194 protein-coding genes, 4 tRNA genes, 2 pseudogenes and 1 riboswitch (1 of these 201 cut by a window edge) are annotated in these 230686 nt (G+C 40.1%); of the genes and pseudogenes, 102 read left to right on the forward strand and 98 right to left on the reverse strand.

The features are described 5' to 3' along the window. Window positions 1-368: hypothetical protein (locus E0E36_RS01830; RefSeq protein ID WP_207303707.1), on the reverse strand; the 368-nt coding region annotated here is incomplete at its 3' end. Window positions 369-1039: 671 nt separating this feature from the next. Here E0E36_RS01830 and E0E36_RS01835 point away from each other — a divergent pair. Further along, entirely contained in the window at window positions 1040-1771 is a 732-nt protein-coding gene (locus E0E36_RS01835) for an AAA family ATPase (RefSeq protein ID WP_130854530.1), read from the forward strand. A 22-nt stretch (window positions 1772-1793) separates the two neighbouring features. Here the strand turns inward: E0E36_RS01835 and E0E36_RS01840 are convergent, their stop codons facing one another. The 3 genes from E0E36_RS01840 to E0E36_RS01850 form a co-directional block, all read right to left on the reverse strand. Then, window positions 1794-2609 carry a helix-turn-helix domain-containing protein gene (locus E0E36_RS01840; RefSeq protein ID WP_165446899.1) on the reverse strand — a complete coding sequence of 272 codons (816 nt, stop codon included), beginning with the start codon at window positions 2607-2609 and terminating at the stop codon, window positions 1794-1796. A 76-nt stretch (window positions 2610-2685) separates the two neighbouring features. Next, complete coding sequence (locus E0E36_RS01845) at window positions 2686-3576, reverse strand: oxidoreductase (protein ID WP_130854532.1); 891 nt, start codon at window positions 3574-3576, stop codon at window positions 2686-2688. Between the two features lie 168 nt (window positions 3577-3744). Beyond that, window positions 3745-3816, reverse strand: a tRNA-Arg gene (locus tag E0E36_RS01850). A gap of 268 nt (window positions 3817-4084) precedes the next feature. Between E0E36_RS01850 and E0E36_RS01855 the strand changes: the two genes are divergently transcribed. The 10 genes from E0E36_RS01855 (at window position 4085) to E0E36_RS01900 (ending at window position 13944) form a co-directional block, all read left to right on the forward strand. After that, the gene (locus E0E36_RS01855) at window positions 4085-4723 is read left to right on the forward strand and encodes a peroxiredoxin (RefSeq protein ID WP_013664770.1); all 639 of its coding nucleotides are present in this window, start codon (window positions 4085-4087) and stop codon (window positions 4721-4723) included. A gap of 6 nt (window positions 4724-4729) precedes the next feature. Then, complete coding sequence (locus E0E36_RS01860; RefSeq protein WP_013664769.1) at window positions 4730-5044, forward strand: thioredoxin family protein; 315 nt, start codon at window positions 4730-4732, stop codon at window positions 5042-5044. Further along, a complete protein-coding gene (locus tag E0E36_RS01865; RefSeq protein WP_013664768.1) occupies window positions 5025-5285 on the forward strand; it encodes a DUF6952 family protein in 261 nt (86 codons plus the stop codon). Before E0E36_RS01860 ends, E0E36_RS01865 begins: the two co-directional genes overlap by 20 nt. Window positions 5286-5691: 406 nt before the next feature. Further along, window positions 5692-6714: a threonine aldolase family protein gene (locus tag E0E36_RS01870; RefSeq protein ID WP_013664766.1), complete on the forward strand. Its 1023-nt coding sequence runs from the start codon at window positions 5692-5694 to the stop codon at window positions 6712-6714. Between the two features lie 30 nt (window positions 6715-6744). Further along, window positions 6745-8607: a DNA mismatch repair endonuclease MutL gene (gene mutL, locus E0E36_RS01875; protein ID WP_130854533.1), complete on the forward strand. Its 1863-nt coding sequence runs from the start codon at window positions 6745-6747 to the stop codon at window positions 8605-8607. An 8-nt stretch (window positions 8608-8615) separates the two neighbouring features. Continuing rightward, the gene (locus tag E0E36_RS01880) at window positions 8616-9371 is read left to right on the forward strand and encodes a rhomboid family intramembrane serine protease (RefSeq protein WP_130854534.1); all 756 of its coding nucleotides are present in this window, start codon (window positions 8616-8618) and stop codon (window positions 9369-9371) included. A 32-nt stretch (window positions 9372-9403) separates the two neighbouring features. Continuing rightward, window positions 9404-10255: a rhomboid family intramembrane serine protease gene (locus E0E36_RS01885; protein WP_013664763.1), complete on the forward strand. Its 852-nt coding sequence runs from the start codon at window positions 9404-9406 to the stop codon at window positions 10253-10255. A 9-nt stretch (window positions 10256-10264) separates the two neighbouring features. Continuing rightward, on the forward strand, window positions 10265-11401 hold the full coding sequence (locus E0E36_RS01890) for an endonuclease/exonuclease/phosphatase family protein (protein WP_130854535.1): 1137 nt from the start codon (window positions 10265-10267) through the stop codon (window positions 11399-11401). 147 nt (window positions 11402-11548) lie between these two features. Then, window positions 11549-13012 carry a cysteine--tRNA ligase gene (cysS, locus tag E0E36_RS01895; protein ID WP_013664761.1) on the forward strand — a complete coding sequence of 488 codons (1464 nt, stop codon included), beginning with the start codon at window positions 11549-11551 and terminating at the stop codon, window positions 13010-13012. Window positions 13013-13077: 65 nt separating this feature from the next. Then, window positions 13078-13944, forward strand: a complete 867-nt coding sequence (locus E0E36_RS01900) for a hypothetical protein (RefSeq protein WP_130854536.1) — start codon at window positions 13078-13080, stop codon at window positions 13942-13944. A 70-nt stretch (window positions 13945-14014) separates the two neighbouring features. Here the strand turns inward: E0E36_RS01900 and E0E36_RS01905 are convergent, their stop codons facing one another. Further along, window positions 14015-15409, reverse strand: coding sequence for a peptidylprolyl isomerase (locus E0E36_RS01905; protein ID WP_013664759.1), 1395 nt, complete (start codon window positions 15407-15409; stop codon window positions 14015-14017). A gap of 653 nt (window positions 15410-16062) precedes the next feature. Here E0E36_RS01905 and E0E36_RS01910 point away from each other — a divergent pair. The 6 genes from E0E36_RS01910 to E0E36_RS01935 all read left to right on the forward strand — a co-directional run bounded on the left by E0E36_RS01910 (window position 16063) and on the right by E0E36_RS01935 (window position 22446). Continuing rightward, entirely contained in the window at window positions 16063-16761 is a 699-nt protein-coding gene (locus tag E0E36_RS01910; protein ID WP_013664758.1) for a phosphatase PAP2 family protein, read from the forward strand. A gap of 74 nt (window positions 16762-16835) precedes the next feature. Next, window positions 16836-17336, forward strand: coding sequence for a hypothetical protein (locus E0E36_RS01915; protein ID WP_130854537.1), 501 nt, complete (start codon window positions 16836-16838; stop codon window positions 17334-17336). Window positions 17337-17364: 28 nt separating this feature from the next. Then, window positions 17365-17940, forward strand: coding sequence for a non-canonical purine NTP diphosphatase (locus tag E0E36_RS01920; protein WP_013664756.1), 576 nt, complete (start codon window positions 17365-17367; stop codon window positions 17938-17940). A 10-nt stretch (window positions 17941-17950) separates the two neighbouring features. Then, window positions 17951-20443 carry a PIG-L family deacetylase gene (locus E0E36_RS01925; RefSeq protein WP_130854538.1) on the forward strand — a complete coding sequence of 831 codons (2493 nt, stop codon included), beginning with the start codon at window positions 17951-17953 and terminating at the stop codon, window positions 20441-20443. Window positions 20444-20445: 2 nt separating this feature from the next. Further along, window positions 20446-20640, forward strand: coding sequence for a hypothetical protein (locus tag E0E36_RS01930; protein WP_013664754.1), 195 nt, complete (start codon window positions 20446-20448; stop codon window positions 20638-20640). 111 nt (window positions 20641-20751) lie between these two features. Then, window positions 20752-22446 (forward strand): sodium:solute symporter family protein, encoded by a 1695-nt coding sequence (locus E0E36_RS01935; protein WP_130854539.1) that lies wholly within the window; start codon window positions 20752-20754, stop codon window positions 22444-22446. 45 nt (window positions 22447-22491) lie between these two features. On the opposite strand, the gene E0E36_RS01940 is transcribed toward E0E36_RS01935, so the two are convergent. From E0E36_RS01940 to kbl, 4 genes are all read right to left on the reverse strand, one after another. After that, window positions 22492-23067 (reverse strand): TetR/AcrR family transcriptional regulator, encoded by a 576-nt coding sequence (locus E0E36_RS01940; protein ID WP_013664752.1) that lies wholly within the window; start codon window positions 23065-23067, stop codon window positions 22492-22494. Then, the gene (locus E0E36_RS01945) at window positions 23068-23499 is read right to left on the reverse strand and encodes a Rieske (2Fe-2S) protein (protein ID WP_013664751.1); all 432 of its coding nucleotides are present in this window, start codon (window positions 23497-23499) and stop codon (window positions 23068-23070) included. Further along, entirely contained in the window at window positions 23480-24523 is a 1044-nt protein-coding gene (gene pheS, locus E0E36_RS01950; protein WP_041387171.1) for a phenylalanine--tRNA ligase subunit alpha, read from the reverse strand. The genes E0E36_RS01945 and pheS overlap by 20 nt, the downstream gene beginning before the upstream one ends. A gap of 152 nt (window positions 24524-24675) precedes the next feature. After that, the gene (kbl, locus tag E0E36_RS01955; protein WP_130854540.1) at window positions 24676-25866 is read right to left on the reverse strand and encodes a glycine C-acetyltransferase; all 1191 of its coding nucleotides are present in this window, start codon (window positions 25864-25866) and stop codon (window positions 24676-24678) included. Window positions 25867-26047: 181 nt separating this feature from the next. Here kbl and E0E36_RS01960 point away from each other — a divergent pair, with 181 nt between their 5' ends. The 5 genes from E0E36_RS01960 to E0E36_RS01980 all read left to right on the forward strand — a co-directional run bounded on the left by E0E36_RS01960 (window position 26048) and on the right by E0E36_RS01980 (window position 31903). Beyond that, window positions 26048-26533: a DinB family protein gene (locus tag E0E36_RS01960; RefSeq protein WP_130854541.1), complete on the forward strand. Its 486-nt coding sequence runs from the start codon at window positions 26048-26050 to the stop codon at window positions 26531-26533. 127 nt (window positions 26534-26660) lie between these two features. Beyond that, entirely contained in the window at window positions 26661-29120 is a 2460-nt protein-coding gene (locus E0E36_RS01965) for a DUF5686 and carboxypeptidase regulatory-like domain-containing protein (protein WP_165446900.1), read from the forward strand. 147 nt (window positions 29121-29267) lie between these two features. After that, window positions 29268-30800: an exodeoxyribonuclease VII large subunit gene (xseA, locus tag E0E36_RS01970; RefSeq protein WP_130854543.1), complete on the forward strand. Its 1533-nt coding sequence runs from the start codon at window positions 29268-29270 to the stop codon at window positions 30798-30800. Between the two features lies 1 nt (window position 30801). Next, window positions 30802-31020 carry an exodeoxyribonuclease VII small subunit gene (gene xseB / locus E0E36_RS01975; protein WP_013664745.1) on the forward strand — a complete coding sequence of 73 codons (219 nt, stop codon included), beginning with the start codon at window positions 30802-30804 and terminating at the stop codon, window positions 31018-31020. A gap of 22 nt (window positions 31021-31042) precedes the next feature. Further along, window positions 31043-31903 carry a TraB/GumN family protein gene (locus E0E36_RS01980; RefSeq protein ID WP_130854544.1) on the forward strand — a complete coding sequence of 287 codons (861 nt, stop codon included), beginning with the start codon at window positions 31043-31045 and terminating at the stop codon, window positions 31901-31903. A gap of 67 nt (window positions 31904-31970) precedes the next feature. Here E0E36_RS01980 and E0E36_RS01985 read toward each other — a convergent pair whose 3' ends face one another. Continuing rightward, window positions 31971-34115 (reverse strand): prolyl oligopeptidase family serine peptidase, encoded by a 2145-nt coding sequence (locus E0E36_RS01985; protein ID WP_130854545.1) that lies wholly within the window; start codon window positions 34113-34115, stop codon window positions 31971-31973. Window positions 34116-34275: 160 nt separating this feature from the next. Between E0E36_RS01985 and E0E36_RS01990 the strand changes: the two genes are divergently transcribed. Both E0E36_RS01990 and E0E36_RS01995 read left to right on the forward strand, forming a co-directional pair. Next, a complete protein-coding gene (locus E0E36_RS01990) occupies window positions 34276-36951 on the forward strand; it encodes a glycoside hydrolase family 2 protein (RefSeq protein ID WP_130854546.1) in 2676 nt (891 codons plus the stop codon). Window positions 36952-37141: 190 nt separating this feature from the next. Further along, window positions 37142-37891: a UDP-2,3-diacylglucosamine diphosphatase gene (locus E0E36_RS01995; protein ID WP_130854547.1), complete on the forward strand. Its 750-nt coding sequence runs from the start codon at window positions 37142-37144 to the stop codon at window positions 37889-37891. A gap of 117 nt (window positions 37892-38008) precedes the next feature. On the opposite strand, the gene E0E36_RS02000 is transcribed toward E0E36_RS01995, so the two are convergent. Continuing rightward, complete coding sequence (locus E0E36_RS02000; RefSeq protein ID WP_130854548.1) at window positions 38009-39295, reverse strand: MFS transporter; 1287 nt, start codon at window positions 39293-39295, stop codon at window positions 38009-38011. A gap of 133 nt (window positions 39296-39428) precedes the next feature. Between E0E36_RS02000 and prfA the strand changes: the two genes are divergently transcribed. The 8 genes from prfA (at window position 39429) to tsf (ending at window position 45063) form a co-directional block, all read left to right on the forward strand. Next, window positions 39429-40502, forward strand: coding sequence for a peptide chain release factor 1 (gene prfA / locus E0E36_RS02005; RefSeq protein WP_013664739.1), 1074 nt, complete (start codon window positions 39429-39431; stop codon window positions 40500-40502). Between the two features lie 70 nt (window positions 40503-40572). After that, window positions 40573-40646: transfer RNA gene (locus E0E36_RS02010), tRNA-Asp, on the forward strand. 51 nt (window positions 40647-40697) lie between these two features. Further along, window positions 40698-40771: transfer RNA gene (locus E0E36_RS02015), tRNA-Asp, on the forward strand. 155 nt (window positions 40772-40926) lie between these two features. Further along, window positions 40927-42291, forward strand: coding sequence for an MATE family efflux transporter (locus tag E0E36_RS02020; RefSeq protein WP_130854549.1), 1365 nt, complete (start codon window positions 40927-40929; stop codon window positions 42289-42291). A 131-nt stretch (window positions 42292-42422) separates the two neighbouring features. After that, on the forward strand, window positions 42423-42866 hold the full coding sequence (gene rplM, locus E0E36_RS02025) for a 50S ribosomal protein L13 (protein ID WP_013664737.1): 444 nt from the start codon (window positions 42423-42425) through the stop codon (window positions 42864-42866). Window positions 42867-42877: 11 nt separating this feature from the next. Further along, window positions 42878-43264, forward strand: coding sequence for a 30S ribosomal protein S9 (gene rpsI / locus E0E36_RS02030; protein ID WP_013664736.1), 387 nt, complete (start codon window positions 42878-42880; stop codon window positions 43262-43264). Window positions 43265-43282: 18 nt separating this feature from the next. Continuing rightward, window positions 43283-44107 carry a 30S ribosomal protein S2 gene (gene rpsB / locus E0E36_RS02035; protein WP_013664735.1) on the forward strand — a complete coding sequence of 275 codons (825 nt, stop codon included), beginning with the start codon at window positions 43283-43285 and terminating at the stop codon, window positions 44105-44107. A 116-nt stretch (window positions 44108-44223) separates the two neighbouring features. Further along, entirely contained in the window at window positions 44224-45063 is an 840-nt protein-coding gene (tsf, locus tag E0E36_RS02040) for a translation elongation factor Ts (RefSeq protein ID WP_013664734.1), read from the forward strand. Window positions 45064-45237: 174 nt separating this feature from the next. Here tsf and E0E36_RS02045 read toward each other — a convergent pair whose 3' ends face one another. The 7 genes from E0E36_RS02045 to E0E36_RS02075 all read right to left on the reverse strand — a co-directional run bounded on the left by E0E36_RS02045 (window position 45238) and on the right by E0E36_RS02075 (window position 54485). Continuing rightward, on the reverse strand, window positions 45238-46776 hold the full coding sequence (locus tag E0E36_RS02045) for a YifB family Mg chelatase-like AAA ATPase (RefSeq protein ID WP_130854550.1): 1539 nt from the start codon (window positions 46774-46776) through the stop codon (window positions 45238-45240). Window positions 46777-46874: 98 nt separating this feature from the next. Further along, on the reverse strand, window positions 46875-48215 hold the full coding sequence (ffh, locus tag E0E36_RS02050; RefSeq protein WP_130854551.1) for a signal recognition particle protein: 1341 nt from the start codon (window positions 48213-48215) through the stop codon (window positions 46875-46877). A 136-nt stretch (window positions 48216-48351) separates the two neighbouring features. Continuing rightward, entirely contained in the window at window positions 48352-49203 is an 852-nt protein-coding gene (locus tag E0E36_RS02055) for a DUF2911 domain-containing protein (protein ID WP_198140322.1), read from the reverse strand. A 152-nt stretch (window positions 49204-49355) separates the two neighbouring features. After that, entirely contained in the window at window positions 49356-51098 is a 1743-nt protein-coding gene (locus E0E36_RS02060) for a glycoside hydrolase domain-containing protein (protein WP_130854552.1), read from the reverse strand. Window positions 51099-51161: 63 nt separating this feature from the next. Beyond that, window positions 51162-52433 carry a sugar MFS transporter gene (locus E0E36_RS02065; RefSeq protein ID WP_013664729.1) on the reverse strand — a complete coding sequence of 424 codons (1272 nt, stop codon included), beginning with the start codon at window positions 52431-52433 and terminating at the stop codon, window positions 51162-51164. A gap of 323 nt (window positions 52434-52756) precedes the next feature. After that, a complete protein-coding gene (locus tag E0E36_RS02070; protein ID WP_013664728.1) occupies window positions 52757-53275 on the reverse strand; it encodes a DinB family protein in 519 nt (172 codons plus the stop codon). Continuing rightward, window positions 53256-54485 carry a sensor histidine kinase gene (locus E0E36_RS02075; protein WP_013664727.1) on the reverse strand — a complete coding sequence of 410 codons (1230 nt, stop codon included), beginning with the start codon at window positions 54483-54485 and terminating at the stop codon, window positions 53256-53258. Before E0E36_RS02075 ends, E0E36_RS02070 begins: the two co-directional genes overlap by 20 nt. A gap of 213 nt (window positions 54486-54698) precedes the next feature. Here E0E36_RS02075 and gltX point away from each other — a divergent pair, with 213 nt between their 5' ends. Together gltX and rsgA are read left to right on the forward strand one after the other, a co-directional pair. Next, on the forward strand, window positions 54699-56222 hold the full coding sequence (gene gltX / locus E0E36_RS02080; RefSeq protein WP_130854553.1) for a glutamate--tRNA ligase: 1524 nt from the start codon (window positions 54699-54701) through the stop codon (window positions 56220-56222). Continuing rightward, window positions 56223-57140 carry a ribosome small subunit-dependent GTPase A gene (rsgA, locus tag E0E36_RS02085; RefSeq protein ID WP_130854554.1) on the forward strand — a complete coding sequence of 306 codons (918 nt, stop codon included), beginning with the start codon at window positions 56223-56225 and terminating at the stop codon, window positions 57138-57140. 17 nt (window positions 57141-57157) lie between these two features. Here rsgA and E0E36_RS02090 read toward each other — a convergent pair whose 3' ends face one another. The 4 genes from E0E36_RS02090 to frr form a co-directional block, all read right to left on the reverse strand. Next, the gene (locus E0E36_RS02090) at window positions 57158-59587 is read right to left on the reverse strand and encodes a hypothetical protein (RefSeq protein WP_130854555.1); all 2430 of its coding nucleotides are present in this window, start codon (window positions 59585-59587) and stop codon (window positions 57158-57160) included. Beyond that, the gene (locus tag E0E36_RS02095; protein WP_130854556.1) at window positions 59553-60569 is read right to left on the reverse strand and encodes a hypothetical protein; all 1017 of its coding nucleotides are present in this window, start codon (window positions 60567-60569) and stop codon (window positions 59553-59555) included. The genes E0E36_RS02090 and E0E36_RS02095 overlap by 35 nt, the downstream gene beginning before the upstream one ends. 15 nt (window positions 60570-60584) lie before the next feature. Further along, window positions 60585-62957, reverse strand: a complete 2373-nt coding sequence (locus E0E36_RS02100; RefSeq protein WP_130854557.1) for a S9 family peptidase — start codon at window positions 62955-62957, stop codon at window positions 60585-60587. Window positions 62958-63128: 171 nt separating this feature from the next. Continuing rightward, window positions 63129-63692, reverse strand: coding sequence for a ribosome recycling factor (gene frr / locus E0E36_RS02105; RefSeq protein ID WP_013664722.1), 564 nt, complete (start codon window positions 63690-63692; stop codon window positions 63129-63131). An 894-nt stretch (window positions 63693-64586) separates the two neighbouring features. Between frr and thrA the strand changes: the two genes are divergently transcribed. The 3 genes from thrA (at window position 64587) to thrC (ending at window position 69616) form a co-directional block, all read left to right on the forward strand. Further along, window positions 64587-67034, forward strand: coding sequence for a bifunctional aspartate kinase/homoserine dehydrogenase I (gene thrA / locus E0E36_RS02110; RefSeq protein ID WP_130854558.1), 2448 nt, complete (start codon window positions 64587-64589; stop codon window positions 67032-67034). A 181-nt stretch (window positions 67035-67215) separates the two neighbouring features. Beyond that, on the forward strand, window positions 67216-68193 hold the full coding sequence (locus E0E36_RS02115; RefSeq protein ID WP_130854559.1) for a homoserine kinase: 978 nt from the start codon (window positions 67216-67218) through the stop codon (window positions 68191-68193). A 109-nt stretch (window positions 68194-68302) separates the two neighbouring features. Beyond that, the gene (gene thrC / locus E0E36_RS02120; protein WP_130854560.1) at window positions 68303-69616 is read left to right on the forward strand and encodes a threonine synthase; all 1314 of its coding nucleotides are present in this window, start codon (window positions 68303-68305) and stop codon (window positions 69614-69616) included. A 62-nt stretch (window positions 69617-69678) separates the two neighbouring features. Here the strand turns inward: thrC and metG are convergent, their stop codons facing one another. Beyond that, on the reverse strand, window positions 69679-71745 hold the full coding sequence (metG, locus tag E0E36_RS02125; RefSeq protein WP_130854561.1) for a methionine--tRNA ligase: 2067 nt from the start codon (window positions 71743-71745) through the stop codon (window positions 69679-69681). A 156-nt stretch (window positions 71746-71901) separates the two neighbouring features. Between metG and E0E36_RS02130 the strand changes: the two genes are divergently transcribed. After that, entirely contained in the window at window positions 71902-72810 is a 909-nt protein-coding gene (locus E0E36_RS02130; RefSeq protein ID WP_130854562.1) for a S66 peptidase family protein, read from the forward strand. Window positions 72811-72933: 123 nt separating this feature from the next. After that, the gene (locus E0E36_RS02135; protein ID WP_130854563.1) at window positions 72934-73338 is read left to right on the forward strand and encodes a DoxX family protein; all 405 of its coding nucleotides are present in this window, start codon (window positions 72934-72936) and stop codon (window positions 73336-73338) included. 174 nt (window positions 73339-73512) lie between these two features. Here the strand turns inward: E0E36_RS02135 and E0E36_RS02140 are convergent, their stop codons facing one another. The 10 genes from E0E36_RS02140 to E0E36_RS02185 all read right to left on the reverse strand — a co-directional run bounded on the left by E0E36_RS02140 (window position 73513) and on the right by E0E36_RS02185 (window position 90780). Then, on the reverse strand, window positions 73513-74229 hold the full coding sequence (locus E0E36_RS02140) for a DUF4397 domain-containing protein (protein ID WP_130854564.1): 717 nt from the start codon (window positions 74227-74229) through the stop codon (window positions 73513-73515). A gap of 318 nt (window positions 74230-74547) precedes the next feature. Continuing rightward, window positions 74548-76875: a beta-glucosidase BglX gene (gene bglX, locus E0E36_RS02145; RefSeq protein ID WP_278045495.1), complete on the reverse strand. Its 2328-nt coding sequence runs from the start codon at window positions 76873-76875 to the stop codon at window positions 74548-74550. 61 nt (window positions 76876-76936) lie between these two features. Next, a complete protein-coding gene (locus E0E36_RS02150; RefSeq protein WP_130854565.1) occupies window positions 76937-78697 on the reverse strand; it encodes a family 43 glycosylhydrolase in 1761 nt (586 codons plus the stop codon). A 2-nt stretch (window positions 78698-78699) separates the two neighbouring features. Further along, window positions 78700-80067, reverse strand: a complete 1368-nt coding sequence (locus E0E36_RS02155) for a glucoamylase family protein (RefSeq protein WP_130854566.1) — start codon at window positions 80065-80067, stop codon at window positions 78700-78702. 141 nt (window positions 80068-80208) lie between these two features. Continuing rightward, window positions 80209-81735 carry a RagB/SusD family nutrient uptake outer membrane protein gene (locus E0E36_RS02160; RefSeq protein ID WP_130854567.1) on the reverse strand — a complete coding sequence of 509 codons (1527 nt, stop codon included), beginning with the start codon at window positions 81733-81735 and terminating at the stop codon, window positions 80209-80211. A 4-nt stretch (window positions 81736-81739) separates the two neighbouring features. Next, window positions 81740-84757, reverse strand: a complete 3018-nt coding sequence (locus tag E0E36_RS02165; RefSeq protein WP_130854568.1) for a SusC/RagA family TonB-linked outer membrane protein — start codon at window positions 84755-84757, stop codon at window positions 81740-81742. A gap of 344 nt (window positions 84758-85101) precedes the next feature. After that, window positions 85102-88164, reverse strand: coding sequence for a ligand-binding sensor domain-containing protein (locus E0E36_RS02170; RefSeq protein ID WP_242627140.1), 3063 nt, complete (start codon window positions 88162-88164; stop codon window positions 85102-85104). Continuing rightward, window positions 88046-89011 carry an oxygen-dependent tRNA uridine(34) hydroxylase TrhO gene (gene trhO / locus E0E36_RS02175; protein WP_130854569.1) on the reverse strand — a complete coding sequence of 322 codons (966 nt, stop codon included), beginning with the start codon at window positions 89009-89011 and terminating at the stop codon, window positions 88046-88048. Before trhO ends, E0E36_RS02170 begins: the two co-directional genes overlap by 119 nt. Before the next feature lie 141 nt (window positions 89012-89152). Continuing rightward, window positions 89153-90058 carry a helix-turn-helix domain-containing protein gene (locus tag E0E36_RS02180; protein ID WP_013664707.1) on the reverse strand — a complete coding sequence of 302 codons (906 nt, stop codon included), beginning with the start codon at window positions 90056-90058 and terminating at the stop codon, window positions 89153-89155. 167 nt (window positions 90059-90225) lie between these two features. After that, window positions 90226-90780 (reverse strand): porin family protein, encoded by a 555-nt coding sequence (locus E0E36_RS02185; protein WP_130854570.1) that lies wholly within the window; start codon window positions 90778-90780, stop codon window positions 90226-90228. Between the two features lie 321 nt (window positions 90781-91101). Here E0E36_RS02185 and E0E36_RS02190 point away from each other — a divergent pair, with 321 nt between their 5' ends. The 12 genes from E0E36_RS02190 to E0E36_RS02245 all read left to right on the forward strand — a co-directional run bounded on the left by E0E36_RS02190 (window position 91102) and on the right by E0E36_RS02245 (window position 105207). Next, entirely contained in the window at window positions 91102-91950 is an 849-nt protein-coding gene (locus tag E0E36_RS02190; protein WP_013664705.1) for a UDP-2,3-diacylglucosamine diphosphatase, read from the forward strand. 144 nt (window positions 91951-92094) lie between these two features. Next, entirely contained in the window at window positions 92095-93075 is a 981-nt protein-coding gene (locus tag E0E36_RS02195; protein WP_013664704.1) for a DUF6427 family protein, read from the forward strand. Between the two features lie 118 nt (window positions 93076-93193). After that, entirely contained in the window at window positions 93194-94507 is a 1314-nt protein-coding gene (gene bamG / locus E0E36_RS02200; protein ID WP_013664703.1) for a BamG family beta-barrel-assembly machinery protein, read from the forward strand. A 74-nt stretch (window positions 94508-94581) separates the two neighbouring features. Then, entirely contained in the window at window positions 94582-95142 is a 561-nt protein-coding gene (gene lptC / locus E0E36_RS02205) for an LPS export ABC transporter periplasmic protein LptC (RefSeq protein WP_165446901.1), read from the forward strand. Between the two features lie 137 nt (window positions 95143-95279). Then, window positions 95280-97385 carry a peptidylprolyl isomerase gene (locus E0E36_RS02210; protein WP_130854572.1) on the forward strand — a complete coding sequence of 702 codons (2106 nt, stop codon included), beginning with the start codon at window positions 95280-95282 and terminating at the stop codon, window positions 97383-97385. A gap of 116 nt (window positions 97386-97501) precedes the next feature. Continuing rightward, window positions 97502-98017, forward strand: a complete 516-nt coding sequence (locus tag E0E36_RS02215) for a DUF2480 family protein (protein ID WP_013664700.1) — start codon at window positions 97502-97504, stop codon at window positions 98015-98017. Between the two features lie 47 nt (window positions 98018-98064). Continuing rightward, window positions 98065-98841 carry a DUF3108 domain-containing protein gene (locus tag E0E36_RS02220; protein WP_130855137.1) on the forward strand — a complete coding sequence of 259 codons (777 nt, stop codon included), beginning with the start codon at window positions 98065-98067 and terminating at the stop codon, window positions 98839-98841. Between the two features lie 48 nt (window positions 98842-98889). Then, the gene (locus E0E36_RS02225) at window positions 98890-99459 is read left to right on the forward strand and encodes a DUF3109 family protein (RefSeq protein ID WP_130855138.1); all 570 of its coding nucleotides are present in this window, start codon (window positions 98890-98892) and stop codon (window positions 99457-99459) included. A gap of 285 nt (window positions 99460-99744) precedes the next feature. After that, entirely contained in the window at window positions 99745-101298 is a 1554-nt protein-coding gene (locus E0E36_RS02230) for a Do family serine endopeptidase (RefSeq protein ID WP_013664697.1), read from the forward strand. A gap of 343 nt (window positions 101299-101641) precedes the next feature. Next, window positions 101642-102415: a succinate dehydrogenase cytochrome b subunit gene (locus tag E0E36_RS02235; RefSeq protein ID WP_130854573.1), complete on the forward strand. Its 774-nt coding sequence runs from the start codon at window positions 101642-101644 to the stop codon at window positions 102413-102415. Window positions 102416-102462: 47 nt separating this feature from the next. Beyond that, window positions 102463-104400, forward strand: coding sequence for a fumarate reductase/succinate dehydrogenase flavoprotein subunit (locus E0E36_RS02240; protein WP_013664695.1), 1938 nt, complete (start codon window positions 102463-102465; stop codon window positions 104398-104400). 27 nt (window positions 104401-104427) lie between these two features. Further along, window positions 104428-105207 (forward strand): succinate dehydrogenase/fumarate reductase iron-sulfur subunit, encoded by a 780-nt coding sequence (locus E0E36_RS02245; RefSeq protein ID WP_013664694.1) that lies wholly within the window; start codon window positions 104428-104430, stop codon window positions 105205-105207. 81 nt (window positions 105208-105288) lie between these two features. Here E0E36_RS02245 and E0E36_RS02250 read toward each other — a convergent pair whose 3' ends face one another. Both E0E36_RS02250 and E0E36_RS02255 read right to left on the reverse strand, forming a co-directional pair. Beyond that, window positions 105289-106920 carry a M56 family metallopeptidase gene (locus E0E36_RS02250; RefSeq protein WP_130854574.1) on the reverse strand — a complete coding sequence of 544 codons (1632 nt, stop codon included), beginning with the start codon at window positions 106918-106920 and terminating at the stop codon, window positions 105289-105291. A 24-nt stretch (window positions 106921-106944) separates the two neighbouring features. After that, window positions 106945-107316: a BlaI/MecI/CopY family transcriptional regulator gene (locus E0E36_RS02255; RefSeq protein WP_130854575.1), complete on the reverse strand. Its 372-nt coding sequence runs from the start codon at window positions 107314-107316 to the stop codon at window positions 106945-106947. 621 nt (window positions 107317-107937) lie between these two features. Here E0E36_RS02255 and E0E36_RS02260 point away from each other — a divergent pair. After that, the gene (locus tag E0E36_RS02260) at window positions 107938-108945 is read left to right on the forward strand and encodes a sensor histidine kinase (protein WP_013664690.1); all 1008 of its coding nucleotides are present in this window, start codon (window positions 107938-107940) and stop codon (window positions 108943-108945) included. A gap of 16 nt (window positions 108946-108961) precedes the next feature. Then, entirely contained in the window at window positions 108962-109687 is a 726-nt protein-coding gene (locus tag E0E36_RS02265; RefSeq protein ID WP_013664689.1) for a LytR/AlgR family response regulator transcription factor, read from the forward strand. Window positions 109688-109691: 4 nt separating this feature from the next. On the opposite strand, the gene E0E36_RS02270 is transcribed toward E0E36_RS02265, so the two are convergent. Both E0E36_RS02270 and E0E36_RS02275 read right to left on the reverse strand, forming a co-directional pair. After that, on the reverse strand, window positions 109692-111434 hold the full coding sequence (locus E0E36_RS02270; RefSeq protein ID WP_130854576.1) for a S41 family peptidase: 1743 nt from the start codon (window positions 111432-111434) through the stop codon (window positions 109692-109694). A gap of 121 nt (window positions 111435-111555) precedes the next feature. Further along, a complete protein-coding gene (locus E0E36_RS02275) occupies window positions 111556-111771 on the reverse strand; it encodes a hypothetical protein (protein ID WP_013664687.1) in 216 nt (71 codons plus the stop codon). 186 nt (window positions 111772-111957) lie between these two features. On the opposite strand from E0E36_RS02275, the gene E0E36_RS02280 reads away from it, so the two are divergent. Both E0E36_RS02280 and E0E36_RS02285 read left to right on the forward strand, forming a co-directional pair. Continuing rightward, a complete protein-coding gene (locus E0E36_RS02280) occupies window positions 111958-112179 on the forward strand; it encodes a hypothetical protein (protein ID WP_130854577.1) in 222 nt (73 codons plus the stop codon). A 36-nt stretch (window positions 112180-112215) separates the two neighbouring features. Next, window positions 112216-112557: pseudogene (locus E0E36_RS02285) on the forward strand (outer membrane beta-barrel protein); the annotation flags it as partial. Between the two features lie 38 nt (window positions 112558-112595). Here the strand turns inward: E0E36_RS02285 and E0E36_RS02290 are convergent. Beyond that, complete coding sequence (locus E0E36_RS02290) at window positions 112596-112985, reverse strand: group III truncated hemoglobin (RefSeq protein ID WP_013664685.1); 390 nt, start codon at window positions 112983-112985, stop codon at window positions 112596-112598. A gap of 569 nt (window positions 112986-113554) precedes the next feature. Between E0E36_RS02290 and E0E36_RS02295 the strand changes: the two genes are divergently transcribed. The 3 genes from E0E36_RS02295 (at window position 113555) to E0E36_RS02305 (ending at window position 115527) form a co-directional block, all read left to right on the forward strand. Next, window positions 113555-113923: a hypothetical protein gene (locus tag E0E36_RS02295; protein ID WP_041387158.1), complete on the forward strand. Its 369-nt coding sequence runs from the start codon at window positions 113555-113557 to the stop codon at window positions 113921-113923. A 17-nt stretch (window positions 113924-113940) separates the two neighbouring features. Beyond that, window positions 113941-114684 (forward strand): peptidylprolyl isomerase, encoded by a 744-nt coding sequence (locus E0E36_RS02300; RefSeq protein WP_130854579.1) that lies wholly within the window; start codon window positions 113941-113943, stop codon window positions 114682-114684. A gap of 75 nt (window positions 114685-114759) precedes the next feature. Next, entirely contained in the window at window positions 114760-115527 is a 768-nt protein-coding gene (locus E0E36_RS02305) for an exodeoxyribonuclease III (RefSeq protein WP_013664681.1), read from the forward strand. A 32-nt stretch (window positions 115528-115559) separates the two neighbouring features. On the opposite strand, the gene E0E36_RS02310 is transcribed toward E0E36_RS02305, so the two are convergent. Further along, the gene (locus E0E36_RS02310; RefSeq protein WP_130854580.1) at window positions 115560-115985 is read right to left on the reverse strand and encodes a YybH family protein; all 426 of its coding nucleotides are present in this window, start codon (window positions 115983-115985) and stop codon (window positions 115560-115562) included. A gap of 237 nt (window positions 115986-116222) precedes the next feature. Further along, window positions 116223-116317: riboswitch (TPP riboswitch) on the forward strand. Window positions 116318-116362: 45 nt separating this feature from the next. Between E0E36_RS02310 and thiS the strand changes: the two genes are divergently transcribed. The 7 genes from thiS to E0E36_RS02345 are packed head-to-tail and all read left to right on the forward strand — an operon-like array spanning window position 116363 to window position 122624. After that, a complete protein-coding gene (gene thiS / locus E0E36_RS02315) occupies window positions 116363-116563 on the forward strand; it encodes a sulfur carrier protein ThiS (RefSeq protein WP_130854581.1) in 201 nt (66 codons plus the stop codon). Window positions 116564-116601: 38 nt separating this feature from the next. Continuing rightward, the gene (gene thiC / locus E0E36_RS02320; RefSeq protein ID WP_130854582.1) at window positions 116602-118470 is read left to right on the forward strand and encodes a phosphomethylpyrimidine synthase ThiC; all 1869 of its coding nucleotides are present in this window, start codon (window positions 116602-116604) and stop codon (window positions 118468-118470) included. A gap of 10 nt (window positions 118471-118480) precedes the next feature. Further along, window positions 118481-119071, forward strand: a complete 591-nt coding sequence (locus tag E0E36_RS02325) for a thiamine phosphate synthase (RefSeq protein WP_041387157.1) — start codon at window positions 118481-118483, stop codon at window positions 119069-119071. After that, window positions 119058-119720, forward strand: coding sequence for a thiamine phosphate synthase (locus tag E0E36_RS02330; RefSeq protein ID WP_130854583.1), 663 nt, complete (start codon window positions 119058-119060; stop codon window positions 119718-119720). Before E0E36_RS02325 ends, E0E36_RS02330 begins: the two co-directional genes overlap by 14 nt. Further along, window positions 119705-120478, forward strand: coding sequence for a thiazole synthase (locus E0E36_RS02335; RefSeq protein WP_130854584.1), 774 nt, complete (start codon window positions 119705-119707; stop codon window positions 120476-120478). Before E0E36_RS02330 ends, E0E36_RS02335 begins: the two co-directional genes overlap by 16 nt. After that, window positions 120478-121590, forward strand: coding sequence for a 2-iminoacetate synthase ThiH (gene thiH, locus E0E36_RS02340; RefSeq protein WP_130854585.1), 1113 nt, complete (start codon window positions 120478-120480; stop codon window positions 121588-121590). Before E0E36_RS02335 ends, thiH begins: the two co-directional genes overlap by 1 nt. A gap of 17 nt (window positions 121591-121607) precedes the next feature. After that, entirely contained in the window at window positions 121608-122624 is a 1017-nt protein-coding gene (locus E0E36_RS02345) for a HesA/MoeB/ThiF family protein (RefSeq protein WP_130854586.1), read from the forward strand. On the opposite strand, the gene E0E36_RS02350 is transcribed toward E0E36_RS02345, so the two are convergent. The 8 genes from E0E36_RS02350 to E0E36_RS02385 form a co-directional block, all read right to left on the reverse strand. Beyond that, window positions 122621-122953, reverse strand: a complete 333-nt coding sequence (locus tag E0E36_RS02350; protein WP_013664672.1) for a nucleotide pyrophosphohydrolase — start codon at window positions 122951-122953, stop codon at window positions 122621-122623. The genes E0E36_RS02345 and E0E36_RS02350 overlap by 4 nt on opposite strands. A 23-nt stretch (window positions 122954-122976) precedes the next feature. Beyond that, window positions 122977-123435, reverse strand: a complete 459-nt coding sequence (gene dtd / locus E0E36_RS02355; protein WP_013664671.1) for a D-aminoacyl-tRNA deacylase — start codon at window positions 123433-123435, stop codon at window positions 122977-122979. Beyond that, window positions 123432-124700 carry a peptidase T gene (gene pepT / locus E0E36_RS02360; RefSeq protein ID WP_130854587.1) on the reverse strand — a complete coding sequence of 423 codons (1269 nt, stop codon included), beginning with the start codon at window positions 124698-124700 and terminating at the stop codon, window positions 123432-123434. The genes dtd and pepT overlap by 4 nt, the downstream gene beginning before the upstream one ends. A 9-nt stretch (window positions 124701-124709) precedes the next feature. Next, window positions 124710-126197: a tetratricopeptide repeat protein gene (locus tag E0E36_RS02365; RefSeq protein ID WP_130854588.1), complete on the reverse strand. Its 1488-nt coding sequence runs from the start codon at window positions 126195-126197 to the stop codon at window positions 124710-124712. A 117-nt stretch (window positions 126198-126314) separates the two neighbouring features. Further along, on the reverse strand, window positions 126315-127058 hold the full coding sequence (locus E0E36_RS02370; protein WP_013664668.1) for a zinc ribbon domain-containing protein: 744 nt from the start codon (window positions 127056-127058) through the stop codon (window positions 126315-126317). Beyond that, window positions 127058-128155, reverse strand: a complete 1098-nt coding sequence (locus tag E0E36_RS02375) for a Nif3-like dinuclear metal center hexameric protein (RefSeq protein ID WP_130854589.1) — start codon at window positions 128153-128155, stop codon at window positions 127058-127060. The genes E0E36_RS02370 and E0E36_RS02375 overlap by 1 nt, the downstream gene beginning before the upstream one ends. Before the next feature lie 3 nt (window positions 128156-128158). Beyond that, complete coding sequence (locus tag E0E36_RS02380) at window positions 128159-128638, reverse strand: hypothetical protein (RefSeq protein ID WP_013664666.1); 480 nt, start codon at window positions 128636-128638, stop codon at window positions 128159-128161. 122 nt (window positions 128639-128760) lie between these two features. Then, a complete protein-coding gene (locus tag E0E36_RS02385; RefSeq protein WP_013664665.1) occupies window positions 128761-129168 on the reverse strand; it encodes a DUF4199 domain-containing protein in 408 nt (135 codons plus the stop codon). 150 nt (window positions 129169-129318) lie between these two features. On the opposite strand from E0E36_RS02385, the gene E0E36_RS02390 reads away from it, so the two are divergent. Beyond that, window positions 129319-129891 (forward strand): RNA polymerase sigma factor, encoded by a 573-nt coding sequence (locus tag E0E36_RS02390; protein WP_130854590.1) that lies wholly within the window; start codon window positions 129319-129321, stop codon window positions 129889-129891. After that, entirely contained in the window at window positions 129881-130543 is a 663-nt protein-coding gene (locus tag E0E36_RS02395) for an energy transducer TonB (protein ID WP_130854591.1), read from the forward strand. The genes E0E36_RS02390 and E0E36_RS02395 overlap by 11 nt, the downstream gene beginning before the upstream one ends. Window positions 130544-130577: 34 nt before the next feature. Here the strand turns inward: E0E36_RS02395 and E0E36_RS02400 are convergent, their stop codons facing one another. The 6 genes from E0E36_RS02400 to E0E36_RS02425 form a co-directional block, all read right to left on the reverse strand. Beyond that, window positions 130578-131585, reverse strand: coding sequence for an inorganic phosphate transporter (locus E0E36_RS02400; protein ID WP_013664662.1), 1008 nt, complete (start codon window positions 131583-131585; stop codon window positions 130578-130580). A 57-nt stretch (window positions 131586-131642) separates the two neighbouring features. Further along, window positions 131643-132290 (reverse strand): DUF47 domain-containing protein, encoded by a 648-nt coding sequence (locus E0E36_RS02405; RefSeq protein ID WP_013664661.1) that lies wholly within the window; start codon window positions 132288-132290, stop codon window positions 131643-131645. Window positions 132291-132405: 115 nt separating this feature from the next. Then, entirely contained in the window at window positions 132406-133431 is a 1026-nt protein-coding gene (locus E0E36_RS02410; RefSeq protein ID WP_013664660.1) for a sensor histidine kinase, read from the reverse strand. A 22-nt stretch (window positions 133432-133453) separates the two neighbouring features. After that, window positions 133454-134131: a phosphatidylserine decarboxylase family protein gene (locus E0E36_RS02415; protein WP_013664659.1), complete on the reverse strand. Its 678-nt coding sequence runs from the start codon at window positions 134129-134131 to the stop codon at window positions 133454-133456. 164 nt (window positions 134132-134295) lie between these two features. Then, window positions 134296-134829: a hypoxanthine phosphoribosyltransferase gene (hpt, locus tag E0E36_RS02420; RefSeq protein WP_013664658.1), complete on the reverse strand. Its 534-nt coding sequence runs from the start codon at window positions 134827-134829 to the stop codon at window positions 134296-134298. After that, window positions 134829-136865 (reverse strand): transglycosylase domain-containing protein, encoded by a 2037-nt coding sequence (locus E0E36_RS02425; protein WP_130854592.1) that lies wholly within the window; start codon window positions 136863-136865, stop codon window positions 134829-134831. Before E0E36_RS02425 ends, hpt begins: the two co-directional genes overlap by 1 nt. A gap of 203 nt (window positions 136866-137068) precedes the next feature. Between E0E36_RS02425 and E0E36_RS02430 the strand changes: the two genes are divergently transcribed. The 3 genes from E0E36_RS02430 (at window position 137069) to E0E36_RS02440 (ending at window position 139198) form a co-directional block, all read left to right on the forward strand. Further along, the gene (locus E0E36_RS02430; RefSeq protein ID WP_130854593.1) at window positions 137069-138157 is read left to right on the forward strand and encodes an Mrp/NBP35 family ATP-binding protein; all 1089 of its coding nucleotides are present in this window, start codon (window positions 137069-137071) and stop codon (window positions 138155-138157) included. Window positions 138158-138201: 44 nt separating this feature from the next. Next, the gene (locus E0E36_RS02435; RefSeq protein ID WP_013664655.1) at window positions 138202-138480 is read left to right on the forward strand and encodes a NifU family protein; all 279 of its coding nucleotides are present in this window, start codon (window positions 138202-138204) and stop codon (window positions 138478-138480) included. Window positions 138481-138547: 67 nt separating this feature from the next. Further along, window positions 138548-139198, forward strand: coding sequence for a peptidase associated/transthyretin-like domain-containing protein (locus E0E36_RS02440; protein ID WP_013664654.1), 651 nt, complete (start codon window positions 138548-138550; stop codon window positions 139196-139198). Window positions 139199-139216: 18 nt separating this feature from the next. Here the strand turns inward: E0E36_RS02440 and E0E36_RS02445 are convergent, their stop codons facing one another. The 3 genes from E0E36_RS02445 to E0E36_RS02455 form a co-directional block, all read right to left on the reverse strand. After that, a complete protein-coding gene (locus tag E0E36_RS02445; protein WP_130854594.1) occupies window positions 139217-139789 on the reverse strand; it encodes a nitroreductase family protein in 573 nt (190 codons plus the stop codon). 100 nt (window positions 139790-139889) lie between these two features. Next, window positions 139890-142073, reverse strand: a complete 2184-nt coding sequence (locus E0E36_RS02450; protein WP_242627111.1) for a carboxy terminal-processing peptidase — start codon at window positions 142071-142073, stop codon at window positions 139890-139892. A gap of 160 nt (window positions 142074-142233) precedes the next feature. Next, window positions 142234-143415, reverse strand: coding sequence for a tetratricopeptide repeat protein (locus tag E0E36_RS02455; RefSeq protein WP_013664651.1), 1182 nt, complete (start codon window positions 143413-143415; stop codon window positions 142234-142236). Window positions 143416-143573: 158 nt separating this feature from the next. On the opposite strand from E0E36_RS02455, the gene E0E36_RS02460 reads away from it, so the two are divergent. Further along, window positions 143574-144854, forward strand: coding sequence for a replication-associated recombination protein A (locus E0E36_RS02460; protein ID WP_130854595.1), 1281 nt, complete (start codon window positions 143574-143576; stop codon window positions 144852-144854). 26 nt (window positions 144855-144880) lie between these two features. Here E0E36_RS02460 and rnc read toward each other — a convergent pair whose 3' ends face one another. From rnc to E0E36_RS02475, 3 genes are all read right to left on the reverse strand, one after another. Next, a complete protein-coding gene (gene rnc, locus E0E36_RS02465) occupies window positions 144881-145612 on the reverse strand; it encodes a ribonuclease III (RefSeq protein WP_013664649.1) in 732 nt (243 codons plus the stop codon). Between the two features lie 84 nt (window positions 145613-145696). Continuing rightward, window positions 145697-146950: a beta-ketoacyl-ACP synthase II gene (gene fabF / locus E0E36_RS02470; protein WP_013664648.1), complete on the reverse strand. Its 1254-nt coding sequence runs from the start codon at window positions 146948-146950 to the stop codon at window positions 145697-145699. A 24-nt stretch (window positions 146951-146974) separates the two neighbouring features. Further along, window positions 146975-147211: an acyl carrier protein gene (locus E0E36_RS02475; RefSeq protein ID WP_013664647.1), complete on the reverse strand. Its 237-nt coding sequence runs from the start codon at window positions 147209-147211 to the stop codon at window positions 146975-146977. A gap of 270 nt (window positions 147212-147481) precedes the next feature. Between E0E36_RS02475 and E0E36_RS02480 the strand changes: the two genes are divergently transcribed. Together E0E36_RS02480 and pyk are read left to right on the forward strand one after the other, a co-directional pair. Continuing rightward, on the forward strand, window positions 147482-147901 hold the full coding sequence (locus E0E36_RS02480; RefSeq protein WP_041387154.1) for an IPExxxVDY family protein: 420 nt from the start codon (window positions 147482-147484) through the stop codon (window positions 147899-147901). Window positions 147902-148091: 190 nt separating this feature from the next. Next, complete coding sequence (gene pyk / locus E0E36_RS02485) at window positions 148092-149522, forward strand: pyruvate kinase (protein ID WP_013664645.1); 1431 nt, start codon at window positions 148092-148094, stop codon at window positions 149520-149522. Window positions 149523-149571: 49 nt separating this feature from the next. Here pyk and E0E36_RS02490 read toward each other — a convergent pair whose 3' ends face one another. The 4 genes from E0E36_RS02490 to E0E36_RS02505 all read right to left on the reverse strand — a co-directional run bounded on the left by E0E36_RS02490 (window position 149572) and on the right by E0E36_RS02505 (window position 154101). Beyond that, complete coding sequence (locus tag E0E36_RS02490; protein WP_130854596.1) at window positions 149572-150663, reverse strand: DUF4407 domain-containing protein; 1092 nt, start codon at window positions 150661-150663, stop codon at window positions 149572-149574. Between the two features lie 14 nt (window positions 150664-150677). Next, entirely contained in the window at window positions 150678-151991 is a 1314-nt protein-coding gene (locus E0E36_RS02495) for a UDP-N-acetylmuramoyl-tripeptide--D-alanyl-D-alanine ligase (RefSeq protein WP_130854597.1), read from the reverse strand. Between the two features lie 90 nt (window positions 151992-152081). Continuing rightward, window positions 152082-153728 (reverse strand): PspC domain-containing protein, encoded by a 1647-nt coding sequence (locus E0E36_RS02500; protein WP_130854598.1) that lies wholly within the window; start codon window positions 153726-153728, stop codon window positions 152082-152084. 13 nt (window positions 153729-153741) lie between these two features. Beyond that, on the reverse strand, window positions 153742-154101 hold the full coding sequence (locus tag E0E36_RS02505; RefSeq protein WP_013664641.1) for a PadR family transcriptional regulator: 360 nt from the start codon (window positions 154099-154101) through the stop codon (window positions 153742-153744). Between the two features lie 271 nt (window positions 154102-154372). Here E0E36_RS02505 and galK point away from each other — a divergent pair, with 271 nt between their 5' ends. From galK to E0E36_RS02525, 4 genes are read left to right on the forward strand one after another with little or no spacing between them, the layout of a single operon-like run. Next, window positions 154373-155557, forward strand: a complete 1185-nt coding sequence (gene galK / locus E0E36_RS02510; RefSeq protein WP_130854599.1) for a galactokinase — start codon at window positions 154373-154375, stop codon at window positions 155555-155557. Then, the gene (locus E0E36_RS02515) at window positions 155544-156617 is read left to right on the forward strand and encodes an aldose epimerase family protein (protein WP_130854600.1); all 1074 of its coding nucleotides are present in this window, start codon (window positions 155544-155546) and stop codon (window positions 156615-156617) included. The genes galK and E0E36_RS02515 overlap by 14 nt, the downstream gene beginning before the upstream one ends. A 21-nt stretch (window positions 156618-156638) precedes the next feature. After that, window positions 156639-158309, forward strand: a complete 1671-nt coding sequence (locus tag E0E36_RS02520) for a sodium/sugar symporter (protein WP_013664638.1) — start codon at window positions 156639-156641, stop codon at window positions 158307-158309. 51 nt (window positions 158310-158360) lie between these two features. Continuing rightward, the gene (locus E0E36_RS02525; protein WP_130854601.1) at window positions 158361-159035 is read left to right on the forward strand and encodes a DUF2461 domain-containing protein; all 675 of its coding nucleotides are present in this window, start codon (window positions 158361-158363) and stop codon (window positions 159033-159035) included. A 5-nt stretch (window positions 159036-159040) separates the two neighbouring features. On the opposite strand, the gene E0E36_RS02530 is transcribed toward E0E36_RS02525, so the two are convergent. The 9 genes from E0E36_RS02530 to E0E36_RS02570 form a co-directional block, all read right to left on the reverse strand. Further along, window positions 159041-159598 carry an NADPH-dependent FMN reductase gene (locus tag E0E36_RS02530; RefSeq protein ID WP_130854602.1) on the reverse strand — a complete coding sequence of 186 codons (558 nt, stop codon included), beginning with the start codon at window positions 159596-159598 and terminating at the stop codon, window positions 159041-159043. Between the two features lie 35 nt (window positions 159599-159633). After that, window positions 159634-159864: a DUF3820 family protein gene (locus E0E36_RS02535; RefSeq protein ID WP_013664635.1), complete on the reverse strand. Its 231-nt coding sequence runs from the start codon at window positions 159862-159864 to the stop codon at window positions 159634-159636. Window positions 159865-159868: 4 nt separating this feature from the next. Further along, the gene (mfd, locus tag E0E36_RS02540; RefSeq protein WP_130854603.1) at window positions 159869-163207 is read right to left on the reverse strand and encodes a transcription-repair coupling factor; all 3339 of its coding nucleotides are present in this window, start codon (window positions 163205-163207) and stop codon (window positions 159869-159871) included. A gap of 30 nt (window positions 163208-163237) precedes the next feature. Next, complete coding sequence (locus E0E36_RS02545; protein WP_130854604.1) at window positions 163238-164464, reverse strand: FtsX-like permease family protein; 1227 nt, start codon at window positions 164462-164464, stop codon at window positions 163238-163240. 13 nt (window positions 164465-164477) lie between these two features. Further along, on the reverse strand, window positions 164478-165119 hold the full coding sequence (locus E0E36_RS02550) for an MBL fold metallo-hydrolase (protein WP_130854605.1): 642 nt from the start codon (window positions 165117-165119) through the stop codon (window positions 164478-164480). A gap of 63 nt (window positions 165120-165182) precedes the next feature. After that, on the reverse strand, window positions 165183-165767 hold the full coding sequence (gldD, locus tag E0E36_RS02555) for a gliding motility lipoprotein GldD (RefSeq protein WP_130854606.1): 585 nt from the start codon (window positions 165765-165767) through the stop codon (window positions 165183-165185). A gap of 26 nt (window positions 165768-165793) precedes the next feature. After that, on the reverse strand, window positions 165794-166573 hold the full coding sequence (locus E0E36_RS02560) for a shikimate dehydrogenase family protein (RefSeq protein ID WP_013664630.1): 780 nt from the start codon (window positions 166571-166573) through the stop codon (window positions 165794-165796). Between the two features lie 89 nt (window positions 166574-166662). Further along, entirely contained in the window at window positions 166663-167424 is a 762-nt protein-coding gene (locus E0E36_RS02565; protein WP_130854607.1) for a phosphosulfolactate synthase, read from the reverse strand. A 64-nt stretch (window positions 167425-167488) separates the two neighbouring features. Next, window positions 167489-168892, reverse strand: a complete 1404-nt coding sequence (locus E0E36_RS02570; RefSeq protein ID WP_013664628.1) for a tetratricopeptide repeat protein — start codon at window positions 168890-168892, stop codon at window positions 167489-167491. A 416-nt stretch (window positions 168893-169308) separates the two neighbouring features. On the opposite strand from E0E36_RS02570, the pseudogene amaB reads away from it, so the two are divergent. After that, a pseudogene (gene amaB / locus E0E36_RS02575) lies at window positions 169309-170817 on the forward strand (L-piperidine-6-carboxylate dehydrogenase). Window positions 170818-170884: 67 nt separating this feature from the next. Beyond that, the gene (locus E0E36_RS02580) at window positions 170885-171766 is read left to right on the forward strand and encodes a bestrophin family protein (RefSeq protein ID WP_130854608.1); all 882 of its coding nucleotides are present in this window, start codon (window positions 170885-170887) and stop codon (window positions 171764-171766) included. Here the strand turns inward: E0E36_RS02580 and E0E36_RS02585 are convergent. The 3 genes from E0E36_RS02585 to E0E36_RS02595 all read right to left on the reverse strand — a co-directional run bounded on the left by E0E36_RS02585 (window position 171763) and on the right by E0E36_RS02595 (window position 174851). After that, the gene (locus E0E36_RS02585) at window positions 171763-172458 is read right to left on the reverse strand and encodes a response regulator transcription factor (protein WP_013664625.1); all 696 of its coding nucleotides are present in this window, start codon (window positions 172456-172458) and stop codon (window positions 171763-171765) included. The genes E0E36_RS02580 and E0E36_RS02585 overlap by 4 nt on opposite strands. 11 nt (window positions 172459-172469) lie before the next feature. Next, a complete protein-coding gene (locus tag E0E36_RS02590) occupies window positions 172470-174272 on the reverse strand; it encodes a sensor histidine kinase (RefSeq protein ID WP_041387153.1) in 1803 nt (600 codons plus the stop codon). Between the two features lie 213 nt (window positions 174273-174485). Next, entirely contained in the window at window positions 174486-174851 is a 366-nt protein-coding gene (locus E0E36_RS02595) for a DUF3127 domain-containing protein (protein ID WP_013664623.1), read from the reverse strand. A 73-nt stretch (window positions 174852-174924) separates the two neighbouring features. Here E0E36_RS02595 and E0E36_RS02600 point away from each other — a divergent pair, with 73 nt between their 5' ends. Genes E0E36_RS02600 through E0E36_RS02610 form a run of 3 tightly spaced genes read left to right on the forward strand, consistent with a single transcriptional unit; the run spans window position 174925 to window position 177099 of the window. Further along, the gene (locus tag E0E36_RS02600; RefSeq protein WP_013664622.1) at window positions 174925-176100 is read left to right on the forward strand and encodes a THUMP domain-containing class I SAM-dependent RNA methyltransferase; all 1176 of its coding nucleotides are present in this window, start codon (window positions 174925-174927) and stop codon (window positions 176098-176100) included. After that, a complete protein-coding gene (locus E0E36_RS02605) occupies window positions 176063-176452 on the forward strand; it encodes a cupin domain-containing protein (protein ID WP_130854609.1) in 390 nt (129 codons plus the stop codon). Before E0E36_RS02600 ends, E0E36_RS02605 begins: the two co-directional genes overlap by 38 nt. Further along, on the forward strand, window positions 176449-177099 hold the full coding sequence (locus E0E36_RS02610) for an HD domain-containing protein (protein ID WP_130854610.1): 651 nt from the start codon (window positions 176449-176451) through the stop codon (window positions 177097-177099). The genes E0E36_RS02605 and E0E36_RS02610 overlap by 4 nt, the downstream gene beginning before the upstream one ends. 59 nt (window positions 177100-177158) lie before the next feature. Here E0E36_RS02610 and rplS read toward each other — a convergent pair whose 3' ends face one another. The 4 genes from rplS to E0E36_RS02630 form a co-directional block, all read right to left on the reverse strand. After that, entirely contained in the window at window positions 177159-177506 is a 348-nt protein-coding gene (gene rplS, locus E0E36_RS02615; RefSeq protein ID WP_013664619.1) for a 50S ribosomal protein L19, read from the reverse strand. Between the two features lie 122 nt (window positions 177507-177628). Continuing rightward, window positions 177629-178306 carry a tRNA (guanosine(37)-N1)-methyltransferase TrmD gene (trmD, locus tag E0E36_RS02620; RefSeq protein ID WP_041388015.1) on the reverse strand — a complete coding sequence of 226 codons (678 nt, stop codon included), beginning with the start codon at window positions 178304-178306 and terminating at the stop codon, window positions 177629-177631. A 5-nt stretch (window positions 178307-178311) separates the two neighbouring features. Beyond that, window positions 178312-178836: a ribosome maturation factor RimM gene (gene rimM / locus E0E36_RS02625; protein ID WP_130854611.1), complete on the reverse strand. Its 525-nt coding sequence runs from the start codon at window positions 178834-178836 to the stop codon at window positions 178312-178314. 122 nt (window positions 178837-178958) lie between these two features. Then, on the reverse strand, window positions 178959-179489 hold the full coding sequence (locus tag E0E36_RS02630; RefSeq protein WP_013664616.1) for a 30S ribosomal protein S16: 531 nt from the start codon (window positions 179487-179489) through the stop codon (window positions 178959-178961). 472 nt (window positions 179490-179961) lie between these two features. Here E0E36_RS02630 and E0E36_RS02635 point away from each other — a divergent pair, with 472 nt between their 5' ends. Next, window positions 179962-182139, forward strand: coding sequence for a bifunctional alpha,alpha-trehalose-phosphate synthase (UDP-forming)/trehalose-phosphatase (locus E0E36_RS02635; protein WP_130854612.1), 2178 nt, complete (start codon window positions 179962-179964; stop codon window positions 182137-182139). A gap of 5 nt (window positions 182140-182144) precedes the next feature. Here the strand turns inward: E0E36_RS02635 and E0E36_RS02640 are convergent, their stop codons facing one another. The 3 genes from E0E36_RS02640 to mqnB all read right to left on the reverse strand — a co-directional run bounded on the left by E0E36_RS02640 (window position 182145) and on the right by mqnB (window position 185592). Further along, on the reverse strand, window positions 182145-183938 hold the full coding sequence (locus tag E0E36_RS02640) for a glycoside hydrolase family 15 protein (RefSeq protein ID WP_130854613.1): 1794 nt from the start codon (window positions 183936-183938) through the stop codon (window positions 182145-182147). A gap of 75 nt (window positions 183939-184013) precedes the next feature. After that, on the reverse strand, window positions 184014-184871 hold the full coding sequence (locus tag E0E36_RS02645) for a 1,4-dihydroxy-6-naphtoate synthase (protein ID WP_130854614.1): 858 nt from the start codon (window positions 184869-184871) through the stop codon (window positions 184014-184016). Window positions 184872-184977: 106 nt separating this feature from the next. Next, entirely contained in the window at window positions 184978-185592 is a 615-nt protein-coding gene (gene mqnB, locus E0E36_RS02650) for a futalosine hydrolase (protein ID WP_130855140.1), read from the reverse strand. A 92-nt stretch (window positions 185593-185684) separates the two neighbouring features. On the opposite strand from mqnB, the gene E0E36_RS02655 reads away from it, so the two are divergent. The 4 genes from E0E36_RS02655 to E0E36_RS02670 all read left to right on the forward strand — a co-directional run bounded on the left by E0E36_RS02655 (window position 185685) and on the right by E0E36_RS02670 (window position 191514). After that, the gene (locus tag E0E36_RS02655) at window positions 185685-186098 is read left to right on the forward strand and encodes a 6-pyruvoyl trahydropterin synthase family protein (protein ID WP_130854615.1); all 414 of its coding nucleotides are present in this window, start codon (window positions 185685-185687) and stop codon (window positions 186096-186098) included. A 20-nt stretch (window positions 186099-186118) separates the two neighbouring features. Then, window positions 186119-186760: a GTP cyclohydrolase I FolE gene (folE, locus tag E0E36_RS02660; protein ID WP_041387150.1), complete on the forward strand. Its 642-nt coding sequence runs from the start codon at window positions 186119-186121 to the stop codon at window positions 186758-186760. A 50-nt stretch (window positions 186761-186810) separates the two neighbouring features. Further along, entirely contained in the window at window positions 186811-187698 is an 888-nt protein-coding gene (gene fabD, locus E0E36_RS02665) for an ACP S-malonyltransferase (RefSeq protein WP_130854616.1), read from the forward strand. Between the two features lie 93 nt (window positions 187699-187791). After that, window positions 187792-191514 carry a sensor histidine kinase gene (locus E0E36_RS02670; protein ID WP_130854617.1) on the forward strand — a complete coding sequence of 1241 codons (3723 nt, stop codon included), beginning with the start codon at window positions 187792-187794 and terminating at the stop codon, window positions 191512-191514. A gap of 9 nt (window positions 191515-191523) precedes the next feature. On the opposite strand, the gene E0E36_RS02675 is transcribed toward E0E36_RS02670, so the two are convergent. Further along, window positions 191524-192492, reverse strand: coding sequence for a hypothetical protein (locus E0E36_RS02675; RefSeq protein ID WP_130854618.1), 969 nt, complete (start codon window positions 192490-192492; stop codon window positions 191524-191526). 240 nt (window positions 192493-192732) lie between these two features. Here E0E36_RS02675 and E0E36_RS02680 point away from each other — a divergent pair, with 240 nt between their 5' ends. Then, the gene (locus tag E0E36_RS02680) at window positions 192733-194283 is read left to right on the forward strand and encodes a glycoside hydrolase family 10-like protein (RefSeq protein ID WP_130854619.1); all 1551 of its coding nucleotides are present in this window, start codon (window positions 192733-192735) and stop codon (window positions 194281-194283) included. 19 nt (window positions 194284-194302) lie between these two features. On the opposite strand, the gene E0E36_RS02685 is transcribed toward E0E36_RS02680, so the two are convergent. Both E0E36_RS02685 and E0E36_RS02690 read right to left on the reverse strand, forming a co-directional pair. Next, window positions 194303-194665 carry a TM2 domain-containing protein gene (locus E0E36_RS02685; RefSeq protein WP_013664604.1) on the reverse strand — a complete coding sequence of 121 codons (363 nt, stop codon included), beginning with the start codon at window positions 194663-194665 and terminating at the stop codon, window positions 194303-194305. A 108-nt stretch (window positions 194666-194773) separates the two neighbouring features. Continuing rightward, window positions 194774-195268: a thioredoxin family protein gene (locus tag E0E36_RS02690; RefSeq protein WP_130854620.1), complete on the reverse strand. Its 495-nt coding sequence runs from the start codon at window positions 195266-195268 to the stop codon at window positions 194774-194776. Window positions 195269-195317: 49 nt separating this feature from the next. Between E0E36_RS02690 and E0E36_RS02695 the strand changes: the two genes are divergently transcribed. The 3 genes from E0E36_RS02695 to E0E36_RS02705 all read left to right on the forward strand — a co-directional run bounded on the left by E0E36_RS02695 (window position 195318) and on the right by E0E36_RS02705 (window position 202670). Beyond that, window positions 195318-198662 carry a UvrD-helicase domain-containing protein gene (locus E0E36_RS02695; RefSeq protein ID WP_130854621.1) on the forward strand — a complete coding sequence of 1115 codons (3345 nt, stop codon included), beginning with the start codon at window positions 195318-195320 and terminating at the stop codon, window positions 198660-198662. Between the two features lie 23 nt (window positions 198663-198685). Next, window positions 198686-201598, forward strand: a complete 2913-nt coding sequence (locus tag E0E36_RS02700; protein ID WP_130854622.1) for a PD-(D/E)XK nuclease family protein — start codon at window positions 198686-198688, stop codon at window positions 201596-201598. 88 nt (window positions 201599-201686) lie between these two features. Continuing rightward, on the forward strand, window positions 201687-202670 hold the full coding sequence (locus E0E36_RS02705) for a pyruvate dehydrogenase complex E1 component subunit beta (protein WP_013664600.1): 984 nt from the start codon (window positions 201687-201689) through the stop codon (window positions 202668-202670). A gap of 304 nt (window positions 202671-202974) precedes the next feature. Here E0E36_RS02705 and E0E36_RS02710 read toward each other — a convergent pair whose 3' ends face one another. Together E0E36_RS02710 and E0E36_RS02715 are read right to left on the reverse strand one after the other, a co-directional pair. Continuing rightward, window positions 202975-203448 (reverse strand): Lrp/AsnC ligand binding domain-containing protein, encoded by a 474-nt coding sequence (locus tag E0E36_RS02710; protein ID WP_013664599.1) that lies wholly within the window; start codon window positions 203446-203448, stop codon window positions 202975-202977. A gap of 532 nt (window positions 203449-203980) precedes the next feature. Next, the gene (locus E0E36_RS02715; protein ID WP_130854623.1) at window positions 203981-204493 is read right to left on the reverse strand and encodes a DUF2911 domain-containing protein; all 513 of its coding nucleotides are present in this window, start codon (window positions 204491-204493) and stop codon (window positions 203981-203983) included. Window positions 204494-204665: 172 nt separating this feature from the next. Between E0E36_RS02715 and hisS the strand changes: the two genes are divergently transcribed. Then, on the forward strand, window positions 204666-206057 hold the full coding sequence (gene hisS, locus E0E36_RS02720; protein ID WP_013664597.1) for a histidine--tRNA ligase: 1392 nt from the start codon (window positions 204666-204668) through the stop codon (window positions 206055-206057). 82 nt (window positions 206058-206139) lie between these two features. Here hisS and E0E36_RS02725 read toward each other — a convergent pair whose 3' ends face one another. After that, complete coding sequence (locus E0E36_RS02725) at window positions 206140-206940, reverse strand: phosphatidate cytidylyltransferase (RefSeq protein WP_130854624.1); 801 nt, start codon at window positions 206938-206940, stop codon at window positions 206140-206142. A 17-nt stretch (window positions 206941-206957) separates the two neighbouring features. Next, window positions 206958-207833 (reverse strand): CPBP family intramembrane glutamic endopeptidase, encoded by an 876-nt coding sequence (locus tag E0E36_RS02730; protein ID WP_165446902.1) that lies wholly within the window; start codon window positions 207831-207833, stop codon window positions 206958-206960. Window positions 207834-208023: 190 nt separating this feature from the next. On the opposite strand from E0E36_RS02730, the gene dusB reads away from it, so the two are divergent. The 5 genes from dusB (at window position 208024) to E0E36_RS02755 (ending at window position 215259) form a co-directional block, all read left to right on the forward strand. After that, on the forward strand, window positions 208024-209025 hold the full coding sequence (dusB, locus tag E0E36_RS02735; RefSeq protein ID WP_130854626.1) for a tRNA dihydrouridine synthase DusB: 1002 nt from the start codon (window positions 208024-208026) through the stop codon (window positions 209023-209025). Window positions 209026-209099: 74 nt separating this feature from the next. Continuing rightward, window positions 209100-209486 carry a Co2+/Mg2+ efflux protein ApaG gene (gene apaG, locus E0E36_RS02740; RefSeq protein ID WP_013664593.1) on the forward strand — a complete coding sequence of 129 codons (387 nt, stop codon included), beginning with the start codon at window positions 209100-209102 and terminating at the stop codon, window positions 209484-209486. Window positions 209487-209723: 237 nt separating this feature from the next. Next, window positions 209724-211565, forward strand: a complete 1842-nt coding sequence (locus E0E36_RS02745) for an ABC-F family ATP-binding cassette domain-containing protein (protein ID WP_130854627.1) — start codon at window positions 209724-209726, stop codon at window positions 211563-211565. 50 nt (window positions 211566-211615) lie between these two features. Next, on the forward strand, window positions 211616-213478 hold the full coding sequence (gene mnmG / locus E0E36_RS02750; RefSeq protein WP_130854628.1) for a tRNA uridine-5-carboxymethylaminomethyl(34) synthesis enzyme MnmG: 1863 nt from the start codon (window positions 211616-211618) through the stop codon (window positions 213476-213478). 74 nt (window positions 213479-213552) lie between these two features. Next, on the forward strand, window positions 213553-215259 hold the full coding sequence (locus tag E0E36_RS02755) for an Ig-like domain-containing domain (protein WP_130854629.1): 1707 nt from the start codon (window positions 213553-213555) through the stop codon (window positions 215257-215259). Here E0E36_RS02755 and E0E36_RS02760 read toward each other — a convergent pair. Both E0E36_RS02760 and nadB read right to left on the reverse strand, forming a co-directional pair. After that, a complete protein-coding gene (locus tag E0E36_RS02760) occupies window positions 215237-215752 on the reverse strand; it encodes a gamma carbonic anhydrase family protein (protein ID WP_013664589.1) in 516 nt (171 codons plus the stop codon). The genes E0E36_RS02755 and E0E36_RS02760 overlap by 23 nt on opposite strands. Window positions 215753-215756: 4 nt before the next feature. Next, window positions 215757-217343: an L-aspartate oxidase gene (gene nadB / locus E0E36_RS02765; protein WP_130854630.1), complete on the reverse strand. Its 1587-nt coding sequence runs from the start codon at window positions 217341-217343 to the stop codon at window positions 215757-215759. Window positions 217344-217826: 483 nt separating this feature from the next. Here nadB and nadA point away from each other — a divergent pair, with 483 nt between their 5' ends. Then, window positions 217827-218822: a quinolinate synthase NadA gene (gene nadA, locus E0E36_RS02770; RefSeq protein WP_130854631.1), complete on the forward strand. Its 996-nt coding sequence runs from the start codon at window positions 217827-217829 to the stop codon at window positions 218820-218822. 29 nt (window positions 218823-218851) lie between these two features. After that, complete coding sequence (gene thiL, locus E0E36_RS02775; RefSeq protein ID WP_130854632.1) at window positions 218852-219889, forward strand: thiamine-phosphate kinase; 1038 nt, start codon at window positions 218852-218854, stop codon at window positions 219887-219889. A gap of 113 nt (window positions 219890-220002) precedes the next feature. On the opposite strand, the gene E0E36_RS02780 is transcribed toward thiL, so the two are convergent. Then, entirely contained in the window at window positions 220003-221346 is a 1344-nt protein-coding gene (locus tag E0E36_RS02780) for a DNA recombination protein RmuC (protein ID WP_130854633.1), read from the reverse strand. Between the two features lie 294 nt (window positions 221347-221640). Between E0E36_RS02780 and E0E36_RS02785 the strand changes: the two genes are divergently transcribed. Beyond that, window positions 221641-222333, forward strand: a complete 693-nt coding sequence (locus E0E36_RS02785) for a zinc metallopeptidase (protein ID WP_013664584.1) — start codon at window positions 221641-221643, stop codon at window positions 222331-222333. A gap of 59 nt (window positions 222334-222392) precedes the next feature. Here E0E36_RS02785 and ybeY read toward each other — a convergent pair whose 3' ends face one another. Further along, window positions 222393-222827, reverse strand: a complete 435-nt coding sequence (ybeY, locus tag E0E36_RS02790) for an rRNA maturation RNase YbeY (protein ID WP_130854634.1) — start codon at window positions 222825-222827, stop codon at window positions 222393-222395. Window positions 222828-223352: 525 nt separating this feature from the next. Here ybeY and E0E36_RS02795 point away from each other — a divergent pair. After that, a tRNA-Pro gene (locus E0E36_RS02795) sits at window positions 223353-223426 on the forward strand. Window positions 223427-224157: 731 nt separating this feature from the next. Here E0E36_RS02795 and E0E36_RS02800 read toward each other — a convergent pair. Together E0E36_RS02800 and E0E36_RS02805 are read right to left on the reverse strand one after the other, a co-directional pair. After that, window positions 224158-225120 (reverse strand): hypothetical protein, encoded by a 963-nt coding sequence (locus E0E36_RS02800; RefSeq protein WP_130854635.1) that lies wholly within the window; start codon window positions 225118-225120, stop codon window positions 224158-224160. A gap of 185 nt (window positions 225121-225305) precedes the next feature. Continuing rightward, complete coding sequence (locus E0E36_RS02805) at window positions 225306-225884, reverse strand: hypothetical protein (protein ID WP_130854636.1); 579 nt, start codon at window positions 225882-225884, stop codon at window positions 225306-225308. 249 nt (window positions 225885-226133) lie between these two features. Between E0E36_RS02805 and E0E36_RS02810 the strand changes: the two genes are divergently transcribed. Further along, window positions 226134-227042 (forward strand): hypothetical protein, encoded by a 909-nt coding sequence (locus E0E36_RS02810; protein WP_130854637.1) that lies wholly within the window; start codon window positions 226134-226136, stop codon window positions 227040-227042. 63 nt (window positions 227043-227105) lie between these two features. On the opposite strand, the gene E0E36_RS02815 is transcribed toward E0E36_RS02810, so the two are convergent. The 3 genes in view from E0E36_RS02815 to E0E36_RS02825 are tightly spaced (at most 23 nt apart) and all read right to left on the reverse strand, a layout consistent with a single transcriptional unit that may run on beyond the window. Next, complete coding sequence (locus E0E36_RS02815; RefSeq protein ID WP_130854638.1) at window positions 227106-228833, reverse strand: HEPN domain-containing protein; 1728 nt, start codon at window positions 228831-228833, stop codon at window positions 227106-227108. 23 nt (window positions 228834-228856) lie between these two features. Continuing rightward, entirely contained in the window at window positions 228857-230074 is a 1218-nt protein-coding gene (locus E0E36_RS02820) for a hypothetical protein (protein WP_130854639.1), read from the reverse strand. An 11-nt stretch (window positions 230075-230085) separates the two neighbouring features. Continuing rightward, window positions 230086-230686 carry the 3' portion of a hypothetical protein gene (locus E0E36_RS02825; protein WP_130854640.1) on the reverse strand. Its footprint extends 422 nt past the window's final position, so only the last 601 of its 1023 coding nucleotides appear in the window; its start codon lies beyond the right edge, outside the window; the stop codon is at window positions 230086-230088.

Here is a 230686-nt window from a genome sequence, read left to right on the forward strand (position 1 = left end):
GAGGTATACGGAGCATGTTCTGAGGAAGCCAAACTTTGCTTCATCTGTCGCCAAAAATACCTCGCATTTAAGGCATAAAAAAAATCAGTAAAATAATTACTGATTTCTAAATATTTTCGGGAAGAAACCGAGTCATCTTCTTCCTCCTTGTCTGTAGCCCGTATTTTTTCGGTGACTTTTTCTTCGTTGAGCGGCGCTGGCTTAAAAACCAATTCATTCGCCTCACCTATCTGCTCATAAGCTACCCGTTCAAAAATTTTTACCAACGAATAACGTATATGGTCTTGATACGCGTAAGCGTGTAGGTGATTGTATCTGCTCAAGAAGAGCAAACACAGCGATAGAAAAAATCTAACGAGCCATTTCATGATCGGGGTCAAAAGTATGTAAAGTTGTCCATACGAACAACAGTGAATTGTTAAATCTTAGTTAAATGTAATAGTCAAAAGGGACATCCTTACACCATCACTGTGGGTTAGATTGCCACTCGGTCATCTTCAATCTATAAAGCAAAATGACTTAACAAAAGGTTTACGACTTTATCCCTTTAAGCCATATGACAGACAAAAATAACAACATCAAAGCGAGATACAAACAAAAAAAATTAAAAGACCAGCAATAAAATGAAAAATAAGCAACATAAAACAAATAAACCCACATAAAAAGACAAAACAACAAGATTTTCCATCTATTTTTATAAAAATATTCCATAAAAACATAGTTTTTTGTTAAACTACCAAGAAATAAAGCCTTAAACTTCAGTAAATCATTTTACAGAAAAAAATTATAAATATTATCACCCTAAAAGGCCAAAAAAAGAAAAAAAACAGCTGGTTTAGTTTTCGAATCCACAATTTCAACTAGCCATATTTCATTACTTGTCTAGCTTTCCCAGTACATTAGATACAACTTGCTGTGTTTTAAACAGCTCACCCATTAAGGTTTAGCAAGCAACATCTTTAGCTGAGAATTCTCAACAATTGCTTTGATTGCGATTTCTCGCTGGAATTTTTAATTTAGGGTCAATTAACATTAAGTTATGCCTTTCTTATCGCAAATCACACTTTCTCCATTGGGAGACGCGACTTATCTGGGAAATATTGCCAGTCTAAGCAGCGGATTTACACTTAAACTAAAGACGAATATTACCTTCTTTGTGGGTGAAAATGGCTCAGGTAAGTCAACATTATTAGAAGGCGTCGCTGAAAAGTGCGGCTTTAGTTTAAGGGGAGGCAACAGAAACCATAATCTTAATCAAGGACACCAATTTGAGGGATACGAATCCGCGCTATCCCGCCATCTTAAGTTAAGTTGGACCCCTATCCGAATTAACAACGGCTTTTTCATGCGGGCTGAAAGCTTTTTCAATTTTGCCTCTTACATTGATGAGCTTGCTGAGGAGGATTCCCGGATTCTGCAAGCTTATGGGGGCCAATCGCTTCACGCACAATCTCATGGAGAATCTTTTTTAGCTTTGTTTAACAACCAGTTCGACTCAGGCATTTATATACTTGACGAACCGGAAGCCGCCTTATCGCCAGCTCGGATACTCGCATTTATGTCTATCATACATAGCTTAGAACAAAGCAATCGTGCTCAGTTTTTAATTGCTACGCACTCTCCGATGCTCATTTGCTATCCAGGAGCAACGATCTATCAAATGGACGAACAAGGGATACGGGAGACAAGTTATCAGGAAACGGAGCACTTTACGCTGACAAAGAACTTTCTAGATAATCCGCACCTGTATTTACGGCATTTAATGGAATAGCGCCTATTCCATTTATTACGCACTAACCCACCAGCTTAGAAGGCGGCATACCATACATTTTTTTAAAGGCGAAGGAAAAATGCGAAAGATCTTCGAATCCGATCTCCAAGTATACGTCAGAAGGAGCACGCCCCTTCTCTTTAATTAGATAATGAGCCTCCTGCAATCGTCTTTGTTGTAACCACTTACTTGGAGAGGTATGAAAAATATGCTCAAAGTCACGCTTAAAGGTAGCCAAACTGCGACCAGTAAGGTAGGCGAAGCGTTTAAGCTGTACGTTAAAATGAAAGTTTTTATTCATGAAGGCCTCCAAATCGATTTTACCCGGTTCCGTGAAATCAAATAATATATTCTGCAATTCAGGTTTGGATTGTAGTAAAATCATAACCGCCTCATGTTGTTTCAAAACTTGAAGCTGTTGAGGGATCGCTTGATCGCTTCCGGTGTAAGGCATCAATGAATCCATGAAACTTTTACATAACGCTCCTCCGTTTAACCGCATCACTGCTTCTCCTCTGAACGGCTCTTCTATGGCTTTATACCCATATACTATACTAAAGTCCCTTAACATCGGCTGATCAAGGTAAATTGAGATCGATTTAAAAACGCCTCCGACTGGCGGTTGTTTAACAAACTTCAAAAGTTGATTCCTTTTGATAAATCGAAAATCGCCTTCATTGAAAACATGTTCACTGTCTCCTGTATTTATTAGCAGTGTACCCGATAATTGATAACTGAATACGTGTTCCGGTGCAAACTGTTCGCCCTCACGGTTACGATTGAAGTAGCATGAATACGCAATTGGTGACGATCTTCCATTTGTTTTTGGTTCGGACATAGGCAATTTGTAAAATAGGCGGATAGTCGTCAACATAGCCGTAGCGATGAAACTAGCCGCCTATATATATACAATATTAATGTTTTCTTTGCAGATTACCGGTATACCACTGACCTTGAGGTGTATCAAGAAAGTTCTCAGAAGTGTCATGATCGGTAGATAAACTAACCTCCATCCATTCTTCCATTTCGGCCTGCCTGGTCTCATTTGCAATTTTCAGCATGCCGACAGCCTCACTGCCCAATACCAAATGTATAGGCGGCGTTGGATGAGAAGCCAATTCCACCATAGCTTTGGCAGCCTTTACAGGGTCGCCCACGGCAATGAATTTTCCACTTTTAAAAAAATCTGTCCGCTGCTTCACCATTAGGTAATCTTCGATCTCCCGCGCATAGGTCATAGAAGCACCGGCCCAATCCGTGCGGAAGCCGCCTGGTTCTACGCTGGTAACGTAAATGCCCAATGGGGCTACCTCTTTTGCCAATGCCTCTGTGAAGCCACTTAAGCCAAATTTAGCCGCTTGGTACATCGTTAAACCGGCATTACCTACTCGGCCGCCGATGGAACTAATTTGCAGAATACGGCCTCCTCCTTGATTGCGCATATAGGGTAACACGGCTCGAGTGATTTCTATCGGAGCATATAGATTCGTTTCTAGCTGACTCCGTACCTGTTCATCGGTATAGGCTTCCGCCGCACCAATGATACCGAAACCGGCATTGTTAACCAGCACATCAATACGACCAAAATGTTTTACCGCCTCAGCCATCGACTGTGAAACCTGCTTATAATCGGTCACATCTAAAGCTATTGGCAGTACCTGATCGGCATATTGCTTTAACAAATCATTTAGTTGATTAATATTACGGGCCGTTGCGACTACTTTATCGCCGCTAGCCAGCACTGCTTCCGTCAGGCTACGTCCCAATCCCCTGGAACTTCCTGTTATAAACCATACCTTTTCCATTGTCTTATATATTTAATACGATACAAAAGTACGTTCTTAGTAGACGGTAGATTTTGTTTAAAAGTTCAATATGCTTTGTTCAAAAGCTCATTAACATGCATTTATTGATGAGCGGGCATCAGCTTCAAACAAAAAAGCGGCTTATTTTGCAATAATCCGCTTTTTTCGTAGCCCCGACGGGAATCGAACCCATATCTAAAGTTTAGGAAACTTCTATTCTATCCGTTGAACTACAGGGCCATTTTGGAACGCAAACTTAGATAAATTTCCGCTTATATGCAATTTACAAGACAATTAGCAGTAATACGATTGCACTTTGACATGCCTGCTCTTGGCGGAGGTTCTGACATTGCTTTTTGATTAACGTTTAAAAGATTTGACTATTTTATTTTACAATACCATCGCGCTCTAAGTATAGTTTTTATTTATAACCCCATAAGAAAATAAGATACTTTAACCTAGCAGAAAGCCTTATCTTTGTGGCATCAAAAACGAAAAAAAATTTAATATGAGCTTAGTAGGTAAAAAATTCCCGAACATTACTGTTGACGCCATGGATCACATGGGCGATGATTTAAGAATTAACGTATTAGAAGAGGCTACTAAAAAAGGAAAGAAGGTATTGTTATTCTGGTATCCAAAAGATTTCACCTTCGTTTGCCCTACCGAATTGCATGCATTTCAGGAAGCTTTACCTGAATTTGAAAAAAGAAATACTATTGTAATTGGCGCATCTTGCGACACCAACGAAGTACACTTCGCATGGTTAAACACCGCAAAAGATAATGGCGGTATCGAAGGAGTAACTTACCCAATCTTAGCAGACACTACACGTAATTTAGCCAACGTGTTAGGTATTTTAGATATTCAAAAAGCCGCTTATGACGAAGAATTGGATTCGTTGATTATTGAAGGATCGAACGTTACGTTCAGAGCCACATACCTGGTAGACGAGGATGGTAAAGTATTCCACGAGAGTGTAAATGATATGCCTGTTGGCCGTAATGTAAAAGAATACTTACGTTTGATTGATGCTTATTCTCATGTTCAACAATTTGGAGAAGTATGCCCTGCCAACTGGGAAGAAGGAAAGCAAGCGATGAATGCTAATCGTGAGGGTGTGGCTAGCTACTTATCCGCAAATTAATTTATTATGTTACAAGAATTAGAACAAGATAATTTGGTAGATATCGTTAACCAAAATGATGTCGTATTGGTTCAATACGCTGCAACTTGGTGCGGTAACTGCAAAATTATGAAACCAAAGTTTAAAAAATTGGCTTCAGAAAACGAAAATATACCGTTTGTTATTGTTGATGCCGAGAAGTTGCCGGAATCAAGAAAGCTCGCTAATGTGACTAATTTACCTACATTCGCGGCTTTTAAAGGCGGCAAACTGCTCAATCAAGTGCAGACAAATAAACTGGATGCCTTAACGCAATTAGTAAATGAAGTTACCAGTAATTAAGCATTTAACTCAATTCATTGAGGAAAATGATGAGGATTTTGTGATTGAAGCAATTGAAACGCTTGAATCTCTTACCGAAGTCTCCTCATTGAAAGATGAAGAGTTAGACGTTATCGGTGAGCTAATATCCAACATGTATGGTGCTATTGAAGTGAATAAACTAGTTCAAGAGCAAGGCATGGACAAAAAAGAGGCCCTGAACACTTTTATGAAACGTGTGTTGGGCTCTATCGATAAATAGCGTTTCATCTGCTAACGCAAAAAGCGGTACTGCTACTACAGTACCGCTTTTTTTTATGATACAAGCGGTCGCAAACGCGTTCCCGATTTCTCCAACAGCAATAAGTCTCAGGATATCAAACTTTTCCACAGAAATATGTTGAAAACCTGCTTTTCTGTTGAAAACTAATTTACATGAACGGTTTAATTTTCGTAAATTTACTAGTGTTAAAGGTTAATGCTTTAAGTCGCTTTTATACACCTCATAGTATTTTTGATTCACGCAGTGATGTGTCATTCAGTTAAGCCAACTTAAAGAACAAGATTTTTTAATTGTTAATTTCAAAGACCGCCGAGTAGTGTTCACTCGGCGGTCTTTGTGTTACGACACATTTAATTACCTTTGGCCTGAAAAACGCATTTCGAAAATGAAATCACTGGCAAGCGACAATTATGCAGGAGCTATTACGGAAGTAATGCAGGCGCTCCTGCATGAAAATCAAGATCATGCTGTCGCATATGGAAATGACAAAACGACAGAAAGGTTAAAAGACGAATTACGACTACTCATTAATTATCAGTTCAAATTGCACTTGGTATTTAATGGAACAGGAGCCAATCTATTGGCCTTAAGCCTATTGACCAAACCATACGATGCGATTCTTTGTGCAGAAACCGCGCATATATATGTCGATGAATCAACGGCGCCCGAAGGCCTGACCGGTTGCCGGCTTATACCGCTACCTATCGATGAAACAGGCAAGTTAACACCCGCTACCATACAACGGGCTGTGAAGCGTCGTGGCGATTTACATCACCCGCAAATTAAAGTACTGAGTATCACACAACCTACTGAATACGGAACGCTTTATACCTTAGACGAATTGAGAGGAATTCATCGCGTAGCAAATGAAAACGATCTTTTAATCCATATGGATGGCTCCCGTCTATTTACGGCCATCACAGCTTTGAATTGTACGCTACAAGATGTTGTACAGGCTAGTGGAGTTGATGCTTTATCATTGGGCGGAACAAAGTCGGGCATGCTTTATGGCGAGGCCGTGCTTGTTTTTAATGAACATATTCACGACAGTCCTTTTTTTCATAAACGCAGTATGCAATTAGCGTCTAAAAGTCGCTTCATCTCTGCCCAGTTTTTAGCCCTATTAAATCACGACACCTATAGAAAGTATGCCAACATTGTTTTGGAACGAACGCAACAGTTAGCTACCGTCTTAAGGAAATATCCCCAGATCATCATCACCAAACCGGTGGAAGTCAATGCCATTTTCGCCAAAATACCCCCTAATTGGATCAAGCCTCTACAAGAGACGCTTTTTTTCTACCTTTGGGACGAGCATATGCATGAAGTTCGGCTAATGTGTTCGTTTGACACCAGCGAAGAAGAAATCAGTTTGTTTGACAGAAAGCTTGCGGAGCTAACAAGGTAGTCTCATATCTAATTTGTAAATTCGCAGGGTATGTCAGATATCATTCAATTACTACCAGATGCAGTAGCCAATCAGATTGCGGCAGGGGAGGTAGTACAACGTCCGGCATCGGCAGTAAAGGAGCTGATAGAAAATGCTATTGATGCAGGTGCAGATAAAATTCAATTAATCGTAAAAGACGCAGGTAAATCCCTTATCCAGGTAATCGATAACGGTTGCGGCATGAGTGTTACAGATGCACGCCTTTGTTTCGAGCGCCATGCGACCTCAAAATTAAGAAAGGCTGAAGATCTCTTCGCTATCAGAACCATGGGATTTCGGGGTGAAGCCATGGCTTCTATCGCCGCCATCGCTCACGTTGAGCTTAAAACAAGACGACATGAAGACGAGCTGGGGACCTGCATTATGATAGAGGGATCCGAAATAATAAATCAAGAACCAACAGCAACGCCTGCCGGCACAAGTATTTGCGTTAAAAATTTATTTTTCAACACGCCTGCACGACGTAATTTCCTGAAAAGTAATCCGGTTGAAATGCGCCATATCATTGAAGAATTTCAACGGATTGCCTTAGCTCACCCTAAGATCTTCTTTACCCTGCACAGCGATGGAAACGAGGTCTTTCACCTTCCTTCAGAAGGTCTAAAACAGCGCATCATACACATCTTCGGAAGTAATTACAACCAGCGTTTAGTACCTGTTGAAGAGTCCACAACGATCATTAATCTAAATGGTTTTATCGGAAAGCCGGAATATGCGAAAAAAACCCGGGGCGAACAGTATTTTTTTGTCAATAACCGTTTTATAAAAGATCCTTACCTGAATCATGCGGTACTCAATGCTTACGAAGAGATCCTTCCTTCCGAAAGCTATCCGCTATATGTATTGTTCATCGAGATTGATCCGGCGCAAATTGATGTTAACGTCCATCCCACAAAAACAGAAATCAAGTATCAGGATGAACGATCGATATACGCCATTATCCGTTCGGCCGTTAAGCGATCCCTAGGGAAGTACAACATTACGCCAACTTTGGATTTCAACCAGGAAACGGGTTTCAGCCATATGATTTCGCACAAGAAAACGGAAGATATTGTCCCGCCGACCATTAGTTTTAATCCGCAATTCAATCCCTTTGACACAGGCTCTCAGCAAAAGGAACGACAAGACAATTACTCTCGCTCTTTTGAGAAAAAGAGTGGCATTCCGCAGAATTGGGAAACACTCTATGAGATTACGCAGAAAGCCCACCATCATCAGTTAAGTATTGATTCGGAAGATAAACAGCAGGAATCGGCAATAGAAAAAACCCAAGAGAAACCAGCCGGTAAGCTCATCTTTCAAATTCATAACCGCTTTATTTTGTCGCAGATCCGATCCGGTTTTATCCTTATCGACCAACAAGCGGCTCATGAGCGAATTTTATTTGAAAGGTTCTTACAACAACTGGAGACACACCAAGGGGCCAGTCAGCAGAGCCTCTTTCCGCAAACAGTTGATTTGAGCGTAGCGGATTTTGAACTTATCACCGACTTACTACCTGATATCCATGCATTGGGATTTCAAATTAGGGCTTTTGGACGGAACACCTTTATTGTAGAAGGAATCCCGGCTGATTTAGGCAGTGGACTCAGTGAATCACAAGTACTTGAGCAATTACTGGAAGCCTATAAAAATAATCAATCAACTTTAAAGTTAACCAAAAGGGAGAACCTGGCAAGGAGCCTGGCCCGCAATGCGGCTATTAAAAGCGGTACAGCCCTAAACATTGATGAAATGAATGACATTATCGATAAGCTCTTTGCCTGTTCAACACCTAATGTTTCTTTGAGTGGTAAACCCATAATTATTACCTTTACCCTCAAGGAACTGTTAGAAAAATTTGAAAAATAAACGAGAACATGTTTAATAACTCATCCGCTCAATTTGGTGGGATTCCGCCAGTGGTAAAGAACTTACTGATCGCAAACATCATCTGTTTCATTGGCGCAAATTTTGTATTTAAATATGCATATACAATCTTTCCCGTCTATTATTTTGATTCGCCCATGTTTCATTGGTGGCAGCCAATCACCTATATGTTCATGCATGGGAATATCAATGCCGGAGGTTTAGCGCACATCTTTTTTAACATGTTCGCCTTATACATGTTCGGCCCCATATTGGAACGGATCATGGGCTCTAAACGATTTGTTTACTTTTACCTTATTACCGGACTCGGGGCACTTGCACTTCAATTTGGCGTACAAGCTTTTGAGGTCTTCAATATTACCGGATCGCCTTCTGCTAAAAGCGTGTTGGATTTTAATTTTGAAACGGGGATGGTCGCAAGTAAAATAGACGGTATTTCAAAAGCTAACTTTGATACCCTCGCTTCCGTGTACTTTACCCCTATGGTAGGCGCTTCCGGTGCTATATTCGGCTTATTGGTTGCATTCGGCTATTTGTTTCCAAATACCGAATTATACCTGATGTTTATTCCTATCCCAATAAAAGCGAAAATATTTATTCCGATTTATATTGTATTGGAATTATTTTTGGGTGTATCAAAATTCTCAGGCGATTCTGTGGCCCATTTTGCACATTTAGGAGGAGCCTTGTTCGGCTTTATTCTCATTAAGATCTGGGGAATCAAACGTCCGGGATTATGGGGTTAGCTTTAATATAAAGATCAACGAGATAGAAAATTATGAAGAGATCATTTTTTGGCGAACTTTACTATAAGGCATTTCGATCGGGAAATACGCTTAACTTCTTTATAGCCATCAACACGATTGTTTTCATTGTGATGGGACTTTTTTCGGTAATAGATTTCTTCGCAAAAACGCCCGTAAGTTCTTTTTTGGTTGAACAGCTCTCCTTGCCTGCCAATTTGAACAGGTTATTGTACCGGCCATGGTCTATCGCCACGTATATGTTTACGCAAGTGGATTTTTTTCACTTCTTATTTAATATGCTTTGGCTTTATTGGATTGGTCTTATCTTTCTTGATTTTCTAAATACTAGACAATTTACTTTTACCTATCTCGCGGGTGGTTTAGTTGGTGGCATTTTATTCTTAATCCTTTATAATCTGTTTCCTTCTTTAGGTGCCGGCTTTGCTGTGCTAATAGGATCTTCCGGAGCTGTATATGCGGTCGTCGTTGCTACCGCAACCTTGGTGCCTGATTATACCATTCGTCTGTTGTTTTTCGGAAACGTTCGTTTAAAATATTTGGCAGTAGCTTTTATCGTCTTAAATTTATTAGGCCTTGGAGGTGGAAACTTAGGAGGAAACCTCGCTCATTTAGGTGGAGGGCTTTTGGGATTCGTTTATATCTTACAGCTTCGTAAAGGCAATGACTGGAGCAGGCTAATCCAGGCTAAAAAGAAGAAGCTTCGGATTATAAAAAATGATGCCCCTCGAAAGAGCAAGGAAACCTTCACCAATCAAGAATATATTGATAGCATTCTGGATAAGATATCCCGATCCGGATATAATAGCTTAAGTAAAGCGGAAAAGGAAGCCTTATTTAATGCGGGGAAGCAAGATCAAGATTAAATTTATTCCATGGGCGCAAAAATAAGGAAAGGGAAAAGAAAAAGAAGCCTGGGAAAATTCGTGCTGCTTGGTATTAATGCTTTGTGCGTTTTGTTGTTATGTCTAAGTTACCTAGCTCCTTACATCGACCCGCAAAGTTTTTGGCCGCTCGCTTTTTTTGGTTTAGGATACCCTATTTTCTTATTAGCTAATTTGGTATTCATCATTCTTTGGGCATTTAAAAAATCCAAATACCTTATTTTATCACTGCTTTGTATTCTCTGTGGCTACGTTCCACTAAAAAAGCATATAGGTTTTCGCAGTAAACCAGACGAGGCATCGATTAAGCGGCCCGACAGCAGTAGTATAAGAGTATTAACATATAATGTACATTTATTTCGGAAAGAAGATCAGGACGTGCAACCAAAAACGAAAACAGCCGTAACCGAACTTATCCAAAGTGTGTCACCGGATATTGTATGTATGCAGGAGTTCTATACAAGGAAAAAAGGAAAATACAACAGCCGGCAAAACATGGCTCCTGCTTTAGGACTTTCTTACAGCTATTTCCATCCTGTAGTTGAAAATGAGTACGAAGCTTACGGCCTCATTATTTTATCGCGTTATCCGATAAAAAATGCCGGATCAATTCCTAATTATCAAGGTAAACGAACATTAAATAGAGCTATATATGCCGATATCGTAAAAAATGGTCGTGCTTTCCGCGTTTACAATATCCACCTGCAATCTATCGGTTTTCAACCACAGGATTACGCTTTTGTAAAAGACGTAAAAAGTCGGAGTTTTGAAAATGATAATGTTGCATCTACTAAACGTATTGGCTCTCGCTTAAAACATGCTTTTTTTGAACGGAGTGAGCAAGCGAAGCGAATTAAGGAAGAGATTAATCGCTGTCGTAAACCGGTAATTATAACCGGCGATTTCAATGACACCCCTCTATCTTTTGCCGTGCACACCGTATCTAGCGATTTGAACAATAGTTTCGAGAAGAAGGGTGCGGGTTGGGGGATTACTTACAACGGTGAATTTCCAAACTTTCAAATAGATTATATACTTTCATCTAAGACCTTTGAGGTTAAGCATTATCAGATTTTGAAGAAAAAGTTATCCGATCATTATGCTGTTTGGAGTGATCTTGCCTTATAGCGAGTTTGAGGCAACGTCTTCTTATTGTCCTTTCTCGCCAACAGGATTCTAAAAATAGCATGGAATGAAAGGAAATTACTAAATTCGCAAAATCTACTTAGCGGTGTACCTTGTACCCATAAAACATATTCCTTAAAAATAAAACGAATGAGCAGCAATTTAGTCATTTATAATACGCTTAGCCGAAAGAAAGAAATTTTTGAACCCATAAACCCGCCCATGGTAGGCTTATATGTGTGTGGCCCTACCGTTTATAGTGACGTGCATTTAGGCAACTGCCGTACATTCGTATCCTTTGACCTGATTTATCGTTATCTGTTGTATTCGGGCTATAAAGTTCGTTATGTTAGAAACATAACTGACGCCGGACATTTAGAAGGAGACCGTGATGAGGGGGATGATAAATTTGCAAAAAAAGCGAAGCTGGAACAATTGGAACCAATGGAAATTGTGCAGAAGTATACGATCGGCTTCCATGATGTTCTACGATTATTCAATACGCTTCCTCCAAGCATTGAACCTACAGCTACCGGTCACATTTCTGAGCAAATCGAGATGGTAAAGCAAATCATCGCAAACGGTTATGCCTATGAAGTAAACGGCACGGTATACTTTGATGTCGAAAAGTACAGCAAAAATAACGATTATACAATTCTTACCAATCGGCAGCTTGAAGACATGCTAAATAATACCCGTGAACTGGGCGGCCAGGACGAAAAAAAGGGAAGACTCGACTTCGCTTTATGGATTAAAGCTAAACCAGAGCACATTATGCGGTGGCCATCGCCATGGGGCGTAGGCTTTCCGGGATGGCATATCGAATGTTCAGCGATGAGCAACAAATATTTAGGCCATCAGTTCGATATTCATGGAGGGGGAATGGACTTGGCAGCAACTCACCATACGAACGAAATTGCCCAATCGCAAGCTTGCAATCATACCAACCCTGCTAAATATTGGATGCATACAAACATGTTAACCGTTAATGGCGCACGTATGTCGAAATCTGCGGGAAACGGATTTCTTCCAAGGGAATTGTTCACCGGAGATCATCCCTTATTAACCCGTGGATATTCGCCTATGTCGGTTCGTTTCTTTATGCTGCAAGCCCATTATAGAAGCACGCTAGACTTTTCGAATGAGGCCCTGGAAGCATCTGACAAAGGCTACCGTCGGTTAATGAACGCCATTGCTTTACTACCCAAATTAAAGGCTTCAGCGTCTTCGGAAGTTGACTTTGAAGAAATAAAGCAACGTTTTATAGCTGCCATGAATGATGACTTCAATAGTCCGGTGCTGATTGCCGAGCTGTTTGAAGTTGTACGTATTATCAACAGTGTGTACGACAATAAAACCAAGATTGATGCAAAGGGCTTAGCGCAATTGAATACACTGGTAAACGATTTCGTATTCAATATCCTTGGATTAAAAGATGATCAAACGGAGAATAATGGGGATTTGGAAAAATTAATGGACTTCATTATTAAACTAAGACAAGAAGCCAAAGCTTCCAAAGATTACGCGACATCTGATTTGATTCGCAATAGTTTACAGGAAATGGGATTCCAACTGAAAGACAGTAAGGAAGGTACCGTTTGGAGCAAGTCGTAAATCCACAAAAAAAAATTTGGCATTAATTTGGCAGGGGAGAAGCCTTAAAAATATTTATAAAAAGAATGTTTAGATTTATTTTAGTTGCCCTAAGTATGATCGCCTTTTTAGGCAACACAGTGTGGGCTCAGCAAGAATCCTCCGATCAAATAAATCAACTAGTATCCGCCGAGTATAACATGGGCGTTTTAGCCACCAATAGAGGTGTTTTAGCAGCTTATAAGAACTATAGCGATGAAAGTACGGTGTTCTTCACCCCCGCACCGACCCAAGCCGAAATTTATTTTAAAAGCAAAGCTCGTGTACCGGATGTGATGACATGGAAGCCGGTTTACGCCAAAGTATCAAAAAGTAATGAATGGGGTTTTACAACGGGCCCTATTTCATGGCAAAACGTAGGATACAAGAAGAAATATGGCGAATATTTCTGTCTATGGAAATTGGATCGCAAGGGTGAGTGGAAAATTGCTTATCGTGCAATCAGCGAACATGGCGCACCAACAGAGCATGTACCTGCCATTCTAGAGAGCCCGGTAGACAATAAGTATCGAAAGTCTAGATCGAAGGCTCGACTAAAACAACGGGAAGATATCATATTAAGTACTGATCAGCTTTTTTCAACTATTTTGAAAGCTGATAACCAAACCGCTTTCAAGGAGTTCTTAACAGATTATGCCCGGATTTATATCCCTGGGTATACTCCGGTTATCGGCATAGACGACATTCGTGCCTTTTTAAAGAAAGCGGACATCAATATCGAAAGTACAGAACACAAAGTAGACCGTACTTATAGTGGTGAGTTAGCATATAGTCAGGGCGATGCCATTATCCGCCAGGGAAATAAAGTCACAAAATGCTATTATATTCGCATTTGGGAACTACAGGAAGATTCCATGTGGAAAGTGAGCGTTGATATGTATTTTGAGAAATAGTCTACACAAAATGGGTATAAAAATAACGGGGCGCATATAGATATGCGCCCCGTTACTTTTTTAATCAATTTTATTCTTTGACTTGTGCTTGCGCGTTATTTATTTCACTCTCTCGAACCCAATCTTTCAATTCTGCGCAGGTATTGAATTCATCATCAATTCTTATATAGGTAGTCTTTCTACGTTCTTCGAACCACTCACTGACTACACGATTCAGTTTATCCGCTTCCGCCAACTCTTTAATTTTCGCATAATCCTTTTCTAAAGAAGCTCTATGCGGTTCGGTGCGCGACTTAAGGTACAAGAATCTGTAGCCCTCTTTTTTAGTCTGCGGGTCGGAAAAAGCAAAGGGCTTCGAGTATTCGCCGGCTTTCAAGGTGTCAATAGCGGAGAAATCTGCTGCATCCAGCTGGTCTACAGGGATGTATGTAGTACGCGTTTGCTGATTCATCGCATTAAGCATCATCCCACCATTGTATTTAGTCATCTCATCGCCGGAATATAGGGCTGCGGCCGTAGAGAATGGTATTTTATTGTCTTTAACTTGTGTGTAAATGCTATCAATCTGCTTTTTAGCCCGCTCCATGCTTTGCTCGTTTGGTTTTACGCCAATCAATATGTGCCGTGCCCTAACCTGTTCGCCTCTACGTTCAAGTACTTGTAAAAAGTGAAAGCCATATTCCGATTCAAATACATTGGAGATCTCACCTGGTTTTAGTCTAAAAGCAACCGAGGTAAATTCTTTTACCATACTACTTCTATCAAAAAAACCTAGATCACCGCCTGAAGAAGCTGACCCCGGATCCTGAGAATATAACCTTGCCATTGTTCCAAAGTCGTCTCCGGCTTTAATCCCCATCCGAAGAGATTCTGCACGATCATAAAAGGGCTGTTTTTCTTCTTTCGTCAATTTTGGAAATACGACGATCTCTCCGACCTCAACTTCCGTATTGTAATTAGGCAAACTGTCTTTAGGAATTTTCTCGAAATACCTTTTCACCTCCAATGGGGTAATCCCGGTTTTCTCTGTAATTTTCGCCTGCATTTTCTGTGCAATCAATTGCTCCTTGACAGCGGGCCTCATTTCTTCCTTGTATTGAAGCAACGATCGGTTCAAGAATTTTTCCAATTGCTCCTGACCACCGGCTTGACGTGTCATATATCGTAAACGGTTATTGATATTATCATCCACCTCATCTTCGGTTACCTCGATCGAGTCAATTGCTGCCTGCTGTGTTAAAAGCTTGTTTGTTAACAGCTGCTCTAAAATCATACATTTGACCCCTGGATCAGCACGGTTACCCTCGGAAAGATATTGCGCGTACTGCATCTCTATATCCGATTGGAGAATAATATTTCCACCAACAACGGCCGCCACTTTATCTATTACCTGTACATCTTGAGCTCTCAGTGCTCCCGCACACGCGAGGAAGATAAGTGTCAACAAACCAGCAAACTTCTTCATTTGTTAAATTCTATTTTTTATACTAAGCAGTTTTAATAGCTTGCTAAGTTACACAAATCCATTACACTCTATTCCATATTTAACGAAATTTAACAAGAAAATGGTTCATTGCTGACCCTTTATTTCAGATGACAACAATTCGCAGTGCGTAATGCTCTAATTTGATCGTATAAAAGAACGATTATTTTTGTCACTTTTTTCCGCAAAAAGTAACCAAAAACTCATCACTTGGAACTTTGCTATAAAAGGTAGTGCCTCAACGTGCAAACCGCAAATTTCCTAGGTGATATTTTAATAGAACGGAGGGCTTTTGCGGGCAGCCGACAAGGCCTCGGGTGGGGGATAAAACGGCCTTGGAGGATACCGATGCAACGAGCAGCAAAGCATTTGCACCTCTGTTCATGTTGCACTATCCAAGCGGATTGAGGAAGTGAAACGGCTCCAATACGCGCCGTTGATGCTTTGCCATCAGGTGCAAGGTAGCCTACACGAGCCTTGATTTTGCTCAACTTTTATCAAGAAAAGTTGATTAAAATAATCGTTCCTTTAATATTACAAGCTATTGTACGTTAAAAATGGCTGCCTAAGTAACAAGTTGCTGCTTGCAAAAACATAAACATTTTCATTATGTTTGAAATGTTAAGCATAAAAAAATGAATACATCGGCCTCTTACGAATACAGTTATCTAACATTTTTAAAGCAATTCCCCGTATTTATTTTATTACTAGTTTGCTTTCAGCTAATTGGTATCACGTGCTCGCTTATTTATTCGCAAGCCGAGCTATTCTTATGGGTCAATCGTCTACATGACCCCATGGCCGATCAGATTTTTATGCTCATTACGCATTTGGGTGACTGGCCCGTTACAGTGGCTATAGCTTTTATTTTCCTTTTCATTAATTGGCGTCACTCATTTTTATTGGTATCTACTATGCTCTATACCGGTTTCTTTACGCAGGTAATAAAGATGATTGTTAAGCACCCACGACCAGCTGTTTTTTTTGAGCACGGAGAAGCGATTTATACCATTAAAGATTATGTCTTACAAAACTCACTTAGTTTCCCTTCCGGCCATACCACCTGTATATTTTCACTTACCATCACTTTATCTTACATCTTTGTCAGCCAAAGACGCCAACCCTGGTTCTTTTTGATTGCTCTCTTGGTAGCCCTATCACGTGTATATCTATCTCAGCACTTTTTCAAAGACCTGTTAGCAGGATCGCTGATTGGCACTTTTTTCGCGTTGCATCTTATTTGGCTATTTGAGCGATCCGAGTGGTTTCATAAAAAAAACACGAACAGTAATCTACTGGAATTCTTAAAGAAAGGTAAAAAACCCGTTTCATAACTAGAATTCGCTCGCTAAGTTTGCATCTCGGTGTAGATTCTTCTATTTTCGTTTGGGTTTACCACAATCGTACTATGACGCAGTTGAATACTACCAATCCTTTCGCTTTACGTTACCTACTGGATGATTTGCTCTTCGATTTCGAAGCTGACTTTCCTGCAGCAACCGAGCAATCACCAAATATTGATCGCCCAACTTTCAACGTTCTTGGAGCCAATAAAAGCCGTATTCTCTATTTGGTAGAAAATATGACCGAAGGGCATTTCTCACCGGCGGCCTTGGATGCCTTTACCAAAACATTACACGCTTTAGGTCTTGCACTGGATGATGTGGCGGTTCTGAATCTTGCTCAAATAGAAGCGGGCGTAAATTTTGAAGACCTATGTAGTTATTTTGATCCTCAACGGATTATATTCGCCGGACCATCACCCGCTAAAGTAGGCATAGATGGCTTATCTCTTAATATAGCGTCTTCTCAACAATCCATCGAATTACTTTACACCTATTCTTTTGAGGAAATGTTAACAGATACAAATAAGAAGAAGCTCTTTTGGCAAGCCGTAAAAGCCTTTTAAACACAAGCAATTTTAACACATGGAAGATATGCAACAACTGGTTTTTGCAACGAACAATAAACATAAACTGGAAGAAGTTCAAGCAATGGTGAAAGGTCTATTCTCCATTCAATCCTTATCAGAAATACAGTGTGAGGTCGATATCCCGGAAACCGCCGACACCTTTGAAGGCAATGCTTCGCTTAAAAGTGAATACATCCTAAGTAATTATGCCCGCGATTGCTTTGCGGACGATTCCGGGCTGGAGGTGGAAGCGCTAAACGGAGAACCGGGTGTTTACTCCGCTCGCTATAGTGGTTCGAGAGACATGGAAAAAAACATCGACTTGCTATTATCCAAATTAGCTGACAAAACCAATCGGAAAGCGCAGTTCAGAACCGTTATTTCCTTGCGATTGGGAGGAGAGCACCATTTCTTTGAAGGTATTGTTAAGGGCTCGATTACACAGGAACGTATTGGATTAAGAGGATTTGGATACGACCCAATTTTTATTCCGGATGGCTACATAAAAACTTTTGCGGAAATGTCGGCCGACGAAAAAAATCAGATCAGCCATCGGGCGGTCGCCATACAGAAATTAGTTACCTTTCTCAAGAATCGTTAAACATTGCCGTATGCCTCGTAGACAATTGCTTCCCCTGCTTATTATTAGTTTGATTACGCTATTTGTCCAACCCTTGTTGGCACAGAACGCATCCACTAATAACGCTGCATCTATCAGATTGCGAATCCAAAAATTAAACACGCTGGGCAGTGTGCTTTACTTTGCAGCACATCCTGATGATGAAAATACACGGCTGATCGGCTGGCTAGCAAATGAACGGCTTTATCGAACCGGTTACTTGTCGTTAACACGCGGCGACGGCGGACAAAACCTTATTGGTACCGAACAAGCCGAAGAGCTTGGTTTGGTACGGACTCAAGAGCTATTAGCGGCGAGAAGGGACGATGGCGGAGAACAATTTTTCTCGACAGCCAACGATTTCGGTTTTTCCAAAACTTTTGACGAGACTTTTCAAATATGGAATAAAGAAAAAATTTTGGCAGATGCTGTTTGGGTAATCCGGAACTTTCAACCTGATGTTATTATAACTCGATTTCCGGGCGACCCAAGAGCGGGACATGGACATCACCAAGCCTCGTCTCTCTTAGCACAGGAGGCCTTTAAAGCTGCCGCAGATCCATCTCGTTTTCCGGAGCAGCTAAAATATGTAAAACCTTGGAAGACCACTCGAATTCTCTGGAACACCTATAATTTTGGCAGCGCGAATACAATTAAGGAAGGACAATTTCGAGAAGATTTAGGACAATACAATTCCTTTATTGGCAGAACCTACGGTGAGATTGCCGCTATCAGTCGAACCAACCACAAAAGTCAGGGCTTTGGCACCACCGCTCAAAGAGGCGAAATGTATGAATATTTTGAAAGTTTAGGAGGCACCCCTCCCCGGAAAAGTTTATTCGACGACATCAATACCAGCTGGTCGAGAGTTCCCGCTTCGAGAAAAGTACAAGAATTGGTGCAGCAGTTACAAGAGCATTACAATTTAGCGCATCCCGAATATTCTATTAAAAAGCTTACGGAACTTCTTACCGAGCTAGAGGGCTTGGGAAATAATTATTGGGCTCTTCAAAAAATAAAAGAAGTAAAAGGGCTTATTTTGGATTGTGCAGGGATCTGGGGCGCCTGCTTAGCCGATGACGAAAAATACGCGCTCGGTGAAACTGTTCACGCGAGCACTCATTTGGTGGTACAAAAACCCGGGTTATCTGTTTCGCTTTTGGCACTAAAAAACGGTGATCAAACCGAGTCTTTTTTAAGCAGTACAACCAATTTATCGTATAATCAGCCGCAACAAATAAAAACCACCTTTGAAGCAAAAACAATTACGCAACCCTACTGGTTAGCCTTTCCGCATCAACTAGGTTCATTTACGGTAAAAGATCAAAAGCTCATTGGGAAACCGGAAGCCGGCAATCTTCTTCCACAGGTAATTGCCACCTTGTCTATCGAAGGAAAAGAAATAGACTATATTTTTCCCGTCACCTATTCATATAATGATCCCGTACGTGGTGAGGTAAATAATCCGATTGTTATAGCACCCCCCCTGACCGTCAATCTCAATCAAAAAGCGATCATTTTTAATGGAAATGAACCAAAGCAAATCGAGGTCTCTTTTACGTCTAACGGTCATCACAGCCAAGCGGATATTACGCCCGTGCTTCCGCAAGGCTGGCGGATGGAACCGGCATCCTTTTCGGTCGATTTGGAAGAAAAAGACGACGAATTGGTTAAACTAGCAACCATTTATCCATCATCTAACGCTTCCATGAACGACTCTCTCTCTTTCGAGGTTCGTTATAGAAATGGCCAAAATGAAATAGCGAAATCGATACGGACCATTCGCTACGACCACATTCCACGAATCAACTGGTTTCCGCCGGCAAGTGCTCGTTTAAGTAAAATTGAGACCGGGGTATCTGCCAAGCGCATTGGCTATTTACCTGGAGCCGGTGACCTCGTTGCCGCATCATTGCGTGAGATAGGGTTACAGATGGATGTTTTATCCGAAAACGATATTATGCATCAAGATCTTCAACAATACGATGCCATTATTACAGGGATTAGAATCTATAACGTGAATGATCGTATCCGTTATATACAACCCAAACTACTGGATTATGTAAAAAATGGCGGTACGCTTGTAGAACAATATAATGTAAGTGGCGGACTGAAAACCACCCAAATTGGTCCATACCCCTTTACTATCACCAGAGAGCGTGTTACTAACGAAAATGCACCGGTTCGCCTCATCGAACCGCAACATCCCATTCTTCAATATCCCAACAAAATAACGGCGGACGACTTCGAAGGCTGGATACAAGAACGGGGGTTATACTTTGCATCCAATACCGATAGTCATTACCAATTACCTTTGGCTATGAATGACTCGGGTGAAGCAGAGAGCAAAGGGTCACTTTTAGTAGCAAAGTATGGAAAAGGTAAATATGTTTACACATCTCTTTCTTTTTTCAGAGAATTACCGGCAGGAGTGCCCGGTGCTTATAGATTATTTGTAAATTTGCTCGCAAAAGAAAACAATTAAACATGGAAAATCAAGAAAAGAAAATCAACACAGACTCTTTATTCTATCTTATCGGTGCTTTTTTTGGCGCTTTAACCGGAGGCTATTGCGCCGAATCTTTTTGGGGTGTAGTAGGCGGATTGGTTATTGGTCTGTTTATCGCTATGTTTTTCTTGAATGCTTTAGTAAAGCGCAGAAGTGAGGAAGAACCTGCCTAAAGATAAAGGCCTCCCCCCTTTTGTAAATAGCTGGCATCAATTCTACTGGATAGTGTTGATTTGGCTATTTGCGCTGATTCTATTGTTTTACTTATTCAAAATAACTTTTGAATGAGTTTAATCGATTGGATCGTACTTTTCAGCACGCTGTTGCTGATTGTTGTCTACGGCGTATATAAGAGCCGTGGCAGCAGCAATATTGATGGCTATCTATTAGGGAATAAAACACTTCCTTGGTATCATATAGGCTTCTCCGTAATGGCTACACAAGCCAGTGCCATTACGTTCCTTTCAGCTCCCGGACTTGCTTATTCCTCGGGTATGAGCTTTGCACAGTTCTACTTCGGCGTACCCTTGGCGATGATCGTACTGAGCATCACTTTTGTCCCTATTTTTCACCGAATGCGGGTCTTTACCGCCTATGAATACCTGGAAAAAAGATTCGACGTAAAAACACGTGTCTTCACTGCATTTCTGTTCCTTATACAGCGCGGTGTATCCACCGGCATTACCATTTATGCTCCTTCTGTTATCCTTTCGAGCATTTTGCAGATAGATGCTACTTATACGACCTTGTTCATTGGCTGCTTGGTGGTGATGTATACGGTATGGGGAGGAACGAAGGCCGTCTCTTATACCCAACTGCTGCAGATGGGTATCATCTTTATCGGCTTGCTTTCAGCGGGTGTAATGGTTGTCCACCTATTACCATCCGATATCGGTTTGGTAAAAGCCCTGCATATAGCGGGAAAATCCGGGAGAGCCAATGCGATTGATTTCTCTTTCGACTGGAATAACCAATATACTTTGTGGAGCGGTTTAATAGGCGGTTTTTTTTTACAATTGTCTTATTTTGGCACCGATCAAAGTCAGGTTGGACGCTACCTGACCGGCTCCTCGATACGCGATAGTCGACTGGGTCTACTAATGAATGGCCTTGTTAAAGTTCCGCTTCAATTTCTGATATTAATGATCGGCGTCCTCGTTTTTGCCTACTATCAGTACAATCAGCCCCCTATTTTCTTTAATAAACTGGAATTAAACAAAATTGAAAAAAGTCCCTATCAATCTGAATTACAGCAGATCAAAGAGCAATTCAATACGGTTTTTCAAGAGAAACATCGTTTAATCAATAAATTGAGCAACGCGTTGGACACGCATTCTGATGCTGAAATTGCCGACATCAGAAAAGATTTACATAGCGCCAACCAAAAAACGACCGAAATCAGGGAAGAACTAACCCGCCTCATGCAAAAGAATGACCCGAAAGCAGATACGAATGATAACAATTATATCTTTCTTAATTTCGTCACGGAAAAGCTTCCCAAAGGGCTCGTAGGCATCTTAATAGCCATTGTTTTTTTAGCTTCGATGGGATCAACCGCGAGTGCGCTCAATTCGCTGGCATCAACATCTGTTATTGACATCTACAAACGATTTATTCATCGGGATGGCAGTGCCAGTAATTATCTAAACGTGTCGAGGCTTATGACCTTATTTTGGGGTATATTTACGATTATCATTGCACTATATGCCAATCGTCTTGGTAATCTCCTTGAAGCGGTCAATATTCTGGGGTCCTTATTTTACGGCACCATCTTGGGCATATTTATTGTTGCCTTTTATATGAAACGCGCGAAGGGAACTGCGACCTTCATTGCTGCTATTTTTGCCGAAATTTTAGTCATTATTTGTTGGCGCGCAGATATGATGGCCTTTTTATGGCTTAATTTAGTCGGTTGTGTCTCGGTCATGTTCTTTGCCACCTTAATCCAGGCTATAATACCTCGCATATCAAAAAATTGATGCCTTAAAACGAAGAATCTAAGTCCTAAAAGTACCGAGTAAGGGTTAACTGACGGTTGCTTTCACTAAATAAGGTAGTATCTCTTTTTGAAAGGAAACAAAATACTTTCGAACATCGGCCACACTTACGGCCGTAAAAGCGAACGAAAACACAATACTTTTGCTCGACTTAATTAAAAATACTAAGTTTTCTTTAGGTATACCGGGATCAATAATATGGCTCTCGTTAAAAGAACTGATCAGTAAATTCTCCAAATCGTCAGAAAGCGTTTTTAAATACTCTTGTGCATTGGCCGACTCTCGAATGAAATCCCAGCCAATAAATTCATTACAGATGGTATAGGTTAAACGACTGACCTTCAAAATAAGATTACTTAAATACGTGCCTTGATCGGTAGCCGTACTTGGGTTATGTATGAGTTCGTCTACGCCGACCTGAATATAATCCATTAGGATGGCATGTAAAACCATTTCCTTGCTATCGAAGTATTTATAAATGGTAGCTTTGGCTATTTTAGCCTTTTTCGCGATCTCATTGACGCTGGTTTTGTTATAACCATAGCGTCGGAAGAGATCCTTTGCCGACCGTTTGATACTTTCTTTAATTTTATCTGCTTCCATTTAATTAATAACTCTTATAAGATTCCCATCTCTCCTCACCTGGTAAGGTTTTAACGGTCGCTCAGCCGGAGCCTTTGAAGGCATACCGCTTCTGATATCATATTTCGCACCGCTGCATGGATCTACCAAAATAATACCGGTGTCATCCACATTTACAGCACACTTTTTTTCCGGATTAACTGTACTGCAACGATCGTAGGCTACATAACCGCTTCCTGTATTATAAACAATTATACCGGCAACACCACCGGTTTCCGACACGGCGTAGCCTCCCGCCACCTCCAGTTCGTGGTATTGGGTGGTAGAAAACGTTTGGTTAACAACCACCTCAGGAATCCCATAATAGTCTTTTCCACAGCCGCAGACGATAAAGATCAGCAACGGACATATCTTCCAGAGGAAGCTCTTTGTCTTAAATTGTCTCGGTTTCAAATTGTCTTAAAAAACGTATATCATTTTCAGAAAACAAACGCAAGTCTTTGATTTCATACTTCAAGTTAGTTATGCGCTCAATGCCCATTCCAAAGGCAAAGCCTGTATATTTCTTTGCGTCAATCTTACTGTTTGTTAACACATTCGGATCCACCATACCACATCCTAGGATTTCAACCCAACCAGTGTATTTACACATATTACATCCCGCTCCTTTGCAAATGGTGCAAGAAATGTCCATTTCAGCAGACGGTTCCGTAAAAGGAAAATAAGATGGACGGAAACGAACTTTGGTTCCTTCACCAAAAAGTTCCTGAACAAAATGGTATAAGGTCTGTTTTAAATCAGCGAAAGAAACACCTTCATCGATATATAAACCCTCTATCTGATGGAAAAAACAATGTGCTCGAGCGGATATTGCCTCATTTCTATAGACACGTCCCGGCATAATAGCACGGAAAGGAGGAGTCCCACTTTCCATCATTCGTACTTGCACCGATGAAGTGTGCGTACGGAGTGCAATATCATTACCTTCTTGTTTCCTGATAAAGAAGGTATCCTGCATGTCTCTTGCGGGATGTTCTTCCGGAAAGTTAAGCGCCGTAAAATTATGCCAATCATCTTCAATTTCCGGACCCTCGGCCACAATGAAACCAAGTTTTTTGAAGATTTCCACAATCTCTTTTCGTACAAGGGACAAAGGATGGCGAGTACCAATTTCAAAACCAGGTCCGGGCAGGGTCAAATCCTGTTCTTTCGAATCCTTTGAAGAGTCGGCAGAAACCTCGAATAAATCCTTTGTTTCGGCATATCTTGCTTCTGCCAATTGTTTAAATTCATTCAACACTTTGCCCAAAAGCCGCTTTTCTTCACTCGAAACATTTTTGAACTCTTCAAACAATCCTTTGACGATCCCTTTCGCTACCAAAAATTTCAGTCGATAGTTTTCGACTTCTTGTTGTGAATGAGGAGTCCAATTGTTTATCTCTTCTGTATATTGATTAATTTTTTCCTGTATACTCATTTTTAACTCTTTATAAAATAAACAAAGCCCAGCCAATGGGCCGTTTATTTTTTGCAAACTTAGATAAAATGCTCGAAATTCACGAACAGCAGCGAAGCACCGGCCTTCCTGTTTGCATTAATTAATTCCATACAATTATCAATTTATCTTAACTAGTTAATTACACCCAATTGCTTTCCTACCTTGGTAAAAGCGGTGATTGCTTTGTCTAGATGTTCCTGTTCATGAGCAGCAGATAATTGCACGCGGATCCTGGCCTTTTCTTTAGGAACAACAGGATAATAGAATCCGATTACATAGATCCCTTCTTCCAGCATTTTAGCGGCAAACTCTTGTGCTAATTTAGCATCGTAAAGCATCACCGGAACAATGGGATGGAATCCAGGCTTAATATCAAATCCCGCTTCCGCCATCTTCTCTCTAAAGTACTTGGTATTGTATTCTAGTTTATCCCGTAATGCCGTCGTTTCGCTTAACATATCCAGAACTGCGATAGAAGCGCCAGCAATGGCCGGTGCCAGTGTATTGGAAAACAAATAGGGTCTTGAACGTTGACGAAGCATATCGATGATTTCCTTTTTCCCCGAAGTAAATCCGCCGGAAGCACCACCCAAGGCTTTTCCCAAGGTCCCTGTAATAATATCAATGCGGCTCATAACACCAAAATGCTCGTGTGTACCTCTTCCTGTTTTACCGATAAAGCCCGTGCAATGCGATTCGTCAATCATAACCAAGGCTTCGTATTTATCCGCCAAATTACAGATCTTATCCAGCGGAGCGACCACCCCATCCATCGAGAAAGCACCATCGGTAACAATAATACGATGTCTAGCGCCTTTTGCAGCAATTAATTGCTTTTCCAAATCCTCCATATCCGCATTCTTGTATCGGAAACGTTGTGCTTTACATAGGCGAACGCCGTCTATAATAGACGCATGATTCAATTCATCAGAAATGATGGCGTCTTCTGCTCCAAATAACGGTTCAAAAACACCCCCATTCGCGTCAAAGGCTGCCGCATACAGAATGGTATCCTCCGTCCCAAGAAACTTAGCTATTTTTGCCTCCAGCTCTTTATGTATATCCTGTGTCCCGCAAATGAATCGTACGGAAGACATGCCGTAACCATGTGTGTCTATTGCTCTTTTTGCAGCATCAATAACTTTTGGATGAGACGAAAGCCCTAAGTAATTATTCGCGCAAAAATTCACAACTTCCTTGCCTCCACTTACTTTTATATCCGCGCCTTGAGGAGTCGTGATAATACGTTCCCGCTTATATAAGCCTGCCTCTTCTATTTCGGCCAATTCTTTTTGCAATACAGGTTGAAGTGTTTTATACATAAATTCAGTGATTTGCGGTAAAAATACAGATTTAATGATAAAAGCTGAAAAGATGATAGAAATGATTATCTTTCGGTAATCGATCTAAACATATAGCGACTCCGATTAGCTATATGTTAAATCTGTGCCGGATTTTTTATCTTTGGAATACTGTAAACCATTATATTTTAAGCCTTATTTTATGAGTAATCTGTTAATACAAAATCTAGTAAAGCAATTACAGGATGTTCAAGACGGTGACCTATGGTTAGATGAAAACTTCATAAAAAAAATTGATACATTAACACCGGAGCAGGCGCTCACTCGGCCCATTCCCGATATACACAGTGTTGCCGAAATCGTTTCACATCTGTTGGAATGGAGAAGGGATTGTATCCGTAAGTTGCAAGGCCAAAAAAGCACATTGACCATAGAAAGCAACGAAAACTGGCGTTCGAACAATGAGTTAAAGCAGATAGGATGGAAAAAACTGAAAGATGATTTTTATGCTTCTCAATACCACTTGATACGCTTGATTGAAATACGGGATGATGCCTTTCTCGCTCAGGAATGCGGCACATACACCTTTCAAGCGCTGTTGGAAGGGATGATACATCACGACCTTTACCATTTAGGCCAAATAGGAATTTCCATTAAACTACTAAAAGTTAACGGCCTTTTAAAATAAACCCGGTCTAACCTGCTCATCTCGTTATATCGGGTTTAGCACGTAAACCCTTATTAACATACTTTAACAAAAATAAATGTAACCTTTCAGGCTTGCAGACCATCTTAAGAGCATATCTCATATGCTGATGAATCGAATCGTTACCCTTATTTTCTTTCTGTTTACAAATATTGCCGTAGCTCAACAACTAACTTTAAAAGGATCGATACGCGATGCCGATGGCTTTCCGATACCATTTGCGACTATTGTTAAAGAAGGCTCTTCGATTGGCACCTCGGCAAATAAAGAGGGACATTTTAACCTATCGCTACCGGAAGGCCGGCACCAATTAAGTATTTCGGCAGTGGGCTACAAGCAAAAAACAATCACCGTGAAACCGCCTCAACACGACAGTCTTATCATTCACTTAGATGGGGAGATTTACACATTACAGGAGGTAGTTATCGGAAACCGGGAAGACCCCGCTTATTCCATCATTAGAAAGGCAATAAAGAAAAGGCCCTATTATTTAAAAGAAACAGGCCCCTATCACGCACATGTATATATAAAAGGCTTGCAACGTTTAATTAAAGCACCAAAGAAATTCTTTGGTGTTGATATGAACGAGATTGGAGAAGAAATTGGCCTGGATTCTGCAAGAAAAGGCATCATTTATTTATCTGAATCGGAGTCCAAGATTACCGTCAATCCGCCCAAGGATTTCAAGGAAGAGATGATCAGTTCCAAAATTTCAGGCGATAATAAAGCCTTTAGTTTCAATAGGGCCTCTGAGCTTCAACTTAATTTTTACGAGAACTACCAACATATTGTTGAAGGTTTGAGTAACAGGCCCTTTATTTCTCCCATTGCCGATAATGCTTTAGCATATTATCGATATCAATATCTAGGCACCGCAGAAGAGAAAGGGAAGACGATTATCAAAATTAAAGTAATTCCTAAAAGAAAGGCAGAGCCACTTTATAAAGGCAATATATATATTATTGAAGGTGAATGGCGTATTCATAGTGTGAATTTTCTACTTGATAAGGAGTCGAGCATCAACTTTGTCGATTCGTTGAATCTCAAACAGCTTTATACAGAAGTAACGGAAAACAAATGGATGCCTTCTAATATCCAATTGGATTTTAAGGCTGGTCTACTTGGCTTTCAAGTTGGTGGTTATTTTACGGCTATTTATCAAAACTATACCTTTATCGATGCGCCCGATAAGAGACTTTTTCGGGAGGTATTATCTATAAGTGGAGACGTGAATAAGAAAGACAGCCTGTATTGGGCGAAGAACAGGCCAGTTCCATTAAGTCCGGAAGAACAAAAAGACTATATAGCAAAAGATAGTTTATATCGTTTTCATCAATCGAAAGCGTATTTGGACTCCATCGACAGAAAGAATAATCGCTTCAAACCACTGACATTTCTAACGAGTGGGTATAACTACCGCAATCGTTATAAGAAAGAATCCATTCGCTTTAACGGCCTCTTAACATCAATGCTCTTTAATAGCGTTGAAGGTTTGGCGATTAATTACGGTATAAATTACAATCGACAACTCGACAGCGGGCTAAATCGATATTTTCGTATAAATGGACGCATTCGATATGGATTTGCAAACAAACACCTCAATGGTATCGTGAGCACGGATCTTCCTGTTAAGAATCAAACCTTCGTACTATCTGGCGGTAGGGATGTCCTCGATCTAAACAACCAGGGTTCACTTCCCACTTTATTAAATAGCCTGTACACCTTATTTGTCGGGGAAAATTATCAAAAACTCTACGAAAAAACCTTTGCTTCCATAGCGTGGAGCAATACCTTGCCGGGCAATATTAAAATCAGCCTGCAAGCGGAATGGTCAAACCGCCATTGGCTACCCAATGCTAGCGGATTTACGTTCCGGGATCGTAATTCAAATAAGCTTACCTCCAACAATCCCTTACAACCGGACGCCGACGTTCCGCTTTTCACAGACAATAAATCCACAAAAGTCCGGGTCGGTTTAAGTTATGACTTTTCAAATCGTTATGCCATGTACCCAACGGGCAAACGTTATCTGGTTTCTAAATATCCAACCTTTGGTATCCAATATACTAAAGGCATTAAGAATGTCTTAGGCTCAGATGTCGATTACGATTTGCTTACCACAAGTGTTCAAAAAAACAATATGGGCCTAGGTCTATACGGCAAGGTGTCCTTTTCAGTTAGCGCTGGAAGCTTTTTTAACAATAAGCAACTTTTTTATCCGGATTACAAACACTTTAATGGAAATAGAATCTTACTCGTTGACCAGCAGCTAAGTTCCTTTTTAGCCTTAGATTATTATCAGTACAGCACCCCTTCCAATTTCGTGGAAGCCCATATGGAGTATAATCTCGGCGGTATGTTCGTCAGTAAGGTGCCCCTATTACGAAAGCTGAAGCTTGAAGAGCTTATTGGATTGCATTACCTACACACGTCTGAATTAAGTAATTACAGTGAATTGCATGTTGGTTTACAATGGAAAATGATCCGACTAATGTATGCGCATTCAAGAAGTGCTGCCCAGCCCCTCAATCAAACAAATACATTAAGGATAGCCTTAAAACTATTTTAGTGGGGAGGTCGTTAGTCGAAGCGTACTTCATACAATCGACGCTTTTAGACTGGTATTTCTGCAAGCTATTTAAGAATCTACACTATAGCGTAGTGTAAAAAATCAACTCCTCTTCGCGAATGTCGTGCATTTTATCTAAGTTTGAGTATGCCCGAAATAATTGCAGATAAAACTATCTTTTCATTGGCGGAGGTAGCTCGCAGCATCCAAAAGACAATAGCAGACCGCTATAAAAGCTTGTATTGGATAAAGGCTGAAATGAACAAACTAAATCACTATTCTCATTCAGGTCATTGTTATCCCGAGCTGTTGGAGAAGCTAGAGGGAAAGGTCATTGCAGAAATTCGGGCAACATTATGGAAAAGCGACTATGAGCGTATTAATCAGCGTTTTGTCGAAATCATTAAAGAGCCATTAAAGAATGGGATCAATATACTTTTACAAGCATCAATTAGCTACGATCCTGTACATGGATTGAGCCTACATATTGTCGATATCGACCCTTCGTACTCGTTAGGAGAATTGGAACGAGAAAAACAGGCCAGTATTGCTTTGCTGAAAGAAGAGGGCCTTTTTGAGGCAAACAAACTGTTGCCTTTTCCTTTACTGCCTAAACGTATCGCCATCGTTTCGGTAGAAACGAGTAAAGGCTTAGCCGATTTTTTAAAGATTATCGATCATAATTCTTTCGGTTATCGTTTCGAGTACGAGTTGTTCCCGGCTCTTTTGCAGGGTGAAAAATCCGTGATCTCCATCATCGATCAGCTAGCCAAGATCCGTTTACAACTGCAACGTTTTGATGTCGTTGCGATCATAAGAGGAGGTGGAGGAGAGGTTGGTTTAAGCTCTTACAACAATGTGTTATTAGCGAAAGCCATTGCCACTTTTCCTATCCCTGTAATAACCGGAATTGGCCATGCGACCAATGAGACCGTTTCAGAGCTAGTTGCCTATAAAAATGCCATCACGCCCAGCGCGTTGGCTGATTATCTTTTACAACATTTTCACAACTTTGCTCGCCCGGTAACCTATGCGGAACAGGTACTTCGATTGAAAACGCAGCAGCTCTTCGATAATCAGCAACAATTGCTAAATAACAACATCCGCTATTTTAGAATGGCGAGCTTGAATATGTTACATGAAAACAAGCATCAATTAGCGAATTTACGTAACCGTACACTTCAACAAAGCAAATATCAACTGGCCCAGGAGAAAGGATCGTTTCAACGCCTTAAAAGCCAATTATCCACGCAGTCAAAGCGCACTTTAATGGAAGAAAAACAGGCCATCACTTTTCTAGGACAACGATTGAAACGTGAGAACCTCCATTTAAGCAAGCGTTCAAGACAGGTAATTCGGCAAATCAGAGATCAACTAATCCGCCAAAGCCATCAGATCGCAAAAAAGCACCATGCAGCTCTCACAACATTACATAAAAATCTAGCACCTGGCACCAAGAGATTATTAGTGGAAGCGACTAAATCACTGGACAATCAAGAGCGCCACCTATCTATACTCGACCCACAACATGTACTGAAAAGAGGGTATAGCATCATGCTTTTTCAGGGAAAAGCTGTAACTGATGCGCAGGTCTTGAAGGTGGGCGATAAGGTAAAGACGATTTTAGCATTTGGCGAAACAGATAGTCAGGTTACTTTTGTAAACGAAATAAAGAAATAAAATGGATAAGCAATTAAGCTATACATCAGCATTTGAAGAACTTCAGACAATCGTGGAAGAAATCGAAGATGGAGAAATTACGGTAGACGAGCTTTCAAACAAAGTGAAGCGTGCGGCATTGTTAATCAAAATCTGCAAAAGTAAACTAACTGAAACCGAAGCAGACGTCAATAAGATTTTGGAGGATCTGGACAATGAAAATTTGAAGGAAGATGAATAGAATGCATCAAGAATAAAATGTTATGAAACGATTTGTTCTATTAATCGGGCTCCTATGGTTTTCTTTCGTTATTACATCGAAAGCACAAACATCAACAGATCGGACGACGCTTTGGGAATTCACGGGAAATGGCCTTTCGACCCCCTCTTACCTGTTTGGCACTTTCCATCTTTTATGTCCGGATGATTTAATTTTTACAGAGGCCCTCAAGCAAAAGCTCGAAGCAAGTCAACAATTATACCTTGAGCTGGATTTTTCGGATCCTCAGATCGGTATGAAAATGATGGAAAATATGCGCATGCGAGGCAAGACATACCATGATTTATATGATAGCCTAACCTATCGCCAGGTAAGTGACAGCCTGGAAAAAATAGCGCATATTCGTCTGGAAACGCTAAATAACATGAAGCCCTTTGGCCTATATTCCATTGTTTTAATGGGTGCATTACAATGTCAGCCCGCTAGCTGGGAATTGCAATTGGTGGATTTAGCAAAAGCCAAAGGTATGAATATCGCCGGCTTAGAAACGGTAGAGAGCCAGGCTGCGCTTTTTGATACGATTCCTTATAAAGTTCAAGCAGAACAACTAAAAGAAATGGTATTTAATTTGGACAGCACGGCTACGGAAATAAACGAGCTTATCAACCTTTATAAAAGCCAGGATATCCACACCTTGCACAGTCGAACGATAACTGATCCGCTCATGCAGGATTATTTAGACCTAATGCTGTACAATAGAAACGCCAATTGGATTTCCATTATAGAAGAAAGTGCAAAATCTCAAGCCACCTTCTTTGCTTTTGGGGCTGGTCATTTGGCTGGGGATAAAGGTGTTATTAATCTTTTGAGAAAAAGAGGGTACACAGTAAAACCCGTGTATTGATAAACAAAAGAGGGGAGCTAAAAACGAATTTTTAGCTCCCCTCTTTTATTAGTTCTATATTTCACATTTATTCGCTATACCCAACCCCCATATTCTGAAACATAAAAGCCCATTTATCGGCTTGTTCCTGAATAATCATAGCTGTTGGTTTACCTGCACCGTGTCCGGCCTTCGTTTCGATTCGAATCAATACCGGATTGGTTCCCTTATTGTATTCCTGCAAGCGCGCCGCAAATTTGAAACTATGAGCAGGCACAACTCGGTCGTCATGATCGGCTGTTGTTACCATCGTTGCCGGGTATTCAATCCCTTCTTTTAATGCATGATAGGGCGAATATTTATACAAATAATCAAACATTTCTTTATTATCATCCGCGGTTCCGTAATCGTAGGCCCAACCAGCGCCGGCCGTAAATTTGTGATAACGTAACATATCCAGAACACCCACCGCAGGGAAGGCGACTTTATATAAATCCGGTCGTTGCGTCATAGCGGCGCCGACAAGTAAACCACCATTGGATCCACCGGAAATTGCCAGACGCTCTTTTGATGTATAGTTTTCTTTAATGAGGTATTCGGCGGCGGCTATAAAGTCATCAAACACGTTCTGTTTCTTCAATTTAGTTCCTGCTAAGTGCCATTTTTCTCCATATTCGCCGCCGCCACGCAAATTGGCTACTGCATAAACACCTCCTTGTTCCAACAATAAAACTGTTGATACACTAAAGGAAGGCGTTAGACTGATATTGAAGCCGCCATATCCATATAACATCGTTGGATTGCTACCATCAAGTACGATCCCTTTTTTATAGGTTATAATCATCGGAACCTTCGTGCCATCTTTAGAGGCATAAAACACCTGTTTGGATTCGTAATCCTCAGGGTTGAACAACACATCGGGCTTTTTGTATATTGTCGACTTACCGGAAGCTATATCATATTTGAAAATGGTGGGTGGATATACATACGATGTAAATGAATAGTAAAGCTCCTTTTCGGTCTGTTTTGCCTCAAAGCCATTGGCCGTACCAAGTCCAGGTAATTCTACGATTCGCTCTTCTTTGCCACGCCTATCAAATTGTTTTACTAAAGACGTAGCATCTTTTAAGTAAATGGCGAACAATTTGCCGCCGCCTTTCTTTATGTTCAGCACATTTTCGGTTTCCGAGATCAAATCTTTCCAGTTGGCGGGTTTTGGATCGTTAATATCAACTGTTACCACTTTATAGTTTGGTGCCCCCAAGTTTGTTAAGATAAATAGCGAGTCTCCTTCGTTATCGATTATGCTGTGTTCTTTGTCAAAATTATCTACTACCTGAACGATTTTAGAATCCGGCTTGCTTAGATCCTGGATATACAATTCATTGCCACTTGTGGTATTTGCTGCCGTGATAACCAAAAACCTTTCATCCTCAGTTAAATAAGCCCCGATATATCGCCTCGGCGTACTTTCGCCACCAAAAATCAGTTCATCTGAACTTTGGGGAGTGCCTAGTTTATGGAAATACAATTTATGATATTGTGTCAAACCCGACAGCGCGCTCCCCTCTTTCGGTTTGTCATAGCTACTGTAATAGAATCCTTCATTGCCTTTCCAAGCCAAGCCTGAAAATTTAACATCGATCAATGTATCACCTACGACTGATTTATCTTCTGCTTTCCAAACAATTACTTTGCGCCAGTCGGAACCGCCTTCTGAAACCTGATAGGCTACTAAACTTCCATCTTTACTGAAATTGATATCTGCCAAAGATGTGGTTCCGTCGGCCGAAAATTTATTGGGATCCAAAAACACCTCACTCTTACCCTCTTTTTCTTCTCGGTATATAACCGATTGATTTTGGAGTCCGTCATTCTTAAAGTAGTATGTATAATTGCCTTCTTTGAAGGGAGCCGATATTTTCTCGTAATTCCACAATTTCTCCAAACGTTGCTTGATGGCGTCTCGGAAGGGAATCTGAGAAAGGTAGTCATTTGTCACTTCGTTTTGGGCTAACACCCATTCTTTGGTATCCACCGCTGTATCGTTCTCCAACCAACGGTATGGATCAGGAACTTTCGTGCCAAAATGATCGTCAACAAGATCAATCTTTTTTGTTTTTGGATAAGGCTTTAATTTCATAGCTGTAGCTGGTTCGATGGTTTTTTGATTATTGTTGCATGCCATCAAAAAAGATGCTAGCAGCAACAATCCTGAGTACGTTTTTACCATGTTGAATAAATAAAATTTACATTGTGAATTATTTGTTCAATATTACAAATAAAAAAGCCTCTTTTGAATACGGAATCGATTCCTTTCCTTATTTTTACAATAAATCCTTAGGTTTGCCAAGGAAAAAGCTTCCGCCAAACTGTTTTAATAAAACTTACAAATGAATACCGCTATACCGTCGACTAAAACGATTTATTTACTAACTCTTCTCACGCTTTTCTCCTTATTTTCCTTTGCACAATCATACGAATTGAACAAAGGTTGGATATTCAGGAACTACAAAGAAGTATCCTTGTCGGGTGAGAAACTTTCTGATCCTTCTTCAGTCATTCAAGGCTGGAAGCCGGCCACTGTACCGGGAACAGTATTGACCGGTATGCTGAACAATCAGGAGATTCCGGATCCTTTTTTTGGCATGAATAACAACAAGATCCCGGATATTTATACAGTTGGCAGGGATTATTACACCTATTGGTTCGTGAATGATTTTGAAGAAGGCATTCCAACCGGCGATAAACAGGTATGGTTGCATTTTAGAGGAATCAACTATAGTTGTGAAATCTTTCTCAACGGTAAAAAAGTGAATACTAAACCCTTCAAAGGGATGTATATCCGCAAGCGATTCAATATTACAAAGCTCCTTGCTTCAAATGGCAAAAACAGGTTAGCCGTCATTGTGTACCCACCTGACGTTGTAGGCAATCCAAATGGCGGACAAGGCGGAGATGGCACCATCGCCAAAAATGTTGGGTTACAATACACTGCTGGTTGGGATTGGATTAAACCTATACGGGATAGAAATACCGGCATATGGGATAAAGTAACGATTGAAAAAACGGGTGCTATTTCCATTATCGATCCCCATATCATTACGGAAGTTCCCGGAAAAAGGGAAACCAGTGGCATCCAGCAACCTGCCATTATTAAAGTTTCCACAACTTTGCGCAACGCGGCCAATAGACCTATAAGTGGCGCGCTGCAGTATCGCTTAGATGGACAATTAGTTAAGCAAAGTGTTACTCTTCGTCCTCAGGAAGAAAAGGAAATAAAACTCCCGGATTTAATCTTAAAGAACCCAAAGTTATGGTGGCCATCGAATTATGGACAACCCTATTTGTATCCCATGGAGCTAAGTTTTGTACCCAATGCAGCCAAAACCACTAGTGATAAAAAAGATCTGAAAATAGGTATCCGGGAGATTCAAACCTACTGGAATCCACATACACGTAGCCGGGAGGTAGCGGTTAACGGTCAAAAAATATTCATCAAAGGTGGCAATTGGATCATTTCAGATGCGATGCTTCGCTTCTCAAAAGAACGTTATGACGCCGAAATTCGCTTTCACCGGGATATGAATCTAAATCTTATTCGAATTTGGGGTGGTGCGTTGGTGGAGCGACCGGAATTTTACGAAGCTTGCGATCGTTATGGGCTACTTGTCTTTCAGGATTTTTGGATGTCCGGCGATTGTAACGGACGATGGGAAGATCCATTGAAGAAAGACGATCAATGGACAAGGCGACAATACCCGGATGACCATCAATTATTTCTTGAATCTGCTGCCGATATGATCAAAATGATTCGAAACCATCCCTCTTTAGCATTTTATTGCGGTGGTAACGAAATCACACCTCCTGATGATATTTTAGTTCCACTCCGGGATTCCATCTTGCCGAAATTGGATGGCACCAGATGGTTTGTTGATTATTCCAATTCAGATGCTATGTCGCAAAACGACATTGGTGGGAACGGCGATGGCCCATACGGAATACAGGACATCAAAACATTTTGGGCTGATAAAACCTGGCCCTTTAATTCGGAAGTTGGCTCCGTTGGTGTGGGCGACCTGGAATCATTGAAGCGATTTTTACCGGAAGAAAATCAAATTGCACCCTTATTCACGGGCTTTAACGCCGAGGGTCGAGTACAGGAAACCGTAGACTCGGTTTGGCAATATCACACCTATATTGGCTATGGTGAACATATAGCGCCTTATGGAAAAACAAACAATTTGGAAGATTTCGCAAACAAGGCGCAACTAGTCAATTATAATCAATACAGGGGCCTGATGGAGGGCTTCAGTGCCCATATGTGGGATTGGTATACGGGTACAATCATCTGGAAGACGCAGAACCCCTGGACTTCCTTGCGCGGTCAAATGTACGACTATTACCTCGATCCAAATGCTGGTCTTTATGGCTTAAGGAGTGGCAGCGAACCATTACATGCTATGTATAATCCAGTAGACGGTTTTGTTTCCATTGTCAATAACCATTTTGAAAAACGTAACAATATAATGCTTGTTATTCATGCATACGACATGCAAGGGAAAGCTTATCCAATAACAAAGGTATTTGCATTTATGGAACCTTCGTCTGTTAAAAAAATCATGTCCATCAAAAAGCAAATCGACGAATTGGCAAAAGACAAAGGGGCTTTTTTGCGTCTACAGTTAATGGATGCAGGGCAACACCTATTAAGCGACAATTTCTATTGGTTGCCTGATGCGAAAGGTTATTATAGCGGTTTAACAGATATGGCCAACTGTAAGCTCGATATTAAAGTCAAACAAATCACACCTGGAGAATATGCGGTCACACTGGCCAATAATGAACACGATAATATTGCCTTTTTCAACCGGCTTGCTTTGGTCGACAATCTTACACATCAACGGATCTTGCCAACTTTTTATAGTGACAATTATTTATCGGTAGTCCCCGGTGAAAAAAAGACGGTCATGATAAGTGTTGATCCTGCGCTAACTCGAGGCAAACAAGTTGTTTTGACAAACGCAGGTTGGAACGTGAAACAAACAGCGGTACTGATTTCCGAATAACAGCTCACTGTAAAACGAAGGTTTTATTTCTTTCTCGCTTTGGCTTGATAATTTTTAGTTTCATCTCACTTGCCAAAAACTTGATTAAGGGAAGCCTTCCTATAATCTTAGTCTATTATACAGATAAGCAGAAGCCATATCCCAAAAGCAAGCTTTTTAAATAAGCTTGCTTTTGGTTACCTTCGCGTCGATGGTAGAAAACAAAAAGATATATTTCGCCTCCGATTTTCACCTAGGCGTGCCAACCTATGAGAAAAGCCGTGAACGGGAGGCCCGACTGGTTCGCTGGCTTGAATCCATTAAACATGATGCCGCCGAGCTTTACCTTTTGGGAGATATTTTTGATTTTTGGTTCGAATATGCAACAGCCGTACCGAAAGGATTTGTTCGCTTTTTAGGCAAGCTCGCAGAATTAGCAGACAGCGGAATCAAGATCACGTTCTTCAAGGGCAATCACGACATGTGGATGTTCAGTTATCTTCAAAAGGAGCTTGGGGCTAAAATTATAGCAGACGAATTGGTTATTGAACGGCAAGGAAAGCGTTTTTATCTGCATCATGGAGATGGCCTGGGCCCAGGGGACGCTAAATACAAGTTTCTTAAAAAATTCTTTAGAAGTAAATTTTGCCAATGGCTCTTTGCCCGCATTCACCCCAATCTAGGAATTGGTATCGCGCTGCGGTGGTCGCAAAACAGTCGAATCGCCAATAATAAGAAAGAATGGCGCAAGGAAGCTGAACAAGAATGGCTGATTGTATATTCCAAAGAAGTATTACAAAAAGAACATTTCGATTATTTGGTTTTTGGTCACCGGCATCTACCCTTAGACATCGATCTGGGGAACAACAGTCGATACATTAACCTTGGCGAATGGGTAAACTACAACACATATGCTGTTTTTGATGGGCATAATTTGGAACTAAAAACATTTGAAGGGTGATAGGTAACACGATAGCTTTACATGGTTACGGCCTTAACCGAATATCCGGCGCCACTACCAGCCTATTAGCAGATAGTGACGCCTCCTTATCATTTTCATACGTTAACACATTATTCGCTATATATCCGCTTGCAAGGCGGGTGGTGTTTTTATCTTTTTTCTCGACCGCAGATATAAAACCAATCCGGCAAAAATAATGGTCAATACAATGGGGATAACGAGTGTAATTCTAATTACCTCCGGTCCTGCTAAACTTTTAGCCTGATTGAGTGCCTGATTCATCGATGTCCCTTCCGCTGCACTCAAATAGGTAGCAAGATCAGCACCGGCAGGAAGGTAATTTAGTACCAACCCATCGTAAAAGTTCCCCATAAAAATACTATAAATAGATACGGCGAACATTCCGGCGCCTCCCATTAGATTTAATCCTAATGCGCCGGATTGAGGAATATGTTCTGCGACGAAGCCGATCATCGTTGGCCAGAAATAACAAACCCCTATACCAAAAACAATAGCCGCAAAAAATATAGCATTACCGGTTAAGGTACTGAGAAGGTATAGGCCTATTGCCGAAACCATTGCTGATAAAAGCAACACACCCTGTGGCGACAAGCGATGTACGATAGGTCCTGCCAAACCTCTCCCCACTACCATTACACCGGTAGTAAGTGTTAATATGAGGATGGCATTATTTGTTAAATTTTTCAACAGCACGTCTATCCATTGCCCGGTAAACAACTCAGTTACTGCCGTACCAAACATACAGATCAACATAACGATAAATAGAGGAGATAGTACCGCTTTGTACATATCGGTTGTAGAATATCCGGAAGCCACACGCTCTGTAACCGGAAATTTTAAAGAGGAAAACAGATAACCATAGACTAGGGTAGGAATGATCATAATCGCCACCTGCCACTGCCAGCCAATTTCCAGCGTATTCAACAATAAAACGATGAGGGTACCAATAACGATCCCACCAGGGAACCACAAGTGAAAATGGTTCAATTTAACTGTTTTATTATCAGTATACAGTGAAGCAACCAAGGGATTACATGCCGCTTCAACCGTACCATTAGCAATACCTATCAGTAGTGTTGAAATAAACAGTGTCCAATAACCGGCTGCAAATACCGTTAATAATATTCCTGACAAATGCAGTATAAAGGCTACCACTAGTAGCTTTTTCATTCCGATAGCATCCACCACAAAACCGCCGATAATAATCGCCAGGGGGAAACCCCAAAATGCAGACGCCGTAATGACACCTAGTTCCGCTGTGCTCAAATGAAAATCGATAACTAGCTGATTCATGATACCTGCCCTTATACCAAAAGAAAGAGAGGTTACCAGCAAAGCTAAACAGCTTGCTACAAAAAGTTTGTTGCGTTCAATCGCTTGCATAATAAGGCTTTTAAGTTTATAATTACCCAAAAGTAAGTTTTTTTGGCTAACTATCGCAATTGCATATGAAAAGCATTTTATCTAAGTTTGTAAACTTTTTGCCCAACGGGGTGAAAAAGCAAATCATACTAGTATGTTAGAGAAGTTAGAAGCGATAAAATTACGTTGGGAAGAAGTAGAACGTGAATTGAGCAATCCGGATACGGTAAACGACATGAAGCGTTTTGCAAAGCTTAACAAAGAATATAAAGACTTAGGTAAAATCGTTGATGAATATTATATCTACAAAAATATCATCAGCAATATAGAAACCAATAAGGATATACTAGCCAATGAGAAGGATCAGGAACTGAGGGAGATGGCCAAAGAAGATTTAGATGCCTTACTTGTTCAGAAAGAAGAAAAAGAAGAAAAAGTAAGACTTATGATGATTCCCAAAGATCCGGAGGATGCCAAAAATGCCATTTTCGAGATCAGAGGGGGGACCGGTGGGGACGAGGCTGCTTTATTCGCAGGTGATTTATATCGTATGTATACTAGGTATTTTGACCAGAAAGGGTGGCGGGTCGAAGTAATGGATGTTACGGAAGGTACTGCAGGAGGATATAAAGAAGTTATCTTAAAAGTAAGTGGTGAAGACGTTTATGGCCAATTAAAATATGAATCAGGCGTACACCGCGTACAGCGCGTACCGGATACGGAGACTCAAGGCCGAGTACATACTTCAGCCGCTTCTGTCGCAGTACTACCCGAAGCAGAGGAGGTGGATGTGGAAATCAATCCTGCTGATATTGAAATGCAAACATCCCGCTCGGGAGGTGCCGGTGGTCAGAACGTTAATAAAGTAGAAACGAAGGTGCAATTAACGCACAAACCTTCGGGGATTGTAGTTGTATGTCAAGTAGAGCGCTCGCAGCTAGCGAATCGTGAGCTAGCGATGGAGATGTTACGGACTAAATTATACGAACTGGAAGTACAAAAGAAACACGGGGATATTGCGGCCAAACGGAAAACGATGGTATCTACCGGCGATCGCTCGGCCAAAATACGCACCTATAACTATCCCCAAGGGCGGGTAACCGAGCATCGTATTGGTTTGACCATGTATAACCTTCCGGCTATTATGGATGGTGACATTCAGGAAATTATCGATGCGCTTCAATTTGCTGAAAATGCTGAAAAAATGAAAGAAGGCGGTCTCGAATAATTTTTTTAACAAAAAGATTTTAATTTTAAAAAAACGCGCTATATTTGCAGTCCTCAAAAGAGGGGAAGTAGGTCCGGTAGTTCAGCTGGTTAGAATACATGCCTGTCACGCATGGGGTCGCGGGTTCGAGTCCCGTCCGGACCGCTGAGAAGAAAGCAATAGGCTTTTGAAGTTCTTTATAAAATTTAATGTTTAGGTCCGGTAGTTCAGCTGGTTAGAATACATGCCTGTCACGCATGGGGTCGCGGGTTCGAGTCCCGTCCGGACCGCTTTCAATCTCTGCTTATTTTATGCAGGGATTTTTTTTTCTCCTATTTTTCTCCCGAGTATAAAGATAATGGATAGGAGAAACGTCATCTTACAATAAAACTGAGGTCATATAATACGCTTGTTGTTACAACAAGCTTTTTCTTTTTCTATCAATATGCACGGATTAGGATTGCTTCGTAATGAGGCGGGCAAGACTTTGAAACTTGCAGGCCCTATAATTTTAGGTGAATTGGCACAAATGGCATTAAGCCTTATCGATACTGCCATGGTCGGCTCTGTTAGCTATAAGCAACTTGCAGCTGCGGCATTGGTAATGAGTGTCGTGAACATCCCTTTTGTCTTAGGGATAGGCATGACGATGTCCGTTTCTCAAATGGTAGCCATGGCCCACGGGCGAAATGACGCCCAAAAGGTCTCTCATTATTTATACAATGGGTTTATCCTTTGCTCATTTACGGCCATCATCATTTCACTCGGATTAGAATGCAGCAAAGATATCTTGTTCCACTTAAAGCAGGATCCGGAAGTAGCCGAAATGGCCGTCCCTTTTTTAAGAATTATCGGAATATCCATTATTCCCATGATGCTGTTCATGACCTTAAAACAGTTCACCGACGGCTTGGAATATACACGAACAGCCATGACGCTATCCCTTATTGCTTTGCCTCTCAATGCATTTCTTAACTGGCTACTGATTTTTGGAAATTGGGGGCTGCCAAGGCTAGAATTGGTAGGAGCGGCATGGGGAACCTTAATTACCAGAACGCTTATATTTTTAGCATTAACCTTTACAATCCTTAAACATAAAACTTTTAAACGTTACATGGCCGCTGGTCGTACACACTGGAAATTCAGTTGGCATACGATCAAAGAATTGCTGAGGATCGGTATACCCAGCAGTTTACAAGCCGGTATGGAGGTTGGGGTTTTTGCTGTTTCCGCTATATTGGTTGGTACCATTGGCGCTGTCGAACAAGCAGCGCATCAGATAGCCATGAACTGTGCCGCTTTTACCTTTATGGTATCCATGGGATTGGCTCAAGGAGGTTCGATCCGCGTAAGCAATGCTTACGGTCGAAACGATTGGAACCATATTCTGACTATTGGCAAGAGCAGTATCCTGACGGCGCTTTGTTACGGCGTTCTCTGTTTTGTAATTTTCATATCCTTTAACGACTTTTTACCAATGCTTTTTAATGATAATGTAGAAGTGGTAAAATTAGCTTCCTACTTACTGATCTTTGCTGCTATTTTCCAAATATCCGACGCCACGCAGGCGATCTCCGTTGGACTATTGAGGGGAGCGAAAGATGTGAAAATTCCGACCTTCCTGGTAGGTATTGCATATTGGGTAGTGGGTTTGCCCATAGGCTACTTCCTGGCCTTTAATTTAGATATGAAAGCTCCAGGTATCTGGACAGGCTTAATTATTGGCCTCAGCTTAGTGTCCATTTTTTTATCAATACGATTTTTACGATTGAAAAAACATATTGCAATCACGGACGGTATGTCGTTGTAAAAAGAGAAAACTTACTCAGTATCAATATATTTTTTAATAATATTTTTAAAATACGAATTTTTCTGTCTACCTTTGCAGTCCTTTAAAATAAGGAAAAAAGTATATTGTTTAATTAATTCAAAATCAAGCAAGTGAATACGTTAAGTTACAAAACTGTCTCAGCCAACAAAAACACCGTTAACAAAGAATGGATCGTTGTTGACGCTGAAGGTGAGATTTTGGGGCGCTTGTCATCTCAGATTGCCAAGGTAATCAGAGGTAAGCACAAGCCTACGTACACCCCACACGTAGACTGCGGAGATAACGTCATTGTTATTAATGCAGACAAGATTAAGTTGACAGGAAACAAATTAGGCGAAAAGCAATATGTTTCTTACACTGGTTACCCAGGTGGTCAGCGTTTCATTTCTCCCAAAGAATTATTGGCAAAGCACCCTACCCGTGTGATTGAGAAGGCGGTACGTGGCATGCTTCCTAAAAATCGTTTAGGTCGCGCTTTGTACAGAAATTTATTTGTGTATGCAGGTCCTGAGCACCCTCACGCGGCACAAAATCCTAAAACAGTTAAATTCTAAAGAGAGAAGAAATGTCAACAACAAACACTTCAGGAAGAAGAAAAACCGCTGTTGCCCGTATTTATTTATCTGCTGGTAGCGGCAACATTACCGTAAATGGTAAAGATTACAAAGAGTATTTCCCTACATTGCCATTGCAATATATTGTTACTCAAAGTACAGAAGTTGCCGGAGTTGCCGGTAATTTTGATGTAAAAGTTAACGTAGCTGGAGGAGGCGTAAAAGGACAGGCAGAGGCCGTGCGTTTAGCAATTGCTAAAGCATTGGTAGAGCTTAACCCAGAGGTGAAATCTGCATTACGTGCCAAAGGATTGATGACTCGCGATGACCGGATGGTTGAGCGTAAGAAACCGGGACGTCGTAAAGCACGTAGAAGATTTCAATTTAGTAAACGTTAATTTAAGGAGGATCAAACAATGGCAAGAACAACATATCAGGAATTACTGGATGCAGGTGTACACTTTGGTCACCTTACCCGTAAATGGGATCCGAAAATGGCTAAGTACATTTTCATGGAGCGCAATGGCATCCACATTATCGATTTGAACAAAACTTTAGCAAAGCTTGAAGAAGCCGCTTCAGCTATTAAGCAAATCGTAAAATCAGGACGTAAAGTATTATTTGTAGCTACAAAAAAGCAAGCTAAAGATATCGTTGCTGAACAAGCAAAAGCAGTAAACATGCCTTATGTTACTGAGCGTTGGTTGGGTGGTATGCTTACTAACTTTGCTACTGTTCGTAAGTCTATCAAAAAGATGTCTAACATCGATAAGATGACTAAAGATGGTACTTACGACGTATTATCAAAGAAGGAGAAGTTAATGATTCAACGTGAGCGTATTAAATTGGAAAACCTATTAGGTGGTATTGCCGATTTAAACCGCTTGCCTGCTGCGCTTTTCATTATTGATGTAAAGAAAGAGCACATTGCAGTTAGCGAAGCGCTAAAATTGAACATTCCTACCTTCGCAATGGTAGATACAAACTCCGATCCTACCAACATCGATTTCCCCATCCCGGCGAATGACGATGCTACGAAATCAATTACGTTGATTACAAACGTAATCAAGCAAGCGATTATAGAAGGATTGGAAGAACGTAAACGTGATAAAGAAGAGGAAGCAGAGAAAGAAGCTGCAGCAGCAAAGGCGAAAGTTGATAGTGGGGAAGAGCCGGCAGCTGAAGTTGCTCCTAAACGTGAACGTAAAGCAGAAGCTACGGAAGCAAAAGACGGAGAATAATTAAATCCAAGTATGGGTTAGGGGTCACCTCCGGTAAGCTTGCTGAAGTTATGCTTACCGTGCGGAACTCGTAACCCATAACTTATTTATAAAGCATATTAAAAAAGGAAAATAAAATGTCTACAGTACAAATTTCTGCATCAGACGTAAATAAATTGCGCCAACAAACAGGTGCTGGTATGATGGATTGCAAAAAAGCCTTAGTGGAAGCCAACGGCGATTTTGAGGCCGCAGTTGATTACTTACGTAAAAAGGGAGCTAAAGTGGCCGCTAGCCGCCAGGATCGCGACTCTAACGAAGGTGTTGTTATTGCAAAAACAACTGCTGATGGCAAACGTGGCGTAGTTGTTGAAGTAAACTGCGAAACAGACTTTGTTGCAAAAAATGCTGATTTCATTGCTTTTGCTGAAAGCGTTGCCGATGCCGCTATCGAAGCTGCTCCGGCTACTTTGGAGGATTTGAAAGCATTAAGTATCAATGGAGCAAAAATTGCCGATTTATTGATAGACCAAACAGGTAAAATCGGAGAAAAAATTGAGGTTTCTAAATATGAGGTGGTGACTGCAGATAAAGTCGTTCCTTATATTCATGGTAACTATCGTTTAGGTGTATTAGTAGGCTTAAGCGCAGACGTGGCAGGTGCAGAAGATGCAGGTAAAGATGTGGCTATGCAAATTGCTGCGATGAATCCCGTTGCTATTGATAAAGATGGCGTTGATGCTCGTACAATTGAACGTGAATTAGAAATTGCAAAAGAGCAAATCCGTGCTGAGGGAAAACCTGAAAATATGGTGGAAAAAATTGCTCAAGGTAAATTGAACAAATTCTACAAAGATTCAACTTTATTGAATCAAGAGTTTGTTAAAGATAACTCAAAAAGTGTTGCTCAATTCCTTGATAGTGTTTCCAAGGGATTAACAGTCACTGCATTTAAACGCGTGCAATTAGGCGCTTAGTTATTTTAGTTGTTGGTTGCTGGTTATTAGTTGTTAGTAACCCAATCGGCAATAATCATTCTTCAGAAAAGCCTTTCTTTAAATTCAGGAAGGCTTTTTCTGTTTCAATGGACCTAGTCACTTATTTAAGAAGTTAATTACGGATAACCAGCAACTAATAACAAATAACGATTACTACCCTGCCCAAGCTTCTCTGTCTAAGCTTCTATAATGGATTGCTTCAGCTAAATGATGCACTTCGATTTCCGGATTTCCATCAAGATCGGCGATGGTTCTGGCGACCTTCAAAATACGATCGTAAGCTCGAGCTGAAAGCCCCAATTTTTCCATCGCATTTTTTAACAGTGTTTGCCCGGCGGCATTGACTTTACAGAGCTCACGTACTTTCTTTGTATTCATTTGGGCATTATTATGCATTTTGTCTTCCCTCTTGAATCGCTGCTCTTGCATCTCCCTTGCTTGTATTACGCGACTCCTTATTGTTTTACTCGATTCTGCACGTTGTTTCGCTGTTAATTCCTGAAAGTTTACCGGTGTAACTTCTACATGTAGATCGATCCGATCAAGTAGGGGGCCCGACACTTTACTTAAGTAGCGTTGAACATGCATAGGTGAACATACGCAGTCTTTATCCGGATGGTTATAATACCCGCAAGGACAGGGATTCATGGAAGCGATTAGCATAAAACTAGCGGGATAATCTACGGTAAACTTAGCGCGGGAAATAGTGATTTGTCTTTCTTCAAGAGGTTGCCTTAACACCTCTAAAACAGAACGCTTAAACTCGGGGAGCTCGTCCAGAAACAACACACCGTTATGTGCTAATGAAATTTCGCCCGGTTGGGGGTTCCCTCCACCACCAACCAATGCCACATCGCTAACCGTATGATGTGGGGCACGAAAGGGCCTTATCGTCATGAGCGAGCTAGAAGCGGCTATCTTCCCGGCCACTGAATGTATTTTAGTCGTTTCCAACGACTCTGATAAACTTAACGGCGGCAGGATAGACGGTAATCTTTTGGCTAGCATCGTTTTACCGGCACCGGGCGGGCCAATCAGGATAACATTATGCCCGCCTGCTGCCGCAATTTCCAATGCGCGTTTGATATTCTCTTGCCCTTGTACATCAGCAAAATCGGTGTCGTAATTATTGGCGTTATTTAAAAACTCAGCTTTCGTATCAACGAATATTCGGTCAAAGGTCTTCTCTTCATTTGCAAAAGCAATCACTTCACTGATATTTTCCAGGCCATAGACCTCCAGATCTCCGACTACAGCTGCTTCTCGGGCATTGATCGCCGGTAACACGATACCTTTGAATCCCTCCTTTTGCGCTTGGATAGCAATCGATAAGGCTCCCTTAATGGCTTGTAGGCTACCGTCCAGTGATAATTCGCCCAGTAAAAGATATTTATCAAGCTTATGTGCATTAATTTGGCCAGAAGCTGCCAAGATACCTATAGCCATCGCTAAGTCATAGGCTGATCCCTCCTTCTTAATATCAGCGGGTGCCATATTGATAACGATTTTCTGCCTCGGCATTCGGAGACCGGCGCTGTGTAGAGCGCTCTCTACTCGAAATGTACTTTCTTTTATAGCACTATCGGGCAGTCCGACGATGAAGTATTGTGTCCCCGAGGATATATTGACCTCAATAGTAATTGTTGTGGCCTTAATTCCATAAACTGCGCTGCTAAAAGTTTTTACCAACATATTTTTAGGTTTAGTACAGTTAAGAAGCCCCAAGATAATAAAAAAGGCGGTATCACGAAAGAGATACCGCCCATTTAAGCCATTTTATACTGCCTGACCTATTTTCCAAAAGGCGTACGGGGCATTCCTCGCATCATTTTAGCAGCTAAGGAAGGATTTGAGAATTGCTTCATCATTTTCCGCATATCACTGAATTGCTTCATTAATTTATTAACGTCATTGATATCGGTACCCGAACCCTTTGCGATTCGCAAACGTCTTTTCTGATCGATTGCGTCCGGATTCTCCCGTTCATATGGCGTCATCGATCCAATAATAGCCTCGATCGGCTTAAAGGCATCATCGTCAATATCAATATCTTTAATAGCCTTCCCAACACCCGGTATCATTCCCATCAAATCCTTCATATTTCCCATCTTTTTGATTTGCTGGATCTGACTAATAAAGTCGTTAAAATCAAACTTATTCTTACGGATCTTTTTCTGTAAAGCGGCCGCCTCTTTTTCGTCAAACTGTTGCTGTGCACGTTCAACCAACGATACTACGTCACCCATCCCAAGGATACGGGACGCCATACGGTCAGGATGGAACACGTCCAAAGCATCCATCTTTTCACCGGTACCGATAAACTTAATCGGCTTGTTTACAACCGATTTGATCGAAAGCGCCGCACCACCCCTTGTGTCACCATCTAATTTAGTCAACACAACACCGGTAAAATCCAAGCGGTCATTAAAAACTTTTGCTGTATTAACGGCATCTTGACCGGTCATGGAGTCGACAACAAACAAAATCTCATGCGGATTCGTGGCTTCTTTAACAGCTGAAATTTCGTTCATGAGTGCCTCGTCAATGGCTAAGCGACCCGCGGTATCAACAATAACTACGTTCTGCCCATTACGTTTAGCCGCAGCAACTCCCTCTTCGGCGATGGCGATAGGATCTTTAGACTCCCGATTCGTGTATACAGGTACATCCACTTGTTGGGCTAATACCTCAAGCTGATCGATTGCCGCAGGACGGTAAACATCACCCGCAACCAACAAAGGTTTTTTACCTCTTTTCTCCTTTAGGTATTTCGCCAACTTCCCGGTAAAAGTTGTTTTACCCGCACCATTTAACCCCGCAATTAATATAACCGTTGGATTTTTACCAAGCTCCAGATCTGTCGCAGTGCCACCCATAAGTTGGGTAAGCTCATCATTCATGATCTTGGTTAACAACTGACCCGGAGAAATGCTCGTGAGGACATTTTCACCTAAAGCCTTTTGCTTCACTTCATCGGTAAAAGCTTTAGCTGTTTTATAGTTAACGTCAGCATCCAGCAAGGCTTTTCTTATTTCCTTTACGGTCTCCGCTACGTTAATCTCGGTAATATTTCCCTGCCCCTTTAGAACTTTAAAGGCTCTGTCTAACTTATCCTGTAAACTATCAAACATAGATTAAGTAAAAATTCAAAAGTAAAAAATAAAATTCTATCTCAGATCAATTGGTCCACCCTGTGTAAGGTGGATAAAAAGACTTCTAAGTGCCTGTCACTTACTTAACATAGTGACGGGGCACAAAGATACAGAATTATTTTGCCTTCTCTATAATTTGACTATTAAGACGGATGTACTCGTCGCTTTTAGCCTTCTCGGCAACCTGCTTACCCAATTCTGCAGTCGCCTTAGCACCAGCTTTATCTCCTTTTTTCAGTTGTATTTGTGCCTTCCAATAGTACGGATAAGGCAAGGCCGGATTCGCTTTTACCGCTTCGTCCGCCCAAGTAAGCGCTTTATCCAAATCCTTATTGTTATTTAAATAGTATTGTGCAGCTGCTAAATAGGGTTTTTTATCGCCCTTCATCGCCTCATCAATGGAAGCCATAATTTCGGCATCTTGATTTACCTGTATAGGAAAGGTAACTTTTGTGTTCTCCCATGCGATAGCTAACGTCGCTTCGGTGGCTGTAACTTCCGGAAAACTAATAGTAAAAGTTTCAACTTTACTTTTTGTTTGCTCCGGCTTCACATTAAAACGCAACACATCGTCCGCCTGCTTATATTCATAAGCACCCCATTGTTTGCTATCCTTATTCAAGATGATGGTCCACTCGTTTTTATTAGGGATCGTAAACAAGCCATAGGTGCCGGCAGGTATCGTTTTTCCGTTAATTATTACATCCCCGCTAAATGTAAGCGTGGTAGCACCGTTTGCACCTGTACGCCAAACAGCACCATAAGGTTCTAAGCCACCAAAAATCTTACGCCCCTTTACATTTGGCCTTGCATAGCTGATGGTAATCTGACTGATACCTAAGTCTTGTGTAATGGTTTGTTTGCTACTTGCCGCAGGCATTTTTAATCCTTGAGAAAAAGCGTTGTCTATAGTCAGTGTAGACAAGGCCAGCATAAGCATGACAATATTCAAAAAATTTCGTTTCATAAAATGTGTAGGATAAAAAGTATGGTTACCAATAATGCTATTTTGTCCCGAAGATAAGTATTTCTGCCTACTTCCTGCCATGAAAATTTATCAGTAATGCATCATTTAGCATTGGTAAATAATGGCCAAAAAAGATCGAGCAATAAATTCATTTAAAAACTATTCAATATAGCTTTCGCCTCGTTGACGAAAGTAGAGGCCGGTGTTTCAGATAGCGCATCCGTTTCAAACGCTTTGATTTTCATTTCCAACTTTTGAAGCTCTTCGTTTCGCCCCTCCTTTTTCAACTGTGCCCGTATTATCTTTGCCTTTTCGTAATCTTGTATTCCTTCCACCAGTCTTTCAAACCGAATGGAACTCCTAACTCCCGGATAAACCAGCCAGGCATCGCCCGCCAACCATGTACCATAACGTGTATCTTGCAAAGGACGGGGCCCCCAGCAGTTAAAGGCCCAGCGCAAGTAGCCGTCAAAATCCTTGTTGAGCGCATACCATGCCAGCCAGGTGGATTCAGCATAAGAGGATGATGTAAACGTATTAGGGAAAGGTTCGGTACAACAAGTATAAAACGTGGTTGTAAAACCGCTGCGCCGCCGTTTATTAATTAAATCGGGACTTAATTCATGTCGTAAAGCAACACAGTAGTCCAGCAACTGATCGTACAACTCCGGATGGTCGGCTCCCGCAAGTGAGATATTAAAGTTTGGATCTGCTTCTTTGATGACTGCAATTGCTTCTAACATATCCTTCATCGCGCGCTCATCCATTGCAATGGTTGTCTTATCAAACCAGCCCTTGGACTTGAGATGCTTTGCAAAATCTACGAGCATATCTTTCCAATGATTTTTATACGCTGTCTCTCCAGGCTTGGCTTCCAACACTTGCTTCTTTCCGCTCGCTTCATCAAAGTAATAGAATTTCAGGTTCCAGGGAATCATACTATAACAATTTATAAATTTCTTGATTCCCAAACTCATCATAAACTCGACCCATTTATCAAAAATGCTATAATCGTATTCCCACTGCCCATTTTTCTTTTTCGTCCATTTAATCATACTCTCATATATATCGTATGTTTGTCCGTTCCATGGATCATAGATAATACTTGCTGTAATAGATTTTTGCCCTGCCTGCGCCAACATTTCCATATACGGTCTCATCGCATCGAAATGTGCTTTCGTCCAGGGCTTCACGCCATAAACCCGGGCAACGGAATACGGATTTTGCCATAAATCTAAATGGTATGACCAATCTTTGGCTTCGGGAAGAATCCGATTCAATACGTTGATTTCAAAGGGTAATATTTTCGTTTCTTGCGCAGACTTGATGATCAGCTGTCCTCGATAACTGCCAGATTTGGCCTCTTGTGGAACTTGTATACTAAGCCATATAGGCCGCGTCGTATTTTCCGCTAGCGGAAGGACCGTACTCGTATCTATTAAATCGGCTACAAGGGAGGTATCTAAACCCTTGGGGATACCGCATCCCGACTTAAGATCTCCCAAATGATCCGTTAGTACATAGCGAACATATCCTATCTTTATTTTATCAGGGGCAATGCGGCTCCCCTGATCATCTTTTAATTCAGAAACCGTTAGGGAGATTTGCTCTATGGGCGTTTTTGACCATACCAAAGCTTGTGCATGCACCTTTTCGCCTCGCCAAGCCCTTTCCTTCCATTGGTCTTTCAATTGGCTTTTTTTGGGTGGCGCTGTATGTTTAAAAGCATCGTCTACAGAAACAAAACTTGCGTTTAATCCGTTTTCAACCTGAAGCCAGTCACTAGCCGGAGTAGGATAGGGATCCTTAAGTTCCTGAATAATAGCTCGATTTACTTCTTGTGCTTGCGCATAAGCTATACTTAGTATAGCAATAAACAGGCAAATTTTCTTCATAATTTAGTTTAATGAAAAGCCTTCAATGAGGGTATCATTGAAGGCTTGGTATGTATGTATTCGTTATTTTTTACCCAGCTTATGGCCGGCAATCGCGTAATACCAAATTACCAGATAGCAAGGAACCATAATCCAATAGGCTTGTTGGGGATTCCATGCATCGGCTAAGGCACCATAGCCAAGTGGAATTAAGGCCCCACCGCATATCCCCATCACCAATACAGAAGAAGCCGCCTTGGTAAAACGTCCTAAACCGGCCAAGGCCAACGGCCAAATTGCGGGCCAAACCAGGGAGTTGGCCAAGCCCAGTAAAGCCACACAAGCTACTGATACATATCCGCTGGTAAAAATAGCGCCGAGTGATAGGAATAATCCCAACAAAGAGCATAATTTCATTGCGGTTTCTTGCTTAAGATACTTCGGTATACATACGATACCTATAATGTATCCGATGACCATACTGATCATGGTTCCCAACGTAAAATATTTAGCTGTTTCCAAGGCGATTCCTTGAGATGAACCATAGCTAATGATCGTGTCGCCTGCCATTACTTCTACCCCTACATAAAGAAATAAAGTAAAAACACCCAAGATCAAATGAGGAAAATCAAATAAACTATTTTTACCTTCATTCGTAGTTGCAACCGTTTCGTCCTCCGCATCTGTATCTATTTCTGGAAGACCGGAACGATAAATTAAAAGGGCAAGCAGCGCAAGGACCGCTATTATAGCGATATAAGGAAAAATTACGCGTGAGGCCAACTCATTAAGTTCAGCTATCTTCTGCGCTTCCGGCATCGTTTCTATTCTAGCGGTCAGCTTATCTGCATCTTTGAGCATAACCGTACCTAAAATAACCGGAGCCAACCCCCCGGCTAACTTATTACATATCCCCATAATACTAATCCTTTTTGCCGCACTTTCAGCAGGACCAAGGATAGTTATATAAGGATTTGACGCTGTTTGTAAGATGGCAAGACCACTCCCCTGAACAAATAAGCCCAATAAAAACAGGGCATACGTCCTTGTCATGGCAGCGGGAATAAAAATAAGTGCACCGATTGCTACGATTATCAATCCCACTGACATACCGTTCTTAAACCCAAAAATTTTCAATGTTTTGGTGGATAAAGGAGCCATTACAAAATATGCTATATAAAAAGCAAAGGCTACGAGGTAGGATTGAAAATGATTGAGTTCGCAAGCAATTTTGAGATATGGAATAAGAACGGAGTTAAGCCAGGTAACAAATCCAAAGATGAAGAATAATGCTCCGATAATAACAATCGGGTTTACACCGCTTTTCGTGACATTAGCGCTGGGATGTTGGTTCATGTGAAAGTGAGTTTAAGTATCTTGTTTCAATATATAGATTGAATATGAAAAAATTTAACATTGTATTTACAAGGCTAATAAAATAATTCCATATTTTAAACAAAAACATTCATGCAAACGGTTGCTTAAGTTGGAAGTTTCGATGAAATTAGTGGCAAAAAAAGAAACGCCTCAATTTCACATCGGGGCGTTTCCAAAAACCTAAACCTTATCACAAAACCATTACCTGGCCTTATTGATATGATAAAAACACTTTAGGTGTTAAATAGTTTTAAAATTAGCTTTAAAAGTTGTCGAATATATAGCAAAATCACCAACAGGCATTACACCATAGTATCCAAATACCTTTCTTTGATAATATTTTTATGGTGATTGAGATGTCCGGCAACGATATAGAGAAAAGCCCGAACGCTGATTAAACGATCAGAGGCCAAACCCCTTCGATTCAGTTCGGTTTCGTTAAAGGTATTGAACAAGGCCATGTTCGATTTCCGTAATAAAACAAACTCCTCCGCTAAGGAAGCCAAACTTCGTTCATTAAAGCGAGCATTTAAAACAAAGTCTTCTTGCTCAAAGCCGGGGAGCGCTTTGGTGTCGTTCCGAGCAAAACGAAGCGCTCGATAGGCCATGATCCGCTCCGTATCCAATACATGCCCAACCACTTCCTTTATGGTCCACTTCCCTTCGGCATAGGCATATTCGGACCGCCCCGCAGGAATGGCCTCTAAAAATGCAGGAAAACTAGTAATTTGCTCATTTAGTACGTGCATGACGTCGCCAAAAACGGTATCAATGTAAGTAGCATAAAAGGCCGGGAATTCATCAGATTTTAGCTGGCTCATAGGTTAAACTGCTTTTTAATACGATTCTAAAGGTAGTTCCTTTTCCTACTTCCGAATCCTTAACAAAAATTTGTCCTTTATGGTAATTTTCAATTATTCGCTTAGTTAAGGAGAGACCAAGGCCCCATCCCCGCTTTCGAGTTGTATATCCCGGTTGAAAGACTGCATCGAATTTATTTCTTGGGATACCTTTTCCTGTGTCGCTAATATCAATAAATATCTGCTCTTTAGCAATATTTTCACTGATAATTATATTAATTTCACCTGCCGATTCGATGGCATTGGCTGCATTCTTTAAGATATTTTCGATCACCCAGTCAAATAAAGGAACGCTCAATTGCGCCTCGACAGTTTTATCGCCTGATACGGAAAATTTGATTTTATCACTCGTGCGAACTTTAAAATAACGCACAAAATTACTGACTACCGGGTAGACAGCATGATTCTCAAGCACCGGTTTAGAGCCGATTTTAGAAAATCGGTCTGCTACAATTTCCAGACGTTTCACATCATTTTCCATCTCTATCAGCAAAGGATCTTCTTCCGCATCAAATTTCGCCTTCATCAACTCGAGCCATGCCATAAGTGACGAAATCGGTGTTCCCAGTTGGTGTGCGGTTTCTTTGGCCAACCCCACCCATACTTGATTCTGCTCCGATTTTCGCATGCTGTTAAATACCGTATAAGCGATACCGAGAAATATAGCAATGAGCGTTAATTGAACATAGGGAAATACACGCAATTGGGTGAGCAACAGGGAGTCTTTATAGTAAACATACCATTTTTCTCCACCGGACAATTCAATTTCTATCGGTGGGTGCCTTTCTTTCATAATGGCCAGTTGATAATCGAAATATTCAGGATCATACTTCGGGAGGTTTGTTCCTTGATTTTCTCCGGTCACGTTGTACAAGGTCTTTGTTGAGTCGAGACCGCGGTAGTAGATAATGCTGTCTTTTGAATCGGTAATGATCGCCGGTACCTTTAAGCTATCCCGAACGCTATAGATATAGGTTATGTACTCATCGTTCACATCCGGCATGGCGTACATATTTCGCGTACTAATTGCCCAAACAGATGCCTTCGTGCGTTCTGCTTCCGAAAGGTTTTGGACCAGAAAATTTGTATACCAAAGGGATGCCGTTGCAATAATTGCAGCGAATATGAGTAATAAAAATTTCCACCGTTGACTATGCTGATATGGATTCATTTAATTCGTTATTAGTTCTTTGTTATTGGTTGTCCGCCCTCGGTTTAAGTGATTTAATACAAGGTTAACCCTATAAACCTAAAATCAATAAACAACAACGACCAACTAATAACTAGAAAGGTGCAAAGTACAAATTTTATGCAAAATGATTAAAAAATGGATATGACACTGTGAAGATTGCATATCCAAAGCCTTTTATCTAAGTTTGCGCTTATGTCTATAGAGAATAAAGTTAGGGTACGGTTTGCACCCAGTCCGACGGGTGGCCTACATCTTGGCGGTGTACGCACTGTTTTGTTTAACTATCTTTTTGCTAAAAGCCAGGGCGGTGAGTTTGTATTAAGAATCGAGGATACCGATCAAACGCGATATGTACCTGGCGCTGAAGAATATATTCTGTCTTGCTTAGCTTGGTGCGGCTTGACACCCGATGAAAGTCCTGTACATGGCGGGCCCTATGCTCCCTATAGGCAAAGTGAACGGAAAGATCGATACCGCACCTTTGCAGAACAATTGGTAGCAAGCGGTCATGCTTATTATGCGTTCGATACACCGGAGGAGCTGGATGCCCAACGCCAACTTATTCCGAATTTTAAATATAGCCATGAGAATCGACTGCAGTTACGTAACTCACTCAGTTTGGATGCAAAGGAAGTAGAAGAACTTTTGGCCACCGGCACGCCGCATGTCATTCGTATAAAGATGCCTGTAGGAGAAACGATCGGCTTCCATGATATGATTAGAGGGGCGGTCAATTTTGATACTTCTTTAGTAGACGACAAAGTACTCTTGAAAGCAGATGGCATGCCTACTTATCACTTAGCTGTGGTAGTAGACGACTATCAAATGAAAATCACACATGCTTTCAGAGGCGAAGAATGGTTACCTTCAGCCCCGGTTCATTTATTACTATGGGAATATCTTGGCTGGAAGCAACAAATGCCGCAATGGGCTCATTTTCCATTAATTTTAAAACCGGATGGAAATGGAAAGCTTAGCAAGCGCGACGGAGATCGGTTGGGATTCCCCGTTTATGCCATGAATTGGACCGATCCAAAAACGGGCGATCTCACCAAAGGCTTTCGCGAGCTTGGTTTTCTTCCGGAAGCTTTTATTAATATGCTGGCGTTACTCGGTTGGAATGATGGCACCGATCAGGAGATTTTTACGCTTGACGAACTCATCGACAAGTTTTCAATTGAGCGAATCAGTAAAGCAGGAGCGAAGTTTGATTTCGAGAAAGCGAAATGGTTCAATCATGAATGGATCAAGCGTAGCGGAAATGAAAAGCTTCTTCCGATGGTTAAAGCTGTCTTGGAGACACACGGCATAAGGGATGTGGCAGATGATTATCTGATAGAGGTATTAGCATTAGTAAAAGACCGCCTCACTTTTATTGAGGATTTTTGGGAACAAGCTTCTTTCTTCTTTATACCACCTACCACCTACGATATAGAAGCTATACAAAAAAAATGGAGTGATGAAAAGACAAACTTTTTTAACACCATTATTCCTGCACTCACTACCTTTGAACCATGGAAAACAGAAGCGCTGGAACAATATTATAAAGATGCGATCCTATCCAGTGGGTTAAAATTGGGAGAGCTAATGCTCCCACTACGCATTATGCTGGTTGGCGGTAAATTCGGACCTCATGTATTCGATATAGCAAAATTGCTCGGCCGAGATGAGACGATCGAACGGATGAAAAAGGGATTCGCCGCTATTTTAGGATAAATGAAAGGGCTTGTTACAAAATCTACCGGCAGTTGGTATACCGTTTCAGCGGGAGGAACAAGCTATGAATGTCGCATAAAGGGCAAATTCCGCACAAAGGACATTAAAACGACCAACCCGATCGCTGTAGGTGATTGGGTTGAAATTGAACCTGAACCCGAGCAAGAAACTGCTGTTATTATCCAATTATACGACCGAAAGAATTATATGATTCGTAAATCGGTCAATTTATCGAAACAGGCGCAAATTATTGCAGCCAATTTAGACCAAGCTTACTTAGTAGTTACTTTAGCTTCACCGCCAACTTCGCTGGGTTTTATTGATCGATTTTTAGTGACAGCGGAAGCCTATGATATCCCAGCCGGTATATTGTTTAATAAGCTTGACCTTTTTAGCGAAGAAGGTTTGGAAATACTAGCCGACTATCGATCAATTTATGAACATCTCGGTTATCCTTGCTTTGAAATTTCGGCTTTAAAAGGCATTAATATAGATGCTATAGAGGCGTCTTTGACGCATAAAGTAACGCTGATTTCGGGACATAGCGGCGTTGGAAAGTCAACACTCATTAATCGACTCATACCGGAAGCTTCTCTCCGTACCGGAAAAATATCCGATTGGTCAGATAAGGGAAAACATACAACAACCTTTGCCGAAATGCTGCCTTTAATACAAGGCGGTTATATCATTGACACTCCCGGTATTCAGGAATTTGGCGTAATCGATATCGAGCAACAAGAGCTCAGTCATTTTTTTCCTGAAATGCGTGCACTGATGAACCAGTGTAGATTTAATAATTGCAGGCATATCAACGAACCCGGCTGCGCCGTATTAGGAGCACTGGAAGAAGGAGAAATCGAAACAAGCCGCTACGAGAGTTACCTAAGTATATACCATGGGAATGATAGCAGAGCCTAATAGCCGATAAAGAATAGCTATTTGGATCTAGCGCTTATAAAGTCGCTCAAATAGCTGCATTCACCCAGTGCTTGATTATAAAACACAGTCCCTTTATAGTATTTTTCTAACTCAACAAAATATTTATTTTTCATGCTAAATAACCACAAGGGATCAGGTTCGCCATAATTATGGCTCGAATAGTAATCATTCACTGAACGATAACCATATTTCTTTTGCTCGCATTTAGCCAGCATAAAGGTACATGTTGCTTTAAAATTTACATCCTTACTTAAGGATCGTGCCTTTTCATACCAAATGATCGCTTGTTTTGCATGCTTATAGTCGTCATCATAGTAATTCGTACCTGATACATAAGCATCCAAATGGCTCCAGCTATAGCTGATAAGATACCAAGAATTACCAAAGATTCCCGTTTGATAAACACCATTAGCCATCGCAAAGTAGTATTTAGCTGCATTTTTCGGATTTGATTTTATTTTCCGTTGCCACATAGCCATCTGCTCAGCAAATTCCTTCTTATTTAATCCCCTGTCTGCATAGGCCTTCGGGTAATCGTTAATCGTGGTTAAAAATGGGTCAGCGTGTAATGCAGCGTCCTCACTCGAGCCATACCAATCAGATGCCACCCAGAATTTATAGTTTGGACTTAGCTTGTCGAAAGCAGCGACTGCCTTATCGTATTCATGTGTTCGGAGATAACCGGTTCCCAAAAGCTCATAATAATCATCATTTGGAAGAGCAGGCAGTACTTTCACTAAATACTCCGTCAACCCATCTTTCGGGGTATTTTCTTTTAATGTCTTTATACGCAACAATGATGTAGGCGTTAATTGTTGCCGCCAAAAATTAATCGTTTCACTAGAGCTGTATTTAAAAAGCGAATCACGCGTATGGCTATGATTCCATTCTAAATCGCCTTTTACCATCAAAATAGCGGCCATAGCCGTATCCTGCAGTGCTAGATATTTTGGAGCTAATAAACTTTGATAAAAATGCCTCGTTGTTCGACTAAAGCGTAAATCTTTTTGCCCATAAAAGCTATCAACCTTATCCTTCCGCTCAACTATGCATTTCTCATCCAGCCATTTTAAAGCCGGTACCAGCGCATTTGGGTTAAAATTATCTCCCTTTTTTATATTACTGGCTTGTACCAATAATTCTGTAATGCGGTATTGATCCTGTAACTTGGGTGATAGATGTTCCGGATTTAATTGTTGTAAAAGATCAAAAGCTCTCTTATTTTCTCCTTGCATCCAACTGATGTACGCTGCCGCAATCGTCGCGAAGGCTGGTTCTCGGTATTTTTTGTCACTTGCTAAGTGAAGCGAGAAGCGAAATAAACTATCGGCATAACTTTTAGCTTTCAGCTGCAACGAATCGCTTCCGTAATAATAATTCCGATATCCATAAACATCATTGCTGAGGGGTGACTCATTTAGGTACCCTTCCAGCTTATTCATTTCCCTTATTAATAACACCCCGTTTAAAACACTGGTGGGAGCCAGCTTATATACCGTATCAAGCGTATGGAGATTCAAACTCGGATTGTTAAAACCCTCTATGCTCCAAATTACTGCCTGTTCTTCTTTTGATTTTGCCAAGGCAAGAACCGATGGCGTGCTCACGTCAATGTAGTGATAATTCTTATAAGCCTGGATTCTTCTTTCCGGATTACTTTCAAAAACCTTCGAAAAAAGAAAAGCCGCTTGTTCTTTGTCGCCCAACCACCTTAGGGCTCCGGCTTTTAAGGCCAAGGCCCACCCCCGTACCGCGCTCCGATAAGACAGCGGTTCGATATAGTCTTCATAGACCGCCAAACATTTTTCATAGCGTGCTGAATAATGGTACATTCTTGCCGCTTGGTAAGCATATCGTAAACGTAAAAATTCGTCGCGCTTAACCTTCTTCAATCGCTTTATGGCCTTTTCAGCCAACGAATCCATCGATGTTGTATCTCGAGGTGCCGGATCCCACATATCATATGCATAGGCAGAAGCCTCCTCACAGTCTTTGGCAAATAAATAATAATCGAATGCGCTCTTATGCTTCGCAATAGCTTGTAAAAAAGTATTATCTTTCAACGTATCTGGCAGGGTTATGCTTTTTTTCGTCCTCCAAGCACTGATCAACGAGTCTGTCTTGTTATCTGCTCGATACATTACGGAAAATACATCCGTTGCCTTTACATCTCCGCCCAAATATTGAGCCCACTCATCACAATTTATCTGGCTCTCCTTTTGCGGCTCATCCTCACTGTACAAAAAACTTAAATCGGTAAAAGAAAATGCGGCATAGGTATCTCCCTGTATGTCATTGTGAAAATAGGAAACGTAATAATCATAAGGATCGGGTTCCGGACCGCAAGCAATATTGATTGCAATTTCGCCATAAAACAGAAGTATAAAAAAACTAAAAGCGATCGATAATTTCTTGTAGTTGTTCATCCGAAAAGCGATTTAATAGGTCGGCATCTAGGTGGTAAAAAAGCACCTTCAGATCCTTTCGAGGCAAATATCGAGATAAAAAATCAGAAGCAGCAAATAAATCCTGCACACTCACTTCTTCTTTTCTAATCACATCGTTTACCCGCAATCCGGCTTTTGGAAGATTTCGCTTTAAGTGGTACAAGGGTGTGCCCTCTTGCCGATAAAACAGGCTCGTATCAGCCAAAGACCAACTGTCGAGATGCTTAGAGATACCCACATATTGTTTATCTCTAAAAACCACCGACCAGCTGAACAAAGGTAAAGCAACGTCGATCGGCAAAGGGTAACTTCCCAGGAAATCTTTTAAATAGGTGGTCATCTCTTTCATGTCCAGAATGGAGTTTTGCATACCATATTTACGCAAGTTTCCCATATTATAGCACATTAGCAGTACTTTATCCACCGGTGGTATACCGCTCGCGTGTCTATTTTTTATTTGGTGTAAGCGTAGCGTTGCACTCAAGGTAACAGCCTTATCTACCAGCAGGGCTTTCATTTTTCTTAACAGCAAAAAATAGGTTTCACGTGTCGTTTGCGTCCAATCACAGTCAATTTGCAGTTCTGTAAATTTATCTTTACCGCTTTGTTTTACTTTCGCCTCGGTAAATGCTAAAATTCGATTGGCGAGTATGGTTAATGTCTGTTCCGATTGTTGTCGTAAGACATTGTTCACGATGTAAACAACAGGCACAATATCGATGGAGTCAGGTAGGTTGTTTCTGAAAGTAATCGGCGAAACAGGAACAGCCTTTCCGGTTTCGTCCAAATCGACGTCCATTATCCGTACAAACAGCTGATTAACGCCTAACTTACGAAGGGCCGTGTGCTCTTGTTCCCGCTGTTGGTATTGTGTTTTCCAGAAGTAAAATGCAGGCTGTGCTCTTCTCTCATACCGGCAAGAAGTGAGCAGCAGCAAACAAAAGATCCGATATTTCCACATAACGCATTGAAGGAGCTATTCGTTTATAAGTTTTTCCTCAAAAAGCTTTAAAATACGTTTGTATTCGTCGGTCCAGCTGCTAGGTTCTACAAAACCATGATCTTCCACGGGATATACAGCCAGTTCCCAATTATTCTTTCCAAGTTCAATCAAGCGCTGGCTAAGGCGTACAATATCCTGAAAATGAACATTAACATCCACCATACCATGACACATCAATAAATGTCCCCTCAAGCCCTCGGCGAAATTAATAGGAGAAGATTGTTGGTAGGCTTTGGGGTCATTAATCGGTTCATTTAAAATATTGGAAGTATAGCCGTGGTTATAATGCGCCCAATCGGTTACCGAACGTAAGGCTCCACCTGCTGTAAACACCTCCGGTTGCGTAAAGAGCGCCATCAAGGTAATAAAACCTCCGTAGGAGCCGCCATATATACCGATGTTTTTAGGATTAACTTGATATTTTTCCACTAGCAGCTTAGCCCCATCTACTTGGTCGGATAAATCTTTTCCTCCCATGTGTCGGTATATTCCGGTGCGATGGTTTCGTCCATAACCGGCACTTGCTGTGTAGTCGATGTCAAGGACGGTATAGCCAAGATCTGTTAACAGATTATGAAACATATATTCTCTAAAATAAGAACTCCACCAGTAGTGAACATTCTGCAAGTAGCCGGCACCATGAACAAAAATGACTGCCGGACTATTTTTCTTAGGCGTTTCCGGTCGGTACAAGCGAGCGTAAACACTATCTTGATGACGGTTGGTGAAACTAATGACTTCAGGCGAGCGCCAAGGGTAGGCTTTAAACTCGGCGCTTCGCGATTCGGTGATCTGCTTCGCTTTTGCACCCGGCCTGTTTTCTTGCAGATAAAGCTCCCAGGGCCTGTTACTACTTGAATAGCGTATCGCTAGCCATTTTTCGTCAGGCGAAAGGCTCACTTCGTTACCTCCCTTCATAGAGGTTATTTGCTGCAACGTTCCTCCACTAACCGGCATGCTGTAAAAATGTGTTATTCCGGGATGCTCTTTATTAGCTGTCAAATAAAACGTTTTTTTATCCTTTGAAAGAACGAGGTCTTGCACTTCAAATCGCCCTTTTGTTAATTGCTTTTTCACACGGGAGTCTACTGACATGCTGTAAAGATGCGAATATCCCGTTTGCTCGCTTTGAAAATAAATCTGATGGTCGTCAATCCATCCGACATTTTCTCCTCCCCAGCTTCCACCAATGCCAGGACCTGCAATCCATGCATCATCATGCTGTCTATCGATCATTTGTAAGGCTCCCGTGGACAGATCTAAAAGCGTTAACCAACGATCTTTATGATCCTGTGCATAAACCGTGATAAGAGCCTTGTTTCCGACAGGATTCCAATAAATGCCGGCTATATTAACCGCCCGATCTTTATCTAACTTAATTAGTGAATCTTTCTTCTCAGGATAATCGTTATAGAATGCAGGTATATCTTTTATCCCTTCTAAATTAGCGGTTGTAATACGCACAACCGTATCCTCCTTCACCTTATAAAGGTAGGCAGCTGTAGCACCCTGTTCTTCTCCAACCTTGTTTCTAGTCTGTATGTCTTCCGTATAACCGGATTCAGTTACATAGTTTGGTACGATCGTATTCCGATTATCTTTCGCAGGACTATATTTTATATAGGCAATATATTGCAAATTAGGGCTAGCAGCAATTGTTCTAACAATTTCATTTTCTGCTATAGGCAGCTCTCTCAGCAGTTTTATCCTTTGCAGTTCTTCTAACGAATCAGCTCGGTGTTTTTTCTGTTTACGATCGTTGAGCACGTCGAATAAAGTCAATTGATTTTCTTTAAGCCATTGATTTTGATCGGAGAGTTTAGGGGCGTCACCCTTCTTTTTGCTTCCCTTAACAAAATTGGTAAGCTGTTTTAATTCGCCATTTATCAAGGAGAGGCTGTATAAATTATTTTCACGTTTAAAGAAAACAACGTCTTCACGCACATTAAATTGAGGCTTAGACTCTTCCTCGATCGTCGCCGTCAATTGTTTTTCGCTGCGTGTTTTTAAATCATATATAAAAATATCACCACCCTTTACATATACCGCTCGATTTCCACTTCGATTGTATTGCGTTTGTTGTGTAAAACTTCGCGTCACATCCTCCTCTTGTCTTTTAGGCTCTTGATCACGCACCGTTATACTGTATAAGGGTGAATAATCCAGATTTTCCGGATTCCATCTAAAATAGATGTGCCCATCAAATTCTCCCCACCTAATATTTTCGGGCGACACGCCCATCCACTTAGGGTCGCGCATTATTTTTTCAACTGTTAAGTTAGTCTTTTGTTGTGCCCATACGGGATTGAAATAGGTTAAGATGATAAAAAGTAATATTCTCTTCATACGATGTAAACTTTGGTCTAAAAATACAAGCAATTTGTGATGGAAATGCGCTATTTGCGCAACAATTTAGTGGGTTAGTAAAGTTGTCGAATCGTCGAGTGGTTAACGGCAGCTACGAACAAAAAAACCACGGTGCGATCCGTGGTTTTTTCACTAATAATTTCAATTTCCTTAAACGGTCATAATATCTTTTTCTTTGGCTTCGGCTAATTTGTCAACTTTCGCGATAAAGTTATCGGTTAATTTTTGAACTTCACCTTCTCCCACCTTTATTTCATCTTCCGAGACACCATCATTTTTAAGCTTTTTAATTCCGTCATTAGCGTCCTTTCTGATGTTGCGAATAGCGACCTTTCCTTTTTCTGCCTCCTCCTTTACTTTTCTAACCAATTCCCTACGGCGCTCTTCGGTCAAAGGAGGAACCGCTAAACGGATAATATTACCGTCATTTTGTGGGTTTAATCCGATATTGGAATCAATAATAGCCCTTTCAATTGCACTTAATAAATTCTTTTCCCATGGTTGAATAACCAAGCTACGAGGGTCGGGCGTATTAATGTTTCCCACTTGAGATAATGGAGTAGGTGTTCCGTAGTAATCTACATTGATCCCGTCCAACATGGAAGGCATTGCTTTACCTGCGCGAATTTTTGTCAATTCTGATTCGGTATGCGAAATAGCTTTCTGCATGGAATCATTAGCGTCTTCTAACTGTAACTTTATTAGGTCATTCATATGAATACAATATTTTCTAAGGCTATAAGAAATAATTAAATGCTTATAACGATGAATATTTCATGCTATTGCAAAGATTTGCCCAAAAATAAGATTTTTTATTCAATGGCAAAACACCACAGAAAAGGGGCTGAAGTACCTGATCCATTTTAAAATAACTTTTTTTACCTTTGAAAGGTATCACGACCTCATTTCAATACACTAATCCTTCCCTTTCAGATTTTTTCAATTTTTGAATCTACGTCAAGTCCACGTGAAGTCCACCTTTATTCCACGTCAGATCCACCTATTCTTCTGTATACATTCGCTACCTATTTATGTTTTCCTGCTTTTCTATAGAGCGGATATAGTGCGAATATAGCGGCAACAACTACCTTACTGCATGTTAAGTGCCCTCTTGCAAGCCAAGCAGGCAGCAGTCAATACATACGGCCGGTTAAATACGGCTGCCTCATAAGGTTTTACTTGTTTTGTTCCACGAGAAACAATCGGATAAGTTGTTAGCAATAAGCTTGAAGCTTTGAGATGAGCCTGTGCTACCGCCACCGTTATTAATCATTCGGCGCTTCAGCCTACTGGTAGGCAGGCCTAATTCATCATTAAAAGTTACTTAAAACGTCCAACTAATAATACGCATTCGTATGCGAATTGCTAAAATCTAAAAAATATTAAAATTCTCTTGATAAATTAAAAATAAACCATTTACTTTACTGCCAATTACAAAAATGAAAGCAATTATATCTATTACAACATCCACAACGATTACCACCGGGATAGCAAAACACCGAGGGAAGTAATCTTTATGTTGTAATAACAGCGATAAAACATAAAAGGCGCTTCTCTCGATGAGAAAGCGCCTTTCTTATTTAATGACTTTAAGGATAAATAGAAAAAATGAAGATACTTAAGTTTGGAGGTACCTCAGTCGGATCGGCCGAAAGCATTAATGCATTATTGGACATCCTAAAACAAGGGTATGAACAGGGCGAAAAGCCAATTGTTGTCTTATCGGCCATGAGCGGAATTACAAACCTCCTTACCAAAATGGCTGAAGAAGCAGAACAAGGAATCAGCTTCGGCCCTGCTTTAAAGGAATTGGAATCGAGACACTTCACAGTTGTTAAGCAACTCATTCAAATTAAGAATCAGAATCCTGTTTTTACGCAACTTAAAATTTACTTAAATGAACTTGAGGATCTTTTACAAGGTGTATTAAATCTGCGGGAGCTGAGTTCACAAAGCAAGGATCTCATTGTGAGTTACGGTGAGCGTTGTTCCGCATTTTTGGTCTCTAAGATTGCGGCTCAGTACTTCCCGGAGAGTTTATTCGTCGAAGCCAGCTCCCTTATAAAAACCGATAGCAATTTTGGTAACGCACGGGTAGATTTACAACAAAGCGAATTACTCATCCGTCAGTTCGTGCAAGAAAATCCAGGCAAATTTTTATTTGTAACCGGCTTTATCGCTTCTAATGTCAATGGTCGGATTACTACCCTGGGAAGAGGAGGTAGTGACTATACAGCTGCTATTTTCGGTGCCGCATTACAGGCGGAAGCTATCGAAATATGGACCGATGTGGATGGTATGTTAACGGCAGATCCACGCATGGTAAAAAAAGCGTTTCCTTTACCGATTTTATCGTATACCGAGGCAATGGAGCTATCTTATTTTGGAGCGAAGGTGATCTACCCACCAACCATGATCCCCGCCTTCATGAAAAAGGTGCCTATTGTGATCCGCAATACATTTAATCCAAGCTTTCCAGGTACTATTATCCAATATGATAGCGGCAGAACATCTTATCCTATTAAAGGTATCTCCTCGATTAATGCCATTAGCGTTATCAATGTAAGCGGCAGTGGCATGATCGGCAAGGCCGGCTTTAGCGGTCGCTTATTCTCCTTGCTAGCGCATGAACAAATAAACATTGTGCTGATCACCCAGTCATCGTCCGAACATAGCATCACGTTTGCTGTTCATCCCGCAGATGCCTTAAGAGCCAAACATCTTATTGAAACTGAATTTGAACTGGAGCTGCTTGCAAAAAAATTAGAGCCCCCCGTCATAGAAAATGAATTATCGGTACTTGCTATCGTGGGTGAAAACATGAAACAAACCCCCGGCATGTCAGGCAGGTTATTCCATGCTTTGGGACGCAATGGTATTAATGTACGGGCTATTGCGCAAGGCTCATCGGAATACAACATTTCGGTTATTATTAGCCAAGCAGATCTGTCCAAAGCGCTGAATGCGGTACATGATGCTTTCTTTACAGCATTAAAGAAAACCTTACATGTTTTTAATCTTGGAACCGGCAATATCGGATCTACTTTGTTTAGGCAATTATTAGAACAGGAAGCTTTTCTGCGCGACAACAATGATATCCAGGTAAAGGTTGTCGGCATGAGTAATTCCCGCAAAATGTTATTTGATGTGGAAGGCATCTCATTGACCTCCTGGCAGACGGAATTGGACAGCAAAGGAGAAACTGCTTGCTTGGAGACCTTTATTAGCAGAATGCAACAATTAAATCTACCTAATTGTATATTTGTGGACAATACCGCAAGCGAGGAACCTACCAAGCACTATCTTAAAATCTTTGAATCGAATATATCGGTAGTGACCTGCAACAAAATTGCTAATTCCTCGAGCTACGCACAGTATAAACAATTACGCGATACGGCCAGAAGGCACGGCGTCGACTTTTTCTATGAGACGAATGTGGGCGCAGGTCTTCCGATTGTCCGCACGCTGAAAGACCTGATGACCAGTGGTGATCGTATTATCCGTATTGAGGCTATACTTTCGGGTACTATCTCTTATATTTTTAATAATTTCATTGGCGATGCTTCATTTCACGATGTAGTGAAGAAAGCCCAGGCCTTAGGCTATACGGAACCCGATCCTAGGGATGATTTACGAGGTACTGATTTTATGCGTAAGATGCTCATTTTGGCACGGGATAGCGGTTTAGCCATCGAAGCCAAGGACGTCGATCTAGGAGCGATTCTACCCAAAACCTGTTTAGATGCAGCGAGTGTTGAGGACTTTTACTTAGAACTGCAAAAGGAAGCGGCTTACTTCGATACGCTTAAAGAAAAAGCTCAACGGGAGAACCGAGCGATTCGTTATATCGGAAAATTGGAGGATGGAAAGGTATCCATTGCCTTGGAGCTGGTGGATGAAAAGCATCCCTTCTTCAACCTCTCGGGTAGCGATAACGTCATTTCATTCACTACTGAACGTTATAAAGAACGACCGTTAGTAGTAAAAGGACCGGGTGCCGGTAGTGAAGTCACGGCGGGCGGGGTATTTGCTGATTTGATGAACGCGGGAGCATAAATTACATGTGATAATTAGCTAATGTGAAAATGAGCCTATGAAAGGTTATAGCCAAATTACACTCAATGTACGTAATGCGAAATCGACCACTGAGACAAGATTTGCGTCTAACGACGGTAGGTCTTTTTACTTCCTGCCTGCGGTAGGCAGGTTTACTTTTGAATTTTTACTTATCTAATAAATGGAATTAACAACAGAAAAAGAACCCGCTGGTAAGGCCCGAAAAGAAAAAGACCGCGTGCATGTGTTTGCACCGGCTACCGTGGCTAACCTGGTATGCGGCTTTGATATCTTGGGACTAGCCCTGGACGAACCGGGAGATGAGGTGATTATGGAACGCTCGGACCGGCCTGGCGTTAAACTGTTAAAGATTACGGGCGATGACGGCCGATTACCGCTCGATCCGGCAAAGAATACGGTTAGCGCTTGTGTTCAGATGTTACTAAAGCATTTAAACCGTGAAGATGTGGGAGTGGAAATAGAGTTGCATAAACACATGCCTATCGGAAGTGGATTAGGATCCAGTGCTGCGAGTACGGTAGCTGGTTTATTCGCTATTAATCAGCTGCTTGGACAACCTTTAACGAAACAAGAATTGCTTCCTTTTGCGATGAAAGGCGAAGAATTGGCCTGTGGGCACGGGCACGCGGATAATGTAGCCCCTTCTTTATTTGGTGGTATTACCTTGATTAAAAGTTACGAGCCACTGGAAGTCGTGTCAATACCTGTTCCAAAAAGCTTATACTGCTCCGTAGTGTTTCCCCACGTAGATGTGCCAACGCGTGCTGCTCGGCAGATGATTCGTTCTAAAATCGAGCTGAAAGATGCGGTGGTTCAATGGGGCAATATTGCGGGCTTGGTAAGTGGTCTGTTTATGAGCGATTATGGCTTAATCGGTCGCAGTATGCAGGATGTCCTGATTGAACCTGTTCGTGCTATTCTGATTCCTGAATTTTATGAAATGCGACAAACTGCCATGGCAGCAGGAGCACTTGGGTTTGGCATCTCCGGCTCTGGACCCTCTGTCTTTGCCTTTGCCGATAACCATCCAACCGCATCGGACATCACCCGGCAAATTGTACAGCATCTGCAATCGAAAGGTATTGATAGCAACGGCTACGTTTCGGCAGTAAATCAACAGGGGCCGAGGGAGTTATAGTTTCGTTATTAGTTACTCGTTAATAGTTATTGGATTTAACTATACTACCAATAACTAACAACCAGATAATTAACAACAAACAACCAATAACTAACAACAAACAACCATCATGAAACTATACAGTACTAATAATAAAAAGCTAAGAGTTTCTTTTAAAGAAGCCGTATTTAACAGTTTGCCTTCAGATAAGGGGCTTTATATGCCTACCGAGATCCCTTCGCTTTCTGCGGATTTTATTAATAATCTTGAGCAGTTTACTTTACCCGATATCGCTTTTGAAGTGGCTCACCACTTAATTGGCGACAGCATTCCGGCCAATGATCTCCGATTATTAGTGGATGATGCTATCAATTTTGAAGCACCTGTAGTATCACTTGACGACCGTACGGCAGTACTAGAGCTTTTTCACGGACCATCCCTTGCCTTTAAAGATTTCGGTGCCCGATTTATGAGTCGCGTTATGGGTTATTTTTCTAAAACCGAGGAAAACAGCAAGCTTTTAGATGTATTGGTAGCCACTTCGGGAGACACGGGAGGAGCCGTGGCTTTAGGTTTTCTAGGTGTAGAAGGCACTCGGGTAACCATTTTATATCCTAAGGGTAAAGTAAGCCCTATTCAAGAGCAACAGCTGACCCGTAACGGCCAGAATATTCGAGCCATTGAGGTCGATGGCTCCTTTGACGACTGCCAGGCTTTGGTAAAAGAGGCGTTCAATGATGCTGAACTTAATCAACGGTTCCGATTAACATCTGCCAACTCGATTAATATAGCCCGTTTGATTCCACAGACCTTTTATTACTTCAATGCCTATGCGCAAATGAAGAGAAAAGGAATAACTGATATCGTTTTTTCTGTTCCCAGCGGAAACTTCGGTAATATTGGCGCTGGCTTATTAGCCTATAAAATGGGTTTACCTGTTAGGCAGTTTTTAGCTGCTACTAACGTGAATGATACGGTTCCACGTTTCCTATCAGACGGCTACTATGAACCGCGCCCCTCAATAGCCACCCTATCTAACGCAATGGATGTAGGCAATCCAAGCAACTGGGTTCGCATTATGGATCTTTTTGAAGACGATCGCGCGTTATTGAAAGAAACGGTAACAGCTTACGCGTATAGCGACGAGGAGACCCGCAGTGCTATTGACGAGCTTTATAGCAGCTATCAATATCTTGCCTGCCCACACACCGCCATCGCTTACTTAGCAGGGCAAGCTTATAAAAAAGAGCAAGGTGGAAACTATACAACTATATTTTTATCAACTGCACACCCATGCAAGTTTCCCGATGTATTTTCTGAAGAAAAACAGAAAGCCATCTTCATACCTGAACAAGTAAAAGAATTGGAAAGTAAACCCAGCCAAAAAGAGGAACTTGGAGCTGATTACGAAGCTTTTAAGCAGTGGCTGCAGGAAGAGTTATAAGTGATAAGTTATACGTTGTAAGTTTAGGGTTAGCCTTATAACGTATAACTTATAACATAAAACTACCTAACAACGCTTCCTGGTTGGATATTTGATTGCGGCGCCACGAAATCAAGGCGTCCATCGGCATCCTCGGCCATCAAGATCATCCCTTGTGAGAGAATGCCTTTGATTTCCCGCGGTTCTAAATTGACTAATATAGAAACTTGTCTTCCAATAATATCTTCAGGATTAAAGAATTCCGCAATGCCTGATACTACCGTGCGTTGATCAATTCCTGTATCAATTGTCAACTTCAGCAACTTCTTTGTCTTCGCCACCTTTTCGGCTGTTAAGATTTTGCCGACGCGAATGTCGAGGAGTGTAAATTGATCAAAGGCAATGTTCGCCTTCGCCGGCTCCGCGGTGCTTGTTTGCGTTTTTGCGTTGTCGACCTTAGCCTGTGCTAATTTGGCTAGCTGCGCATCGATTTGTTCGTCCGCTATTTTTTCAAAAAGCAATTGTACCTCGCCCAATTGATGATCGTTTTCCAACAAATTAGGATTACCGGCAGCCGTCCAATCCCGATCCTGAAAATTTAACATCTGGAATAGCTTTTCTGCCGTATGCGGTAAAAAAGGCTGCGCCAATACCGCCAAATTAGCGGCAATCTGCAAACCGATATTAAGCACTGTTTTCACGCGGTCTTCATCCGTCTTGATTAATTTCCAAGGCTCCTCATCGGCTAAATATTTATTCCCTAAACGCGCCACATTCATAAAATGCGCCAGGGCTTCTCGAAACCGATATTGACTTAGCGAAGAACTAATGGTTTTAGGATAACGCTCCAACTCGGAGAGCACTAATTTATCTTTATCGCTAAGCTCGCCCCCAGCCTTCACTTTACCATCAAAGTATTTATGAGATAAGACCAGTACACGGTTGATAAAATTACCGAATATGGCTACTAATTCATTATTCACACGTGCTTGAAAATCCTTCCAGGTAAACTCACTATCCGATGTTTCCGGCAAAATAGAGGTCAAAACATAACGTAGCTCGTCTTGCTTACCCGGAAAATCAGCCAAGTACTCGTGCAACCATACCGCATGGTTTCTAGAAGTTGACAACTTATCTCCTTCTAAATTCAAAAATTCGTTTGCAGGAATATTTTCCGGCAAAACATATTCACCATGTGCATGCAAAATAGAAGGAAATATAATGCAGTGGAAGACAATATTATCCTTCCCAATAAAATGTATCAAGCAGGCGTCATCCGCTGGATTTTCCTGCTTCTTCCAGTATTTTTCCCAGTCTTTCCCGGTATCTAAGGCCCATTGCTTCGTAGCTGATATATAGCCTATAGGCGCATCTAACCAAACGTATAACTTTTTTCCCTTTGCTTCTTCTAAAGGAACATCCACTCCCCAATCCAAATCACGGGTCATGGATCGTGCTTGCAGACCGGATTTTAACCAAGAGCTGCATTGACCATATACATTTGATTTTAAAATATCCTTTTTACCTTCCAATAACCATTTTTCCAGCCAAGCTTGATATTTATCTAAAGGCAAATACCAGTGTTTGGTTTCACGAAGTACAGGTGTTTTACCACTTAAGGTCGATTTTGGATTGATTAAATCCGTTGGGCTCAAGGAGGTTCCGCATTTTTCGCATTGGTCACCATAAGCTCCTTCGTTATGGCAATTCGGACAGGTCCCTACAATGTAGCGATCGGCCAAAAATTGATGATATTCTTCGTCGTAATACTGCTCTGAGTATTTCTCCACAAACTCCCCTTTATCATAGAGGTTGAGGAAGAATTCTTGCGAAAGCTCGTGATGAATTTTGGAAGAGGTACGATGATAGATATCGAAAGAAATGCCGAACTGTTCAAAACTCTCTTTTATCTGTGCATTATACTTGTCGATTATTTCTTGAGGCGTAATCCCTTCTTTTTTGGCTTTTATAGTAATTGCAGCCCCATGCTCATCCGAACCACAGACAAAAGCCACCTCTTTGTTGTTCATCCGCAAAAAGCGCACGAAGATATCGGCAGGAATATAGGCTCCGGCGAGGTGACCGATATGTAAAGGCCCATTGGCATACGGCAGGGCAGAAGTGATGGTATAACGTTTAAAATCTTTCATTTTGTTGTAACAAGTTGTACGTGTTAAGTTGTACGTTTTAAGCAGTAGATAGTACTTATTACTTACAACTTATCACTTATAACGCGAGCGCTTTTTTCAAAAATGATTTGTTAATTCGGCAAAGATACATCAATTTGCACTTCATAATAAACAGATATGAAGAAAACACCTCCTTATTTAAAAAAAGGTGACAAGGTGGGTATTGTATGCCCGGCATGGAAGGTAGATAATGATTTGGAAGACGCTATAGCGCTCTTAAAATCGTGGGATCTTGACGTTGTGGTCGGTAAAACCGTTCACAGCAGCTACCGGCAGTATGCGGGCAGCGATGAACTGCGGGCACAGGACTTCCAATCCATGCTCGATAACGACGAAATAAAAGCTGTCTTTGCAGCGAGAGGTGGCTATGGCTGTGTGCGGATGATTGATTTAGTGAATTTCTCACATTTTGTTGCAAAGCCCAAATGGATTATCGGATTCAGTGATGTGACTGTTATTCATAGCCATATTCACAGAAATTTTGGAATCCCAACCATACATGGGCAAATGCCTATTACCATTCCTGATGCTACCAAGGAATCATTGCTCAGCTTAAAGGATACGCTTTTTGGTGAAATGCCGTCATACGAATATCAAAGTGAACATACGAATATCCCGGGTGAAGGTGAAGGCGTCGTGATTGGAGGTAACTTGGCTCTACTGGTTAACGTACTGGGCTCGGTTTCCGACATGGACTATGATGGAAAAATTTTGTTTATTGAAGATGTGGGAGAGTTCTATTATTCCATCGACCGAATGTTGTGGACTTTGAAACGAGCAGGAAAACTAAAAAATTTGAAAGGTCTTTTGGTAGGTGGCTTCACCAACTTAAAAGATAATAAAGTACCCTTTGGAATCACGCTAGAAGAGCTGATTTTGGAAATCGTAGGCGAATACGGTTATCCGGTTGCCTTTGACTTTCCGGCAGGACACATTGATAATAACTACACCTTAATTTTTGGTGCGCAAGCTAGTTTAAGTGTCAATGAGCACCATGTATGTTTGGCTTATATAGATGAGCAGTAGGCTATAGGCAGTAGGCAATAGGCAATAGGTGTAAGGGGATAAGGTGTAAGGCTTGGAGGTATAGTTGCTAGTTGCGAGTTGCCAGCTTTTTGAATTTTGAATTTTAAATTTTTACTTAAAAAAATGGCAATACTTTCGACTCTTGGAAATTACAAAAACACGGGATTATTGATTATCCGCTTGGCGCTAGGCGCCATGTTTATTACCTATGGATATCCAAAAATTATGGGTGGCCCCGAAATGTGGAGGGGTGTAGGCACTTCGATGAACCATGTTGGCATTACTTTTGGTTATATGTTTTGGGGTTTTCTTGCAGCGGTTACGGAAACCTTAGGCGGTTTTCTATTAATCATAGGTCTAGCTTTTAGACCAGCTGCTTTGTTACTGGCTTTCGTCATGCTGGTGGCTGCGCTGCATCATTACAAGACCGAAGGCTTTATGTCGGCCGGGCATCCAATAGAGCTCTTATTTGTCTTTATAGGTTTGGCCTTAGTAGGACCCGGAAAATATAGTGTGGATAAACGTTAAGATTATGGGAGAGCGGCGATGGCCAATCAATTCACAGACAGATTAAAAGAAGAACTAAAAAAGCCAATCTACAAATATGCATTTGGATTGGCTTTTATTTTATTAATCATTGCCCTATCGCTTCGCTTTGGTTATTTGCTCGGCGAATGGTTGTATGCTTTGTTTCATTAACCATTAATGTTGGAATATCCCAACTACCATTGGCTTTTGTGCATTTCCGTTGATTCCTCTTGTTAATATTGTATAATATCGACCAGCGCTTAATGTTGCAGCTTCATCTCGTAGGGCTAATTGCGTGCCATTCATATCCGTTACTTGAATTGTATATGAACCCTGATTGGTTGCAATGAATCCGGCATTGGCTGTAGCGGAGGTCTGATTATCAACCGGACGGTCATTAAATACATTAGTAGGGGTGCCGTTTTGAATCAAATTAACCTTTACGGATGGTGTGTTTTCTGATAAATTGAAGAATCGGATATATGCTTTACTCGCATCGAAATTAGTTGCATCTCTGTCTTCTACAAAGATACTTGATACGGTATCTTGATAGCCGTAAATAACAGACGTGTAAGTAGCACTGTCTCTTACGTTTATAGTAGAATCTACCAGTACATCATTTGTCCCTGTTACTATTGCTCTAAACTTTCTCGTTCCTGGAATCGTTCTCCCTAATCCATATGGAATGTACTTCCCATAAGGAACAAAGCTATTGTTTACCAAATTGTTATCCAAGACAATATCCAAACGATCTACTCCAGCATAGGCATTCACATAATTCACGTAGGCGGTTGGGATGTAAACATAATCATCATCGTCATTACATGCGCTAAAAGTTAATCCTCCCACAAACAACATCATCAAGAGGACAAAGTAATTTTTCGTTTTCATATTCCTTTTTTGTTTAGTTTATCTTTCATTACACAACCTACATAACGGAATAGGATTTGAAAAAGCTACAGGTCTTATAAGTTGTAGTTTGTTGGTGATGAACGGTGTTTTGTAGTGATGCCTACCTGCCGGTAGGCAGGAATTATGAAGGATGAATTATCAATGCTATATATACGACGATTGCAAGTAGCAGTAACTTTGCATGAGCCAGGTAATGCTAAGTTCGTGCGATCAATTCGCTCGCCAGCATACCTAATCGATAGTATTAGCTAATCGGCTAATGATCACATTGGCTAATTAGCTAATAATAAACTGACTTTACTGCAACTTAAACTGAGCCTCTTTCACATCGCGCGAATTGCCTCCCACAAAAGCTTTGAAATCACCCGGTTCTGCTACATACTGCAAGTCGGCATTATAAAACTTCAGATCTTCTGCAGAAAGATGGAAAACCACCTGTTTGCTCTCGCCTGCCTTTAGTTCAATTTTTTGAAACGCTTTAAGTTCTTTAACCGGACGGGTTATACTGCCAACCAAGTCCTGCGTATATAATTGCACCACTTCTTTACCGGCCATCTTCCCTGTATTGGTCACCGTAACCGATACCGCTAAAGAATCTCCCGCACTGAACGCGTTCTTGCTTAATTTGATATCGCTATAAGCAAATGAGGTATAACTTAAACCGTAACCAAAGGGGTAGAGCGGTTCATTATCCACGTCTAAGTAATTGGAGCGGAACTTTTGGAACCATTTTCCCTCCGCTAGCGGTCTACCGGTGTTTTTATGGCTATAATAAATTGGTATTTGTCCTACATTTTTAGGAAAAGTGGCTGTGATCTTACCGGAAGGGTTGACATCACCAAACAACACGTCGGTAATGGCTTTAGCAGCTTGCGTACCACCGAACCATACATTCAAAATAGCGGGTACATGGGCCTGCTCCCAAGTGAGTGTAAGCGGTCGACCGGCAAAAACCACCAATACCACCGGCTTTCCTGTTTTCAATAAAGCGGCGAGTAAGCGCTGTTGCACGGCAGGGATATTCAGGTCCGTACGACTCGAACTTTCTCCGCTCATTTCCGAACTTTCTCCCAATGCGGCCACCACCACATCCGCCTGTTGCGCTGTCTTTACCGCCTCTTGTATCAAAGCTTCTTCCGAGCGATTATCTCGGGGAATTTCCCGACCGAACATCGTAGCCCGTTCTTGATAAGCGGCATCTTCCAATAAGTTTGATCCCAAGCTATGCAGTATTTTCACGTTCGACCCTAGCACTTCCTGCATACCTTCCAGTAATGACTGTGTATTCTTTAAATCCGCATTGACGCTCCACGTTCCGGGCATATTGCTTCCGGTATTGGCCAGTGGACCGATTAAAGCTACAGTCCCGGATTTTTTCAATGGCAAGACATTATTTTCGTTTTTTAACAACACAAAAGATTGTGCCGCTACTTCACGTGCAAAATCTAAATGTTCCTTTGCTAGGATCTCTTTCTTTGCACGTTCCTCACTGCAATATTTATACGGATCATCAAAAAGCCCTAGTTTATACTTGGCTTCCAATACATTTCTACAAGCACGATCAATATCGGCCTCGCTGACTTTTCCTTCTTGTAACGACTTCTTCAAGGTTGTTAGGAAGCCTTCTCCTACCATATCCATATCAACACCGGCCTTAAGGGATAAAGCGGAAACCTGTTGCAGATCGCCCAAACCATGATCAATCAATTCATTGATCGCAGTGTAGTCGGTAGCGACCATCCCTTTAAATCCCCATTGTTTCCGTAGCACATCGGTTAATAACCAGTGGTTAGCGGTAGCAGGTACGCCGTTGATATCATTAAAAGACGTCATAATGCTGCCCGCCCCTGCGTCCACTGCAGCCTTATAGGGTGGAAGATAATCGTTATACATACGATGCAAACTCATATCCGTTGTATTATAGTCGCGCCCAGCTTCAGCGGCACCGTATAGGGCAAAGTGTTTTACACAGGCCATCAGGGTATTATTCGCTGCCAGATCGTTGCCCTGTAAGCCACGCACCATGGCGGCAGCGATTTGCGAACCTAGATACGTGTCCTCGCCGCTTCCTTCGGAAATACGCCCCCACCGCGGATCACGTGAAATATCAACCATCGGGGAATAAGCCCAATTTAAGCCATCGGCGCTCGCTTCCGTTGCGGCAATGCGTGCTGTCTTTTCAATTAAGGCCAAATCCCAAGTCGCCGAAAGCCCCAAGGGGATTGGAAAAAGTGTTTTATAACCATGTATCACATCCTGTCCGAATATTAAGGGGATCTTCAGTCTACTGTGATTGACAGCCAATTCCTGTGTTTTCCTTACGCGATCAGGCGTAGTTAAGCTAAATACACCTCCCACTTGACCAGCTTTGATTTTGCTTTCCAGATCAGTACTTACAGCTGATCCCGTAGTTGCTTCTCCTCCGGTGGGCAAATTTAACTGGCCGATCTTTTCGTCAACGGTCATCTTGGCCATCAATTCATCAATAAAAGCCTTCATCTTGCTTTTATCTGTCGGCTTGATCGCCAATGTGGGTTTCTTATCTACCTTTCGCTGTGCTTGTGTCGTACATGGTACTGCCATCATCAGCGCAATTGCCATGCTTGGTATGATTAGTTTGTTCATGTTTTACTAGTTGTTAGGTCTTAGGCGTTAACTAATAGCTAATACCTAAAAGCTAATCGCTTTATTTCACTTCCTGTACCTTCGTTCTTTCAGATACACCGTTTTCATTAAAAGCTTCGATGGCAAAATAATAAGTTTGATCAGTCGTCAAGCTCTTCATATCCAGTTTATTGTTATCATATACCATCCATGCGCTATATAGTTTATCTGGTGCAATACCCCATAAGACATTATAGCCTTGCGCGGTTTTCTGTTGATTCCATGTTATGGTAACATCCCTTTTATCTTGATGCCTCTTTACTTGGAAGTTGTTGACCCTAGCAGGTTTTTTCCCTTCACCTCTGCCAAAAACACGTATTCCGGAAATAGCGAGGTGAGGAGTCGGCACGTGTATATTTTTATAACGGACATATCGAATACGTTCCGGAGAAGCTAAAGAAACATATTCATTCGGCACATCCTGTAGGCTATTCCGTTTGTCAACAATCACTTTCCAATTCTTTCCATCCAATGACCCTTCTAGGATATATTGATGCTTAAGGCCCGGAATCCGTCCATACATATCCGATTTATAATCATGATAGTTGATTTGTATAGCATGTACCGCTGCCGGCTTCAAGAGGTCGATCTGCACCCATTGTTTATCATCATTCGCTGCCGCCAGCCAGAAAGTTTTTATACTTTCATCTACGATATGTTGGGCATTGAACTCCCCCGCAGTTGATGAAACGGAAACAGGTTTATGATAGGATAATAACATCCATTCCGTGAATTCACCTTGCTTCGGGCTTCCCGAAGCATAGTGCGGATAATCGCCGAAACGGGTGTTAGTATACATTAAGCCATCATCATCAAAATAGGTCGGAAACATACAGATGCGCCTTTCCCATCCCACATTGACTGAAACGGCCATCGATCCGAAATGCCAATATTGATTTTCTGATCCTAATACCGTACTACCATGCCCGGCGCCATTGGCAAAGCCTCCCGGTTTATAGGCGATGGGGTTATTTGGCGCGTAACGATAGGGGCCGAGCGGGTGATCACTGACATAAACGCCATCACCATAGACATTAAACTCCGTACCCGGTGCAGCATACTGCATATAATACCTGTTACCATATTTGGTTAGCCATGGCCCTTCGATATAGCCTCCGAGAACCGTATCTTGATGATTTTCGCCAAAGCGCTCCCATCCGTGTCTGTCCGGATCTAAATTAAATAGCTCATAAGTTTTCTCTGAAGGCCTGAACCGCTTATACCGATCCAGCGTTTTCGCTCTGATCGGAAATTTATTAGAAGATCCCCAAAACATGTAAGCCTGGCCGTCATCATCTATAAAAAGATCCGGATCTTGCAAATCATTTAGAATAGCAGGAACCGCTTTCCAATCTCCTTTTTTTGGATTATCTGTATAAAGAATGCTCATAGAGCCCGAAGGATCCCCGGTCACGTAAAGTACAGAATCTTTATAATTGTGTGCTGCCGGAGCGTTAGAGCCTTGGAAGTACCATTTTTCCGGTGTAATAAAATTCCAGTTTGTTAAGTCGGTAGAATGCCAATAACCCATTGACCGTGTAACGAACATATAATATTCTCCCCGGAATTTTACAACAGCGGGATCAGCGCCCGAACGGTAAGAAATATCGTTATGGGCATTGTAGATCATATAAGTATAATCCAGATTGAGCGGATTACAATAAGTCTGCTGATGTTGCGCATGTACCTGGAGGTGTAATCCGAATACTAAAAAAACGAAAACTGCCCTTCTAATAATCGGCCAATGGGTAACACCTCTGGTGGCTAACAACTGATAATTCATAACTATAAAGTATGTTGACTACTTGAAAAACCTAATTTCTTTAATCCCTCCTTTACTTCCGGAGCACTCATAAATAAATTCCAAAGCAACCCACTCCGTTCATTTTCGATCATGACAGGTATCGGTCCTTGATCAATCGCTAAATAACGTTGAGGAAACCAATTGTCCGTTTCACTATAAGCATCATAAAATCCATATTTTCCCCATACTTTATTGCCTAGTTGATCATAAAGATAACGGATGACTTCCATACTATATTCAGGCGTATAAGGATAAGAAGACAAGGCTGCTGTCGGACTGATTACACCTAAATCCTCTTTGGGGCTATGCCCCGCATATCCTTTCACTGAATAACTTGCAGTTAAACCCCAAGCATTGGCACCGTAGCCTTTAAAATGTTTGGGGTTCTCGATGCAGTATTGGCGTTGAATGAGGGTTTGATTCTTATTGAGTTCCCAATAATCGGCGTATTGGTCTTTCAAGCCTCTCGGATCTAACCCTAGATAGGAATAATGAGCCCAGAACATAGGTCCAACAGTTCCTTTATGTCCATTAAAGTCCAAAACGATTTTATGTCCGTACTGTTCCGCATCGGTTTTAATTTTTCCACTCTTTGCCCAACCTTCGTGGTATACCGCGGCAGGTACGCCATGCGTAGGAGACGCAGCCGCTAACACATACATAATCAGGCATTCGTTATAGCCCGTTACCGGAAAATTCATTTCCCAGCCATATTCAGGGCTCCAATGCCAGTATAATACATTCTGCCCACCTTTACGATACCAACTCCAATCGATTTCCTTCCACAATTGATCCGCTTTGTCCGCAACCGCTTTCTCCTGCTCATTGCCCCCCGCCAAATACTGTCGTACGCATAGGAGGCTTTGCGCCATAAAGGCTGTCTCTACCAAATCGCCGCCATTATCTTTTTGGCCAAAGGGCTTTACTTTACCGGTAGGGCCATGCAACCAATGAGGCCATGCACCATGAAAACGATCTGCCTTCTCCAGATAATTAACAATTTGCTCTAGTCTTTGTACTCCGGCTTGACGCGTAATAAAACCACGTTCCATTCCGACCAAAATATTCATAACACCGAAACCACCCCCACCAATGGTTACCACATCTTGATCATTCTCCGGATACACACCGTCTAGATGAATTCGTTCACGTGCTAAGCCAGACGTCTTTTCAGCTCCTTCCCAGAAATATTGAAAGGTTTGCTGTTGTACAAGCGTCAGTAAGGAATCGTTGGAAAGCGTATCCGTCTTTTCTTCTGATTGTTGCGCTTCTTTATTAGAGGGCGACTGAGAACAGGAAAAGGAAAGAGACAGAATTGCTAATAATAATACGTAAGAAGAAACTTTCATTGATGTTTGTTTTTGGTGATGAAGCCCGCCCAAGCTATTACACATTTTTTTGGTGTAGTAACTCAGACAGGTTCGTTTGTATCTGAAGGAAGGTATCAACAAATCTGGAAGGTAAGACTTCCAGATTTGCAAGTTGTCGAATTAATAGCCTGGATTTTGCCGCAATCTATTTTCACTAGCAATGATCTCGTTTTGAGGAATTGGAAATAGCTCATGCTTGCCATCCACAAACTGCTTACCTTGCGCCCTCAAAATAGCTCCTGCTTGACCGGTGCGAACCAAGTCGAAAAAACGGTCAAATTCCATCGCCATTTCGAGCCGTCTTTCATTCCAGATTAACCGACGAAGTTCATCTTGACCTGCGGCTTGGATATCAGGTACTGCATTTGGGTTGTTTCCTCTTGCTCTCGCTCTAATCGCGTTTACCGAAGATAACGCTACAGAAGTATTGCCTAACTCATTAGCCGCTTCGGCCCGGATAAGGTATATTTCGCCCATACGGAGAATCCGAATGTTCACATTCGAGTAGTCGGTACTCCCTCCATACGTTTCCTTTAAAATGCTTTGATAAGCTTTGTAGTTATATCTTGGATTAAATGCCGATATTACGCGCACTCCGTCAAAAAGTGTATTCCCTACACTGATGATTGTCGCATCCCGTCTCACATCACCTTCACTATAAGCGTTATACAGATCAGCGCTAGGCGTATTGAACCCCCATCCTTGAAATACTTGTGAAGAAGGCACATTAAAGGCTCCCTCTTTGATGCCTTGCACTTGACTAAATTGTTGAACACTGCTATTTCTCAATCCACTGCTTTGGATTTCGAATAAGGATTCGGAAGAGTTTTCTCCCGACTCTCTCCAAATAGTAGTATAATCGTTTACTAATCCATAAGCTCCCACGGCCCCATTGATAATACTATCCGTCAAGGAATAAGCACGATTCCATTCCTTTCTGTACATAGACACCTTTGCCAACAGACCTGCAGCCGCACCCATGGTAGCTCGTCCCAAATCCTGCGCAGCATATTCGGTGTTCTTCGGCAAGTTGTTTAACGCAAATTCTAAATCGCTCTTAATAAATGCATAAATTGAATCAGCTGGTAACTGTGTATATGCTGTTTCACGTTCTTCGACATTTTCGTAATCTATAACACGGTCTATTTTTGGGACGTTTCCAAACATTCTAACCAAGTTAAAATAATAGTATGCTCTCAGAAAACGTACTTCTGCAGCATATCGAGTTTTCAAAGCCTCCTCTATAGAAAATTGTGGAACATTTTCCAGAGCCCGGTTACAATAATTTACACCTAAATAGTTGCTGCTCCACATACTATAAAAGGATGGAGTTGACGCGCTAAAAGTGAAGTTATCCAATTGGTCTTTATCGGATCCGGTATCACCCGGCGAGCTTCCTTTGTCTGCATCATCAGAAGTAATACTTGTCACGCCGATCCAAGCAAAGGAACTTTGATCCCAAGTAAGGAGGTTGGTATAAGCTGAATTGACGAAGCGTTGAGCATTCTGGGGATTAGTAAATGTTGAATCGTCGCCTGAAACCTGATTTTCGGGAGCGGGATTTAACCAGTCTTTACTGCATGAGGATACAACTATACCTAAAATAAGGACAGTTAGTATACTGATATGATGGATGAATTTCTTCATGATCTTAAAATGTCAAATTTAAACCAAACATATAGGTTGAATAAATTGGATATACATCCAATTCGATACCTGAATTAATTGCCGAGCCCGCATTACGCCGATCAGCATCGGAAATATTTCCTGAGGTTGCACCTCCAATTTCGGGAGTAAATCCGCTATAAGATTTGAATACAAACGGGTTTTGTGCAGTTGCAAACACACGTAACTTACTATCTTTTAAGAATGTCCATTTTTGATTGTCAAACGTATAGCCTAATGTAATGTTGTTTACTCGCAAGAAATTACCGGATTCGACATAATATGTAGAGGGCCGAGGAATAGTATTGGATGCAGCAGGCCCAGAAGCGTTCTGATTTTCCGGTGTCCAGCGATTAGCAAAGACTTCTTGTTCTACCGCATCATTGCCAAATCGTACAGCGCGTTTACCATTGAAAATTTTGTTTCCTAAGTTTCCGTAGAGATCAAACGACAGATCAAACTGTTTATAATTCACACCCGCATTGAATCCGAAATAAGCTTTTGGTTGATAAGACCCGACAAACACACGATCGTTGTCGTCGATCGTACCGTCTCCATTTACGTCTCGGTAAGTAAAGTTCCCCTGATCATCATGGCCAGTCACTTCATAAACCCAAAAGCTGCCCACGGGTTCGCCTACTTGGGTCATTGTAACAATTTGTCCATTGCCAAGACTTCCTCCCTGTAACCTTAGGTTTCCAGTAACTTCGTCGACGATATTTTTATTGAAAGTAACATTTCCGCCAAATCGATAGGAGAAATCGTCGTTTACCCGGTTATCCCAATTCAAGGCAACTTCAAATCCTCTGTTCCGAACACGAGCTGCTTGTGTATAGACAACTCTGTCTGCATCGCCGAAGAGCGAAGGAATTGTTACTGGGACGTAGGCGTCGGTCAACTTATTGTAATATCCAAAGCTTCCAGATAACTTTCCTTGAATAATACCGAACTCCAATCCAGCATCTACTCCTTTTGTCGTTTCCCACGAAGCGCCTGCATCCCGTATTTGATTATAATTGATCCCAAGCACCGGATCAAAATTAGGAAAACCAAAAGGATAATACCCTGTTTGAGAAACGCCTAATAAAGCTGCCAGGTTATTCCCTGAAATACTGATGTCATTTCCAACTTTACCGTACCCAACTCTTAGCCGTAAATAATCAAATAAATCTTGATCCTTCATAAAGTTCTCTTCACCGATATTCCACGAACCACCAATTGAGTAAAAAGTTCCCCACTTATTATTGACAGGGAATGAACTTGACCCGTCTCTACGCAAAGAACCACTAATGTTGTATCGACCGTCATAGGTATATGTTAATCTTCCAAAAATGGATTGGCGGCGTACCAAATCACCGCCATTAATATTGTTGTTTGGATCAATAGTAATTGTCGATACATCTCCTTGACTGATATACCATAGATTTCGTTGATTAGGGACATCTAATACTTGAACGTTTGACCTTGTTGCACGGTCTCTTTCAAAGGAATAGCCTACGGTGGCGTTAACTTCGTGCTTCTCCGCGAAAGTTTTATTGTAAGTAGCTTGGTTATTCCAAATGTAATAGAAGCGGTTGTTATCCAATACATTTAATCTCGAGCGATTATTTTGTTGCGCACTGAAAACGGTGTACACAGGAGCATATTGAAGACCATCTCCATTTGTCTTATCGAAATTAAAATCACTTCGTAAAGTCAAACCCTCCACGGGTTTTAAAGAGATAAAGCCATTTCCCTGCAAACGTAACGTATTGGTAAAGTCATTGGTATAATTAATCGTCGCTACAGGGTTTCCAACATTTAACCCTGGTTGATACCCATAACTACCGTCTTCATTATAGATAGAGGCCGCAGGCGACATCCGGTAGGCTGACGCAAAAACACTTCCGGGAATATTATTCGACTTGCTGTAGGTTACGGTAAGATTATGACCAACAGAGAGAATTGGAGCTAACTTATACTCATTATTTACCCTTGCATTAAAGCGATCATATTTTGATCCTTTTAGAATACCTTGATCGCCAAAGTAACCTGCACTAAAGTAGTACGTTGTCTTTTCTGACGACCCACTCACGCTTACGTCATAATTGTGGACTAACCCTTGGCGAGTTACGGCATCCATCCAGTCAGTGGTTTGATTAGGCAAATTATTCGGATCGAATAACAATTCAGGTTCTTCTCCCACGGGTGTCCCATTAATGATCGCTTCATTGGTATAAATCGCATAATCTCTACCACCAGCCATATCTACCTTGCTAGTCATGTTTCGAAAACCAGCGTAAGTATTTACATTCACTTGCATTTTACCACTTTGACCAGTTTTTGTAGTAACCAATATCACACCATTACCAGCCCTGCTACCGTAAATTGCTTGAGCAGACGCATCTTTCAACACTTCAATGGAAGCGATATCCGAGTTATTAATATTCGTAATATCGTCCGTAATTACACCGTCTACCACATAAATCGGATTTTGGTTCCCTGTAATTGATCCTACCCCACGGATTCTTACTTGCGGTTGCGAACCAGGCTGTCCCGAAGCGTTAATCTGTACGCCTGACGCCTTTCCTTGTAAACCTTGTGCCGCTGTCAACACGGGCTGTTTGGTAATTTCTTCTGATTTAACGGAGCTTACTGAACCGACAATCTGGCTCCGCTTTTGTGTACCGTAACCAACAACTACCACTTGATCCAATACCTCGCTCTCACTGGCCAAGGTAACATTAATGGTGGTTTGATTGTTTACGGCTATCTCCTGTCTTCGATAACTGATGAAACTAAATGTTAGGGTGGCATTCGACGGTGCCTTGATATTATAGTTACCATTGGCGTCCGTCTGGGTCCCTTTACCCGTCCCTTTGATTAATACACTCACGCCTGGAATCCCTGTTCCATCGAGCGAATCTGTTACCTTACCTTGAATGGTTATTTCCTGCTGCGCGAAAGATGGCGCTGCGATAAAAATAAATAAAACCATTAGGCAGTACGTAAATCTGTACCTCATAGCTTTTTTGATTGGTTATAAATTGTCTCTTTAATATAGTTGGGTTTTACTCCCCTAAGTGAGCACACCCTCATTAGTGGTTAACAAAACAAAGTTGCCCGATTGTTTTAAAATTTGGAAAAAAAGAGACTCTACATCAATACATCAAGCGTAAAACCACTTGCTCATTTCTGGATTATATTTTTTTAAAACACTGATTAACAAACAAATAATATGATACATCACCTCTCATATTTATCGGTAAGTGTGTACTTAATACACGAAGTGTTTGATGAGGTAATGATGTAGTGTTTTACCTTACATCTAATAGGTTCTATAGGGATATACCAACACAAGAGGGGGCACTACACATCCATTAGAAACTCGGTAAGATTCTGGTCGTGCCCAAGGTTTAATTTTTTCCGTAATCGATATCTTCTGATTTCAACTCCTCGAGTGGTGATATTAAGTAAGGAAGCAATTTCCTTGCTTGACATGTTCATTCGCAAATACGCACACAGTTTTAGGTCATTAGGCACCAATTCGGGATAGTTGGCTTTTAACTTTTTAAAGAAATTCTCGTGTGCTTCATTAAAACTTTCTTCAAAGAGATTCCAATCGCGCTCATCGCTCCGAGCGTCGTCTATAATCTTGCTGATCCTTTTTAGTTGATCACTTGATAACCTGCGTCCATCTCCGTCCTTCAATTGAAGCAACTCATCATGTACATTATTCAGTAACTCATTTTTATAGACAATATTCATGGCTGAATTGGCCAATTCTCTATTTTTGCTCGCAAGCTCCTTTTCCAATTGACTATTTTTCATCCTGAAAAGTCGCTGCTCATTTTCAAACATCTCTTTTTGTAACCGCTCCTCCTGCTCATGCAACATTTTTTGCTGCACTTCCTCGCGATGCCTTTTAAGCTTATATAAGTAATAACGTCTAACTCCGTAAAGCAGCAGCAAAAATAGCAACGCATAGGCCATCCAGGCCAAGCTACTTCTATACCAAGGGGCACTTATTTCAAAAGAAAGTGCACTGACCGACGTTACATAACCATTTACATTTGCTCTTACCCTAAAGATGTATTTACCCGGTGAAAGATTGGTAAACTCCTTCTGAGTGATACTGCTCCAGGCCGACCAGTTCTTTGAGTTTCCCTCCAGTTGATATTGAAACTGGATGGTATTGGTAGAAAAATAGGGCAACGCGAAAGTAATACGTATATTATTTTGTTTGGCTTCCAAAATAATTTCGCCCGATTGATAAAATGCGATTGGTTTGGCTGTACTATCAGCAATATCTTCTACCTTCTGGATAATTGGCGGGGCAATTTGTTGTTGCGGGGATCCGGTGACTTTTCTATAAAGCGCGAAACCGTCATCTAAACTAACTAACGATAGGTTTGGCGTGAGCAAGTTTACATTTTCATAAAAACTCAACATACGGTTATTCAACACCGTGAAACCAGTAGAATCAATATGGACTTTGCCACTATCACCAAAACCAACCAACGCCAAATGTCCTTTACGAATGAACCAATATTTGCCACCCGCAGCCGGCATTACCTTGTTTGCATTGGCAAAGGTACCCAAGCGTTCATTCAGTTGGGTATAAGCATGAAAGTGATCCGCTATCTCATCATGTAAATAAAACCCGGAGTCCGTTGCAAAAACGACTCTACCGGCTATACTAAATACGTTGATATACGGACTTTGAGGTAATCCATCATCCTCTGTATATTTCTTTTGATGCCGAACAAGGGTAGCTTCATTATTTAGCTGGACAGCATACAGGCCTTTGTATCCACTTACCCAGAATCGGTTGTTACTTATCTGCTCGAGGTATTGAACAGGTTCGTTGAAGTTCCCTAGTTTCCGATCAAAAGTCCAACGATTATTACTCTTCTTAAAAAGAGCTAAACCCGTATAGGTTCCCTGTATCAAGCTATCACTCTTCCCTTGTAAGGTATGTAAAGTATAGCCTCCGGTAACCGTTGATAGCCAGTGTGGTCGCTCGTTTTCGACCCGAAAAGTTCCATTGTTATGACCGCAGAGCAATTCGTCGCCTAGGGTATAGAGCTCCCAAACTTGTCCTTGTGAGCCTTCTACTAGTCGGAAATCGAAACGATTATTGTTGGCTGGCCAATTACTGTAATAGAGTCCCTGATTAGTCCCGATATAGAGTTTGCCTTTGTAGATTTTCGAGGTGTAAACAGTACCTAAAATCCCCGCGCGATCGTCAAAGTAATAAATAGGTGAATTGATTTCTATACGATCGATTCCATTGTCCAAACCAACCCATATATTTTGAAACGCATCCGACTGTAAGCTTAAAACGGTATTATTTTGCAAGCCATTGCTTTTGTTTATGTGCTGAATGAGCTTCCCTGCTTGGTCAAGTATGTAAACGCCATTTAAAATGGTCCCGAAAGCATATTGATTTCCAAGTACTTTCAGCCCATTATTGAGTTGGTATTGTCTTAGCGCTACGTCTGCTTCGTTGATCCAGGGCCGAGCATCTCCATTTTCAAAGATAAACAAACCACTTTTGGCCGTACCAATAAGCAAGGCATTGGATGTGAAAGGAAGTATGGAAAGAATGATTGAATTTCCATAGAATTGTTTATCTAAAAGTTTTACGAGCTTTCCGTCTTTGAACTCGAACAAGCCTTTTGATATTATTTCTACCAAATAACGTCCATTAACTTGATATAAGAATAAAAAAGGGTCTTTTGTCTTTAATACGCTTAACTTTCCATTTTTGTAGGTATAGATGGCAGAAAAGGATTGAAAAAGCACTTGCTCATCATCAACATAAATCTTCCAAATTTCGTCATTGACCTTGTCCGCTTCCGTCAGTTGATCACTTAATGAGCGGTATACCAGCAAACCGAAAGCATTTCTTTCCCATACACCAAATTGGCCAAATCCGCCGGTATATATTTCCCCCTCCCTTCCAACAGCAACACCTCTCACCAAAATTTTGCGCGGCATGGTATTTAGATCCCAATGCTGCCCGTCAAAAGAAAGCAAACCATCGCTATTGGCAAAATACATTCGCCCGTCGGGCCCGTAGCTTGCCGACCAGTTCTGGTTCCCCGCCTGGTAGAAAGTTTTACTGAAATTTTGGACAAGAGGCGCACCGGCAAAATGGACATCGCCCATAGCAACTGTTTGTTTCGCAACAGGCGCTCCGATTCTTGGCCTACTTGGCTGCGCCATTGCCGGTTTAAGCGAAAGGCTAAGAAGCAACAGAACTAATAGGCTAAAAGAAAATGACCAATTGTTGCGCATACAGGCTAAATTAGGTCTTTGCCGGAAATTTTTTATGTTTTCTTTTGCTGAGATTGACAGTTTGTGGAATTTTGACATAATATCCCGTTCCGTCGTACTCTCTTTTTCTAGGGTGTGCTTTACACGCATCTGAACAACATCCATCCATCTTCCATCCGCATTCGTCGCATTGGGTAAAATGCTCATTGCATTCAGGATTGGCACAATTGATCATCTTAGTGGTTTGTGTGCCACAATTAAAACAAGTAGATACAACTGAGGGATTTACGGTGTTCACATCGACCGCCACACGGTTGTCAAAAACATAGCATTTCCCTTCAAAGTCTTTTCCGCCAGCTTCCTTCCCGTATTTTATAATCCCTCCATGTAATTGGTATACTTGTTCAAAACCTTCATGCAAGAGTAAAGCAGATGCTTTCTCGCATTTTATTCCGCCGGTACAATAGGTAAGGATCTTCTTGTCTTTATACTTAGCAAGTTCCTTAATCTTTTCCGGAAATTCCCTAAAGTTTTCAATGTCTAAACGTACTGCGTTTTTGAAATGGCCAACTTTATGTTCGTAATCAGACCGAACATCTAATACCACTACGTCGTCCCGATCCTTCATTTCAAGAAACTCCTTGGGTTCTAAATGTACACCTGTTTTCTTTGTTGGATCAATTATATGCGGGTCTCTCAATCCGGAATGCACAATCTCCGGTTTATACCGACAATGCATCTTAACAAATGAAGGTTCATCCACCTCGTCCACTTTAAAATCTGTCTTAGCAAAACGAGGATCAGCATGCACGGCATCCATATACGCTTGACATGCTTTCGGTGTACCTGATACTGTTCCGTTCAGTCCTTCATCTGCCACAATAATACGTCCGACAAGTCCTAAAGACTTACAAAAAGCTAGATGGTTTTCGGCAAATTCTTCTGCGTTTTCGATTGGGCTGTAACAATAATACAGCAAGGTTTGATATGCTTTCATATGTCATTGATACCGCTGCAAACGGCGTTTAATGTTTTTTAAGGTGCAAAGATAAGAATTATTTGCCTTTTATTGATAGCGAATGACCTAGTTAGCCTTCATTACAGACTCTTCACAGCTTTGAAACGAATTGCGCTCGTGCTATCTCGCATATTGCAAACTGTAAAGTTGCTGAAACGCAGTCGGATTATATCCGGCGATATGCTTAAAGAAACGACTAAAATGCGAGCTTGTGTCGAAATTAAGTTTACCGGCGATCTCTTTAACACTTAGGTCTGACGTGGTTAACCAATATTTGGCCTCTTCCATGATCCTGCTGTGTATCATATACAATGCCGTTGTTCCTGTATACTCTTTAACCACTTCACTGAGATATTTTGCGGTCACGAAAAGGTGCTCCGCGTACTCCTGAACAGTTCTTTTGGTTAAGAAATGATCATCAATAAGTCGTTTAAATTTATTGACCAGCTGCTGCTGCCGCGAAGGCAAAGTCAGTGCCTTGGCCGAAACATGCGTACTGGCGCGACTCGTTTCCAGAAGAAGTTCAATAAACAGCAGTCGCAACATCTTATCGCGAAACAACTTACTGTTGTGATATTCTTGATGTAGTCGCTTGAAAGTTATCTGAATGGTAGCAAAATTAGGCTTAGTTAACGTGCATATAGCGGGTTCATCAAAACCATTCACCAATACATTTTCAATCAATGGCTCTTGAAAAACTGCATTAATAATAAAATCCTTCTTAAAAAGAATAATATAGCTCTGGATATCGGCTGTCAGTGATTCAAACACTGTTGCCGGTGTCAGTTTAATAAGATACAGCGTCCCCGGGGCTAGCTTAAATGAATAATTTTCCATATTGACTATTCCCTCTCCTCTAAGATTTAGAATAAGAGACATGTATTCATGTAAATGAAAATTAGATAAACTTGTTAAGGTATTTCGGTTAGCCTGCATGACAATAAAGTGGGGGTTTTTGTCCACTGCGGAGTTGAAAGCAGGATCGTTCTTCTCAGTTATTACTAATTTATTTAAGGAATTGCTCATATATTACCTTTTGATCATGCAAAGCAAAGCATATCCTATCGTAACAAGGTAAATTGAATATCATATTAACATAGGTTTAATGTCAAAAACAGGCAAAAAAAACCTGTTTCCAAAAGGAAACAGGCCAAATTTAAAATAAACAAAAATCACTAAGCATCTAGGGGTTCTTACAAACCGAAACCATAAGCTATCCGTAAACCAAAGAAGTTATTGCTACTTCCATTGTCTGTAAATTTGCTATTACCTTGAAAACGTACACCCGCATCCAAGTAGCTTTTACCACCTAAATTGAATTGATAGCCTACTTGTGGTGCATAGGCAAATGTAGCAGATTTAGTGGCGCCTATATCGTCTTTGTTTGTTAAGAAAGACACCCCAGCTTCGCCTTGAACATAAAAGTTCCCGACAGGAAAATATTTCAAGCCTGCTTTTACAGGAAGCAATTGTAAGTCTTCGCCGGAAATGCCATTGAAATCTTTTGCAAAGAAATTACTGAATCCTGCATTCAGGGTTACGTATAAATCATTTTTCAGGATCGGGTATTCAGCTTGTATTGAACCTCCCACGCTCCAATCATAAGCATCTCCGAAATCTCCTACCGGTAAACCAAACTCCGGTCCAACGCTTAGACGAAAGCCTTCGCGGTCTTGCGCCTTAGCAGAAAATGTAAGCAAAGTTAATGCAGCTAATATAAATGTACTCAGTTTAATTGCCTTTTTCATGTTTTTAAAATTAATTGTAAGTTTTTCTCATTATTGTTACTAAGAAGTTGATAGCGTCTTTCTATCCAAAAAAATTGCTGCTTAATGATTCTTATTAATTTGTTTTTACAACACAAAAGTAGTTTGACAAATCAGCGCCATCAATTCCAAAAGGTCGGATTATGGAACCAATTTTTCGGCTAAATGAAATAATGGATATGAATTTGGAAGCGTCAGGCATAAAAAGTTGATATCGAAGAGCCGATGCAAACGAAATATAACAACTAATTAACAGCAACTTAACAATATAAATGTTACTTTGTATACAAAGTTTATACTTTGATGTCAAAACGTGCAATAGAGCTGGTGGTTATCTCAGATGTTCATCTTGGGACCTACGGATGTCACGCTAAAGAGCTCCTAAATTACCTCAAGAGCATTAAACCTGAAAGAATCATATTAAACGGCGATATCATTGATATCTGGCAATTTAGCAAACGTTACTGGCCGGAAAGCCATATGAAGGTGGTCCGTAAGCTGCTCAAATTTGTAGCCGAAGGTATCCCTGTTCATTATCTGACGGGCAACCACGATGAAATGCTTCGAAAATTTGCTGATTTCAATCTTGGCTCTCTGCAGCTTAGCAATAAATTGGTACTTCCGTTATCAAACGGCAAAGCCTGGATATTCCATGGTGATATCTTTGATGTAACCATGCAGCACTCAAAATGGCTAGCACGCTTAGGTGCCATTGGCTATGATTCACTGATCTTGCTTAACAGCTTTGTAAACTGGTGTTTAGTTAAAATGGGCAGGGGAAAGATGAGTTTTTCCAAGAAAATCAAAGCAAGTTTTAAAGATGCTGTTAAGTTTATCAACAACTTCGAAACGATCTCTGCCGAGCTAGCCATTGAAAAGGGATATCAATATGTGGTTTGTGGCCACATACACCAACCGGAAATAAAGGAAATAGAAACAGAAAATGGCACGGTGACTTATTTAAACTCCGGCGACTGGGTTGAGAACCTGACTGCCTTGGAATACAACAAAGGCAAGTGGGAGATTTACCGTTACAGCAAAGATGAAATGGCAAATACTGCATCAGAGGAGATTGATCCTTTTGAAAGTGAAGACCTAAATGAAAAACTGAACGTAAACAAGTTGTTGGCGCTATTGAAAGCTGAAGGTTAAGAATCCCCAATGCTTGAAGTCTGTCTCTCCTTTTTCAACGGATATCCTTCTAACGTGACAGCTTTTTACTTTTACTTTTTACTTTTTACTTTGATTACACTAATATTGTAGTTCTATACAGATAGGTAAAAAGCAAAACAGGTAATGATCAATTTATTTAGAAAATTTACTCCCTCTAATCTTCTATTTTTAATAATCATCGCCTGCTTCCTTTGTATAGGGGCTTTTATTCACATGCCGGAATCGTTCCATCCGATTCTTTTTGAGCAAGCTATTATGACGTTTGTGAAAAACGCAAACGATTTAACATTTACGCCTTTAGCAAGTATTCTCCTCACCCTAGTGATTACCATTGCGCAAGCGCTGTTATTAAATCGGATCGTCGACAATCATAATTTACTGGGTAGACCCACTTTTTTGCCTGCGTTAATGTACGTAACAACCGCCAGTCTTTTACTGCCCTTTCTCGCTTTAACTCCTACACTCATCTGTAATTTTTTATTGATCTGGATGATCGATAAATTGCTGAAAACCTATCATCGTGCGGAAGTAAAATCTACCCTATACGATTTAGGCATGTTGGTTGCGCTCGGAACCTTATTCTATTTTCCTTTCATCCTCATGTTCTTGCTTTTATGGATAGCACTCATTATTTTCAGACCTTTTGATTGGCGCGAATGGATTGCCGGACTGCTTGGCTTTATAACCATCTACTTTTTACTGGGCATCATTTATCTTTGGAAGGATCGCATTAATGATTTTTACGCCATCTGGAAGCCTTTAACCAACCCAATTCCCACATCATTTCATATTGAGCTTTATGATTATTGGGTGTTAATGCCCTTGGCCCTGGTTTTGATTCTCTTTTTAAATACCCTGAGAGAAAACTTTTATAAAAGCATTGTCCATGTAAGAAAATCCTTTCAACTGCTGTTTTTTATGTTTCTGTTCGGCATTTTCTCTTATTATTTGAAAGCCGATGCACCGCAATATCATTTTTTAATATGCGCACCGCCTATCTCTATTTATATGGCCTACTATTTTAATTTCGCGAAAACCAGTTGGTTTTATGAAAGCGTATACGCTATTTTAGTCATTGCCATTTTATACTTTCAACTTTTTTAACCAAGTAAAACTGTTTGTTTTAACCTTTTTTAACAAAAACACCCCACTTCACAACTAAAAAATAAATAGCTTTGCAGTCTTGAATTGACATATATAGCTTCATGAACAGTAGATCCGCATGAGATTACACATTAAGAAATACCTTTATATCATTGGAATATGCGTTAGTGCAACCGCTAGTGCACAATCGAACAGCAGCTCACCTTATTCGGCATTTGGGCTAGGCGCTTTAAGGGGCGACCAATTACCGCAATACAGGGCAATGGGTGGACTGTCAACAGGGGTGCGTAGTTTAGGAGGCTATAGCAATATTAACGTAGCCAATCCGGCCGCCTATTCCAGCATTCGCCTATCAACGTTTGATATCGGAGCTTACATGAACAGAACCATCCTTGAAAAAGGAGGAAACAGTGAAGCAAGCGGAAATTTTGCTTTAAATCATATTAATTTTGCCATTCCTTTAAGTCAGCGTTCTGCCTTTAGTTTTGGCCTTATGCCCTTTTCGGATATGGGCTATAACTATGCCTCGCCTATGTCATTCGGCTCCGGAGATACAACACGGGCGAACAGAGCTTTTGCGGGTGAAGGCGGTCTCAGTAAAGCTTATATTGGATACGGGGTACAGATCGGCAAATACTTCAGTGTGGGAGCGAATGTATCGTATTTGTTCGGAAAACTAAATAATATTAGTGGAATCGAATATCCTAACCAACTAGGAGCTACTAATTCGAGAATTGAGAATAAACGGGATATTAACGGCTTTAATTACGATTTAGGTCTTCAATATCACACCACCTTGAATGAAAAAACGCTCCTAACACTTGGCTATACCAACAGTTTGGGCACTAAGCTTAATTCTACTGCTTCCGAAATTGTAACACGTATATCGAGCAATATATCTGACGGTACGATCAATTCGGTTTTGGATACCGTATCTTCTTATTTTGGTAATGAAGAAAAGATAACACTCCCTATGCGCCATAGCTTTGGCTTCAGTATTAACCGTGCTAATAAATGGTTACTAGGCGCTGATCTTCGTTATGCTAAGTGGTCCGATTATAAAGATGGATCTGTCCTGGACGATCAAACGAAATTCAAAGACAGTTACGGGGCTAGCCTTGGAGGCCAATGGACTCCTGATATTACTTCTATTCGCTACTGGAACGTGGTTGATTACCGTTTCGGATTACGCTATGATAAAACCTATTTAAATCTAAACGGGCAAGACATAAAGGATATGGCCGTTAGTCTGGGCTTAGGGCTTCCCATCCGGGCACAGTCGGGTATTCAAGCTTATTACAAAATCAACCTGACAGCGGAATACGGACAAAGAGGAACCCTAACCAATAACCTGGTTAAGGAAAGGTATTTTAATTTTACCGTTTCTTTTATGTTGAACGATCGTTGGTTCCAGCGGTATCGATACGACTAAGCAAAGAGAATGGGGCAAATGAAATGTATTTGGTGACTCATCAATTAATCTATAGGTTCCAAAAAAGACAAGCCATGGTTTTTAAACAAACCATGGTTTCGTTGTTTTTTGCTGTCTTATTCCTGTGTTCTTGCGAAAATGACCTGAAGGATGTCGAGCGCATAGCGAACATTAATGCTGAAGAACCGATTGATGTCTCTTATGGTGTTACCGTCATTTACAGTGATTCGGCGGTCGTAAAAGCTAAGTTGATTTCCAGCAAAATGATTAAGCATAATGTAGATAGTCCCTTTTACGAGTTCCCAAAAGATGTGCTTTTGATCTTTTATGATAAAAACAAAAAAGAGGAGAGAAGAGTCACCTCTAACTATGGTCTATACTTTGAAAAGAAAAACCTGGTCGAATTGAGGCATAACGTGGTTGTTACCATGGCTGATGGAACGATCTTCAAATCGGAAGAACTTTTTTGGGATAACGATAAACGGATTTTCTTCAATAAACTGCCATTGACCATCACCAGTCCTGATGGAAGTATATTGGAAGGGAACTTCTTCGAGGCTGATGAAAATTTTGAACACCGGAAAATAAACGGGGCAAGGGGAGTATACAATTTAAAAGAAGGTGATGGATTATGACAATACTCCATCGCAAATACTTTTTTTATTGTTAAAAATTGTATCTTGCGCCCTCATTTAAAAATTTGTTGAATTTTTATTTTAAATACTTATAATAAAGAACTTAAAACCTTCAATCAAAATAGTATAAAGAGCATATGGGATTAATGACCTTTTTGCGAAACCGCGCGGGAATAATCATTGTAGTAATTATCGGTTTAGCAATCGTAGCATTTTTATTAGGCGACGTTATCCGCTTCGGCACCCCGTTTTGGGCATCTCATCAAAATGAGGTGGGTAATATAGATGGCGAATCTATATCGTATACGGATTTCAATAATCAAGTGGAACAAAGCATCAACAATATGCGCCAGCAAATGGGGGGCAATATGAGTCCACAAATGACATCCTATGCGGTTGAAGATGCATGGAATCAAAACTTAAGACGGCTATTACTCGACAAAGAACTCGAGCGTATTGGTCTGGGTGTAGGAAAGAACGAGTTGCAAGATATGGTAACCGGTAAAAATCCATCACCGATGATTGCGCAGAATTTCGGCAATCCACAGACCGGAGAAATAGATCGCAATCAATTGAACCAATTTCTTGCCAATGTTGCAAAAGAACCTGCAAATAGCGAGCTAAGTAGACAGTGGGGTACTTTTTTGGAAGCCATGAGAGATAACCGTCTACAGCAGAAATATAACAACCTGGTACAAAACAGTGTTTACGTAACTTCCTTAGAAGCAACCGAAGATTATAATCAACGGAATAAAATTGCCAATTTTAGCTACGTTTTGTTAGATTATGCCTCCATACCCGACAAAGACATCAAGTTAACGGACGCTGATTATCAAAATTACTACAACGAACACAAGGCCGCTTTCAAGAATCAGATGGAAACGCGTTCTTTTGATTACGTTGTATTTAATGCGCAACCAACCGCACAAGATACGGCTTTAGCCAAGGAAACGATTACTAAACTAACGGAAGAATTGGCCAAGTCTACCAATGACTCGTTGTTTGCTGTATCCAACTCGGAGCAAAAGAGACCCGTTTCTTACATAAAGAAAGGAACCTTGAGCCCTGCTTTGGATTCACTGGTATTTAGCGCGGCTAAAGGTTCAACTGTAGGGCCTGTATATTCGAACGGTGTCTACGAGTCTGCAAAAATATTGGATGTACGCAATAGTCCGGATTCGGTCACCGCACGCCATATTTTATTAAATCCTGCAACAGAAGGCGGAGTTGATAAGGCAATGGCAAAAGCAGACTCCATCAAAAACCTTATTCTAAAGGGAGGTAACTTTGCTGCACTGGCAGTGGAATTTGGTACGGACGGAACAAAAGATAATGGCGGCGAATTAGGTACATTCGCTAGAGGTAGCATGATCCCTGCTTTCGAAAATGCTGTTTTTGATGCAAAACCAGGTGATGTATTCGTTCTAAACACACAATATGGTGTGCATATCATTAAGGTAGACGCACAAAAAGGGATGTCTAAAGTGGTAAAGGCAGCTATTATCGATAAAAGCGTGAGTAGTAGCAATGAGACGTTAAGAGCAGCTTATAGCAAAGCATCCGACTTCTTTGGAAAAGCAAATAGCCAAAACTTTGCTGAAGAGGCCAAAAAGGCGGGTTTGACCGTAGAACATGCGGATAACATTACGCCCATGCAAGGCTATCTGCCTAACCTTGAAACACCAAGGGAAGTGATTAAGTGGGCTTTCAAAGCCGAAAAAGGCGATTTAACGGACAAGGTCTACGAGCTTGACAATCAATATGTGATTGCTAAATTGACTAATATTCGCCCCAAAGGACAGTTGTCTTTGGAGGATGTGAAGAAAGAAATCGAACCGGCAGTATTAAATAAGGTAAAGGCCACAAAGCTAGCACAGAAGTTGAACGATGCTCTTCAAGGCGCAAAATCAATTGACCAGATAGCACAAAAAGTTGGAAAAACACCGAAAGCGGAACAAAACATCGTTTTTGCAAACCCGATATTACCGGGGGTTGCACAGGAGAATAAAGTGGTAGGTACGGTTTTCGGATTACAACCGAAGCAGCTATCTAAGCCAATCGAAGGAAATCAAGGTGTATATGTGGTACAGGTTACTGACTTCGTAAATCCTCCTGCCTTAGATAAAGTTGATCAACAAAAGCAACAAGTTAGACAACAACTGAGACAACGGGCTTCCAATCAATCCTTCCAAGCTTTATTAGATAAAGCAGACATTAAGGATAATCGCGTGAGGTTCTACTAAAATTATTTATTCATACCTTTGTATCCGGATAGCTATAACATACTATCCGGATTTTTTATTTTAAGACGGCCTAACATTAGTGGCAATAGAGGAATTTTGTAATTTAATCGAGGGGTATGGAAATTCAAGAAAACATAGTAAACAGGGTTGCAAACAGTGGTCTGCTAACCTTTGATTTAGCATCACTCAAATCAAAAGCTGAAGTAGCCGTTTACGATATAAAAGACAATTTATTTCAGGGACTTATTTTACGTGAAAAGGATTTTCGTGCCTTTGTAAAAGAAAACGACTGGTCTAAATACGCAGGTAAAAATGTGCTGATTACTTGCAGTGCAGATGCAATCGTTCCTACATGGGCCTATATGCTCCTGGCTAATAAATTGGAACCTTATGTAAATGAGCTTTTTTTCGGGGACAAAAAAACCTTTGAAGATATATTATTTGAGCGTGCCTTATCCAATCTGGACATAGAGCAGTTCAGAGACCAGCGAGTAGTAGTAAAGGGTTGCGGAGACATAAAAATTCCGGAATCGGCCTTCGTTACCTTTGCTTATAAGTTATCAAAAGTTGCCAAAAGTATTATGTACGGTGAGCCTTGTTCTACGGTTCCTATATTTAAACGAACGACATAAAGTATCGTCTAAGGCGTTGGTTAATGCTTAGCGATAAATAATTTATGATGAAGAAACTACTAGCGGTTATTATCTCAGTTACGTTTTCAGCCCATGTGTCCGCGCAGGTCTTACCCTATTTAAAAAAGGGCGTATTTCAACCGGGAGAAGAGCTGACTTATAAGCTTAAATATGGCTTTATTTCGGCAGCAGAAGGTGTATTAAAAGTCTTACCGTCTGATCTAACGTTTGATGGAAAACCAACATATCATTTAACCGCTGTTGGTAAGACTTCAAAGGCATTCAGTATCTTTTATAATATACGTGACCAATACGATTCGTATATTGATCAGAAAACATACCTTCCTTATTTCTTTAGCGAGGATATCAAAGAAGGTAAATATAGGAGAAACGATAAGATTCGATTTTATCAAGATAAAAAGAAGATTGAGGCAACGCGTGGCAATTTTACCGCTAAAGAATCGCAGACATTCGATTTGCTATCTGCCTATTATTTTTCGAGAACACTAGACTTATCGAATATAAAGGAGGGAGAATCATTTAAGCTCTCTTATTTTCTAAAAGACTCTTTAGCTTATCTCTACATTACCTATTTAGGTAAAGAAAATATAAAAACCCCTCTGGGAACATTTAGGTGCCTGCGATTTAGCCCATCATTGGAGCCGGGTCGTGTATTTAAAAAAGATAGTAAACTTCATCTTTGGGTAACGGATGATGATAACCGAATACCGGTAAAGGCACAAGTAGATATTTTAATAGGAGCGGTAACCTTGGAACTTACCGGCGCCAAAGGTTTAAAATATCCACTGAAAACAACTAAGTAACGACAAAAAGACATAAAAACGCCATTTTGTCGCAATATTAACGATATGATGATTGAAGTTAGTGACGTATTGGTTAATGAGGAGATCATTAAAGAACAATTTGTCTGTAATCTGAACAGATGTAAAGGAGCGTGTTGCGTGGAAGGCGATTCGGGCGCACCACTCGATCAGCACGAGTTGACTATACTTAAGGAGATTTATCCTGAAGTAAAACCCTTTATGACGGCTAAAGGAATTGAGACCATTGAAAGCACCGGAACACACGTGGTGGATGAAGACGGTGATTTGACAACGCCATGTGTTGACGGAAATAAGGAATGTGCATACGTGACCTGGGAAAATGGTATTACAAAATGTGCGATTGAGATCGCCTATCAAAAAGGTCTTATACATTGGAAGAAGCCCATTTCCTGCCACCTATACCCCATTCGTATTACGAAATATCCGGAATTTGACGTCCTAAACTATGATCGTTGGCATATCTGTCATGACGCTTGTTCCTATGGAAGGGAGTTAAAGGTTCCTGTTTATAGCTTTCTGAAAGAACCATTAATCAGGAAATACGGAGAAGAATGGTATAAAGAACTGGAGGAAGCAGCAAAATCCCCACATATTTAATGGCTTTGTAAGTTTTTCATATTAATCTTGTTTTTTAAGTTTTCTTTAACATTTTTTAACAGAAATGACAAGCCAAAAATTTGGCTTTAAGCACCAAATGGTATTACTTTTGAAAGAGTCAAATCAAAGTTTGCAGACTTGACTAAAACAAACAGGAGAGCGAAGGACTTTTACTAGGGGTCCAAATTTTTATCGAATTTTCCTTGAACGAAAAAAAGCAACATCCCGGTAATAAGTCATCAAGCTCCGCATAATGGTACAAACCGCTAAAAAATAAAATAGAAAATGAAGAAAATAGGATTGACACTACTAACAGCCCTTATTGGTGGAGCGGTGGCTGTTGGAGGTTACAAATTGTTGGAGAAGAAACAAATTAGCCAAATGTCGTTTGAAGAGCGGCAACAACTTCACTATGCGAATAACCCAAGTAACATAGCAGCTTCAACCGGTAATCTTGATTTCACGCAAGCGGCCGCAGCAGTTACTCCCGCAGTCGTTCACATTAAAACAGAATATGAGCAATCGGGTCGATCGGGCGGTGATCCTTTTCAGGATATGTTTGAGGAATTTTTTGGCGCACCGAGAGGACGTCAGCGTCAAGCGCAGCCGGCAAGGGCTTCAGGTTCCGGGGTAATCATTTCCAATGACGGTTATATCGTAACGAATAATCACGTGGTGGAAGGAGCTGATAAAATCACCGTTGAACTTACCAATAAAAAGGTTTATGATGCCAAAATCATTGGCCGCGACCCGAATACTGATTTGGCATTAATCAAAGTTAATGCAACAAATCTCCCAATTGTTAAATTAGGTAATTCAGATAATGTAAATATTGGCGAGTGGGTTTTAGCTGTGGGCTATCCTTTAGGTTTACAATCGACCGTTACAGCGGGTATCGTCAGTGCGAAAGGTCGCGCCATCGGTATATTAGCTGATCAACAGAGACAAGAACTTTACCAGCAGTGGCAGCAAAATGGCGCAGATCCGAATAATATACCGGCGAGCTCTGCAGTCGAATCGTTTATTCAAACCGATGCAGTGATCAATAAAGGAAATAGTGGCGGTGCACTGGTAAATGCCAACGGCGAGTTAATTGGTATAAATGCTGCCATTATGTCGCAGAGTGGCTACTATGCCGGTTACGGTTTTGCCATACCGGTTAACCTGGTTAAAAAGATTGCCGATGACTTTGTAAAATATGGAAGCGTAAAACGCGGCTATGTAGGCGTAACCTTCCAAGAGCTCAATACCGAAGTAGCGAAAGAATTGGGTGTTGCCGAAATTAATGGTCTTTACATCAATAGTGTAGTGCCAAATGGAGGCGGTGCCGCAGCAGGTTTGAAAAAAGGTGATATCATCACTAAAATTGACGGAAATGTAATCTACTCAAGTCCAGACCTACAAGAGCGTGTAGCAAGACTACGCCCTGGTGATAAAGTTAAGTTGACGTACAAACGCGATGGAAAGGAAAAAGAAGTAGTTGTAACCTTGAAAGGAGATGACTCCATTAAGTCAGATAAAGAAGGCAAGAGTGGTAGTAACCGTAGTACCGCTGAACTTTACAACAAGCTAGGCGCAGGCTTCATTCCAGCAAATGCACAATTGAAAAAGAAGTTCAACATTTCTTCGGGTGTTGTCGTATCTGAAGTGAGGAGAGACGGTTTATTTGCCGAATACAATGTTCCAAAAGGATTTATCATTACAGCGATCAATGGTAAACCGGTTAATAATGTGGATGATGTCGAAAGCGCATTAGCATATGGCAAGAATGACATGATTCAGCTTAGCGGTGTTACGCAAGACGGGGCTCGTTATACGTCGACATTCCCTTTAAAATAACATAGTATATATAACCTTTAAACAGAAAGGGTTCTTCGCAAGAAGAGCCCTTTTTTGTTATACGACATCCAGGATCAGCGTCTTCTGCCAATCATCGAACCTCCTGGACTTGTTTATTTCAAATTAATTATATAAAGCCTTCTTCTTCAACTCGTTTAAGCTTGATTTCAAAAAAAAGACCGAGGATCGCCTCAAAAAGAGACATACAAAATCGGTTATAAAATTGTGTAAAAATGGTCAAAAATTAGAACCATTCTAAATTGCGTAAATAGATAGCCATTATTATGTCATTATTAAATCAAATAAATAGCTTTGCCTACCATTAATAAAATTAACACACAAAATGAGTAGTTTTAATCAAGCATTAACTTCCACATTAGGGAAAAAACTAATCATGGCCTTAACAGGTTTGTTCTTATGTACATTCCTGATAGTACACCTGATTGGTAATCTCCAATTATTTAAGGATGATGCAGGCAAGGCTTTTAATGACTATGCCTACTTCATGACACACTTTCCTCCCATTAAGGCAGTGTCCTATCTATTGTATGCGTCTATTATAATCCATGCTATCTATGCCTTATTATTGACCTTACATAATAAGAAAGCTCGTCCTGTTGGTTATGCAAGTTATGCGGGTAATAAAAACAGTACTTGGAATTCGAGAAACATGGGTATTTTAGGGACCGTGCTTTTGGTTTTCATCGCAACTCACATGGCCAATTTTTGGTGGAAATTCCATAACGATGAAGTGCCTTATATAGAGTATCGCACCAATTTAAATACGCTAGAAACACAGGTTACGGAGCTAAATGCATCAGATTTTACAGATTATCAAAAGTTTACTGAAAACGGAGAAGAGGTGACGAAAGCGCGCGATTTATATAAGCAGGTAGAATATGCCTTCCAAAACCCGGTTCTAGTTGCTTTTTATGTACTGGCAATGGCGGCCTTATCTTTTCACTTAATTCATGGTTTTAACAGTGCCTTCCAATCACTGGGTTTCGATCATAAAAAGTATGTGCCGATTGTGCGCTTTCTTGCAGTATGGCTGTTTGGCGTTATTATTCCGATAGCCTTTGCTGCTATGCCATTGTATTTTTTCTTTTGTAAATAAAATTCACTTTCCCGGTTCGCCGGAATTGTGATAAAAATAGAATAAAGATGATGTTAGATTCTAAAATACCAGAAGGCCCATTAGCCGAAAAATGGTCAAAACATAAATTCAATCTTAAGTTAGTTAACCCTGCTAATAAACGTAAGTTTACCATCATTGTAGTTGGAACAGGATTAGCAGGAGCTTCTGCTGCGGCATCGCTTGCCGAGCTAGGCTATAATGTAAAAACATTCTGTTATCAGGACAGCCCCCGTCGTGCGCACTCCATTGCCGCACAGGGCGGTATAAACGCTGCTAAAAATTATCAAAATGATGGCGATAGTGTATATCGCTTATTTTACGATACCATTAAAGGAGGCGATTATAGAGCCCGTGAAGCCAATGTATATCGCTTGGCTGAGGTTTCGGTCAATATAATCGACCAATGTGTAGCACAAGGCGTTCCATTTGCCCGGGAATACGGCGGCTTGTTAGACAACCGTTCTTTTGGTGGAGCACAGGTTTCCCGTACTTTTTATGCTCGCGGTCAAACGGGGCAACAACTTTTACTGGGCGCCTATTCTGCACTGAACCGCCAAATTAATGCCGGCAAAGTACAATCCTATACTCGTCATGAGATGTTGGACGTGGTAATGATTGACGGACATGCGAAAGGCATTGTTACCCGTGATTTAAAAACGGGTAAAATCGAGTCGCATGAAGGGCATGCGGTTCTATTGTGTACCGGCGGATATGGCAACGTTTTCTTCTTATCTACAAATGCCATGGGATGTAACGTAACTGCTGCCTGGAGAGCGCACAAACGTGGTGCTTTCTTTGCGAATCCTTGTTACACGCAGATTCACCCGACCTGTATTCCTGTAACTGGCGACCACCAATCGAAGTTAACTTTGATGTCCGAGTCATTACGTAATGACGGTAGAGTTTGGGTGCCTAAAACAGTTGAATTAGCAGAGAAGCTCAGAAAAGGACAGTTAAAGCCGTCGGACATTAAAGAGGACGATAGAGATTACTTCTTGGAGCGGAAATATCCGTCCTTCGGTAACCTGGTTCCCCGTGATGTGGCTTCCAGAAATGCTAAAATGATGTGCGATGAGGGAAGAGGCGTCGGCAAAACCGGACTAGCGGTATTTCTTGATTTTGCAGAGGCCATCCAACGGATGGGCGAAGATACGGTACGCGCTAAATACGGCAACCTCTTTGATATGTACTATCAGATTACGGATGAAAATCCATACAAACAACCTATGCGTATTTATCCGGCTGTACACTACACCATGGGGGGATTATGGGTTGACTATAATCTGATGACCAGTATCCCTGGTCTATATGCTTTGGGTGAATGTAATTTCTCTGACCACGGAGCAAACCGGTTGGGTGCTTCTGCACTCATGCAGGGTTTGGCCGATGGTTACTTTGTAATTCCATATACTGTAGGTGATTACCTAACCAGCTTGGGAAGCTTTGCTCCGGTTGACAAAAATCATCCTGCTTTTGAAACTACCCGGAAAGAAGTAGAAGAGAAGGTCAAAAAACTTCTTAGCCTTAAGGGATCGAAAACCGTAGATGACATTCATAAGAAGCTTGGCCACATTATGTGGGAATACTGCGGTATGGCTAGAAATGAAGAAGGGTTGAAAAAAGCAAAAGTAATGATTCAAGAACTTCGAAAGGAATTTTGGAGTGATGTCACCGTCTTAGGAGAGAACGAAGAGCTAAATCTGTCATTGGAAAAAGCCGGTCGCGTAGCCGATTTCTTAGAACTTGGCGAATTAATGGTTGATGATGCCTTAAATCGCAGTGAATCTTGCGGCGGCCATTTCCGCGAGGAAAGCGCTACCCCGGAAGGTGAAGCAAAGCGGGACGATGACAATTTCGCTTATGTAGCAGCATGGCAGTATAACGGTGATAATCAACCGGAAACACTTCACAAAGAAGCACTCGTATTTGAGAATGTGAAGTTGACCCAAAGAAGTTATAAATAATTTAACCACTCAAATATATAAAGCATCATGAGTGAAGAAAGAACAATGAATTTAACGCTAAAAGTTTGGCGTCAAAAAAATGAAAATACAAAAGGTAAATTTGTTACAATACAAGCAAATGGTATTTCCTCGGATATGTCATTTTTAGAAATGCTTGATGTTGTAAACGAAGACCTGACAAGAAAGGGAGAAGATCCCATATATTTTGATCACGATTGCCGTGAAGGTATCTGCGGCATGTGTTCGCTGCATATTAACGGGCAGCCACATGGTCCTAAGCAAGGAACAACCACCTGTCAATTACATATGCGCAGCTTCCACGATGGACAAACTATCGTCATTGAACCTTGGAGAGCTGCGGCTTTTCCGGTAATCAAGGACTTAGCGGTTGACCGTACGGCTTTTGACCGCATTCAACAGGCAGGTGGATATGTATCCGTGAACACCGGTGGCGTTCCTGACGGAAACGCTATTCCAATTCCCAAACCAAAGGCGGATGAAGCTTTTGAATCAGCTACCTGTATTGGATGTGGAGCATGCGTCGCGGCTTGTAAGAATGCCTCTGCCATGTTATTTGTTTCGGCGAAAATATCACAATATGCACTATTGCCGCAAGGACAGGCAGAACGTTACCAAAGAGCACAGGCTATGGTAGAGCAAATGGATAAAGAAGGTTTTGGTGCCTGTACCGTTACAAAGGCTTGTGAAGCAGAATGTCCGGTGGGCATTAAGTTGACAAATATTGCGAGAATGAATAGAGATTACTTTAATGCGAAGTTCTTTAAAGAAAAAACTGCTCATTCATAAAACCGTTTTACACTAACTAAGCAAAAAAAGCGGTTCCTCTTTTGGAGGATACCGCTTTTTTCATTCTATTAGTTTAGATTATTAAAGACTTGAAGCTTTCTGCTTAGATGTTTCGTTTTGTTTCTGAGTAGCTAAATTTAATCGGATTGGAAGATTATACATAACTCGAACAGCCTGCCCGTTTTTCTGCCCGGGGGACCATTTGGGTGAGTGACTTAACAAATCGAGAGCAGCTTGCCCTGTTCCATAACCCAAATCTTCAACTACTTTAATATTATTCAAACTTCCGTCTTTTTCTATTATATACGACACTAAAACCGTCCCTGAAATACCTTTCTCTTTCGCTTCCATAGAGTACTTAAAATTCTCTCCGATCCACTTGTAAAAGGCATTTATCCCACCCGGAAAAGTTGGCTGCACATCTAAATCATTAAAATCAGCAATATTTTCCCAGGTACTGTCTTGCTGGTTACTCAATAATTTATTTTTATTAGTAGAAGAACCGTAACCAACAATAATAATTTCTTCTAGGTTTTCATATCCCACCAACTTAGTCGAAGAATATTTCCCCTTAGATTGACTATTTCCTTCCTTACCATCATATTCCATTCTAAAACTCACACGAAGTATATTCTTTCCTGTCGGCGTTTCATTCATTACCGCTGGCAATTTCAATACACGCAAAACCTCCATCTCCTGTCCATAGCCTATCGTATTCAGAACCTTCGCTTCGATCGAACTATTATTCTTTTCGAAGGCAATTTCTACACTTCCTTCTGCATTATTGGTTTTAGCTTCTGGTAAATACCTTATATTACTGCCAACTAACTTGTAAAAGTTACCTCCCACTGGAGCTCCAAGAGCAAAGTCGGTTAAACGCTTGGTCTTATCACTCACTTTTGCTGATGAAAATATTAACATAGCAGCAAACAATGGCACAGCCAAAACATATTTTAGCAATGCGGGTCTTTTTGATTTGTCTTTTAAAAGCATAACAATCCTATTTTTTATAAACGATTGATTCAAAAAATTATTCGTTAAGACGGATGATGATACCGAAAAGGTACGGCTAATCAGCAACTCGGCATAAGCAATTTTATCTGCGTGACTCGCATTTATTTTTTCGTCAGCAATATACTCATGTGTCAACTTGAGTGAACTTGCCAAAAAATAAATTACAGGGTTAAACCAATTGAAAATTTTAATCAACTCAACGAAGAGCACGTCCAGCGTATGCCACTCCTGCACATGTACTAACTCGTGCGCCATCACTTTCGCGCTGCCCTCCTGCTTCGTATCTACCTTAATGGTACGCATGAAAGAATAGGCGTCTCCACGATTGTTTGCCTGCAATCGCTTTATTAATCGTCTCGTTTTCCTGATAAGCAGCAGTCCTTGCGCCAGTACACCTCCCATATACAAGTAAATCCATAGAGGTATATTTATCCCTCTAAAAGGGCTAGCTGTATCCCGACTTACTCCTATATCAACGGTTACTGCATCTAAACTTGATCTAGCAACAAAAACCGTTGATGATCCAAAAGCGTTCTGTAACCACTCCAAGTGAACCATTGGCAGAATAAACGATAAGGCGGTGGTCGCCACCAAATAAATTCTATTCAACTGAAAAAATGTCTCTCTCGCTAGGAAAAACCTATAAAAGCCGTAAAACAGGGTTAAATAGATGTTGGCTATAATCAGATAGTTCATCATAATTAGTATTATAAGGTGTACACTTTACTTCTTTTTCGCTTTTTCCAGCAGTCTTAATAGCTCATCCGTTTCCTTTACATCCAGCTTATGCTCTTGTAAAAAAAACGACAGCATACTGCGAGGTGAATTATCAAAATACCCAGATAACAATTTGCCCGTCGCAAACTCTTTATAGGCATCCTTGCTCACCTTGGCAAAGTAACGGTGACTTTTCCCAAAACTTTCATGATCAACAAAACCTTTGGCTTCAAGAATGCGAATGATTGTAGATACGGTATTGTATGCAGGTTTGGGTTCGTCCATTTGCTCAATGATATCCTTCACAAAAGCTTTACCCAGCTTCCAAAGCTCTTGCATAACCTGCTCTTCAGCGCGTGTTAATTCTTTGATTTCCATATATTTTCCGGTTAATAACACAAACTTAAAACTAAATATTTAGTTTTACAACTATTTTCTTAGTTATTTTAAAATAAAAAAAAACGCCCTATTAAATGGGCGTCCATAAAAATATATGATGGGGAAAATCTTACAACCTTTTCTCCTTAAAAAACAGTTCCGCTATCTTAACCGAATCAGAAAAGAAGAGCCCTCACGTTTAAATATTTAGGGATCGTAACAAAGGAGGCATTTAAATCTGCGGATCTTTGTATGACTTCTGTATTGACATGCGTACATATCACCAAAGCTGCTATTAATATCGGTATCAATAACAGCAAGAATGGAGAAATATTCGATAAAAGCGTTTTCATATTTTTAGGAGTTAAGGTGTTCATTTTTTTTCTTAATTATTATGATACAAATAAACGAGTGTTTTCTTTTTTAATAAAGTTTTTTAGACTAACGCTTTATATTTCTAGACAAACAGGAGATTCATTACATCGGCTGTATTAGCAAGTTCATCGCTTAAGCGGGGCCGTTAGTATATCAAGAGTACCTAAATTGCCACATAAAAGATATATTTGTTACCTTGTAAGCAGCTATAAAAGCATAATATAAAAATAAGAGCGCTTAGCCTACATGAAGAGAAGTCACATCCTTTACCATATACTCGTTTGGCTTATTTTAGCCACCCTATTATTTTTGGCAAATGACAATAAGAACAGTCTTCCGCATTTAATCTTTTACAGTCTGTTCACGGTATTTAATGTTGGAATCTTTTATTTTACTTATTTCTTTACTGCCTCTTATTTTATTGGAAACAAGCGTTACCTTTCGGGCTTTATTATCTCCACTTGCTGCTTATTTGTTTGCGCGCTCATTAAGTTGACAATCGCCGTCTATAATGAACCTATTCTTATGCGTTACGGTGACCATATGGAACGAACCTTAACCAAAGCAGAATACTTTACTTCAGCCATTATAATCACCCTGTTTTTTATGCTACTAGGTTATGCCTTTCGGCTGGCGACAAATTCCTATCAAATGGAACAGGCAAGGAAAACACTAGAAACGGAAAAACTGAACGCAGAGCTGGCTTTTTTAAAGACGCAGATTAACCCACACTTTCTTTTCAACTCGCTCAATAATATTTATTCACTTGCCTACCAAAAATCAGATAAAGCACCGGAAGCCATATTGAGATTATCCGAAATTATGCGTTATATGCTATATGAAAGCAATGACGAGAAGGTGTCCTTAGAAGAAGAGATAAATTACCTGGAAAATTATATAGAACTCCAAAAACTTCGGGTTAAGGAACAAGTGTATCTGGATCTTCATATCAACATCGACAATTATCAGCACCGCATCATGCCGCTGTTAGTAATTTCCTTTCTTGAAAATGTTTTCAAGCATGGCGTTGCAACAGACAAGGAACATCCGATTAGAATCACCGTTGAAGTTCAGAATAGTCGCCTGCACTTCAAAGCGCAGAACAAGAAGAACAAGCTAAATAAAGATAAGTCCGGAGGAATTGGCCTGACCAATCTAAAAAGGCGGTTGGAGCTTGGGTATCCCGACAAGCATAGCTTCATTGTACACGATAACGAAGATTATTACAGCAGCGAATTATTTGTATATTTATAAAGCAAATTCATAAACCATGATACGATGTTTAGTAGTTGATGACGAACCTTTGGCATTAGATATTATAGCAGATTATATTCAAAAAGTACCGGAGCTTACCTTATCAGCAACAACCACCAATGCCATCGAGGGTTTAGGCTTGGTACAACAAGGGGCAATTGATCTGGTCTTCCTGGACATACAAATGCCGGAATTAACCGGCATCCAATTTTTAAAAATCATAAATGGAAAATGTGATGTAATTCTCACCACGGCTTACCCTCAATATGCGCTCGAAGGCTACGAGCTGAACGTCACTGACTATTTACTAAAACCCATTGCCTTTGATAGGTTTTATAAATCCATTCAGAAAGTCATTAGTCAAAAGATTCATTTTTCTCCAAAAAACTCCTCGGTTGATCAATCACAGAATCATAATAAAAACAGTGAGTTTATATTCGTAAAAACAGAGCATAAGATTCAACGTGTCGACTATGATGACATTTATTACATCGAAGGGCTCAAAGATTATATCTCGATTTATACTTCCAGTGAACGGATAATAACCCTTCAAAATATGAAAAAGATGGAAGAAACGCTTCCCGAGGAGCGATTCGTCCGCGTTCATAAGTCATACATCGTAGCTTTGGAAAAAATTGAGAGTATAGAACGTGGCCGGATCTCGTTAAAAGAAAAGTTGATTCCAATAGGAGATACCTACCGGGATTCCTTCTTTAAACGCATCGGCGAAAAACATGGTTAAAAGTTCAATTATTCAAGGGCTCCGCAGAGGCTAGGTGGACCTTCGGCTTTCCAATAATATGATAGTTACCTTTTCCCGAAAGCACGTTATTATAAACCAACATATCGGTCGCGGCTAAGATCTGTTGAGCCTTTTTTGTAGCGTCGTCTTTCGTTAATGCTACACGATACCTACCTTTCTGAAAATAGTACCGCGACGCAATCTCTTCTTCAAGCTGTCCCTTTATATATTCTTTATAAAGTACTAAGTCTCGATTTTTGTGCGACCTTATCTTTTGCGCAAGGACTTTCAATTCGTCTGCAACCTGCTCGCTCCGACTTTCCTTTTCCAGCTCTGACCGCAAGTATTGAAGAGCCTTTTCCGAACGTGTACTGTAGGTGAAATTATGGGCCGATAGATACGTCAAAAAGTCGCTATAATCTTCATCCGACAGCCGAAACGACTGAAGGTCTTTTAGCGAACTATGTTTATGATAATACTGATTGGCATAACCGGAAATTAAAAATTTATTTTTCAACTCCTGTACAATCATACTTTGGGCTTGTTCATTTATTTCAATATCAGGCGATATACCGTCACCATTATATACTTTTCTTCCATTTACCGTACTAAACTCCGTGATTAAACTATCATTAATCTTTATCGCCTTGCCCCGGTTATCCTTGTGCGCATAGTCGAGCGCTTGAATGCATCTGCCTGAGGGTGTATAATACTTTGCTACCGTTACTTTTACTAAATTATTATAAGGCAAACGATAGGTTTGTTGCACGAGTCCTTTCCCGAAACTCTTTTTTCCTATAACTACCGCACGATCCAAATCTTGCAACGCACCCGCCACTATTTCAGAGGCAGAAGCCGAGCGCTCATTGATCAATACAACTAAAGGTAATTGAAGGGCTAAAGGAGCTTGCTTCGTGATATAAGTAAATCGGTTATCCCCTTGTCTTCCTTGTTGAAAAACTACTTCCTGTCCTTGCCGAACAAAAAAATTTACAATCTTCACCGATTCCTGCAGTATTCCCCCTCCGTTATCACGTAAATCCAGCACAAGCCCCTTTAATGGAGCTGTTCGCCTCATTTCAAGAATCGCTTTGCGAACTTCATCCGCAGCGCCGGTTAGGAACTTATCCAGTTTTATATAACCTATATTTCCGGGCAGTGTAGTCGAATAGCTCACATTAGGCTGTATGATGTTCTGACGGGTAACTTTGATATTTTCCAGGGTTCCGGTCAGGTTCTTTTTGATGCCCAGTTCAATTACGGTCCCTTCTTCCCCCTTTAATAGATGACTAACATCTTCCGAAGTCATTCCTTTAACCGCCTGGCCGTTGATACGTATAATTTCGTCTCCCACCTCCAACCCTGCTTTATGGGCAGGATAGGCCTCAAATATTTCGGCAATTTGAATACTTTTATCTTCTAAACTTACAATCTTGGCACCCAATCCTGCATATTGTGTGTTTATATACCTAAGACGAAAATCATCTAAATCTGATTCAGGCACGAATTCGGTGTAGGGATCCAATTCTTCCAGCATGGCATTGATTCCCTTTTTCATTAAGAGATTTGGATTTACATCCTCGACATAAGTCATACTGACTTGTCGGTAAAGAGCTGAGAAGATCTCAAGATTTTTTCCAATCTCAAAGAAATCATCTTTAACGAACGTGAAAGCCATGAACAAGACTCCAACTACAAGTCCTACTAACAGCTTAACGATGTGACTACGTTTGGTTAATCTTTTCATCAGCTTGCATTTTATTGATAGAGGATCAATGCCCAAAAATCAAGCTCTTGAGGCATTACTATAAGCATAATCTGTACAAAGAATCTGACGTAGATTGGCGGGTAATAACTCACGAACTATACTAAAGCCTATTGCTCGATAAATCCGCTAGCCCCTTCTTTAATGTAAACAAGATATATTCCGGTTTTCTTTTCACCCGTGTTGACAACCTATTGACGAGATCTTCTTCTTGCCCCGCCCGATAGTCAAGGTCCTCGTCAGTCAGGTGATTATATTTTCGCTTAATCTTTTCCCGGAGAACCTTCCAATCAGCTTCATTTAACGTAAAAGACATCATATATTCTGGTTTTAAACAAACTTAAAACAAAATTTCACTAAATCAAACAGGTAACACATATATCCGGGCCTGTAACCCTCAAAAAACGATTTTAGGCTCGAAATTTGTGGAATCAGGTATCGGTATAGTTAACAGATGCTAAAACTTTACCATACATGCTATTAACAATTAAAAACGAGTATGAACATGAAAAAAACACTTTTATCTATTTGTATACTGATTAGTACAGTGACAATTGCTTCGGCTCAATTACTTCCTACTTTTCAGCTTGGTATTAAAGGAGGGTTAAATTTTTCTTCCTTAAGAACAGACGGGAACTGGTTTGACAAAAGCAGCCGCACCGGTTATCAAGCGGGCCTTTGGGCGCGTATTGGCGGCGCAGGCTTTCATTTTCAACCGGAGCTTTAAGTAACAGGAAAAAATGCGGAGGCAAAGGTAAATGAAGGGGACGCTGAAGTAAAAATGGATTTTACAAGCTTAGATTTACCCCTATTACTAGGTACTCGAATCGGACTAGGCCCCATCGCTGCCCGTGTACAAGTAGGTCCGGTAGTCTCCTTTATAATTGATAAAGACAATTCGGTTTTTGACAGATTAGGCGAGGTTGGTAAAACCGGATCTTATAAAAACCAAGCGATTGCTCTAACCGGTGGTGTAGGTGTAGACATCATGCGGCTTAGAGCTGATTTGCGCTACGAACATGGCTTAAGTAACTTAACTAAAGATGGTGCAGAATCGCAAAAAATAAACGTATGGACTATCGGTATTGGCTATAGGTTATTTTAATTTTAGCAAAAAAGAGCAGTGTCTCTCCGCACTGCTCTTTACTTCTTATTTTCAGGAGGGTATACACCTAGTTTGGTTTGCATAATAATAGCAATACTGTTCGCTCTGAATTTCGCTTCTTCTGCACGTTCGCCACTAAACAACTCGTTTACGGTATTTTCCCATATATCAAGCCATCTATCAAAATGGGCTGGTTTAAACGCGGAAAGATAATTTAAGTTCATATGCTTAAAAAGCATCCCCCCTTTATAGGCTCCTGTTTGAAATAAAATATTTTCCCAGAAAGATACAATCGTGGGAATATGTTCATCCCAATTTATCGGAACTACCGAAGTAAAATAATGCCCTATTAGCGTATCTTTTGTAGCTCGCTCATAAAATAAGCGAACTAAGTGTTCAATATCCCGTCTATCCTGTATATCATTCATTTCTCTATCTCATAAGCGCTGGTTAAACTAGCTAGACAAAGATACGCATAATAAAAAAAGGCCACCAAGAATATGGTAGCCTTCCGTCAGATACTAAAACAAACAGTACATACTTCTAAAGTACTTTACCGTTATCTTAACTTTACTATTTTGATTTGGTATCTCAAAAGCAAAGTCATTTGTATATTTAAACCTTTGATAGGTTTCACAAATTGTCAATTTAATTGTCTATTGAGGCCTCCCCCGATGGACATTAACAATGACTTTCATACGCTCTCTTATCTTGCTGTGCCATTGTTTCACTATTCTGTATAGAAATAGCGTGCCAAAAAAAGAAAGGGGCCGCAATGCACCTAAGAGTTCATTTTTCTATCGCTCATCTTCGCCATAGGCACACAAAGTGTGGAAAAAAATCCACATTTTGGTAATTGAATTTCGGGTGACGCGTAACATCGGTTATCGAAAAATCCTGCGATGATTTAAAGTCGCTTCTTAAGGCCCGTATTATTTAGCATTAATACGGAACCATTCCTGCATTCATACCGTCGTATATGTTATCTTTGCAATATATGAATGCATCAGAAATAAACAATCGCTGGCGTGTATTGCAAAAATATACGGCCGATCATTTTGATACAGAGGTTCCCGATATAAAAGTTTTTTTGTTTCTAATAGGCGTACAGGAGCTGGGTAAGGGACCACAAAAATTCTCCAAAAGGCAGAAGGAAGAATTAATGCATATTGCAACCTGCCGATTATTTAGCGAAATGGGTTTCTATGAACTGGAAGGCGTCGACCAAGATGGGTGGCCACATTGGAAATTGATTAAGTCAATTCCCAATTACACCCTTTTAGAACAGGAACTCATTCTAAAGTCGCTCATTATTGATTATTTTGAAGAACATATCCCAAACTCTACAAATACTAAAACGCTATAATCTATCCGCTATTCTATATGAAGAAAACAGTTCTCTTCTTGTCTTTATCACTTCTTAGCTTATTTACATTCGCTGCAAAACCTGAATATACCTATGCGCGTATTTCAGTAAATGGCACAGCATGCATTGTAAGGCTCTATAATGAAACCCCTAAGCACCGCGATAACTTCATTAAGCTTGTAAAAGAAGGCTTCTATAATGGTACTCTTTTCCATCGGGTAATAAAAGACTTCATGATTCAAGGAGGTGATCCCGATTCTAAAAATGCACCACAAGGGACGCTTTTGGGAGAAGGAGACCTGGATTATAAAATTCCGGCAGAGTTCAATGATAGTCTCTTTCATAAGAAAGGGGCTCTTGCCGCCGCTCGAGATAATAACCCCGACAAATCATCCAGTGCAGCACAATTTTACCTCGTCCAAGGTAAAAAGTACAGTCCTAAAGAACTGGACCGTTTAGAGCAGTTGAAACTGGAAGGTCGGAAAATCCCACCCTACCAACGTAATGTTTATGAGACAATAGGAGGGACTCCCTTTCTTGATCATAACTATACCGTTTTTGGCGAAACCGTAAAGGGCTTGTCTTTAATTGATAGCATAGCTGCATTGCCCACAGACAGCAATGACCGACCACTCCAAAACGTTACGATGGAGGTGAGCATTCTTACCCCTTTGGCAACCAGAAAATTGGAAGCAGAGCTGAAGGGAGTGCCGTATAAGCCAAACATTTTCAGACGATTTTTAGATTTGTTCGCAAAATAACAGCGATTCTTATCGAATAAGATCGCCTAATTTCCGGTACATTACAAGACAGAACAAAAGAACTACTCTAGATTGATGAAAATAATAACGTATAACGTCAACGGTATTCGTGCCGCCATGCGTAAGGATTGGATAAATTGGTTAAAAGAATCGGACGCGGATATCGTTTGTCTGCAAGAGATTAAAGCTTCACCCGATCAGCTTATTGATTTATTATTGATCGAAGGACTTGGTTATGAACATTACTGGTTCCCTGCAGAGAAAAAGGGTTATAGTGGAACAGCCATTTTAACAAAACGTAGTCCGAAACATGTTGAATATGGTTGTGGCATTGAGGCCTATGACAAGGAAGGAAGGATCATCCGTGCAGATTTTGAAGAATTGTCCATAATAAGTGCTTATTTTCCATCCGGCTCTAGCGGCGATGCCCGACAAGATTTTAAGTATCAATTTCTGGACGATTTTCGCCGTTATAGCGATAAATTGTTAACAGAGTTCCCCAGCCTTGTCATTTCCGGCGACTATAATATTTGTCATCGCGCAATAGACATCCACAATCCCAAATCAAATGCCAATAGTTCCGGCTTCTTACCCGAAGAACGGGCTTGGATGGAAAGCTTCATTAATAGCGGGTATATAGACACCTTTAGACACCTCCATCCGGAGCCTCATCAATACACCTGGTGGAGCTATCGTGCAAATGCACGGGCTAAAAATCTCGGTTGGCGAATTGATTACAACATGGCCAGCCGCGCTTTAGAAGGCCGTATCAAACAGGCTGCTATTTTAACAGATGCGCTACATTCCGATCACTGCCCCGTATTTTTGGAATTAGATTGCTAAAAAATCGTTCTGTCGTTCATTAATGACAGCCTTTAACTGGTATGATCAGCAACGATTAACCATTTACCTCCTATTTTTTTAAATAGGAGCGTAAAGGTACCTCCAAGATCATCGTTCAGCCGTTTTAAATGCCATTTACCCAATACGAAATAGCTCGTTGGAGATAAGCGGTCAAACCGCAAAAGATTAAAAGCTAATGTTCCCATGGCGTTCCGGTCCGGATAAGTTTTCTTATATCTGTCAAAGGCTCCTTGCCAGCCATAAATAGGTCCCGCCTTGCTAACAAAAAGCAAGCTATCGCTTTTCCAATAGCCCTCCATAAACCGTGGGATATCTCCAACATTCCACGCCTGTTCTTGCCTCTGCAATACGTTTTTAATGGCCGATACCTCCTTTTCTTGTGCGAACAGGCCTGCTGATAGGGAGATCAGTACTAGAAAAAATAAACTTTTTTTCATCCTATTATTGTCTTTTATTCATTTTTTGCTTGTTTTTATGCTGCATTCGGCGGTTAATGGCTAATAAACCGGGATGTAAATAATTTTTTTTAAACGGGAACGCTTCATATCAAGCGTTTTCCGGTGCTCAATATAGATATTACTGCTGAATGTTTATAATAACGCCTTAAGAAGAATTTTCCAACAAATAAACCAAAGGGATTTCTATTCTTTAAAAAATATTTTATACTTTTGAAACAAAAGCTTTAGGGGTGTCCCATTATTGGGGCTGAGAGTTACCCTCACAACCTGCTCAGGATAATGCCTGCGAAGGGAAAAGTAGACAAGTCTTCTCATACCGTTCCGGTTGACTTCTAAAGCATCAAATTTTTTGCAATATGGAAGTCAACATTAATCATCAGACATTTTTTGTAAATGGCCAGCATCTTATCGCTGCCTTGGAGAGTTATGGACTAACGCAAACAAAAGGTGTTGCCATTGCCGTAAATGAGCACGTTGTTCCCAAGTCTAGTTGGGAAAGCTTTCAGATCCATCCGGGAGATCATATAACGATCATTACCGCAGCACAAGGCGGATAACGCGTTTACAAGAAAAATTACCCATAAAATCTTTTCAAATGAAAACAGAAAAACTGCCTTCGGCGCAAACTATCAGCAGAACTCCTTTTCCAGGTTCCAGAAAAATCTATGTGCAAGGCGCTTTGCATAATGTTCAGGTGCCAATGCGCGAAATATCATTGAGCGTAACGACCGATCGCTTTCGGAATATAACAGAAGAAAACCGCCCTGTCACCGTTTACGATACAAGCGGGCCTTATACCGATCCGAATGTAGCTATTAATGTGCGACAAGGTTTACCGAAATTAAGGAATCCCTGGATTGAAGAGCGAGGTGACACCGTTCGACTGAACGACATTAGCTCGGCATATGGCAAATCCCGACTGAGTAACCCAGCGCTTGATTATTTACGTTTTGAGCATTCGACATCCCCCAGAAGGGCTAAGGATGGAGCGAATGTCTCTCAAATGCATTATGCCAAAAAAGGTATGATAACCCCTGAAATGGAATTTATAGCCGTACGTGAAAACATGCGCCTGGAAGAACTTTATGAGAAGGACAATAGTTTATGGCAACAGCACAAAGGGCAGAATTTTGGCGCACATATATACCAGGGATTTATAACACCGGAGTTTGTTCGGTCGGAGATCGCGCGCGGACGGGCGGTCTTACCAAATAATATTAATCATCCTGAAACCGAGCCCATGATTATCGGTCGGAATTTTTTGGTTAAGATCAATGCGAATATAGGCAACTCAGCCGTAACATCCAGCATCGAAGAAGAAGTAGAAAAAATGGTTTGGGCTATTCGATGGGGCGCTGATACGGTAATGGATTTATCAACCGGTAAGAATATACACGAGACCCGTGAATGGATTATTCGAAATTCGCCTGTGCCTATTGGAACGGTGCCTATTTACCAAGCGCTTGAAAAAGTAAATGGCAAGGCGGAGGAATTAACTTGGGAGCTTTTTAAAGACACTTTAATTGAACAGGCGGAACAAGGTGTTGACTACTTTACCATTCATGCGGGTGTGCGTCTTCCCTATGTACCTTTAACGGCCAAGCGGACAACAGGCATTGTTTCACGTGGAGGATCCATTATGGCTAAATGGTGTTTAGCCCACCATCAGGAAAATTTCCTTTACACGCATTTTGAAGAGATCTGCGAAATCATGAAAGCCTACGATGTTTGCTTCTCGCTGGGCGACGGTTTACGTCCCGGGTCTATAGCAGATGCCAATGATGCGGCACAATTTGCCGAATTGGAAACATTAGGAGAATTAACACAAATCGCATGGAAACATGACGTTCAAACCATGATCGAAGGCCCGGGCCATGTGCCCATGCACATGATTAAAGAAAATATGGATAAACAGTTAAGGGAATGCGGCGAGGCCCCTTTTTATACCCTTGGCCCGCTTACAACAGATATAGCACCCGGATACGACCATATTACATCGGGTATTGGAGCAGCTATGATCGGCTGGTTTGGCACTTCGATGCTCTGTTATGTAACCCCGAAAGAGCACTTAGGACTGCCTAATAAAAAGGACGTAAAAGACGGTGTTATCACCTACAAAATTGCTGCTCATGCCGCAGATCTTGCAAAAGGTCATCCCGGAGCACAGTATCGCGACAATGCCATGAGCAAGGCCCGTTTCGAATTTAGGTGGGAAGACCAGTTCAATCTTGCGCTTGACCCGGATACTGCAAGGGAATATCATGATGAAACCTTGCCGGCGGAAGGTGCTAAAACAGCACATTTTTGCAGTATGTGCGGCCCAAATTTTTGCAGCATGAAAATCACACAAGATGTTAGGCAATTTGCTGCAGAACAGGGAATAAACCCGGAAGAGGCGCTTGATAAAGGGCTCCATGAAAAAGCAAAGGAGTTTCGCCAAAATAACTTTGAACTTTATTCTTGACACTTACAACATGAAGCTGGTTATTATAAGTCCCGAAACATTCATTAGGAACGAATCAAAAACTGTTAATCAACTGTTTGATCATGGGCTGGAAGTCTTCCACGTAAGGAAACCAAATGCGGATATTAAATCTATTCGAAAATTTATCCAATCCATTGATCCTTTCTTTCATCACAGGTTAATTGTTCATGGCGACTGTAATCTGCTTCAGGAATTTAATTTGGCAGGCATCCATTTGAAGGCAGGTGAATTTGAGGTTTTAAAGGAGCAGAGGGGGGTTATTTCCAGTTCGGCACATTCAATAGCGGAATTTATAGCAATGGACAGGCCTTGGACACAAATTTTTATCAGTCCTGTTTTTGATAGTATTTCAAAAACAGGATATCGTAAGGCCCCGCATTTGTTAGAAATGGGAAGCATAACAAGGCAAGGGCAGCTTATTGCTCTTGGCGGTATTTCGGATAGAAATATTGGTCTAATAAAAAGAAAAGGTTTCGACGGCGCAGGGTTATTAGGATATATATGGCTTACAACAAATCCCTTGTCAAATTACATCAATTTAAAGCATCTAGTAGAGGAACGAACTTATGAATCGAATTAAAAAACATATAGAGCGGCTACAATATATTACGCATGCAACAAAAGACAAGTCGATTATCGATCAAGTCCATATTGCGGTGGACGCCGGCATCAAATGGGTTCAATTTAGATTAAAAAATGCTGACGATGATACCTTTAAACAGCAGGCTATGGCTTGTTTGGAAATTGCTAAACGGCACCGTTGTACTTTTGTCATCAATGATCGCGTACATGTTGCAAAAGAAATCGATGCAGATGGCATTCATATCGGAAAAGAAGATATGTCGCCTCGCACGGCGAGGGAAATACTCGGCCCCGATAAAATCATTGGGTGCACAGCAAATACCATTGATGATATTATACAGTTAAGCAACCTACCTATTGACTATATCGGCTTAGGACCCTTTAGATTTACTAGAACAAAAGAAAAACTAAGCCCGATTTTAGGTTTAGCCGGCTATGATGAAATCATGAAAAAGGCAGTGGCTCACAATTTATCCGTTCCTATTATTGCCATTGGTGGAATCCAGGTTGAGGATGTCGGCCCGTTATTCCAAACGGGCGTACATGGTATAGCCGTCTCGGGAATTATCTCAAACAGTAATCACCCACGAAAAGACTGCCAAAATTTACTGAAACAAATAGAAGCACAATCATGTCCAACAGTTTAAAAATAGCAGATAAGATCTTCTCCTCCCGTTTGTTTACAGGTACGGGAAAATTTAGCTCCTTGTCGATTATGGAAGAGGCCCTGCTCGCATCAGGGTCTGAATTGGTGACAGTCGCACTGAAGCGTATCGATGTTACGCCACAAGATTATTTACTCAAACATCTCGATCATCCACAAATTAGCTTGCTGCCCAATACCTCCGGGGCAAGAACGGCCAAAGAAGCTGTTTATGCAGCAGAGCTTGCTAGGGAAGCCTTGGAAACAAATTGGTTGAAGCTTGAGATCCACCCGGATCCGAAGTATCTCATGCCGGATCCGATAGAAACCCTACTTGCTGCGGAAGAATTGGTTAAAAAGGGATTTGTTGTATTGCCTTATTGCCATGCTGATCCTGTACTTTGTAAACGGCTGGAGGAAGCGGGCGTAGCTGCTGTTATGCCTTTGGGGGCACCTATCGGCAGTAATCAGGGCCTGCAGACACTTCCGATGTTGGAAATTATTATACAACAAGCGAATGTCCCCGTTATTATAGATGCAGGTATCGGTAAGCCAAGTCATGCAGCGCAAGCAATGGAAATAGGAGCAGACGCCGTATTGGTAAATACGGCTATTGCGGTAGCTCCCGATCCAATCAACATCGCGATCGCCTTTAGAGAAGCCGTCCGGGCGGGTAGGATTGCTTACGAAGCTGGAATGGCTATTTCAGGACAAGAAGCACGTGCTTCCAGTCCGCTAACTTCCTTTTTAACGAATACATAATGTTCACAACTACTTTTGATCAGTTTGACTGGGAAACAGAAAAGGCTTCTATCTACAATAAAACACAGATCGAAGCTGAAAAGGCACTGTTGGCAAAGCACCGTACCTACGAGGATTTTAAGGCATTAATTGCACCCGCAGCGCTCCCTTTATTAGAGCAAATGGCTCTATTAAGCCAAAGAGAAACGCAGCGACGTTTTGGCAAAACCATTCAGCTGTATGCACCTTTATATCTGTCGAATGAATGCCAGAATATCTGTACCTATTGCGGTTTTAGTTTGGACAACAAGATACCAAGGAAGACGCTTACGTCATTGGAGATCTTGCAGGAAATTGCTGTGTTAAAAAAAATGGGTTACCAACATGTTCTACTGGTAACGGGTGAGGCGCAACAGCAAGTTGGAATGGATTATTTTAAGAAGGTTATTCCGCTCATTAAACCACATTTCGCTCATATAGCCATGGAAGTGCAGCCACTGGAGGAGTGTGACTACCGAATATTACGTCAGCTCGGTGTTAACACCATTTTGGTTTATCAAGAAACGTATCATCAATCCGATTATAAAATACACCATACCAAGGGCAAAAAGTCAAACTTCAGATATCGCTTAGAAACACCCGATAGAATCGGACGCGCTGAAATCCACAAAATTGGCTTGGGGGTTTTGTTAGGACTTGATGATTGGCGCACCGACAGTGCTTTTGCCGCCCTCCATTTGCAGTACTTGGAAAAGACGTATTGGAAAAGTAAATTTTCCATTTCTTTCCCCCGCCTTCGCCCGCACGCGGGTGGTTTGGAACCAAAAACGGTTATCAACGATGCGGAGCTTGTTCAACTGATTTGCGCGTGGCGCCTATTTAACCAAGATGTAGAGCTTTCCATGTCTACACGTGAAAGTCAGAACTTTCGGAATAACATTATCAAATTAGGTATTACATCGATAAGTGCCGGTTCTAAAACCAACCCCGGCGGTTATGCTGTTGAACCCCAAAGTTTGGAACAATTTGAGATTGATGATACGCGGACACCGGAGGAAATCATTGAGGTTATAAAACAAGCAGGATATGACCCTGTTTGGAAAGACTGGGATGCTATCTTACAACTGGATTGACATTTATTATTGGCTTCATGTTAACTGACAGAGAATATTACGACCGCCAGATAAAGTTGACGGGTTTTGGCGAGTCCGCTCAAAAAAAACTACAACAGGCAAGGGTGCTGGTTATAGGTGCCGGTGGACTTGGTTGCCCGACGTTACAATATCTCGCAACAGCAGGTGTGGGGCATATCGGGATTATTGACGGGGATCTTATTGCTATGCATAACCTACATCGACAGATTCTCTTTAGTCGAGAAGATATTGGCCATTCCAAAGCCTCTGTTGCTGTAAAGAAATTAAAGCAGCTACAACCAGCTGTCCAACTCAAATCCCACCCCTTTAGCTTAAGTGCTGAAAATGCCTTGGACATCATATCACAATACGATCTAATTGTTGATGGCAGCGATAATTTTAATACACGTTATCTGGTAAATGATGCCTGTGTGATAAGCGGTAAAGCCTTCGTATCAGGTGCGGTAAATGATTACACAGGGCAATTGTCGGTCTTCAATTATAATGAAGGGCCAACTTATCGTTGCCTTTACCCTGATGCACCCGATCCTGATTACTGCCATAGCTGTTCGATCAATGGCATCCTCAATGTATTACCCGGCATTGTTGGTCTATTGATGGCAAATGAGGTTATAAAGGTCGTTACAACCTACGGAGATGTATTAAGCGGCAAATTGCTGACAATCGATATTCAAAAAAATCGCTATCAAACCATCTCTTTTGCTGTGGATCCGAACAATAAGAAAATAAACACCTTGAAACACCACAAACATGTAATGCATGACCATGAGGTGCTGACTTATCAACGATTAAATCCCAATACATTACTGGTTGACGTAAGAGAAGATTGGGAATTTGAAGAGAAAAATATTGGAGGTATCAATATTCCGCTCTATGAATTGCCTCATCGGATTTCCGAAATTAAAGGCAATCACCCGATTATTTTTTTGTGTCAATCGGGACTGAGAAGCAAGCAAGCCGCTGCCTTATTTAAAAATGAAAACCGACAAATTATGATCGCTAAGCTGGATTAGGGTCGATTCAGCTTTTCGTTATTCTTGTGTCTTTCGCTATCGCGAATAGACTTTTTATGAAGATTTTTTTCGAGTGCGTCGGTTAGATCAATTCCGGTCTGGTTTGCTAAGCAAATCAAGACAAAAAGCACGTCGGCCATTTCGTCCGCTAAATTTACTTCCTTGTCAGATTTTTTGAAGGACTGTTCACCATATTGTCTTGCCATGATGCGAGCAACTTCGCCCACTTCTTCCATTAACATGGCCGTATTGGTAAGCTCATTAAAATAACGGACACCGGTTGTTTGAATCCAATGATCAACTAATTCTTGCGCTTCCTTTATTGTCATAGTTCTTTATCTAGAAATGAAACTCAATAGTTTTCTTTATCCTTTGTGTTCATTATGATGGTCACGGGTCCATCGTTAAGTAAATCGACTTTCATATCAGCACCAAAAACACCTCTCGCAACAGCTTTACCCATTAACGTTTCCAACTCGTTAATCATTTTATCATAAATAGGCATTGCCTGTAACGGCTTTGCCGCTCGTATAAAAGAAGGCCTATTGCCTTTCTTGGTTTGTGCAAAAAGCGTAAATTGCGATATCAGTAGGATATCACCCTGCACGTCCATAAGCGATTTGTTCATCAACCCTTTGTCGTCGCCAAAAATTCGCATATTGACGATTTTTTGCGCGAGCCAGCGTACATCGTCCTCTCCGTCTTCTTCCTCAATTCCCAATAATATCAATAAGCCGTGTTTAATCTCTCCCGTAATTTTTTCAGATACCTTACAAGAAGCTCGACTGACACGTTGTAGTACCGCTCTCAATTACGTTCCTCCTTTTTAGTCCATAAATGGGCGATGTGAATAAGCGTTAATGCCGCCTTCTGCATATCTTGTACGGAAACCCATTCTTGTTTTCCGTGGAAAGCGTGCTCTCCTGCAAAAATATTGGGACATGGGAGCCCCATAAAAGAAAGTCGCGATCCGTCCGTTCCGCCCCTTATACTTCTCCTGATGGGCTTTAAGCCTGCCAACCGGATGGCCTGAAGCCCGATATTGATAATTGCAGGATATTTATCCAACACTTGCTTCATGTTGCGATATTGTTCATGAATGATCAATTGGTAAGAACACCCCGTATATTGTGCTACGACCTGCTTAGCAATGCTATCCAGTATTTGCTCATGAGCAAGAAGTTGTTCATCCCTGAAATCTCGAATTATAAAATCAATTTTCGCCTGCTCAACGGTGCCCGATATGGAGACGGGGTGAATAAATCCTTCTTTGTCGCTTGTCGTTTCGGGAGAAAGCCTGTCTTTAGGCAATGCACTTACAACTTCAGCGGCAATCTTTATAGCACTCTGCATTTTTCCTTTTGCAAAACCGGGATGGGCACTGATTCCGTTAATGGTAAGTGATGCCCCGTCAGCCGAGAAAGTTTCGTCTTCAATTGAACCAGCGGTTTCTCCATCAACAGTATAACCAAAATCAGCGCCAAGTTTCTCCATATCTACTTTATCTACACCTCTGCCAATTTCTTCGTCCGGTGTAAAAAGGATTCGTATTTTACCGTGTTTTATTTCCGGATGCTTTAACAATAAGGCTACCGCATCCATAATAGCAGCAAGCCCCGCTTTATTGTCAGCTCCTAACAAAGTTGTTCCACTGGCGGTGATGATGTCATTGCCAATCTGCATTTGTAGATCCGGATGGTTTTCCTTCGTAAGCACCTGCGAAGGATCATCCGGTAACACAATGGGGTCGCCCTGATAATTTTTATGGATGATCGGCTTTACATCCACGCCACTACAATCAGGAGAGGTATCCATATGCGAACACAAACAAATGACAGGTATAGCGGGATCATCAATATTGGCATCCACCGTAGCATATACATACCCAAATTCATCTAAATGCGCATCATGCACGCCTAACGCTTTCAGTTCCTCCACCAGCAACCGCCCTAAATTCTTCTGCTTTTCAGTAGATGGTTGGCTTATGGAGTGTGGATCACTTTGCGTATCTATTTTCACGTAGCGCAAAAAACGTTCGGTAACGCTATACTCCTCGGGCTTTATCAAAATACTCATTTGGTAAAATTAATACTTTCCTGCTATTCTTTTTAAAGCCTCTTTAGCTTTATTCTCTATGCTACTTTCGTAATCGTGGTTTTTCATATTGATTGCTTTACTGTAGCAATCTGCCGCCATTTTATACCGCTTTTTTTCCACATAAATATCTCCGAGGAAGAGTGCTGCATTAGCCGCATAATAGTATTTGCTGTCTTTACCGAAGGCGATTGTGTATTGATAAAACTTGATCGCTCCATTAATCCCGCCGGTTTCATGAAATACGCGAGCAAAACGATAACAATATTCAATTTTATCTCGTTTTTGCTTATAATTATTGGCATTTTCTTTTTCTAAAACGTCCTTTGCTCTTTCATAATAGCCCCCGTCAAATAGAAATCTAGCCTTTAATAAACTTTCATTGGGTACTCCCTCATTTGCTTCATTGAGGGCTTGCTTATCTTTTTCGTCATAAGTGGTCCCGTTAAGCTGTATCTTTGAGAGATAAGCCTTATAATTCAAACTATCGCCCTTCAGCAGAGAAATGTATGCCAAATGAAGATAAGTGTCTTTTATATAGCTTCCTCCTGCACTTTCCTCTAGGAAGCGTTGAAAATCTACCTTTGCTGAAAAATCCAGTTTATGAAGCTTGGCCATTCCCTGTAAATAGTCGAGATAGGGATAATTAACGTAATCGGCACTTTTTGGCTTTGCGATTAAATACGCTATTGCTTCATCGTTATGACCGGTTTTAAAAGCCGTAAATGCGCGGATGTAAAGTTTCAGTAAACTATCATCTTGCATTTTGCCGGTCAAAAAATAAATTTTTTCAAACGCTTGCTTCTTCTTGGTGATGTTAACCCAAACCTGCATCAGATAAAAAACAGATTCGTCATAAAAAATTTCATAAGCTGACCCTGGCAAACTATTCACAAGCTCTTCCAGCATCTTCTCGCCTCTTTGGGTGCTACCGTGTACGCCCAACGTACCCAGCGCCTTCTGCGCGCCCGTGGGTAAGGAGCCGATTACGGCATTTACCATGCCTAAACCTTTTTTGTTAGGAAGAAATTCCGGAAATTTCTCCATGTTTTCATGGAGCATATTATAGGCTTTTTTAATCTCTAGCGCACTGGCCACATACTCTTGGTACTTACCTCGAAGAAGGGCCCATTGCAGGTTTATTTCGGCTTGTGCAAAAAGATAGTAAGGAGAGTTCTTATCGCCTCCACCGAGTTGAGACAAACGGCTTGATTTGTTCTTTTTTAACTTATCGAATGCCGACTTGTCATCGCATGAAAGTATGTAGAAATAGTCAACATAATTCTCCAATAAGGGAATGAAGTTGTTCTCCGGGTTCACCAGTCTCTCTTTTTCGAGATATTGCTTCGCCAAATCCAACCTTAAATTTAAAATTTCTACATAGGCTTGTTTACAATTAGCCGAGAAGTCAAAAGCAGCATAGGTTCTAGGAAATAAACTAAAGGAAAGGGTGAGGAGTAATACTAATTTGCGCGCCATGTGCATTTGATTAACGAATATGATTCCTCTTTATTAGCAGTAACAATGCCAAAATACACCGCCAATAAAAAAGCCCAGGACATATGACCTGAGCTTAACAATATGTTATAATAAATTTTAGGCTTCCAATGTGTTCTCTACAAAAGCCTCATCCACCAAAATACGGCCACAGTGTTCACACACAATGATTTTTTTACGTTGACGGATATCTAACTGTCTCTGCGGTGGGATTTGGTTATGACATCCTGAACACGAATCTCTGTCGATTGTTACGACAGCCAAACCGTTCTTTGCATTATTACGCAATCTGGTGTAGGCAATGAGTAAACGTTCTTCGATGTTTGATTCCGCTTCTTCTGCTTTTCGTAATAACTCGTCTTCGTCTTTTTGCGTTTCAGAAGTTATTGTATCCAATTCCTCTTGTTTAACGGCTAAATCTTTCTTACGTTCTTCTAAATCGCCTTGCGTTTTTTCGTAGATCTCCGTTTTGTTACGAATCTCAAATTCATGCTCACGGATTTTCTTCTCGCAAACCTGAATTTCTAATCCTTGAATCTCAATTTCTTTGGTAATCGCGTCGTACTCCCTATTATTCTTTACCTCATTTAATTGGGATTCATATTTCTTAATAGCAGCCTGCGCTTCCTTAATCATGTTTTTACGATTAACGATAGCGTCTTCTAAGTCATCAAGCTCTGAACGGATCTTTTCCATACGAGTTTCTAGACCAGCTACTTCGTCTTCAAGATCAGCCACCTCGATAGGCAATTCTCCTCGAACCTGACGGATCTTATCAATTTTGGTATGAATTGTCTGCAAATCCCAAAGGGCCTGCAACTTTTGCTCTACGGTTTGTTCCATTAAATATAATAATTTATGGGGTTTGTATTTACTCCGGTTAAACGGACTGCAAAGTTAGGAAATTTTTTTTGAATTATTTCCAACAATAATTCCTGTGTAAACTGCTCACTTTCAAAATGTCCGACATCGGCAATAACAATTTTTTTCTCCGCATCAAAAAACTCATGATACTTATAGTCAGCCGTCACAAACACATCAGCCCCTTGCCGAATAGCTTGAGATAGTAAAAAGCCGCCCGAACCTCCGCAAACAGCAACGCGTTGCACACGCTTACCCCTTAAACGGGTATGCCTTATTACACTCGCCCCCAAACATTGCTTAAGAAGTTCAAGAAACTGGCGCTCTTCTAAAGGCTCCGGTAGGCTCCCTATCATGCCGCTACCTACTTGGTGATGTTTATTTTGAAGTTTATAAATATCGTAGGCAACCTCCTCGTAGGGATGCGTTTCATACATAGCGATCAAAATTTGCCTTTCCCGATGTTGCGGATAGATAACTTCTATTCGTTCTTCGACTTCGTAATGTCGTTCTCCGATCGAACCAACATAGGGATTTGTCTCCGCCCCCGCTTTAAAGGTTCCGGTTCCTGATGCATTAAAGCTACATTCACTGTAATTTCCGATATGACCCGCACCCGCTTTAAACAATGCTGACCGGAGCTGCTCTGCTTGCGTCTTCGGAACAAAGACAACCAGTTTATTCAATAGTTCCTCTTTAGGCGAAAGGATGGATAGCTGTTGAAGACTTAGCTTTTCCGCGATCTTCTTATTGACTCCTCCATAAATATTATCCAAATTGGTATGAATGGCATAAAGAGCAATATCATGCTTAATAGCCTTCATTACAACACGTTCAACGTAGCTACGTCCATTAAAGCGCTTTAAACCTTTGAATACAATGGGATGATGAGCGATAATTAACTGACATCCCAAGTCAATCGCTTCGTCTACGACCTCTTCTGTACAATCGAGTGATATAATAGCCCGATCAATATTCTGATCAGGGTTTCCCACGATCAATCCTGAATTATCGTAAGACTCTTGATAAGAAAGAGGGGCAATCTGTTCTAAATAATCTATTAATGCAGCTAAAATCATGATTTAGTTTTCTTCCTCCTGATGCTCTTGTTGTTCGCTAAGGAATATATTATGGTCTTTTAACAATTCCCTAAACTTGTTCATTTTAACCCAATAGGCAAAGAAATAGAAAAAATAGACCAAATTCACTCCCATTAGGATATTCACGGGGAGTGGAAGCATGGTAATGATATACAAAATAGCAACGGTAATACCGGTTGATCGTCCGGGAAATTCCTCCTCAGCAATCTTACGATCATAAAATTCATTCGTTAAAGAATCCGACATACGTCTTGCCAATTCAAAGTTCCAATAAATGTTAAAAATCGGAATTAACACTAAAAACGCTTCGCCCGGTTTCATGAATCTATTTTCCGGTGCGATCAATTTCAACGTAGCCCTAAACGTATTTGCATACAAAACTTTGATAAATAAAAAGAGAGCAGCCAAAGCTCCTGCGGCAATTAACGTTTCCCGGTCAATATTATTTATATCCAATTCCATTGGTACGAAAGTACATCAAAAACTTAGATAACTGAATTTTATGTGCAATTTACAAAACCCATACGTTACCTAAGCAGCCAACTTCCGATCCATCTTGCGCAAAACATAAAGAATATTGGTAATTAAAGGTTCTTAGGCTTATTCATGAACCAAAGGCTCACTGCCAAATTCAGCAAAATCCCGACCAATAAAGCCCCCCCAAATCGCCCCATGTATTCTTCCATATAAGGCTGCCTTTCATACTGTAATAATATCGCCGTAGCCAAGCCTGCAAGTACTCCGCCTACCAGTAAAATCATAAAACCTTGAACAAATGCCCGAAAAAACGAAATCTGATGATTAGGCAGCGTATTTTTATAATGAGCGATTCCAAAATAGAGCCCTAAAAATGGGATAAAAACAGAAAGATATTCCATCCATGAAATTCCTAAGAATCCTGCTGAAGACCCTCCGCCGGTTTTCTGAATAACGAAAATCCATATTCCGCTTAGAATGCCGATGAGAACACCGTATGGCCATGCTTGTTTCATAATCAGTGCTTTTAAATTGTTTCTGTATAACAAGATTAATATATTATTGTTTAGTTACTCCCAGTCGCGGCTCGGGTTCCCGATATCGAACGACCGTTGCGAATGTTGTTTTATATAGTTATTTTAGTTTACCGGTAAAAACGCATTACATTGGCATTTCAAAAAAGAGTAGAAAAACATAATGAAGCTGATTTATTGAGTCGATATAAATCTACGGGAGAATTACACATATTGGGCGTGTTATACGAACCATATATGCCGCTCGTTTATGGTGTATGTTTAAAATACTTAAAGGATGAGGGTCGCAGCGAGGATGCTGTTATGCAGATATTTGAACAGCTTATACAGAAGCTACGCATTCATACTGTTAATAATTTTAAAAGCTGGCTATATTCATTTGCTAGAAATTACTGCCTAATGGAATTGCGTGCAGCCAATAAAGAGACTACCATCTCCATAGAAGAAAATTCTTTTATGGAAAATGAGCTCGTTGAGCATCAATTCTTAGGAGAAGATATGCTTGAAAGCAAACTCACGCAGATGGAGAAATGCTTAGAGCAATTAAATATGGAACAGCGAGAATGTGTTCGGTTATTTTACTTGGATCAGAAATGCTACAAAGAGATATCAGACCTCACCGGCTACGATTTGAGTAAGGTTAAAAGCTATATACAAAATGGCAAACGGAACTTAAAAATATGTATGGAAAAAAATGACAAGTAACATAACGAATATTATACGAATTCAGCAATACCTTAAAGGAGAACTATCTCCTGAGGAAATGAACAAATTGGAACGGGAAGCATTGGATGATCCTTTTCTGAATGATGCATTGGAAGGTTATCTACAAAAGGGTGTAAACACACAACACTTAACTTTACTTCAACAACGCTTACAGAATAGAATAACGGAGCAGCCACAAGAAAGAAACCGCATGCTTTTTACTTCGCAAAGGCTCGGCATAGCAGCTGTTGCTTGTTTGTTGTTTGTTTTGGCTTGTGTCTTGCTTTGGATGGTTAACACCCGAAATACAGCAAATAAGACGAACCGAGAGGTAACGGTAGAACTGAACACAGGTGACCCTATTCCTTCCGGCAACGGATTATCAATTGCAAGAAAGTTAACAGCATCCTCGGCATCGCCGGCAGCCGGATGGGATCACTTTAATGATTACATCGCGAAAAAAGCGAAGTCCAATATGGCTAAAGGAGTCATTGTTCTTCGGTTTCAAGTAAACCAACAGGGACGGCCATTCAACATACAGGTAATAAAAGGCACCGAATATAGTCAGCTAAACGAAATCAAACAGCTATTGAAAGGTGGACCGGCTTGGGAAGCGAATAAATCGGGGGAAGTTGAGTTTGTTTTTGAATAGATGTAATTCTATTCAAAAACAAACCTGAAGCTCTTTATAAAATATAATGCATAATGCCATAAGTGATGCCCGCCAAGATTGCGGATACAGGAATGGTTAGTACCCATGCCCATAGCAAACTGATTGTTACGCCCCAACGGACAGCCGACACACGCTTAACCAAACCAACACCTATAATGGAACCTGTAATCGTGTGGGTTGTAGAAACCGGGATTCCGAAGTGCTCGGTAATTCCTAGGGTTAAGGCTCCCGCTGTTTCGGCACCAACTCCCTCTAAAGCTGTCACTTTCGTGATTTTTGTTCCCATTGTTTTTACAATTTTCCATCCACCGCTCATGGTTCCTAATGCGATCGCACTATAACAGGTTAAAGGGATCCATTCCGGCATATGATCGGCATTTGGTAAATACCCGCCTGCTACCATGGCAACTACAATAATTCCCATAACCTTTTGCGCATCGTTTCCTCCGTGAGCAAAGCTCAAAGCGGCCGACGAAACTAACTGCAATCGCTTAAACCATTTTTCTGCAACCGCCGGGCGAGACCGTTTTGCCAAGTGCAAAATTATCAGCGTTATAACAATTGATATCAGCATACCAATTACAGGGGCCAACACAATGAAAGAAATTATCTTTAGGGTAGGTCCTAAGTTGATGGCACCCATAATGGAATCACCCAGAAATAGCGCATGGGCCATGCCCGCACCTGCAAACCCACCGATCAGCGTATGTGAGGAGCTGGAAGGAATTCCGTAATACCAGGTAAATAAGTTCCAGCTGATGGCAGCAATCAATCCGGCTAGGATAACTTCTAACGTAATATAATTTTCAACTACTGTCTTCGCTATCGTATTGGCAACTTTGTGATCTGTAAAATAGAAATAAGCCGCAAAATTAAATGCTGCTGCCCAAAGCACAGCCTGAAAAGGTGTCAGCACTTTAGTTGATACAATGGTGGCAATGGAATTAGCTGCATCATGGAAACCGTTTATATAATCAAAAGCAACGGCTAGCACAATAACAACGACCAGTATGGTTAACATAGATTTTAAATTTTAATTAGTGAAGGGCTTAAATGTAAAAATAGCACGCGCAAGATGCTACGCATTTTTCACTAAAATACTTTCTAACACATTCGCCACATCTTCACACATATCGGTTGCGGTTTCCAATGTAGCAAGCACCTCTTTATACTTTATAAGAGATATCGCATCTTTTTCGTATAAGAACAGGTCGCCTATCGCTTTATTATAAACGTAGTCGGCTTTGTTTTCCACACTATTTACACGAACGCAAGCATCTGCGATACTTCGCACATTTTTCAAATTTCTTAACTCATGCATACCCTTGGAAAGCGCAGTAACCGCTTCCACAATCAGCCCCGCTAATTCGCGGATTGGATCTGTAATGGTATCGACATGATACAGCTCCATCCGATTTGCAGAATCAAAAATATAGTCAGCGATATCATCCAAAGCACTTGCAAGTGTATGAATATCCTCACGATCAAAGGGAGTAATAAAGTTCTTTCCTAACTCCAGATGTATTTGATGGGTGATTTCATCCCCCTTGTGCTCCAAATCTTTAACCTTTTTATAAAGCGTTTTTCTTTGTTCTAGATCATCTGTATTAACTGCCTCGTGAAGTGCTTGGGCGATGTCTATCAGGTTAGTACTTGCCTGTTCAAAAAGAGGGAAAAACTTTTTGTCTTTTGGAACGAAGTATTGGAATATACTGTTTAGCGACATTTTGTTTTTTATATATTATGTTGCAAAGGTATATCCTTTATGTTAAGTTAATGTTAAGTTTGTGCTAACTCTATCCAAATGAACATTTGTGTAACAAGGAAAACGGTTCATGTATTTAAGCCTTTGCTAAAGTAAACCCAAAGGTTGAACCCAATCCTTCAGTACTTCTTACGGAAATTGTTTGTTGATGCGCTTCCAGTATATGTTTCACGATGGCCAATCCCAATCCTGATCCACCAATTTGCCGTGAACGACTTCGATCGGTTCGGAAAAACCGTTCAAATAAGCGGGGCAAGTACTTCTCCTCAATGCCGATGCCATCGTCCGTTACCTCGATGAGCACCTGGTCATGCAACTCGTAGGTTTTAATATAGGTGTGCCCCTTTTCTTTGCCGTACTTAATAGAATTGCTAATTAGGTTGACCAAAACTTGTCGAATTTTTTCTCGATCGGCGTTTACAAAAATTGGATAACTATATTTCTGCTTAAAGATTAGTTCTATATCATGCTTTTCTGCTTTTAGTTCTAAGGATTCCATTACTTCCTTAACGAGCAGGGAAAGATCAAATCGTTGGTAATTTATTTTAATTTCACCGCTTTCCAATTTAGCTATTTCATCCAAGTCTTTGATGAGATAACTTAGCCGATCAATGTTGTTGGAGGCTTTTTGCAAAAAGACTTCTGCTCTTTCAGGATCTTCATACATAAGTCCATCTTGAACGGCTTCTAAATATCCCTGAATAGCAAAAAGAGGTGTTTTAAATTCATGCGATATATTTGAAAGGAACTCCCTTCTAAATTGTTCCTGGTTTTTCAATGCATCTATCTCAATTTTCTTTTCCCTCGCCCAGGCTCTTACTTCTTCATGCACATCGTTGATAGGATCGTCACCCAATTGCTCGCCCAAGGCTTCCTTTAAATCTTTACCCAATTTAAGGTTATGGATCATTTTGTAAATGAGCGTAATCTTTCGATAAATATAGCGTTCAATGAGGTAGTAAAAAACAAAAAAGCTGCAAATGAACGCAATAACAAACGTTATTAGGAAGTAATACCAACTATGCTGAAAGTAGAAGTTTACCGAACTTAATGATAAAGCAACAATTAATGCATTTATTGAGACCAGCAACTTAAATTGCATAACCGGTTTAGTTTAAAACTTTTTAATTAATAGGCTGCTCTTCATCAAATTCACCCAAGATGGTGATGCCGCCCTTCACTTTATCGCCCAGCTTTACATTCACCTTTGTTCCTATAGGCAAGAAGACATCTACACGAGAGCCAAATTTAATGAAGCCAAATTCTTCTCCTTGCTTGACTTCTTTGCCTTCGTTAACATACCATACGATTCGCCTCGCTAGTGCTCCGGCGATCTGCCTAAACAAAACCTCTACGCCAAATGAGCTTTCTACAACGATTGTCGTTCGCTCGTTAAGTGTTGAAGATTTTGGATTCCAGGCCATCAAGTATTTCCCGGGATGATATTTAAAAAATTTGACGATACCGGTAATGGGGCTCCGATTACTATGTACATTAATCGGCGACATGAAAATGGATACTTGTAATCGTCTGTCTTTAAAATATTCTGTTTCTTCTGTTTCTTCAATAACCACCACCTTCCCATCTGCCGGGCATAATATCTTTTGTTCACTTGGACTGATTTTACGGATTGGGTTCCTGAAAAACTGTATAACCGTCACAAGAAGTACAAACGAAAGTATATATACGATCCACGTCAATATACTATTGTCTGAGTAAAAAAAATGCACCAACGCATTTATTACAAAAACAAATAATATTGAAAGCGCTAATGTCGTATAACCTTCTTTATGGAATTTCATTAGAATAATTTATTATTGTGTGTGCCCTGTAAGGTCATTATTTCGATACAAACTTAGCATATTTTTTCCTCAGAATAAATTATTAATAATCTTGCATGCCCATATCGCTGTGTCATATCAAGTTTGTTCATTGCATCATGCACAGGTACAGATAATAGGATGGATTATATCGCACGATATATGTCCTTTAAATTACGGCCGATGCCGTTATAGTCAAGACCATACCCCACAACAAATTGATTCTCTATTTCAAAACCAACATAGGCAATTTCTTCAAAATCATGTTCAAGCGCATCCGGTTTTAACAGCAGGGTGCAAACAGCAATAGAAGCCGGTTCTTCTTCCGCGATTAACGCAATCACTTTCTTCAGCGTATTGCCGGTATCTACAATATCCTCCACAATTACAACCTCTCTTCCCTTGAGCGGATGACTGAGGCCAATTAGGTTTTTCACTTCTTCTTCCCGTTGATCACCTCGATAGGAGGCCATTTTCACAAAACATACCTCTGAAGCAATATGTACTTCTTTCATCAGATCGGCCATGAACATAAAACAGCCATTTAGCACCCCCACGAACACCGGTATTCTATTTTCATAGGCTACATTTAGCTGTATCCCTATGAGCCGTAATCGCTTTTTTACCTGCTCATGCTCGATCATTAGCTCAAAATCTTTCTGATCTATTTGTATTTTCATCAATCCTGCTGCTCGTCTTTTTTATCTTTTCCAAAAAGCCTTTCAAAAAAACTTTTTGCTTCTTTAAGCTCTTCCTCCAAAATGTCCGGTTTAACCGTATCCACTTGAAGCGTATCGGGCCTTGCGGGCCGGAGTGCCTCCCTAAGCGTTACGTTATAAAACCCGTAACTGCTACTATCGCGCGGCACGAGGCCACGCCGGGCCATAATACCGCCTATTAGCCTAAAATAGCCTCCTAGGTAGGGCTTTAAATGGCCATCATACTGGAATGGATAAAGGCCTGTCTTTGGTTTCGGTATGATACTGGCCAGATAAATGCTTTCTCCTACATTCAACTGGGAAGGGTGCTTTCCAAAATAAAATCGCGATGCTTCTCCGATTCCATATACGTTTCTACCCCACTCAATAATGTTAAGATAAACCTCAAACATTCGATTTTTACTGACTATCTGATTATTTTCAATCAGCCAAACCATCAATATCTCTTCTATTTTTCGCACCAATGTCTTTTCTCTTCCAAGAAAAACGTTTTTTACTAATTGCATGGAAATCGTGCTACCCCCTCGTTTAAAAGCTTTGGCTTTTAAGTTGGCCGTAATAGACATTTTAAATGCATCAATCACAAAGCCTTTATGACTAAAAAAAGAAGGATCTTCGGTGGTCAACACCGCATTCCTGAGATTGGGTGATATTTCATTAAGTGGCGTGAAGTTGGGATTATTGGGCGACACATCAATACTACGCATCGCCTTTCCGTCTTCATAAGGTATGTAAGTAAATGGCGTATTAATCTTTGCTAAATTCGTTTTACCCCATGAATTTATGCGAAACCCTTTTTTATCCATTCCCGCAGCGAGACGTACACTGTCAGGATTATCTAAATCTACAAATAAATCTAAGTGGTACTTCAATTTTCCCGAAACCCTAATGCCTTCCAAATTATCAAACATTCCATGAGGAAATGAGTCAAACATATCCTGCGCATCAATTTCCGGCATCTCTACACCCAATTCCACCGTACGATGTGGTTTAAAGGTTATCTTTCCAAAAGGATGGGCAGACAATTTTTTTATTTTCACTTCCGAACTCCTGTCCAAACCGATGTAGTTTTCGCCCACCAAGACCTTCGCATCGATATGCCCCTGTGGAATGACGATTTCCTGCTCAGCTATCCTCCAGTGTTGAACAACAAGATTTTTGGCCGCCCACCCTCCTGATATTTGTAGTTCTCCGCCATTCATCGTCACCTTTCGCAAATCCGTTTCCAATGTATCAAACTTTAAGGTAAGTCCATACTTCTTTTTGATAACCGGTAATTCAACTGCTTTGCCCTCGGCATAAACTTTAAAATACAATTGCTTTTTAGACGGACGTACGCGCCCTAAAACATGCCACACCGCTTCATTCCCATTAATTTTTACAGTAGAAGACAAATCACCGTCATCAATGATGGCTTTTGGTACCGTTATAATTTGCTTAGCACTATCGTCCACATAACTTGCCTCGAAATTGGCAAGCTTCATGTTTTCGGGAATTTTATAAAGCACGCTGTTGATTAGCTTATTGGCCAATTCGGCTAAATTCATTTTGGTGCCCCGTTGCGTAGTGTCTGCCTTTTTCTGCTTAAACAAGAAATCATAATTACTCAGGCTGTCTTTTTTTACAAAAGATAAGGAAGCATCGTGTAGATTCAGCGCAGAGACTTTTACATCTCCTGATAAAAGTGGCCAAAGTTTCACGGTGACATCTAAATAATCAACGCCCAATAGCTGTTCCCGTTGGTTTGGTACCACGCGAAAGCCTTCGAATGTCACGGTACTAAAGCCAGAAAAATACGCTTTATCTATCTTTACATAGAGGTCATAATCCGTTTGAGCTTGCTTTTTTATTTGCTGCAGCGCTTGCTGCAACAAGCTTTCCCTTTTATTATAGATGACGCCGAGCGCGATCGCTAACACCACCAAAATCGTCCCCAGAACGATTAGCGCAATTTTAATGTGCTTCGGATGAATTTTTTTTAAATATTCTTTTATCATAACGGGTGGACGCACTATTATTCGTCAAAAGTAACACTATTCTCTCATTATTAATGGTTCATTCACATCAAAGATAGGGGGATGACTATCGACGCAATGTATACTGTACGTTTGTTTATAAAATGTAGAAATACCGCAAACCCGGGTAAAGACCGCATTATCTACCCTATATTTCGTATTTTTGTACAAAATATGGAGTTCAAATGATAACTAAAGAACAGATATTACATGCTTTAAGTTTTGTTGAAGACCCTGATTTCAAAAAAGATCTTGTTACCTTAAACATGATCAAAGATATTGAAATCACACCACATAAAATCAGCTTCAGTGTTGTGCTTACAACGCCTGCTTGTCCTATGAAAGATCATATTGAACATGCTTGCCGTAATGCGATCGCGCACTTTGTCGACAAAGAGATTGAAGTTTCCATTAACATGACATCTCAGGTAAAATCGGCTCCCAATCAACAACTGGATAATATTAAAAATATTATCGTTGTGGCTTCAGGAAAAGGAGGAGTAGGGAAGTCAACCGTTGCAGCTAATTTAGCGTTAGCACTTCATCTTAAAGGAGCAAAAACCGGCTTATTAGATGCCGATATTTATGGTCCATCCATCCCTATGATGTTTGGTGTGGAAGGCGCACGTCCCAAGGCTTCTAAGACAACCGATGGAAAAACGAAAATAGAACCGATTGAAAAGTTCGGGATTAAACTATTATCTATCGGTTTTTTTACGGATCCGAATCAGCCTATTCCCTGGCGAGGGCCAATGGTAAGTGCTGCTATCAAGCAGTTGTTTAACGATGCTGATTGGGGCGAATTAGATTATTTAGTGGTTGACTTGCCTCCGGGTACCGGCGATGTACACATCACAGTAGCTCAAAACTATCCCGTTGCAGGAGCCGTTATTGTAACGACGCCTCAAAATGTTGCCTTGGCCGATGCGACAAAGGGTATTGGCATGTTTATGATGAATACGATTAATATCCCTCTACTAGGGGTTGTTGAAAACATGGCCTATTTTACCCCCGCGGAACTACCTGACAATAAGTACTATATTTTCGGAAAGGATGGCGGCAAACGACTGGCTGAAAAGTTTGATGCTCCTTTTTTGGGCGAACTTCCTTTGGTCAAAAGCATTAGTGATGCCGGTGATAATGGCTATCCCATTGTAACTGATGAGGACGAGCTTATTTCCAAAAACTTTATATCAATTGCCGAAAAAGTGGCGCAACAACTGTCCTTACAACATAATATAAAGGAAGTACAAAAGCCGGATTTTACACAGTAAATAATTTTTAGTATCTTTACATCTATTTTAAAACCACAAAGGTTATGAGCTTACAGGAGAGAGTAGAAGAAGCACTAAACACCCTAAGGCCTTATCTCGAGGCGGATGGTGGTAATGTAACCATAGAAGAAATTACGTCAGAGAATGTCGTTCGCTTGCGCCTGTTAGGATCGTGTGCGTCTTGTTCAATGAGTATTATGACTTTTAAAGCGGGTCTGGAACAGGCCATTCAAAAAGCTGTTCCCGAAATTACCGCAGTAGAAGCAATTAACATTACCGATCCAAATGACCCGAATGCTACCATGCCCCAGCGTGTTAACTAATTGACGCAAATCCTTTTAACATTATTTAACAGGAGCTTTTGCTGAGTTTTGGTAGTTTTATTGCATTATGAAAAAAATCGTTTTTGTAACCTGCTTGCTTATTTTAAGTGTGTCTACCTTGGCATTTGCCCAACAACATACCGAAAAGAAGCTGGTACAGTTTAGCGGAGTTATACATAATGCGGATTCAAATATCGCTGTGCCCTATGTAACATTGACAAATCTCTCTTATCAAAAGCAGCTGTTTAACGCAAATCATCAGGGTTTCTTTTCTTTTGTAGCCCATGAAGGGGACACGATAAAACTCAGCGCTGTAGGATATCGTTCCGAGCAATTAGTGATTCCTAAAACCACCACTAACAAAGTGACGGTCAATTTAACAATGAAGGCGCAAATTATCGATTTGCCCGTCGTCACGGTTTATCCATGGGCCAGTATAGACGAATTTAACTACGCATTCATGAATTTGCAGATCGCCGATGACGATTATCTAATCGCTCAAAGAAACCTTTCTTATGAGTCATTGGTAGCGATGTCTAAGGTAGTTCCAAGAAACGCAACCGAAATACAAAATTTAGACGCGACCAGCAGACATATTGGTTTAACCAATAAGACTGTCAATCAACGCAATTCCAACGCATTGTTTAGTCCCTTAGCCTGGGCAAATTTTATCAACCAAATTACGCAAGGAAATAAGAGTCGAGCGAGCGATAATTAGCTGTACTCCCTTACATGATTAACTTTTTATCCATCGAATTTTTTCTTCGACAGGTTTTCGTTGGCCTTCTGCTTCTTTTTCATGATGATATCCTAGATAAAAAAGTCCCAAACATTCCTCATTTTGACTGAGTTGCAGAAAATCGCTCATCCCACTCAAGGTACCCGGCGTACTCCAGTATCCACCTATGCCTTTCGCTTTTGCTGCAAGCCAAAGATTTTGCGTCGCACACCCAACAGCCGCTATTTCCTCCCAACGCGGAACGATTCCACTATAAGCTATGTTAATTGCAATTACCGCCGCAGATTTTAGAATTTTTTCCTTGATATTATCAAACTTCTTTATCAAAAACTGCTCTTCTTTCGTTTGCACTCGATATAATTCGGCCATCTTATCAGCAAGCGCTTGGAGCCCTTGCCCTTTAAATACCGTAAAAAACCACGGTTGGGTGAGCTTATGACTTGGTGCATAATTAGCATATGTCAGAAGTTCCTTTATAATTTCATCAGGAATATCTTGATCGATATAACTTACAGGAAAAACACTTCGTCTATATTTTATATTATCCAGAATTATCTTTTCAGTAGACATATGTTTGTCGTAATTAAATGAACGGTTGCTACATGCTATAAAAAGCCATAGCCACTTGCAGTGGCTATGGCTATGAGTCCGATGTGTTCGAACCAAAAAACTACTTTGCCGAAGCAGCCACTTGATTATGAACAGCAGGTTTCAATTCTATGAAATCGGCCATGATGTCTAAACTTTCATCTTCGATGAAATCGTTATCCATCCGGGGAAGCGCTTGTCCTTTTGCTATGGCCGGTAAGCCTTTTAGTTGCCGGCGAGCGTTTACACGATCTCTATTTTTTGCATCTTGATCTTCTCTTTCCTTCTTTAACTTCGTTTCCTGCAAGGATACAGAAGTCTCTCCTTCACGCTTATTGAACGCTTCGATATCGTCTAAAAGATATTTATATTCTGTAGACGTCTTCATCCGTTCATTATGCTTCTTTATCAGGACGGGTTTGATCGCACTTAAATCGGCATAAGGGTTATAAGAAGAAGATTTAATTTGGTCCCAGGGAAGAGCTGCTTTTTCTGAACTTTCTCCAAATTTATCTGCTGCATAAATCATAGGAAATTCTATATCAGGCGTGACTCCCTTATGTTGAGTGCTGCTTCCATTTATTCGATAAAATTTGAATGTTGTAAAATTTATTTGTCCGAATTTCGGGGCACCTTGAGGCATGCTTTCATCATTGGAAGCTTCATTCGTTTTATCTCTGGCACTCAACAACAACCTATCGGCACGGCTAATAAATTGATCCATGGCTACCGCACTTTGCACAGTCCCTTTTCCGTAAGACTGGGTTCCAATAATAATTCCACGTCCATAATCCTGGATTGCGGCAGCAAAAATTTCAGAGGCTGAAGCGCTGAATCGGTCGATTAAAACGCCTAGCGGCCCTTCCCAGCTTATGCTTTCATCCTCGTCGTTGTTAATTTCCACGCGATTGTTCGGGTCTCGAACTTGCACAACCGGCCCTGATTTAATAAAAAGTCCGGTCAATTCTACAGCTTCAATTAAAGACCCTCCACCATTCGCCCTCAGATCCATTAAAACCGCATCGACCTTTTCTTGTTTTAAGGTATCTAATATCCGCCGTACATCTCTTGTTGTACTCTTATAATCAGGATTTCCAGCTTGCATTTCTTTAAAATTCAAGTAGAATCCCGGAACTTTTATGACTCCTATTTTATACGTTTTTCCATCAGCGCCCTTAACCTCTTTCACTTCTTTCTTTGCTGATTGCTCTTCATCTACAATCTTATCTCTCACTAAGGATATTATTTTTGGAGCAGAAGTAAGTTCTTGGCCGGCGGGAATTACTTTCAATCGAACCGTTGTTCCTTTAGGCCCCTTTATTTTAGAGACTACATTACCAAGCCGCCAACCAACTACGTCTACAAATTCACCGTCACCTTGGGCCACAGCAATAATCCGATCATCTTGCTTTAGGGTTTTATCGCGAAAGGCAGGGCCACCAGGCACTATACGCATTACCTTTACGACTTCATTATCCATCATTAACTGCGCGCCTATTCCTTCAAACGAACGGGCCATACTCTCGTTAAAGCGCTGCGCATCTTCCGGAGTGAAGTAATTGGTGTGGGGGTCAATAGCGCCCGTAAAAGCATTCATCATAATTTGAAACGCATCATAATTATTAGACGTGTTTTCCTGTGAAAGCAAATTTTGGTAACGTTCTTTTAGCGTTTTTTTATTTTTTGTCTCCTCCCCTTCTTTTCCGGTACTACTCAATTTCAGATTTAAAAGATCGTATTTTATTCTTTTCCGCCAGCTTTCCTGAGCCTCGGCCTCGGTTTTGAACCAAGCAAGTTTCTCTCGATCGTAAACGAAAGACTCCTCTTTAGTAAAATCATATTTCTTGTCTATCTGGGAAATGGCGTATTTTAATTGCTCATTAAAGCGCTTTCTGTAAACATTGTAAATATGAAACATCGCGCTTAGATCACCATTCTTTAAATCATTTAACAAGACTTTACGATAAGGTTCAAAACTGTCGATATCCGATTGGAGAAAATAATTTTTCCCTTGATCCAGATTTTTCAAATACAGATCAAAAACGACGGATGACAGAGAGTCATCAAAAGGAACTTTTTTGTAATGCGCCTTTTCAAGCAGGGCGACTAAATCTTTGGTTATAATTTCTTGTTTGGCATTGGGCCGCAGAGCTCCTGAACCTTCATCCAATTTAACGCGCGGGTTAGCACTACAAGCAACTGCTGCAGCAATAAACAACGCCAAAAACAATTTTTTCAACATCTCTTGGAACGATTTAATATCCATTATTTATACGTAATACTCTCTTGGACAACGCTGTCCTCAAGGCTTTAAAATTATCAAAAAAAGAACCAAAAACCACACAGCAATATAGTATAAAACTATTTCTTTTGTAAATCATATAAATTTTACATTTATGCGATGCTATACTTTGTCGGAGGGCTTGTTACATGGAAGTATTCTGCATTACTGTCATGGTATCTTCTTTTGTTTTTGATACCGTGGCCTTTACATCGCTAGTGGGAAATAACCGATTTTTGATATGGTGATAAGCTGTTAAATATTCAGAGGCTTTTGTATAATTTTTTGTCTGCAAATACACATCCCCTAGATCATCATATATACGTAAGCTCAACATCTCATCACCTGCCTGTAAAGCATAAGCGGCTGCAGAAGTATAATCGGTGATGGCTAGATCATACTCCTTCAGTAATTTCTTTACTTTACCAAGATGGTATAAACTATACGACAAATCACGCTGACCATTACTTGCCAACGAAGCAACTTTTACAGCCTGAAGGTGGAACCACCTGGATTCGGTATATTTTTTTTCCAACAAATAAATGGCAGCCAAACTATTATAAGCACTCACACGACCGCTGGTGTTTTTCTCTTTTTTGTACAAAGGCAAAACTCGTTTAATGATATCATGCTGTGCTTCTTTAAATTGTCCTTTTCTAGCCTTCAAAAGTGCTAAATGCTCTAAGGCTATCGCCATGTTATGTGTACTGTTTGCCTTTAATGCAGCTTTACTCATTAGCTCATAATAGAGCAGGGCTTTATCGGTATTGTCCAGAAACTCATATAAGGCCCCTAAATTATTTGCAATAATAGCTTGTGCATGGAAGTCGTTAATCTCTCCCTTTATAGCAAAGGCTCGTTCAAAGCTACCAATAGCTTGTTCATAGCCCCTGTCTTCTACATATAAGAGCGCCAGCCGGTTTTGCAGATCTGATACCATCTCCATATTTCCAATTTGCAAATAGGACTGTAAAGAACGTTGGAGAGAATTCTGTAGATCGGCTCTATTTATACTTGTATGCGTGGGTAAAGGATAATACTGCCCGGTCTGCTGCAAAACAGCGCTGAGGCCTCTTTCTTCCAACCCTTTTGTAACGAAAACTGCAGCCATGCGCTTTTTGTCAAACTCTTCTTTCAGCAATTGCTCCTTGGTCTTTTCGGGTGGAAGTTCATATAAAACAGGGCCTATTCCTGAGAAATCTTTTACGGATACTGTGTCTGGCACAATCCCCCTATCACTTCTTCTTTTGGATAACTTGCCTTTTACCCCCGGTGAGAAACCCATTAATAGGCAAGAAACCAATGTATATTTAAGTATCTTTTGCACGTACGCCGTTTTTATTTATTTCCTATTATACAAACTTATATAAAATTGATTTGATTTGCAATTTTATGATATCCAAGACATAACCTATTTTTTCGACTTCTTTGTCGCAATGTTGGTATTGCTTTTAGATAAAAATAATAGTAGGTTTGCTAAAAAAGATGGCAACAACTCCTCCTTTGGCTGAGCGCATGCGCCCTGAAAATATAAATGATTATGTTGGTCAATATCATCTATTGGGCCCGGATGCTGTTTTAAGAAGATCCATTGAAAGTAACAATCTTCCATCTATGATTTTATGGGGACCTCCCGGGGTTGGAAAGACGACCTTAGCTTATATCATTTCGAAGCGTTTAAATCGCCCGTTTTTTAACCTCAGTGCAATAAATGCCGGGGTTAAAGATGTTAGGGAAGTCATTGAACAAGCGAACTTAAGTAAGGCCATGTTTCAGGATCAACCCATTTTATTTATCGATGAAATTCATCGTTTTTCAAAATCCCAACAGGACTCTCTGTTAAGTGCTGTTGAACGGGGACTGGTTACCTTAATTGGAGCAACAACAGAAAACCCATCTTTTGAAGTTATATCAGCATTACTATCCCGTTGTCAGGTATATACGTTGAAACCATTAGACGAAAGTGACCTTGTAACACTTTTACAAAAAGCCCTCGCTAATGATCCGGTCCTAAAAGAAAAAAAAATCATTATTGATGAACATGAGGCTCTTCTCCGAATTTCAGGGGGAGATGGCCGGAAGCTACTTAACGTATTGGAACTGGTTAGCAATGCTCTTCCTGAAGGTAACCATCATATTAATAACGAATTCGTGCTGAAACAGGTTCAACAGAACATGGCGCTCTACGACAAAGCCGGTGAGCAGCATTACGACATTATTTCCGCCTTTATCAAATCGATCCGAGGAAGTGACCCCAACGCCGCAGTATACTGGCTGGCACGGATGATTGAAGGAGGGGAAGACCCATCCTTTATTGCTAGACGATTGCTTATTCTGGCCTCCGAAGATATCGGCAACGCAAACCCAAATGCCCTGTTGCTTGCAAATAACTGTTTTCAGGCTGTAAATGTAATCGGATGGCCTGAATCAAGAATCATTCTTTCGCAAACGGTAACCTACATGGCCTCATCAGTCAAAAGCAACGCTGCTTATGAAGCGATTAACAAAGCACAGGCGCTTGTTAAACAAACGGGCGATTTATCGGTTCCTTTACATTTAAGAAACGCACCTACTAAACTGATGAAGAATTTAAATTATGGAAAGGAGTACAAGTATGCACACGCATACGATGGAAATTTTGTTGAACAAGAATTTATGCCTAAAGAATTAAGAGGTCAACAATTGTATGATCCGGGAAAAAACCCTTCAGAACAAAAGCTAAGGGAGCATCTACGGAAACTATGGAAAGATAAATATGGATACTAGTAGGCAACGACCTAACCTTTACGTCGCTAAATGATGCCTAAGGCTTCGCAGGCTTTTTCCGCAGCCAACTTTTCGGCATTTTTCTTATTATAGTCGCGCCCCGTCCCCCTGACTTCCCCGGAAATAATAGCTTCTACCGTAAATAATTTAGCGCTCTCTCCTTCTGCATTATTCGCTACTTCAAACAACACTTCGTTCCCCGTGGACTGACACCATTCAATTAATCGGCTCTTAAAATTTGTTTCGGTTTGCTCTAACAGGTGAATGTCTACGTGAGGCTTTATAATGCGGCTGAGAAGAAAATTACGGGTAAACATGTATCCCTTGTCAAGATAGACTGCTCCAATGAGAGCCTCAAAGGCATCGCCCAATAAAGAGCTCGATTTCCCGGGATATCCTACCATTTTCGAATCGTATTGTATGAGTTCATCGAAACCCAGCTTTCTGGCTAATTGGTTAAGATGAACTCTACTAACAATCTTTGAACGCATCTCCGTTAAAAAGCCCTCATCTTTATAAGGGTACATTTTAAACAAAAGCTCGGCGACAACTGCGCCTAGAATAGCATCTCCTAAAAACTCCAGCCGCTCATTGCTATTTTTTGTTCCTTTCTTTACCTGTACCGCAACCGATTTATGACGAAAGGCCATTTGGTAGAGGTATAAATTTCCCGGTATAAATCCGAGTAAATTTTTTAGTGCCCGAACGTATTTTCGTTTGGACGAGAGGTAGAGCTTATAAATGCTAAAAATAGACATTATTCATTTGGAAAATTTTCAGAATTCCATAGATATGATTCAGCGAAGCTTTCGAAAAGATACGTTTCTCAAGGCAGAAACACATTATTCTTCGTACTTCTTGAATATAACGGAGGCGTTATGCCCACCAAAACCAAATGTATTACTTAAAGCATAGTTGACTGTTCGACTTTGCGGTTTATTAAACGTAAAGTTAAGTCTGCTATCTAAGTTGGGATCATCGGTGAAATGATTAATCGTTGGAGGTATGATACCATTTCGGATGGCCAAAATGGAAGCGATTGATTCTACCGCCCCAGCCGCACCTAACAGGTGACCTGTCATAGATTTGGTTGAGCTAATGTTAAGCTCATAGGCATGAGCTCCAAAATGATCAAGAATGGCCTTCGATTCACTTATATCTCCTACCGGTGTTGAAGTACCGTGCACGTTAATATAGTCGATATGTTCATTAGAAATACGGGCATCTTTTATGGCATTGGTCATCGCTAGCCGCGCACCGAGACCTTCCGGGTGGGACGCAGTAATATGGTGCGCATCCGCACTCATGCCTCCACCGATCAACTCCGCGTAAATCTTTGCTCCACGTGCTTTTGCATGTTCCAAACTTTCAAGGATAATCGTTCCCGATCCCTCGCCGGCCACAAAACCATCCCGATCATTATCGAAAGGTCGCGACGCGGTAGCAGGGTCATCGTTACGTGTTGAAAGTGCATGCATTGCGTTAAAGCCTCCTATACCCGCTTCGTTGATAATGGCCTCTGACCCGCCACTAATAATAACGTCGGCATATCCTGTCCGGATATAATTGAGGGAATCTATCAGTGCGTGTGTCGATGAAGCACAAGCTGAAACGGTTGAAAAGTTCAACCCATGCAGTCCATACTTCATGGATATATGCCCAGGACATATATCCAATATCATTTTGGGTATAAAAAAGGGGTTGTATCTAGGTGTCCCGTCGCCTTTAGCAAAGTTACTTACTTCGTCTAAAAAGGTTTTCAATCCGCCAATTCCCGATCCCCAAATTACACCGATACGATTTGTATTTAACTTGTCAAACTCTAACCCGGCATCCCGTACAGCCTCTTCTGTAGAGGCAAGGGCATAATGAACAAATGGATCTAACTTACGAGCCTCCTTCCGATCCATAAATTGAGTAGGATCGAAGCCTTTTACTTCACACGCAAATCTTGTCTTGAATTTCTCTGCATCAAAATGCGTAATAGGAGCAGCTCCGCTTACCCCGTTGATCAAACCATTCCAATATTCAGAAACAGTATTACCAATAGGAGTAAGCGCACCTAATCCTGTTACTACTACTCTTTTAAGCTCCATTTATTCGATTGGCCTAATTTTTAGTTAGTTAACGTTTTTCTCTAAGTAAGCTACAGCTTGTCCAACAGTGCTGATGGTTTCAGCTTGGTCGTCAGGGATAGCTACGTTGAATTCCTTTTCAAACTCCATGATCAACTCTACGGTGTCTAATGAATCAGCACCTAAATCATTGGTGAATGAAGCCTCTGGTGTAACTTCATTTTCGTCAACACCTAATTTCTCAACGATAATTGCTTTAACTCTTGAAGCGATATCAGACATGATTTTTATGGTTTAATGTTTAATAAATCAGTGCAAAGAAAAATAAAATTCAGCAAAAATCAAACCTTTTTAAGTTTTAGGCCTAATTACTTTATTCTCAAAGACATTTTACCATAGGCAATTTGTTCAACTTAAGGCAGAAAATTACTTCCCTTAAACACTTGTTGTGCCAAGTGTCCTTAATAACAAATGATTTTTTGTTTTGTGTTAAGTATGTCAATTGCAATAGAATAGCAATTTATCTAAGTTTGCACCAAAGTTTTAGAAACATTGAATAAGCTGACATTAAAATACGAATTGGATATCGACTTCAATTTGGTGGCCATAACTTGCCCCTTAAAGGATTATCGGCTATGCTATTATATTAATAAAGTTACAGGATTGGACCTACACAAAATAGACGATCATGAAATTTGGCAAGACAATCAACATTCCTTTTATTTCGGAAGATACTACTATGAAGACAGCAATAATGAAATTTCCTACTACCTTTTAAATAATAAAGGTCTCGAGGGGGGGGTACTCATTCCGGAGATGAAAGTCACGGATTTTTTCTTATTGATAAAAAATGCCATCGATGATGAGCTGCTGGAGTGGCAGATCGATCAGATAAATAATTTAAAAGAGGTAGTTGTAGCATCCGAAATAGATCCACATAAATTGAAATCGAGAGAAAATTTAGTATTTTAGCTTGAGAATGATTTTCTTACCTTTGCCCGTGTAACTTTTACACTATTGTGAATAAAAACAACGACTTTTTCCCGAGGGGGGGAAAAGGTAATTAACAGAATAATAGAATTAACAACCATAAAGAACAACTATATTTCCGGTAAACCAAGGGCTTATAGTATGTTCAACGCCATTAAAAACTAGCAATAAAATGAAAAAAGTTCATAAGAGAACTAAAATTGTGGCCACTTTAGGCCCCGCTTCATCGCCAAAAGAAATATTAAGCAGCTTAATTGAAAAAGGTGTAGATGTCTGTCGTTTAAACTTTTCGCATGGTAGCCAAGAAGATCACCTCAAGGTTATTAATACGATAAAGGAGATTAACGCCGAAAACAATTTGAATATCGGAATCTTGGCCGACCTACAGGGCCCTAAAATACGTATAGGAAAAATGAAAGAAGGCGGAGCCATTTTATTAAATGGAAAACAGCTTCGCATTACTACTAAAGAAATGATAGGAAATGAAGAAGAGATCTATATTACCTATCAAGAATTTCCAAAAGACGTTACTGAAGGAGAAATCATCTTGTTAGATGACGGAAAAATTCAGCTTCGGGTGTTAAAGACCAATAGTGTCGACTCGGTTACCTGTGAGGTGGTACACGGCGGTGTACTGACGTCCAGAAAGGGCGTTAACCTTCCTAATACAAAAGTTTCTATCCCCAGTTTAACGGAAGAAGACTTAGATAACCTTCATTTCGTATTGAACTATGATGTTGAATGGATCGGTATGTCTTTCGTTCGTACCGCCGAAGACATTCTACAATGCAAAAAAATAATTGCGGAGAGGGGCAAAACAGCGCGGGTCATTGCAAAAATTGAAAAGCCGGAAGCGATCGAAAATATCGACAGTATCATTGCCGCTACGGACGGGGTTATGGTTGCAAGAGGGGACTTAGGTGTCGAAATCCCGATGGAACAAGTCCCTCTATTGCAGAAAATGATTGTTCAGAAATGCCGCGATGCTTCTAAACCAGTGATTATTGCCACGCAAATGTTGGAAAGCATGATCACTACGCCTAGACCTACCCGAGCAGAGGTTAATGATGTTGCTAACTCTGTTTTGGATGGAGCTGACGCCGTTATGCTTAGCGGAGAGACATCTGTAGGTGAGTTTCCTGAAATCGTAATCGAAACGATGACAAAGATTATCAAAAACGTAGAGGGCACGGCTTATCCTTATTTTTCACCACGCAAGCCCGGGCATAATCCATCTACCTCTATTCCGGATTCAATTTGTGCATCGTCGGTTTACCTCGCTCAACAGGTAAAAGCAAAAGCGATTGTAGCAATGACCTCATCCGGCTACACGGCCTTTGAAATCTCCAGCCACAGACCGGATTCAGACATCCATATTTTTACCGGAAACAAATCGCTTCTTAATACACTTAGCTTACTTTGGGGTGTAAAAGGATTTTACTATGATGGGGAAGAAAGTACCGATTCTTCTATAGCAGATGTAAATTCTCAGCTTAAAGAAGCCGGGCTGATCTCTTCAGGCGACCTCGTAGTCAACACCGCCTCTATTCCGATCAGCGAAAAAGGAAGAACGAATATGATTAAAGTCACTGAAATCAAATAAGATAATAAACGCTCATTATTTAATGCATGAAAACATTAAATAATGAGCATTATCCTGTAATACCTTCAAGCTCACTTCTTATTTTCTTTATCCCCGCACTTACTTTGGCAGATTGAACTTGATCAAGAACGGTTACTTCAGTAGTTTTGTCTTGCTCTGACCGATAAATAACCAAAAATTCCTCATCGTTAATCAAAGCATCGTAAGGACCTTTGCCACTCATCAGCTTAACCAATACGGGCAAGCATTCAAAAAAGATGAATAATAATCCAATGAATGTTATCGCCCAGTAATTACTCGCATTCGTCTTCCCTGCATCACTGTATTTTAACTGTCCGAGGGCTTCGTTCCTATCAGCAAAACCAGCTAGTTTCACGATGCTATCCAACTCCTTGGATGTCATTAGCTTTTCGTCAAGCAGGCCATCGATCTGCCTCCTTTCTTTTATAAAGCGCTCCTGAACGCTTATCTGTGAACGTAAATCCTCTTCTCGTCTCTCTCTTTCCTTTAACGCCTCCTCCTTTCTTTTGGCGTAAGGGCCATAGCCCATCATACCCGAAGTCTCAGCTGTTTTACTTCCAAATATTTCAAAATTTAAACTTTGACGATCGTGCTTAATCGTTTTCGAAAGGGAATCAAGTTCCGATTTTAGTCCTTCTAATTTAACGATATCACTATTGTATTTACGATCAAAGGAGCCATTTAATTGATCGATCCGTTGTTTTTGTCCATTTAGATAATTTATCTTAAGTTGTTCTCTTATTTCCTTATCAAATATTTTTAGCTCCAAAGGCCTGGAAATCACAATCCCAATCAATATCGCCAAAACTAAACGAGGTGCTGCTTGGAGAAACTGTTTAAAGGGTGTCGACATTTTATTAATTGTTGAAACGATGTAGCGGTCCATATTAAAAATAGCCGTTCCCCAAATGAGACCAAAGGAAATGGAAGCGAGTAAGGCATAAGTGCTTCCGCTAAAAACAAAATACAGCGCATAACTACCGGCGATAGCGGCAAACAAACCGGTAAAAAAAATCGTTGCTCCAATACCTGCATATTTGTTGTGCTCTGAGGGAGTTTTCAATAAGGTAGGTACGTGTACCCCACTACAAAACCAAAAAAAATGATTAATCTTCCTCATAACTCCCTTTTAAATTATAGATATTGAAGCAAGCCTTCAAAAGCCATTCCTCTAGATGCCTTTAGAAGAACCGTCGTATTTTCAAGTGGTTTCTCTTGTAAAGCCTGCTTAGCCGCGTCGAGCGATTCGTAATATTCTATATCATGTTCTTCTTGCCTTTGTCCGAAAAAGTTCCTACCCACAAAAATTTTTCGATAAAGCTTCATGCCACGTATGCGTTCGATCAAACGGCGATGTTCTGTCGGTGCTTCTTCACCCAACTCAAACATATCACCCAAAATTGATACCTTTTTCTCCGCATGAATACTTTCCAAATTATCCAGAGCCGCCCACATACTACTTGCATTGGCATTATAGTAATCACAAATAACTGTATTCTTTTCAGTCTGCGTGATCTGAGAACGATTATTTGTAGGGCTGTACGCTGTAATGCCTCGGTTAATTTCCTCGGGGTTCAATCCAAAATATAAACCTACAGCTACGGCAGCTAATACATTTTCCAGATTATAGGAGCCCGTTAAATGCGTAGGTACCACCTGACGATCGTAACCATATGCCTTAATACTGCTCCAACCTAAATTTAAAACGGGATTAACGGAAAGCAATTCGCCACTAATATTGTTCGATTTGTCTAAACCATAGGTTATGATTTGCTTGAAGGTTTTATTGTTGGCCATTGATAATAAATGATTATTATCTCCTTGTAAAAACAGAACCCCTTTATGTTCTTCCAGCCACTCATATAACTCACCTTTAGCCTGTTTCACCCCCTCAAAACTTCCAAAACCTTCTAAATGCGCCTTCCCAACATTTGTAATCAGTCCGAGCCCCGGTTTCGCTATCCCACATAAAAAAGCGATCTCGCCAATATGGTTAGCACCCATCTCTATAATAGCAAGCTCAATAGCTGAATCAATTGCCAGCACACTCAACGGTACACCTATATGATTATTCAAATTACCTTTTGTAGCATAAACGTTAAACTTCTGCGACAACACCGATTGTAGAAGCTCTTTAGTAGTCGTCTTTCCGTTAGTACCGGTGACCCCTATAACAGGTATCTGCAGCTGATCCCGGTGATACCTCGCTAAATTTTGCAGTGTTTCCAGAACATTCGAAACCACTTCGATGCGTTCGTCAACAATGGGTACCGGCTCATCAACGATCGCTAATCTTGCACCTAATTCCAGCGCTTTTTCAGCAAATTGATTACCGTTAAATGTAGCCCCTCTCAATGCAAAGAAAATGGACCCGGGAAGAATATTTCTCGTATCCGTTGATATTTTTTGACATTCTTGAAAAAGCCTATAAAGTGTTGCAATCTCCATAAAAATGATTTTTGCGACTAATTTACATATTATAATATTGAGAATAATGACTCGCCTTATGAGGCTTTTTCACTTAAGTTGGCTATCTGATTAATTTTCAATATGGACTGAATCTGCTTGATGTTCTTCTTCCTTTTTCATCTCTGCTATGCATTTCAACCCTTCTTCCGTCATAATCCATTCTGTATAAGAGGCTCTATTTTCCTCGGGAAAATTTTCTCTACATTGCCAAACCGGCAAATTTCTAATATGGTTATCGGCTTCATTACTTAAAAATAATTTTGCGCCCACAGGTAACAACATTTTAATACTTACTCGCTGGTCGCGCATTAGTTCACCTTGTGGCAAGGTGGAGTTATTATCAAATACGATATGCTGTTCCTGCTGATTCACATTATAAATGATTCGTTCTGCTCGCTTCGCTGCTAGATCAAAGTTTTTCCCTCGGGCGTGAAACTCTTGAACGAGTTTTGCCGGACTGTTCGTCTCCCCCTTTATTATTTTAATATCGACCGAATTCATGTTTCGGAATTTACCTCTTTTTCGATTGGATTTTATAATAGTACCCAAAGAGTCCAGTCGATTCCCGCTGGAATCGACCTTTTTAATGACGTTGACATCGTTTACATCCACATAATATGCAGGGAAAGGGGCTAGTAAGCGCTCCTGAACAATGGAAGCATCCTCTCCGAAATCTTGTGCTGTTTGAATCGTATAATAGGTGAGCGTACCGGCAGCTACGAGCCATAGTACCAGAAGCCCGAATCCTACATAACTACCCGCTATTCGCCTATTAAATACAATACGGATGGCTAGTATAATAAGTGCCAAAAGAGGGATCGCCAAACTGAAGAAAGCGGCCACAATGACAATACCCTTATAAGATTCAGGAACAAGATACAAGGGGAAATCCGGGTCATATAACCCCCCGAAGCCATCTCCGGTCCAATCTGGTATTGCCAGAATTAGGCAAACAAGCAACGCAACAATTCCTGCGCTTAACCCGAAAATGATAAGAGCGCCGATAACTTTTAAGAATACAATGAATGCTTTTGCAATAAAATTCGCAGCACCCTCCAACGAGTCTGCCGCCTTATTTAGGCCGGGTTTGATTCTTTCCCCGGCCATAGTAAAATTTCCGCGGAGGCCCTCCATTTCCTCTTCAAAATTCTTTTTGAAGTTTTGCAAATTCGGTGCTTCCCCACGCATCGCCATACGGTCGGCCCGGGTTTTTGCAATGGGTACAACAATCCAAAGTATAATGTATAAAAGGAAGCCCGTTCCGGCAAAAACAAACAAGAGTACCATTACGAGCCGAACCCATAATGTTTCGATATCGAGGTAATGCCCCAACCCGGAACATACGCCCCCAAATACTTTATCATCGGGATCTCTAAATAATTTGCGTGTTCCTGAGTAGCCTGACCCATAATACGATTGTCGCGAATAATCATAAGAATCACCGGCATTATCACTTTCAAAGTCGCTCACTTTTCCCATCTGTGCACAAACTTCTTCCACATCCTGCATCGTAATAACTTCTTTCTTTCCCGGAACAATCCGTTCGTTGAACATCTCTGCAATTCTGTTTTCAATATCTCCTACAATTTCCTTGCTGTCTTCCGTATAAGCAAAATGCTTTTTCACATCGATCATGTATGACCGCAAAGCATCGTAAGCATCTTCTTCAATGTGAAAAACGATGCCGTTTATATTTATTATTATTGTTTTATTCATGGTTAATCATTTATTAAAGGTTCACATCGCTGTTTTCTTCTGTATTTCTAGGTGCAGTGGATGTTTTTACTGCAAACACAAGCTCGTTCCAAGTTTCATCTAAAGCTTTAAGCACTTCTTGGCCGGCTTCGGTTATTTGATAATACTTTCTTGGCGGACCCGAGCTGGACTCTTTCCAGATATAGCTTAACAGCTCGTTATTCTTCAATCTGGTTAACAGAGGATATAGTGTACCCTCTACCACCAATAAGCGAGCCGCCTTGAGCTCATTGATGATATCTGAGGCGTATATTTCCCCTCGGGAAATAATTGACAGAATACAGTATTCCAGTATTCCTTTCCTCATTTGGGTTTGCGTATTTTCTACTATCATATAACAAAGATATATGTTTTGGTAGGTATTATGCAATACATAGTAGCTTGTTAAAGATATACTAAATTATAAATGACTGACAATCAACGACAAAAAATTAAAATACCGACAAAAACGCATGTTATCAGAAGCTATATCTTCGATTATTTCAGGTATTTCGTTTGGTCATTCTGTTTTGGCGGTTATCAAATAGTGTATTTTTAACACAATCCATTTGCTTTTTAATATTTCATCCAATACATTTACAAATTAATTCCTTATAAACAAAAGCATGATTAAAGCGGCTAACCTAAAGAAACTATTTATCGAAAAATTTAGTCAGAATCCATTAATCGTCCGCTCACCGGGCCGAGTAAACCTCATTGGAGAGCATACCGATTATAACGAAGGGCTCGTTCTTCCGGCGGCAATTAATAAAAATGTATACTTAGCTATTGCTAAAAATAACACGGATAAAGTTCGTCTTTATGCCATAGATCTATCCGATTCTTTTGAAACCACCGTTGATGCTATAAAAAAGACTGACAAACTTTGGCCGGATTATATTCTCGGCGTCATTGAACAATTGCAATTAAATAATTACGCCATTAATGAAGGATTCGATATTGCTTTCTCCGGAGATATTCCGCAAGGAGCAGGCTTATCGTCATCCGCTGCCTTGGAATGCGCTACCGCTTTTGCTCTAAGCACGCTTTTTGAGTTCCACATAAGTAAGCTGGATATCGCACTTCTGTCTCAAGCTGCTGAAAATCAGTTTGTCGGTGTAAATTGCGGCTTAATGGATCAGTTTGCGAGTGTATTCGGAAAAGAACAGCACCTTGTGAAATTAGATTGTGCAGATTACTCATACGAGTATATTCCTTTTAAGACAAGCGACATAAAAATATTGCTGCTCGATACGCAGGTTAAACACTCGTTAGCTTCCTCTGCCTACAACGAACGCCGCGAACAATGCGAAGAGGGCGTTCGGTTGATCAGTCGGCATCACCCCTCAGTTACCAGTTTGCGGCACGCTACGGAAGAGATGCTTCTCAAATATGTAAAACCCGTTGACGAAATTGTATATCGAAGGTGTAGCTACGTGGTCGCAGAGATTGCACGTTTACAGCTAGCTTGTGAGGATTTGAAAAAAGACGATTTTAAAGCTTTCGGGCAACGTATGTTTGAAACGCATGAAGGCTTGGAGAAACAGTATGAAGTGAGTTGCAAGGAACTTGATTTATTGGTGCAGTTAGTAAAGGGCAATCAGTATGTGCTAGGAGCCCGTATGATGGGTGGGGGCTTTGGCGGTTGCACGATTAATCTTGTGAAAGCTGATAAAGCGGAGGAAGTGGCTCAACAAGTTGCTGCTGCTTATAAAGAACAAACAGGAATAGAGATTCCGTATTATATTGCTGAAATAAATTCCGGAACGAGTATCGTTGATTTAACACAAGCATCGTATGGCCAGGTATAAGCTTCCACTACTTAAAGATTTCAAAACAAAAGGAGACGATAAGAGTAGCGCGCTGATCATACTAAAAAATAACAGAGGAATGCAGGTGGCGCTTACAAACTATGGCGCGCGAATAGTAAGTATGATTGTTCCCGATAAGACCGGAAGTTCGGTAGATGTTGTTTTGGGCTTTAACAACATCTTGGATTATCTCCATGCGGATGAATTATATCATGGGGCTACTATTGGGCGATACGCCAACCGGATAAGCAACGGTACATTTGAACTTGGCGGAATACCCTATAAAATTGAACCAAATAACGGCCCTAATGCGCTACATGGTGGGAAAAATGGTTTTCACACAAAAATATGGGATCGAAGAATTAACAATCCCAATCAGGTGACCTTCTATTATACTTCTCCTGACGGTGAAGAAGGTTTTCCGGGAACACTCACCGTGTCCGTAGATTATCTATTGACAGATGAAAACGAGCTCCAAATAAATTATCGAGCAAATAGCGATAAAGACACTATTATTAACCTTACAAATCACGCCTATTTCAATCTGGATGGCGAAGGTTCGGGATCCATCGTTGATCATGTTGTTGAAATCGCAGCCGAAACGTTCCTTCCCATTAACGAGGTTCAAATCCCTTTGGGAGAGCTCCGACCGGTAAGCGATTCAGCTTTTGATTTCCGTAAACCGAAGCGTATATCCTTGGGCATATCAAGCGAGGATGAACAAATCCAAAAGGGAGGTGGGGGATATGACCATACCTTCGTTCTAAACGAAGCAAACAAAGACGGTAAAAAAGTCGCAGCTTCTGCCTTCTCTGAAAAGAGTGGGATTATGCTCGAAGTGCTTACCACCGAACCCGGGATACAATTTTATACGGGAAATGCGCTCACAGGAAAGGACAAAGGGAAATCAGGAAACCACTATGCCAAGCAACACGCGTTCTGCTTCGAGACACAACACTTTCCTGATGCACCGAACCAAGCACAATTCCCATCACCCTTACTAAAGGCAAAGCAGCCATTCCGATCACAAACAATTTATCGATTTCATGTGCAAAAATAAAAACACCATAAAACAAGCCCAATGAAAACCTTACACACTACTGACTACTTCGTTTTTTTATTCTATTTTTTGATCGTAGCTTTATACGGCTACTGGGTATATCAAAAAAAGAAATCACTCACTGCAGATTCCAAAGACTATTTCCTTGCTGAGGGTTCTTTAACTTGGTGGGCAATCGGCGCTTCGCTAATTGCTTCCAATATTTCTGCAGAGCAGTTCATCGGAATGAGTGGTTCGGGCTTCAAAATGGGCCTGGCGATCGCTGCTTATGAATGGATGGCCGCGATCACACTGATTATCGTCGGTATTTTCTTTATCCCGGTATATCTTAAAAATAAGATATACACCATGCCTCAATTTTTAAATCAGCGCTACAATAGTACCGTAAGTATCGTCATGGCCATATTCTGGTTGCTGCTCTATGTTGTTGTTAACCTTACTTCAATTCTGTATCTAGGCGCGTTGGCCGTATCCAGTATATCAGGCATCAATTTCACCGTGTGCATTTTCGCGCTCGCTATTTTCGCTATTATCATTACACTGGGCGGTATGAAAGTTATTGGGTTTACGGATGTAATCCAAGTGTTCTTTTTGATTCTCGGCGGACTGGCGACAACCTATATCGCACTCAATTTGGTAGCCGACCATTTTGGCGTACATGGAGCATTAAACGGTTTGGGACTTATGTATGATAAAGCTCCCGACCACTTTGAAATGATATTCGGCAAAGACAATGAAAACTACCTCGATTTACCCGGACTTTCGGTGCTCATAGGCGGTCTTTGGATCGTAAACCTGAATTATTGGGGCTGTAATCAATACATTACCCAACGGGCCTTGGGTGCGGACCTCAAAACCGCTAGGGGAGGTTTGCTATTTGCGGCAGGACTAAAGCTGTTAATGCCGGTTATTGTAGTACTGCCTGGAATTGCGGCTTATATACTTTATAAAGAAGGTTATTTTCAGGAAGAAATGCTTCAGGATGGAAGTGTAAATCCTGATCACGCTTATCCTGTACTGCTGAATCTTTTACCAACCGGTTTAAAAGGATTGTCTTTTGCCGCCTTGACAGCAGCAGTAGTTGCTTCTTTAGCCGGAAAAGCCAACAGTATTGCTACCATCTTTTCATTGGATGTTTACAAAAAGATTTTCAACAAAGAGGCTTCTGAAAAAAATCTGGTTAATGTGGGAAAAACAACCATTATCGTTTCCATGCTATTAGCCATCGTCATTTCACCATACTTAGGGATAGATAAAAAGGGTGGCTTTCAGTATATTCAAGAATATACCGGTTTCGTGTCTCCTGGAATTTTCGCGATGTTCATCTTAGGTTTTTTCTGGAAAAAAGCAACATCCTCTGCTGCAATGTTTGCAACTGTCGGCGGATTCATTCTTTCTGTCATTTTTAAATTTTTGCCGAACGTCATGGATCTATCTTTCTTGGCTCCATCCGGTTTTGCCGTCAAAAATGCAGAAGGTATTTATGAAATACCATTCCTTGACCGTATGGGCTTTGTTTTCATTATCTGTATAGCGGCGATGCTTATAATAAGCATCATCGAAAATAACCGTGGTGTTAAGCCAAAAGGTTTGGAAGTGGACACAAAAATGTTCCGCGTCCATCCGGGATTTGCGATAGGTTCTTTGTTAATAACAGGCGTTGTTGCCGCACTATACTTATTGTTTTGGTAATTAATTATCTTTGCTACGGGGCTTTACCCCGTAGCAAAAGTTATTTTTATAATGCATATTTTCCCATCCACATTCACGTTTCTAACGAGCTTACAACAAAATAATAATAGAGAGTGGTTTCAGGAGCACAAATCTGACTATGATTTAGCACATCAAAATGTTAAAGATTTTGTTGCCGAATTCATCCACACGCTATCGAAAATAGACCGTTATATTAGCGAGGATATTCCCGTTTCAAAATGCCTTTTTAGGATATATCGGGATACACGCTTTAGCAAAGATAAGACTCCCTATAAAAATTGGTTCGGTGCCGGTATATCTGTTGCCGGAAGAAAGCTGAATGGCCCGGAGTACTACCTCCATATACAACCGGGAAATTCATTTATTGCCGGTGGCTATTGGCGTCCGGAGAAAGAACATTTGGCGGCAATCAGACAGGAAATTGATTACAACGGCACCCAGTTTAGACAGATCATCAACGCCCCCAAGTTCACTAAGTTCTGTATTTTAAATAACGAAGATAAACTCAAAAAAGTTCCGGCAGGCTATGATGCTGACCACCCGGATATTGAATTTCTTAAACTAAAGAGCTTCACCGCCAGCAGCACCTTAAGTGATGCCGATCTCTCCGAGGATGATGGGCGATCCATTACTCGTTTATTGAATTTTGCGGAAGCTATGTATGACTTCAAGCTGTTTCTTCATCAAGCCTTAGATGAAGAGTAAGCTCATCATCGCAACTCCTTCAGGGCGTAATGTAACTTTTCAAGTTTAACGAGCATCGCTTCCGCTGCTTTTTCGTTCGCTTCAGTGGCAGCAAACGATTCCTCCTCATTAAGCTGTTTGGAAAAATTTGCGAGTAGCAATCCATCGAAAGGGAACATTTGTAGTGCATTGGTAACTTGCTTAAGCTGCTGAATCGCTCGTGTCCCTCCGGCTATACCTCCATACCCTACCATGGCGACCGGTTTATAGGCCCACTCATTAAAGAGGAAATCCAGTGCATTCTTTAAAGGGGCGGGCATACCATAATTGTATTCCGGTGTGACAAATATAAAAGCATCAGCAGCGTCGATCTTTGAGCTCCAATCTTTGGTATGTTGATGGGTGTATTGCTGCATTCGAGGATGTACCGGCTCATCCATAAAAGGCAGATTGACTTTCTTTAGGTCTATCAATTCCGTATCAAACATTGTATATTTCTTTGCTGTTTCATATATCCAATGGGCAACAGCATGCCCTTTTCTGCCATTTCTTGTACTTCCTAAGATAATTTTTAACTGAATCATAAGCCTTAATCTTTAAGGGATAACAATTCGATAGCTCATTTGTTGAAGCGCTTGTTTTCGAGCGGAGAAAGTAAATGCTCTAAGCCGTTTAATTTGATTTCATACATTGTAGCAAGTAGAACACCCAATTTTCCCTTAGGAAAGCCCTGATTTCGGAGCCAAACAAGGTAGTGCTCGGGCAAACGGCTTATAGGCCAATCCTTATATTTTCCATAAGGCATTTTATAGACAACGAGCTCTTTTAATATTTCTCTATCAGATTCCATACGCTTAACGGGCTAATTCCTGAAGAAGCATAACAGCTTCATCCACGCTTTGAATTCTGTCGAATCCGATACGCAAACTTCCTTTTACTTCTTTTAGGTTACAAACCGATGGATTTTGCTGAACAAACTGCAAAACCTTTCCAAATCGTTCACTTTCAAAATACGGTGATTTTTTATTGCTAATGAAGTACCCCCGAAGCACGTTCTTTTTGTAGGATATCTTCTCAAAACCTATTTCTTTACCAAGCCATTGTAAACGAAGCGTATTTAGCAACTCCTTTACCGGCAATGGTACCGGCCCGAAACGGTCGGCCAAATCCTGCTCGAAAGACTCGATTTCATTTTCGGTCTTTAACGACGCCATTTGATTGTATAGATTATAACGTTCACCTACATTGGTTACATAAGAATCCGGAATGTATACCTCTAAATCCGTGTCTATTTGCGTAAAATTAACATATACTCTAGCCTTTTCCTCCTTAAACAACCCTTCAAATTCATCGTCTTTCAATTCTTGGATAGCTTCGTCCAAAATCTTATGGTACATTTCAAAGCCTATTTCTGCGATAAAACCACTTTGTTCTGCACCTAATAGATTTCCGCTTCCACGAATGTCCAAATCCCTCATCGCTACATTGAACCCACTTCCCAGTTCACTAAATTCTTCAATGGCGCTCAGACGTTTACGTGCCTCGGGTGTAAGGGTCGAAAGGGGAGGAGACAATAAATAACAAAAAGCCTTTTTGTTGGATCGACCCACTCTCCCTCGCATTTGATGTAAATCGCTTAGGCCGAACATATGCGCATGGTTAATAATAATGGTATTTGCGTTCGGAATATCCAAACCCGCCTCAATAATCGTTGTGGCCACCAACACATCAAACTCATGATTAATAAATTTGAGCATGACATCCTCTAAGGCATCACCTTCCAATTGCCCATGGGCAACACCACATCTTGCATTTGGCACCAGCTTAGTGATCAAAGCTCCCAATTGGCGAAGATCCTGCACCCGATTGTGGATAAAGAAGACCTGCCCGCCTCTATTAATTTCATAGGCCACAGCCTCTTGTATCAGTTTTTCATTAAATACATGCAATTCCGTTTGTACAGGTTGACGATTTGGCGGAGGAGTGCTTATGATGCTTAAATCTCTTGCTCCCATCAACGAAAAATGAAGTGTCCGAGGAATCGGCGTAGCAGTAAGCGTCAGCGTATCAACATTAACACGCAATTGCTTAAGCTTCTCTTTAACACCTACACCAAATTTCTGTTCTTCATCAATAATCAATAGTCCGAGATCCTTGAATTTCACATCTTTGCTTACCAGGCGATGCGTTCCGATCACAATATCAATTTCACCCTCGGCGAGTCGCTTCAACGTGTCCTTTATTTCTTTGCTCGTTTTAAACCGGTTGATATAGTCAATATTACAAGGAAATCCCTTTAACCGTTCGGAAAAGGTCCTGTGATGTTGTAATGCCAAAATTGTTGTAGGAACCAACACCGCCACCTGCTTACTATCAGCGACTGCCTTAAAAGCAGCCCGTACAGCTACCTCTGTTTTTCCAAAACCGACATCACCACATACGAGCCGATCCATCGGATGCGGTGCCTCCATATCTTTTTTTACATCGTTGGTCGCCTTTTCTTGGTCTGGTGTATCCTCATAAATAAAGGAGGCTTCCAATTCCGTTTGCAAATAAGTGTCCGGGCTGAAAGCATTCCCCGTTTGCGCTTTCCGTTGAGCATATAGCTTAATCAGATCGCGGGCAATATCTTTAACTTTTTTTTTAGTGGTTCTTTTTAGCTTATCCCAAGTATCGGTTCCTAATTTATTCATTTTAGGAACAGTACCATCTTTACCCGTATACTTGCTAATCCGATTTAAGGAGTTTATATTAACATATAGCAGATCGTTGTCGGCGTAAACCAGGCGAATCATTTCCTGCATTTTGCCATTAACTTCTACTTTTTCCAAGCCCGCATATTTACCTATCCCGTGATCAATATGAGTAATATAATCGCCGGGTTTAAGGTCACGAAGTTCTTTTAAAGTAATCGCTTGTGACCGGGCATAGCCTTTTTTATGTTTATATTTATAATAGCGATCAAAAATTTGATGGTCCGTATAGCAAGCTAGTTTGAGCTCTTCATCGCTAAATCCTTCACGTAAGGCAATACTTATGGGAATAAATTTGACCGTTTTATCCAGATCATCTAAAATGGCAAACAACCTTTCGATCTGTTTCGGAGAGTCGCTAAAAATACAATTGGTGATTTTCTTCTCCTCATTTTCCTTTATATTGTGAATAAGTAGTCCAAAATCTTTGTTGAAAGAGGGCTGAGGTCGCTGATTAAATTGAATTTGATGATCAGCATCGTAGAAAAATTGCTTACCGAACTCAACTACCGGAAAATCCTGTAACAGGTTCGCAAGCATCTTTTCATCCGTGAAGCTGAATTTAGGATCGATCCATTCGGGGTTATGTTCTTTGTCCTGGGCCGATAAAGCGGACCAAAGTTTGCTGGCATTTTTGTATCCAGATTGCACAATGTCAAGGGTAAATTGAACATCTTTAATCCAGATGACGGCGTCACTATCGATATATTCCAGTAAAGAAATATTGTTCTCTGTTAGAAACTTCGCCTGCACATTTGGAACAATTGTTACCGTATGAATCTTATTAACAGAAAGTTGATTCTCTGTATCGAATGTGCGTATACTTTCCACAAGGTTGCCAAAGAACTCAATGCGATAGGGTAAATCATTTGAGAATGAAAAAATATCAACGATCCCTCCCCTAATTGCAAATTGTCCCGGTTCGTACACAAAATCCACTCGCTCAAAGTCGTACTCTATCAAAAATTCATTGATAAAATCGATATCCAACTTTGCATTAATGGATATTTCAAGTGTATTTTTACTTAGTTCAGTCCGGTTAATTACTTTTTCTGCTAGCGCTTCCGGATAGGTCACGATCATCTTTGGCAATTCCGAAGCGTGATTCAGCGTACTGAGGGTTTCTGCTCGCTGCAATACATGCGCACTATCCGCTTGAGTAAAATCAAAGGGTTTCCGATAAGAGGAGGGGAAAAAAAGAACCTGCTTATCCAGGAGGCCCTCTAAATCACTCAAAAAGAACGCTGCTTCCTCATAATCGGGTAATACGAAAATAAAAGGTCGTTCCTGCAGCTGATAACTCGAAACCGCCGTTATGGCGTCGGCTGATCCTATCAATCCCTTTAATTGAATTCTAGGCTTGGCTCCCTGAAGTGCTTTTGTAAACGATAAGACTCCTTTGTGTTCCTTATATTGTTGTAAAATATCTTTTATTGTCACTGTAATAAATTAAGAATAATCCTTCGGAAGCTACTCCGAAGCCTTTAATTGTTCCATATTTTTAACACTCAATCTCGACGAAATAGCAGACGCAGTCCCTGAAACTAGTAATACGGTCAGAAATACCAAAAGAAAATCAGACCATCGCATGGATACAGGATAAACGTCCGAGACAATGGTAGTTGTTCCCATACGTACCACACCAAACTTTTCCTGAATTATACAAAAGACTGCACCTAATAACAAGCCACCTAAACATCCCATCATGGAAATAAAGATTCCCTCTAAAAAGAAGATACGCTTTACCAGTCCATGTGGCGCACCTAAGCTATTTAATACCGCTACATCTTTTTGTTTATCGATGACTAGCATGGTCAATGATCCGACGATATTAAACGCTGCAATCACCAATACAAACGCTAAAATGAAAAATACCATCCATTTCTCACTATTTAATAACTTGTAAAGTCCCGGGTTTTGTTCCACCCGGTTTTTTATGTTATAGTTTTTTCCCAGTAACTTTTGAAGATCCTTCTGGACACGGTTCAAATCGGCCCCCTTTTTAAGGTTAATTTCAATCGCCGAAATTTCATCATATTCTCCAAGTACATCACGGGCAAAACCAATTGGAACAATGATAAGATCATCAAGCTCTTGTTGTGCTTTGAAAACCCCTGCAGGTGCAATATTCCGAACATTAAATTCATCCGCTGGGTTGAGAGCTGACCGGACCCCTTTCTTTGGTGAGAAAACTTCAATCTCTGCTAGAATATTATTTAAACTTATACCTAAATTAGTAAAAACGCGCGCCCCCAATAAGGCATAATTTATTCCGTTTTCGCTTAACACAAATGTTCCATCCCATAACAAGTTATCTGCCGGTCGATTTAGGCCATAAGATGGGTCAACACCTTTCATGTTTGCTATGTACTGGTATTCCCGATATCTTAGAAGCACCTTTTCTTGCAATACCTGGCTATAGCTTGCTATTCGCGAATCCTTTTTGATTTTTTCAAAAACAACCGTATCTTCTTTAAATACTTTACCGGAAGCTGGTTCAATCCGCAATTCGGAGGAAAAGGAGCTATACATACTTAATATCAAACCTTCTAGCCCATTATAAACCGATAAGATTACAATCAACGCACCACTAGCTACCAATACACCTACCATGCTGATGGCCGAGATGATGTTAATCGCATTAACAGATTTTTTGGAGAACAGGTACCGCTTGGCAATAAAGGTGGCAGTATTCATAACATTAAGTTACTTAGGCTCTAACAAAAGGATTACTGACCTTTTCTTCTCCTATATATGTTTCCGGGCCATGCCCAGGGTATACAATAGTATCATCCGGTAAGCTATACAGGTCTTCTTTAATATGCTTTAGAAGCAATTGATGGTTTCCTCCTGGAAGGTCTGTCCTACCGATACTTCTTCTAAACAGCACATCTCCACCGATAAGCAGTTTTTCCTGTTGATTATAGAAACACAAATGACCGGGAGAATGGCCGGGAGCAAAGATAAGTTGCAAGGAGGTGTTACCAAAGCTCACATTACCCTCCATTGGCAAAAAATGTTCTGGTATAGGCGACTGCTCATACCGTAAACCGAACATCGGCGCTCGTACTTGTACATCCGATAACACAGCCGCTTCATGCGCATGAAATTGGGGAAGTAGCCCAAATTCCTCATAAATCAACTTATTTCCTAGCACATGATCTACATGACAATGGGTATTCAATAACAAGGTGGGCTTCAGGTTATTCGATCTAATAAAATGAAGTACACTTTCTTCCTCCGCTGTCGTATACATCCCTGGATCTACTATGGCGCAGTTGTGCGTCTCATCATATAAAATATAAGTATTCTCGGCAAAGGGATTATTTTCAAACCTTTTTACGTATATCATAATAAACAAACTTAGATAAAATGCTTGGCATTCTCCAACAACAACAAAACAAATCGGAGTGTGTCAATGCCACTTCATTGATTTGATCATTACGTTGATGTCCTGTTTAAGGAAATCCAATACGGGCCGAATAGAGTCAAGCCTTGGCTTTTCGTGAAAATAAAGCGCCCCCCTTAGATAGTTTCTGGTACTATCGGTCACAAAAAACTGAACCGAAGACGCACTGTTGCCTTCTATGGAATATAAAATGCCATACACGCGCTCATCCGGAAATGAAATAGTCGATTCATCAATGGCGGTCGCCCTAACCGTATGTTTAAAGGCAAAGGTTCGGGCATCCTCAACCAATTGATTAAAAACTTTTTGGCTGGAAATCGGATAATAACTCAGATGAATACGGGCATTGTAAGATGGAAAGACTACATCAAACCAGCAAGGTCTAGCCGAAACATTGGTATCTGGCTCAATAATCGCATAGCGAGGGTAATCAAAACGAAAAGGACATGCTCCTTTAAAGGCTTGATATTTCTTGTCGGGAAACTTAATCCGAAAATAACCGCGGGGCTTAGGCGCATAATCTCTTCCACATGAAGAAAATAGCCCTAAAAGAAGAACGCATATAATTACTATTATTCCTCTCGAAGTCACCTTGCTAAGTTAGCGATTCTCTATGGTTATGAGTTCCATATTTCCCAATTCTTTTCTGCTTGTAGGTGAAGCATTTCCAAACCATTCTTTATGATTGCTCCACGTTTCTTTCCTTCCATTAAAAAAGCCGTTTCTTCCGGATTGTAAACCAAATCATAAAGCAAGTGCCGTTCACCAATAAACTCATAGGGAATTTCGGGCTTTTCATCTACCTTCGGAAAGGTTCCAAGAGGAGTGGTGTTAATAATAAGCAGATGCCCTTCAATTATTTCTTTATTTAATTGTTCGTAAGAAAACTGCTTAGGATTTGCTCGTCTAGAAACCACCTCATAGTCGATCCCCAATTTTTTTAACACATAAAAGACGGCACGGGCGGCACCGCCGTTACCCAAAACGAGCGCCTTTGAATGCTGTTTCTTCAGTAAAGGTTTTAAGGACTCCTCAAAACCGTAAACATCCGTGTTATACCCTTCCAGCTGAACCTTTTTCATGCACATTTCTCCACTAAAAAAAGATTCAACCGGATTCGATTTTACGATCTTTATACAATTAACGGCATCAATCTCTTTCGCTTCAGGCGATATTTTATCAAGATAAAACATAACCCCAATCTTATGTGGTATCGTTACATTAAGACCACAAAGCTCTGGTTGCTGCTTTAATAAATCGGGTAGATCGCTGATATTGGGGAGCGGTAATAATTCATAATGGTAATCCTTGAGACCCTCCCTTTCGAACTTTTCGTTAAAATATTGCTTAGAAAATGAATGCTTAAGCGGATATCCAATCAATCCAAATTTCTTCATCACTATTTATAATATCCGGGGAACCTTTGCCCCCGTCTTTCGTTAGAATTTAACAAACATATATTTACTATGTTTTTCACTTAGCAAAACTACATAGAAATAAAATGGTCAAACGTATCGCCCCGTAGTCCAAGACGTATTGTTTCCAAAGGTATAACTTCCTGTGGCGCTATATTGCCTAAATTGACATTACTTCCAATCAATTTAATGAACCAAACCTGTTGCGCTTTTATAGGGGCTTCCCAAATAATGGACTCTTGCGGAACCTGCGTTAATATCTCGTCAATGAGTCCCTGTCGCACTTCTCCTGTTTCACGATAAATTCCTACGTTACCACTTTCTCTCGCCTCGGCAATGACTTTCCAGGACCCGGCCGCTAATTCCGCTTTGATAAGCTCGATCCAACGATAGGGCGCTATTATTTTTTTATCGTCTTTTGATCCAACTTCCGAGATGACCGTAACCTGTTTACTTAGTATGTCAATATATTTACATTTTTCCTCATGGGGTAAGATGATCGATCCATCGGATATTTCTGCATATTCCATCTTATACTTATCAAGTACTTTCCGATATGCGTCGAATTGATTTCTTATCAAAAAAGCTTCAAACAAGGTGCCTCCAAAATAAAAAGGCATCTGTGCATCGCGATAAATCTGTAACTTCTCTTCAAGCTTTGGAGTAACCATGGATGTTGCCCATCCCAATTTTACTATATCGGTATGTGGTGCAGCAACTTCGATGAAATCTTGAGCCTGCCTGGTACTCATACCTTTATCCATCACCATCGTTATCCCATTATTCCGAGGCTTGAGCGTCCGTATTGGGATATTATTTAACTCAAAGTTCATAGGAATGCAAAGGTGAAAAAAAAAATCAACACTGCTATACTTTCATGTTGATAAAATGTAATTGTTACTTGGTAAACTTGTTGATAATTTCTAGAATCACCTTATTATCTTGTAGTTGGGGGAGATATTCAAATAGTATGTGATATTTTTCGGGATCCGCCGTCAGGGCCAATTCCAGAAAATTCAGCGCTTCTGTATATTTTCCTGCAGCAAACATATAAGCCACCATTCTATAATATAACTCAGGAGCATCGGGGTTGTTCTTTATCGCTTCTGATATTACTTCAATAGCGGTTGTAAGTTTTTCTTGCTCATATAAAATCGATGAATAGTCAAGCCAAGCTTCCGTATCAAGCGGATTCAATTCCACCACCTTTTCATAAGCAGCCTCGGCCTCCGCGATTTGCTTTAACTTATAGCGGGCATCAGCTATTGCAAACCAATATTCCGGATTTTGATCATCAATATCCAACGCTTTTTTGTAAAAATGTAAGGATTCAAAGTAGCGTTCTTCGTAATCAAGCGTCACACCAATTCCAAACCAACCATCTCCAAGCTTCGGATCAATTTTCACTGCCTTTTTATAATACGACCTTGCTTCATCCATTTGTTCCAACTTCTCATAACATTCTCCGATAGCGCAGTAGGTCTCCGCACTAGGCGGCTCGTACTCAAAGGTCTCCTTATAAACATCGATCGCCTCAGCATATCGATCTAAATTTACCAATGCATTTCCTTTGTTGAAATAAGCCGAGGCAAAATTTTCCTTAATCAATATCGCATAATCATAGGCATCGATCGCCTTTTCATACAAACTTAATTTATGATATGCGTTTCCAAGGTTATACCAGGCAGCATAGGAATATGGTTCATTATCAATGTATTGAAGATAAAACCCGATACTTTCCTCTTGCCGATCTAAAACATCATAGCAGAAAGCCAGTTCATATAATGCTTCCTGGTTCTCCATATTATGCTCAAGGCTCTTTTTTAGGTATTTGATCGCTTGCTCATAGTCGCCTTTATTTTGAAAAAGCATAGCCATTTGCAAGAATATCTCGTCCGGATTCTCTGTTAGAGACAGCGCTTTCTCCAGGTTTGCAATAGCCTCTTCGTATCGATCTATTGTTCCAAGAATCCCGCCACGAATAAGATATATATCGGGTTCAGAAGCTTCCAATAACTCAGCTTTGTCTAGCGCCTTTAATGCTAAATCCAATTGATTGGTCACAGAGTATAGTTGCGCTTGCTTGATATAAAAAATGGCGGCAAAGGGATGCTGGTTAACCGCGTAATCAACTACTTGAAGAGCTTTTACGGGATCATTCTTCTCCATATAATAATCGATGATTCCCTCAAATGCTTGGGCGTCAAAAAAGTATTGATCCTCATTACGGATCATCTCTTCGTAACGTTCTACCGAAAACTTTGGGTCTTCAGAGAATTCAAAATCAAAATCGTCTTCCATCGCAATTAAAATAATTAGTAGTTCTTTATCTTTGCCCCTCCACGTATCACATAAAACAGAACCAGACCCCAGACGGAATCTTTATTAACGTTCAATCATAATGCCAATATGTACAAAAACGAACAGCTTAGCTAATACACTTGCTGATGAAATAATGCCTTCAAATTACTGTTAAAACTCTTATTCTAAGAATTTAGTTTTCCACAAACAAACAAATAAAAACCCAAGGCTTTGTCTCATAAGCTTTTACAATTTTGTTTTTTGAAGTACTTTGTTAATAACATTCACCAGCGGCAATCTCTTGGAGGATTAAACAACCCCTACTAACCTTTGTATCTATATATACAAATATACATATTTTTCCGGAATTTTACTTTAGGTTTGTATAGCATACATTCAATTGAAAAGGCATTTTTATGAAAGCGATTCATATTTCCTCGATTTTAGAACGACTTTATATTCAAAATGTTAGCGGCACCTCGCCTTCTATAACGAGTTTCTCCCCCGTGGATGGCAAAGCTATCGCTACTGTCCCGATAACCACTCGTGTAGATTATGAAACATTAGTCGGAAAGGCCGGCGTCGCTTTTTCACAGTGGAAACAGGTTCCTGCACCTAAAAGAGGGGAAATTGTCCGCCAGATTGGCGATGCGCTACGGCTTCATAAACAAGATCTTGGAAGGCTCGTTTCCTACGAAATGGGAAAAAGCCTACAAGAAGGTTTGGGAGAAGTGCAGGAAATGATTGACATTTGCGACTTTGCGGTTGGCTTGAGCCGGCAATTGTATGGATTAACGACCCAATCAGAACGTCCGGCTCATCGAATGTTCGAACAATGGCTTCCATTGGGTATCGTTGGCATTATTTCGGCCTTTAACTTCCCGGTTGCTGTTTGGAGCTGGAATGCCGCAATTGCGTGGGTTTGCGGCAATGTTTGTCTTTGGAAACCGTCTGAAAAAACGCCCATAACTGCTTTAGCCTGTCAAAAAATCGTATCTGAAATATTTAATAGGAATGACCTACCTCAAGAGATTTCTTGCCTTATTCAGGGTGACGCCGAGTTAGGTAAACAGATGGCATCAGATCCACGTATTCCGCTCCTTTCCGCAACGGGCTCAACACGTATGGGAAAATCGGTTGCCCAAGCTGTAGCTGCTCGGTTGGGTAGAACCATCCTTGAACTGGGCGGTAATAACGCTATCATTATTACACCGCATGCGGATACGAAAACCGCTTTATTAGCCAGTGTTTTTGGCGCTGTTGGAACCGCAGGGCAACGTTGCACCACCACTCGTAGACTAATCATTCATGAGTCCATTTATGAATCCTTTAAAGTCCAATTGGTTGATGCATACAAACAGTTAAAGATAGGAAATCCGCTGGACGAAGCGAATCATGTCGGCCCATTAATTGACGAGGCCGCTGTCAACTCCTATCTTGAAGCCATTAAACGATGTAAACAGGAGGGGGGTAAGTTCATTGTAGAAGGGGGCGTTTTGAAAGGAGACGGGTATCCTTCGCCTTGTTATGTTAAACCATGTATTGCGGAAGTTGAACCACATTACAAAATCGTTCAACAAGAAACCTTTGCCCCTATTTTATATGTGATGAAGTACAAAGATTTAGAAGAAGCAATCGCTATACAAAATAATGTTCCGCAGGGTCTTTCTTCCGCAATTATGACACTCAATTTACGAGAAGCAGAGCATTTTCTATCTGTTAACGGCTCCGATTGCGGCATTGCTAACGTCAATATCGGCACATCGGGCGCCGAAATTGGGGGTGCCTTTGGAGGTGAAAAAGAAACGGGTGGAGGATGAGAGTCCGGGTCTGACGCCTGGAAGGCTTATATGAGAAGACAGACCAATACCATCAACTATTCGGACAAGCTTCCATTGGCTCAAGGAATTACCTTTAATTTATAGCATTTACCATCCGATGAAATTTTAATCTTCTTTTTTTAGATTTACACGCACAATTTCATTTCTAGCAATGATTATTTACAATCCAAAAGACTGGCTGCATGCCGTTTTATCTTTTCACCGTTCTGAAACTATAAAAAAATTATATCCCTATCTTATTTTAATGGCGATTTATGCCTGGGCGATTGCTTATCTCGAAATAGAATACCTTAAATTGTCTGAGAAAAGCTGGCTGCGAAATATTCCTTCTATGCACAGTTTGCTTGGATTTGTCCTATCGATCTTACTGGTATTCAGAACGAACACAGCATATGATCGTTGGTGGGAGGGGAGAAAGTTATGGGGGCAGTTAACGAATAATAGCAGAAACCTTGCATTGCGAATTGAAAGTCTTTTGCCCGAGGGTGATAAGGGAAACCGAAGCTTCTATAAAAAGAGTATACCCTTATTTGCAAGCACACTTCGAGAGCATTTACAGTCCAGTCAAACACGTTTCATGTTAGACGAAAAAGATCACCCGGAGTTCAACCACCTAGATGAAAACAAGCATGGCCCTAATCAGGTGGCTGCTATGATCTTTAAAAGAACGGATACATTGTACAGAGAAGGCGTTATCAGTGGAGACCAATTAATAATATTAAATGCCGAGCTTTTGTCCTTTACGGATATATGTGGCGCCTGTGAACGAATAAAAAACACGCCGATACCCTTTACCTATACCTCTTTTATCAAAAAGTTTATTTCAATTTATGTACTAACCTTACCATATGGCTTTGTGTTTTCACTCGGATACTTTGTCGTACCGGCCGTTGTTTTTGCTTTTTATGTATTAACATCACTCGAGCTTATCGCCGAAGAAATTGAAGACCCTTTTGGCACGGATGTCAATGACTTACCCTTAGAAAAAATGGCAGATAATATCCGAAAACATGTTGGGGAGCTTATTCATTAGCCCACTAATAACTTATATCCTTTCCCGTGTACATTCACAATTTCTACCTTCGGGTCTTCTTTAAGGTATTTTCTAAGTTTACTTAAAAAGACGTCCATGCTACGACCATTAAAATAATTGTCGTCATGCCAAATTTTTATCAGGGCTTCTTCCCGTGTAAGCACGTCATTTTTCTTTAAACAGAGCATCCTTAAGAGCTCCGCCTCTTTAGTAGATAATTTCTGTTGTTGGCCATGGCGGCTAATCAATTGGGCTGTATAGTCGAAGTTATATTCCCCTAATTTGAATTTAACCGGAAGCTCCTCCTCAACACCCCTTTCCTGGAAGGAACTTCTTTTCAATAGGGCATTAATTCTCAATAACAATTCTTCTACTCGAAATGGTTTTGTAATATAATCGTCACCTCCTAAATTGAAGGCTTCAGTTTTATCCTCCATCATACCTTTAGCGGTAGCAAAAATGATGGGTACGCTTTCGTTCACTTTTCGAATTTCTTTCCCGAGTGAAAAGCCATCCTTTTTCGGCATCATCACATCTAAGATACACAGGTCGAACTCTTCTTTGCTAAAGGTGCGCAAAGCCTCCTCTCCATCCTGGCATAGTTTAACATCAAATTTACCCTTTAGTTCTAGGTAGTCCTTTAGTATTTCGCCCAAATTCGGGTCGTCTTCCGCTAATAAAATTTTCCGCATACCGTATGAGATTAGTTCTTTATAGTAGGTAAAATCAATTCGAACTCCGTTCCTTTATTCTTCTCACTTTTCACCTTTACCGTTCCCTTCATTCGTTTAATAATATCATGTACGTAGCTCAGTCCAAGACCGAAACCTTTAACATCATGTAGATTTCCGGTGGATACTCGATAGAATTGATCAAAAATTTTAGACAGTTGGTCCCTACTCATGCCGATACCCTTATCTGCTACGATAATATGGAGATGGTTACCGACATTTTTAGTTCTAATCGTAATTTCAGGAATATCCTTACTGTACTTTATAGCATTATCTATAAGGTTAAAGATAACATTCGATAAATGGAACTCATCACCATACAAAATGGGATTAGCCGCCTCAATTTGCATATCTACCTGTGCGTCCCGCTTTTTTAGCTGTAAATCCATGCTATCAACAACTGCCGCCACCAAATCATTAAGATTCAATTCCTGCTTATCAAGCTTCAGATCGCCTTTATCAATTTTGGCAATATTCAACACCCTTTCTATATGATTTCCTAGCCGGACATTTTCGTCATAAATAATGCTGGCAAGCTTGTCTACGCGTTTAGCGTCCGTAATAATTTCCGGATCCTTTAACGATTCGCTGGCAATCATAATAGTGGCAACGGGCGTTTTAAACTCATGTGTCATATTGTTTATGAAATCCGTTTTCATCTCCGAAATTTTCTTCTGTCGCAAGATGATAAAAATCGTATAAGTAAAACATCCGATCAAAACAAGCAGTAAAGCCGCCGACGACCCAAGCATGACGCCCATACTACCTAACAACAAAGAGGTCCTGCTCGGAAAATTAATTGCCAACTTTCCTGAAGACTTAATCATGCTATTTGGAAATAGAAGCGTGGCATAGGAGTTCTTTAGGTCAAAATTACCGTTAAAAGATGCCATCTGAAAAAGAACAGAATCATCGCTTCCCTCGGTTATCACCATATTAAAAGGAAGGTTTATCTTTCGATGCAACAGCTCTTCCTTTAGCTCTGCTTCGATATAGGAGGGGTTTATACGCTTCTTTAATGGCTGCTTTGCCAATTCAAAGTCATTTGCCAAATTTTCAATAACCGAAGTTGCCGGTTGCTGCGCATTCGACATATAAGAATCGAAGAACTGGGTGGCTTGCCGAATCTTCTCCTGTTCTTCATAGCGTTTAATCTGCTCATCTAATTGACGATCTCTTGGCGGAGGCAGCACCACGACAGCAAATTCATTGGCATAATCGTCCAAAATCACGTATCGTACACTATCGTCCTTGGCCTTTTTGGGATTGGTAACAGATCGCTCGGCATATATCTCCATGCTATTATTCTGATAAATACCTGATGCGCTCTGCTTCAGTGATACTTTTACCAATCTTTTCAACTTGGGATCACGCATATAGGTTTCATAGAACCAATTTGGTATAAGCGTAGCACTTGGAAACTGTCGTTTTAGCTCCGACTCCAATTCACGATATTCAGCTTCCATTTGGCGTTGGCGCCTGCGCATACGTTCAACAACGGCTTTTGTCTGCCACTCTTCCTCTATCTCCCGTTGCTGCTTTTCCCGAAGTTGTTTGTTACGAATATTTTTTGCTTCTTGAGCCTCTATAAAATCAATAGCTTCCTTTTTCTCTGCTTTCAGCACAACCGTATTTAATGCGGCATTAACGGCCTCATCAAACAATTGCGCTTTAAGATTATAAGATTGATGAATGAAATAATATTGCATCGCTATTACACCCAAAAGGGCAAATAGCATTAACCCGATAATCAGCCCTATACTTTTACGCCTCATATACACAAAAATACGCAAGCACTTGCTTTTCAGACGTCTTTTAACAATTTTTAACACACCAAGCTTGAGGCAAATGACCAAAACATGCCACGAAGTATTAAAAATTCCAGTATTTAAGAAACGTGTGAAGAACCTGTCTGATGTTTTTAATAGATATCTTAAAAAAAAGAGCAAGCTATAGAAGTAGCTTGCTCTTTTTTCTTAGAAAGACTTTTAGAAGGGTAGATCATCGTCGTCTCCAGGGGCAGAGGAGATGTCTACAGGCGGTACATACTGAGGGGTTGCGCCTGCACCTTCCGGTGCAACCTTATTAACCCGCCACGCAACCAAAGAATTAAAATAGGTTGTAACACCGTCCTTATTAGTCCACGGTCTCCCTCTTAAATTAAAAGAAACCTCTATATCTTCGCCAGGAGCCAGGTTATCAAAAAGATTAACCCGATCTTGCGTAGCTTCAAATCTTATATATTCTACAAACTGCGGATTTTCAGCATACTGAACGATCAGATCTCTTTTTTTAAAGGAATCCGTAACCTGCTGTACCGCACCAACTTCATGTACCTTGCCTTTTATTTCCATAACATTAAAACGATATAAATTGTAAAATTAAGGATTTTTGGCGACAATAATCAGTAACTTCGCACAATAAGCTATGCAAGTTTTCAACACTCCTCAAAAAGTTATCATTACCTGCAATAAAAGATTGTCACCTTATTTGCAGCAAGAAGTCAAAGCACTCGGTTTTTCCATTAAAAGAGCTTTTAGTACCGGCGTCGAAATCAGCGCAAGTATGAACGACTGTATTACGCTCAATCTCAATTTGTATTGTGCGAGTCAAGTGCTATATTCGATCAGCTCTTTCATAGCCGCTGATGCCGCTCAGCTTTACAGCGAAATAAAGAAAATTGCCTGGGAAGATTTGATCGACTTTAATGGATATTTTTCCGTTACATCTACCGTTAATAACGAAACGATTACAACCCCATTATTTGCCAACCTGAAGGTAAAGGACGCTATCGTTGATCGTATTAAAGAAAAGAAGGGTGTCCGCCCCAATTCGGGAGCGGAACTTAATAAAGCTGTTGTTCACCTCTTTTGGCAAGAAAGCAAGGCAGATCTATACTTAGATACTTCCGGTGAAACCTTAGCCAAACATGGCTATCGCAAGCATCCCGGGAAAGCCCCCATGTTAGAGGCCTTAGCCAGCGGCGTGTTGTTTGCTACGGAATGGGACAAAAAATCACCGTTTATTAATCCGATGTGCGGATCAGGGACACTAGCCATAGAAGCTGCGCTCCATGCAACCAACAGAAAACCTGGCCTATTTCGCATGAATTATGCTTTTATGCATTTCTTGGGCTATGATGAGCAGGTATTTTTCGCTGCAAGGAGAGCGCTAAAAGAAAAAATCATCAAACCAACGGATTTAAAAATCATTGCTTCCGATATTTCGCAAGAAGCCGTGGAAATAGCAAAGGCTAATGCCAAAACGGCCGGCGTAGATCAGCTAATCACATTCGAAGTTTGTGATTTTGCACAAACGACCGTGCCCTCTTCCTCCGGCGTTATTGTTTTTAATCCTGAGTACGGAGAACGTTTGGGTGTTCACACCAAACTCGAACAGACCTATAAACGCATGGGTGATTTTATGAAACAATCATGTAAAGGTTACAATGGTTTTATCTTTACAGGAAATCCCGACCTTGCGAAAAAAATTGGGCTTCATACCTATAAACGGGTAGAGTTCTACAATGGAAAATTAGATTGCCGCTTACTGGCATACGAACTTTATGATGGAAGTAGAAGAACCCATCCTGAACATGATTAAAGCGTATATACTGTATCCCGGTGCCGATGGCCACTCTCATTTTAAAGAGGTTTTCGTTCCCGACGATTTAATAACCGATGTTAGGCATCTACACTTCAAAGAAACCGCCGCTAAAGCATCTTATGATTGGCATACCGCGCCACGGACGCAATATGTAATCACTTTGAAGGGAAGTTTGGAGTTTACCACTTCTTTGGGAAAGACATTCATACTACAAACAGGGGAGGTTTTAATCGCGACAGATACCACTGGCAAAGGGCATAAGTGGAAGCTGATCGGTACCGATCCTTGGTTAAGGGCCTATGTTGCTTTTGAGGAGAACGAACCCATCAATTTTCAAGAACACTTATGACCAACGGCATTATATTAAAAACCAAAGAATTTGTTCAATCAAAACTAAAAACGGCTGAAACAGGTCACGATTGGTTTCATGTGGAACGTGTATGGAGAAACGCAAGGCTCATTTTAGAAAATGAAACAGCGAACATCATGGTTGTCGAGTTAGCGGCCTTATTGCATGATATAGCTGACAGCAAATTTCACGACGGCGATGAGGAATTAGGCCCCCGAATAGCCCGTTCCTTTTTAAGCTCCCTTCACCTTGAGGAGACGACGATTGCACATGTCTGCAACATTATTAAGAACATGTCCTTTAAAGCAAGCTTAGGGAAAATTGAATTTTGGTCAAAAGAATTAGAAATCGTTCAGGATGCAGATCGCTTGGATGCTATTGGTGCAATTGGTATCGCTCGTGCCTTTAATTATGGAGGGTACAAAAACAGAAGTATGTACGACCCGGCCATAAAACCAAAAGAGAACCAAAGCAAAGAGGAGTATAAAAATACAACCGCTCCAACGATTAATCATTTCTACGAAAAACTCCTGCTGCTAAAGGACAAAATGAACACGGAAACGGGAAAACGTTTGGCAGAATCACGGCATCAATATATGCTAGACTTTCTTCATCAATTTTTCAATGAATGGGAGGGAAAGCAATAAAAAAAGCCTCTTGTCATTAAGAGGCTTTTTTATTTCGTGCGCAGAATGAATCGCTCTGCTTATACTCTTTTCGATTTAATACGAGCGGCCTTACCGGTTAAGCTACGCAAATAGAATAGTTTTGCTCTACGTACTTTTCCGTATGTATCAACGACAATTTTATCAATATTAGGTGAGTTTACAGGGAAAATACGTTCAACACCAATGCCATTAGACATTTTACGAACCGTAAAGGTTTCATTTGATCCTGCCCCATTTCTTTGAATAACTACCCCTTTATATACCTGTATACGCTCTTTGTTACCTTCGCGAATTTTATAGTGAACGCTAACGGTATCACCAGCTTTAAATGCAGGAACTTCATTTTTTGCTACCGCCTGCTCTTCTACAAATTTTACTAAATCCATGATTTTAAGTAATTAACAACGATTTTTAACCCGTAAAAATCGGACTGCAATATTAGCTATTTTATTTTAAAATTAAAAACCTATTTTGCTTTTTTATTTTTACTTGCTTTTGCCTTTATCAACTATTCATCCAAGAGATCAGGCCTTCTTTCGCGTGTTCTTGCCAGCGACTGTTCATATCGCCAGTTATCGATTAATGATTGATTACCGCTCAACAGGATATCCGGAACTTTATGCCCACGCCATTCAGCAGGTCTGGTATAGACGGGTGCATCCAATAGTTCTCCCTGAAAGGAGTCAGAGAGCGCTGAAGTCTCATCCGATAGGACTCCGGGAATAAGGCGAGCAATTGCATCAACCAATACCGCAGCAGGTAATTCCCCGCCGGATAATACATAATCACCAATGGAAATTTCTTTCGTAACGTAGAGATCCCTTATTCGCTGATCAATCCCTTTGTAATGTCCACAAAGAATGATAAGGTTCTCGTGTAAAGCCAGCCCATTGGCAATCGTTTGATTTAAGCGTTCCCCATCGGGGCTCATAAATATGACCTCGTCATAATTCCTTTCCCTTTGAAGCTTCTCAATGCAAGCGGCAAAAGGCTCTATCTGCATAACCATTCCGCTTCCTCCTCCATAAGGATAATCATCTACACTTTTATGTTTATTGGTAGCATAATCACGTAGATTGTGAACATAAATCTCTACCAATCCTTTTTTTTGGGCCCGTTGCAGGATAGAATGAGCAAAAGGACTTTCCAAAAGCCCAGGAAGTACGGTTATGATATCAAAGCGCATAATTATCATTCATTGTAAACATCAACCAATCCCTCGGGTAGGTCGACATGCAAAACATGTTGTTCTTCATCTATTTTCACAATAAAATCATCATTCACCGGAAACATCAGCTCCTTAAACCGATAGTGAACCACCGCAATATCCTGTTGGGGATATTCATTGATCGCTATAATCTCTCCCAATTCGCCATGATGCTCATCATACACCAAATAACCTACAAGATCGGAGGTATAGAATTCATTTTCATCCCTTTCAGGCATTTTGCTTTTAGGCAGATATACAGACTTACGCAAAAGCTCTTTTGCCGCGTCTATATGTTCCACATCTTCAAAAAAGAAATATCCGGTTTTATTAGATTGGATTTTAAAAGACTCGACAAAAAAAGGAACGAGTTTTTTCTCGATCTCTAAAAATACCGTGTCGAAATCTAACTTTTTATAGTCGTCAAACGCAAAATATAGCTGGACTTCCCCCTTTAAACCCCTTGTTTTACTGATATAACCAATATAAAAACAATCCTCAATATGCATGACTCATTCCCTTTGTAAATGCTAATGGAATATGTACTCTCCTGAAAAATAGCTTGAAAAACAAAATGCCATTCTTAAGATGTTTCTTTAAGAATGGCACTTAATATTAATACGCTATTCTATTACTCAGCGCTTGTAGTTTCTTCGCTATCAGAAGCATTCTCCGGAGCCTCTTCAGAAGCAGGCTCTTCCACAGGAGCATTTTTAGCCGCTAATGCCGCTGCTCTCTCTTCTTTCTTTTTGGCTTCTGCTGCTAATGCTGCTTTTTTAACTTCCTCTTTTGATTTAGAAAGCGAGTCTTTCTTTCCTTCTATTTTCTCCTCTTTTCCTTTTAACCAATCTTGAAAGCGACTTTCAGCCGTTGCTTCATCAAAAGCACCTTTCTTTACACCGCCTAACAAATGCTTTTTGTAAAGCACGCCTTTGTAAGACAAAATAGCGCGCGCGGTATCTGTAGGTTGTGCCCCTTTCGTTAACCAGTCTAAAGCCTTGTCGAAATTTAGGTCTATTGTTGCGGGATTCGTATTTGGATTGTACGAACCTAACCGTTCAATAAATTTACCATCGCGAGGTGCACGTGAGTCTGCCACTACTACATGATAAAAAGGTTTTCCCTTTTTACCGAATCTTTGCAATCTTATTTTAGTTGCCATTTGAGATAATTTATGTATTCAACATATTTCCCGGAGCTATATACTGCGGGGCTGCAAAGATAAAAAAAATTCCTATTAAAAAATAAAAAACTACAGCAATTATTTGAAGCTCTTTAAACTTATATGTATTTTAACAGCAAATATACCCAAAACACAACGATGGCTACTACAAGTACCCGACCAAAACCTTTCTTCAATTTTTCCGGCATGCCTTTGTAATAAAAAGAGAAGAGGGCAACAAACAATATCAATAAAAATGGTAAAAGCTTTTTCATTATATTGATGTCAAACCTACGGTTTATTCTTATTGTTCTCACTATAAAAGATGCACTTTAACAGGTTTCGATTACGCTCCGTCCCTAAATAAATTTTGTTATATTTAACAACTTCGTAAAAAGCACACCAAAAATTGGCCCTTTTCCAAACTGTTGATCCGTTTATTGGTTAATAATCATAAAAAATTAAAAATATCGTGAACAAAACAATTATCGTTTCGAATAGATTACCTGTAAAGATTGTTGAAGAAAATAACGAATTGAGTTTTATTCCAAGTGAAGGAGGACTAGCTACCGGTTTGGGCTCTATTTATAAAGAGGGAAACAATATATGGATTGGATGGCCTGGAGTAGACGTTCAGGGAGAACGTGAACAACAGGAGGTTACGCAAAGACTAAAGTCGCTCAACTTAATTCCGGTTTTCTTAAATAAAGAAGAAATTAAGCGCTACTATGAAGGCTTTAGCAATGAAGTCCTTTGGCCTATATTTCATTACCTGTCTACGTATGCAAACTACAACTACCAAAATTGGTTAGCTTATGTTCAGGTGAACCAAAAATTTGCTGACATTATCCTACGCGAACTAAATCCCGGCGATACGGTATGGGTCCATGATTATCAGCTTTTGTTGGTACCAGGCTTAATCCGGCTGAAACAACCCGAAGTGTCCATTGCCTTTTTTAACCACATTCCTTTTCCTTCGCAGGAACTCTTTCGTTTAATACCTTGGCGAAAAGAACTATTGCGTGGGATGTTGGGGGCAGATCTACTCGGTTTCCATACCTTTGACGATGTTCGTCATTTCCTTAGCGCAGCTACACATTTGCTTCCCATCCATGCAGATGCAAATCGGCTGCGTGTAGAAAATCGTATTGTTCTGGCTGAACCTTTTCCAATGGGCATGGATAGTGAGAAATTTTCGCGATTAGGAAACGATCCGGAAGTATTAGCGCATATTCAGAATTTCAAGCAAAACTTTAATGGAAAAAAGATTATTCTATCCATCGACCGGTTAGATTACAGTAAGGGTATTATTCAACGATTAAATGCTTTTGAACTGTTACTTTCAAAAAACCCTGAATATATTGAGCAGGTTACTCTTTATATGATTGTGGTACCATCCCGCGACACCGTACCGCAATATAAACGATTAAAAGACGAGATTGACCGGCTTGTGGGCCACATTAATGCACGATTTAGAACATTCGAATGGCACCCGATTGCTTATTTTTATCATGGGTACCCAATTGAAATTATCTCTGCTTTATATAATGTTGCGGACGTATGCCTCGTCACGCCGATGCGTGATGGGATGAATTTAGTAAGCAAAGAATATGTTGCGAGCCGAAACGATAATACCGGCGTCTTAATTCTTAGTGAAATGGCGGGAGCATCAAAGGAACTTAACGATGCTTTACTGGTAAACCCAAACAATATTTCAGAAATTCGAAAGGCCTTGATAACCGCTTTAAATATGCCGAAAGCCGAAATGGAAGAAAGAATGAAAGCCATGCGAGCGGTCGTTTTCAAATTCAACATCAAACATTGGGTAAAGATTTTTATGAATCGTTTACAGGATGTCAAACAGATGCAAAAGAATTCGATGGCGAATTTAGTGAAAGCTTCTATTCGGCTTGCCATACAAGAAAGATATAAGGCAGCCCGTAATCGCCTGTTGTTATTTGACTACGATGGCACGCTTGTTGGCTTTAAAAAGGAAATTGACGAAGCTTCCCCCGACCTGGCCTTATATAATTTATTGGATGCTTTCGTTGCGGATAAAAAGAACACCTTGGTCATTATAAGCGGAAGAAAACACACCACGCTCGAACAATGGTTCGGAGCAAAAAGCTATACATTGATTGCCGAACACGGCGCTTGGAAAAAGAATAGCGTCGGCGATTGGGAGCAAGTTCCCGGACTATCCACTAACTGGAAAAGTGAAGTGCAAAAGTTGATGGAGGATTATACGGATAAAACACCAGGTTCCTTTATTGAGGAGAAAAGTTATTCGCTAGCCTGGCATTATCGCAAGGTACAGAAGGGACTAGGATCGCTTCGTGCAAACGAACTAATGGATAATCTTCAATACCACTTAAATGCCTACGGTCTTAAAATGCTTGATGGGGACAAAGTCGTAGAGGTGAAAAATGCAGACGTAAATAAAGGTCGGGCCACACTAAATCTTTTACATGACACCGATTACGATTTTATTCTAGCAATAGGTGATGATAGAACCGACGAGGACACTTTCAAAGCCCTGCCTGAAAAAGCGATTAGTATCAAGGTTGGTAGCAATGTGTCAGCAGCAAAGTATTATTTGGAAGATCAGGAAGAGGTCCGCGATTTGCTTACTTTCTTGGTAGAAACGTAACGGGATTAAGATCCCGTTACCAAAAATCGTGGTGTCCCTAATTTCACAGCAATTCTGTTAACGGCATTAATAAGCCCCACATGGCTATATGCCTGGGGGAAGTTTCCCCACTGATCGCCATTATTTGCATCAATATCTTCGCTAAACAGCAGCAGATGGTTTGCATAAGGCAACAGATTCTCGAAGGTTTCAATCGCATCTTGTGTCCTTCCTACAGAAGCCAGGGCCTCGACATACCAAAAGGCACAAATAAGAAAAGTCGATTTGGGTTTACCGAAATCATCGGCATGAAGATACCGATAGAAAAGACCATTTTCAGCTCGGAGCTCTCCTTCAAGCGCTCTTAAATGATCTCGGGCCTTTTGAGACGCCGGATCCAGATAATTCATGATAATAAGCTGCAACGTACTGGCATCCAGATGCCCACTACCTACCGCGTGCGTGTAAACTTTTCTTTGGGGATCATAACAATCTTCAATATGCTTTGAAGCCCGTAAAATCAATGCTTCTGCACGTTGTTCTAATTTTGGTTCCCGGATTTCCTTAGCAATCCGATAGGCAGCTTTAGCTCCTGCCCACTGAAAGAGATTCGTATAGCAATGGTAATTGGCAAAATTTCTAAATTCCCAAATTCCTGCATCCTTTTCGTCAATTGTTTGTTCTATTTTACCAATGATCATATCCAACCATACGGAGGAATGCCCTTTCTCTTTTCCTACAAAGCGCTTGTCTGTATACAGGGGCAGCAGTGATAATAAAACTTGGCCGTAAACATCGTTTTGCACGTGTTCATATGCTTGATTCCCTAACCGAACCGGCTTATTATCCATATAACCCGACAAATGACTCAGTTCCTCTTCGATTAATTCCTTTCGTCCCGTAATGCTATAAAGTGGTTGATACCGCCCTTCTTCATTAGCAGATATATTCGAAATAAATTCGGCATAATGTTCCATTTCTTCAAACTGACCGATACGAAGCAGTGAAGCCAACACATAATAGCTATCTCTTATCCAACAATATCGATAGTCCCAATTTCGTCCGCTGCCCGGCGACTCAGGCAAACTGGACGTGCTCGCGGCAATGAATGCACCGGTATCTTCATATTGATGAAGCTTCAAAGCCAATGCCGATCTAATAACCGCCTCCTGATAAAATGGAGGAATCGTGGTGTGTTTAATCCACGTACGCCAATAATTTATGGTTTGTCGCAGAAATGTTTCTGCCGTCTCCTCAAGAGGCGCTTCTAAGGGCTCTCCATAAGTTAATATTAAATACTTCGTGTCATGAAGTACAAAAGTACCTGGCTCAAAAAAATGGCTGATAGGAACATTCGTTGTTAACCGCATGTGATCGCTGCCGCCCGTAAACTCGACATGATTACTCCCTCTATGCCGGTCCTGCGCAGTCCTTCCATAATCGGTTACCGGATAACAACGCATGCGAACACGCGGCTCCCCACTAATACGCTCTACCTTCCTAATTAACATCAATGGCTTAAAATAGCGGTCATATTGTCTAAATCGAGGGGCAAAATCGGTTACTTTATAGGTCCCCTCTTCATTAGAAATTATCGTCTCCAGAATATTGGTATTTGGAATATACCGCTGCTCCGACTGGAACTTCCCATCGGGAAGAATTGAAAATTCACCGCCTTTTTCCTTATCAAGTTTACTGCCAAAAACAAAGGTGCTATCGAAGGCCGGCCAGCATAACCAAGAAATATTCGTATTTGTTTGTACATGCGCAATGTAGGCACAATTTCCTATTATTCCACTTTGATAGGTGTGTCTATTCATTCTTTAAGTATTTTCAGTTTTAGAACAACAAAAACATGTTTCTGTTTAGGCCAACGGATCAAAAGGCATTTTTTGCTAATTTAAGAACAAGTTTTTCCGGATCGCAGGTATTAAATTTAACTGGCGTGCTTTCTCAAACATAACCTGTACGGCCTTCCTGCCTTCTTGTCCCAAATTAAGCGAGTACTTGTTAACATACAATTCAATATGCTTATACATGACCTCCTCACTCATTTCCTGCGCATGTTGACGAATAAAATCAATGCCGGAATCCGGATGTGCAAAAGCATATTCTACACTTCTTTTTAGAATACGATTGACCTTCATTTTGATATCATTCGGTATATCTCTTCTTATTACGATTCCTCCCAATGGAATGGGACATCCGGCTTCTTTTTCCCAAAAATCGCCTAGATCGAGAACCTTATGCAGCCCTTTATCTTGATAAGTAAAACGATTTTCATGAATTATTAAACCAAGGTCGACCTGCTCTTTCAATAACGCTGGTTCTATTTCGGAAAAAACGAGTATCTCTTTGTTTTGAAGCTGAGGAAAGGCTAAACCAAGCAGAAAGTTCGCCGTTGTATACTTCCCCGGTATTGCAACTTTTAAATCCGATATAACTTGTTCGTCCCTTCCCTGAAGCACTTGCTGCACCAGCTCCTCCTTTTTGCAAATAAGCAAGGGGCCGACGCCGAAACCCAGAGCACTTCCTGCGTCCAGCAAGACGTATTTTTCAAGCGCATAAGCATAGGCATGAAAACTTAGCTTGCTAATATCAAGCGTGCCATCAAATGTTTTATGGTTTAAGGATTCTACATCCTCATAAAATACATCAAAAGTTAATCCCTCCGTATCAATTTTGTGATGGATCATAGCATCAAAAATAAAAGTATCGTTGGGACAGGGAGAAAATCCAAGTGTCAAATTCATTGCTTTTCTGTTTACGTTCTATCTCATGTGAACATCCATGGCAAAAGTAGCAGAACCCGCAGCATCTTTCTTGTTTAGAATGTCATTTTATCTCAAAAGATGCTGTTTAGTTAAAATAAGAGATGAGCCAATCATTTAGATTTTTGACAGCGAGCCCGATCTGCCAATTTTCCCGATTACGCCTTTCAACATAGTTGGATATGCTTCGTATCTGTATACAAGGTAGCATTATTTGCTCGCAGGCGTAATAGAACGCTGCCCCTTCCATACTTTCAACTTCCGCTTGTTGCCTTTCCAGTGCAAGCTTAATACTTTTATCATTTCCATGAACCCTGTTGACGGTTAGCCCGCTTACGCTTCTAAACCTTCCGATAAGATCTGCGGGGAAGCCCGGTATCGCCCGAAACGCAGCCTTCCCAAAACCCAGTTCATCTATCGATAAAAACTGCAGATCATCTTCTGCCCCCAATTCATAAAACAGGTCTTTTTCAATGAAAACGATGTCGCCAAGACCGATATCCCTTGAGAAAGACCCGCCAATCCCAACATTAATCGCAAAATCATAGCTTTTGTTATGTAAGGTCTTTCCCAAGGCAAAAGCGGTAGCAACCATGCCAACACCTGTTATTAAGATATCCGGTTTTTGCTCCTTCCCTTCTAGAGATTGAATAAAGGGCCCTATCTCTGCAGCGGTTGCTGCAACTATTAAACATTTGGTCATAAGTAATAGAAAGGCAATATAATGATTTTCATCCATCAAAATCCTAAAATGTTAAAATTATTAAGCTTATCTTTGCGGGCTAATAATTGATTATGATTTATATTACTCGTAGAGAGCGTTTTAGTGCAGCCCATAAATTATACCGCGACGATTGGAGCTTGGAAGAAAACGAAGCGACCTTCGGTAAATGTAGCAATCCTAACTGGCATGGTCATAACTATGAACTATTTGTTACCATCAAGGGCGAGATAGACCCCACCACCGGGTTTGTAATGGATTTACGAATCCTTAAGACTATTATTTTGCAACACGTTGTCGAAAAGCTAGACCACCGAAACGTAAACTTGGACGTGGATTTTATGCGTGGTAAAATGGCTTCTACCGAAGTTCTTGCCGTAGAGATCTTCAACCAGCTCAAAAGCCCTATTGAGACGGCAGGCGCACAACTGCATAGTATAAAACTTCAGGAAACCGAAAACAATTCGGTGGAATATTTTGGAAACTAATAATAATGAGGAACAATCCGATGAATATTAACAATAACGAAGCCCCTTTGGATGATGAGGAGCTTGATGGTTATGTAAAAATTGATCGTTATAACACCGATAAAATTGAGAGTATAGCCAACCACTACGAAGACATTCTATCTCAACTTGGCGAAAACCCAAAACGTCAGGGCCTATTAAAGACACCCGAGCGTATTGCTAAAGCCTTGCAATACCTAACCCATGGCTATGATATCGATCCTGCTGCCATCTTAAAAAGCGCTATGTTCGAAGAAGATTATAGCCAAATGGTGGTCGTAAAAGATATAGAAGTCTATTCAATGTGTGAACATCATCTTTTACCCTTCTTCGGAAAGGCACATATTGCCTATATTCCAAAGGGACACATTGTTGGTCTCAGTAAAATCCCGCGGGTAGTAGATGCTTTTGCCCGCCGCTTGCAGGTACAAGAAAGGCTTACCAATGAAATAAGGGATTGTATTCAAGAAACATTGAATCCGGCTGGAGTTGCGGTAGTAATCGAATGCAAGCACCTGTGCATGGCTATGCGAGGTATACAAAAACAGAACTCGGTTACCACTACTTCTGCGTTTACCGGAGAATTCGCCCATGAACGCACGAGAGCTGAGTTCTTGCGGCTGATAACCGCTAGTCTAGACTAATTTGCTTTATCTTTCTTTCCTTAATTATCCATTAAAACAATCATAAACGCATGAAGAAGGCCTATTTATTCCCTGGACAAGGAGCCCAATTTGTAGGAATGGGACGGGATCTTTACGAATACAAAGAAAATACCCGTAATCTATTTGAACAGGCAAATGAACTCTTGGGATTTCGTATTACGGATATAATGTTCGAAGGAACAGAAGACGATCTTAAAAAAACGAACGTTACACAACCCGCAATTTTTTTACATTCCGTTATTCTAGCTCAAGCACTCGGCGATCAATTTGATCCACAAATGGTAGCAGGACATTCATTGGGTGAGTTTTCAGCACTTGTGGCGGCCCAAGCGCTAAGCTTTGAAGATGGTCTTATCTTAGTATCCAAAAGGGCCAACGCCATGCAGAAAGCTTGCGAGATTCAGCCTTCGACCATGGCTGCTATTTTAGGCTTGGACGATTTTACGGTCGAAGATATTTGCCAGCGCGTTAGTGACGTCGTTGTTCCTGCCAATTATAATTGTCCCGGACAATTGGTAATTTCCGGAACGATTGCGGGAGTCGATAAAGCTTGTGAACTCTTATTGCAGGCGGGCGCAAAAAGAGCGTTGAAATTAAATGTCGGAGGCGCTTTTCATTCCCCATTAATGGAAACGGCACGCGCAGAATTGCAAGAAGCCATTGAAAAAGTGTCCATCAAAGAACCGATCTGTCCGATATATCAAAATATTGATGCCAAAGCTTATTCCGATCCTGCTAAAATTAAAGAAAATCTCATTGCGCAGTTAACCGGTGCCGTTAAGTGGACACAAACTATTGAACACATGTTAGCCGATGGGGCAACGTCTTTTACAGAAGTAGGTCCGGGAAATGTGTTACAGGGACTGGTAAAGAAGGTAAATAGGCAAGCAGAGACCGCCGCTGCTCAGCTCCCCTAAATTTACGGATACCGTATTCTTTCTACACCTCATACGTTTTCTTTATACGTATGAGGTTTTTTCATATTTTTACCAAAAGCAATACTTTTTACTTTGAATAACTCTTTAAAAATACGGGTATTACTTCTGGTACTAACACTCTGCTTTATTGGCACGGCACTAACTATTCATTTAACTTTCAGAAAGGAAGAAATTTTACGGATAGAGGCAAAACGGATCGAGCAGAACCTACATAAAAAGGAACTCTTCATAAAAGCTTTTCTTAAAGATAGTGCCAGTTTTAATGCGCTTAAAGACATTCAAAACAATGAGAAATTAACGGCGCACGTTGTTCAATATTTTGGGGAAAAGAAAAAAGTTCTGGTATATACCTATTCCAATAGCGAGCTGACCTTTTGGGGCTCCGATAAGATCGTGCCGCAATCAGATGCCGGATTACCCGAAGGAAGCTCATTAATTGTAGCAGATAATGGTTGGTATGAAGCGATTAAAAGATCAAAAGGTGGATTTTCTGTAGTTTGCCTAATTCCTATTAAATCGAAATATGCACTAAAAAACGATTATCTCAACGAGGACTTTTCACCGGATTTAATCCGTAGCCAGAATCTGACGATTGCCAATTACGACGATAATCCTGTATATAATATACGAAGTAGCGATGGGAAATACCTGTTTTCGGTGAAGCTGAAACAACAGACATACAATACGCTCTTCTCCAAGTTAGAGCTGGCGATGTGGCTTGCCGCTATGTTTTTTGCAACCGTTCTAATGAACAGCGTTTGCGCGTGGATGGCAGGTAAAGGAAAAGTAAAGTTGTCAGCCTTGGCCTTTCTCTCATTTTTTATCCTGACAAGATACCTCGATTTATCTAATGGTTTACTCGCAACTCACTTTTTTAACGAGATTTTTGATCCGAAATATTATGCCTCAAGCTTTGTTTTCCCCTCTTTAGGTGCCTTTTTATTGAATGTAATTGCCGGTGCCTGGTTTATGTGCTATATCTACAATTATCGATTTCAGCTTTTTGTAAAGAGGCCTTCTATCAATACTTTTTTAAAAGTAGTATTTTTTGTAATATCATCACTTCTTATTTATCTGATCAGTTCTCAAATTGTTCAGGTTTTTAGTGGGTTAATCGGAAATTCAAATATTCAATTCGATGTCACGAATGTTTTGAAACTCAATATTTTTAGCTGGCTGGGAATCTCTGCTTTATGCCTGGTTATACTCAACCTTTATTTACTGTTGGAAGTGTTGATGGCAGTTAGTTTAAGCTTTGATATTCACAAACGCCAATGGTTCACGTTGTCTTTTATAACACTTGTTGTTTACAGCGTTACTCTTCTTTTCATAAATGAACTGACCTTATCCTTCTTTCTTTTTAGCAGCATCATTTTACTGCGAGCCTTAACTTTCTTCAGCAAGAAAGATTTTAACTTGGTTGTATTCATTACCACCCTGCTGCTTTTTGCGTGGATTGCATCCTTAAATCAGACTAAGTTTATTAATGATAAAGAACTGGAAACCCAGAAATTAATCTTGCAGCGCTTGGAGTCGGCAGACGACCCGGATGCTGTATTTATTTTTTACAGCATAGAAAATACGGTTGCGAAAGATCATTATCTAATAAACTATTTCTCACAACCTCAAAAGTATAATGTTCATGTGCTGAACGATTACATCAAACAAACCTATTTCAGCGGTTACCTTTCTCGCTACGAATTTAACATATATGAACTGAAAAAAGGTTTCACCAATGAGGTTAAGAATGTTCAAAAATTAGCTTATTACAAAAAAAAGGTGGAATCTGGTTCCATCAAGGTTTCGGAATATTTTTATCGCATTAACAACAATTTCGGAAGCCTTTTATATTTTGGTCTAATCCCGGTTATTGCCGATGGAAAAGAAGTGGGCACTACATTAATTGAATTGACAAGTAAGGCCTTCGAGCGTTATGCATCCTTTCCTGAAATCCTGAGTAATGGTCGACTTAATAAGCAAGAAAATCTAGAGCAATATTCCTTTGCCCTTTACCGGAACGGAAAGTTGCTCAATCAGTTCGGGGATCATCTTTTTCCTGCAAACGATCGTGATTATCCAAAAGAACGTTTTCAATTTATTCGGGTAAACACGGTAAATGGGGGAGGGGAACTCATGTATCGACCAAATGAGCATATATTAATGGTATTAAGCAAAGATCGGCAAGGCCTTTGGATGCAATTAGCCTCCTTGTCCTTTTTATTCCTTGTACTTCTGGTTTTTGCGGTTACGGTCTATGCCTCACAATGGTTGATTATAACTTTTAAAAATTATGATTTCAGTTTTCGAACAGTAAGGCGCTCTTTTTGGATAACACAAAACAAGATCCTGTATCGGACACGTATACAAGCTTTTGTTGTTTCGGCTGTTGTAATTACCTTGATTATCGCCGGTGTTATTACCTTCTTCAGTGTAAGTAATCAATATGCACACCAACAGGAAATAAATACAGTTAAACGCATTAATCAAATGGTTTCCGGTTTAGAAACCATTACATCCGGGCTGGAATCTTCCGCCTTTAAAAATACCGAAGCCAAAAATCCCGAAATTGAAAAAGAACTTTACAATACCGCAACTTCAAACGCAACCGATATCAGTCTTTACAATACAGAAGGTGTTTTATTTTATACTACCCAAAGTAAGATTTACGACCTGGGCTTAACGTCAAAACACATGAACGCCAAAGCTTGGTTGCATATGTCTAAATTCCGGCGATCTGAATATTTCCATAAGGAAGCGATCGGCAATTTAGAATACCCGGTTGCTTATGCCCCTATAAAAAATGATCAGGACGAAACGATTGCTTATTTAAGCCTTCCTTATTTTTCTGACGAAAAGGAATTTGCGGATCGGATAGGGATGTTGCTAAGTACGCTGATAAATATATACGCACTGGTAATAGTCGCTTTAGGTTTATTTGCCGTGTTTATTGCTAACCGGATTACCTCGCCTTTAAGCCTAGTTCAGAGAAGTTTAGCAAAAACTTCTATCGGAAAAACAAATGAGCCCATTTTCTGGAAAAGAAACGATGAAATCGGCTCCTTAATCAAAGAATATAACAACATGATTGCGGCTTTGGAAATAAGCGCTAACAGAATAGCGCAATCTGAAAGGGAGTCTGCTTGGAGGGAGATGGCTAAGCAGGTGGCTCACGAGATAAAAAACCCGCTAACGCCTTTAAAACTCGGTGTGCAATTACTAGAACGCTCGTGGAAGGAAAATGATCCTAATTTTGACCAAAAATTCAAGCGCTTTAGTAAATCGTTCATTGAGCAGATCGATAGTTTATCCACTATTGCCTCCGAATTTTCAAATTTTGCGAAAATGCCCGACACACAGCTTGAAGACGTGGATATTATCGATACAATAGAAAAAATAATACCGATCTACAACAACACCGCCGCCGTTGAGATTTCTTTCAGCAACCAGGCAGAGGGATCTGTGATGGTAAGAGGAGACAAAGACCAACTCCGAAGATCCTTTAGCAACCTCATTAAAAACGCGATAGAAGCAAAGGCTGGCCGCGGAAAATGCTTAATCCATATCTCTGTGAAAAGAAATAAAAGCTTGCTGATTATCGCCATTAAAGATAATGGAAATGGAATAGATGAACAGGTTCGAGATCGCATATTCCAGCCAAATTTCACGACCAAAAGCTCCGGTACCGGACTGGGTTTAGCTTTCGTAAAACAAACCGTTGAAAGTATGAAAGGCTCGATCAGCTATTCAACAGAAATCGGTAAAGGAACGACCTTTTTTATAGAAATACCACTCTGAGCTTTCCGTTTACGTCAGTCGAATGGTCCCCTTTCCCATGGTTCCCTTATTCGTATATAATACAATGGTGTATGTTCCGGGTTTAAAATTTTCAGCGCCTTTCCACTCAATCGTATAAAGTTTTCCGTCGTTTGAAAACTCTATTCCCGTCTTGTCTGTATATTGCATCTCTACGCCGTCTACTTCGAAAATGTGGTTCTCTGTAATCAACAGATTTCCATTGGGTTCTATCACTCTGATGTAAACATCGTAAATCGCTTTTTTTGCAAGTGGATTATCGGCAATACTAAACTCTATCTTTAACTTATCCGTACGTTTTGCTTTGGTCTCTACACTTTCATTGTTGCTTTTTCGTTCTCTAACTGCATTTATATTGATCGAAGAAAGCTTCAATGCCGTAGCAATTTCTACTTTATGTTCAAGTTCACTATTAATATTCTCCAGCTCGCTTGCTTTCTTTGTCGCTGTAGTAACACTCTCTTTCAGACGATCCCTCTCCGATACCAATAACGCATTTTCGTTTTTCAACTGCTTGATATCCTTTGTATACCTAGATACTGCTCCTCTCAGTTCGGCAATTTCCTCCCTCGCCCTTTGAAGCTCGGTACGATTCAATTCGTTTTGAGTCAGTTTTGCACGCAATTCCTCTATTTTGGTCCGCGCATTATCTTGTGTTGCTTTTAAGGATTCCGTTAAATTCAGGTTTTCTTTGGTAACGCGGTCCAACTCCACTTCGATCCTATCCAGCTCGGTCTCCATCTGAATTTTCTCACTCAATATCGTTGTTTGTTGTTCGCTGGAACTCTTATATTTAATATAAAAATAAATGTTCGTAGCTAGTAACGCTAAAATAGCGAAAATGAAAAAATAAATCTTTGGATTGTCTTTTCCTCGTTCCTGTACGTCTACTTGCTGCTCAACACCCCCATTGTTATCTAGTTTAACAGACGGTTTATAGACTATATCATTCTCTTCCATTTTTGTACGTTTAAACATTAGGCTCAAAACGATTAGCAAAAATTGTTCCAACAACAATTATCCTAAAAAAGCAGTATATCAGTGTGCTTTCATGGTGATAAACCTTCGCCTGTACTATTATCAATACATACCGCGATCAGCAGTTACACTTTTGCTCAATTTTTTTCTCATACTCAATACTATACTTATCTTTACAGCTTTTTATAAAGAAAAGCTACTGAAACAAATACTGTATATTTGATGAACATTCACCTCTTTAATAAATCATTAGGCCTCTTATTTTACCTTTTTCCATTTCTTTGCTTGAGTACGCAAGCACAAAGTACAGATCCTATTCCTAAGAGAGAACTAAGAGGTGTTTGGGTATCCACTGTTGTCAATATAGATTGGCCAAGTAAAGCCGGCCTGTCATCCGACATCCAAAAACAAGAACTTTTACGGCTCTTAGATGCCCATCAACGGGCGGGCATTAACGCTATATTCCTACAGGTCAGGCCCTCCGCCGATGCAATATATGCACGGGGAAAGGAGTTGTGGTCACGCTTCTTAACCGGCAGCCAGGGACAGGCTCCCAATCCTTTATATGACCCCTTGGATTTTGCCATACAAGAAGCCCACAATAGGGGAATGGAGCTACACGCTTGGTTTAATCCTTATCGTGCTACCTTCGACTTAAACGAAGCAAATGTTAGTAGCAATCATATTACCAAACAACATCCCGACTGGTTTTTCACTTATGCAGGAAAAAAGCTCTTCAATCCGGGTATCCCCGAAGTAAAAAAGTACATTGTGGAAGTAATTATGTCTGTTGTTAAAAACTACGATATTGACGGCGTTCATTTTGATGACTATTTTTATCCTTATCCAGCGGGGGGACAATCTATTCCCGATGCAAATACTTTCCAACGCTATGGACAAGGCTTTTCAAGGATAGATGATTGGCGAAGAAATAATGTCAATCAATTGATAAAAACATTGGCAGATAGTATCCACCACGAAAAGAAATATGTAAAATTCGGTATCAGTCCTTTTGGTATCTGGCAAAATAAAAAACAACATCCTGAAGGCTCTGAAACTTCCGGTTTAAGTGGTTATTCTCAATTGTACGCTGATGCAAGAACATGGCTCCAAAATGGCTGGGTTGATTATATTAATCCGCAGATATATTTCCCTTTTAATAATCGCGCTGCGGCCTATGAAATACTCATCGATTGGTGGAATACAAATGGCTACGGCAAGCATATATATATTGGACAAGCCGCCTATCGAGCCGCGGACAATAGCACGGGGTGGAGGGACAGACGTCAACTTCCAAATCAAATTCGCCACTTGAGGAAGTTTTCGGCTATACAAGGAAGTGTTTATTTTAGCTCCAAATCACTTGTGAATAATCTTGGTGGCTTTAGGGATTCCTTACAATACAATTTCTATCGATACAAATCCCTCCAGCCTACCATGCCCTGGCTCGATAGTATTCCTCCATTGGCTCCACAAAATCTCCTCTATCATAATTTAACTACCGGCGGTGTATCCTTACGATGGGATAAACCCCCAATGGCAACCGATGGGGAAACGGCCTATGGCTATGTTGTGTATCGATTTGACGAAGGGGAGGAAATTAATTTAAATAATGCTCAAAATATCCTGGAAATAATCTTTGATGCGAATCGAACCTTTTATACCGATCAGGCTGTCAGAGGAGGGTCGCGATACACTTATGTCATAACAGCTATTGATCGCTTAAAAAACGAAAGCGGGCCATCGAATATGCAGACTACGATACCTAACTGACAAATGCAACCCTTTGGAGTTAAGCGCGATAGATTTGCATAAGCTGCATTGTTTCAAGAGCCATTTGTTCGTTATAATCGCTCGTAAGCCTTTTGTGATTGATGAGATCTACAATTGTTCCGACATAACAAAAGCCAAAGGTCAAAAGATATAATATGCCCATGCCGATTTGTTTTAGCATAAAGCGTTGGATGCCTGCAATGCCAAGAAAGCCTATTAAGGTCATCAGCATCACTTCTTGCGTCCCTTTTCTTTTCCCTTTGTAAAGAAAAAGAAATTCTTCTGCATTCTCTTCCTTAATAGCTTGTAAAGCGCTCCTTAAAAATATCATTTCCTCCGGTGCAATATCCGGAATCATCATCAAGATTTTTTGCTCTTTCATTACCTTTACTTTTAATATTGGAGCTTAATATAGCACTTTTGTTACATAACTTCATGAGTAAAGTATGATACGTCATTTATTTCCATCACGAGACATCCTCCTGAAAAATTACTGCTTGTACGATTTCGGGTCTAATGCTGTGGGTGACCAGTTCTCCAAAAATTCAAGTACCTTCTTGGCGCTATGTCCTTTTCCTTCTTCCAAATAGGCACTATTCTGGGTATGAATCCGATTCCCCTTTTCGTTCAAAATAACAAATACCGGAAACCCGAACCGCTGTGGATACTCTAAGGAAGCTAGTACGGCTTCGTTCTTGTTCTCTTTACTATAATTCACATGCACAACCTCATAATTACGTTGTATATAATTCTTCAATGTATCATTTCCGGTAACCAGTTCATTAAATCGCAAGCACCAGACACACCAGTTTCCTCCGATTTGGATAAAAACATGCTTTCTTTCTTTTTTTGCCTTTTCGACAGCTGCTTGTATTTCAGATTGTGCATCTGCTTCAGGGTGGTACAATTTCTGTCTTTCTTGCTGTGCAGCTACTTGTAAAACAAAAACAATATAAATAAAGAATATACCCAGGATTTTCTTCATCACGCTGAATAAATTTACGTACTTTACAAAGTAAAGCGTTTTGTTTAATATGGCCAATCTTCCTCCAGTAAAAATATTAAAGGCTTCGGCCGGATCCGGGAAAACTTTTAGCTTAACCGCTCATTACATCAGTCTGCTCTTCACTAGTAAAGTTCATTTTTCGGAAATTCTAGCCGTCACCTTTACCAATAAGGCTACTGCCGAAATGAAACACCGCATTTTAACGGTCATTGAAGGCCTCGCGCTAGGCAGCGAAGCGGTCGAATCTTATCGCAATATTATATTAGAGGCCCATCCACAACTCTCCAGGCAAGATATACAGCAAAAAGCGATGGAGGTTTACAGGCAAATTTTACATAACTATAGTCGATTTGCCATCAGTACAATCGACGGTTTTTACCAAAAGATTATTAGAAGTTTTAGCTTCGAACTGGGCTTAAATGCAGCCTATCGCTTGGAAATGAATAGCGATAAAGTGAAGCAAGATTTGGTAGTACGGCTCAATAAACTATTGAACGATCGTGATGACTTGCTACAGTGGATTATCAATTACGCCAGAAAGCAGATAGAGAACGACAGGAATTGGAATTATACAACGGTACTGAAAAAACTTGCCGATGAACTTTTCAAAGAACGATTTCATCCTTTTGACGAAGCCATTTCTCAGCTGAGCGAAGCTGATCGACAAGTGGTTTTCACAACGATTAGCGATCTTTCGGACGAACTCATTACTCGTTTTGAAAAAGAAATCGAACGCTTGTTAAAAATTGCGACCGAAATAGTGAATAGCTCGGGGGTATCAAGCGACCTTTTTCTACGTAAATCGCAAAACCTGATTCCTAAAATCCCGTCCTTGGCTCCCGATAATTTAGAAGCCATCGACAAGTTTGCCGATTATATTGATAATCCGGAAAAGTGGCAAAAGAATGGCGTCAGTGGGGCTGTATCCGACCTGTATAATAAACTGAATCCGCTTTTGCGGCAGATTCTAAACTATAAAGAAGAACATAGTCGCACTTACTTTTTAGCAAAAGCGGTTCAGGCTAATTTTTACTACCTACGTCTACTAAAAGAAATGAGCGTGTTGCTTGCTGATTACAGAGCAGAGCATGACGTCTCTCTTATTAGTGATGCACAAAATCTCCTGAAAGAAATCAATCGCCATCAGGACCAAAACATTTCTTTTATTTATGAGAAAGTCGGGAATCGTTATAAATATTTTCTGTTCGATGAATTTCAAGATACTTCGTCGAACCAATGGTATAACTTTCAACCTCTGTTGGTGAATGCGCTGGCTAGTACAGAAGGGAACCGATCGATTCCCCATCACCTCATTGTAGGTGATGTTAAACAAAGCATCTATCGTTGGCGAAATGGCGACTGGCGGATTCTACAGTATCAGTCCACAAGAGATTTAGGCGATCATCACATCCGTTTTCAGACGCTTCAAGAGAACTATCGAAGCCTTCCCAATATCATTAAATTCAACAATTTTTTATTTACTCAAGCACCTAAACTTTTACAACAAATAATAAATGATAAGATTTACACCGAAATAGGTGATAGCTTATATAATTCATGGTGGCAGGCTTCGGGATATACACAGATATTAACCGACGCCTATGCAGAAACCGTCCAAAAAATCCCCTCCGACAAAGGCGAAGAAGGAGGGAGGGTTACCGTTTCTTTTTTTCCCGTTACGAGCTCCTTCGCAAAAACACGCGGTAAAGAGATTAAACCAGCAGCTTTAAAAGCGCTATCCGACACGATTATCAATTGGCTGACTGAGGGCAGATACCAAGCTCGCCAAATAGGTATTCTGGTACGAAACAACACGGAGGCCCGCGAAATTATCGAGTATTTACTTCACATTCAGAAGGAACTGGACGAATCTCATAAGTTCGAGGTAATCTCGGGAGATGCGCTTTTATTGGTCAACAATCCCGGCATACGCTTGCTTATTAACACGCTGAAAGCTATGATTACACCCGTAGAGGAGGCCTCGCTTTATCGAGCAAATTGCCTCCTTCTTTATCAACAAGTTTACGGATTAAATCAAGAGGACGAAGCCTCGATTTGGTTAAATGCCACGCAATACGATATTAAAGTCTGGGGAAAGATCTTGCCCCCTATTGTCATTAATAATTGGTACGTATGGCAACAACACCCTTTAACAGAATTAGTTGAATCGTTGATCAATGGCTATGGAATAACCCATGATGAAGCCACCATTCCTTATTTAATAGCCTTTAGGGACATTATAGCTGAATTTAGTTCGCAGGGCGAACGCGGCATCGCTTCCTTCCTTAGTTATTGGGATGAAGAAGGAAAAACGAAGGCATTGCCGGCAAACGAAGGCAGTAATGCGGTAGAAATTATGACTATTCATAAGTCAAAAGGCCTGGCATTTGATGTTGTAATGATTCCGTTTTGCTCCTGGGAGCTTGACGGAATGGTTAACAGCAACTTTTGGGTGGATACAAGTGGCACCTCTTATGAAATTCTTCGAAGTGTTCCCGTAAAATACAACAGTATGCTGGTCAAATCATCGCTATTCAAGGCATACCTGGAAGAAATGCTTTTCAACTATATGGATGCGTTAAACCTACTTTATGTAGCTACTACGCGTGCCAGAAAGGAACTTTATATAAGTGCGCCTGATATTAAAGAAGGAAAAGAAAGTGACTCCTTAATTGCGGATGTGCTCCGCTCGGTACTAGCACTACATAGCGACGAACTCGGTATAGAATATAGCCATGGCATTGTTTATCCATCAACAACGCCTTTTAAAGATATAAAAAAATCCCCTATACTTCCGGTTAAATACCAAGAAGGGTGTATCGATTTCTGGGAAAGCCCACCCAATTACAATTGGAGCTTTAATAAATATCCTATTTCAGAATTGTTAAAGGAAGCCTTAGACAACCGAAAAATAAAAAAGGAACTGCTGTCGCTGGGCGAACAGAACGCAGCAACACGTCAAGGCTTATTGCTGCATGAGCTGTTATCCCTGACAACTGAAATAGCGGAATTTCCAAATTATCTCCATGCAATGCAAAGTGAGGGCTTAATTACAAAAGATGAGCTTATGACTTTACTTGATGAGGCCATACGACTTCGTAATAATGAACAATTAGCGGCGCTTTTGGACAAGCCTTATCAAAGTCTGAATGAACAACGTATTATAACGAAAGACGGAAGTGTGTTACGCCCGGATAAAGTATTAATTGGAGAGCATGAAACGATCATATTGGATTTTAAGTTTACCGGAATGGAAAGACCTCAACATATTGCCCAGGTGAAAGAATACCAGCAGAACTTACAGGAAATGGGTTACCCAAATATACGCACCTTTTTATTTTATGCATTCAATAACCGGTTGGTAGAAGTTTAATCTTTCTCTTTATCTCGCTTACAATGATCCCATTTTTAAAAGAAGTTGCAAATGATTTAATCGCTCGCTTTGGTTCAGAGTTAAAGGATATTGCTATTATATTCAATAATAAGCGTCCTGAAATGTATATGAAGAAGTACTTAGCTGAGCTTATCGGTAAACCAATCTGGAGTCCTTCTTTCTTTACTGTTCAACAATTTTTCAATAACGCTTTTGTTGAGCGGGAGGCCGATAAACTGACTCAAATTCTTACGCTCTATCAATGCTACAACGCCATCCAGCAACGCATAGATGGAAAAACAATGAGTATAGAGCGATTCTATCCTATGGCCGAAATTATCTTAAATGATTTTGCTCAATTAGACTACGACCTCGTTGAACCGAATGAGGTCTATACCGAATTATACGATATTGCCTTAATAGAAAAACAGTTCCCTCATTTCTCGGAAGAACAATTATCGTTTATGGCTCAATTCTGGTCGACCTTCAACAGCGAAAAACACAGTTATATACAGGATCGTTTTATTGAACTTTGGAAAACACTTCCACTGCTTTATACGGATTTTCATCAGGCATTAAAAGAACGTGGACTAGCTACGAACTCCCAATTTTATCGCTCTTTTGCTAAAGGGGATGAAACCAGTCCGTCCTATATATACCAATTTAAGCAATTAGTTTTCGTCGGCTTTAATGCCTTGAACAAAGCGGAAGCGCTCTTATTTAAAAAATGGCAAAAAGAGAAACGTGCACTTTTTTATTTCGATGTAGATCGATACTATTTGGATGACGTTCAGCAAGAGGCCGGCGCTTTTCTCCGTCGTAATTTAAACAGCCATGGATTGCTTCATGCACTCGGTGCCCCGTTTAATCAGCTAGCAGATCGTAACCAAAATATTAAGATCGTCCAAACGACAAGCTATACGGCACAGGCAAAGCTGTTGGATAGCTTCCTTGTTGATAAAAAATCCACGGATGCTATCAGTCAGGGCCTGACAGCAGTATTGTTAGCAGACGAACGTTTGTTAATTCCAACATTACAAAGCATTCCGGTATCAATAGAGACTAATATAACCATGGGATTTCCAATTTCACAATCTCCAATCTATGGAATTGTCGACTTATGGTTAAGGATACAAGAACGATATCTGCAGCAAAAGAGCGATCTTATATATTATAAAGATGTCGAAATTTTTCTTTCCCATCCCCTTATTCATACACCTGATCCCATCAAAGAGCAAGTTCAGCAACTCATATACACCAATCATTATATAAATGTACCCCTTGTCGAATTACAAGCGGTAAGCCGGACCTCTTTCTTTGACAAAAGAACCGACGGAAGATATCTAATCAAAAACCTGCAGGAAATTATTCGCGAAATTTTCCAGATCAGAAAAGAAAAAGAGCTATTAACTTATCCCGACGCGGCTATTTTTACAGAAGTATTCAAGATACTTAACCAACTCTATGATGCATTGAGCACACTCCCCTCACTCAGCGTCGAATTTACAATTTCGTTGATCAGGAAATCGCTGCAAGGAATAACGGCTGCTATCGAGGGTGATCCCTTATCCGGTGTACAAGTTATGGGTCTTCTTGAAACAAGAAATCTTGATTTTAAAGAAATTTATATACTAGGTGTTAATGAAGGCATTTTACCAAAAACAAGCTCTTCAGCGACTTTTATCCCTGATTCTATTCGCCGAGCTCACGGTCTCCCCGTACTGGAAAATCAAGAGGCACTTTCCGCTTATTTGTTTTACCGACTCATGCAGCGAGCCGAACAAATTACACTTGTTTATAATGGCCATGTGGATGAAAACAGCTCGGGAGAGATTAGTCGATTTGTCAAACAACTACAATTCGAAAGTCACTTTAATTTCATCGAATTAAAGCAGCAACAAATAATTAAAACAAACGAAGCGCCCCCCGCAATGGAAATAAAAAAGGTGAATGAGATTGGGAAGATTTTGCAGTCCTATTTGAACCGTGACAATAGCCTACGTCCCGGTATTTCGGCAACGGCATTCACAACCTTTCTTCAATCTCCTCTTCTTTTCTTCCTCAAATACGTAGCTAAGATAAAGGAACCCCAATTGTTAACCGAAGATTTTGAAGCAAATAGGATCGGTTCCATTATACATGAAATCATGCAATGGTTTTACGAAGAACTTAAACGTGTAAGCCCGCATATCACCGCACAACGGATAAAAGATCAATTGAGCCGGTTAGATCATTTGTGTCTGAAGGCAACGGCAAAAGATTTTTATGGCAATCCTGCTTATTTTGACATAAATAGCCCATCCAGCACAGAAAAAATCGTGCTTGAAATCGTTAAAGAATATGCACAGATTTTCATCCACCATGATTTAAAGAATACACCCTTTACGATTATCGAGTTGGAGAATAAACAAGATTATGTCATTGACTTTCCAATTACAGTCGACGGGAAAGAATCATCTGTTAAACTCTATGGAATCATTGACCGCGTAGATGAAAAAGATGGGAAAATCCGTATTGTAGATTATAAAACAGGAAGCGATGCGCTCGACTACACCGATATCGATTCCCTTTTTGATCCATCTTCAGGAAAATTCAATAAAGCCCTCTTGCAAACACTCTTTTATACGTATATCTATGAGAAAAAAACCGGCAAGATAGGGGTGGAGCCGAACCTGTATGTGGCAAGAAGATTAAGGCAAGAAGGTAGTTTGTTTTATACCAAATCAAGAGGCAGTAAATTTCTGCTTTCAGAAGCAAGTTTGTCCAGCTTTAAAGAAGCATTTGAGCTTCGCTTAAGACAGGTTTTAGAAGACCTTTTTAACCAACAAATACCTTTCAAACATGATCCGCGTATTAATTTACCCTATAATGATCACTATCAGGAATTCTTTCGGTCAGGTGTAGATCAAGATATTGAAATCGAAAGTGAATATTAATGAATTAGCGATCATTTACTTCATATTTTCAGTTTTTTAAAGTACTTTTGCGTACAAAAAATTGATTTAAATACATTACTTATATCTAATGAGAGAAATACAGTTCAGAGAAGCACTTCGCGAGGCAATGGTCGAAGAAATGCGCAAAGACGAGAAAATTTTCTTGATGGGCGAAGAAGTTGCTGAATACAATGGTGCCTACAAAGTAAGTCAGGGCATGCTTGACGAATTCGGAGCTAAGCGTATTATCGATACACCTATTGCCGAATTAGGCTTTGCTGGTATCGGTATTGGAGCAGCTATGAAAGGTCTAAAACCGATCATAGAATTTATGACCTTCAACTTTTCATTGGTAGCCATTGATCAAGTGATCAATGGTGCAGCAAAGATCCACTCGATGAGTGGCGGCCAATATTCCTGTCCAATTGTATTTAGGGGCCCAACAGGTAATGCAGGCCAATTAGCTGCGCAACACTCACAGAATTTTGAGAATTGGTATGCAAACTGTCCCGGATTAAAAGTTGTTGTTCCTTCTAATCCCTACGACGCAAAAGGTTTATTAAAGCAATCCATCCTTGATCCGGATCCTGTAATTTTCATGGAGTCAGAAGTGATGTACGGAGACAAAGGAGAGGTTCCGGAAGAAGAATATTATTTAGAGTTAGGAAAAGCACATAAAATACAAGAAGGAACGGATGTAACCATTGTATCTTTTGGTAAGATGATTCCACGGGTCGTAATACCTGCTGTCCAAGAGTTGGCTAAAGATGGCATCTCCGTCGATTTATTAGATTTAAGAACCGTGCGTCCGATTGATTATGCAGCGATTATAGAATCGGTAAAAAAGACAAATCGCCTGGTCATTGTAGAAGAAGCTTGGCCTTTAGCCTCTATCTCATCAGAGATCGCTTTCAATGTTCAAAAGAATGCTTTTGATTATTTAGACGCCCCGGTTATTCGTGTTACCTCTGCAGATGTTCCTCTTCCATATGCACCAACGCTTATTGAAGCCGCTTTACCTAGCATTAAAAAGATTATAAACGCAGTAAAAGAAGTTTCTTACGTAAAATAAGAAACATTCGTCTCTTAAATAAAAAGCCTATCATTAAATGATAGGCTTTTTTGTGCCATCTTCCTAAAACCTATGACAAATACGAATGAGATAATTAAACGTTCTCCTCCTCGTTTGAATCCGGTAATTAGCTTAACGACTACACCCTTTCCAAAAATATGCGCTTATTTTAGAGAAAATTGAATAAACATCATATCCTCCTACAGAACAACAAAGCGGTAATAAAGCTTCTATTAAAGAACAGGTAAAATATAAAAAATAATAAAATAATAGCATTTTACTCATTTTTATTACCTTTTTTGTACTATATCAGTGAAATTTGTCTCTTTATGCTCTCTTCCAGCGATATAATTGTCTCAGTTCTTGCTATTCCTTTAATAGCTTGTATGTCTTCATTCAAAACATGACGTAAATGATTGGTATCTCTACATATAATTTTAGCAAACATGCTATATTGACCTGTACAATAATGCAATTCCACCACTTCTTTAACCTCTTTTAGCTGTTCAACAGCCGTTTTATATTGAGATCCTTTCTCTAAATATATACCTAAGAATGCACATATATCAAATCCTATAGATTGAGGGTTAATAATTAGGTTAGAACCTCTGATAATGCCAAGTTCTTCCATTTTTTTCATGCGAACGTGAATCGTTCCACCTGAAACTACTAGCTTTTTTGCAATTTCAGTGTATGGAACTGATGCATCGTTCATCAAAATAGATAAAATCTGCGTATCTAAGTTATCAAGTTCTAAAAATTGAGACTTTTTTTCCATGATTTTTTGATGTTTATAAATTATTGACGGTATTTTTTAAAATATTTATAAAAATGAAAAATTTTATTAAAAATATGGTAAATATTATGAAGTTTTATTATGTTTGTATCAACAGAAGGGAATAAGTTATTGATAAGATATCAAAAACAATTCAACTTTTGTCTGGTTTTGCCCCTCAGTTTAATATAGGTTTATAATTGGTTAGCGTTGAAGCTCCTCTCCCAAAGGAGCTTCATCTTTTTAAAAAATAACATCCTATCCCGAAATATCACCATACCAAATATATATTTTTTAATTGAATGCCTATATTTTAAAAATTTTGTCAAAAATAACGAGTTTTTTTCTCATTCGAGAAACTTTTTAAACCTTTTATTTGATAATACGTTTTATTAATAAAATTTATACAAAAGTTTTAAGGAAATTAGGTCGTACTTATCTTACATGATGTCCGTATACACACCATAAAAAATGACTTCCATGAAATGAACGATTAATCATCCACTTCATGGAAGTCATTTAATCCTTTAATCTCTTATTTTACCGTAAAAGCTATTTTATAAGTCCCCCACATCAATTCTATCCTTCCCTCCTTAGAACCCGATATGGTAAACTGTTCTACTGATTGGCTATTCTGTTCCGTCGGAACCTCTACACGTAATGCATCTTCCTTTTCATCGTAATCGAGTCCCCATTTTTTCCATACTTTGTTAAAAATAATGGTTGAAGTTTGTTCGCCCGGTATGCTGTGTAAGCTATATTTGCCCGCCTTCAATGCTTTTCCTTCAATTGTAACGTCTTTATTTACTTCAAAAGTTGTTGCTTCATTAGCACCTGTCCGCCATATTTTTCCTACCGGGGCAATATCCTCACCCACCGTTCTCCCTTTAACAGAGGGTCTGCTATAATTGATCGATATAGTCACTCCCGATGATGTTGTTATACGAAGGCTGTCAGGAGGACTAGCGCGCTTACTTTTATCTTGTTGCGCATAAACGCCTAGGCCCATAAATAATAGGATGGCACCCAAAATTAAATTTCTTTTCATGATTTAATGGATAAATAATAATGTCTCTATAAAACATTTATTTTGAAGCTTTGTTTGTATGCTCCGTTTGATTTGTAGGTTGATTAGAAAAAATTCCTTTTTTGTTGGTTAACCCCTCCGCTTAATAGCTTTAAGCAATCTGAAAGAGTAAAATTTTATCTAAGTTTGTGCCATGGCACAAATTAAACCATCTTTAGCAAAAGGTACACGTGACTTTTCTCCACTTGAAATGGAGAGAAGGAATTATATTTTCAATACAATAAAAGACGTATTTAGGAAATATGGGTATCAGGAAATACAAACTCCTTCGTTTGAAAATTTGCAAACCTTAACCGGTAAATATGGAGAGGAAGGGGATAAGCTCATATTTAAAATACTCAATTCCGGTGATTTCATTTCAAAAATATCCGCCGAAAAATTTGCAACACTTCATTCAAATTCGATTACGCCCCTTATCGCTGAAAAAGCCTTACGCTACGATCTTACGGTCCCTTTCGCTAGATATGTAGTAATGCATCAAAATGAGATCACATTGCCTTTTAAGCGTTTCCAGATCCAGCCCGTTTGGCGGGCAGATCGCCCACAAAGAGGTCGATATAGAGAATTCTATCAATGTGATGCAGATGTGGTTGGCTCAGAAAGCTTGTTAAATGAAGCGGAATTTATCCTTGTATACCAGGAAGCGCTGTCATCCCTCGGTCTAAAAGACTTCGTCATTAAACTAAATAACCGAAAACTACTGGCCGGCATTGCGGATATTATAGGAAAGCCCGAACTACTTATCGATATGACCGTAGCTATCGATAAGTTGGATAAAATTGGATTGGTAGGTGTAAAACAAGAACTAGCGGCTAAAGGCTTTTCAACGGAAGAGCTTGCAATGTTAGATCCTATTATTACTTTATCAGGCAGCAATGTCGATAAATTAGCCACATTAAAGGAAGTATTGAAAAGTTCAGAAATGGGGCAAAAAGGAATCGAAGAAATTGAAATGGTCCTGGCTTATGCGCAAAAATTAGATGCCAATGCATTGCCCTATATAGAAGTTGATATTACCCTTGCCAGGGGATTAAACTATTATACCGGAAGCATCTTTGAAGTCAAAACCAACGAAGTTTCTATGGGAAGTATAGGCGGAGGCGGAAGGTATGATGACTTAACCGGAATGTTTGGTTTACCGGGTCTCACCGGTGTAGGAATATCTTTTGGAGCCGATCGTATTTATGATGTACTCTTGGAACTCGATCTATTTCCGGAGAGTACAACAAAAACAACGCAGGTGTTGGTAACAAACTTTGATCAGTCTACCGAAGATTATGCGTTGAGTCTACTCCAAACCTTAAGAAAAAACGGAATAGCAAGTGAGCTTTATCCAGTAGCTGCAAAACTTAAGAAGCAGCTAACTTATGCCGACCAGAAAAAGATTCCTTATGTTATATTCATAGGGGCAGAAGAGCTCTCCTCCGGTATGTTAACTATAAAAAAGATGATTACGGGCGAGCAAGAAAAAATGGCAGCTGATGATCTCTTCAGCTATCTTATAAACACCGCTGACCCAAACTAAAAAGTATCACATCTTGTTTCTGCCTGTCTTGAAGTCAGGCAGAAATATGATCGGCCCGATGGAGACTGCGAACACCTCGTGCTTAGGCAACCAGTTTCAAAAAACAATAGACTAAAGGCGCCGCCAACAGCAAGCCGTCAAATCGATCCAATAATCCACCATGTCCTGGCAACAATGATCCGGAATCTTTTACCTGAAAACTTCTCTTCAACATAGATTCCGTTAAATCTCCCCAGGTTCCGAATACAGAAATTATAACCGCTATCACACACCACTCCCAGCGAGCCAGATTGGCATAATAATGGTGTAAAATAAGACTTACACCAACACTTAAAGCTACACCTCCAATAAAGCCCTCCCATGTCTTCTTAGGCGAATGTCGTTCAAATAACTTCGTTTTACCAAATTTCATACCCACAAGGTATGCACCGGTATCATTTGCCCAAAGCATAAACAAGAACGACATAGGAAGATAGTATTCATAATGACCTCCCAGGAATCCGAGTCTGAAAAAAAACAGGAAAGGAATTACTGCATAGATAACACCTAAAAAAGTAAGTGCGATATTGTAAAAAGGCCGTTCGTTTTTTCGATATAACTCCCGCATGTAAATAAAGGCTAAAAGAGGAACAGAATACAATAATGCAGAAGGCGTTACAAAATTTAAATCCAGTAGTGCCACGATTATAAAAAGAACTATTCCCAATAAGGTACCGCCCAAACGATCAGGTTTTACACCCTCTTTATCTATTAATCTATAAAATTCGATTAAGCTAAGAATGGCTAAAACAATAAAGAATATACTAAATGCATAAGCCCCTGAAAGTACAGATGCCAGCATAACTAAAACGAAGAAAAAACCTGTTATTGCGCGCGTTTTCATGTGAGTAATAATGATTTTTAATTTATTTGCTTCGCTTTTCGTCTATAGAAATACAGAACGAAGATACCCGCAAATAAGCTGGCGATCGCCAAAGGCCACTGATTAAGTTCAAATGATAGTGAATCCAAAGGCTTGTTTGATTTAACAAGATAATAGGCAATAAGAATAGCTGATACATTATTAATAAAGTGCGCTGTTACCGGAAGCCAGATACTTCGTCCCCAAAAGTATAAATATCCACATAAAGCACCGATTAACATTCGGGGCAGAAATCCATAAAATTGAACGTGGATTGCGCTAAATATGGCTGCCGTTAGCCATATCGCCATATGCGGCTTCCCGATCCACTTAATAAAAATGTTCTGTAAGCATCCTCGGAATAAAAACTCCTCACCAACGGCTGCTAAAATTCCGATCATGAAGATGTTAATAATCAACCCGGTGAAAGATTTGCGGGATAAAAAGGCATTCGTCAAAGCCCCGGTTTCATCTTCTTTCGCGCGCATCCATTGTTCGATATTCTTCATAAAATCCGGAAGATGCATTTGCTCGTTCAATAAGATTGTTATTTCAAAAAAGGGTGAAAACACCACCATTAATAATAAAACCAATGCATAGAGCTTAACATTAGGCTTAAAGGATAAATCAAAATACGGTCGGTTGTTCTTTTCTATTCGATTAAGCAACAGGGATGGAACCACAAATGTTCCTATCGCTGAAAAAATCTGTGATATACTGATAAAGTTTAACTCATCCGCTGTTAATCCGGTAAAACCCTTGGCTCCTATTTGCAAAACATCACGCCCAAAAAGTAAAAAACCAATAAACACCCCCACTAAACTAAAAACGGTGGCAGAAAGCAATACCGTAATGAGTAAGTAAAGAAAAGACATACTTGGATGATTATCAGAACGATTATAAGGATAAGCACTCAATTTTTTATATTTTTGCAAACTTAGATAAATTGCCTTTTATATGCAATATAATCGCGTTGCATATAAAAGGAATTATCGGTCTCTCCTCTGCCTTTAAGAGCTTATTTTGTAGAGGAAATTATTTTAATGATTGAGTTGAATATAGATAATGTCTGTCAAGATAGGAAATAATATTGATTTAGGAGCCTTTCCGTTGCTGCTTGCTCCAATGGAAGATGTGAGTGATCCGCCCTTTAGGTATGTATGTAAACAGAATGGGGTAGATATGATGTATACCGAATTTATCTCTTCCGAAGGACTGATTAGACATGCGGCTAAAAGTAAGCAGAAGTTAGATATTTTCGAATATGAACGCCCCATCGGTATTCAAATTTTTGGCAGTGATATCAAAAGTATGGAAGAAGCTACTGAAATAGCCACTTTAGCCAAACCGGATCTCATTGACATTAATTATGGCTGCCCGGTTAAAAATGTAGCTTGTAGAGGGGCGGGGGCAAGTTTATTGCAAGACATTGATAAGATGGTAGCAATGACCAAAGCCGTAGTTAATGCAACGCATTTACCGGTAACCGTGAAAACAAGACTTGGATGGGACGATCATACCAAGAATATCTATGAGGTAGCGGAAAGACTACAAGATATTGGAATTCAAGCGCTTAGTATACACGGGAGGACACGATCACAAATGTACAAAGGAAATGCTGACTGGAGTTTGATCAAAAAGGTAAAAAAAAATCCGCGTATACATATCCCTATTTTCGGTAACGGGGACGTAGATAGCGTTGAAAAGGCCGCTGCTTGGCGTTTAGAATATGAAATTGACGGTATCATGATTGGCAGAGCTTCTATCGGTTATCCGTGGATATTTCGCGAAATCAAGCACTTTTTTGAAACAGGTACCTACCTTGACGGTCCTACCATCAAAGAACGAGTGGATGTGTGTAAGACTCATTTCGTAAAGTCAATAGAATGGAAGGGTGAGAAAACAGGTATATTCGAAATGAGAAGACATTACGCAAACTATTTCAAAGGTATTCCCAATTTCAAAGAATATAGAATGAAACTAGTAAGCCTAGATAAAGTACCGGAGATTAATGAAGTTTTAGATGAGATAGCATTTCAGTTCGCGGACGTCACGACTGATGTATAAATGAACAAAAATTGATAACGGAGTATTTCTATTTTAATTCTCCATTTCCTATATTGCCTCAAAATAAGAAAAGAATGGTTACTGAAATTACTGAAGGTGTTAAAGTTTCGGTAGAGGCAATATACCAACCGGAGTATTCAAATCCGGAAAACGAACATTTCATGTTTGCTTATAAAATCACCATAGAAAATATGAGCGACTACAATGTTCAATTATTAAGAAGACACTGGTTTATATTTGACTCAAATGGAACACATAGAGAAGTAGAAGGTGAAGGAGTAATTGGCCAGCAACCGCTCATTGCGCCTGGAGAACGGTATGAATATGTATCAGGATGCAACTTGAAGAGCGACATGGGCAGTATGCAGGGCAGCTATCAAATGTTGAGGGAAATAGACGGAGCGGTATTTGATGTAGTCATTCCTAAATTCCATTTAATTCCCGACCATAAGCTCAATTAATATATTCAATACCCCCTTCTATTGACAGATATTACTTAATTTTACAAAAATTTAGGTATTCTTTGATAGTTAGTCCCAATGCGTGTGGCTAGGCGCAATTTAGTATGATAAATAACTTCAAGAACTGTCAAGCTTGATAGTTATGGTAAAAGATGGTGGCCAACATAAAATTAGCATTTTAATACATAACTACTTGTAAAATAAATATTTACATATAACAAATAACAATATTATAATTTGAGTATATTATCAGTAGAGCGTATAAGCCATACCTTTGGTGATCGATGGCTATTTAAGGACCTCACTTTTGGTTTGCAGAAGGGGGATAGGGTGGCGCTTGTCGGCATTAACGGAACGGGCAAATCTACCTTGTTAAAAATCCTTAGCGGAAAGACGATCCCTATCGAAGGAAAAGTAGTAAAAACCAAAGATCTGAAAATAGGCTATCTCGAACAAGAACCTTCCTTTGAAAATCTGACACTAGTGTCAGATTTTATTTATAGCATAGACAACGATATCCAGCAATTCATAAAGGAGTATGATTTTCTTATACGAACAGAGCAAACGAGTAATCCCCGTCTACAGGAATTGGCAGATATACTTACCATTAAAGATGCCTGGAATTTTGAAAATAATATTAAGACGATTTTGAATAGAATGGGTATTGTTGATTTAGAACAACCAATCAACAAACTTTCAGGTGGACAAAGAAAAAGACTGTCTTTAGCCAAGTTATTAATAGACGAACCGGACGTATATATATTAGATGAACCAACCAACCATTTAGACATTGAAACAATTGAGTGGTTGGAAAATTTGCTAACGATCGGACAGAAAACTATTATATTCGTAACGCACGACCGCTATTTTCTAGACAATATCTGCACCGAAATAAAGGAGCTTAATGAAGGAAACCTTTATTCTTATAAAGGCAACTACGGGTATTTCTTAGAAAAAAAGGCAGAACGCGAAATATCCGACACGGCATCTCTAGAGAAAAATAAAAACTTATTAAGAAAGGAACTTGAATGGATGCGTCGCCAACCCAAGGCACGCGGTACCAAGTCAAAAGCAAGAATTGATGCATTCTACGATTTGGAGGAAAAAACAAAAAGTGATAAGAGAAAGGACAGCCTTCGTTTAGACATTAAATTAAGTAGACAAGGTAATAAAATATTAGAGCTGAATCATATTAATAAGTCATTCGGAAAGCATACCATAGTTGATAATTTTTCTTACATTTTCAAGAAAGGAGATCGGATCGGTTTAGCAGGAAAAAACGGTAGCGGTAAATCTACCTTTCTCAATTTAATTACCGGTCAAGAGTTACCTGACAGTGGTGAAATCATCACAGGGGAAACAACTGTTTTCGGTTATTATAAGCAGGGCGGATTAAATTTCACCGAAAAGCAACGAGTAATTGATGTTGTCAAAGAAGTAGCTGAATACATCACAACCGGAAAAGGGGAGACCATTACTGCATCTCAGCTCTTAACTCATTTTCTTTTTACTCCCGAAAAGCAATACAATTTAGTTGAAAAACTAAGTGGCGGCGAAAAGAAGCGGCTTCAATTAATGCGTGTTCTTATCAAGAATCCCAACTTTCTTATACTGGACGAACCAACCAACGATTTAGATATCGATACCCTAAATGTTTTAGAAAATTTTTTAGAAAATTATACGGGAGTCTTACTTCTTGTTTCACATGATCGCTTCCTTATTGATAAACTTACCGATCAATTATTCATTTTTCAGCAAGAACAGCCAATAAGAATCTATAATGGAAATTATTCGGATTTCAAACTAGAGGAAAACCCAGTAAAGAAAGAAACAAAAACATCAAACACTACTGAACCTAAAAAAGATAAGGTCAAGTTATCTTTTAAAGAGAAACGAGAATTTGAGATTTTAGAGCAGGAAATTGCACATATAGAATTTACAATTAAAGAAAAAACCGAACAATTGCTATCTACTACAGATCATCAACTTATTACGATACTTTCGAAAGAACTAGAAGTACTAAATAACGATCTAGAAGAAAAGAGTGTTCGCTGGATAGAATTAGGAGAATTAATATAAACGTTTCACGTGAAACATAATAAAATGTTTCACGTGAAACACGACGAGTTATGTTTTCAAAATATAATGTTATTGTTGTAGGTGCCGGCCATGCCGGATGCGAGGCGGCGGCAGCGGCTGCTAACTTAGGATCAAAAGTGCTACTCATTACTATGAATATGGGTACAATTGCTCAAATGAGTTGTAATCCTGCCATGGGAGGTGTTGCTAAAGGTCAAATAGTTCGCGAAATAGATGCGCTAGGTGGTTATTCCGGGATAATCGCTGATAAAACCACCATTCAATTTAGAATGTTGAATTTATCTAAAGGTCCGGCCATGTGGAGCCCGCGGTCGCAAAACGACCGAATGCGTTTTGCTGAAGAATGGCGACTCCAATTGGAATCATTATCAAACATAGACTTTTGGCAAGATACCGTTAAAGAAATTATTGTAGATCAAGGACGAGCAAAAGGTGTTATTACGTCACTGGGAATACGAATCGAAGCGGATGCAGTTGTATTAACGAATGGCACTTTTCTAAATGGTATTATTCATATCGGTGAAAAAAAATTTGGTGGAGGTAGAACGGGCGAGAAGGCCGCCACTGGACTAACCGAGCAACTCATCTCAATTGGCTTTGAGTCTGGTCGCATGAAAACGGGAACACCTCCTCGTGTAGATGGAAGAACGCTCGACTATACCAAAATGGAAGAGCAGTGGGGAGACGAGAAAAGAGGTCGCTTCTCTTATCAATCCATTGATTTACCTCAAGAGCAACGCTGCTGTTGGATCACCTATACGAATACCAATGTTCATGATACCTTAAAAGAAGGCTTTGAAAAATCACCGATGTTCACTGGCAGAATTAAAGGATTGGGCCCTCGGTATTGTCCTTCTATAGAAGACAAAATAAATCGCTTTGCAGAACGTGATAGACATCAAATTTTTGTTGAACCCGAGGGATGGAGAACCCACGAGATCTATGTTAACGGCTTTTCCACATCACTGCCTGAAGATGTACAATTCAAAGCTTTGAGGCAAATTCCAGGTTTTGAAAATGCCAAAATGTTTAGACCTGGGTATGCGATTGAATACGACTATTTTCCGCCAATGCAATTGGATTTAACACTTGAAACAAAAAAGGTAAAAAACCTATTTTTTGCAGGACAAATTAATGGCACCACCGGCTATGAAGAGGCAGCAAGTCAAGGCCTCATTGCCGGTATAAATGCGCATCAACGAATTAACGATCTACATGAACTTATACTTAAAAGATCAGAGTCTTATATAGGTGTTTTGATTGATGACTTAGTGACAAAAGGTACAGAAGAACCTTATCGTATGTTTACTTCTCGAGCAGAGCATCGATTACTTTTAAGACAGGACAATGCTGATATTCGACTAACACCATTGGCCCATCAACTTGGTTTAGCTTCGGAAGAGGCCTTAGATAAAGTGAAAACTAAAATTAGCAAGTCTGATGAGATAGTAGAGTACCTTCGCAAAACGTCTGTTGAAGCTTCTAAAATGAATCCAATATTGGAAAAATTATCTTCCAGTCCACTCACCCAAAATATAAAAATGTTCAATGTCCTTACTCGACCTCAGGTAAATATCTGGAATTTAGCTGAAGCAAATAGTAGCTTAAAGGACTTGCTCGCTGATTTTTCCGAGGAAATAATAGAACAGGCCGAAATAAAGGTAAAATACGATAGCTACTTCGATAAAGAAATTGAGATTGTAAATAAAATGAAGAAAATGGAGGATAAAGAAATTAATCCGCATTTTGATTATAATCAACTGATATCCCTTTCAAAAGAAGCTCGGGAAAAACTTATAAAGATAAAACCGAGAACGCTCGGTCAAGCCTCTCGAATTTCCGGCGTATCACCAGCTGACGTTAGTGTTCTTATGGTTCATATGTCAAATTAATATAAAATATTGAATATCAATACGTTATATAAAAATTAAATAAAGCGATAAGAGACATTATCTTTTAAAAAACGATGCTAATCTCCAAAAAGAAGAAAAACGTGTTAAAAGGCTTAAAAATAAGCTTAAATACAAATTACCTTATTTTACTCATTCTTTTCGTCACTTTATTATTCAATACGCATTGTGCAAGCATACAGCAACCGATGGGAGGGCCAAAGGATAGCATTCCTCCAAAAGTTTTAAAAGAAACGCCTATCAACCTCAGCAGAAATTTTAAATCCAAAGAAATCGTTATCGAGTTTGACGAATTTGTTAAACTTCAGAACGAACTGAAAGAAATCAGTGTAACGCCTGATATGGATAAAATTCCAATTTATAAAATAAAGAAGAAATCCTTAGTCATTACCTTACCTGATACCCTGGAAGAAAAAACAACATACACCATAAACTTTGGAAAAGCCCTCGGGGATTATAACGAGGGAAATCCTTTACTAAATTACAGCTATGTCTTTGCTACTGGCGATCAAATAGATTCACTTAATATATCAGGTAATGTCAGCAACGCACTTACTTTAGAAAAGGAAAAGGAGGTGACGGTTATGCTTATACCTACCCGGCAAGATTCAATATTCGGTAAGAGAAAAGCGAATATTTTTACGCTTACCGATTCAGCAGGCAATTTCAAGATTCACAATCTAAAAGAAGATACATATCGCATTTATGCTCTAAAAGAAAAAAATAATGATCGTATATTTAACGGAACAGACGAGGAAATTGGCTTTTTAACTGACTCCTTCTTATTGAACAAGGACACTAGTAATATTCGTTTAGCGATATCTAAACCTGTTCCAACAACTTTCAGACTGCTCGACCGTAAAATTGAAAAAAATGGTACGATAAATTTCATTTTTAATAGACCTATAACAAACCCCGATATTGAGGTCCTTAGCCCAAACTCCTTAGATCAGGATAAAATTGTAAATTATAGTTCTACACGGGATAGCGCTTCGATGTGGCTAAGTGAATTAACCTTCGATTCTTTAAAAGTACGTATTACCGAAAACAATCAGGTCTTAGATTCAACGACCATTCGCCGAAGCAAAAATGAAAAGTACGATCGGGATCTCATTATTACCGATAATATCAATAGCCAGAAGGTTAACAAAATAAAACACATCATATTAAACAGCACCGCTCCCATAAAGTCGTTTGACAAACAAAACATAATACTTACGGAAGATTCCGTTTCACGTACTAACTTCCAACTAGTAAAAGATACCAGCAGTAATAGATCGTACATTATACGGTACAATTGGCGCCCTAAACGAAACTATGAATTGGATCTAAAAGAGAATGCGTTTCAAGGCCATTTTGGTGAAAAATCAAAGGCTGTAAAGCGAAAGTTTACACTGGACGAAACGGAAAATTTTGGAGACGTTATTCTAAAATTAAATGTACCTGATACCATTGGAAATCAATACCTCGTTCAGATAACAAACGAAAAGAAGGAAAATATCTTTCTCTCAACTGCCATTCGGAAATCCGATCGCCTCGTCTTCAAGCAATTTCCGGGTGGGAAGTACTTAATTAGAATCGTTTATGATATAAATCGAAATAATAAATGGGACCCAGCTGATGTAGAAAAGCGTACACAGCCTGAAAAGGTTTGGTATCATAGTAAACCAATCACGGTTAGACCTAATTGGGAACAAGAGGAAGTCATCGATATACCGAGTGAAGATAAGTCGATGGAAGCTAATCCACCCCAAACCAACTAGCATATAGCACATAATTGTGTGGCAATTTATCTAACAAGGTCCTTTGTTCGGCTGTTAAGGGCTTAATCTTTTTTGCAGGTACACCAGCGTATAAAAAACCACTTTCACACACCATGTTTTCCAAAACAACCGCTCCCGCCGCTACAATTACATATTCCTCAATAACCGCCTTGTCCATCACAATTGCCCCCATTCCCACCAAACAATGATCCCTTAACGTACAGCCATGAACTATAGCATTATGTCCTACATTCACATAACTTCCTATATCCGTTCCATTCTTTAAATAAGTACCGTGAATCACCACACCATCCTGTATATTTGAATAATCGCCTATTCTAATATAATTTACATCCCCTCTTATAACCGCATTGAACCATACAGAACAATGATTCCCTATCGTTACATTACCAACTATGGTGGCGTTCTCTGCAATAAATGTATCAACGCCAATGCTTGGAGTCTTACTTAAAACAGCCTTTATTAATGCCATATACCTAAAAAACAGTGTCTATCAGCTCCTTTGAATGATTCGGATAGTCTGTAGTATAATGTAAACCTCTACTCTCTTTCCGAGCCATTGCCGATTTAATGACAATATACGAAACTTGGATGACATTTCTAAGCTCGCACAGTTTCACAGACAATTTCGTGTTCTTATAGAATTCTTCCGTTTCCTCATAAAGTAATTTGAGTCGCCGCATGGCACGTTCTAAGCGAAAATCCGAACGTACAATACCAACATAATCACTCATAATCTTCTGTGTTTCTCTTAAATTATGCGTAACCAAAATATCTTCGTTTGATAGCTGTGTATCCGTGTCATCCCAATCGGGTATATTAAGAGGTAAAGTGATCTTGTCAAAAACGCTTATTGCATGTTCAAATATCCGATGGGCATAAATCAAAGCTTCCAATAATGAATTGGAAGCTAATCTGTTAGCGCCGTGTAAACCGGTAGAAGAGCATTCGCCACAGGCGTAGAGATTATTAATAGAGGAAAGACCGAATTCATTTACCAAGATACCCCCGCAAAGATAATGAGCAGCGGGAGTCACGGGTATATAATCCCTCGTAAGGTCAATACCAATACTAAGGCATTTTGCATATATATTCGGAAAATGCTTCAAAAGCTCCACCTTATCGCGATGCGTAATATCCAAATAAACGTAATCGTCTCCCGATTTCTTCATTTCATTATCTATTGCTCGCGCAACGATATCCCTCGGCGCCAACGATCCACGATCGTCATACTCATACATAAACTCTTCTCCATTCTTCCTTCTTAAAACGGCACCAAATCCGCGCAACGCTTCTGAAATCAAAAATGATGGATACTCACCGGGGTTATACAACGAGGTAGGGTGGAACTGAATAAACTCCATATTTCTTACTTTTCCCTTAGCCCGATAAACCATTGCTATGCCGTCCCCTGTAGCAATCACCGGATTCGTAGTAGATGCATAAATATGCCCGGCTCCGCCGGAAGCCATTACAGTAATCTTACTTAAGATTTTTTCAACTTCATTTGTCAACGTATTTAATGCATAAATCCCATAACAGGTAATATCGTCACTGGTCTTATTAACAAATAAGCCGAGGTGATGTTGAGTAATGAGATCAACAGCAAAATAATGGGTTAATATGGTAATATTGGCAGACTGATGAACTTGCTCCAATAGAGCCCGCTCAATCTCAAAACCCGTAATATCTTTATAATGTAAAATACGATGTTCCGAATGTCCGCCCTCTCGCGCTAAATCATAACTACCTGTTGTTATTTCGTCAAAATGAGTTCCATATTGAATGATTTCCTTGATCCGCTCCGGACCTTCCTTAACAACGTTTTCCACAACCTTTTTATCACACAAACCATCACCAGCAACCAGAGTATCAGCGATATGCTTTTCAAAGCTGTCTGACTTATCCACAACGACGGCTACACCACCTTGTGCATACTTTGTATTCGATTCGTCCTCGTTCGATTTCGTAACTATCAGAACCTTACCATATTTTGCGGCCTTCAAGGCAAAACTCAGACCCGCAATACCCGAACCCACAACTAAGAAATCAACATTCGTCATATTGAAAAAATTATTTATTGATATCTTCCGTCAAAACGGTGGAAAAACATGTTAAATATGTGGATTTTTTTGTAAAAAGTCAGTGGAATAAAAAGAATAACTTGTTAAGAAGCCATCATATTCACATTTACCAGAACTTTTAGATTATTTATCCATCCGATGAACCGCTAGTTCCTAACCAAAATTCCGTCATAAAAAACTGACAAAAAAATATGGAAAGAAAAAACAGCAAAATAAATAGCGATTGTAAATCAATTCATTAACTTATCAATAATGTTAAAAACTTGTTGATAAAAATAGAACATCAAATAAAACAAGAAAAAAGATATCCCATTTTCTAACATTACTAACACACTAATAAACGATAAGAAGATTTTATATAAAAAGAATTATTGTTTTTATTGAACAGTGGAAAAGCCACAAAATCCGATTTCATTTTCTTTATGTACATTTGTATAAGTGAACTATGCTTAGGCTAAGAAAATGGAAAACTATACTGAACAACTGACTGCTAAAGGCTATATCGATGAAGCAATTGACCCTCGACTGGATTTAGTTCAAGAGATCAACAGGCTTAAAAAGGAAAAGAACGCAGTTATTTTAGCACATTATTATCAGGATGCTGAAATTCAAGATATCGCTGATTATATTGGGGATAGCTTGGGGCTTTCTCAAGAGGCTGCAAAAACAGATGCTGCTATAATCGTTTTCGCCGGTGTTCATTTTATGGCTGAAACAGCTAAAATTCTATCACCCACAAAGAAAGTGTTGCTACCGGATCTTAAGGCAGGCTGCAGCTTATCAGATAGTTGTCCACCCCATTTGTTTGCGAAGTTTAAAGAGCAATACCCCGATCACCTTGTCATTACCTATGTCAACTGCACAGCCGAGTTGAAAGCACTTAGCGATATTGTGTGTACATCATCCAATGCCGTACAAATCGTTGAAAGCCTGCCGAAAGATCAAAAGATTATTTTCGGACCTGACAAAAACTTAGGCGACTATGTAAAAAAGAAAACCGGCCGAGACCTTGTTCTTTGGAACGGTGCATGTATGGTACACGAAATATTTTCGCAAGAGAAAATTGATCGTTTACGATTGCAGTTTCCTGATGCGAAATTTATTGCACACCCCGAGTGTGAGGAACATATTTTAAGGCAGGCTGATTATATTGGATCGACCACCGGTTTATTAAACTATACCATAAAAGACCCAGCTAGTACCTACATTGTTGCGACCGAATCGGGTATTATTCATCAAATGCAGAAAGCTAATCCACAGAAGACCTTTATACCCGCTCCTCCTAATAATGCATGTGCATGCAACGATTGCCCGCATATGAAGCTGAACACCTTAGAAAAGCTTTATAACGCTATGAGGTTTGAATTACCGGAAATAGATTTGCCACTGGACGTGATAAACAGAGCAAGGAAGCCAATTGAGCGTATGTTGGATATATCTGCACAATTCGGACTCTAAATTAGAAATACATACTATATTAATTCTACATGTTTGATAACAAAGAGAATACCGGTTTAGATAAACTGGGCGAGTTTGGCCTCATTGACCTGATTAATAAATCAATTGAAATAAAGGAAGAATCAACCGTAAAAGGCATAGGAGACGACGCTGCGGTTATTCAGCATGGAGGAAAACAGACACTTATTTCAACCGATTTATTATTGGAAGGTGTACATTTTGACTTAAGATATGTTCCGCTTAAGCATTTGGGATATAAAGCGGTACAAGTAAACTTAAGTGATATTTTCGCGATGAATGGCATTGCCACTCAAATAACCTTTTCTATCGGCTTATCGAGCAAGTTTCCTTTAGAAGCAGTTGAGGAGTTATACGCAGGAGCTATTCTAGCATGTAAGAAGTACAATGTGGACTTGGTAGGAGGAGATACATCCGCTTCCAAGCAGGGATTAGTTATTAGCGTGACGAGTATAGGTTATGCTGATTCTTCCGCTGTAACCTATAGAAATGGGGCAGAGGAAGGTGATTTGATTTGTGTGTCCGGCGATTTGGGAGGGGCTTATGTCGGTCTTCAGTTATTAGAACGGGAGAAGCAAATATTTTTAGAGAATCCAAACATTCAGCCCGATCTGGAAGGAAAGGATTATATTGTAGAAAGGCAATTAAAGCCGGAAGCGCGACGTGATGTCGTTCAATTGCTTAAGGAACTTCAAATTAAGCCAACGTCGATGATTGACGTATCTGACGGATTAGCCTCCGAAGTTTTGCACCTATGTAAACAATCATCAAAAGGCTGCAGATTATACGAAGAAAAAATCCCTATTGATCAAATGACCTATGACACAGCGCGCGAGTTCGGATTGGATCCTACGGTCTGCGCACTTAGTGGAGGGGAGGATTACGAGCTGCTATTTACCATTAAGCAGAGCGATTATGAAAAGATAAAAGGTGATCTGGATATCAGCGTAATTGGGTATATAATGGAAGAGAACGCTGGATGTAATTTAATATCAAAAAGCGGAAATCTATACCCAATTACTGCGCAGGGATGGAACGCATTTAATTAGTTAACAGGTAGCGGTTAACCGGTAAATAAATTATAATCGGTAAACTGCAAATTCTTCACCGGTTAACTTGCTTCCTTACTCACTGAAGACTAGCCGGTTTCACGTGAAACCGGCTAGTCTTCAGTGAGTTCCTCCTCATCAAATAAACTTATATCTATTTGTTTGCTTGCTTTTGCGCCCAGTTTTTTTAGCTTTTCTACTTTAGATATGACGTTACCTTTACCGGTTTCTAGTTTCTTGCGGGCATCTTCATGTGTCCTTGCTAATATGGTTATCTGTTTGTCAATCTTATCCATGTCTTCGGTAAAACCAACGAATTTATCATAGAGTGCGCCGGCTTCTCTTGCTATTTCCATGACATTACGTGTTTGTCGCTCTTGTTTCCAAATACTGGCTATGGTTCGAAGGGTGGCTAGTAGCGTTGACGGGCTTACAATTACGACACGTTTATCCCATGCATCGCTAAATAGTTCGCTATCAATCGTAATTGACATACTGAAAGCAGATTCAATGGGCATAAATAGCAAAACAAAATCGGGTGACGTGATTTTGTATAAATCCTGATAATTTTTGCGGGAAAGCTCCGTAACATGATTTTTGATAGATTGTATATGTTGTTTAGCAAACAATTCGCGCTCATCATCATTATCCGCTGCATTTACCCATCTCTCGTAGGCAACCAGTGAAACTTTTGCATCAATTACGAGGTGTTTTTCTTCCGGTAGATCAATGATCACATCGGGTTGCAGACGTTTACCGTCTTCAGTTTGAAAACTAGCCTGTAAACGATATTCGCTATCTCTGGTAAGACCCGATCGTTCTAATACTCGTTCTAGAACCACTTCTCCCCAATTCCCCTGTTTCTTCTGATCGCCTTTTAGGGCTCTTGTTAAATTAATAGCCTCATCCTTAATTAGCTGGCTTTGCTCCATTAATTGCATAACGACCCCTTTAAGGGAGTTTCGCTCCGCAGCTTCATGGCTATAAGTCTTATCGACTTTCTCTTCGAAGCTTTTGATATTCTGTTTTAAAGGATCTAAAAGTTGGTTGATGGTCTTGTGATTTGTTTCCGTAAATCGAAGTGTTTTTTCTTCCAGAATTTTATTAGCAATCAATTCGAACTCCTTATTGAACTGGCTTTTCATGGTTGCTATTTCTAATTTCTGTTCATTCAATTTTTCTTGTTGCGATTCAAAATAGGCATTTAAGCTTTCAATGGTTCGCTCGGCTGCTGCAGCTTTTTCACGCTCGGTTTTAACCTCATTCAACAAGCGTTCATTTTCCACGCGGTAGTTCTCCGCTTTCTGTTCTGCTTTCGCAATTTTTACAAGGAGATCGTCGCGTTCTCCCTGGAAGCCGGGTATATTATCATTACCCGATTGATTGGTTCGTTGCGTCAGTTTATATAAAAAGAAAAGTAAGACTATGAGTAGAATAACGATCAGCAGATTTTCCATTGTTAATTGTTTTGTACAAATTTAGACAGAAAAATTGATTCAGGTAGCCTCGGTTTTTTAGTGCTCTTTCCTATGTGTCCTTTTAGTGCGGGTTTATTTATCAACCGACCTCGGATAAATTGTCAGTTTTTTACTTATCTTCTTGATATAATGTCAGGTAAGGTCAGCTTTTTTAATGCTATTTTAATCTTTTTGTCGTAAATTTAGGAGAAAAATGCATATCTTAGGTAGAAGGCCGGAAAAAGTAAATGTCGGTATGCAGTTTGAGGGAAGTAATATATAGTTGATAAAAAAATGGGAACAGAGTATTTGTTATTAATAGGTATTGCAATCGTTAGTTTTATTGTTCAATGGCGATTCAAGAGTAAGTTTAAAGAACATTCCGAAACACCATTAAGCAGTGGCATGTCAGGTAAGGATATTGCGGAGAAGATGTTACATGACAATAATATTTATGATGTTAAGGTAGTTTCGGTGGAAGGACGATTAACCGATCATTATAACCCGGCGGATAAAACAGTGAATTTGAGTCCGGAAGTATATAGTGGACGAAGTGTTGCCGCGGCCGCTGTGGCTGCGCACGAATGTGGTCATGCCGTGCAGCATGCAAAGGCATATGCATGGTTACAATTTCGTTCAGCAATGGTGCCGGTAGTCAATGTAGCTTCTACGCTAACATCCTGGACTTTGATGATTGGTGTTATGTTAGTTTTTTTTGCAGGTAATATTATTGTACTAGCGGTAGGTGTTGCTGCTTTAGCATTGGTTACCTTATTCAGTTTCGTAACCCTGCCTGTGGAGTTTGATGCTTCCAATAGGGCTTTAGCTTGGCTGGAAACAAACAAAGGAATAATGGCAAGCAGAGAGGAACATGATGGTGCGAAAAATGCCCTTTGGTGGGCTGCCATGACTTATGTGGTAGCTGCTCTATCTTCACTGGCAACGCTGGTATATTATGCAAGCATCTTATTTCGCTCCAGAGATTAAAAAAATAGACATACAATGCAGGACAAAGGGATTCATTTATTTATGAATCCCTTTTGTTTTTATACAAATGACCGTTTAGATAGATATTCATTTTCTTTTTCTGTCATTCGCTTTTTATCAACAGGTTTCTTATCTAAATAGCCACATAGGTGTAAAATACCATGAATAATAACGCGATGCAGCTCATCGATTTCTTTTACTAAAAAGCTTTTTGCGTTTTCCTTGATTCTATCAATACTGATGAATATATCACCTGCGATTACGTTTTCGTCATCGCTATTATCAAAGGTTATAATATCGGTATAGGTATCGTGATTAAGATACTCCACATTTATCTTATGCAAATATTCGTCCGAGCAAAAGATGAAGCTTATTTCACCGGGTTTTAAACCTTCATTAGCAATAGCATCCTTTATCCATTGTTTTAATAGCAGTTTGTTTTTTATAGTGTATTTAATTTCTTCAGTAAAGAAGTTTACGGTAGCACTTGGCATCTCTATTTTTTTCTTTCAAATGTACAATGTTTAATACTTATAAGTAAGTTAAAGCGTAAAAAGCTGAGTCGTTAAACAATCTGCCTAGAGCTTATTGCTTATTGCCTAAAGCCTTATAAAAAGTGGAGTCGTTAAATAGTTTGCCTAGAGCTTACTGCCTAAAGCCTTATGTCTAGCGATCTACCTATTATGAAGTAAAAGAAAGACAGAAATTATATAGATTATAGAATAATATTCAAATACATCGTAAATTGATCGATAAAGAGTCGTAAATCCATCGTATATTTTACGATGAATTTACGATAAAAATACGATAGATTTACGGCAAAATGTAATATCTGACATATTTCAATTTCTTTTTTATACAATTTTTGTCATTTATTTCTTATGATTAATGGGCTAACGTTCGCAGGAGTAATTAGAATAAATAACGGTATTTGATAAAGCAATATTCAGCGAATAATATGTGCTTGGTAAAAAATTGTGATTTACAGATTTTTTCTATAAGTTTGTCATCCTAAAATTCGGGATGTAGCGTAGCCCGGTATCGCGCCAGCATGGGGTGCTGGAGGTCGTCGGTTCAAATCCGGCCATCCCGACTTTTAACAAAATAACCTACTGATTTTCAGTAGGTTATTTTGTTTTCTGGACAATATGCGGACAAAAATAGATGCTTTGTATTATTTATAATAAGTTGTATAAAGATATCATTATCAGCCTGTTCATCAAAATGAGGCGTTATATTTTGAAATTATTAGCTGTGTAAATATCTTATATCTTGGTTAGAAGGAAAACCATCGTTTTTTTTGGCCTTTTATCAGCATCATGAAGAATTAATGCTGTCTATGGTTTTCGGTGTGAAAATCTAATATATTATCTAGGATAAACAATGCCCGGAGAATAGTTAACAACAGTACAGCAACGCCAAGTATTATGCAGTAGTATAATAACCAAATACCGAAAATGTTCACAAATCGGAGAATGTAAATAACTAGAGTTATAAAAATTAATGATTTAATACCATTCTTCAATAGCGTAGTAGTGTCTTTATATAGAGAAGAGTTACAAAATTTCTCCATCAAGGTGATATTTTCGCTTTCTTCTACTTTACCTGTTTTAAAAGTTATTAACACCGTTAGAAAAGTTAGAATGAATCCAGCTAAGGTCAGAAGAATAGTTGTTGTTTCGGACGCATAGTTTAGAATAGACTCTTCCTTCGGTATTTCTAGAATACAATTTTTCACACAGTAATGAACAAGACATAATAGACTAAACCCTACCAAGTAGTCCATTAAAATGGGAAATCTAAAATAAAAGTCTAGTACTCTTTTCATAACCCGTTAATAAAATTATCAATTTCTGGCTTGACTAACTCATACCAACGTTTATTGCTGTTTAGAAACATTTTATCTATGCTTATTTCAAATCCTTTTTGGTTTTTTATTAAATTAATATATTGTATATCATCTGACTGATCTGTAGTATATTCTAATATAAAATTTTTGAAAGCATTCATATCAGTATCCTGATTTTTTATACTTCTTAGAAGTTTTTTGACGAGACTGGTTCCTTCATTGTCGGTTTTTACCAATTTGTTTCCTTCAAATACATCGAAAAAAGCTTTAATATTGATTGCACGCGTGCTAAGCAATCTTCCAAATGAACTAAGACCAGTGAAATAGTGATTTTTTAAATTTGGTTCTATCAATTCTAAACCAGACGGTTCCATTTTTAATTCGAAGCTAAATACATCTTTCAAGTCGTTTAATAGTTTGTCTAAAGAGACATCGAGATGAATTTCCAACTTGGTCTCCTTAGCTAATTCGAGAACATTATGCGCTACGTTTCTTAGATAAAACTCAATATCGGTGTAACGGGGTCCATAAAAATTGTATTCACAACAGAGATATGGTTTGTTTTTACTGATGTCAATATAAAAATGGGTTACTTCTACCAGGTCTCCATATTTTTTTTTCATCTCATCCAACGAAACAAGCTGGTAACTATCATAAGGTTTTAGCATCGGAGTTTTACCTTCTCTAATTACTCCCATCCTACATTTATAACGTCGTTCTACATGATCGAAGGTAACGGAGTCGATGAACAATTCCCTGGGACTTGAATTTTCTCTATTTTTATATCTATCAACAAGATATGCTTTATTTTCCAAGTTGACTGGTGTCACATAATGAAGTACCTTGCGAAGTATCTCTACAGAATTCAAGTCACTATGTTGCTTTCTAGGCTTAAATAAAAGAGAATAAAAATTAAAAGTTATGGTAATATCGGCCATAAGAATTCAGGGATATATTGCTATTTATTGTTAAGGTCAAACTATTTTTGCGATGCAATTTAGGTATATTAATTGTGAGTATATTACGGGAAACAGTAAATTGAACCAAAATTTGCCTGTTATATTTTTTATAGGTAAAAAGTCTCTCTTTCCAGCTAAAAAAAATCTTTAAATATTAATAAGAGCTAATCTCCAAATTTTGTCAGCAGCGAATTGATAAGGTCATTATCAACTTTCAAATTTGCTATCTTGAAATCTTCAGAAGTAATTTTAGCTATCACTGGTGTCGACTCACGTAATTTTTTCACGGCCGATATATCAACCTCTATTAGACTGAGATAAAGCTTATACGCTTTTAAATACTTTTCATGCTTTTCAATAGCGAAATCAAAAAACTCTTTATCTCCCGTTATTTCTTCCAAAATCAGTTTTGAGAAGAAAGTAGCCATTCCTTCCTCTAAATAATTTATTTCGTTGCCCTTAACTAGTTCGACAGGTGAAAGTAAGTGTACAACTTCATGTGCCAACTGAAAAATACCATCTTTTTTATCGTTTATAGCGCCTTTGCCATTTAGGAAAATTTTGAAAGAGCATTCTTCAGTTTCTAATGACCTACCGCAAAAAACCACCCTCGGGGGAAAATTGTGGTAAAATAACCCTAAATATCTATAGTTTGTTTTTGATCCGAACATTTTCTCTGCCCTTGCAAGAAAATCGTATTGTAACCTTTCATATTCTTGCATGTTTGTTTCTTGCGGTGACATGTATTTAGATTTACTAAGTTTTTATTGAGATGTTTTCGGAGAAAACATTATTTATTTAAAGATCGTAAAAATTTTCTAGCCAATGAACGGCTAGCTAGAATATACGATTTAAATGGAGCCTTCATCCAATAGTAAAAAAAAGAAATATTTATAATAACACAGAAATATCAAAATAAGAAGATAGAGTAACGCTTTTGTTTTATATAAAGTGTAAATATGGTATATTGCCCTCCGAACAACTATAGCGACATGAACCTAGGAGAACTTACTAATTCAGCTTCTTATTTTTTAGAACATTTAGAATTAACGTTCCTAGATAATAATAGGTCGTCTAACGAATCACGATATATAGTCAAAGATTATTTTAATTTTAGACAAGTAATAAGAGAACTGGACAAGGTTCCTTATTTACAACATTTTACAGACTCAATAAAAGAGTCAAAAGCATTTACGATTCCGGAGCCGTCAGTTGTATTAAGTGTGAATGAAAAGGTGGAGCTAGAGAAAGCTATATCCAATTTGAGATCTGCAATACTAGGCTTGAAAGCATATTATGATAATACCACACCAAACTCAGATGCTATTTTAAGAGTAAAATTGCCAGAAACAAATTCATTCGATGATCTTATAAAATATTCAGAACTTCTAAAAAAAGGTATTGAAATACCAGTGAATGAAAGTAATGAAGACTCGAAAGTTAAAATATTAAATGGTCAACCCGGATCAATCTGGTTAATTCTATCGATAGGTAGCAGTATAATGCTAATAGCAAAATTGTGTAATGCAGCAGCAGTTATAAGAAGAAAGTGGGCCGAGTCAAGCATATTTGAAGAGCATGCAAAAAGTCTCAAACTAAAAAATGAATTAATGGATGACTTGGTAAAAGCCAATAAGAAAATGCTAGCTGATGTATTAGATGCTGAGGCAGCCAATATCCATAATGGGCATTACAATCCTGACGATCCAGAAGTAAAGGAAAGGATAAAGTTAGCCATACGATCTATTAGTGAACTTATAGATAAGGGGGGGCAGCTATTGCCTTCTGGAAGCAATAAAGATATATCAAACAATTTTCCTGATTATAACGCTTTGAATTCAGCTGTATCTATTATAAAGCAAATTGGCACGGGGTCTTCAGACGAAGGATTGAAGAGTTAAAGTCTTCTTCTAGTAACAATAAAAACATTCAAATAATGAGATACCTACAAATCAATCCATGTTTTATTGCTGTTCTTTGAGATAACTCTCAACTTCCTCCGTGACAAACTCCAACCAATATTCACACCTTCTATGCAAAATAGCCACATCCGTGGGATGATAAAACAGAGAAGAACGGAACCTCAAATTGTGCAGTCCCTGTGATAACAATCCGAACAACCTAATATCCTCTTCGGTAATTCTTGGAAAAAATTCATTCGCCTTTTCGCTGATATAGTCGCAAAGGTTATAGAGATGTGAAAGACTTTGCAGATTAGGCTTATAATCCAAAAAGGTTTCGATATAAGCCAGACATATCTGCTCAAGCGCAAGTGCAAGCATACATAACTCAACATCTTCATTATCATCATAGGTAAGATTAGAGGCTGATTCTATAAATGCGATAATTTTCCGCCTCCGTTTCCACCAGTTCATTTTTTTTGTTTCAAGGTTCACTTCGGCCTTTTTTTCTTCAGTGGGTATTTGCCATATTTCGGATAGATCTTTGTTTATAAATACCTGTTCCCCAGTCGTTATTACCCTTTGAAAGAAAGGATTGCCGTTTTCCAGTGCTTTGGTAATAGATGCCATGCTGTGAAAAAGTAACACGACTTTTGCGTCCACATTTTTATCCTGATTGATATAGCTCTGTATCCGGTAAATATCGTTCGGCTGTTCGTCTTTGGTAATTACTAATAAATAGAGACGATCCTCGGAAGTTTTTTCTGTTGTTTCCATGTAATAACTATCGTGAGAGAAGGATCGTGAGCTTTTTCCCATACAATAAATGCGAATGGTACCTACCTCCCTTGTTATTTTTTCAATGATCTTTTCCATGATACATAAGGGTTTTAATGGTTCAATTGTTGGACTAGAAATAAATTTTTCAGAGGTTGCAACCTCCTGTTCACTTGATGGTTCCGATTGTTGCTCTTCCTCTTTGTAATTTCCGAAACGCACTTCGAACTGTTTTTGCGCCAGTCTTGAATTTTCGTCTACTATTTGTTGCAGGTCAAGCGATTTCTGTATCAGATAGGATAATTCATCTTTTGAAATCTGGTAGCTGTTTTCATAACGAACGGTAAGATAGGCTTCATCTAAAATGAAAAGTATGGACATTTCTTTTTCGTCCTCCTCGTTGAAAAGCGTTTTAAGTTCGGGAATATAAGGGAGCAGGAATTTGTGGTGGTTACGCAAAGAATGGGATATCTTTTCTTTTCCTATGAGCGCAAGCTCGGCAAATCGGTAGCATAACTCAAAAACCTGATGTAACATCAATGCGCAGAGCTGGTCGTTTCCCTTTTCAAAGTAAAAATCCATTCCCTCCCTGAACGAGCGTATTTTGTTTCTTTCTTTTCCCTGCTCAATGATTGCCCTGTTGTATACCTTTTGAAAGGTGGTTTTATTATTAAAAAGGGGAATATCACTTTCGGGATTGATATATACCAGCATATCAGGTTGGCAGATGGAAAAAAACACCATGCTGCCCTGTTTGAGTCCGGCTTTCACGTCGTGAAAATAGAATAAGCGGTATCTGAACTGAATATGAAGCGTCATTACCATTCTAACCAATGGACGGGCTTCGGTAATGTGTTGGGTACTCGAATTGGGAATGAGGATAATGAGTTCCCAATATGCTTTATCATCCTCAACTATATCATTCAGGTATATCTGTTCTATCAACAGCGTATTTACCAAGCGTGCGGTGATCAGGTTTGCCTCCTGAAGGACTTCTGCTGGAATTGTGCCCATAGCTATAAAATTTAATCATGCTCTCAATGTTGCCTGTTTGGATATTTCTTTGCCTGTACCAGATATCCCGCTTCCAGCAATTTTACTAGATTGGCATGAAAGCTTGTTATTTCCTTTTTATCAAAAGGATAAGGTTCTTCATGTCCCAAAGCTGCCGTAAGCGATTCAAAAAGAATATGGAAACAAAACTGGAGATCGTATAGGTTGAAAAACTCACGCAGATAATTTTCTGGATTTTTAATTATTTCCGCTTCTAACTTATAGCGATAATTCTCTTTTGGTATTGGGGCATGCTGAAAAGAATAGGTTGTATTCGTGTTGTTCCAGCTTTTAGGGTAATTCGGGCTTAATTGCCTTATTAGCCAAAGACAGTCTGTCATGTGTACAAGAGTTTTAAACAGGTCAATCAGATCCGCTGGTGTTCCTTCCCATATTTTTTCCCGTTCAAATACAAGTTTCATCCATCGGCCAAGGTCTCTTTTATATGCCATAAGCGAGGTGTAATGAAAGAAACCATATAAATCGCTGTAGGGATTAAAAGTGCTTTCGATAGTACCCATATAGGGGTAATTATTCATATCGAACCACGGAACCAATTCGTGGTAAAGAAGTTCTCTTTCCTGTTTTTCTACCAGCCAAACGATTTCCATTAACTTAACAAGATCAAGATAGTCCTCATATATTTCTGCCGGGGAAAATCCGTGAGCTTCAATAATGCTTCTATCATCAAGTGCGCTCTCCATCCAGAGGGTAAGGTAACGTTTCCAATCGCCCTGACTCCTCCGTCCAAAGAATTTTCTATGGAATGCTTTTGACGAGCGAATCTCATCCTGATTCAGAAATTGGATTTCGCCTTTAAAACGATGGTTCCGTTCAACTGGCCATGTGCTTTCCTGTAACTGTGGGTAATATTGATCTATCGTATAATCTGAAAAAGAAGGTTGCAGAACGTCTACCTTAAATTCTTCATCTCCGCTACCATAACGTGCCTCGATCTGTAACTGGTGTTCATGTTCCAACCATGCGGCATCCAGTGCAAATAATAATTCTTCAAAATTATTCTGTAGGGTGGGCAGCGTTTCTTCCGGCCACCGTTCTGGGCTAATGACCACTCTATATAGATTTTGAAGGAAAAGTCGGTAGTGATGGGTCGTTTTTATAAATTTCAGCGAACTGCGGATATTGTAAATAGAGCTTTCATACGAGGAAAGAAAGCTTTCTTTTCCTGTAAATTTTTCCATGGTTGTTAGGGTTAAATGTGATATATGAAATAATTTGAGGTTAGATGCAGGATGTTTTCTACGTGTTTTAATTCTTTTTCATCCGGTTCTAGGCGTTCGGATACGTGCCTAAAAGTCCAAGAAAGCGAAATACAGTCGGTTAGGAACCGTGCTGTTTTGCCGATGGAAATTTTCCTGAATTTCTTTTTAAGAGCGTCAATTATCCGTGCAGAATTGTGATCCGGTGAAAGGAAGTCAACATTGATAGTTAGGTAATGGGCTAAATGCACAAGCTTATATAAATCACCATAATGCTGCATTAATTGAAATGCAGCGGATGGGTGCCATTCCTGTGACCATCTCTTAATGTGGTACAGAAAAGCAAGACTGTTTAGAACGTCCTTTATTTCTTTTGTTTTGAAATAACCCATACCCCAATTAATGGGATTAGCTATTTTGGATGTATCCAAAGACCAATGGTAATCGGTTTTAAGATTATCAATACTTCCTGCCAATAGATAGGTTACTTCCGCTAAAGTGTTTAGATTAACGTACTCACCAAATTCCCTAAGATCCATTGAATTACCGTGCATCCAGAAAAAAGGATCCAATAAAGCTAGTTGTCTATCGTAT

Origin of the sequence: Olivibacter jilunii, from assembly GCF_900607235.1 — a bacterium.
In the GTDB taxonomy this organism is placed as follows: Bacteria; Bacteroidota; Bacteroidia; order Sphingobacteriales; family Sphingobacteriaceae; genus Olivibacter; species Olivibacter oleidegradans.

Bases quoted from the DNA above. Each gene is read 5' to 3' on its own strand.
- E0E36_RS01840 (WP_165446899.1), bottom strand. From the start codon at position 2,609: ATGTCCGAACCAAAAACAAATGGAAGATCGTCACCAATTGCGTATTCA.
- E0E36_RS02280 (WP_130854577.1), top strand. From the start codon at position 111,958: ATGAAAAAAACACTTTTATCTATTTGTATACTGATTAGTACAGTGACA.
- E0E36_RS02535 (WP_013664635.1), bottom strand. From the start codon at position 159,864: ATGGAATCTGATAGAGAAATATTAAAAGAGCTCGTTGTCTATAAAATG.
- E0E36_RS01930 (WP_013664754.1), top strand. From the start codon at position 20,446: ATGGAAAATCAAGAAAAGAAAATCAACACAGACTCTTTATTCTATCTT.
- E0E36_RS02605 (WP_130854609.1), top strand. From the start codon at position 176,063: ATGATGGAAGTAGAAGAACCCATCCTGAACATGATTAAAGCGTATATA.
- E0E36_RS02265 (WP_013664689.1), top strand. From the start codon at position 108,962: ATGATACGATGTTTAGTAGTTGATGACGAACCTTTGGCATTAGATATT.
- metG (WP_130854561.1), bottom strand. From the start codon at position 71,745: ATGAAAGATTTTAAACGTTATACCATCACTTCTGCCCTGCCGTATGCC.
- E0E36_RS02190 (WP_013664705.1), top strand. From the start codon at position 91,102: ATGTCAAAACGTGCAATAGAGCTGGTGGTTATCTCAGATGTTCATCTT.
- E0E36_RS02400 (WP_013664662.1), bottom strand. From the start codon at position 131,585: ATGTTAACCATACTGGTCGTTGTTATTGTGCTAGCCGTTGCTTTTGAT.
- nadA (WP_130854631.1), top strand. From the start codon at position 217,827: ATGGAAAACTATACTGAACAACTGACTGCTAAAGGCTATATCGATGAA.
- E0E36_RS01865 (WP_013664768.1), top strand. From the start codon at position 5,025: ATGAAGTTACCAGTAATTAAGCATTTAACTCAATTCATTGAGGAAAAT.
- E0E36_RS02440 (WP_013664654.1), top strand. From the start codon at position 138,548: ATGAAAAAAATCGTTTTTGTAACCTGCTTGCTTATTTTAAGTGTGTCT.
- fabF (WP_013664648.1), bottom strand. From the start codon at position 146,950: ATGGAGCTTAAAAGAGTAGTAGTAACAGGATTAGGTGCGCTTACTCCT.
- E0E36_RS02610 (WP_130854610.1), top strand. From the start codon at position 176,449: ATGACCAACGGCATTATATTAAAAACCAAAGAATTTGTTCAATCAAAA.
- E0E36_RS02760 (WP_013664589.1), bottom strand. From the start codon at position 215,752: ATGGCATTAATAAAGGCTGTTTTAAGTAAGACTCCAAGCATTGGCGTT.
- E0E36_RS02075 (WP_013664727.1), bottom strand. From the start codon at position 54,485: ATGAATCCATATCAGCATAGTCAACGGTGGAAATTTTTATTACTCATA.
- E0E36_RS02680 (WP_130854619.1), top strand. From the start codon at position 192,733: ATGAACATTCACCTCTTTAATAAATCATTAGGCCTCTTATTTTACCTT.
- trhO (WP_130854569.1), bottom strand. From the start codon at position 89,011: ATGAAAGCATATCAAACCTTGCTGTATTATTGTTACAGCCCAATCGAA.
- E0E36_RS02715 (WP_130854623.1), bottom strand. From the start codon at position 204,493: ATGAAAAGAAATTTAATTTTGGGTGCCATCCTATTATTTATGGGCCTA.
- gltX (WP_130854553.1), top strand. From the start codon at position 54,699: ATGTCTATAGAGAATAAAGTTAGGGTACGGTTTGCACCCAGTCCGACG.
- E0E36_RS02410 (WP_013664660.1), bottom strand. From the start codon at position 133,431: ATGCAATTTAAGTTGCTGGTCTCAATAAATGCATTAATTGTTGCTTTA.
- E0E36_RS02135 (WP_130854563.1), top strand. From the start codon at position 72,934: ATGGCAATACTTTCGACTCTTGGAAATTACAAAAACACGGGATTATTG.
- E0E36_RS01885 (WP_013664763.1), top strand. From the start codon at position 9,404: ATGAAGAGATCATTTTTTGGCGAACTTTACTATAAGGCATTTCGATCG.
- E0E36_RS02115 (WP_130854559.1), top strand. From the start codon at position 67,216: ATGGAATTAACAACAGAAAAAGAACCCGCTGGTAAGGCCCGAAAAGAA.
- E0E36_RS02460 (WP_130854595.1), top strand. From the start codon at position 143,574: ATGGCAACAACTCCTCCTTTGGCTGAGCGCATGCGCCCTGAAAATATA.
- rsgA (WP_130854554.1), top strand. From the start codon at position 56,223: ATGAAAGGGCTTGTTACAAAATCTACCGGCAGTTGGTATACCGTTTCA.
- E0E36_RS02230 (WP_013664697.1), top strand. From the start codon at position 99,745: ATGAAGAAAATAGGATTGACACTACTAACAGCCCTTATTGGTGGAGCG.
- galK (WP_130854599.1), top strand. From the start codon at position 154,373: ATGATTAAAGCGGCTAACCTAAAGAAACTATTTATCGAAAAATTTAGT.
- E0E36_RS01965 (WP_165446900.1), top strand. From the start codon at position 26,661: ATGAATCGAATCGTTACCCTTATTTTCTTTCTGTTTACAAATATTGCC.
- E0E36_RS02725 (WP_130854624.1), bottom strand. From the start codon at position 206,940: ATGAAAACGCGCGCAATAACAGGTTTTTTCTTCGTTTTAGTTATGCTG.
- E0E36_RS02275 (WP_013664687.1), bottom strand. From the start codon at position 111,771: ATGATGTCTTTTACGTTAAATGAAGCTGATTGGAAGGTTCTCCGGGAA.
- E0E36_RS02810 (WP_130854637.1), top strand. From the start codon at position 226,134: ATGAACCTAGGAGAACTTACTAATTCAGCTTCTTATTTTTTAGAACAT.
- E0E36_RS01925 (WP_130854538.1), top strand. From the start codon at position 17,951: ATGCCTCGTAGACAATTGCTTCCCCTGCTTATTATTAGTTTGATTACG.
- E0E36_RS02345 (WP_130854586.1), top strand. From the start codon at position 121,608: ATGTTAACTGACAGAGAATATTACGACCGCCAGATAAAGTTGACGGGT.
- E0E36_RS02415 (WP_013664659.1), bottom strand. From the start codon at position 134,131: ATGAAATTCCATAAAGAAGGTTATACGACATTAGCGCTTTCAATATTA.
- E0E36_RS02785 (WP_013664584.1), top strand. From the start codon at position 221,641: ATGGGAACAGAGTATTTGTTATTAATAGGTATTGCAATCGTTAGTTTT.
- E0E36_RS02165 (WP_130854568.1), bottom strand. From the start codon at position 84,757: ATGAGGTACAGATTTACGTACTGCCTAATGGTTTTATTTATTTTTATC.
- lptC (WP_165446901.1), top strand. From the start codon at position 94,582: ATGGTTTTTAAACAAACCATGGTTTCGTTGTTTTTTGCTGTCTTATTC.
- E0E36_RS01845 (WP_130854532.1), bottom strand. From the start codon at position 3,576: ATGGAAAAGGTATGGTTTATAACAGGAAGTTCCAGGGGATTGGGACGT.
- E0E36_RS02270 (WP_130854576.1), bottom strand. From the start codon at position 111,434: ATGAAAAGATTAACCAAACGTAGTCACATCGTTAAGCTGTTAGTAGGA.
- E0E36_RS01890 (WP_130854535.1), top strand. From the start codon at position 10,265: ATGGGCGCAAAAATAAGGAAAGGGAAAAGAAAAAGAAGCCTGGGAAAA.
- E0E36_RS02000 (WP_130854548.1), bottom strand. From the start codon at position 39,295: ATGCAAGCGATTGAACGCAACAAACTTTTTGTAGCAAGCTGTTTAGCT.
- pepT (WP_130854587.1), bottom strand. From the start codon at position 124,700: ATGAGTATTTTGATAAAGCCCGAGGAGTATAGCGTTACCGAACGTTTT.
- E0E36_RS02675 (WP_130854618.1), bottom strand. From the start codon at position 192,492: ATGGAAGAGAATGATATAGTCTATAAACCGTCTGTTAAACTAGATAAC.
- E0E36_RS02525 (WP_130854601.1), top strand. From the start codon at position 158,361: ATGCATATTTTCCCATCCACATTCACGTTTCTAACGAGCTTACAACAA.
- E0E36_RS02375 (WP_130854589.1), bottom strand. From the start codon at position 128,155: ATGATTTTAGCTGCATTAATAGATTATTTAGAACAGATTGCCCCTCTT.
- E0E36_RS02155 (WP_130854566.1), bottom strand. From the start codon at position 80,067: ATGAAAGTTTCTTCTTACGTATTATTATTAGCAATTCTGTCTCTTTCC.
- E0E36_RS02020 (WP_130854549.1), top strand. From the start codon at position 40,927: ATGCACGGATTAGGATTGCTTCGTAATGAGGCGGGCAAGACTTTGAAA.
- mutL (WP_130854533.1), top strand. From the start codon at position 6,745: ATGTCAGATATCATTCAATTACTACCAGATGCAGTAGCCAATCAGATT.
- E0E36_RS02595 (WP_013664623.1), bottom strand. From the start codon at position 174,851: ATGGAAATAAAAGGCAAGGTACATGAAGTTGGTGCGGTACAGCAGGTT.
- E0E36_RS02520 (WP_013664638.1), top strand. From the start codon at position 156,639: ATGAAAACCTTACACACTACTGACTACTTCGTTTTTTTATTCTATTTT.
- E0E36_RS02245 (WP_013664694.1), top strand. From the start codon at position 104,428: ATGAGTGAAGAAAGAACAATGAATTTAACGCTAAAAGTTTGGCGTCAA.
- E0E36_RS02065 (WP_013664729.1), bottom strand. From the start codon at position 52,433: ATGAACCAACATCCCAGCGCTAATGTCACGAAAAGCGGTGTAAACCCG.
- E0E36_RS02690 (WP_130854620.1), bottom strand. From the start codon at position 195,268: ATGAAGAAAATCCTGGGTATATTCTTTATTTATATTGTTTTTGTTTTA.
- E0E36_RS01860 (WP_013664769.1), top strand. From the start codon at position 4,730: ATGTTACAAGAATTAGAACAAGATAATTTGGTAGATATCGTTAACCAA.
- E0E36_RS02070 (WP_013664728.1), bottom strand. From the start codon at position 53,275: ATGAGCCAGCTAAAATCTGATGAATTCCCGGCCTTTTATGCTACTTAC.
- E0E36_RS02550 (WP_130854605.1), bottom strand. From the start codon at position 165,119: ATGATATACGTAAAAAGGTTTGAAAATAATCCCTTTGCCGAGAATACT.
- E0E36_RS02290 (WP_013664685.1), bottom strand. From the start codon at position 112,985: ATGAATGATATACAGGATAGACGGGATATTGAACACTTAGTTCGCTTA.
- E0E36_RS02800 (WP_130854635.1), bottom strand. From the start codon at position 225,120: ATGGCCGATATTACCATAACTTTTAATTTTTATTCTCTTTTATTTAAG.
- E0E36_RS02235 (WP_130854573.1), top strand. From the start codon at position 101,642: ATGAGTAGTTTTAATCAAGCATTAACTTCCACATTAGGGAAAAAACTA.
- E0E36_RS02260 (WP_013664690.1), top strand. From the start codon at position 107,938: ATGAAGAGAAGTCACATCCTTTACCATATACTCGTTTGGCTTATTTTA.
- E0E36_RS02060 (WP_130854552.1), bottom strand. From the start codon at position 51,098: ATGAAGAAAATTTGCCTGTTTATTGCTATACTAAGTATAGCTTATGCG.
- trmD (WP_041388015.1), bottom strand. From the start codon at position 178,306: ATGCGCTTTGATATCATAACCGTACTTCCTGGGCTTTTGGAAAGTCCT.
- thrC (WP_130854560.1), top strand. From the start codon at position 68,303: ATGAAACTATACAGTACTAATAATAAAAAGCTAAGAGTTTCTTTTAAA.
- E0E36_RS02310 (WP_130854580.1), bottom strand. From the start codon at position 115,985: ATGAAAAAAAGTTTATTTTTTCTAGTACTGATCTCCCTATCAGCAGGC.
- E0E36_RS02185 (WP_130854570.1), bottom strand. From the start codon at position 90,780: ATGAAAAAGGCAATTAAACTGAGTACATTTATATTAGCTGCATTAACT.
- E0E36_RS02130 (WP_130854562.1), top strand. From the start codon at position 71,902: ATGAAGAAAACACCTCCTTATTTAAAAAAAGGTGACAAGGTGGGTATT.
- E0E36_RS02100 (WP_130854557.1), bottom strand. From the start codon at position 62,957: ATGAAGAGAATATTACTTTTTATCATCTTAACCTATTTCAATCCCGTA.
- E0E36_RS02515 (WP_130854600.1), top strand. From the start codon at position 155,544: ATGGCCAGGTATAAGCTTCCACTACTTAAAGATTTCAAAACAAAAGGA.
- E0E36_RS02780 (WP_130854633.1), bottom strand. From the start codon at position 221,346: ATGGAAAATCTGCTGATCGTTATTCTACTCATAGTCTTACTTTTCTTT.
- hpt (WP_013664658.1), bottom strand. From the start codon at position 134,829: ATGAAAATACAAATAGATCAGAAAGATTTTGAGCTAATGATCGAGCAT.
- E0E36_RS02545 (WP_130854604.1), bottom strand. From the start codon at position 164,464: ATGAATACTGCCACCTTTATTGCCAAGCGGTACCTGTTCTCCAAAAAA.
- rimM (WP_130854611.1), bottom strand. From the start codon at position 178,836: ATGCATATTGAGGATTGTTTTTATATTGGTTATATCAGTAAAACAAGG.
- fabD (WP_130854616.1), top strand. From the start codon at position 186,811: ATGAAGAAGGCCTATTTATTCCCTGGACAAGGAGCCCAATTTGTAGGA.
- E0E36_RS02370 (WP_013664668.1), bottom strand. From the start codon at position 127,058: ATGGAACAAACCGTAGAGCAAAAGTTGCAGGCCCTTTGGGATTTGCAG.
- E0E36_RS02580 (WP_130854608.1), top strand. From the start codon at position 170,885: ATGATTATTTACAATCCAAAAGACTGGCTGCATGCCGTTTTATCTTTT.
- E0E36_RS02055 (WP_198140322.1), bottom strand. From the start codon at position 49,203: ATGAAACGAAATTTTTTGAATATTGTCATGCTTATGCTGGCCTTGTCT.
- E0E36_RS01905 (WP_013664759.1), bottom strand. From the start codon at position 15,409: ATGAAGAAGTTTGCTGGTTTGTTGACACTTATCTTCCTCGCGTGTGCG.
- mqnB (WP_130855140.1), bottom strand. From the start codon at position 185,592: ATGACCAAATGTTTAATAGTTGCAGCAACCGCTGCAGAGATAGGGCCC.
- xseA (WP_130854543.1), top strand. From the start codon at position 29,268: ATGCCCGAAATAATTGCAGATAAAACTATCTTTTCATTGGCGGAGGTA.
- pheS (WP_041387171.1), bottom strand. From the start codon at position 24,523: ATGAGTATACAGGAAAAAATTAATCAATATACAGAAGAGATAAACAAT.
- E0E36_RS01880 (WP_130854534.1), top strand. From the start codon at position 8,616: ATGTTTAATAACTCATCCGCTCAATTTGGTGGGATTCCGCCAGTGGTA.
- E0E36_RS02435 (WP_013664655.1), top strand. From the start codon at position 138,202: ATGAGCTTACAGGAGAGAGTAGAAGAAGCACTAAACACCCTAAGGCCT.
- E0E36_RS02655 (WP_130854615.1), top strand. From the start codon at position 185,685: ATGATTTATATTACTCGTAGAGAGCGTTTTAGTGCAGCCCATAAATTA.
- E0E36_RS02805 (WP_130854636.1), bottom strand. From the start codon at position 225,884: ATGTCACCGCAAGAAACAAACATGCAAGAATATGAAAGGTTACAATAC.
- nadB (WP_130854630.1), bottom strand. From the start codon at position 217,343: ATGACGAATGTTGATTTCTTAGTTGTGGGTTCGGGTATTGCGGGTCTG.
- E0E36_RS02560 (WP_013664630.1), bottom strand. From the start codon at position 166,573: ATGAAGAAATTTGGATTGATTGGATATCCGCTTAAGCATTCATTTTCT.
- E0E36_RS02600 (WP_013664622.1), top strand. From the start codon at position 174,925: ATGCAAGTTTTCAACACTCCTCAAAAAGTTATCATTACCTGCAATAAA.
- tsf (WP_013664734.1), top strand. From the start codon at position 44,224: ATGTCTACAGTACAAATTTCTGCATCAGACGTAAATAAATTGCGCCAA.
- ffh (WP_130854551.1), bottom strand. From the start codon at position 48,215: ATGTTTGATAGTTTACAGGATAAGTTAGACAGAGCCTTTAAAGTTCTA.
- E0E36_RS02505 (WP_013664641.1), bottom strand. From the start codon at position 154,101: ATGATAGTAGAAAATACGCAAACCCAAATGAGGAAAGGAATACTGGAA.
- rnc (WP_013664649.1), bottom strand. From the start codon at position 145,612: ATGTCTATTTTTAGCATTTATAAGCTCTACCTCTCGTCCAAACGAAAA.
- E0E36_RS02330 (WP_130854583.1), top strand. From the start codon at position 119,058: ATGAATCGAATTAAAAAACATATAGAGCGGCTACAATATATTACGCAT.
- E0E36_RS01960 (WP_130854541.1), top strand. From the start codon at position 26,048: ATGAGTAATCTGTTAATACAAAATCTAGTAAAGCAATTACAGGATGTT.
- E0E36_RS02395 (WP_130854591.1), top strand. From the start codon at position 129,881: ATGACAAGTAACATAACGAATATTATACGAATTCAGCAATACCTTAAA.
- dusB (WP_130854626.1), top strand. From the start codon at position 208,024: ATGTCTGTCAAGATAGGAAATAATATTGATTTAGGAGCCTTTCCGTTG.
- E0E36_RS02335 (WP_130854584.1), top strand. From the start codon at position 119,705: ATGTCCAACAGTTTAAAAATAGCAGATAAGATCTTCTCCTCCCGTTTG.
- E0E36_RS01985 (WP_130854545.1), bottom strand. From the start codon at position 34,115: ATGGTAAAAACGTACTCAGGATTGTTGCTGCTAGCATCTTTTTTGATG.
- E0E36_RS02495 (WP_130854597.1), bottom strand. From the start codon at position 151,991: ATGGAGATTGCAACACTTTATAGGCTTTTTCAAGAATGTCAAAAAATA.
- E0E36_RS02225 (WP_130855138.1), top strand. From the start codon at position 98,890: ATGATTGAAGTTAGTGACGTATTGGTTAATGAGGAGATCATTAAAGAA.
- bamG (WP_013664703.1), top strand. From the start codon at position 93,194: ATGAGATTACACATTAAGAAATACCTTTATATCATTGGAATATGCGTT.
- rpsI (WP_013664736.1), top strand. From the start codon at position 42,878: ATGTCAACAACAAACACTTCAGGAAGAAGAAAAACCGCTGTTGCCCGT.
- E0E36_RS01920 (WP_013664756.1), top strand. From the start codon at position 17,365: ATGCAACAACTGGTTTTTGCAACGAACAATAAACATAAACTGGAAGAA.
- E0E36_RS01900 (WP_130854536.1), top strand. From the start codon at position 13,078: ATGTTTAGATTTATTTTAGTTGCCCTAAGTATGATCGCCTTTTTAGGC.
- E0E36_RS02500 (WP_130854598.1), bottom strand. From the start codon at position 153,728: ATGAATAAAACAATAATAATAAATATAAACGGCATCGTTTTTCACATT.
- E0E36_RS01835 (WP_130854530.1), top strand. From the start codon at position 1,040: ATGCCTTTCTTATCGCAAATCACACTTTCTCCATTGGGAGACGCGACT.
- E0E36_RS02250 (WP_130854574.1), bottom strand. From the start codon at position 106,920: ATGATGAACTATCTGATTATAGCCAACATCTATTTAACCCTGTTTTAC.
- xseB (WP_013664745.1), top strand. From the start codon at position 30,802: ATGGATAAGCAATTAAGCTATACATCAGCATTTGAAGAACTTCAGACA.
- E0E36_RS02350 (WP_013664672.1), bottom strand. From the start codon at position 122,953: ATGACAATAAAGGAAGCGCAAGAATTAGTTGATCATTGGATTCAAACA.
- E0E36_RS02730 (WP_165446902.1), bottom strand. From the start codon at position 207,833: ATGTCTTTTCTTTACTTACTCATTACGGTATTGCTTTCTGCCACCGTT.
- E0E36_RS02325 (WP_041387157.1), top strand. From the start codon at position 118,481: ATGAAGCTGGTTATTATAAGTCCCGAAACATTCATTAGGAACGAATCA.
- E0E36_RS01980 (WP_130854544.1), top strand. From the start codon at position 31,043: ATGAAACGATTTGTTCTATTAATCGGGCTCCTATGGTTTTCTTTCGTT.
- E0E36_RS02385 (WP_013664665.1), bottom strand. From the start codon at position 129,168: ATGAAACAAGCATGGCCATACGGTGTTCTCATCGGCATTCTAAGCGGA.
- E0E36_RS01995 (WP_130854547.1), top strand. From the start codon at position 37,142: ATGGTAGAAAACAAAAAGATATATTTCGCCTCCGATTTTCACCTAGGC.
- E0E36_RS02755 (WP_130854629.1), top strand. From the start codon at position 213,553: ATGCTAATCTCCAAAAAGAAGAAAAACGTGTTAAAAGGCTTAAAAATA.
- E0E36_RS02820 (WP_130854639.1), bottom strand. From the start codon at position 230,074: ATGGAAAAATTTACAGGAAAAGAAAGCTTTCTTTCCTCGTATGAAAGC.
- E0E36_RS02700 (WP_130854622.1), top strand. From the start codon at position 198,686: ATGATCCCATTTTTAAAAGAAGTTGCAAATGATTTAATCGCTCGCTTT.
- hisS (WP_013664597.1), top strand. From the start codon at position 204,666: ATGGCACAAATTAAACCATCTTTAGCAAAAGGTACACGTGACTTTTCT.
- E0E36_RS02585 (WP_013664625.1), bottom strand. From the start codon at position 172,458: ATGCGGAAAATTTTATTAGCGGAAGACGACCCGAATTTGGGCGAAATA.
- E0E36_RS02565 (WP_130854607.1), bottom strand. From the start codon at position 167,424: ATGAACTTTGAGTTAAATAATATCCCAATACGGACGCTCAAGCCTCGG.
- E0E36_RS02210 (WP_130854572.1), top strand. From the start codon at position 95,280: ATGGGATTAATGACCTTTTTGCGAAACCGCGCGGGAATAATCATTGTA.
- E0E36_RS02405 (WP_013664661.1), bottom strand. From the start codon at position 132,290: ATGTCGCTAAACAGTATATTCCAATACTTCGTTCCAAAAGACAAAAAG.
- E0E36_RS02450 (WP_242627111.1), bottom strand. From the start codon at position 142,073: ATGGATATTAAATCGTTCCAAGAGATGTTGAAAAAATTGTTTTTGGCG.
- E0E36_RS01855 (WP_013664770.1), top strand. From the start codon at position 4,085: ATGAGCTTAGTAGGTAAAAAATTCCCGAACATTACTGTTGACGCCATG.
- E0E36_RS02445 (WP_130854594.1), bottom strand. From the start codon at position 139,789: ATGTCTACTGAAAAGATAATTCTGGATAATATAAAATATAGACGAAGT.
- folE (WP_041387150.1), top strand. From the start codon at position 186,119: ATGAATATTAACAATAACGAAGCCCCTTTGGATGATGAGGAGCTTGAT.
- E0E36_RS02815 (WP_130854638.1), bottom strand. From the start codon at position 228,833: ATGGGCACAATTCCAGCAGAAGTCCTTCAGGAGGCAAACCTGATCACC.
- cysS (WP_013664761.1), top strand. From the start codon at position 11,549: ATGAGCAGCAATTTAGTCATTTATAATACGCTTAGCCGAAAGAAAGAA.
- E0E36_RS02215 (WP_013664700.1), top strand. From the start codon at position 97,502: ATGGAAATTCAAGAAAACATAGTAAACAGGGTTGCAAACAGTGGTCTG.
- E0E36_RS02295 (WP_041387158.1), top strand. From the start codon at position 113,555: ATGAATGCATCAGAAATAAACAATCGCTGGCGTGTATTGCAAAAATAT.
- thiH (WP_130854585.1), top strand. From the start codon at position 120,478: ATGTTCACAACTACTTTTGATCAGTTTGACTGGGAAACAGAAAAGGCT.
- E0E36_RS02305 (WP_013664681.1), top strand. From the start codon at position 114,760: ATGAAAATAATAACGTATAACGTCAACGGTATTCGTGCCGCCATGCGT.
- E0E36_RS02710 (WP_013664599.1), bottom strand. From the start codon at position 203,448: ATGGAAAAAAAGTCTCAATTTTTAGAACTTGATAACTTAGATACGCAG.
- E0E36_RS02475 (WP_013664647.1), bottom strand. From the start codon at position 147,211: ATGTCTGATATCGCTTCAAGAGTTAAAGCAATTATCGTTGAGAAATTA.
- E0E36_RS02160 (WP_130854567.1), bottom strand. From the start codon at position 81,735: ATGAAGAAATTCATCCATCATATCAGTATACTAACTGTCCTTATTTTA.
- E0E36_RS01940 (WP_013664752.1), bottom strand. From the start codon at position 23,067: ATGGAAGCAGATAAAATTAAAGAAAGTATCAAACGGTCGGCAAAGGAT.
- E0E36_RS02240 (WP_013664695.1), top strand. From the start codon at position 102,463: ATGATGTTAGATTCTAAAATACCAGAAGGCCCATTAGCCGAAAAATGG.
- E0E36_RS02380 (WP_013664666.1), bottom strand. From the start codon at position 128,638: ATGGAATTGGATATAAATAATATTGACCGGGAAACGTTAATTGCCGCA.
- thiL (WP_130854632.1), top strand. From the start codon at position 218,852: ATGTTTGATAACAAAGAGAATACCGGTTTAGATAAACTGGGCGAGTTT.
- E0E36_RS02095 (WP_130854556.1), bottom strand. From the start codon at position 60,569: ATGTGGAAATATCGGATCTTTTGTTTGCTGCTGCTCACTTCTTGCCGG.
- E0E36_RS02045 (WP_130854550.1), bottom strand. From the start codon at position 46,776: ATGTTGGTAAAAACTTTTAGCAGCGCAGTTTATGGAATTAAGGCCACA.
- E0E36_RS02150 (WP_130854565.1), bottom strand. From the start codon at position 78,697: ATGAATTATCAGTTGTTAGCCACCAGAGGTGTTACCCATTGGCCGATT.
- E0E36_RS02530 (WP_130854602.1), bottom strand. From the start codon at position 159,598: ATGATTCAGTTAAAAATTATCTTAGGAAGTACAAGAAATGGCAGAAAA.
- E0E36_RS02630 (WP_013664616.1), bottom strand. From the start codon at position 179,489: ATGGCAACTAAAATAAGATTGCAAAGATTCGGTAAAAAGGGAAAACCT.
- E0E36_RS01990 (WP_130854546.1), top strand. From the start codon at position 34,276: ATGAATACCGCTATACCGTCGACTAAAACGATTTATTTACTAACTCTT.
- E0E36_RS01870 (WP_013664766.1), top strand. From the start codon at position 5,692: ATGAAATCACTGGCAAGCGACAATTATGCAGGAGCTATTACGGAAGTA.
- E0E36_RS02645 (WP_130854614.1), bottom strand. From the start codon at position 184,871: ATGAATTTGACACTTGGATTTTCTCCCTGTCCCAACGATACTTTTATT.
- E0E36_RS02255 (WP_130854575.1), bottom strand. From the start codon at position 107,316: ATGGAAATCAAAGAATTAACACGCGCTGAAGAGCAGGTTATGCAAGAG.
- E0E36_RS02425 (WP_130854592.1), bottom strand. From the start codon at position 136,865: ATGATAAAAGAATATTTAAAAAAAATTCATCCGAAGCACATTAAAATT.
- kbl (WP_130854540.1), bottom strand. From the start codon at position 25,866: ATGTATAAAACACTTCAACCTGTATTGCAAAAAGAATTGGCCGAAATA.
- ybeY (WP_130854634.1), bottom strand. From the start codon at position 222,827: ATGCCAAGTGCTACCGTAAACTTCTTTACTGAAGAAATTAAATACACT.
- mnmG (WP_130854628.1), top strand. From the start codon at position 211,616: ATGTTTTCAAAATATAATGTTATTGTTGTAGGTGCCGGCCATGCCGGA.
- E0E36_RS02570 (WP_013664628.1), bottom strand. From the start codon at position 168,892: ATGGAAGACGATTTTGATTTTGAATTCTCTGAAGACCCAAAGTTTTCG.
- rplS (WP_013664619.1), bottom strand. From the start codon at position 177,506: ATGGATTTAGTAAAATTTGTAGAAGAGCAGGCGGTAGCAAAAAATGAA.
- E0E36_RS02220 (WP_130855137.1), top strand. From the start codon at position 98,065: ATGAAGAAACTACTAGCGGTTATTATCTCAGTTACGTTTTCAGCCCAT.
- E0E36_RS02170 (WP_242627140.1), bottom strand. From the start codon at position 88,164: ATGCGTGTAAAGCACACCCTAGAAAAAGAGAGTACGACGGAACGGGAT.
- E0E36_RS01910 (WP_013664758.1), top strand. From the start codon at position 16,063: ATGAATACATCGGCCTCTTACGAATACAGTTATCTAACATTTTTAAAG.
- thiS (WP_130854581.1), top strand. From the start codon at position 116,363: ATGGAAGTCAACATTAATCATCAGACATTTTTTGTAAATGGCCAGCAT.
- E0E36_RS01915 (WP_130854537.1), top strand. From the start codon at position 16,836: ATGACGCAGTTGAATACTACCAATCCTTTCGCTTTACGTTACCTACTG.
- E0E36_RS02490 (WP_130854596.1), bottom strand. From the start codon at position 150,663: ATGAGGAAGATTAATCATTTTTTTTGGTTTTGTAGTGGGGTACACGTA.
- apaG (WP_013664593.1), top strand. From the start codon at position 209,100: ATGGTTACTGAAATTACTGAAGGTGTTAAAGTTTCGGTAGAGGCAATA.
- E0E36_RS02695 (WP_130854621.1), top strand. From the start codon at position 195,318: ATGGCCAATCTTCCTCCAGTAAAAATATTAAAGGCTTCGGCCGGATCC.
- bglX (WP_278045495.1), bottom strand. From the start codon at position 76,875: ATGAACAAACTAATCATACCAAGCATGGCAATTGCGCTGATGATGGCA.
- thiC (WP_130854582.1), top strand. From the start codon at position 116,602: ATGAAAACAGAAAAACTGCCTTCGGCGCAAACTATCAGCAGAACTCCT.
- E0E36_RS02180 (WP_013664707.1), bottom strand. From the start codon at position 90,058: ATGAGCAATTCCTTAAATAAATTAGTAATAACTGAGAAGAACGATCCT.
- frr (WP_013664722.1), bottom strand. From the start codon at position 63,692: ATGAATGACCTAATAAAGTTACAGTTAGAAGACGCTAATGATTCCATG.
- E0E36_RS02590 (WP_041387153.1), bottom strand. From the start codon at position 174,272: ATGAGGCGTAAAAGTATAGGGCTGATTATCGGGTTAATGCTATTTGCC.
- E0E36_RS01935 (WP_130854539.1), top strand. From the start codon at position 20,752: ATGAGTTTAATCGATTGGATCGTACTTTTCAGCACGCTGTTGCTGATT.
- pyk (WP_013664645.1), top strand. From the start codon at position 148,092: ATGAAAAAAGTTCATAAGAGAACTAAAATTGTGGCCACTTTAGGCCCC.
- thrA (WP_130854558.1), top strand. From the start codon at position 64,587: ATGAAGATACTTAAGTTTGGAGGTACCTCAGTCGGATCGGCCGAAAGC.
- E0E36_RS02685 (WP_013664604.1), bottom strand. From the start codon at position 194,665: ATGAAAGAGCAAAAAATCTTGATGATGATTCCGGATATTGCACCGGAG.
- E0E36_RS02705 (WP_013664600.1), top strand. From the start codon at position 201,687: ATGAGAGAAATACAGTTCAGAGAAGCACTTCGCGAGGCAATGGTCGAA.
- rpsB (WP_013664735.1), top strand. From the start codon at position 43,283: ATGGCAAGAACAACATATCAGGAATTACTGGATGCAGGTGTACACTTT.
- prfA (WP_013664739.1), top strand. From the start codon at position 39,429: ATGTTAGAGAAGTTAGAAGCGATAAAATTACGTTGGGAAGAAGTAGAA.
- E0E36_RS02640 (WP_130854613.1), bottom strand. From the start codon at position 183,938: ATGAATAGACACACCTATCAAAGTGGAATAATAGGAAATTGTGCCTAC.
- E0E36_RS02140 (WP_130854564.1), bottom strand. From the start codon at position 74,229: ATGAAAACGAAAAATTACTTTGTCCTCTTGATGATGTTGTTTGTGGGA.
- E0E36_RS02090 (WP_130854555.1), bottom strand. From the start codon at position 59,587: ATGAACAACTACAAGAAATTATCGATCGCTTTTAGTTTTTTTATACTT.
- E0E36_RS02430 (WP_130854593.1), top strand. From the start codon at position 137,069: ATGATAACTAAAGAACAGATATTACATGCTTTAAGTTTTGTTGAAGAC.
- E0E36_RS02195 (WP_013664704.1), top strand. From the start codon at position 92,095: ATGATCAATTTATTTAGAAAATTTACTCCCTCTAATCTTCTATTTTTA.
- E0E36_RS02365 (WP_130854588.1), bottom strand. From the start codon at position 126,197: ATGGCGCGCAAATTAGTATTACTCCTCACCCTTTCCTTTAGTTTATTT.
- E0E36_RS02300 (WP_130854579.1), top strand. From the start codon at position 113,941: ATGAAGAAAACAGTTCTCTTCTTGTCTTTATCACTTCTTAGCTTATTT.